The sequence below is a fragment of the Xenorhabdus thailandensis genome, from assembly GCF_037996785.1.
GTDB lineage: Bacteria > Pseudomonadota > Gammaproteobacteria > Enterobacterales > Enterobacteriaceae > Xenorhabdus > Xenorhabdus griffiniae.
Map to the genome: position 1 here is coordinate 1 of NZ_JBBMXF010000012.1, position 230,686 is coordinate 230,686.

The window sequence follows — 230,686 nt, forward strand, 5'->3', positions numbered from 1 at the left end:
AGGATTTTCAACTACAGCTTCAACAACAATTTGGGATTGTTCAATACCCGTATAATTCAGGGTTGGTTGGATGGATGCCAGAATTTTGGCCATCTTCATGGCATCTAAACGTCCCCGTTCAAACTGTTTATTCAGCAACTTGGCCGCTTCATTGATACCTAAATCCAGCGCTTTTTGATTAATATCTTTCATCAAGACAGGAATACCCTTGCGCGCTGATTGATAGGCAATCCCTCCCCCATGATACCAGCACCCAGTACAGTCGCATGTTCAGGGGTTGTAACGGTTTGTAGGTGTTTCTTCGCTAGCCCTTTAACATACTGTTCATTCAGGAAGATGCCGACTAACGCACGAGCGACAGAGGTGTGCGCTAATGATACAAAACTGGCTGATTCCAGTTTTAAGGCTTCATCGCGACCGAGTGTAGCGGCTTTTTCAATGGTTTTTACCGCTGTGATTGGTGCTGGATAATGCGGGCCAGCAACCTTCATTACCATACCTTTTGCTACGGTGAAACTCATGGTACGTTCGATCTCATTGAGAGTCAGAGGCAACAATTTAGGCTGACGGGCGGCTTGCCAATCTAAATCTCCTCGAATGGCTTGTTCCAGAACTGAAACGGCAGAATCAACCAGTTTTTCAGCAGAAACGACGGCATCGATCAAGCCATTTTTCAGCGCTTCTTCAGCACCAATATCTTTTCCTGCGGAGATGATTTCGAGAGCATTATCTGTGCCAATCAAGCGTGGCAGGCGAACAGAACCCCCAAATCCTGGCATAATGCCCAATTTAGTTTCTGGTAATCCAATGCGAAGATCGGGGGATGCGATACGAAAATCTGTTGAAAGTACCAATTCACAGCCACCGCCAAGGGCATAGCCATTGATAGCCGAGATAGTCGGAACCGGAAGATCTTCTATACGGTTAAAGATATTGTTAGCGAGATTCAGTAATTCGTGCAGTTTTTCTGCAGGTGCACTGAATAGCGATAAAAATTCTGTGATATCAGCACCAACAATAAAAGCTTGTTTTTCAGAGCGTAGCAGTAACCCTTTTAGTTTAGTCTCTTGCTCAAGGGTCGCAACGGCTTTATCCAGTGAAGTGACCGTTTTTGTGTCTAATTTATTAATTGCAGCCGGTGCATTGAAAATGAGTTCAGCAATGCCATCTTTTAGCCATTTTACTTGAATAGTTTCACTTAGGTAGAGCATGTCATTCTCCTCAATGAGTGCATACCATCTGGTATGACCAGATGTGGTTGATTGTGATTACTGTGTTAATTTAATGCAAACTGATGATTAATTTTTTGTAGGGCGGATCACAGGTAAGATTTATGGCAGAGAACAATGTATTTTGTTAATGCTTTGAAAAATATAACTATATTAGTTTAGTTGTAGAGAATGCGTTTTTTGCGTGATAGCTCCGACGATAATGAATTGTGGTAATATTTAAGCTCCTGCCAAAAAATCAAAAGGCTAATTAAGATGGAAAAGTTGGCATCTCTGTACCAAGAACATATTAAAACCTTACAAAAACGTGCCCGAGAAATCTTAGAACGAACTCAGTTTGACGCCTTGCTTATTCATTCAGGCGAATCATTACGGGTTTTTCTGGATGACAGCCATTATCCGTTTAAGGTAAATGCACACTTTAAGGCTTGGGTACCTGTGACCAAAGTGCCTAATTGCTGGTTGTGGATTGATGGTGTCAATAAACCTAAGCTCTGGTTTTATTCACCAGTAGACTATTGGCACAGCGTAGAGCCACTACCTAGTGGCTATTGGACTGAAGTCATAGAAATGATTCATTTGGCAAAAGCTGAAGATATCAGTATTAAACTGAATGGATTATCAAAACAGAACACTGCTTATATTGGTGAACAAACGGAGCGTGCTAAATCCTTGGGTATTCTTGAGCACAATATCAACCCAAAAGCTGTCTTGGACTACTTGCATTATCACCGTTCATATAAAACAGATTATGAATTGGCTTGTATGCGTGAGGCCCAGAAAACCGCCGTTAATGGTCATCTGGCAGCCTATGATGCATTTTTGTCTGGTGTGAGCGAATTCGAAATCAATATGTTCTATCTGATGGCAACAGGGCACCGTGATACCGATGTTCCTTATGATAATATTGTTGCCCTGAATGAAAATACGGCTGTTTTGCACTACAACAAATTACAGCAGAGGGTTCCTGCGGAAATACGCAGTTTCTTGATTGATGCGGGAGCGGAATATCATGGTTATGCCGCGGATATCACCAGAACCTACGCAGCAAAATCTCATAACGATTTCGCTTCACTGATAAAGGATTTGAATGAAGAACAACAGGCGCTCATTGGTACAATTAAAACGGGAGTTCGATATACCGACTACCATATTAATATGCATCAACGTATAGCCAGGATACTGAAAAAACATGATATTGTTCATGGGATCAGTGAAGAAGGTATGGTTGGGACAGGATTGACGACGCCATTTTTCCCACATGGACTCGGCCATCCTTTAGGTTTGCAAGTGCATGATGCAGCTGGGTTTATGCAAGATGATGGCGGAACTCATCTGGCAGCACCGGAGAAGCATCCTTATTTGCGCTGCACCCGTATTCTGGAGCCAAGAATGGTTTTGACCATTGAGCCTGGGATCTATTTCATTGAAACATTATTAGCGCAGTGGCGTGAAAGCGAATATCGTCAACATTTTGATTGGAAAAAAATTGAAATGTTGAAACTTTATGGTGGTATTCGTATTGAAGATAACATCGTTATTCACGATGGAAAAATTGAAAATATGACCAGAGAATTACAATTATCGTAATGAAGCCTTATTTAATTCCTGCGGCTTCAGTCAGCTTTACTGAAGAAATAAAAAAGAGTCGTTTCATTACCCTGCTGGAGCATACCAGCGGGGTGGATGAGGCTAAGTTATTTATCCAAAGTATTAAAGAGCAATATCCTGATGCTCGGCATCATTGTTGGGCTTTTGTGGCAGGAGCGCCGGATGATTCCCAACAGTTAGGGTTTTCTGATGATGGCGAACCTACCGGAACCGCTGGCAAGCCGATGATTGCCCAGTTAATCGGAAGTGGTCTGGGGGAAATTACCGCTATATCTGTTCGCTATTTTGGTGGCATAAAACTTGGTACGGGTGGTTTGGTCAAAGCCTACGGCAATGGGGTACAACAAGCTCTGAAGCTGTTGCAAACCGAATACAAAGTACCGCAGAAGTTATACCAGTTACAGTGTGAATATTCGCATATTTCAATGGTAGAACAGTTGCTACACCAATTTTCTGGGCAGGTGATCGCCAGTGATTATGCTGAAAATGTCACGTTGCAAGTCTCGCTGCCAGCTACCCTTGTTGGTGAGATAGGTGATAAATTACGGGACTTGAGCCGTGGGGCTTTGTTTTTAATACCAAAATCATAACTATTCTTCATATCGGATTTCTAAGGAACCAGCCGAATGCATTTTCGCGCCATAACCCGTATTGTTGGACTACTTGTCATTCTTTTTTCTGTCACAATGATTATTCCGGGGCTGGTCGCATTGATCTATCGCGATGGCGCAGGCAGGGCATTTAGCCAGACATTCATCTTTGCTCTCGTCATTGGTTTAATATTGTGGGTACCTAATCGCGAACAAAAATCTGAGCTTAAGCCGAAAGAGGGCTTTTTGATTGTTGTCCTATTCTGGACTGTGTTGGGAAGTGTGGGTGCATTGCCATTCATTTTCTCTGAAAAACCCAATCTTTCAGTCACAGATGCCTTTTTTGAATCATTTTCTGGCTTAACGACCACTGGCGCGACGACGCTTGTTGGTCTCGACTCCCTTCCCAAAGCTATTTTGTTCTACCGACAAATGTTGCAATGGTTGGGGGGGATGGGGATTATCGTTTTGGCTGTGGCGATCTTACCTCTGCTTGGTGTGGGGGGAATGCAGCTTTATCGTGCAGAAATGCCAGGGCCGTTAAAAGACAATAAAATGCGTCCTCGTATTGCAGAAACGGCAAAAACGCTTTGGCTGATTTATGTTTTGTTGACCATTGCCTGTGCCCTGGCATTGTGGGCTGCGGGGATGCCGGTGTTCGATGCGATTTCTCATAGCTTTTCTACCATCGCTATTGGTGGATTTTCTACCCATGATGCCAGCATCGGTTTTTTCAATAGCCCAGCCATCAACACGATTATTGCCATTTTCTTATTGATTTCGGGCTGTAATTTTGGTTTGCATTTCGCGGTTCTTTCTGGACGAAGCTTGAACGTGTATTGGCGTGATCCAGAGTTTCGGATGTTCATTACTATCCAGTTGGCACTATTGGCAATCTGTATGCTGATATTATGGCAACATTCCGTTTATGAATCAGAATGGGAAGCGTTGAATCACGCTTTTTTTCAAGTTGTCTCCATGGCGACAACAGCCGGATTTACAACGGACTCTTTTGCCAATTGGCCTCTTTTTCTGCCTTTTCTGCTGTTATGTTCTGCATTTATAGGGGGATGTGCGGGTTCAACGGGAGGTGGCCTCAAAGTTATCCGTATTTTGTTGCTATTCTTGCAAGGATCGCGTGAATTAAAGCGATTAGTGCACCCGAATGCAGTGTATACCATTAAATTGGGACGGCGAGCATTGCCGGAACGAATTATTGAAGCAGTCTGGGGTTTTTTCTCTGCTTATGCACTGGTTTTCGTTGTCAGTATGTTGTTATTGATCGCAACAGGTGTTGACGAATTTTCTGCTTTTTCCGCTATCGCCGCAACATTGAATAACCTGGGACCCGGTTTGGGGGTGGTTGCTGATAACTTTACAACCATGAATCCGGCGGCTAAATGGATATTGGTTGTCACTATGTTATTTGGACGTTTGGAAGTGTTCACATTATTGGTGTTGTTTACACCGACTTTTTGGCGTGAATAGTGAACGATTGAATTTTTATATGTGATTCTCTGTTTAATAAGGGCGTATCTATGAGTTATTTGTTGCTTTATTCTACCCAAGATGGACAGACTAAAAAAATTATTACCCGTATCGCAGAGAACCTTCGTCGTGCTGGTATTAAGTGTGAATTAAGAGATCTTTCTACCGTGAAACAAGTCAATTTGACGCCTTACCAAAAAGTAATGGTAGGTGCGTCGATACGTTATGGCCGTTTCAATTCTGTATTGCATGATTTTGTCATTCGCCATCAACAACAATTGAACCAAATGCCAGCAGCTTTCTTTGGCGTCAATTTAACGGCGAGAAAGCCAGAAAAAAGAACGCCAGAAACGAACGCTTATGTACGTAAGTTTTTAATAAAAAGTCCGTGGCAACCTGATTTATGCGGAGTTTTTGCGGGAGCGCTACTTTATCCACGTTATCGTTGGTTGGATCGCATCATGATCCAGTTCATTATGCGAATGACCGGAGGAGAAACAGATACGACGAAAGAAGTCGAATACACCGATTGGGAACAGGTAGATCATTTTTCTGAGAAATTTTTGCAAATAACGTGTGATAAAACGTCTTAAAAACAGCCTTTCTGCTGGTTATTGCCTCGTTTTGAGGAAAAAAACCACGAACAGACAGAAATTTAAAAAAAACTATTGTCAGCGCCGTAAAACTCCCTATAATGCGCTTCCGTTGTCACGACAAACACACAAACCGGTCGGGATGACAACGTGAAAAGCCCTGGGAAATAAGGCTTGACACGGTAAGAGGAAAGCGTAAGATACGCAGCCTCGCAACCCGGAAGACGCTTCCGGTTGCCAACGCTCTTTAACAAGTTAATCAGACAATCTGTGTGGGCACTCGCAAGAGACTATCGAATCGCCGCAAGGCAAAAAAGATTCAAGTCTTAAAGAGTGACTAAGCAGTTAATTCATTATGAACTAACAGTGAAATTCTTTGAGCATCAAACTTTTAATTGAAGAGTTTGATCATGGCTCAGATTGAACGCTGGCGGCAGGCCTAACACATGCAAGTCGAGCGGCAGCGGGGGAGAGCTTGCTTTCCTGCCGGCGAGCGGCGGACGGGTGAGTAATGTCTGGGGATCTGCCCGAGGGCGGGGGATAACCACTGGAAACGGTGGCTAATACCGCATAATCTCTAAGGAGCAAAGTGGGGGACCTTCGGGCCTCACGCCTTCGGATGAACCCAGATGGGATTAGCTAGTAGGTGGGGTAATGGCCCACCTAGGCGACGATCCCTAGCTGGTCTGAGAGGATGACCAGCCACACTGGGACTGAGACACGGCCCAGACTCCTACGGGAGGCAGCAGTGGGGAATATTGCACAATGGGCGCAAGCCTGATGCAGCCATGCCGCGTGTATGAAGAAGGCCTTCGGGTTGTAAAGTACTTTCAGTGGGGAGGAAGGCACAAGGTCGAATACACCTTGTGATTGACGTTACCCACAGAAGAAGCACCGGCTAACTCCGTGCCAGCAGCCGCGGTAATACGGAGGGTGCAAGCGTTAATCGGAATTACTGGGCGTAAAGCGCACGCAGGCGGTCAATTAAGTTAGATGTGAAATCCCCGGGCTTAACCTGGGAATGGCATCTAAGACTGGTTGGCTAGAGTCTCGTAGAGGGGGGTAGAATTCCACGTGTAGCGGTGAAATGCGTAGAGATGTGGAGGAATACCGGTGGCGAAGGCGGCCCCCTGGACGAAGACTGACGCTCAGGTGCGAAAGCGTGGGGAGCAAACAGGATTAGATACCCTGGTAGTCCACGCTGTAAACGATGTCGATTTGGAGGTTGTGGCCTTGAGCTGTGGCTTCCGGAGCTAACGCGTTAAATCGACCGCCTGGGGAGTACGGTCGCAAGATTAAAACTCAAATGAATTGACGGGGGCCCGCACAAGCGGTGGAGCATGTGGTTTAATTCGATGCAACGCGAAGAACCTTACCTACTCTTGACATCCACGGAATTCTGCAGAGATGCGGAAGTGCCTTCGGGCACCGTGAGACAGGTGCTGCATGGCTGTCGTCAGCTCGTGTTGTGAAATGTTGGGTTAAGTCCCGCAACGAGCGCAACCCTTATCCTTTGTTGCCAGCACTTCGGGTGGGAACTCAAGGGAGACTGCCGGTGATAAACCGGAGGAAGGTGGGGATGACGTCAAGTCATCATGGCCCTTACGAGTAGGGCTACACACGTGCTACAATGGCAGATACAAAGAGAAGCGACCTCGCGAGAGCAAGCGGACCTCATAAAGTCTGTCGTAGTCCGGATTGGAGTCTGCAACTCGACTCCATGAAGTCGGAATCGCTAGTAATCGCAGATCAGCATGCTGCGGTGAATACGTTCCCGGGCCTTGTACACACCGCCCGTCACACCATGGGAGTGGGTTGCAAAAGAAGCAGGTAGCTTAACCTTTTGGAGGGCGCTTGACCACTTTGTGATTCATGACTGGGGTGAAGTCGTAACAAGGTAACCGTAGGGGAACCTGCGGTTGGATCACCTCCTTACCCAAACGATAGTGATTGTGCAGTGCCCACACAGATTGTCTGATAAAAGAAGAGACGGAAACGAAATAGGCTTGTAGCTCAGGTGGTTAGAGCGCACCCCTGATAAGGGTGAGGTCGGTGGTTCAAGTCCACTCAGGCCTACCAATTTTTCTGTCCGGTGACATGGGGCTATAGCTCAGCTGGGAGAGCGCCTGCCTTGCACGCAGGAGGTCAGCGGTTCGATCCCGCTTAGCTCCACCATGACTCTTCTTGACTTTAATGATTTCAGAACGCATCAAACGCGGTGTGTTGTGAAATCATTGCTCTTTAACAATCTGGAACAAGCTGAAAATTTGAAACCGTCAATGTTATGGAATGATAACATTGGTGAAACTCTCAACACTCCGACCGGAAGACTTCTTCGGGTTGTGAGGTTAAGCGACTAAGCGTACACGGTGGATGCCTAGGCAGTCAGAGGCGATGAAGGACGTGCTAATCTGCGAAAAGCGCCGGTGAGCTGATATGAAGCGCTATCAGCCGGCGATGTCCGAATGGGGAAACCCGGTGCAATCCGTTGCACCATCATTAACTGAATCCATAGGTTAATGAGGCGAACCGGGGGAACTGAAACATCTCAGTACCCCGAGGAAAAGAAATCAACCGAGATTCCCCCAGTAGCGGCGAGCGAACGGGGAGGAGCCCAGAACCAGCATCAGTGTGTGTGTCAGTGGAAGCGCCTGGAAAGGCGCACAGTAAAGGGTGATAGTCCCGTACACGAAGAGACACAGGCTGTGAGTTCGATGAGTAGGGCGGGACACGTGTTATCCTGTCTGAATGTGGGGGGACCATCCTCCAAGGCTAAATACTCCTGACTGACCGATAGTGAACCAGTACCGTGAGGGAAAGGCGAAAAGAACCCCGGCGAGGGGAGTGAAAAAGAACCTGAAACCGTGTACGTACAAGCAGTGGGAGCCTTGATTTATCAGGGTGACTGCGTACCTTTTGTATAATGGGTCAGCGACTTATATTCTGTAGCAAGGTTAACCGCATAGGGGAGCCGCAGGGAAACCGAGTCTTAACTGGGCGTTAAGTTGCAGGGTATAGACCCGAAACCCGGTGATCTAGCCATGGGCAGGTTGAAGGTTGGGTAACACTAACTGGAGGACCGAACCGACTAATGTTGAAAAATTAGCGGATGACTTGTGGCTGGGGGTGAAAGGCCAATCAAACCGGGAGATAGCTGGTTCTCCCCGAAAGCTATTTAGGTAGCGCCTCGTGAACTCATCTTCGGGGGTAGAGCACTGTTTCGGCTAGGGGGTCATCCCGACTTACCAACCCGATGCAAACTGCGAATACCGAAGAATGTTATCACGGGAGACACACGGCGGGTGCTAACGTCCGTCGTGAAGAGGGAAACAACCCAGACCGCCAGCTAAGGTCCCCAAGTCATGGTTAAGTGGGAAACGAAGTGGGAAGGCTCAGACAGCCAGGATGTTGGCTTAGAAGCAGCCATCATTTAAAGAAAGCGTAATAGCTCACTGGTCGAGTCGGCCTGCGCGGAAGATGTAACGGGGCTAAACCATGCACCGAAGCTGCGGCAGCGACACGTTAGTGTCGTTGGGTAGGGGAGCGTTCTGTAAGCCGTTGAAGGTCCACTGTGAGGTGGGCTGGAGGTATCAGAAGTGCGAATGCTGACATAAGTAACGATAAAGCGGGTGAAAAACCCGCTCGCCGGAAGACCAAGGGTTCCTGTCCAACGTTAATCGGGGCAGGGTGAGTCGACCCCTAAGGCGAGGCTGAAAAGCGTAGTCGATGGGAAACAGGTTAATATTCCTGTACGGGCCCGAATTGCGATGGGGGGACGGAGAAGGCTAGGCAAGCCGGGCGACGGTCGTCCCGGTTTAAGTGTGTAGGTGGGCTAACTTGGCAAATCCGGTTGGCCATGACACTGAGGCACGATGACGAGGCACCACGGTGCTGAAGTTGCTGATGCCCCGCTTCCAGGAAAAGCCCCTAAGCTCCAGATTCGGGTCCATCGTACCCCAAACCGACACAGGTGGTCAGGTAGAGAATACTCAGGCGCTTGAGAGAACTCGGGTGAAGGAACTAGGCAAAATGGTGCCGTAACTTCGGGAGAAGGCACGCTGGCGTTAGGTGAAGGAACGTGCGTCCGGAGCCGAGGCCAGTCGCAGATACCAGCTGGCTGCAACTGTTTAATAAAAACACAGCACTGTGCAAACACGAAAGTGGACGTATACGGTGTGACGCCTGCCCGGTGCTGGAAGGTTAATTGATGGGGTTATCGCCTCGGCGAGAAGCTCTTGATGAAGCCCCAGTAAACGGCGGCCGTAACTATAACGGTCCTAAGGTAGCGAAATTCCTTGTCGGGTAAGTTCCGACCTGCACGAATGGCGTAATGATGGCCAGGCTGTCTCCACCCGAGACTCAGTGAAATTGAACTCGCTGTGAAGATGCAGTGTACCCGCGGCAAGACGGAAAGACCCCGTGAACCTTTACTATAGCTTGACACTGAACATGGAGCCTTGATGTGTAGGATAGGTGGGAGGCTTGGAAGTGTGGACGCCAGTCTGCATGGAGCCATCCTTGAAATACCACCCTTGAATGTTTGATGTTCTAACGCCGGCCCGTTATCCGGGTTGCGGACAGTGTCTGGTGGGTAGTTTGACTGGGGCGGTCTCCTCCCAAAGTGTAACGGAGGAGCACGAAGGTTAGCTAATCACGGTCGGACATCGTGAGGTTAGTGCAAAGGCATAAGCTAGCTTGACTGCGAGAGTGACGGCTCGAGCAGGTACGAAAGTAGGTCTTAGTGATCCGGTGGTTCTGCATGGAAGGGCCATCGCTCAACGGATAAAAGGTACTCCGGGGATAACAGGCTGATACCGCCCAAGAGTTCATATCGACGGCGGTGTTTGGCACCTCGATGTCGGCTCATCACATCCTGGGGCTGAAGTAGGTCCCAAGGGTATGGCTGTTCGCCATTTAAAGTGGTACGCGAGCTGGGTTTAGAACGTCGTGAGACAGTTCGGTCCCTATCTGCCGTGGGCGTTGGAAGATTGCAAGGGGCTGCTCCTAGTACGAGAGGACCGGAGTGGACGCACCACTGGTGTTCGGGTTGTCATGCCAATGGCACTGCCCGGTAGCTAAGTGCGGAAGAGATAACCGCTGAAAGCATCTAAGCGGGAAACTTGCCTTAAGATGAGTCTTCCCTTACCCCTGGAGGGTACTGAAGGGACGTTCGAGACGAGGACGTGGATAGGCCGGGTGTGTAAGCGTTGCGAGACGTTGAGCTAACCGGTACTAATGAACCGTGCGGCTTAACCTGACAACACCGAAGGGGTTTTCGGGAGTGGAAAGAGAGACGGGTTTCAGCGTAGAAAAGCAGCTTGTTCGGGATTGAAAACAGGATTTGTCTGGCGGCAATAGCGCGGTGGTCCCACCTGACCCCATGCCGAACTCAGCAGTGAAACGCCGTAGCGCCGATGGTAGTGTGGGGTCTCCCCATGTGAGAGTAGGGCACTGCCAGACATCAATTTATAAGTGTTGCCGGCACAAAAGGCAGCAAGAAAAAAGAAATTCGGTGGTGCGGTAGTTCAGTTGGTTAGAATACCGGCCTGTCACGCCGGGGGTCGCGGGTTCGAGTCCCGTCCGCACCGCCACCGTATTTAGAAAAAGCCCTGAAAGATATCTTTCAGGGCTTTTTCTATTGTCTAATCTATAACTTATTTTATTGCTTATATCCTTATCAATGTATTTTATTCCATTAAGGCAATGAGATTTTAATGTCTAGTGGAATAATAACGGCTCCTATAAATTAATTAACATTATCAAAAATAATGTTAATTAATAATATCCTCACATACCTTTAACTAAGACAGATTTATTTCTTAAATGTAATATTTTTTGATACTTATCAAAAATATTAATATTTATTTTTTTAATATTAAGTAAATCACGCTACTAATTTTAATGAATAATTGTTTTACCAATATGTTGTGTTGTTATTATATCGTTACACAATCATGCTGATTTTTTAAGCGTTGGCGATTGAAATCAATGACTAAGATGCCATATTAGTGGAAGTAAAGGTGTTGAGGTAAGTTGGGGGAAACTTGATCAGGAATAGTTATTTAAGAAAAAGCTGGGCGAGAAAAAATTACGCTCAAAAAAATTTTGCCATGAGATATGTTGCTGGACAGCCTGTGGAACGCGTTTTTCCCACTTCTAAGCAATTACTTGAGAATGCGTCGTTACCACGAGGAGAACCGCTTCTTGAGCATAATCATGAGCTTTCTGTTGCCATCTGGAATATCTACAAACAACAACGGCCATCATGGCAACATGTTTTGGCTTCTTTGATTGAGAAAAGTGATCTTGTCTTACTGCAAGAAGCACAAACGACGCCAGCCTTATTGAGATTTATTACAGACAGTGGCTTGGTCGCGGATCAGGTTCCTGCATTTGCTATTCCTCAACATCCATCAGGAGTGATGACATTAGCATCGTCTTCACCAGTTTATTGTTGCCCGCTACGTGAAAAAGAACCGATACTTAGATTATCTAAATCGTCATTAATTACAATTTATCCATTGCCAGATCAACGTCAGTTAATGGTGATAAACGTGCATGCTATTAACTTTAGCCTTGGTGTTGATGTTTATAGTCGACAACTCAATAACATTGGTATGCATATCAGCTTACATAATGGCCCTGTTATTTTTGCTGGGGATTTTAATGCATGGAGTCGGCAGAGATTAAAAATATTGGAACGTTTTGCTCGCCGTATGCAATTGAAAGAAGTACATTTTAATGACGATCATAGGACAATTGTTTTTGGCAAGCCGTTAGATTTTGTCTTTTATCGCGAACTAAAAGTTTCCTATGCAGCAGTTGTCATGACGGGTGCGTCTGATCATAACCCGTTGATAGTGAAATTTTCTTTGTGATGATAATTGATGGGATTACTGTTCTTGCAGGAGAAGAATATAAAAAGCGTCGATGCTTACCGACGCTTTTTGAGACAGACTTTCATCGCTTACTGATTAGCAGAACGTTTTTTCTTTACGCCGAAGAAATAGGCTAGAGTCAAAATAAATACCCAACCTAGACCAACATATAGCGCGTCTCTTGTTTGCTCAAAATAGCCCAGCAATACGATGATACTGACCATGAAGACGAGTGTGATTGCAGGAGCGACAGGCCACATCGGGATTGGAAATTTCAGTGTCTTGACTTCTTCTGTACTCATTTGGCGACGCATGGCAATCTGCGAGATTAAAATCATCAACCATACCCAGACAGTTGCAAATGTAGCGACAGAAGCGATAAGAATGAAGATCTCGTCAGGGATCAGATAATTTAGCACTACGCCAAGTAATAGAACTGCAGTCATGACAAGAACCGTCATCCATGGCACGCCATTACGAGTTAATTTTTTGAATGATTTAGGGGCTTGTCCTTCCTGTGCCATACCATACATCATTCTGCCAGCACCAAAAATATCACTATTGATAGCGGAAATAGCCGCGGTAATCACGACCACATTCAGAATATTTGCCGCTGAATTGATTCCCAAATTAGAAAAAATCTGTACAAATGGGCTGCCATCCTGACCAATTTGATTCCATGGATAGATGCTCATCAGGATACATAGAGTCAAGACATAGAAGATCAAGATACGAAATGGGACCGCATTAATTGCTTGAGGGATCGTTTTTTCTGGATTTTTCGCTTCACTGGCCGTGATACCAATGACTTCGATGCCACCAAAAGCGAACATAACAATGGCGAATGAAGCTATCACGCCACTGATACCATTTGGCATAAAACCGCCATTTTCCCATAAATTGGACAGGCCAGTTGCGTGCTCAGTTGCTTGTCCGAAGCCGTAAAACATAATGGCAAGGCCACCGATAATCATGGCAATAATGGCAGTGACTTTAATGATTGAAAGCCAGAATTCCATTTCACCAAAGATTTTTACGTGACACAGATTTAAGGCACCAATAAAACAGACAATCCCTAAAACCCAAATCCACTGTTCAACATGCGGGAACCAGAGCTTCATATATGTGCCGAATGCGGTAATATCAGCCAGGCAAACAAATAGCATTTCAAGAATGTAGATCCAGCCAGTTAAAAAACCGGCCAAAGGCCCCAAATAATGGCTGGCATATTGCGAAAAAGAACCAGAAACAGGATGGTGGACGGCCATTTCGCCCAGTGCTCTCATCACGATAAATACGGCAGCACCGCCGAGTAAATAGGCTAGCAATACAGCGGGGCCAGCTTGCTGTATCGCTGCTGCTGAGCCATAAAACAGCCCCGTACCTATTGCAGAGCCTAAAGCCATAAAGCGGATGTGCCGCACGCTTAGACCCTGTTTAAGCTGATTTTCATTATTTTGCATTCGTTATTCCCATCTATCCTTTCAGCCTGAGAGTATTTAGGCATACGATGCTCTGTCTGGCGTGAGATGCCAGCAAAAGCAACCAGGTACAATACCATAAAGATGGATGTTCGCGGGATAGATATCTGTAATAATAACGGGCAGTTTATTAAAACCAGAGTTTTTTTATGATTTACCCAATAAATGAAATCTTCCAAACTTTACAGGGAGAAGGCGTGTTTACCGGTGTACCTTCGGTTTTCGTTCGATTACAAGGATGTCCTGTAGGGTGCAGTTGGTGCGATACCAAACATACATGGGAAAAAGAGGCTGATAAACAGCAGCCGATGGAAAATATCTTACTGAAATCGCAAGAGAGCGATTTGTGGGGCGCTGCCAGTGCAAAACAATTACTGAGCATATTCACTCGTCAAGGTTACAGTGCGAAGCATATTGTCATTACCGGGGGAGAACCGTGCTTATATGACTTGCGTCCTTTGACTGAAACACTGGAAAGTGAAGGCTATCAATGTCAGATAGAGACGAGTGGTACACATGCTATTAAGTGTTCTGACAAAACGTGGGTGACGGTTTCTCCGAAAGTGAAAATGCGCGGAGGCTATCGGGTTTTACCTGATGCGATTAAACGCGCTGATGAAATTAAGCACCCTGTCGGGCGGCAGCGCGATATTGAAGCATTAGATGAATTATTGACTATGCTTGATGGAAATCCTACTCCGCTTATTGCCTTACAGCCGATCAGCCAGAAAGAAGATGCTACTCGCCTGTGCATCGAAACGTGTATTGCCCGTAATTGGCGTTTTTCGATGCAAACCCATAAATACTTAAATATCGCCTAAATCTCATTCAGCACCAGGCTCTGGTGCTGAATCCTTATTCTCCCCGATAGATACAACCTGCGCTACAAGTCTCTTTAACCATAACAGCACTGAGTTGAAGCAACGTCGGTTTTAACTTCTCCCAGATCCATTTGGCCAACACTTCGCTGGTTGGATTTTCAAGCCCAGGAATCTCATTGAGATAATGGTGATCGAGTTGTTCCCAGACAGGTTTAAAGGCAGCTTTGACATCGGCAAAATCCATGAGCCAGCCACTAAGTGGATTAACTTCTCCGGTGACCTCCAGACGTACCATAAATGAATGCCCATGCAAACGCCCACATTTGTGCCCTTCCGGTACGTGTGGAAGGTGATGTGCTGCTTCGAATTGAAAATCTTTAAAGATGGTTGTACTCATTGTGCTTTCCCCTGACTTCAAAAGGTCGGCTATTCTACCTGAACTTTGCGAGCTTAACGTGATTTTTCTGGAAGTAAAAAGCACAACGCTTAACGACTTTATTGATATATTAAATCTGTAAATAAAGTTAGGCATTTTGGTTATGAGATATTGCAATCCTTTCTTTAAATACAGCCCCCATTTTGGGATAACCTTAATCAATTCATGTTCATGACTGGATTGATTTTTGTATCTTTTACAACATGGATACTGGCTATAGCAAAAGGCACTGGGACAATGACCGCAAAACCACCTTCAATCGCATTACTACCTGTTTCTCCAGAACAATTATCACGCTTGCAGTCTGCAATTAGCGATTTTTCTCCCCATCAATTAGCTTGGTTGTCTGGCTACTTTTGGGGAATGGTGAATCATCAGCCACAAATTGGGGCAGAGACACCTGTCGTTTCTGCAAAAGAAACAGTGACTTTGCTTTCCGCATCGCAAACAGGCAATGCCCGTCATCTGGCTGAACAACTAAGAGATTCACTATTAGCTGAAAATATCAATGTAAACTTAATTAATGCGGGTGACTATAAATTTAAGCAAATTTCCCAGGAACGTGTATTGATTATTATTGCTTCAACGCAAGGTGAAGGTGAACCTGCCGAGGAAGCCGTAGCACTTCATAAGTATCTCTATTCTAAAAAAGCACCCTCAATGAAAGAGACGGTATATGCCGTATTTGCCCTTGGGGATACGTCGTATGAAAAATTCTGTCAGGCGGGGAAAGATTTTGACAGTCGTTTGCATGAACTGGGTGCTCAGCGCCTATTGGCTCGTGTTGATGTTGATGTGGAATACCAAGAACAGGCAGCTCAATGGCGTCAACAAATTACGGATATTTTGAAGCAACGTTTGTCAGTACAAGCAAAGACTGACGCTCCGATTATCACGCCACCTACTGTTTCTACGCATGTTAAAGAAGCCCAAACATATACTAAAGAAAACCCTCTAACGGCCTCTCTGTTGACTAACTGGAAAATAACGGGACGTGGTTCTGACAAAGATGTTCGCCATGTTGAAATTGATTTAGGGGACTCAGGGCTGCGTTATCAACCAGGAGATGCCCTGGGAGTCTGGTTTGAAAACGATCCGGCTTTAGTGGATGAATTAATAGCGCTACTTTGGCTGGAAGGTTCAGAGCAGGTCAATGTGCATGGAAAATCACTCCCACTGCGTGAGGCGTTGATTAGCCATGTAGAGTTGACTCAAAATACCAGTGTAATTGTTGGGAAATATGCAGCGTTGGCGAAAGATGAAAAACTGTTATCGCTAGTCGCTAACAAACAAGCCTTGCAGCAATATGCCCAGACAACGCCTATTGTCGATATGGTCAGGGCTGCTGCTTCACAGCCAGAAGCCCAACAATTTATTGATTTATTGCGCCCACTGACACCACGTCTCTATTCCATCTCCTCTTCACAATCTGAGGTGGAAAACGAAGTTCATATTACTGTTGGCGTTGTTCGTTATGACATTGAAGGGCGTGCCCGTACAGGTGGCGCGTCAGGTTATCTGGCGGATCGCTTGCAAGAAGATGACAGCATCCGCGTGTTTATCGAACAAAACGACAATTTCCGTTTACCGGCCGATCCTAATACACCAATCATCATGATTGGGCCAGGAACAGGGGTTGCTCCATTTAGGGCATTTTTGCAGCACCGAGACAACCAGGAAGCGGCAGGTAAAAACTGGCTGTTTTTTGGTAACCCCCATTTTGTGGAAGATTTTCTTTATCAGGTTGAATTCCAGCGTTATGTGAAAGAGGGCTTATTGACTCGCATTGATTTGGCATGGTCAAGGGATCAGCAGCATAAAGTGTATGTACAAGACAAACTGCGTGAACAGGGAGAAGAAGTCTGGCGCTGGATCCAGGATGGCGCCCATCTGTATGTCTGTGGCGATGCGAATCGCATGGCAAAAGATGTAGAACAGGCCCTATTGGACATCATTTCACAACATGGTGGTATGGATGCTGAACAGGCTGATGAATTCTTGAGTGAATTGCGCCTTGAGCGCCGTTATCAGAGAGATGTTTACTAATATGAGCAATGTGAGCAAAGAAAAAACAGATACCCTAATCGTTGAAGGAAAACTTGCAGACAGTGAACGCATGAAGTTGGACAGTAATTATTTGCGAGGAACGATCAGCGAAGATTTAAAAAATGGGCTGACAGGTGGATTTGAGGGGGATAATTTTCTCCTTATCCGCTTTCACGGCATGTATCAGCAAGATGACCGTGATATTCGGGCCGAGCGTATAGAACAAAAACTCGAACCACGCCATGCCATGATGTTGCGTTGTCGCTTACCGGGGGGGATTATTACGCCAAGACAGTGGCTGGGCATTGATCGGTTTGCGACAGAAAATACACTATATGGCAGTATTAGATTGACTAACCGCCAGACATTCCAGTTTCATGGGATCTTAAAAAACAATCTCAAACCAGCCCATCAATTATTAGCACATATGGGCTTGGATTCACTGGCTACTGCTAATGACGTCAATCGTAACGTGTTGTGTACGTCCAATCCGGTGCAGTCTGCTTTACACCAACAGGCCTATGAGTGGGCGAAAAAGATATCGGAACATCTGCTCCCTCGTACCAATGCGTATGCTGAAATCTGGTTAGATAAAGAAAAAGTTGCAACAACCGATGAAGAGCCGATTCTTGGCACCACTTATCTGCCCCGTAAATTCAAAACATCGGTAGTGATCCCGCCACAAAATGATGTGGATCTGCATGCCAACGATATGAACTTTGTTGCCATTGCGGAAAATGATCAATTAATTGGCTTTAACGTATTGGTGGGTGGGGGATTAGCCATGACCCACGGCGACAAAAAAACCTTCCCACGACTGGCGAGTGAATTTGGTTTTATTGCACAGGAACACACCTTGGCCATTGCAGAGGCGATAGTGACCACTCAACGTGATTGGGGTAACCGGACTGACCGTAAAAATGCGAAAACCAAATATACCCTTGAACGTGTAGGTATCGAAACCTTCAAACAAGAGGTTGAAAAACGTGCTGGTGTGAAATTTGAAGCTATTCGGCCATATCAATTCACTGGCCGGGGCGATCAAATTGGTTGGTTAAAAGGCATTGATGATCAATGGCACCTGACCTTATTTATTGAAAATGGCCGTTTGTTGGATTATCCCAACAAGCCATTAAAAACAGGGATTGCAGAAATTGCGAAAATCCATAAAGGCGATTTTCGTCTGACTGCCAACCAAAACCTGATTGTGGCAGGAGTGCCGGAGAGTGAAAAAACGCGGATTGAAGACATTGCCCGTGCTCATGGCTTAATTGACGATAGCGTGACTACTTTGCGTCACCACGCTATGGCCTGTGTTTCATTTCCTACCTGCCCATTAGCGATGGCTGAAGCAGAACGTTTCCTGCCGACTTTTGTCGATTATGTTGATGCGTTAATGGAAAAACATGGTGTGGGTGATGAAGAGATCATACTGCGTGTTACAGGCTGTCCGAATGGGTGTGGCAGGGCGATGCTGGCAGAAATTGGGCTGGTGGGTAAAGCACTTGATCGTTACAACCTGCATCTTGGTGGAAATCGCATCGGTGATCGCATTCCCCGCATGTACAAGGAAAATATTACATCAGCAGAGATCCTTGAGATACTGGATGAATTAATTGGTCGTTGGGCATCGGAACGTCATGCCAATGAATGTTTTGGTGATTTTCTGATCCGCACCGATATCATCAAGCCAGTATTGAATTCAGCCGTCGATTTTTATGATTGGCAGGAGGCAGTGTGAGCCGACTGAACTTATCGGAGCTGGTGGCACTGGCTCCAGAGCAGCAAATCACGTCATTGGCAGACATCAATCAACAACTGGAGATACTGGATGCTCGTGAACGTGTGAGATGGGCATTGGAGCATCTATCTGGCGAATTTGTGCTTTCCTCTAGTTTTGGTATTCAGGCGGCTGTCTGTTTGCATCTTGTGACACGGGAGTATCCTGATATTCCCGTGATTCTTACCGATACGGGATACTTATTTCCTGAAACTTATCAATTTATTGATAAACTGACTGAAAAACTCAACCTGAACTTGAAGATTTTTCGTGCAGAACATTCTCCCGCCTGGCAAGAAGCACGTTATGGCAAATTATGGGAACAGGGAATAGAAGGGATAGAACGTTATAACCAAATCAATAAAGTTGCGCCGATGAATCGTGCATTAGCAGCTCTGCAAGCACAAAGCTGGTTTGCTGGGTTGCGTCGCCAGCAATCAGAAAGCCGAACTAACTTACCTGTGCTGGCAGTTCAACGGGGAGTTTTTAAAATCTTGCCTATAATTGATTGGGATAATAGGCAGGTTCACCAATACTTGACCAAGCATAGCCTTGAATACCATCCATTATGGGAACAGGGCTACCTTTCTGTCGGGGATACGCATACCACCCAAAAATGGGAACCCGGTATGAGTGAAGAACAAACGCGTTTTTTTGGCTTGAAACGTGAGTGTGGTTTGCACGAAAGTTGAATTGATATTACAAATCTACTAGGCAGCGCTTCTCTCAAAAAGAGGCGCTGTTTTTTTATGCTGCATATCTTGCTTAATTGGCTCTATAACTTGCGAAAGAATTATCTTATGCGATTCAGGAACAAATAATTACTTTTTGTCATTTCATAACCTGATCACGGCCTCATATATTCATTCCTTGGTCATCATAATAATTAAGAGCTATATCCTTTGTGACCTGAAATCCATAGGGTTGAACATGAACAGGCTCTAACGCGGGATGGTATCGTGGATTATTTACCTTTATTTATTGAGCTTAAAGCCCGATCTGTATTGCTGATAGGGGGCGGAGAAATCGCCTCTCGCAAAGCAGACTTATTACTTCGTACTGGTGCAGTGTTAACGGTTGTTGCTCCTGAGCTACATGCAGAACTGCAACAACGCTATCAAAAAGGGGAAGTTGAGTGGTTACAGGGAACGTTTAAAACAGAATATCTTGATGGTGTATTTTTAGTGATTGCCGCCACCGATGATCACGACCTAAATCAGCATATTTTTACTGAAGCCAATAAGCGCGCTATTTTGACCAACGTTGTGGATAACCAACCGCTCTGTTCGGCCATTTTCCCCTCAATTATTGATCGCTCCCCGGTTATTGTGGCGATCTCATCGGCTGGAAAATCTCCGGTATTGACAAGATTATTGCGGGAAAAGCTGGAGTCTTTGCTCCCATTTAGCTTGGGTACGATGGCAAATATCGCGGGGCGCTGGCGCGAACGCGTGAAACAACGTTTTACTTCCATACGTCAACGGCGCCACTTTTGGGAAAAAGCGTTTAATGGGCGTTTTGCCACACTCATTGCCAATGGGCAATTACAGCAAGCAGAAGAGCAACTTGAACAGCAGTTGACACAAGGTGACTCTCATTCCCAAGGAGAACTTGCTCTGGTAGGCGCTGGACCAGGTGATCCAGGATTATTGACCTTAAAAGGCTTGCAAGTGATCCAGCAGGCTGACGTCATTCTTTATGACCATTTAGTGAGCGCAGAAATTCTGGAGTTAGTTCGCCGTGATGCAGACAAAATCTGTGTTGGAAAAAGAGCAGGTAATCACTCCGTAGCGCAGGAAGAAACCAACCGACTTATCATCAAATTAGCGAATCAGGGGAAAAAAGTGGTTCGCTTAAAAGGGGGCGATCCCTTTATTTTCGGCCGTGGTGGAGAAGAATTACAGATTGCGGCAGCAGCGGGAATTCCTTTTCAAGTTGTGCCTGGCATTACGGCAGCGGTAGGCGCTTCTGCTTACGCAGGTATTCCATTGACTCACAGAGAACACGCGCAAAGTGTCACCTTTATTACCGGACATTGCCGTGAAAATGGCAATGAATTGGATTGGCCAGCACTCGCGCGGGGCAATCAAACATTAGCCATTTATATGGGGATTATGAAAGCAGCCTTGATCAGCCAAAAGTTGATCTCACACGGTCGGGACAGCCACACCCCCGTTGCCGTGATTGGTTGTGGCACTCGTCCAGAACAACAAGTATTGACCGGAACCTTATCCGAATTGGAACGATTGGCACAAGAAGTTCCCTCACCTGCCTTACTGGTAATAGGAGAGGTGGCTCAACTCCACCATCAAATAGGATGGTTTGAAAGCGAAAACGCGGCTGATCAAGTAAATCCCCCTGCTGTGATTGATTTAGTATAAGGAGTGCCCAATGGACGAAAAAAGACTAACACACTTACAGCAACTTGAAGCTGAAAGTATCCATATTATTCGGGAAGTGGCTGCTGAATTTGCCAACCCCGTCATGCTCTATTCGATTGGTAAAGATTCCTCTGTAATGCTGCATCTTGCACGTAAAGCATTTTATCCGGGAAAACTGCCTTTTCCTTTATTACACGTAGATACAGGCTGGAAATTTCAGGACATGTATGACTTCCGTGATCGTACAGCGGAAAAATATGGTTTTGAGTTACTGGTTTACCGCAATCCACAAGGCGAGATGCTGGGAATCAATCCTTTTATTCATGGCAGTGCCAAACATACCGATATCATGAAAACAGAAGGATTGAAGCAAGCACTGGATAAATACGGCTTTGATGCAGCATTTGGCGGGGCGCGGCGTGATGAAGAAAAATCGCGAGCCAAAGAACGAATTTACTCATTCCGTGACCGTTCCCATCGTTGGGATCCTAAAAACCAGCGCCCTGAACTTTGGCGCAATTATAACGGCCAGATTAACAAAGGGGAAAGTATCCGCGTCTTCCCATTATCCAACTGGACCGAGTTGGATATCTGGCAATACATCTATTTGGAGCAGATCGATATCGTCCCCCTTTATTTTGCTAAATTTCGCCCGGTTGTTCAGCGTGAGGGGACATTAATTATAGTTGACGATGATCGAATTGACCTGAAAGCAGGGGAAGTCATTAGCCAGCGTAAAGTGCGCTTTAGGACACTTGGCTGCTGGCCGCTGACAGGCGCGGTGGAATCAGAAGCAGAAACGTTGCCGGAAATCATCGAAGAAATGTTGATATCGACCACTAGCGAACGGCAAGGGCGGCTGATTGACAGTGATCAGTCAGGTTCTATGGAGCTGAAAAAGCGCCAGGGTTATTTTTAAGGAGTCCAGATATGCCAGCACTTGCATATAATGAAACTATTGCTAGTCAGATCAAGCAACAAGGTGGAGTTGAAGCCTATCTTCGAATGCAGCAGGAAAAAGGATTACTGCGTTTTTTAACTTGTGGTAGCGTGGATGATGGTAAAAGTACCCTAATTGGACGTTTGCTGCATGATACCCGTCAAATCTATGAGGATCAGCTGGCAACTTTACAAAGCGATAGCAAGCGAATTGGGACTCAGGGAGAAAAGCTTGATCTGGCTTTATTAGTTGATGGATTGGCGGCGGAACGGGAACAGGGCATCACCATTGACGTAGCATACCGCTATTTTTCTACGGAAAAGCGTAAATTCATTATTGCGGACACACCCGGGCATGAGCAATATACCCGCAATATGGCGACAGGCGCCTCAACCAGTAATCTTTCTATTTTATTGATCGATGCACGCAAAGGTGTTCAGGAACAAACTCGCCGCCACAGTTTTATCAGTACCTTGCTGGGTATTCGTCACTTGGTGGTGGCAGTCAATAAAATGGATTTGGTTGGATATCAGCAAGAGATATTTGAACAGATCAAGCAAGATTATTTGAATTTCGCAGCACAATTACCTACTGATCTCACCCTCTATTTCGTCCCAATTTCGGCGTTGGAAGGGGATAACATCGTCACCCGCAGTGAAAAAATGGCGTGGCATACGGGAAAAACGCTACTGGATATCCTGGAATCCGTGGACGTAAAAACAAAAGCGACAGAACAGCCCTTGCGTTTCCCCGTACAGTATGTCAACCGCCCTGATCTTGATTTTCGTGGATATAGCGGCACATTGTCATCAGGGATCTTATGGCAAGGCCAGCAAATAAAAGTGATGCCATCTGGTGTGATTTCTACGGTAGAAAGGATCGTCACGTTTAATGGTGATCTCAGATTTGCCGTACCTGGAGAGGCTATTACCCTCGTATTAAAAGATGAAATAGATATTAGCCGTGGTGACTTATTGATTGCTGTTGACGCTCAAATGAGCGCAACCCGCCACGCTTTGGTTGATGTCGTCTGGATGTCAGAACAGCCACTGATTCAAGGGCAAAGCTTGGATATCAAAGTCGCGGGTAAAAAAAGCCGTGGCAAAGTCGAGAATGTTCAATATCAAGTGGATATTAACAACCTGACACAGAAAGTTGCGATTGAATTACCCCTCAATGCCATTGGGCGGGTGGAATTTTCATTTGATGAACCTTTATTGCTCGACTGCTATGCGCAAAATGCAGATACCGGTGGCATTATCCTGATTGATCGTCTGACCAATGTGACCGTAGGAGCGGGATTGGTGCGTGAAATCCAGGCAGATGTTTATGAAGAGCCGAAAGAATACAGTGAGTTTGAGCTGGAGCTTAACCAATTAGTTCGTCGCCACTTCCCGCACTGGGGAGTACGTGATCTATTGGGAGGAAAATAAGTGGATCAGAATAATATCGTCTGGCATTCACATGTTTTGGACAGGTCACAGCGGGAAAGTGCAAATGGGCATCCTGCACGGGTGATTTGGTTCACAGGGCTGTCTGGTTCAGGAAAATCCACCCTTGCAGGAGCATTGGAGCAGGCATTGTTTGCACAGGGAATCAAAACGTACTTACTGGATGGGGATAATGTCCGTCATGGCCTGTGCAGTGATTTGGGCTTTTCTGAAATAGATCGGCAGGAAAATATCCGGCGCGTCGGTGAAGTTGCAAAATTGATGGTTGATGCGGGATTGGTTGTCCTGACAGCATTTATTTCCCCCCATAGAGCAGAACGGCAAAAAATACGCGAACTCATGGAAGAGGGGCGCTTTATTGAAGTGTATGTCGATACGCCATTGGAGATCTGTGAGGCTCGTGATCCCAAGGGACTATATAAAAAAGCACGAGCGGGAGAATTACGTAATTTCACCGGAATTGATGCAGCCTATGAAGCTCCCGAACAGCCAGAAGTCTATTTAGAGGGTTCACAGTCTGTAGAATCTTCGATTGAAAAACTGCTGTTTGCCTTGAAAAATAATAATATCCTGCCAACTTAACGACCAAACCCAACAAACTGTTATGAAACACATTATTATTGTTAGTGAAATAATGTGTTTCTACACTCATTTAATGCAATGCATTTCTACTATGTCGTGCAATCCTGTTTTGCAAGAGGCTTTTTTTGCGAATGGTTTTGTAAATGGTTTTGTGAGAGTCAGTGGCGTCATGCTTTCAGTTGTGGGATGATTAGCAGGTTTTCAGGGGGGGAGATGGGCAAACTAACGCTACTATTATTGGTTCTGCTGGGGTGGTTACAGTATTCACTGTGGTTCGGCAAAAACGGTATTCATGATTATGTGCGGGTTAAGGCTGAAGTTGATAAACAAGAGGTTGATAACTTAAAACTAAAAGCACGTAATGACCAGTTGTTTGCTGAAATTAAGGATCTTAAAGGGGGGCAGGAAGCGATTGAAGAACGCGCTCGTAATGAATTGGGCATGATTAAACCGGGAGAATCTTTTTATCGTATGGTGCCTGATACCTCAAAGCATAATGCGCAATAACCGTTAAATCAAAACAGTAAATAATAATCGAAATGAATAAGTCACAACTTCATTCCCCTGCTGAAATTATCGCCTTGATCCCTGCTGCGGGTATTGGTAGCAGGATGAAATCAGATTGCCCAAAACAGTATCTGAAAGTTGCCGGAAAAACAATTCTTGAACATACCTTAGCAGCATTGTTTGAGCATCCTTGTATACAACGCGTCATTATTGCGCTGAATCCAGCTGATACCCAATTTGCGCAATTGCCTGTCGCTTCTGATCCAAGAATTACGACAGTTATTGGCGGTGAAGAGCGAGCTGATTCGGTTCTGGCTGGGTTGGATTATCTGGCTAGTTTGCCCACAGGCACAGACAGGACAAGCTGGGTTTTAGTGCATGATGCAGCCCGTCCTTGTCTCCATCGAAATGATCTCGATAGCCTGTTGCGGATTATTGATCACAATGCAGTCTCTCCTGACATATGTGGTGGATTATTGGCATCACCGGTGAGAGATACGATGAAACGCATGGTATCGCTACCAGTCTCAGAGTCACCCACAATTGACCACACATTGATTGCGCATACCGTTGACCGTAACGGGCTGTGGCATGCTCTGACGCCACAATTATTCCCTTTGCAGTTATTGCGTGATTGTTTGATCAAGGCCCTTGCAGATCAAGCCTGTATCACCGATGAATCTTCGGCACTTGAGCATTGTGGTTATCGTCCTGTGCTGATTAATGGACGGGCGGATAACATAAAAGTGACTCAACCTGAAGATTTGGCATTGGCTGAATTTTACCTATCCCAAAAAGCTAAGGAATCTATCGTATGAGAATTGGACATGGTTTTGATGTGCATAAATTTGGTGGAGAAGGGCCATTGATCATTGGCGGTGTCCGCATTCCTTATGAACAGGGATTAATTGCTCATTCCGATGGGGATGTCGCCTTACACGCTGCTACAGATGCTCTATTGGGCGCGGCAGCCTTGGGAGATATTGGTAAATTATTTCCCGATACCGATCCTGCCTTCAAGGGGGCGGATAGTCGTGAATTACTGAAAGAAGCCTATCGCCGTATCCGTGCGAAGGGCTATCGGTTAGGCAACCTGGATATCACCATTATCGCACAGGCACCAAAAATGTTACCGCATATTCCCCAGATGCGGGTTAACCTGGCGGAAGATCTTGAATGCCATATGGATGATATTAACGTTAAAGCGACAACAACAGAAAAACTGGGATTTGTTGGTCGTAAAGAGGGTATTGCCTGCGAAGCGGTTGCTTTGTTGGTAAAAGAATAAGCGGGTAAAAGAAATAAATATGACATTGAGTGAATTACATTGGCTTTATGGCCGGCCGGAAGCGACCGGTATTGTGAAAGCCACACCAGAAGATTTTATTGTTCGCGAAGATTTGGGATTTTCTCCTGATGGCGAAGGCGAACACTTAATGGTCCATATCCGTAAAACAGGATGTAACACCCAATTTGTCGCGGATCATCTTGCCCGTTTTGCCAAAATACCGGCACGCTCTGTCAGCTATGCGGGGTTGAAAGATCGCAGTGCAGTGACAGAACAGTGGTTCTGTTTGCATATACCGGGGAAACAAGATCCAGATTTCACGGTATTTCAACTTGAGGGTTGTGAAGTGCTGGCAACTTCCCGCCAGAAACGCAAGCTACGAATTGGCGCATTGAAAGGCAATGACTTCACACTGGTATTAAGGGACATTTCTGACCGGCAATCAGTGGAAAAGCGTTTGCAGCAGATAGCGCAAACTGGTGTGCCGAATTACTTTGGTGAACAACGTTTCGGGCGGGATGGCCAAAATTTAGTCCAGGCTCAACGCTGGGCAGCTAATGAAATCCAAGTCAAAGAACGTAACCGGCGTAGCTTTTATCTTTCTGCTTGTCGCAGCGCGATGTTTAATACTGTTGCCAGCAAACGTATTGCCCAAAATGGACACCAAAAGGTAAAAAATGGCGATGCATTACAATTAACGGGGCGCGGTAGTTGGTTTGTGGCTGATGAATCTGAATTATCGGTATTGCAGCAGCGAGTTGTGGATGGAGAGTTACAGATAACAGCACCTTTACCGGGTGACAAAGCATTAGGAACACAATCTCAGGCCCTGGATTTCGAACAACAATGTTTATTGGATTACGAAGCACTTTGGGCGTTAGTTAAACGTGAGCGTGTGGAAAGCTCTCGTCGGGCAATATTGGTGCAACCGCTTAACCTGCGTTGGGAATGGCAAAATGACCAAACTGTCATTCTGCATTTCTCTTTGCCATCTGGTAGTTTTGCAACCAGTGTTGTTAGGGAATTGATCAATCAGGATCTTGGTTCTTCCCTTGATGTGGCTTGAATGCAAAGCACTCTACAAAACTGTTAACGTCATGCTAAGATCAAACACACGCAGGGTAAATCACCCTATTAAATTATTTTATTTTTATTAAAATCAATGAGATATATCAATGTTACGGATATTGCTGAGCAACGATGATGGTGTCACCGCACCGGGTATTCAAACCTTAGCGGCTACATTGCGGAAACACTACCATGTGCAGGTAGTTGCACCTGACCGTAACCGTAGTGGTGCGTCGAATGCCTTAACGCTGGATCGTCCTTTGCGCATCAACACACTGAACAATGGTGATATTTCTGTTCAGGAAGGTACACCGACGGATTGTGTCTATTTGGGTGTGAATAATCTGGTACGTCCTCGTCCTGACATTGTCGTTTCTGGTATCAACTGTGGTCCTAACCTTGGTGATGATGTGATTTACTCTGGCACGGTCGCGGCTGCAATGGAAGGACGCCACTTAGGTTTACCCGCATTGGCGGTATCACTCAATGGTGACCAACATTATGAAACAGCGGCAGAAGTGGCCGTGCGTTTATTAGCTTTGCTGCAAAAATCCCCATTGAGAACGGGCAATATTTTGAACGTTAATGTCCCTGATATTCCCATTGAACAAATCAAGGGGTTTCGGGTGACCCGATGCGGTTGCCGTCATGCTGCTGAGCAAGTCTATGCCATGGAAGATCCCAAAGGTAATATGCTTTATTGGCTAGGCCCTCCGGGAGAAAAAAGTGATTTTGGGCCAGAAACAGATTTTGCTGCGGTAGAAGAAGGATTTGTCTCCATTACCCCTTTGCAAGTAGACTTAACAGCTTATAAAACCCAAGAGCTGATAAATGATTGGTTGGCAAAAGTCGGGGATATTGGGGAATGTTAAACCGATCAATAAAAAATTTTCTGGCGCAATTGCGTCAGCAAGGAATTCACAATGAACACCTGTTGGAGGTTATAGGCAAAGTACCTCGAGAATGTTTTGTTGATGAAGCTCTCGCCCATAAGGCATATGAAAATACCGCACTGCCTATTGGTCATGGGCAAACGATATCCCAACCTTATATTGTCGCTCGCATGACAGAGTTGCTGAATTTGACCCCTGAATCCAATGTATTGGAAATTGGGACAGGATCAGGTTATCAAACAGCAATACTTGCTCACTTAGCCAGACGTGTTTTTTCCGTGGAGCGGATTAAAGGATTACAGTGGCAGGCTAAGCGCAGATTGAAGCAACTCGACCTACATAATATCTCAACCCGCCACGGTGATGGCTGGGAGGGATGGCCATCAAAAGGACCCTTTGATGCTATCATTGTCACAGCTGCGCCACCAGAAATTCCACAGGCATTACTCCATCAACTTGCCGATGGAGGCGTGATGGTTTTGCCTGTGGGCGAGCGTACTCAGTTACTGAAAGTGGTACATCGTTATGGTAATGATTTTCATGGCGACGTTATCGAACCAGTCCGTTTTGTACCCCTAATTCAAGGCGAGCTAGCATAATCAGCTAATTTATTTGAGGGGGTCAAATTAGCTGTTATTTTTTCTGAAATTAAGCAAAATGTTTCGCTTTAAGTCTTTTTTAACCCTAAATTTTTGATAAATCATCATCATTATTTGCACTTATATTTGCCTTTATGGGGGAATAAAGTATGAATCTAAAAAACTCAGTGAAAAAAATAAAATGGATAATTGCCAGTACTGTTGTGGGAATTGTACTGGTAGGTTGTAGCAATACATCAAATCGCCCAGCCCCAATAGTGAATATCGATACAAATCGTGTATCAGATGATCATGCTATTAAGAACCGTCAACTAGTGAATAATGCTGCCAATAGCAATTCGTCTCAAGGAAGAATTATTTATAACCGTAACTACGAAAATATTCCCAAAGGAAGCTACAACAAGAGCACTTATACGGTTAAACATGGTGATACTTTGTTTTATATAGCTTGGATTACAGGCAATGATTTCCGTGATCTGTCTCTCAGAAATAATATTTCAGAGCCTTATAGCTTAAATGTTGGTCAAGTATTGAGAATAGGTAATCCAACCTCCAAAAATAGCGTATTATTAGCATCAAATATCACGAGATCTAAAATTGGTCAGGTTGATTTTCAAAAAATTAATGCGTATCCTGCAAATATTGATAGATCAAGTTCAGGGAAAATGTTGCCTAAGACTAAGGCAACTGTTTCTGATGGAAACAATACCAATTCGAAAGTGTTTGCAGCAACAGATGCAGGGGCAAATAACGTTATTAATGGTATTGATGCAATTAATAATTGGAGGTGGCCGGCAGAAGGAAAAATTCTTGAAGGCTTCTCTGATTCTCAGGGAGGAAATAAAGGCATTGATATTGCGGGGAGCCGTGGCCAACCCGTATTTGCTACTTCCAGTGGGAAAGTGGTTTATGCCGGAAACGCATTACGTGGCTATGGAAATCTAATAATAATAAAACATAACGATGACTACCTAAGCGCTTATGCGCACAACGACACAATGTTGGTTCGAGAACAACAAGATGTTCAAGCGGGGCAAAAAATTGCCACCATAGGTAGCACCGGAACGAGTTCGGTAAGATTGCATTTTGAAATTCGCTATAAGGGAAAATCCGTAAACCCGCTGCGTTATCTTCCGCAGCGATAAACCGGGGCAGGGATCTAAAATTCCTGCCCGCATTATCATGGGTAGGAGCAGCTGATGAGCCAAAGTACGCTTAAAGTTAATGAGTTGTATGATGAGGCGGATTTAGACGAAAATAGCATGGAAGCTGATGACTTTGATGAAGCGTTGCTGAAAGATGAGGATGATATAACTGGTCTTGATGAAGATTTTGATTTGTTGCAAGGAGTCAACCAACGGGTGCTGGATGCAACACAGCTTTATCTTGGAGAGATTGGTTTCTCACCTCTGCTGACAGCAGAGGAAGAGGTTCTCTTTGCTAGACGAGCATTGCGAGGGGATGTAGCTGCACGCCAACGCATGATTGAAAGTAATTTGCGATTGGTTGTAAAAATATCCCGCCGATATAGCAATCGTGGATTAGCTCTGCTAGATCTGATTGAAGAAGGTAACCTTGGGCTTATTCGTGCGGTGGAAAAATTTGATCCTGAAAGAGGTTTTCGTTTTTCCACTTATGCGACATGGTGGATCCGTCAAACAATTGAACGTGCCATTATGAATCAAACTCGCACAATTCGTTTGCCTATTCATATAGTCAAAGAATTGAACGTCTATTTACGTACTGCAAGAGAACTGGCACATAAATTGGACCATGAACCTAGTATCGAAGAAATTGCGGAAAAACTGGATAAGCCTGTTGAAGACGTAAGTCGTATGATGCGGCTGAACGAACGCATTACTTCTGTCGATACACCAATTGGTGGTGATTCAGATAAGGCATTATTGGATATAATATCTGATGAAAATGATTCGGGGCCAGAAACGACCATTCAAGATGATGATATGAAACAGAGTATCGTTAAATGGTTGTTTGAACTGAATGCAAAACAGCGCGAAGTTTTAGCTCGCCGTTTTGGTTTGCTTGGATACGAAGCGGAAACATTGGAAGATGTTGGGCGAGAAATTGGTTTAACAAGAGAAAGAGTTCGTCAGATTCAAGTTGAGGGGTTGCGCCGTCTTAAAGATATATTGCATACCCAAGGCTTGAATATAGAATCATTATTCCGTACTTAATTCTTTATACCTGAGAACGTATACCTAAGAAACTTCAAATTATAGCGTCGTGGAAAATAGATAAATTCCAGAAGCAAAGATAATTAGACAACTTTGTGATGGCAAGGGTAGAAGTAATTCCCGAAGTGGCAATTGAAAATATAGAGGTATATATGCCAATCCCACTTCAAGTTGCAGCTTGCAAATCAATGTGATTGTTTATATCTCCCCGCGTAGCGGGGAGATATAAGACGCATATTGAAGGGCGATTTGGTATAGATAGTAATCCTAAGGTGGGCTAAATAAGCCCGCCTTTTATTTACTCATTTATATTTCCATTACCATTTTGTGTTTCATTTATCAATGTTAGATAATCGGAACACCACTATGAAATTTAAAATCCTGATCGGGAGTTTGAATAAGCTCCGCTTCAATCTGGCCAAAATAATTCACTCTTTCTGTAATATCTTCTTTAGATATTGACTGGGCGAGCGTCAAATAGTCTTGGTAATGGCGAGCTTCTGAACGTAGCAGAGAAATATAAAACTTACCTAATTCCTCATCCAGATGAGGGGCCAGTTTTGCGAAACGTTCGCATGAGCGTGCTTCAATATAAGCACCAATAATCAGTTTATCGACCAACGTATAAGGCTCATGGTTGGTGACATGCTGAAATAGGGATTTGGCATAGCGGCCAGCGCTGATACTGTCATAGCTTATTCCTCTGGCATCCATGATTTCCAATACTTGATAAAAATGATGTAACTCTTCTTTAATTAATAACACCATTTTGTCAATGAGATCTTGACTATAAAGTGATTTTGCCCGAGCAGTAATTTGCTTGGTGGCCTGATTTTTTCCTTTTAATGAATGAATATCGCCAATTTTTTTGTAGGCAAAGTTCTCATAAGGCTGAAACCAAGCCAGTAGGGTGTCAGCACTTTCAGGATCAACGGCATATTTACGAATTAAGAACATAGCACTTTGTGCTGCTTTCAATTCACAGAGTAGATGATCGCGCAACAAAATTGGCAGATTCTCAGGCTGCCGCGCCTTTTCTACCCATTGGTCGGGAGTTTCACACTGTAAAAATTGATAAATGGGTACTAACAAATGGGTATCAAACTTCATTGTTGTTCCATTCATGGCTATTTTATTCATTGTTAAACCATATCCTTTAGACGATAAATCCACTCCAATGCCTGACGTGGCGTCAAGCTATCTGGATTAAGGTTTTCCAATGCTTCAACTGCTGGAGAAGTTTCTTCTGTCAGCAGGGTTAACTGTGGTGTATCGACATGGCCTGCGGTTGCACTATTGGAGAGTGATTCCAGCTCTTTCAATTTCTGGCGAGCACGTTTAATGACATCGCGTGGAACACCTGCCAGCGATGCAACAGCTAATCCATAACTCTTACTTGCCGCCCCTTCTTGTACACTGTGCATGAAAGCAATGGTGTCGCCATGCTCGACTGCATCAAGATGAATATTGACAACACCTTCCAGTTTTTCAGGCAGTGTTGTCAGTTCAAAATAGTGAGTCGCAAACAGGGTCATTGCTTTGATACGGTTAGCTAAATTTTCAGCACAAGCCCACGCCAGGGATAAACCATCATAGGTTGATGTACCACGGCCGATCTCATCCATCAAAACCAGACTGTGCTCAGTCGCGTTATGCAATATATTGGCAGTTTCGGTCATCTCCACCATAAAGGTAGAACGTCCTGATGCCAGGTCATCGGATGCACCGACACGAGTAAAGATACGATCTACCGGCCCAATAACTGCTTTTTCGGCAGGAACAAAACTGCCAATATAAGCCATCAACGTCATCAAGGCTGTCTGGCGCATATAGGTACTTTTCCCCCCCATATTCGGCCCTGTAATAATCAGCAAACGGCGCTGTGACGAGAGCGTTAATGGGTTAGAAATAAATGGTTCGCTTAATACTTGTTCGACAACCGGATGCCGGCCGCCAGTGATCTGAATACCAACTTTATCGGCTAGTATCGGGCAGGTGTAATTTAGGGTTTCAGCACGTTCGGCAAGGTTTGCCAGGACATCCAGCTCTGACAGCGCTTCGGCACAAGTTTGCAAATCGGCCAGATGAGGCAGTAACAGATCGAATAACTCTTCGTACAAGGCTTTTTCGATGGCAAGTGCTTTGCCTTTGGAAGTCAGCACCTTGTCTTCATATTCCTTTAATTCTGGAATGATATAGCGTTCTGCGTTTTTCAGCGTTTGACGACGAACGTAATGGATAGGGACTAGATGGCTTTGTCCACGGCTAACCTGAATATAATAACCATGCACTGCATTAAAGCCCACTTTCAGGGTATCAATGCCGAGTTTCTCGCGTTCGCGGATCTCCAGTTTATCCAGATAATCACTGGCCCCATCAGCCAATGCTCGCCACTCATCCAATTCAGCATTATAGCCCGTGGCAATGACGCCACCGTCACGCACCAGAACAGGAGGTGTGTCGACAACCGCATTCTCTAGCAGAGTTTGTAATTCATCAAAATGTCCCACACGCTGCTGTAGCGTTTGGATATAAGGAGCCTCTGAGGATGTCAGGATCTGATGGATATCAGGCAATTGTTGGAAAGCATGGCGCATTCTGGCCAGATCACGGGGACGGGCAGAGCGGAGAGCAAGACGGGCAAGCACACGTTCTAAGTCACCGATCTGACGCAAAAATGGTCGTAATTCATAACCGATTTCTTGTAAGGCGGAAATAGCTTGATGGCGATTTTCCAGCACGTCTATATTGCGGGTTGGTGCATGTAGCCAGCGCTTTAACATCCGGCTACCCATCGGTGTTACACATTGATCGAGTACTGATGCCAGCGTATTCTCAGTACCACCGGATAAATTTTGTGTAATCTCCAGATTGCGACGGGTAGCGGCATCCATAATGACCGTTTCTTGTAGGCGCTCCATCGTAATGCTGCGAATATGGGGTAAAGTGGTGCGTTGTGTATCTTTGACATATTGCAGTAAACAGCCTGCTGCACGCAGGGCGAGCGTCGCTTTTTCCACACCGAAGCCAATCAGGTCACGGGTGCCAAATTGCAAATTAAGTTGCTGTCTTGCTGTATCCAGTTCAAATTCCCACATTGGGCGTCGGCGTAGACCGTGGCAACGTTCAATCAATGCCATATGCTCAAATGTTTCAGGATAGAGTAATTCCGCAGGGCGGGTTCGTTGCAATTCTGCGGCAATACTATCTTCGTCGGACATTTCAGAAACGCGGAAACGGCCAGAAGTGATATCCAGCGTCGCGTAACCAAATCCTTGGTTATCCTGCCAGATAGCGGCGAGCAGATTATCTTGACGTTCTTGTAGTAAAGCTTCATCAGTGACAGTGCCAGGAGTCACAATGCGCACAACTTTGCGTTCAACAGGACCTTTACTGGTTGCAGGATCACCAACTTGTTCGCAGATCGCCGCAGATTCACCGAGTTGTACCAGTTTTGCCAGATAGTTTTCGATTGCGTGATAAGGGACACCTGCCATCGGAATAGGCTGACCAGCCGATTGCCCGCGCTTGGTTAGGGAGATATCCAGTAACTTCGCCGCCTTTTTGGCATCGTCATAGAACAACTCGTAAAAATCCCCCATTCTATACAGCAACATAATATCGGGGTGCTGCGCTTTCAGACGCAGATACTGTTGCATCATGGGAGTATGGCTATCTATACCCTTTGCTGGAGATTCTTTCATATTGACTTGATTCAATTTTACTATTCCTGTTGACTCAGTTGGGTCATCGACGCTCAGTCAACCCATCTAAATGACAAAACCTAAATATAATCAGCTAAGGATGGAACGTTAATAGACCTCATCCTGGGCGAAAACGCTATCTTATCACTGATAATCTGTGTGATTCATCTGTAGGTGCGGTTAGAAGACTTGAACGGTAGGTTAGCAGGATTATTTGCAGGAATGTATCAGATTTTTTGACAATTCAGCAGGATTGCGAAGCGGTTCGATTGTTGTTTGGCTTAAGCCATGCTATCAAATAATAAGAAAGCAGATGACATAAAGCACTTGAATGCTATAAGAGATATCAAGAATTGACGGACTTAGAGGAAATTATCGTGGCTATTTACCAACCCCCATACACTATTACCCCAGATATACTTAATCGAGTAGTAGAAATTGGTGAGTTATTAGGGCGTTGGTCAATGCAAGCGGAAACTTCTTCGCCTGTATTACGTAAAGAAAATCGCATTCGTACCATACAGGCATCATTGGCAATTGAACATAATAGTTTATCTACGGAACAGGTGACGGCAATTATTAATGGAAAGCGTGTGTTGGCACCAGCAAGGGATATTCAGGAAGTGCGCAATGCCATATTGACCTATGAAAAATTATCGGACTGGCATAGCTCCCGTGTAACGGATTTATTGGCTGCACATCGGCTACTGATGACTGGATTGGTTGATCGCCCAGGGCAATTACGTGGAGGAGATGTGGGAATTTATCAAGAAAAACAGTTAATCCATATGGCTCCTCCTGCTAGTCAAGTACCACGGTTAGTGGACGAATTGCTGACATGGCTGAAACAGACGGATATTCACCCATTGATCGCCAGTTCAATATTTCATTATGAGTTTGAATTTATTCATCCATTTACTGATGGTAATGGTCGAATGGGGCGCTTGTGGCAAACATTGATTTTGAGCGAATGGCGTCCTGAATTAGCTTGGTTACCGGTAGAAACGTTAATTCATTATCAACAACAGGACTATTATCAGGTGCTTAGGGAGTGTGATCGTACTAGCGACTGTACGCTATTTATTAATTTTATGCTGGAAAAATTAGCCGAAACGCTTAGAGAAAACCTGGATCTGCAAAAACAGAAATCTGTCGCAATGTCGGTAGAAATGTCGGTAGAAATGTCGGTAGAAATGTCGGTAGAAAATCCACAACCACTAAAGGCTACTGCACAAAAAATCTTATCGGTTATTACTGCTCGTCCTGCCATCACAATAAGCCAATTAGCGGATGAATTGGGAGTAAGTCGACGCACAATAGAACGAAATATTAAGATATTACAGGATAATGGGCGTTTGATGCGTATTGGGGCGAAGAAAGGAGGCTATTGGCGTATTGGATAGTTCAGTAAATTTTAGATCAATGTTAGCTTGAATTATTCACTATTGCGGATGCATGATTAAAAAGGAACCTACAAACTTGTATTAAGAGAAAAAATAATATGACGAGAAGCAGCGGAATACTAATAAAAAATAAGGACGAAATAGAGAAGATGGAAATAGCGGGGCGCTTGACTGGTCAAGTACTTGAAGCTGTCCGTCCTATTATTGTGCCTGGTGTTACGACTCTTGAAATTGATTCATTTTGCCATGATTACATTATCAATACCCTTGATGCGATACCGGGTAGTTTGGGGCAATATGGTTTTCCTTATACAGTCAATACCTCAGTTAATCATGTTGTTTGTCATGGTTGGCCTTCGGAAAAGAAGCTGAAAAATAGGGATATTGTTAATGTGGATGTTACTGTCAAAAAAGAGGGATATTACGGCGATAGCAGTATCACATTTTGTGTCGGGGATGTACCCTCTCATGCCAAACGTTTGGTTAATGTGACTCAAGAATGCTTATATAAGGCAATTAAGATAGTCAAACCTGGTATCACTCTGGGAGATATTGGTCATACGATACAACAACATGCCGAGGCAAATAATTACACGGTGGTACGTGAATATTGCGGGCACGGTATTGGCTGTAATATGCATGAGGAACCGCAAGTTCTGCATTATGGCGAGGCGGGAGAAGGTATTATCTTGGAAGAGGGAATGACTTTCACCATTGAACCTATGATCAACCAAGGCAAAAAGGATATAAAACTGCATAAAGATGGTTGGACAGTAACAACTAAAGATCGTCGGTTATCGGCTCAGTTTGAGCATACGATCTTGGTAACTCGTGATGGTTTTAACGTGTTGACTCTGCGGGATGAAGAACGTGAAGTTTTCGAACGTTACTTGTCAATCACTCGATAATTTACAATTTATTATATAATAATTTTCCCAATACTGTGTTGTACAGGATTGGGTTTTATTTTGATTGGCATTTAATTAACTGTTGGGCAAGATCCTTCCACTTTCTCAGAGAGAGTTTTATAGCATAGTGCAGTGTGGCGACGGGTATATACCTTTCATGGGGATATATGCCTGTTGGCTGTATAGGGTTGGTTTATGGAAAAGGAAGTAAAAAATTAAATAATGGTTTGCTGTTCGTCTTACTGTGGAAAAGGATTCTTATGAACAATAATAAATTTTTAAAACATATCCCTTGGATGATATTGGGGATAATTGGCGCATTCTGTCTTGGAGTCGTTGCGCTGCGTCGGGGAGAGCACGTGAGTGCTTTGTGGATCATTGTCGCTTCCGTAGCCGTTTACTTGGTTGCTTATCGGTATTACAGCCTGTATATCGCCACGAAGGTGATGAAATTGGATGCCACGCGTGCAACCCCTGCTGTTGTCAATAATGATGGTTTGAACTATGTTCCCACCAACAAAAATGTCTTGTTTGGACACCATTTTGCCGCCATTGCGGGGGCAGGACCGTTAGTGGGGCCAGTATTGGCGGCACAGGTTGGTTATCTGCCAGGAACATTGTGGTTGTTGGCGGGGGTAGTGCTTGCTGGCGCGGTGCAAGACTTTATAGTGTTGTTTATCTCCTCCCGTCGTAATGGGGCATCACTGGGTGAGATTGTCAAAGAAGAGATGGGGCGTGTGCCAGGCACAATAGCTCTGTTTGGTTGCTTCTTAATCATGATCATCATTCTCGCGGTGCTGGCGTTAATCGTCGTGAAAGCCTTGGCAGAAAGCCCATGGGGTGTATTTACTGTTTGTTCGACAGTGCCCATTGCGCTTTTCATGGGGATCTATATGCGATATATCCGTCCGGGGCGTGTGGGTGAAGTCTCTGTGATCGGTATTCTCCTGCTGGTTGCCGCTATTTGGTTTGGTGGTGTTGTTGCCGCAGATCCTTACTGGGGGCCTGCACTGACTTTCAAAGATACCACCATCACTTATGCACTGATCGGGTATGCATTTATCTCTGCATTATTGCCAGTTTGGCTTATTTTGGCGCCGCGTGACTATCTGGCAACTTTCCTGAAAATTGGGGTTATTGTTGGCCTTGCGATTGGGATTATCATCCTGAACCCTGAACTGAAAATGCCAGCCGTCACACAATATATTGACGGTACTGGGCCAGTTTGGAAAGGAACGCTATTCCCATTCTTGTTCATTACTATTGCTTGTGGTGCGGTGTCTGGTTTCCATGCCCTGATTTCTTCGGGGACGACACCTAAGCTGTTGGCAAATGAAAAAGATGCACGTTTCATTGGTTATGGTGCGATGTTGATGGAATCGTTTGTGGCGATCATGGCATTGGTTGCTGCATCCATCATTGAGCCGGGACTGTATTTTGCCATGAATACCCCTCCGGCAGCGTTGGGCATTACCATGCCTGACCTGCATAACTTGGGTACTGCCGAAGCACCAATGATTATGGCCTCTTTAAAAGAAGTAACGAGCCATGCGGCAGCGACTGTCAGTTCTTGGGGTTTTGTTATTTCACCCGATCAAATTTTGCAAACAGCAAAAGACATTGGTGAGCCATCCGTTCTGAACCGTGCCGGGGGCGCACCAACCTTGGCTGTGGGTATTGCTCATGTATTCCATCAGATCATCCCTGCGGCAGACATGGGCTTCTGGTATCACTTTGGTATTCTGTTTGAAGCTCTGTTTATCCTGACGGCGCTGGATGCCGGTACACGCTCTGGCCGTTTCATGTTGCAGGATCTTTTGGGTAACTTTGTGCCATTCCTGAAAAAAACGGACTCTCTGATTGCGGGCATCATTGGTACAGCGGGTTGTGTTGGCTTATGGGGCTATTTGCTGTATCAAGGTGTGGTTGATCCATTAGGCGGCGTCAAGAGCTTATGGCCGTTATTTGGTATCTCTAACCAGATGTTGGCTGCCGTTGCATTGGTATTGGGTACGGTTGTTCTGATCAAGATGAAACGCACCCGATATATCTGGGTAACGGTGATCCCTGCGGTTTGGTTGTTGATTTGTACCACATGGGCGCTGGGGCTGAAATTATTCAGTGATAACCCACGGCTTGAAGGTTTTTTCTTCCTGGCGAAAGAATATAAGCAGAAGATTGCCGAAGGGGGTGCAGAATTGACGGCTGGGCAAATCAGTAACATGAATCACATAGTTGTGAACAACTACACCAATGCGGGCTTAAGCATCCTGTTCCTGATAGTGGTATACAGCATCATTATCTATGGTATCAAAACTGCGATCAAAGCCAGCAAAAATCCAGAGCGTACCGATAATGAAACGCCTTATGTTCCGGTTCCTGAAGGTGGGGTGAAAGTCTCTTCTACGCACTGATGCGATACTAAAACTGATACTAGCCAAATCATTGTGTATCAGTAACCGCTATACCCCACATAATTGGCTTTGTATTATGTGGGGTATTTTTATAGAACAAGCCTTGGAGAACCATTTATGTTTGGTAATCTTGGTCGGGCAGGCAAGTATTTGGGGCAGGCTGCCCGAATGTTGGTGGGGGTTCCTGACTATGACACATATGTACAACACATGAAGGAAAACCACCCAGATAAGCCTTATATGTCTTATGAAGAATTTTTTCGCGAACGCCAGAATGCTCGTTATGGAGGCGATGGCAAAGGTGGAATGCGCTGCTGTTAGTAAAAAAATCGGGAAACAAAAATGCAACCAATATCAGTCACGATCCTGACCGGTTTCTTGGGATCAGGCAAAACGACGCTGTTGCGTCATATTCTTAATGCTAATCATGGTCATAAAATAGCTGTCATTGAAAATGAATTTGGTGAAGTCCCCATTGATGATGAATTGATTGGTGATCGCGCAACTCAGATTAAGACATTAAGCAACGGATGTATCTGTTGTAGTCGTTCGAATGAGCTGGAAGATGCATTATTGGACTTGCTGGATAGCTTGGATCAAGGGGTGATCAACTTTAACCGCCTGATTATCGAATGTACAGGCATGGCTGATCCCGGCCCAATCACACAAACTTTCTTTTCCCATGAAATCTTGTGCCAGCGTTTTTTGCTTGATGGCATTATCACGCTAGTGGATGCGGTTCATGCGGAACAACAGTTAGATCGTTTTTCCATTGCACAGGCGCAGGTGGGATATGCAGACAGAATTCTTTTAACCAAAACAGATGTTGCTCCAGTTCATGATGTTTTAGTTGAACGTTTGCAGAGAATGAATGCCAGAGCGCCTATTCATAAGGTTATTCAAGGTGAAGCAGATTTAGGCTTATTGTTCGATATTGAAGGATTTATGTTGAATGATAAACTGACGGTGTCGACACCTGTTTTTCGATTTGTACCCAAGCCACAAAACTCGGTTCAATCGATAGTTATTAACTTAGCGTACCCAGTTGAACTGCCAGAAGTTTCTAACTTGATGGAGGAATTATTGCTGAGTTTCGCGGATAATCTTCTGCGTTACAAGGGAATTCTTGCTATCAAAAAAGAACCACGTCGGTTACTGTTTCAAGGGGTTCAGCGTCTGTATAGCGCAGATTGGGATCGGGAATGGCGCGATGACGAATTACGTGAAAGTGTGTTGGTTTTTATTGGCATAGATCTGCCTGAACAGCAAATCCGTGAAAAATTTGCGGAATTGTTTGAAGAATAATTGATTGAGTAATAAATTTTTGTGGAATTTTAATTGTTAATTTTTATTTCTTATTGAGCAGTGACGTTGTTCATATAAATTCGCTGCTCAAGTTTAAATAAAAATTTATATATTGGCTTATTTGACTTAAGTTTTTTTAAAGAATAAACTTAGGTTATTTAACAGGTGTAAAACAATAAAAATAAAATTTATTTACAAGTCAGGCTTGTCATACGTATAAAATAGTCATTTATCTTAGATGTTCATAGTATCGTCTATTTTATCTGTCGGCAATCTCCACAAATTAATTAGTGGAGATTGTTACAATAACAAGTCATGTTAGTGAAAACAGTGGGAATAATAACACCATTATTTAGAGTGGGACTCCCAAATTCTAGAAAAACGTTTCACATTACTGGCAGTGTAAATTACAGTATGTGAAATATTACGGTGTCCGAGATAGTCTTGAATCAAGCGGGTATCGCGACCGAGATCAGCTAATGCATAACCACAAGCGTGCCTTAACATATGTGGGTGTGGAGAAACACTGACAGATGCCTGCTTCCCATAACGTTTTAATAAACCATAAACTTGTTGCCGTGAAACAGGGCCTGATTTTTGGGAGAGAAATACCCATGGAGAATCGGCCTCCCGCCATTTTTGACGAATATCTAGCCATTTATTTAACGCTTCAATTTCCTCTGGAATTAGAGGATGTGTGGTTGAAAGCCCACCTTTTAATCGTCTAATGTGAATGATCGCTGAATGTAAATCGAGATCAGACAGGCGTAGATTACATAGTTCACTTACCCTAAAACCATGAATAAAACACATTAACAGCATGCAATAATCCCGCTCTGCGTGGCGTCCTTGCTTTGTTGCTGCCAAAATTGCGTCTATTTCGTATCGGGTTAAAAACTTACGTTGCTTCATGAAAATGTCATTCCTATGAAATCAGAAAGATAAATTGTGAATAGCAAGGTATTTAAGTTAATCGAATACAACAAAACATTAGTGTTTTTTAAACATGATTAGCCAAATACCAGATTGAATTAATTGGAATACTGCAAATAAAAAATTTGCTGCTTATTTTTAATGAAAATGCTAATTGAAATCGTATAAATACGTGCTATGTGATTCTGATACACAGAATGAGGTAATCATAAATAGAATTCCATACATAAAAACAACTCTATTGAACTTTATAACTAATCATTTGGCTTGGTTTATTTTTTAGTTTTTTATTCTTTTAAAATCCCTTTTTGGTGTATTGGGTTTGTATTTTTACTGCATTTAGTGGAAAAAGTAAATGATTTATCTAAGCTGTTTAGATAACGCCTTATTATTGATTGAAAATTAACTTTTATTTGGTGTTTTTGAAATAATATTTTTATTTTTTGCTTGCTGTTGGTTTTTTATTCTAAATAATTAGAGTTTTTAGATAAAAATGACAAATTATTAGTTATATCAATGGGTTAATGTTTGGGGTAACTTTAAGTTAAAGGAAAGGTTTTAGTTAATTTGATAACTTAGGTTATAGTTTCAATTAGTTATCATCATTGTGATTTGGATTTAGTTTTGCGGTTGTTTTTTTATTCAATTTGTAAAGTTTAATTAAATAGATATTTTTTATGATTAATTAAATATAGAGTTATCATTAAAATAATTATTTAATAAATGAGTGTAGTAGATTCTATAGGGTATTGGTTAGTTCAATGCGCCTTATATCCCTGAGCAGAACTGGCAAGGATTTATGGCGCATCAGGTAAATCTTAATAATAAGATTGATCGTAATTGATTTTCTTACGCATTGGTCTTTTTAAATAAGTGCCCATATCAGGAGAAGGCCAAGAAAGGGGAAACACATAGCAAAATTCCAGTAAATATGATCAAGATAAGCGATATTCCTTTGTAATGGCGCAGGCCAGGGACTTTGTAGACCAAATAAGCCGGAATAAGGCAGCCAACGATGCCAAATATTGGGCTACAAATAGAAGTAAAACTTAATACTGGGGCATTCAGAAGGATCGCGCCCCATGCCAATAAGATGGCAAAAAGCATGATACCTTTTTGTATCCACTTTTCGTTGATCTTTTCAGCAGGCATCAGGCGACTAAGAATATTCATGGCAATACCTTGGCTGGCTTCGCGAAACCCAAGGTAAACACCAAAAAACGCAGTCATCACGGCAAAAACATTAAGCATGATACTAACGGCAATAACCCAACCGCCGGGAAAAAATTGGGCGGCAATGGCTAATGCTGAAATATTCTGTTCATAGGCTTTGAGTGCTTCGTCATGTCCCATTGCCAACGTAAAAGAGATGGCATAGAAAAATACCGTACAAAACAGGATACCAAAGGCAATGTTCATAGCCCTCAGTGCTTTATGACGGGCAACTTCACGGTTTTTTTCCCGATTGCGATAAGAAATCACCATTGGACTAAGTGTTTGGATAAACAGGATGGAGGTGAGCGTAAAAGGTAATGTGATGATGGCTTTTTTGATCAATAGACCCAGGGGAGGTAATACCCCGATATTGTAAAGATGCCACATACCGATCATGGAAAATCCTAATGCCGCGATAACAAATAATTTGGTTATGACCATTAGGCTAGATATTTTGAACAGTAATTTTTCCCCACGGGAAGAGATAGCGACTAATACACAGATTAAGACCAATCCATAAAGTGGGTTTTTCGACATTAATTCATCGGTGACCCCAAATGTTTGCAGGTAAGAAGCACTATCATTGGTTATCGCGGTGGAATAAACAAACATCCAGATCACCAGCATAATGAAGTAGAGTACACCTAACAGGATGCCCCAATTTTTACCAAGATAACCACTGATAATACTAGGATAATCTTTGCATTCTGGTGACTCGGCAAGGGTATTGATGAAGAGTCGCTGAAAGAGATACATGGCGGGATAACCAATAATAGAAGATAGCAGGAAAACCCACAATCCCATCAATCCAACCTGAACAGGCAAGAAAACAATTCCTGCTCCGATTGCCATGCCGATACTCATAATGATCCAGCCCGTGTCGGTATGGTCGAATCTTATTGCTTTCTTCCACTCTTCCTCCGTCATATTGGCGCGTTTGGCTGATGGAGATAACTGTGGCGTGACATCATTGTTTTTTGTTGCTGTTTTCATATCTTTTAGTAAGTGAATTATCGTGTGCTGATAGTCAATGATTTCAAGGAGAACAATTTTTTCATGAAGAAGAAATTGCAAAGGGAAACTGCGCAAAAAAGAAAATTGCCGAAAACAGTTTGTCAGGATTAAATCCTTTTTATCGTTAATATTATGCTGTAATTCAGGGGATTAATCTAGAATTTTTTACTGGTGAAAGGCGCTGATACACAGTTTAATCCTGTTTCTTGATGAAAAAGAAAGTAAAGTCAATATCTAATTGGTAAGCCTTATTTCACTATGGTTTTGAGGTTAATAAAAAAGAATAGAATCGTGTCATTGATAATATAAAATGGAAATAGCCTAAGTTTTTTATTTTTATTTCGTCACAGTCCTGAAATTAAATTATCAGATAAATACTTGGTAAATTCTTAATAAGAAAATCGTTTAAGTTACCATAGTACTTATTATTCAATATCCACCTTTGATTGAAATTAAAATGCCGAAAATAGACTTGCGGCATTTTTTACACTTATTTTTGCTGTTGTTTTTTAACTAGACATCCAATCGCTTGGTTTGCCATCTTTTAGACTTCCAACGCCAGGCGTTCACTAACCCGCGTATCCACTCGTCGCAGAAGAATCCTATCCAGATCCCCAAGATCCCCATGCCCATAGTGATCCCCAAAAAATAACCGATTGGAATAGATATTCCCCACATACAAATCAACGCGGTATAGAGAGGAAAACGGGCATCACCAGAAGCACGCAGGGCATTGACCATCACAATGTTGAAAGTGCGTCCTGGTTCTAAAAAGACTGAGAGCAGGAACAACGGCAGCAGAAGTTCCACAATTTTCTGATCTTCTGTCATGACATAGAGAAGCGGCTCCCTAAAAATCCAGAACATTAAGACGATGCCTACTGTAACAATCACACCAATTTTCAGGCTCTTCAGTCCTCGAAGATAGGCATCTTCAAAACGCTTTGCCCCAACCAGGTGACCAACCATAATCTCATTGCCAATACTGATAGAGATACCAAACAACATAATGAACAGAGATAGCTGGAAGTACAGCGTTTGCGCGGCCAGAGACATTTCACCCATCAGGCCGATAAACGCCTGTGCAGTCATATATTGCAGGATCCACACCAAATTTTCACCCGCGGCAGGTAAGCCGATGTGCAGAATTTTGCTCAACATATTCTTAGACCAGTTCACAAGCAATGTAGGCTCGAACTTGATCTTCAAGCCAAAAAACAGCAATCCGCAGAGCAAAATAACAGCGACAGTACGACCAAATACTGTAGACCACGCTACGCCTTCGAGTCCATATTGAGGCAATCCAAAGAACCCATACAGTACGATCATATTGCCGACAATGGTAAGCAGGTTAGCAATCAGCGTGACATACATGGCCGATTTTGATTTTCCATAAACCCGCATACAAGCCGCCAGAATAATCGAAATCGCTTCAGGTATCAGGCAGATGCCAAGAACATGCAGATAAGCAAATCCATCTTCCATCAGATTTTCTGGCAGGTTCATGATATACAGGATCTTATAACCGAAGAACACGGTGATCAGCGCACAACCGAAGCCCAGTACAAAATTAAAGGCGATGGAAATATGAATCGCTTGACTCGCTTTATCACGTTTTCCTGATCCCAGATATTGTGCAATGACAACACTGCAACCTACGCTGATGAAGTTAAAAATTGTAATAAAGAGATCAAAAACATGATTACCCACTCCCATTGCAGCAAGATAAGAAGAAGAAATATGGCTGACCATGTACGTATTAATTAATAACGTCGCCATATGCAGAAAGATATCAATGAAAATCGGCCAACTTAACGAAAAAAGAGAGCGATCAACAACATCAGACTGTTGCATTAGTAAAACCTATTTATTAGAAATGGAATGAGTGATATTTTGCGGTGTGACATACCTAGAAAGCGTAGATGATTTTACAGAGTTTATTGATGATTTGATAGACGGAATGGGTGATTTATGTCTTTGGTTTGTTGAAGAATTTGATTGGATAATAAATCGCCTACGGTAATCGCCAAAGGAGTCTGGTGTTGTGGTGGCGTTCTCCAGGCTGCAAGCACAGCCTGCAAGAATTCAGAAGTAAACAGGCTTTCATCTGGCTCATCAGGGTCGGTATCCGTCAGAAAAACTTCACGCAGCATCCCGCTATCACCACCGCCTTCTTGCGATATGTTTTAGCATTCCTTTATTGTGATATTTGTCGGCATTGGATGCGCAGATATTGAGTGCACATAGTAGCCCAGCAACTCACAGTATTATCACTTAGTTTCAACATGAAATTACCTGAGCGATAAGCAAAGAAATTATTTTATATAGGAGAGCAAACTGAGGGAGTTCCTCGCAAGAGAACGACATTTAACCTCATGAGATAGATTGATTCCTTTTAAGTCGTTGTAACCTAATTGGTTTAATTCTTCCATTAATTCACTATCATAGTTACTGAGATCCCACTTGTTGCGTTGGGCAAAATAGATAATTGTGCGCTTAATTTGAAAATCTGGGATTTGGCTATAGCCACAGTCATGTTTTAGATAGATATAGACAGCCGTCAGATCTGCGAGATCTTCAGCTTCATTTTCAGACAGAGCTTTTGCTGGTTGAGCAAAACTGAACAGAACAAGAATGTACGCGAATAAGGCAATTTTTTGCATAATTTCTATTATACTGATTTTCTACCATTTTAATTAAATTAACATATTAATATCTTTGTTAGCCAAACTTTATTTACTTAATTTTGATAAAACTACCGTTTTTTCGCCAGTGAGAAAATTGGGTTATACGTTAACGATCGGTTTGTTCTGATAGCAGAGAATGTTATTTTATGCACTCGGTGGGCTTATGCTATTGAGTGCTATATAAATAGTCACATTCATTTTCACGTTTGACTTGTGATTATTTAAAATAAAATCAATTGGTTATATTAATGAAGAAACATATTGTAGAAGTGATGATCTCCGAGCAGGAGGTTAAGCAACGTATTGCTGAGCTGGGGCAACAGATTACAGAGCACTATCGTAATAGTGATTGTGAATTAGTGCTGGTTGGCCTGTTGAGAGGATCGTTTATCTTTATGGCAGATTTATGCCGTGAAGTTCAGGTTCCCCACGAAGTGGATTTTATGACAGCATCCAGCTATGGCAATGAAATGAGTTCTACCCGCGATGTGAAAATCCTTAAGGATTTGGATGAGGACATTCGTGGTAAAGATGTGTTGATCGTTGAAGATATTATCGACTCAGGCAATACATTAAACAAAATCCGTGAGATTCTGGCGTTGCGTGAACCTAATTCACTGGCAATTTGTACTTTGTTGAACAAACCATCTCGCCGTGAAGTCGATGTTCCAGTTGAGTGGATTGGTTATTCCATTGAAGATAAATTTGTTGTCGGTTACGGCATTGACTATGCACAGCATTATCGCCATCTGCCTTATATCGGGCATGTCACCTTGCTGGAAGATTAATATTTTCGATAAGCAGAAATAATCAATACGGTATAAGTAAATGGCAGCTTTTTTGCTGCCATTTATTTTTCTAATTAATAGGTTGTCTTTCGAACGATTATTTTGTTTGGGATAATTTGGAAATAGCCTGACGGTAATTGAGCTCCAATTTTTCACGGCTGTCAGCTGTAATATCCAGATCATGTAACTCACCATCCTTTAAGCCATACACCCAACCATGGAGCATCACTTTCTGCCCGCGTTTCCATGCGGATTGCATAATGGTTGAATGGCCGAGATTGTAAACCTGTTCAATGACATTCAATTCACACAAGCGATTTAGCCTATCATTAGGAGGTAACTCACCAAGCATGGAACTGTGTTTGTACCATAAATCACGGACATGGAGCAGCCAGTTATTGATTAACCCTAACTCAGTGCCGTCCACCGCAGCTTCAATACCACCACAACCGTAGTGACCACAGATAATGATGTGTTCAACCTGTAAAACATCAACGGCATATTGTACAACAGATAAACAGTTTAAATCGGTATGGATAACGAGATTAGCGACGTTGCGATGAACAAAAAGATCGCCTGGTGCTGCGTCAATCAATTTTTCGGCAGGTACTCGGCTATCAGAACAGCCTATCCACAGAAAATGAGGTTTTTGCGCTTTTGATAATTCTTTGAAAAAAAGTGGGTTTTCTTCATTTACGGACTTTGACCACTGCTTGTTCCTCGCAAACAGCTCTTCAATTTTTCTCATCATAACAAATAGCCTGGTAACGTTTTTGAGATAGAATCATATACAACATTAATTGAGAATTTAATATTTAATTGAGGAATGTTTTTTATTTACCCCCTACCATTGCTAAGAAATAGGGAAAAAATAATGGCATAATTTATATCTTGCAGCAGTCAGGAATAGCAAATAATAAAGGTATTTTTTACTTATGGTTTATGCATTGGAATTGACGCAGCTCACGAAAGTCTATGAGAGTGGAGTGAAAGCGCTGCGAGGAATTGATTTGTGTGTAGAAGCCGGTGATTTCTACGCCCTTTTAGGGCCAAATGGCGCGGGGAAATCCACCACTATAGGTATTATTAGTTCCTTGGTGAATAAAAGTGGGGGTAAGGTCAAGGTCTTTGGTTACGATATTGATACGGCTCTCGTTAATGCTAAACGGCAACTCGGCCTTGTTCCACAGGAATTTAATTTCAACCCATTCGAGACGGTGATCCAAATTGTATTAAACCAAGCGGGATATTATGGTGTCCCGCGGAATGTGGCATTGGAGAGAGCAGAAACCTATCTTACTCAGTTGGATCTATGGGAAAAACGTAACGAACGGGCAATTCGTTTGTCTGGCGGCATGAAACGGCGTTTAATGATTGCCCGTGCTCTAATGCACCAGCCAAAATTGTTGATCCTTGATGAACCCACGGCAGGGGTGGATATCGAACTACGCCGATCTATGTGGGACTTTTTGAGAGAATTGAATGCGCAAGGAACGACTATCATTCTGACGACTCATTACCTTGAAGAGGCTGAGATGCTGTGCCGAAACATCGGTATTATCCAACATGGCGAGCTAGTGGAAAACACAAGCATGAAGAACCTGCTTAGCCAACTTGAAAGCGAAACATTCTTGCTCGACTTATCAGTGAAAGGGGAAAAGCCGGTTGTTGAGGGTTACGATTACCGTCTGATTGATGCAGTAACGCTGGAAGTAGATGTAAAACGTGGGCAGGGATTAAATGATGTTTTCTCCCAGCTAAGTAAGCAGGGTATACAAATCAGCAGCATGCGTAACAAAGCTAATCGTCTTGAGGAGCTGTTTGTCGGATTAACCAATAATAAAGGAGAGAGGTAATGATCCAACTGTATTGGGTGGCTCTGAAAACTATTTGGATTAAAGAAGTCACCCGTTTTGGTCGTATTTGGGTGCAGACATTACTACCGCCAGTGATCACTATGTCCCTTTATTTCGTTATTTTCGGCAATCTGGTCGGTTCCCGCATTGGCGAAATGGGGGGCGTTGGTTATATGCAGTTTATTGTACCTGGGTTGATCATGATGTCAGTGATCACCAACTCTTACGCTAACGTTTCTTCATCTTTCTTTGGCGCTAAGTTCCAGCATAGCATTGAAGAAGTACTGGTTGCTCCGGTTCCAACCCATGTCATCATTGCTGGATTTGTGGGGGGAGGGGTAGCCCGTGGGGTATGTGTTGGCATTCTGGTGACATTGGTTTCACTATTGTTCGTACCATTGCAGATACATTCATGGGGAATGGTGGTGATCACTTTGCTGGCAACGTCGATTCTATTTTCGTTGGCGGGGCTATTGAATGCCATTTTTGCGAAAACATTCGATGATATTAGTATTATTCCAACATTTGTTCTGACTCCGTTGACCTATCTGGGGGGCGTATTCTACTCCCTTACCCTGTTGCCTACTTTTTGGCAGATAGTGTCAAAGCTAAACCCCATCGTCTATATGGTCAGTGGCTTCCGTTATGGATTTCTCGGTATTATGGATGTTTCTCTGGCGATGACATTAGGTATGTTAGGGATCTTTATTGCTGGATTCTATGTATTAGCCTGGTATCTCATTGAATCAGGGAGAGGGCTCAGAACTTAAGCTAAAATTTAATACTCCGCCGTTGATGGCGGCGGAGTGGCGATACACACGCATCTACAATTAAAATCAGGCAGCTAAAATAACCTGCTGATTATCAATCAGTCGTGTTTGCCCCAACCATGCCGCCATCAGGATCACGGCTTTTTTACTTTGTGCCGTTAATGGCAGCAGGTTTTCTGCATCACGGATAAATAACTCATCCGGCATAAAGCCTTCTTCCCGCAAATGGGCAGATGCCAGTTCAATGAGTCGCTCAGTATCGTGTTCGCCATTTTTCAGCCTTTCTGCCATACATTGCATAACCTTATTCAGCAAGGGCGCAATTTTTTTCTCTTCAGCGGACAGAAGGTTATTACGTGAGCTTAGCGCCAATCCATTTTTATCACGGACAATCGGCACAGAAACCAATGTAATATCGTAAGCCATATCTGCAATCATCTTGCGGATAATCTGTAATTGCTGGAAATCTTTTTCGCCGAAATAAACCAGATCGGGCTGGATCAGGTTAAACAATTTGCTGACAACGGTTGTGACGCCCCGGAAATGTCCTGGTCGGCTGGCACCTTCAAGGATATAAGAAAGTTCGGGTACTTCGATAAAAGTTTGGTTGCCGTTTAAACCATGTGGGTACATTTCGTTAGCATTAGGGGCGAATACCAACTCGACATTGCGACGGCTCAGTTTTTCGCAATCTTCCTGCAAGGTGCGAGGATAATTGGCCAGATCGTCTTCTCGATCAAATTGCATCGGGTTGACGAAAATGCTGACGATCACAACGTCAGCCTGTGCTTTGGCGGTATCAACTAACGCCATATGACCATCATGCAGGTTTCCCATCGTAGGGACGAAGGCAATACGTTTGCCTGCCTGGCGCCAGCGACGGATTTCTCGGCGTAAAATGGGGATCGTTTCTATAATCAGCATTGCTGTACTCCCTTAATTAGTCGTCATGCTGGAGAATAATCAGTTGAATGAGTGTGCCTGGTCAGGATAGGCGCCGCTTTCTACGTGTTCAATATACAGGCGGATAGCATCCCTTATATTGCCAGTTTCTGCGAGGAAGTTTTTGGCAAATTTTGGGGGGCTTGCGGTGATACCCAAGGCATCATGCATAACCAGAATTTGACCGTCAGTCATATTACCGGCTCCAATGCCAATAACCGGAATGTCCAGTGCTTCAGTGATACGCTGCGCTAGTGCCGTCGGAACACATTCTAACACCAGGAGTTGCATGCCTGCTTTTTCCAAAGCAATCGCATCGTCAAATAACTTTTGAGCCGAGGCGTCATCGCGTCCCTGAACTTTATAGCCTCCAAGTACATTGACTGATTGTGGCGTCAGGCCTAAATGACCGCAAACAGGGACGGCTCGCTCGGTCAGCATTTTGACGGTCTCACATAGCCAATCTCCACCTTCAATTTTGACCATATTGGCACCAGAGCGCATTAGTGCAGCCGCATTGTTAAAACTTTGTTCGGGGGTTGCGTAGCTCATGAAAGGCATATCCGCGATGAGAAAAGCATGGGAGGCGCCAGCGCGAACACTTCGGGTGTGGTAAGAAATATCGTCAACAGTGACAGGTAGGGTAGAATCAAATCCCTGTATGGTCATGCCGAGTGAGTCACCAATGAGCATGACATTAATGCCTTGTTCGGCGAAAAGGTGGGCGAAACTGGCATCGTAGGCGGTGATGGTTGCAAATTTGCGCTTGTCTTTTTTTAACTGATTTAGATCAGCCAGAGTTGTTGGCTTCATCATTCTCTCCTGAATAGTTAGTTATACCCTCTGTTTTTCCGTTGCCTCTCTACAACAAACTATAACCAAAGCGTCAGGCCATTTTCCGGTACTTTTTTTAATTGCTCTGCCAGCGTTTCTCCATCGGGAAACACAAGGTCTGGGGCAATTTCTGCAAGTGGATAAAGCATAAATTCACGCTGTTTTAACCCATAGTGGGGAACCGTCAAGCGTTCGGTGTTGATGATGTGATTACCAAACAGCATGATGTCCAAATCGAGCGTTCTCGGCCCCCAGCGTTCGCCTTTACGAACGCGTCCTTGTTCCAGTTCGATCGCTTGGGTGTGATCAAGCAATGTTTCTGGGGATAACTGGGTTTCCAATACGACGGCAAGGTTGAGGTAATCGGGTTGATCCTGTGGTCCCATTGGTTTGGTTCGATAAAAAGATGAGCGAGCAATAAAAGCGGTATCAGGGATCTTTTTCAGGGCAGCAAGTGCATTATTGACTTGCTGCAAAGGGTTAGCCAGATTACTGCCAATGGCGATATAGGCTCGAGTCATATTAATAACCGTTGTTCCTGTTCTGGCGAATGCGTCCACCACGGCGGGGGCGTGTCCTGCGGCGAATGGGTTCGCTACCCAGATCAGATATCATTTCGCGCTGTTGTGAGGATGTTGACTGTTGGAAATCAGCCCACCACTGTACCAACTCTCTCAATTCATGGCGTGGTTCAATGCTAGCGCGCAATTCCAGTAAATCATATGCAGCACGGAACTTCGGATGTTCCATTAATTTATTTGCTCGTTTTCCTTGACGACGCGGTAAGCGCAGCTGAAGCAACCAGATATCGCGCATGGTGGTGGTATGGCGTTTCGGGATAGCAATGGAGCGGCACTGCTCATCAAGAATATCGTTCATTGCTAACGCAAAAGCTTCGTAATATTGTAATCCGCCTTCCTGTGTCAGTTTTTCCGCATGTTCAATCAAGGGATACCATAACATGGCCGCAAATAAGAACGCGGGATTCACTCTTTTGTCACTTTGTAAGCGAAAATCGGTATTTTTCAATACTTGTACTAACAGCTTTTCCATTGACGAATCACCACGCTGGGTGAAACCCGGTTGAATAAGCGGAAACAATGGCTGGAACAGATGATATTCGCGCAGCAGTTTATAAGTCTTGTAACCCTGCCCTGTCTGTAACAATTTCAGGGATTCTTCGAACAGACGTGCCGCTGGAATATCTTTCAATAGAAATGCCAGGCGTGGGATAGGCTCAGCGGTAGCTGGCTCGATAGTCATATCCAGTTTGCTGGCGAAACGAACCGCCCGCAGCATCCGCACGGGGTCTTCCCGATAGCGTGTTTCTGGATCACCAATCAGGCGAATGATACCTGCGTTCAGATCGGCCATGCCACCTATGTAATCCCGCAGCGCGAAATCTTCAATGCCGTAATAGAGGCTATTGATCGTGAAATCACGACGAACCGCATCTTCTTCTACTGAACCAAAAATATTATCCCGCAGTAACATGCCGCTTTGGGCTTTATGTGACTGGTTCCGGTCATTGTTTTCAATTTGCTCATGCGGACCGCGGAAGGTAGCAACTTCAATCACATCAGGGCCAAACATGATATGGGCAAGACGAAAACGACGTCCGACAAGGCGACAGTTACGGAACAGTTGACGAACTTGTTCCGGTGTAGCGTTGGTTGCTATATCAAAATCTTTGGGTTTTTTGTGCAGCAGTAGATCACGAACCCCGCCTCCGACCAGGTAAGCTTCAAAACCTGATTTATTTAGGCGATACAGAACCTTTAAGGCATTATCACTGATGTCCTTGCGTGAAATAGGATGCTGTTCGCGTGGGATCACCGTGATCGGGGAGTCCGAAGGCATTGTCCTTACAGATTTTTTCTTCATTTTGTCGTTTTCGGCATGTGATGAAGATGAATAATTCCCTCTGCTACGTTTACGCGGAGGACTGCTCTTTGTTTGAGCAGAATGGTCAGATACGGTGACTGGCCTTTCACTGACTGCCGGTGTGTCGCGCTGTGTTTTGTGATCGCGGATTAATAAATTACGACAGAAAGTTGCTACTCGGTTAAAAATGGTACACCTCGGTAGTGACTGATCAATTAAAACAAAAAACAGCCGCCAATCATAACTTACTGGACATTTTTTGAGAATGCTTACAGTACCAATAGAAAGACTTTATTTAACTTAGTCTATTAGTTAGGTTTTTTGGCGGAACCGCGTTTATATTCCAACCGACGATAGCTTGCTGTAGCAGTTGATCTGTCGTGAGATCCTGCCAGCCTGCGATAGTGGGCTGATTTAAAAATGATAACGCATCAATAAGCAATGGTCTTGGGTCGCCCAATGGGAGCGGTTGGGCATGATTTTGCTTAGAAAGTTTATTTCCCTCTTTATTTAGCACGAGAGGTAAATGCATATAATCTGGTGTTGCAAAATTCAAATGCTGATACAGAGACAACTGGCGAACAGTGGGTTCAATTAAATCAGCTCCTCTGACAATTTCAGTGACACCTTGATAGTTATCATCAATAACAACGACAAGATTATAGGCAAATAAACCGTCTTTGCGATAAATAATGAAATCTTCCTCAGCCATTTTTGTAGGCACGGTGATATAGCCTTGCAATTTATCGTAAAAACGATAAATCGGATGGTGCTGTTTTAGACGAATTGCAGCGTTGTGAGCTGGCAGAGGTAAATGTCGGCAGTGGCCATTATAAAAGCCGCCCAGTTGTTGGATGCATTGGCGGGTGCAGGTGCAGTAATAGCTGTCTCCTTGCTGTTTTAATTGATCGAGGATGGCACGGTAAGCGTCATGACGCTGGGATTGATAAAGAACTTCACCATCCCAGTAAAGCCCATAATGCTCAAGAGATTGCAATATCCGTTTATCTGCTCCGGGAATTTCCCGTGGAGGATCAATATCGTCAATACGCATCAGCCATTTTCCATGACAGGCACGGGCTTGCAGATAACTACCTAGTGCAGTTACCAGAGAGCCAAAATGGAGATCACCGGAAGGAGATGGAGCAAAGCGCCCAATATATAACGAGGAATGTCTGGATTGAGTCATAGTCGATTCAAGCATAGGGGCATACGGCGCTAAATGCGCCGTACTTAGCCCTATTGGTTAGCCAGCCATTTGTTTTTCACGAATTTCGGCCAACGTCTTACAGTCAATACATAAATCGGCTGTTGGACGAGCCTCTAAACGGCGGATGCCGATTTCAATCCCACAGGCTTCACAATAGCCAAAGTCTTCTTCTTCGACCTTTTTCAGCGTTTTTTCGATCTTTTTGATCAACTTACGCTCACGATCCCGATTACGTAATTCAAGACTGAACTCTTCTTCTTGCGCCGCACGGTCAACTGGATCAGGGAAGTTTGCTGCCTCATCTTGCATATGAGATACAGTACGGTCTACTTCATCCCTGAGTTGATTGCGCCATGCTTCCAGAATCAGCTTGAAATGCTTTAACTGGGCATCGTTCATGTATTCTTCGCCTGGCCTTTCCTGGTAAGGTTCTACCCCAGCGATGGCGAGAATGCTCAAGGACGAGGTTTTACGTTTTTGCCCTTCTTGCATAATGCTTCTCCTTACACACGCACTATCAAACGACCCCCCGACAAGAGGGGGAAAAAAATAGGCCGCTATAAATAACAGATGACTGCGAGGTTGGCAATTGTTCCTGCCATTAGTTTTGCAATGGTGTGAAGGCAGGCATGTTTACTGCCTAAATATGTTGCAAAACCCCTCTCGTCAGTATGATTTGTTTACAAATTATCCCATTGATACAAAAGGTAATTTGTCACTTATAACCATTCCGTTTTCTGTCATACTGGCCTTATAACAGATTACTTCGACCCCGGATTGACATGCTTGTTCCAAAAGAAAAGCATAATCATGGTCGATATGTTTTGCTGCTGCAACCTGGCTGATCCCAGAATGTAAAACAGCAAATAACAAAACAGCCCGCTGGCCTTGTTGTGCTATCAATGATAGCTCACGTAAATGTTTTTGCCCTCGAATTGTGACCGCATCAGGAAAATAACCATAATTTTCCTGTAACAATGTGACTGATTTGACTTCAATATAGCAGTTAACTTTTTGTTTTGATTGTAACAATAAATCTATCCGACTTTTTTCTTTGCCATAGCTAACCTCACGGCTAATGTGCTCATATCCAGATAATTCCGAGATAATATTTTTTTCAATAGCTTGGCAGACCAGATCATTGGCTCTGAGGGTATTGACACAAATCCAGTGACCATCCTGGGTTTGTGTGAGTTCCCAGCTATTGGGATATTTGCGTTTGGGATTATCGGATGTGGAATACCACACGGTATCCCCTGGCGTGGCACATCCTGTCATGGCTCCCGTATTGGCACAGTGAATGGTGAGTGTTTCTCCTTCTGGCGTGAGGACATCCGCAAGAAAGCGTTTATAACGGCGGATTAGGGTAGCAGGCTTCAGGGGAGGTGAAAATTCCATAAACTTTCCTTCATGACCAATGGGCGGATGAAACCAAAGACGCTAATGCTACAATGGCAGCCATTGAAAGTTAATTCATTATGGTGATCCTTTTGTCATTGCCCATTTGTGACTTATTACCTATTTATGACGTGGTGGGATCCGTTATTGCGGCACTGCAAACGTCGCAGCAAGTGTTATTACATGCGCCAACGGGAGCTGGAAAATCGACCGGATTGCCATTGGCGATTTTACAGCAGGCACCATTGTCGGGGCGCATCATTATGCTGGAACCGCGACGGATTGCTGCACGGAGTGTGGCTGAACGTCTCGCCGAACAACTCAATGAACCTGTTGGTATGACCATCGGCTACCGGATGCGTTCGGAAACCAAAGTCAGTGATGCAACTCGGCTTGAGGTTGTGACCGAAGGGATCCTGACGCGTATGCTGCAACAAGATCCTGAATTGAACGGCGTCTCTCTTGTCATCCTTGATGAATTTCATGAACGTAGTTTACAGGCCGATCTCGCATTGGCATTGTTGCTGGATGTGCAGGAAGGGTTGCGCGATGACCTGCGTATTCTGGTGATGTCGGCAACATTGGATAACCAGCGCCTTTCTGCTTTATTACCTGATGCCCCTGTGATTGTGTCAGAAGGACGCAGTTATCCGGTAACGAGGTCATATCATCCACTCCCTTCTCATCAACCTTTTGAACATTCAGTTGCATCGGCGGTATTGCGGTTATTGCAGCAAGAAACGGGATCGTTGTTGCTGTTTCTGCCCGGCGTCGGTGAAATTCAGCGGGTAATGTTGCAATTGGAAGATAAGATCAATGGCGATACGCTGTTGTGTCCATTGTATGGGGCATTGTCGTTGGCAGAACAACGCAAAGCAATAACACCAGCACCAGTGGGAATGCGCAAAGTCGTGCTTGCCACCAATATTGCAGAAACCAGTCTGACGATTGAAGGTATTCGGTTAGTGGTAGACAGTGGACTGGAGCGCTCCGGTCGATTTGAACCGAAGAGTGGCCTGACACGTTTAATGACCCAACGCATCAGCCAGGCATCGATGGTGCAGCGGGCAGGGCGGGCTGGGCGATTAGAGGCTGGTGTTTGTTGGCATTTATTTAGCCAGGAGCAGGCAGAAAGAGCCAGAGAACACAACGAGCCGGAGATCTTGCATTCAGATTTAAGCGGCCTGCTGCTCTCTTTATTACAGTGGGGATGTCGTGACAGTTCCCAGCTTCATTGGTTGGACAATCCACCACAACCCGCATTGGCGGTTGCAGAATCCCTGTTGCTGCGCTTAGGGGCGTTGGATGACAACCAGCAATTGACTTCCCGTGGTTGGCAGATGGTGGAATTCGGCAGCGAACCGCGTTTGGCGGCGATACTGTGTTCAGCTCAGGAAAGCGATGATAAAGAAGGCAAAAGCCGTGCAGCATTGGTAACGGCAGCGAAATTGGTGGCTATTTTGGAAGAACCACCGCGTCGTGGACAGCCTGACCTGCTCTATTGGCTGACAGCAAATCAGCGTCATTGGCAGCAACGCGCCAATCAGCTCATCAGGAATTTTACAAATCAACTGGCGGATAAAACAAGCCATGCTGGAAGCCTCAGATTGGATCTTGTGCCTGAACTCTTGGTTCAGGGGTTTCCAGATCGGATTGCTAAAAACCGCGATAATCTTGGCCGTTTTCAATTATCCAATGGTTTGGGGGTAGCGCTGGAACGTGAAGAGCCTCTGTCGGGAGAGGCTTGGTTAGTGACTCCTTCGTTACAGCAGGGAAACAGCCATCCTGATGCACAGGTTTTGCTTGCCTGTCCGTTGGTGATTGAACAGACCATAAAGCGATACCCTCATCTGTTTACTGAGCATACAACCGTAGAGTGGGATGATAATAAAGGCTCATTACGGGCGTGGAAGCGTTTGCAATGTGGGCGATTGACGGTCAAAGCCCAGCCATTGGCAAAACCTTCGGCAGCGGAATTACAGGAAGCCTTGTTGAATTGGGTAAGACAGGAAGGGGTATCGGCATTAAATTGGTCACAGGAGGCGTTGCAGTTGCGTATTCGCCTGCAAAGAGCGCAGAATGGCTGCCGGAAGTGAACTGGCCTGGGGTTGATGACGAAGCATTATTGGACTCCCTTGAACAGTGGTTGCTGCCTGCCCTGGATGGTGTTGATAATTTAAAAGGCCTGCGCCAGATTGAGCTATCCTCCTGCCTGATGGAATTGCTTGATTGGCAACAACGGCAAATACTGGATAATGAATTGCCTACTAATTACACTGTGCCAACGGGGAGCAGGATCACTATCCAGTATTTCCATGATAAACCTCCGGTATTGTCAGTGAGGATGCAGGAAATGTACGGAGAGCAGCAAAATCCAGTATTGGCGAAAGGACGAGTTCCGGTTGTCATTGAGTTGTTATCTCCTGCCCATCGTCCATTACAGATCACACAAGATCTTGCTGCGTTTTGGCAGGGAACTTATCGTGAGGTGCAAAAAGAGATGAAAGGGCGTTACCCCAAACATTTGTGGCCAGATGATCCTGCCAACACAGCACCAACCAGGCGCGTGAAAAAGCAGATGTAATAGTTTGCATTTACTTGCTGGTAGTTAATAAACATTTGGAGAATTCGGTATGTCTGATGATGATCGTCAGCCAATCGGACGCAAGGGTAAAAAATCAGGACTTCGTCGTGGGCGAACATCTAACAAACGCAATCGGCGGGATGATTATGATGATTATGAAAATGATAACTTTGACGACAACGATGAGGATGAAGTCATGACTAAAAAAGGGAAGAACGCCCGCAGTGCGAATTCCCGCCCGCCTAAAAAAGGCGGGCACTGGTTTTTGTGGTTGCTGCTAAAAATCTTTATTGTGCTGGCGGTCCTCATTGTTATTTATGGCTTCTATCTGGATAACAAAATTCGCGAGCGTATTGACGGAAAAGTTTGGGATTTACCGGCAGCGGTGTACGGACGGATGGTCAATCTTGAACCCGGCATGAATTACAGCAAGGACGAAATGATCCATCTGCTGGAGGGGATGCAATATCGAAGAGTAACAAAAATCACCCGTGCCGGTGAATTTGTCGTCAGGGGGAATAACATAGAAATGTTACGCCGCCCATTTGATTTCCCTGATGGTAAAGAAGAGCAAATTCAGGCACGGTTGACCTTTGATAATAATCATCTTGCCAGCATTGAAAACATGGAAAACCATCGTCAGTTTGGTTTTTTCCGTCTTGATCCCAAATTGATCACCATGATGCAATCACCCAATGGTGAGCAGCGTCTGTTTGTCCCACGTTCCGGCTTTCCTGATTTGTTGGTTCAGACTTTGCTGGAAACGGAAGATCGTTACTTTTATGAACATGATGGCGTCAGGCCGCTTTCCATTGCCCGTGCATTTTTAGCTAACTTGATCGCGGGACGTACAATTCAGGGTGGCAGTACCCTGACGCAGCAATTGGTGAAAAATTTGTTTCTCTCCAATGAACGTACTTTGATCCGTAAAGCGAATGAAGCGTACATGGCGTTGCTAATGGATGCGCGTTATAGCAAGGATCGCATTCTGGAATTGTACTTGAACGAAGTTTTTTTAGGACAAAGTGGTAATGAGCAAATCCATGGTTTTCCATTGGCAAGCCTGTACTATTTTGGTCGCCCGATTGATGAATTGAGTTTGGATCAACAGGCGCTGCTGGTGGGAATGGTCAAAGGGGCTTCGTGGTATAACCCATGGCGTCATCCTAAAACTGCGCTGGAGCGGCGCAATGTTGTTTTGAAAATCCTCCAGAACCGAAAAATCATCGATCAGGAGCTGTATGATCTACTCAGTGCTCGTCCGTTAGGGGTAAAACCGAAAAGCGGGGTGATTACGCCACAGCCAGCCTTTATGCAATTGGTTCGTCAGGAATTGCAAGAAAAGCTGGGCGATAAAGTCAATGATTTGTCAGGGGTGAAGATCTTCACTACCCTCGATCCGGTTTCGCAGGATGCGGCAGAAAATCCGTTGAAGAAGGTGTTGCTGCCCTGCGAAAAGCCCGCAAGGTTGATGATCTGGAAGGGGCAATGGTTGTTGTTGACCGTTTCAGCGGTGAGGTTAGAGCCATGGTTGGCGGTTCCCAGCCGCAATATGCCGGATTTAACCGGGCGTTAAACGCCCGTCGTTTGATTGGCTCACTTGCTAAACCAGCCACGTATCTGACGGCACTGAGCCAGCCGGATAAATATCGTCTGAATACCTGGCTGGCGGATGAGCCTCTCTCTATTCCTCAAGCAGGTGGAAAGCCCTGGGAACCGAAGAACTTTAGCCGTACTTTCAGTGGGCGTGTCATGCTAATTGACGCGTTAGCGCGTTCGATGAATGTGCCGACCGTGAATTTAGGGCTGGATGTTGGGTTAGACCGCATTTCCAGCACGTTGGTTGCGCTTGGTATTCCTGCGAAAGAGATCCAACAAATCCCTGCGATGTTATTAGGTGCAATTAACCTAACGCCAATGGAAATGGCACAAGAATTCCAGACGATTGCCAGCGGGGGAATCGGGCGAAACTTTCTGCGTTGCGCTCCATCATTGCTGAAGATGGTACGGTGATTTACCAGAGCTACCCACAGGCCGAGCGTGTTGTGCCGCCACAGGCCGCTTATCTGACGCTATATGGTATGCAGCAGGTAGTGGAGAGAGGTACAGGGCGCTCACTGACAGGGAAATATGGCAAATATCACCTGGCAGGCAAAACCGGAACAACCAATGATTTGCGTGACAGTTGGTTTACCGGCATTGATGGCAAAGAAGTCGCGATTGTCTGGACTGGACGTGATAACAATGGCCCAACCAACCTAACCGGAGCGACGGGTGCACTGACGATTTATCGTCGTTATCTGGATAATGAAACGCCACTGGAACTGAATAACCGTCCACCAGAAGGTATCGTGGATATGTCAGTCAATGAAGATGGCAGTTTCAACTGCGAAGGAAGCGGTATCAGAGTATTACCGGTTTGGACTGATGATCCACAGAAGCTGTGTCAGCAATCGGTACAACAGCCTATCGAGGAAAATGAAGAAGAAGCGCCTGGCTGGTTACGTGAGATGTTTGGACAGTAATAAGTAATAAAGCGTAGCTCCCAACTCGAAAATGAGTAGGGAGCTAATTTAATGTATTATCTTTGGAAAACGAAACATCTTGCATCAGGGAATATAACACCTTGAATATCCTTATCTTATCCTTACTCTTTATTACTGCTGCATTATTGCATGGTATCAGCGGGATTGGTTTTCCGATAGCCAGTACGACAGCGTTAAGCCTATTTATGCCATTAAAAGAGGCGGTGGTATTAGCTTTATGGCCGACTTTATTGGTGAATATCTTAAGCGTTATTTCAGGTGGAAAGATTGGTGAGATACTCTATAAATATGGCTTATTGGCATTTTTCTCATTAACTGGCAGTGTTATTGGCGCGAAACTTTTATTCTTAATTAATCCTGCCTACTTGCAATTATTATTGAGTGGTGTCATTGCATTTTATATTGTCAACAGTACTCATCGCAGTCATTTTCATTTACCGGAAAATCCAGTCATTTTGTCGCTGTTTGGTTTAGCCGCTGGGATTATTGGCGGGGCAACCAATGCGATGTCTCCTATCCTGATTATGTGCCTATTAGCAATGAGCAGCGATCGCCATGAAATTGCACGGGCCGCCAATTTGTGCTTTTTACTTGGCAAGATCAGTCAGTTAGTGGTGTTACGCCAGGAAGCGTTCGAATTGTTTTCTTCGGCGTATTTATGGCCGATACTCATATTAACGGCCTTATCTCTGCTTTCTCTCTTTATTGGTACACGCCTAAGATCGCGTATCAGCCAACACCATTTTCGCTGGTTAATGCTGATATTACTTGGTGTGTTGGCGGTAATGTCAGCGATTCAGGCAATACGGGCTTTGGTGTGAAGACGCCACTGATAATAGAGAATAGTGACGTCCGAGGTTTGGAAAAGCAGAATATTTTATTGTAGTTTTGCAAAACAACGTGCTGCTGCATCAACAGTGCGTTGAATATCTTCATCTGAATGAGCGATGGACATAAAGCCAGCTTCAAACGCTGAAGGAGCCAAATAGATACCTTCATCCAGCATCAAGTGGAAGAATTGCTTGAAACGTTCCACATCGCACTTCATGACATCCTGATAACAGGTAACGCTTTTCGCATCGGTAAAGAAAATACCGAACATACCGCCAACGTGGTTAACAACCAGAGGGATGCCGGCTGCTGATGCGGCATGTTTTAAACCCGCCGCCAGTTTGTCGGTCAGTTCCCCTAAACGCTGATGAACACCAACTTGGGCTACTTCTTTCAGGCAAGCAAGACCGGCAGCCATTGCGATTGGATTACCAGAAAGGGTGCCCGCCTGATAAACAGGGCCAGTTGGTGCTAATTTTTCCATGATTTCCAGACGGCCACCAAAAGCCCCTACAGGCATACCGCCACCGATGATTTTTCCAAGGGATGTCAAATCTGGCTTAACATCGTAATATTCTTGTGCGCCACCCAGTGCAACACGAAAACCAGTCATCACTTCGTCAATAATGAGCAGGGCGCCAAATTCATCACACAGCTTACGCAGGCCCGGCAGGAATTCTGGTAGCGGTGGAATGCAGTTCATATTGCCCGCGACGGGTTCGACAATAATACAGGCGATTTCTGTTGGATATTTTTCGAAGGCTTCACGGACAGAATTTAGGTCATTGTAAACACAAGTCAGGGTGTGTTTAGCGAAGTCAGTGGGCACACCTGGAGAGTTGGGCTGACCAATCGTCAGGGCACCTGAGCCGGCTTTTACCAGCAAGCAATCAGCATGGCCGTGGTAGCAACCTTCGAATTTAATGATTTTGTCACGTTGGGTATAACCACGAGCCAGACGAATGGCACTCATAGTGGCTTCTGTTCCGGAGTTCACCATACGCACCATATCCATAGAAGGCACCAGTTCAGTGACTCGTTTTGCCATTTCCACTTCGGCCGCGGTTGGAGCGCCAAAACTCAAACCACGTTCTGCGGCCTCAATGACGGCATTGCGGATAGCAGGGTGGTTATGCCCAAGAACCATCGGCCCCCATGAACCGACATAATCGATATAGGCATTACCATCAACATCATAAAGGTAAGCCCCATTCGCACGTTGAATAAAGACGGGTGTCCCACCAACACCGTTAAAAGCACGTACTGGTGAATTGACTCCACCGGGGATCACCTGTTTTGCCTGAGAGTAAAGCGTTTCGGACTGGCTCATCAATAAAAGCTCCTGAAAGATAACGGAATATGAGAATGTCATTTTAAAGTACCCCAATAGGGAAGCCAAATCATCATATGCCCTTCATCGTTCGGTTTATTGCATTCATGTGGCAAAACTTGAACGAATCAGTCAGGTATTGGATAATCTCGACAACTGATCAGAAAGCATAAAATAACTTTCCGAGAATTTTTACCGGAAAACCGGACTGGAGTAAAAATATGAGCGATGATGCTGCATTGCCTTTGCAGTTTACTGATGCTGCAGCCAACAAAGTCAAAGTGCTGGTTGCTGATGAAGATAACCCGAACCTGCGCCTGCGGGTTTACATTACAGGTGGTGGTTGTAGCGGTTTCCAGTATGGGTTCACTTTCGATGACCAAATTAACGAAGGTGATATGACGATTCAGAAGCAAGGGGTTGAATTGGTTGTTGACCCCATGAGTCTGCAATATCTGATAGGCGCTTGTGTGGATTATACCGAAGGGTTGGAAGGTTCCCGTTTTATTGTTGCCAATCCGAATGCAAAAACCACTTGTGGTTGTGGTTCTTCTTTCAGTGTCTAATGGGAAAATTCCCTATTGCAATAAATGGCCTCCTAAATAAGAGGCCATTTTGCAAGATACTTATATCTTTCCTACGACATAAGTTAATACACCAATAGTGCCATTAAGCCTAAAGAGCGTTTCAAAATGATAGGAGTATTCCTTACCCCGTGCGGGGTAAGGAACTCCAACATCTGATACTCTCAGTATTATGAAAACTATTTATACGCATTAAACTTCAAGTTGCCATTTACAACACGATATGAAACCTGATTTCTCCCCGCCTCGCGGGGGAGAAATCACATGCATCTTGAAGTTAGATTGGTATAAATATAGCTCTGTAGCAATTCAGCAAGTCGTCGATATGGCAATAAATGACCAGCAGCGCGTATTATGGGGATTGTAACGTACCCAGTATAAAGCACGTTTCTCTATCTGATAGTTAAATCCGTATGTCAGTACAATAGCTCATTGTGAAAATAATTAAGGGGTTGATAATATTTTATTATGGGGGTAGTGAATAAGGTTATGGATGACAACCAGGTTATCACTTGAGTTAGCATAAGCATGGTGACAATCGGCATGAAAACGCATGGATTCACCTGCTGAAATTTTATGCCAAGTGTCATTAAGACGCAGATCGAGTTCCCCACTAAGTACGATAACATGCTCTATTACCCCAAATTCATGCGGAGAAGATTCACTTGAAGCACCCGGTACTAATTCTATTTTGAATAAATCAATGAAGAGTTCGTCATCAAAAGGGATGAGTGGTGTGACACGCATACCTGAGTTGTTTTGTTCAAAAATCGGTAAGTCATTAAATCGATGTAATACAGGCTGAGATTGGGGTGCTGCGCCTTCTAAAAAAGTCGAGAAAGCAATATTAAAACCTGTTGCGATTTTCCACAGTGTCGAAATCGTTGGGCTTGATTGGCCGCGTTCGATTTGACCAAGCATCGCCTTACTGACTCCCGTCAATTTAGCCGCCTGGCTGAGGCTTAACCCGCGGGAAGCTCTTAATGATTTAAATTTTTCAGCAATTTTCGATGTGATATCACTCATTGGCGCCTGCTCAAAAAATGGATACATAATTGAACGTTATAACGGACGATGTTATTCTCACCATCGTCTGTTATAACGTCCGGTTAGGTAATATCTATGTCTAAGTTATCATTTTTCAGGGATTTTTCACCAGCAACACTTGTCACAGGGTTTGTTGCGGTGTTAGTGGGTTATGCTAGTTCAGTGGCAATAATTCTCCAAGCGGTGACGGCAATCGGCGTTGAGCCATCACAAATAGGTGCTTGGCTCAGTATGCTCGGCGTGGGAATGGGGATCACGACAATTGGGCTGTCCCTCTATTACCGCACTCCCATTTTAACGGCCTGGTCGACACCGGGAATCGCATTACTGGCGACAAATTTGCCGGACACATCTGTTAACGAAGCCATCGGTATTTTTATCTTCGCTTCGGCATTAATGTTGATATGCGGTATTACCGGACTATTTGCCAAATTAATGACCTACATCCCGCATACCATCGCGGCGGCAATGCTTGCCGGCATATTGCTTCGCTTCGGTTTAGAGGCATTTGCAATGTTACAAGTCAACGTTTGGCTTTGTGGCGCTATGTTACTTGTTTACTTAATTGTCCGCCGCTATTTTCCGTTATACGCAATAATTTCGACGCTGGCAGCTGGATTGATTATTTCTATTCTCAGCGGTGAGTTAACGTTAGCGGGTGAAAACATGATGTTTTCCATGCCTGAATTTGTTATGCCACAATTTAACGTAACTACGCTTATTGGCGTGGGTATTCCATTTTTTATCGTTACGATGGCTTCACAAAATGCACCAGGAATCGCCACGTTACAGGCAGCAGGATATCCTCCCCGTGCATCCAGGTTACTTAGCTGGACATCATTGGTGGCAATTATTCTGGCCCCTTTTGGGGGATTTAGTATTTGTATTGCTGCAATTACGGCTGCCATTTGTATGGGAAGCGATGTCCATCCCGATCCTAAGAAACGCTATGTTGCGGCAGTCAGTGCCGGTTTTTTCTATTTGTTGGCAGGCCTTTTGGGCGGGGCAATTTTCTATCTGTTTAGCGCGTTTCCAGCCCCATTAATAAAAATTCTGGCTGGATTGGCATTGCTTGGCACCTTTACAAATAGCCTAAATCAAGCGATTAAGGACGATTACACAAGAGATGCTGCAATTATCTGCTTCCTTGTCACTGCATCAGGCGCTAATTTACTGGGTATCAGTTCAGCATTTTGGGGATTGATTGGCGGGATCATTGCTCACAGCGTGCTAAAAAAACGCACCAAGATAAAAAAATAGGTTATTCAATTGGGGCGATTTAACTGCTGACAAAGTTGTTCTGCCGCCCAAATAATCCTTGGCCCCGCACGGCTAAACCAGTCATCATTCAGGGCGATAATAGTCACGTTCATTTGTGGTCGCCAAAAATCGGCCACCTGCTGTTTTTGCCCTTCCGTTCCACCGATGACAATCACTTCCGGTTTGCGGGTAAGCACTTGCTCACGGTTAACCTGTGGCCACGGAACAGGGCTATCAGAGAAAATATTTTTACCGCCACATATGGAGACAATTTCGCTTTGAATAGTATGGGTTGAGGAAGTAAAAATCGGCTGCATACCAAACTGCAAGAACACAGGCTTAGGGTTCAGGTTGGCATACTTTTGTTTTAATTGGTTGAACTTATCACGAAGATCTGTGGCTGATTGCTTAGCTATATCAGGATGTGGGCTATAGGCAGCCAGCCGTTCCAGTTCTGATGCAACATCTTCTACTTTTTTCACATCCGAATAGAAAATGGGGATACCTAAAGCAGCGAGTTGTTCCAGAGGACGTTGGGGATTACCGCCACGCCATGCCAGAATCAGATCAGGTTTCAGGGCGATGATCCGTTCAATATTGATGCCTTGCCAATCAGCAACTTGTTCTAATTTTTTAGCGGCTTCGGGGTAATCTGAGTAAGCACTAACTGCGACAAGCTGGTCGCCCAGCCCCGCAGCATATGCCAGCTCTGTTGTTGATGGGGCAAGGCTAATAACCCGGGAAGCGGCCGCATAAAGTGGAGCACTGAAACCAGACCAAAAGCTATACAAAAGGCATAAGAATGCCAGCCAAATGGCTCGATGGGAAATCAGTGATTTCATGATTTATGCTCCACTGTAAATGATGGGTTACTGTTTGCTGAGTTCGGTCAGCATGGCATTGACCATCCGCGTCGATTCACGTGCTGCAACAACTAAAAATTCATCAAAACTGATATGGGATTCTTGATCGGCAACGTCAGAAATAGCACGAACGACAACAAAAGGAATGTGATATTGATGGCAGACATGACCAATGGCCGCCGCCTCCATTTCAACCGCAGCAACTTTCGGGAAGGTGGTTCGAATGCGTGCCAATGGCTCTGACCCATTGATAAAGGCATCACCACTGCAAACCAGGCCACGAACGGCATTCAGGTTGAGGGACTGGATACATTTTTCTGCCAAGGCAATTAACTTATCGTCAGCGATAAATGCCGCCGGGCATTGCGCCATTTGTCCCGGTGCATAGCCGAAAGCGGTAAGATCGGCGTCATGATAGCGAACTTCTTCGGAAACCACGATATCACCCACTTTCAGGTTAGGATCAAGGCCACCGGCGGAACCCGTGTTAATCACGATATCTGGTTGGCAATGCTCAATCAACAGGGTGGTTCCAAGTGCGGAGGAGACTTTACCAATACCCGATTTCAACAAGGCGATATCAACGCCATTCAGTTTGCCGGTATAAATTTCGCATCCACCTCGTGACAATGTTTGCAGACCTTCAATCTGGTCACGCAATAAAGTCACTTCTTGTTCCATCGCCCCTATTACGCCTATTTTCATTGTGTCATACTCGCTTGTTATTAATGGATTGATGCCTAATTAACAGGCAGATTTAACTGGCAAGTGTATCATTGAATGGCTATTTACCGCAGATTCCAATTCTAAATAATTGTTATATTTGGCATGGGGGGATTAATGTCTAAGATTGATTTCAAGCAGAAGTTGAATTACCAACGTAAATTCAGTAAATCTTCCATTCATCCCGATGATGAAGAGCAAGTGATTCGCCAATTTGAAAGTGATCGTGGGCGGATCATCAACTCAGCCGCTATTCGGCGGTTACAACAGAAAACACAGGTATTTCCACTGGAACGTAATGCGGCGGTACGTAGCCGGCTGACACATTCGCTCGAAGTGCAGCAAATAGGGCGCTATATCTCAAAAACGATTATTGCCGAGTTAGCAAAGCAGGGTTTATTGGAAAAGTATGGGCTAAGTGAGCGCTTGCTTGCTTTTGAAAGCCTGGTTGAGATGGCGTGTTTGATGCATGATATTGGCAATCCCCCATTTGGTCATTTTGGCGAGGCTGCCATTAAAGATTGGTTCTCCCGCCGATTAGATCCTGACTATTCTCTCCATTTGCTGCAAACGGCAGATCGGCAGGATGCCTGTCAGGTCGCGGCATTACGTCTGACGGGGGAAGAAAAGAAAGATTTATTCCGTCGGCAATTGCGCAGAGATTTATGCCAGTTTGAAGGTAATGCTCAGGCTATCCGTCTGGCCCATAATCTGTTGCGTTTAAATCTCACTTATGCCCAGATTGGCTGCATATTGAAATATACCTGTCCGGCCTATCGTCTGGAAGAGATACCGACTGAATTCAGTTACCTGATGAAGAAAATAGGTTATTACTGGTCAGAAGAGAGCTTTATCTGTGAATTGCGAAAAGAATTGCAAATGGGGACGTTTTGTCGTTTTCCGCTGACATACATTATGGAAGCCGCAGATGATATCTCATATTGCATTGCAGATTTGGATGATGCGGTGGAAAAGGGCATTTTTAATGTTGAACAATTGGTAGAATGCCTGAAAAAAGAGTGGGAAGAGAACGGCGGACACAGAAAAGGTGATTTGTTCGAATCTACGGTGAAACAAGCCTATCAGAAAACCACCAATAACGAAGCCCGTCGTAATATCCATGAACAATTTTTCATGTACTTACGGGTATTTATTACCGGAAAATTGGTGCCTTATACCGCAAAATTGTTTATTGAACATCTGCCTGAAATCTATGCAGGTACATTTAATCACGCCCTGCTAGAAGGAAATGGGGAAGAACATCGTTTATTGAAGACGTTGAAAAACGTCACCCGTAATCGGGTTTTCAATCATCCTGAAGTGGAAGAACTGGAGTTACAGGGATACCAAATTATTACCGGATTGCTGGATGTATATAGTCCTTTGCTGGCATTATCCCGCCAGGATTTCATGGAACTGAACCAAAATAATTTCCACAAAAAATATTTTATTGAAACGCGCTTGCTGCACAAACTGTCGACCAAACATCGTTTGGCTTATGGTGAAGCCGTCGAGGGAATTGTTGCCACTGATGAGGCTGAAAAAGATGTGATCGAGTTTTATTATCGAGCACGTCTTATTCAGGATTATATCAGTGGCATGACGGATAATTACGCTTACGAAGAATATCGTAAGTTTATGGTCACAAAGTAACGGGTTCGAGTGGCATGGTCGCCTCAAGTATATCAGGAGCGGCTGCCATGACATGATTGATCTCGTCCATGAATTCCAGCAATTCTGGTTCCAGATCAGTCAGGGCAACCCCTTGTTGCAGCTGTTTTTCAACCAATTCGCAAATTGCTTTCAGTTTAGGGACGCCGTTATAGCAGCAACTGCCGTGTAATTGGTGGACATGATGCTGAAAGTGTTTGCGGATCGCTTCACCATCGGCGGTTAAAGCTTGTTTAATCATGCCCTTCATGTCAGGCAATGATTTTACCAGCATTTCTAGCATCTCCCGTGCCAATGATTCTTTGCCGGCGGTTCGCTTCAATGCTACCTCCCAGTCAATGGCTTGTGGTTTTTTCTGCCGGCAGTATTGGTTTAGCAATGTTTTCAGGCAGTTTTCATCCAGTGGCTTGGAAAGACAGTCAATAAACGGTGCATTCTTTGCTTCATGGCAGGCAAAGGCCGTAACAGCCACAATCGGTGTCTCTTTATGTTGGGGTAATTGTTGGATTTGCTCAGATGTCTGGATGCCATCCATATCCGCCATTTGGATATCCATCAAAATCAGATCCAGCGCATGTTGTTTCGCTATTTCCAGCGCCTCGATGCCATTACTGCACAGAAAGGTATTTTCAACCAGTTCATGCAGCAGTGTGCCGATCAATTTCAGGTTAGCGGGATTATCGTCCACTGCCATAACGGTCATGGGTAAACGCGATGATGCCGAACAGATTGGTGGATATTCTGGCAGTGACCCGAATGGATATTCCTCTTTTTCCAGCCAGATATCAAAGTAAAATACCGTCCCTTTAGCGACTTCACTGGTAAAGTCAATGTCTCCTTTCATTTCACTCACCAGTCGCTTAGTGATACTTAATCCCAGTCCGGTTCCCCCGTAATGGCGAGTAATACTGGCATCTGCTTGATTGAAGGCCTGGAATAGAATTGGACGGTATTCGGGTTTAATACCGATACCCGTATCAGTCACGGTAAAATCGATCTGTACAAGATGGTGTTTTTGCTGGCGTAATTTGATATCCAGCGTCACATCGCCTTTATCTGTGAATTTAATGGCATTACCAATCAGGTTAGTCAGTATTTGCTGTAAGCGAATAGGATCGCCAATCATCAAATTAGGTAGCTTCTCATCAATATGGTGATGCAGGGGAAGATTTTTCGCGTTGGCCGCTGGCGTCAGCAGTTCAATAACTTCATTGACGGTATCTCTTAGCAGAAAAGGTACTTGATCCAATACCAGTTTATTGGACTCCAGCCGTGAGAAGTCCAGAATATCATTGATGATTTTCAGCAGGTTATTGGCCGATCTGTCAATGACATACAGATATTCCATCTGTTGTGGCGTAATGGGGGTTTTTAACATCTGGCGGGTAAAGCCAATGACGCCGTTAAGCGGTGTGCGTAATTCATGGGACATATTAGCCAAAAATTCTGTTTTGATCCTGACCGCCTCTTGGGCGCGTTTTTTGGCGATAGTCAGTTCAACATTCTGAATTTCTAACTGTTCCATCGTAATTTGCAGGTCGGAAGTGGCTTGATCGATATGAAGCTGCATCTCATCTTTGTATTTTGAGAGTGATTCTGCGACGGTGTTGATACCATTCTGGAGCGCGGATAACTCTCCAGGCATAGCACCTGTCACGCGGCTGTTCAGTTGTCCCTGACGGATACGATCAACGGCTTTAACCATGCAGTTCAAGGGTTGGGTGACTTTGCGTACCAGCACATGGGCAAACAGGGCTGTTCCGCCAAGGCACAAAATCAGCAGAACGATGGAGGTGGCAATCTCCTTGTATTGTTGGAGCTGAGCCGCGCGTAAGTCCAAATCAATCGCGATATAGCCAACCGGCAGCGCATCGCTGGTGGAAGTGTTCCAGGGATTAGGAGAAGAGGTTTCTGAGATAATTGGCATCTTCAGGATGATACTGTTGCCGTATTCCGTTTTCGACAAGGTTTTGGGCATGGCTTCGTTGGCCGCGAGCCTCAAGCGATTGACGTCATACTTGTCATTCGAAATATCGAATAACTTGTTATCCTTATCAAAGATCGCAATTGCCCTGACAATCTCAGAGTTTCGGCGATGCAAGCTGTTTATCAATGAGTCAACTTGCTGGCAGTTGTCCAGATTAATGCCAACCTCGCTGGCGATGGATAAGGGTTCAATAATGCTGATCCCACTGCGGACTATCAGGCTCTTCAACTCGTAATAGCGGTATGAGATAAATGATATACTCACAAGCGTTCCGACCAGTAAAACAGGAACCAATATCAGGCTCATCATACGGGTGCGTAGGCTATATTTGGTCATAGGCGTCCATTGTGGGAAAATCAGAACTCAATTTTTCAAAGTCAGTCAGAATCATGGTGCAATTTTACTCCCCAAACCGTCGCTCCGTAAACCGAGGTATTATTTCCGTTACCGCAGATAACCTTGATGCACAAGGGCAAGGCATTGCTCGTCATCAGGGAAAAACGATCTTTATCGCAGGATTATTGCCGGGTGAGCAGGCACAAATCCAACTGACAGAAGAAAAACGCCAATTTGCTAAAGCTAAGGTCGTGAAAAGGCTATCAGACAGCCTGCATCGCGTCGCACCTCACTGCCCACATTTTAAAGTGTGTGGCGGGTGCCAACAGCAGCATGTTGCCGCTGAACTGCAAGTTAAAACGAAGGCCAGCGTACTGGAACACCTGATCCAGCGGGAAACAGGTGTTAACATCAGTGCACATCCCGTCATTCGCAGTCCAGAATATGGCTATCGGCGCCGCGCCAGACTTGGTCTGCAATATCACGCCAAACAACGCACATTATTGATGGGGTTTCGCCAGAGCCAGACCAACGATTTGGTGAATATTCAGCACTGTCCTGTTATGCGCCCTGAATTGGAACAATTATTGCAGCCGTTGCATCAGTGTCTGAATAGCCTGCACGCAGTAAAACGATTAGGGCACGTGGAATTGGTATTGGCTGAGAGTGGGCCATTAGTTGTGTTGCGTCACCTTGATCCACTTAAGCAGGCAGATAAGGAAATACTGCGCATTTTTTCGGTGCAGTACAATGTTGCGATTTATCTGTTGGGCGAAGAAAAATCCCTTGAACCATTGATTGAAGAGCAAACAGCACCGTGGTATCAGGTGAATGGATTGAAATTGGTGTTCAGCCCACAAGATTTTATTCAGGTGAACGATGTCGTTAACCAACAAATGGTTGCACAGGCGTTGGCGTGGCTGGATTTGCAACCAACAGACAGAGTATTGGATCTGTTTTGTGGCATGGGGAATTTTACCCTGCCGATTGCCACGCAAGTACAGGCAACCGTGGGTGTGGAAGGGGTTGCTGAGCTGGTGGCGAGCGGGCAATATAACGCTCAGCTCAATAAACTTAATAACGTCGATTTTTTTCATGAAAATCTGGAATCGGATATTCACCAACAGCCCTGGGCTGCCCAAGGGTTCAATAAAGTGCTGTTGGATCCCGCCCGCGCTGGTGCAGCGGGCGTTATGGCACATATTGTAAAATTGGCCCCCGAAAAAGTGGTTTACGTTTCCTGTAATCCCACAACACTTGCACGTGACAGCAAGGTCTTGTTGGCGGCGGGTTATCATCTTGTCAGTGTGCGGATGCTGGATATGTTTCCACACACAGGCCATCTAGAATCTATGGCGCTGTTTAGCAGTGAGCCAATGGATATCGAGTAGGGAGAAATTATGGTTGCGGTAAGAAGTGCGCATCTCACACCGGCAGGTGAATTTGCGGTCGATAAGTGGATCGCGAGTTTAAACATTACTAACCCACAATCCAGTGAAAAGTTGGTTGAAACCTGGCGATATTGTCACGAAAAAGTCCAAGGCCACCCCAATGCGGAACTGTTGCTATGGCGCGGTGTGGAAATGGTGGAGATCCTGTCCACATTGAGCATGGATAATGACAGTATGCGTGCTGCGCTACTTTTTCCCATCCTTAATGCCAGGCTACTCGATAGCGAAACCGTGACAGAAACATTTGGCAAGGCCATCACGAATCTGGTGCATGGTGTAATGGAAATGGATGCCATTCGCCAACTGAAAGCCACTCATACCGATGCGACTTGCTCGGTACAGGTCGATAATGTTCGCCGGATGCTGCTGGCGATGGTGGAAGATTTTCGCTGTGTCATTATCAAACTGGCAGAACGCATTGCCCATTTGCGGGAAGTGAAAGATGCCAGTGAAGATGAGCGGGTGCTGGCGGCTAAAGAGTGTTCCAATATCTATGCACCTCTCGCTAACCGGCTGGGTATCGGGCAGCTAAAATGGGAGCTGGAAGATTTCTGTTTCCGCTACTTGCATCCCGATGAATATAAGAAAATTGCTAGGTTACTGCATGAGCGCCGAATTGATCGTGAACAGTATATCGAGAAATTTGTGACGACTTTGCGTAAATATATGCTGAAAGAGGGCGTTCGCGCTGAAATATACGGGCGTCCGAAGCATATTTACAGCATTTGGCGCAAAATGCAGAAAAAATCCCTCGCTTTTGATGAATTATTTGATGTGCGTGCTGTGCGGATTGTTGTCGAGCGTTTGCAGGATTGTTATGCAGCTCTGGGGATAGTGCATACTCACTATCGTCATTTGCCAGATGAATTCGACGATTACGTTGCCAACCCGAAACCGAATGGTTACCAATCGATTCATACCGTTGTTTTGGGGCCGAATGGCAAAACGCTTGAGATCCAGATCCGTACCCGCCAGATGCATGATGATGCGGAACTTGGCGTTGCAGCGCATTGGAAATACAAAGAAGGCACTGCGCTTGGTGGTGGTAAATCCGGCAGTTATGAAAGCCGTATTGCCTGGCTGCGGAAGTTGATCGCATGGCAGGAAGAAATGGCGGATAGCGGCGAAATGCTGGATGAAGTACGTAGTCAGGTGTTTGACGATCGCGTTTATGTCTTTACGCCAAAAGGGGATGTGATTGATTTGCCAATCGGCTCCACGCCGTTGGATTTTGCTTATCATATTCACAGTGATGTCGGCCATCGTTGCATTGGGGCAAAAATTGGCGGACGCATCGTACCATTCAGCTATCAACTTCAAATGGGCGATCAGATTGAAATCATTACCCAGAAACAGCCTAATCCAAGCCGTGACTGGTTGAATCCTAACCTTGGCTATGTGACGACCAGCCGTGGGCGGGCAAAAATCCACAACTGGTTCCGTAAACAAGATCGTGACAAGAACATCATTGCCGGCCGCCAGATGCTGGACAATGAGTTGACACACTTAGGGATCACTATCAAGGAAGCAGAGAAAGAGCTGATTGCTCGTTATAACGTCCACACGTTGGAAGAAGTGTTGGCAGGCATTGGCGTTGGTGATATCCGCATTCACCAGTTAGTGAATTTCCTGCAAAGCAAATTCAATAAAATTACCGCGGAAGAAGAAGATCGCGAAGCGCTTCGCAACCTGGAGAATAAAACCTATACGCCACGTAATACCAGCAAAGATAATGGCCGCATTGTCGTGGAAGGGGTAGGCAACTTGATGCACCACATTGCCCGTTGTTGCCAGCCTATCCCTGGTGATGAAATTATTGGATTTATTACACGTGGTCGAGGGATCTCCATCCACCGAGCAGACTGTGATCAGTTGGCAGAACTCGAAGCCAGCTCACCGGAAAGGATAGTCGATGCAGTGTGGGGGGAGAGTTATTCCAGCGGCTATTCACTGGTGGTGCGCGTTGTTGCCAATGATCGCAGTGGATTATTGCGTGACATCACGACCATCCTCGCTAATGAGAAAATCAATGTGTTGGGCGTCAGCAGCCGCAGTGATGTTAAGCAGCAGCTTGCCACCATTGATATGAACATTGAGATTTATAACTTGCAAGTGCTTGGACGGGTATTGGCGAAACTCAACCAGTTGTCTGATGTGATTGAAGCCAGACGCTTGCATGGTAATTGATTGAAAATGGATTAAGATGAAACAGAACGCTATTGAACGACTAAAGGGAATCATGGCGCAGTTGCGCCATCCCCAGGATGGCTGTCCTTGGGATAAAGTGCAAACCTCTGCTACGATTGCCCCTTATACTCTGGAAGAAACCTATGAAGTGCTTGATGCGATTGTGCGCAATGATATTAACGCCCTAAAAGAAGAGCTGGGGGATTTGCTGTTTCATATCGTATTTTATGCGCAGATGGCTCAAGAGCAGCAACAGTTTGATTTTAATGATATCTGTGAGGCGGTGTGTGACAAACTGGAGCGTCGCCATCCCCATATCTTCAATCAACAAGCGGGTATCAGCGGCGAAGAGGCAATCAGCAGTTGGGAACAACGCAAGGCCGCAGAACGGGCTGAGAAAGATCAGCATTCGGTACTGGATGATATTCCCGCCAGTTTACCGGCCTTGATGAAGGCGTATAAGATCCAGAAACGCTGCGCTTCGGTCGGTTTTGATTGGGATACCATTGGCCCTGTGCTGGACAAAGTCTATGAAGAAATTGATGAAGTCATGGATGAAGCCAAGCAGGCGGTACTTGATAAAGATCGACTGGAAGAAGAATTGGGGGATTTACTGTTTTCGGTGGTTAATTTATCCCGCCATTTGGGGCATAAGCCAGAGATCGCACTACAAAAAGCCTGCCAGAAATTCGAGAATCGTTTCCGTCAGGTCGAAAAATTGATCCTCGACAAAGGCATGTCACTGGAAACGGCTACATTAGATGAAATGGAAGCGATGTGGCAGCGCGTGAAAAGTCAAAAGGTATAGAGAGTAATCACAAAAAAGATGGAAATAGCGAAAAGGATGTCGCGTAAACGGCTGAATAACCTGCGTCGGGTGAAAAAATTTTACACCAATAACTTAATGAATTTAAAGAGAAAGAAGGGTATTTGTTTCGCAATGTTACTGTTTATGTGGCACCTTACCCCATTGAGATGGTTTGTAGCGAAATTAAGGTTAGGGTATACTGCTTTCCCGTCCTGTTATATTCATCATCCTTTTAAACCTAAACTTTCAGGTTCAGCATGAAAACTAATTATATTTTTGTGACCGGCGGGGTCGTATCCTCTCTGGGTAAAGGCATTGCCGCAGCCTCTTTGGCGGCTATACTCGAAGCCCGTGGACTCAATGTCACCATTATGAAACTGGACCCGTATATCAACGTCGATCCAGGCACAATGAGCCCAACCCAACACGGGGAAGTTTTCGTTACCGAAGATGGCGCTGAAACTGATCTTGATTTAGGTCATTACGAACGTTTCATCCGAACCAAAATGACACGCCGCAATAATTTCACAACCGGCCGTGTCTATTCAGAAGTGCTGCGCAAAGAACGCCGTGGCGATTATTTGGGGGCAACCATTCAGGTTATCCCTCACATCACCAATGAAATCAAAGACCGCATTATCCGTGGGGCAGAAGGCCATGATGTTGTGTTGGTGGAAATCGGTGGCACGGTCGGTGATATCGAATCCCTGCCATTCCTTGAAGCCATTCGTCAGATGGCAGTGGAAGTTGGCCGTGAAAACACGCTGTTCATGCATCTGACTCTGGTGCCATATATGGCCGCAGCGGGCGAAGTGAAAACGAAACCCACCCAGCATTCCGTGAAAGAATTACTGTCCATTGGTATTCAGCCGGACGTGTTGATCTGCCGTTCAGATCGCATTATTCCTGCCAATGAGCGTGCAAAAATTGCGCTTTTCTGTAACGTACCAGAGAAAGCGGTTATCTCTTTAAAAGATGTTGATTCCATTTATAAAATTCCAGCCCTCTTGAAATCTCAGGGCTTAGATGATTATATTTGTAAACGATTCAGCATCGAATGCCCGGAAGCGGATCTGTCTGAATGGGAACAGGTCATTTATGAAGAAGCCAACCCATCGGGTGAAGTGACCATTGGGATGGTGGGTAAATACGTTGAACTGCCAGATGCGTATAAGTCAGTGATTGAAGCACTGAAACATGGCGGGCTGAAAAATCGTCTGACTGTCAACATCAAGCTGATCGATTCACAGGATGTTGAAACGCGTGGTGTTGACGTATTGAAAGGCCTGGATGCGATTTTAGTACCTGGTGGCTTCGGTGGCCGTGGTATCGAAGGTAAGATCATGACCGCACGTTATGCCCGTGAAAACAAGATCCCCTATTTAGGCATTTGTTTGGGTATGCAAGTGGCTCTGATTGAATTCGCTCGCAATGTTGCGGGAATGGTAGAGGCTAACTCCACTGAATTCGATCCTGAATGTAAGTTACCGGTTGTTGCTCTGATCACCGAATGGCGTGATGAGAACGGCAACGTAGAAGTACGTAGCGAAGAGAGCGATCTCGGTGGGACGATGCGCGTTGGGGGCCAATTGTGCCATCTGACTGAAAACAGTCTGGTACATAAACTTTATGGCCAGAGTGACATCGTTGAGCGTCATCGCCATCGTTATGAAGTGAATAATTTACTGTTGAAACGCATTGAAGATGCCGGCTTGCGCATTGCTGGCCGTTCAATCGACAATAAACTGGTGGAAATCATCGAGAACCCAGCGCATCCGTGGTTCGTGGCGTGTCAGTTCCATCCAGAATTCACTTCAACGCCTCGCGATGGTCATCCGCTGTTTGCTGGCTTTGTCGAAGCTGCTGGCAAATATCAGAAAGGCCAGTTGAAATAAGATATGGGGCAATGGATTGAAATTAAGCTAATTGGCTTTTAAGGTCATTTCTGTTTAAGAAAATAGTTTTAGTTTCAATTGGTTGCCCGTAATTTAACTTGTACTGAGGAAAACCTAATGTCCAAAATCGTTAAAGTGCTTGGCCGTGAAATCATCGACTCCCGTGGTAACCCAACGGTAGAAGCAGAAGTACACCTGGAAGGGGGCTTTGTTGGTCTGGCTGCTGCGCCATCAGGTGCATCAACCGGTTCGCGCGAAGCGCTGGAACTGCGTGATGGCGATAAGTCTCGTTTCATGGGGAAAGGTGTACTGAAAGCCGTTTCTGCGGTTAACGGCCCAATTGCACAGGCTCTGGTTGGCCAGGATGCGAAAGATCAGGCTAACATCGACAAGATCATGATCGAGCTGGATGGTACTGAAAACAAATCTAACTTCGGTGCTAACGCGATTTTGGCTGTTTCTCTCGCGAACGCCAAAGCAGCCGCCGCAGCGAAAGGTATGCCTCTATACGAGCACATCGCTGAGTTGAACGGGACTCCGGGTAAATTCTCTATGCCTCTGCCAATGATGAACATCATCAACGGTGGTGAACATGCAGATAACAACGTAGATATTCAAGAATTCATGATCCAGCCAGTTGGCGCAAGCACACTGAAAGAAGCTGTACGCATGGGTTCCGAAGTATTCCACAATCTGGCGAAAGTGTTGAAAGCCAAAGGCATGAACACGGCGGTGGGTGATGAAGGTGGCTATGCACCAAACCTGGAATCTAACGCAGCGGCGCTGGCAGCCATCAAAGAAGCAGTTGAGAAAGCGGGTTACGTGCTGGGTAAAGACATTACTCTGGCGATGGACTGTGCAGCTTCTGAATTCTATAACGAAGAGACTGGCAATTATGAACTGAAAGGCGAAGGCAAGACTTTCACCTCTCAGGAATTTACCCACTATCTGGAAGGATTAACCAAAGAATACCCAATTGTTTCCATCGAAGATGGTCTGAACGAATCTGATTGGGACGGCTTTGCTTACCAGACTAAAGTGTTGGGTAACAAAATCCAGTTGGTTGGTGACGATTTGTTCGTAACTAACACCAAGATCCTGAAAGAAGGTATCGAAAAAGGCATCGCAAACTCTATCTTGATCAAGTTCAACCAGATCGGTTCTTTGACTGAAACTCTGGCTGCAATCAAGATGGCAAAAGATGCCGGTTACACCGCGGTCATCTCTCACCGTTCTGGTGAAACTGAGGATGCAACTATTGCTGATCTAGCTGTTGGTACTGCTGCGGGTCAAATCAAAACGGGTTCGATGAGCCGTTCTGACCGTGTTGCTAAATACAACCAGCTGATCCGTATCGAAGAAGCTCTGGGTAATCGTGCTCCTTTCAACGGTCTGAAAGAAGTGAAAGGCCAGGCATAGCTGTCGGTTTTTTGCTCCAAAAAATAAATATTATTTATGTTTTGGCGAAAGAGCGTAGGCTCTTTCGCCTTTTTATCGAAAGAAAATTTCATTTTTCATGTTGATGACGTATCTTATTGCAGGATAAGAATGTGATATAACAACAGAAAATTAGTTCTTTTTTTGAACAATAATTCAATTGATAAACAAATCCCGCGTAGCAGATCCCAAAATTATGTAACCTGTGTTTTATTCTTTGTTAATACTCCTTATTATTTCACATGTAATGTAATTCTTTAACATTTATAGCAATGAATCATTAATTATTATTTTTATATTTTACATTACGATATTGTGTTTCATTGTCTTACGGAGTCTTCATGGACGCTTCTGAATCTTTAACTCCAGCGGTTGGGCAAATCTCTGCAAGTACAAGAGGCTTAATTATTCTTGCGCTCGATATTATCTTACTTGTGACATTACTTAGATTTTTGCCTTATGGAGAAAAAGCAAATGCAGGCTTGGCATTAATGGCATTTGTTGGCGTGTTATGGTTAACGGAAGCCATTCATGTCACCATTACTGCGCTGTGTATTCCTATTCTGGCGGTCGGCATGGGATTGATGAATACCGGTGATGCACTGAAATCTTTTTCTAACCCAATAATCTTTTTGTTCTTCGGGGGCTTTGCATTGGCAACAGCGCTGCATATCCAAGGGTTGGACAGATTGATCGCCAACCGTCTGCTGATGATTGCCCGTGGGCGTTTGTCTGTGGCGGTATTGCTGATATTTGGTATTACTGCCTTGCTTTCTATGTGGATAAGCAACACGGCAACTGCTGCCATGATGTTGCCACTGATCCTCGGTGTTCTGGCGAATCTGGATGTACGCACTGAGCGCAATACCTTTGTTTTTGTGCTGCTTGGTGTTGCATATAGCGCCAGTATTGGTGGCTTGGGGACGTTGGTGGGTAGCCCACCCAATGCTATCGCTGCCGCACAATTAGGTATGGATTTCTTTACATGGATGAAATACGGCGTGCCAATGGTTATTGTTCTCATGCCAGTGATGGTGGGAGTGATGTACCTCATGTTGCGCCCAAATTTGAATCATAAATTTGATCTGGAATTGGAGCACCTGGAGTGGAATGGTAAGCGTGTTATTACCATGGGTATTTTCCTGCTAACTGTGGTGTGCTGGATTTTTAGTTCATTCATTAGTGATGCACTTGGTGGTGTCAAAGATCTGGATACGATTATTGCAGTGAGCGCCGCTACCCTGATTGGTATCACTGGTGTATCAACATGGTCACAGATTCAAAATAACACTGAATGGGGCGTATTGATGCTGTTCGGTGGCGGCCTGACATTAAGCGCTGTTTTAAAAAATTCCGGTGCCAGTGAGGTTATGGCGAATGGTATGGCGGCGACTTTTGGTGCCAGCCCTTGGTTTGTGATCATCGTTGCGATTGCTGCGTTTATTATCTTCCTGACAGAATTTACCAGTAATACTGCGAGCGCAGCGTTGCTTGTACCTATTTTTGCCACAGTTGCAGAAGCGCTCGGAATGCCGATTGTGGTTTTGACCATGATAATTGGCATTGGGGCATCCTGTGCATTTATGCTACCTGTAGCAACACCCCCTAACGCGATTGTTTATGGCACCGGCTATATCAAACAAGCTGAAATGGTCAGAGTAGGTATAGTGCTGAATTTGGTATGTATTGCCATTATTTCTGCGATTGCCTGGTTTTTCTGGCTGTAATTCCTTCTGGCTCTTAATGCTCAAAATCGCCACCCTTGCAGGTGGCGATTGTGTTACTCTTCTTTAGTGCTGATATAGATATTTTTCACTTCTGTATAAGCATCCAACATCATTTTGTGGGTTTCACGCCCAAGTCCTGATTTCTTATAGCCACCGAAAGGAGCATGGGCGGGCAATTCGTGATAGGTATTAATCCACATACGGCCTGTCTTGATTGCTTTGGCGATCCGCAGAGCACGGTTAATATCCTGTGTCCATACGGCACCTGCCAGACCATATTCGGAATCATTGGCCATTTCGATAACGTCTTCTTCGTTGTCAAATGGAATGACACATAGCACAGGCCCGAAAATTTCTTCCTGTGCCACCCGCATTTTATTGGTGACATTGGTCAGGATCGTCGGCTGGATAAAGAAGCCATCATCATATCCTGCCCCTGTTATGCGCTTTCCTCCTGTCAAAATGGTTGCACCTTCCTGTCTTGCAAGGTCGATGTAACCTAAAATGGTATTCATTTGGTCTTCGCTGACTTGGCTGCCCATTTCAGTTTCTGCCAGCATCGGATCGCCCACTTTGATCGATTCAAACACGGTTTTCAGTGACTTCAGGAATTCATCATGAATATCTTTATGCAGGAACAGGCGCGCACCGGATTCACAGGCTTGCCCTGATTTAACAAAATTGCATTGGCTGCATATTTGATTGCCTTTTTCATGTTGGCATCAGGGAAGACAATGTTGGCCGATTTACCCCCCAATTCCAGTGTTGCTGGAATGAGTCTTTTTGCCGCTGCGGCGGCAACGTTGTAACCGACTTCTGTTGAACCGGTAAAGGCTACTTTGTCAATGCCGTTATGGTCGAGGATTGCCTGGCCTACAACTGAGCCACGTCCCGTAACTATATTGACAACACCCGCTGGCAGAACTTGATTCATGATACGCCCCAATTCAAGCAGAGTTATTGGGGTCAGGCTAGCAGGATTGATAACAATAGTATTACCGGCAGCAAGGGCAGGAGCGAGTTTCCAGGCAGCCATTAATAACGGGAAATTCCATGGAATAATCTGCCCGACTACGCCAATGGGTTCTCTGATGACTAAGCTCAGTGTGTCATTATCGATGACATCAGTAGTATCAGAATGAGCACGGATAACGCCAGCAAAGTAGCGGAAATGATCAACAGAGAAAGGAATATCGAAATGACGGCATAGAGTCTGGGTTTTACCGCCATCCAATGTTTCAAGGACAATAAAACGTTCGGTTTCGGCTTCCAATAAGTCGGCAATTTTCAGTAATAAAGATTGCCTCTCCGCCGCAGATGTTTTCCTCCATGCTGGTAGGGCTTTTTGGGCGGCCTTGACGGCAAGTTCAACATCTTCAGCATTCCCTGCTGCATACTCTGTCAGCAACTCACCTGTTGAAGGGCTGTAGCTTTGCAGAGTATTTTTTGAAATGCTATCAACCCACTCACCATTAATCAGCATCTTGTAAGATTTATAAGGCAACAATTCTTTTTTTATGTCATTTAGCTTTTTCATTTTATCCTCCAGGTACTTTGATTTTTTGGTAATGCGAGAATATATACTCCTGATTTATTATTAGACTAATTCTTAATTTTTATCAAAATTGAATTGAAATGAAATGTAAGAGAACTATATCAATAATTATTAATATTTAACTTAAGGATATAAAAATTATTTTATTGAGTGTTGGTTTTTTATTAACAGTGTTTTTATTCTCTAATTCATAGATAATTGATATATTTTCCTGTTTTAATTAAAATAACGGAGCTTATATAGAATAAGGAGGTATTAATTGAAAGGTAAAAGTTTAGACTGAGCTATTTTTCATTGAAGTAAATGTTGAGTTATGAAACTCTGGCCCTCAAGAGATGACGATTTTTATCTTGAAAATCAGTTCTAGCATGTAACCCATAGTGATTATCAATAATAATTAATTGATCCTCATCGGCAGAGAAAATGTTTTTATTTGCTTTGTATTGAAGGTAATTATTAAAAAAATCTACAGCCCACATTTTTCTGGAGTGAAAATCGGGATGTTTTTCAAAACCTTTCATAATACAATCATATCTAAATCTAATTTTATTATCTTTTTCTAAAATAGGGCTAAGAAATATCGGTGTGGATTTATTGAAAGAGGATCGTGTTTTTCAAATGGAAAATATTCGTTAGATAGTACAGATAAGCATCTAAGTCCATCTGGTATTTTCTTTATTTCTTGTGCTAATTTTTCCATTGAAACAAAGATTGAGTCTCCTCAGCAGCGGGTTGAATTACATACATGGTTAGATATTTTTCAGGGAATTCTGAAAATGCTGAATCGGAGTGTAGAGAAGGGCATTCACCATAGTGTTCAGAAAATGTAAAATTATCTCCTTCTTTTATATTTTGGCGATGTTTTATATCCCAGAAAAAATCTTTAGTACTATGAATTGTCAATTTTCCTAATGAGGATAGAAGGATGAATAACGCGGATTACTTCGTTTTTCTAGTAAAATGCGTTAAACCTAAGCGACTGACTACAGTATAACCATTTTGGCTTACTTGTTCTTCTATGTTAATGGTAATTTGCTTTATTTCTGGCCACATAGTATATAAGGTATTCTTATGCTGAGAATACCAACTTTCTAAGTTTTCTATAGTAGTATTGTTTTTTTCAAGAAAATTTAATAAATCATAAAGGGAATAATGGGATTTCATTATTAGATGAATAGATATTTTTTATTTTATTCATAAATTACTTCCTTGCTAGTAACATATTTATGTTGAAAATTTATATTGTTTTATTTCAATTTTTTTTGGAGTGTGTTTAATGGAAATAGTCTATTTCCACCCTAAAGCTCGAATATAGAAATGTATTGGCTTATATTTTTATTTAGTCAAATAACTTGATAACAAATTTTGCAGACAATATAAATGTAAGATATGGTTATGTCAAATTTTATCTTATGATTGTCATGTTATTAAATGTGATAGTTTATGTCTAATGTAAAAACATTATTTAAAATTCAATATATTATTATTTTGCATGGTTATTTTTTCAATATTTTATTATTGAGTATAGAAACTTTATGCAATAATAATTAATTAGATATTTTATAAATGATTTTGATTTGGGTGAATGTTAAATATTCAAAAATGATTAGGAAAATATATTCCCCTTTTTATCTATAAAAGGGGAATATAAATTTCATTATTTACTGTAGAATGTATATCTTATTTATTTGGTTTTTTCTATTGATTCTGACATATTACCATTTAATATTTGATACATCTTTTCTTTTATCTAAAGCATTTTCCCAGCGAGCTACAACAAATGCTAGCACAAGCATTGCCAACTATATTTGTCAATGCACGGCACTCAGACATAAATCTGTCAATGCCTAAAATAAGAGCCATACCTGCTACGGGTATACTAGGAACAACAGACAGGGTTGCCGCTAGCGTAATGAAACCGGCCCCTGTTACACCTGCCGCACCTTTTGAACTTATCATAGCAACGAATAATAAAGAAATTTGTCATATAGACTGAGTTCAATGTTGGTTGCTTGGGCAATAAATAATGCTGCCATCGTCATGTAAATATTAGTACCATCAAGGTTAAATGAGTAACCTGTTGGAATAACTAAACCAACAACTGATTTCTCACAACCTAGGTTTTCCATTTTCTTCATTAGGCCAGGTAATGCAGCCTCAGAGGATGAAGTTCCCAAAACTAATAGTAGTTCATCTTTAATATATTTTATTAATTGAATGATAGAGAACCCATTATATTTAGCAACTGCTCCCAGTATAATAAGAACAAAAAGCAATGATGTAATGTAAAAAGTGACAATTAACATCATTAAATTCCCGATTGATGAAATACCATATTTACCTATGGTAAAGGCCATTGCTCCAAATGCACCAATTGGTGCTAATTTCATTAAAATTCCTACCATTTTAAAGATAGGTTCTGAGAGATGTTGAAAAAATTCTAAAACAGGTTCCCCTTTTTTTCCTGTAGCGGCTAAAGCTATACCAAAAATAACTGAAATAAACAGAACCTGAAGAATATTGCCATTCACAAGTGGGCTGACAACGGTATCAGGTATGATATTCATAAGAAAGCCAACAATGGATGATTCATGGGCTTTCTCCACATAACCGATCACTCTGCTGCTGTCTAACGAATCAGGAGAGATATTTAAGCCATCGCCAGGGCGGATAATATTGGCGATAATTAACCCAATAACTAATGCAAGCGTTGAAAATGTTAAAAAATATAACATCGATTTTGCTGCAACATTCCCGACCTTTTTTATGTTATTCATTCCAGCTATCCCTGTGACTACTGTCAGAAGGATAACAGGTGCGATGATCATTTTCACAATTTTAATGAATGCATCACCTAATGGTTTTAACGATGTTCCAATATCAGGATAAAAATGACCAAGAGTGATACCCAGTAAAATGGCAAATATGACTTGAACATAGAGTATCTGATATAAAGGCTTCTTCTTTAGAGTTGTAGACATAGGATTCCTGTTTTTTTATCCATAGTGTTAATATTGACAATGGTGATTTATTTATTTTTTATTAAATAATTTAACGTTTCATTTTGTTTGAAAAGTCGTGATGCCTTCTATAATTAAGAACCTATCTCATTATTATGGAAGGTATTATTGGTACAATTAAAGTGAATGTTAAAATTACTCTTAATTTTTGTTGTGGACAAGTATCAAGATCATAAATCCAATTATTCTCTCTTAAATAAAGAAAAAACATTATATAATAAATCAGTATAAAAATGCATTTTTTATAATTTTATAGTTAGACATCCCCACTCGAAGGTGAGTGGGGTTGATCTAGAAGAGGGGTTATTTTGTGGTTATCCAGAAAACACCACTGCCATCTAATGCAGTAAAGGTTTGATGAACATAAGTATTATCTGCATTAGGATCAATATCTTTGAAAAGATCAGGATGTAACCATTTTGCAATGGCTTCTACAGCAATAATATTGAATGGAGTATCATAGTATTGATGATAAATCGCCATCACACGTTTTTCACGATACGATTTTAGAATTTTTAATTTGGGGCGAGAGAGTAATTTTTGAAAACGTTTCTCCGATGTTGCCAGCTCTCCAGTATAACCTAATGGGACAGATTGGCTGTTTGAATGAACTGTATCCCAATCTGCCACTGTCATCAGATAATAGTCGGGATTGGTAGCCAATAGTTGTTCTTCATTAATTTTGCCTCCCATACCAGAAAACCATTTACTCCCCATATTATTGCCACCCGCGGTAGTAACAAACTCTCCGAAGCTATTAGTGGCAAAGGTATTGCAACAATTTTCAGTACCTAACATACCTGCATGGCGCTCAATAAAGACGCGAGGAATTTGTTTAGGAGATAGTGCAGCAATACGTTTATTAATTATAGACAGGCGACTTTCATAAAACTGAATGAATTTATTGGCATTTTCTTCCTGTTTAAAAACCTTCCCTAATAATCTCATGCTGGGAACCGTATTGGATAGAGGATGTTGGCGAAAGTCGATGAAAATGACAGGAACACCTATTTTTTCCAATAAGTTAATTGTATTACTGTTATCCAGTTTGGATTTTAACCCAATATCGAAAATAACCAGATCGGGTTTATACATCATGGCTTTTTCAACATTGAAATCACTGGTGTAGGGATTAGGAAAGACTGGAATTTTGCTTAGTTGAGGGAATTTCTTTTCATAAGCTGTTGCAAGATCAGGTGATTTTTTCTCCAATGCGTTATCCCAGGCGGCAATGCCTTTCAATGGTTCAGAGGGATGCAGGATATTCAGGGCAATGACCATTCGGCTATCTGCCAATATAGCACGTTTAACCGGTGTGTTGACTGTAACTTCACGCCCTACGATATCTTCGACGGTAATTTTTTCTGCTTGTGCATATATGGGCAGTAATATGAATAACGCGGACAGAAAATATTTTATGGGGTAATCAATGTTAAGCATTTTTTCTCCTTGCATTAGAATTTATATAAGAGATGTAAATATATAGGCATGGTTAAGCTATTTATCATCAATTCTTGAAATGGGAACGTTGATGTGTCGTCATTGTTTCAGTGTAAAACAGATGATAATGGTTGTTATTTGATCAAATCAACAGATTTTATATTTTCACTGTTATGAAAGCATTTAATTATAAGTTTTTACTGTAATAACAATTCATTATTTCAAGGTTACCTTTTGACAATGTGGGGAAAATACATTTAAAAATGACAAAGAAGAATGAATAATAGAATTGGAAATTTCTACTAAAATATTTCAGTAATGCAAAAAATGAATTTGATAATACGTTGATTATTAAAAGCCATAGCCATTAATAATCTAGGTTATAAAATGATCAAGTTAGAAATATTTTTAATTTAATAATAAAAATTTTCTTTAATATGATTTATATGTTCTCATTCTTGCTATTATTACTTTATCGGTAATAAGTGGGGGTTGATCATGAAAAAATTGTTAACTATTTGTTTTTTGGGTTTTGCATTGGCTGGATGTGATAATCAACTCAAAATTGATGGAACAAATGAAATCGCTGTAAAAACATCCATTGAGAAAATCAGAGATACTTTACCAGAAGATAAAAGATTACAATTTGATGACTCATTAAATGTTGCCATGATCAATAGTATCGACTTTGATGATCTGTTTAAGGATAACAAGAATGGGAATATCAAACATGCAGATATACAAAAGTTGGAGCAGAAGTTTTTTCAATCCTTGCATGGGAAAACAGTCGATCAAGTTATTGAAGAAGCAGAGAAAATTAAAGCGGCAGGTATGAATAAAAAATGAGGATATATCCTATTAAGTTGACTCCAATAGAGTTAGTTTTTCGCCACATTGGCGGCAAACATAGCAATTTTTTCTTCTGAGGACTTTGTTATGTTGCCTTAGCGTGAGTTCATGTTGCTGACAACGACAATAATAAGTGAATGTCTTACTGCGCACAGAATGTACCGGGAACTGATGTGTTCGGTTTGCAGGTATTTCAAATATCGTTTCCATGATAAAACGCCACTCTTTTCCGTGTGGGGCAACGTGTCCAAATTGATGATAAGCCAACAGATGAGCCAGTTCATGCGGAATAACTTCATCTATGAATACCTGCTGATTTTCGATTAACAAAACAGGATTCAGGCGGATTTCCCAATCTTGCAGTCTGGCACTGCCTGCAATTGTTCCCCGTTGCTGATAGGTTATATAGGGTTCGGGAAACCTTTGCTGTAGAAAATGACTCGCCTGAGTTAATTTCTGTCGCAGGGTACGTATAACCGCTTGTTGTAGGGAAAGAGGAACTCTAACGGGTTTCATTATGGCTGAATATTGTATTTTTGGTCATAAAAAAACCCGCAATATTTGCGGGCCTTATAGTCTAGCAAAGCATTTATTTCAATCCTGCTGCAGAGCGCAGAATTTCAGCTTTATCTGTTGCTTCCCACGGGAATTGTTCACGACCGAAATGACCGTAAGCTGCGGTATCGCGATAAATGGGTTGTAACAGATTCAGCATCTTAATCAGGCCGTAAGGACGCAGATCAAAAAATTCACGTACTAATTGAATCAGTGTGGAAGTTGGAACTTTCTCTGTACCGAACGTCTCTACCATGATAGAGGTTGGCTCTGCAACACCGATGGCATAAGAAACCTGGATTTCACAGCGATCCGCCAGGCCTGCCGCAACGATATTTTTAGCAACGTAACGCGCGGCGTAGGCTGCCGAACGGTCAACTTTGGAGGGATCTTTACCAGAAAATGCACCACCACCGTGACGAGCCATACCACCATAGGTATCAACAATGATCTTACGACCAGTCAGACCACAGTCACCCATTGGTCCGCCGATCACAAAGCGACCTGTTGGGTTGATGAAATATTTGGTCATCGGAGTAAGCCATTCGGTTGGCAATACCGGTTTGATGATCTCATCCATCACGGCTTCATGCAGTGCTGTTTGATCGATATCTTCGCTGTGCTGGGTTGAAAGGACAACAGCATCAATCCCAACAATCTTGCCGTTCTCATACTGGAAAGTGACCTGACTTTTTGCATCAGGGCGCAACCACGGCAGGGTGCCGTTTTTACGAACTTCGGCCTGACGCTCAACCAAGCGGTGTGCATAAGTGATAGGTGCTGGCATGAGAACATCAGTTTCATTGGTCGCATAACCAAACATCAAACCCTGATCTCCGGCACCTTGCTCCAGAGGATCTGTACGATCAACACCTTGGTTGATATCAGGGGATTGTTTACCAATGGCACTGATAACTGCACATGAGTTGGCATCAAACCCCATATCTGAGCTGGTATAGCCGATTTCACGTACTGTACTGCGAGTAATTTCTTCTATATCAACCCAAGCGCTGGTAGTGATTTCTCCACCAACCATGACCATGCCTGTTTTAACATAAGTTTCGCAGGCTACGCGAGCTTTAGGATCCTGTTTTAAAATTGCATCAAGGACGGCATCGGAAATTTGATCGGCAATTTTGTCTGGATGTCCTTCTGAGACAGACTCAGAAGTAAAAAGATGTGTAGTCATTATATTTTATTACCTTAAATATAATTTTGGTTTAAGGATGGATGGGATGTATTACCGTCTAGACGGCTATTCTATGTCACTCTTCCCAAGGTTACCAGTTTTTTTAATTTTAATTACACTTTCAGTGTGTGATATTTTGGTTTCCCCATCTAAAAAGTATGGGGGTGTTTTCAGCCCCTGCTAGATAAATTTCATTTTGCAATTTTGCTGGATTAAAGGTATAAACTGCGCGCGTAGCACAAGTCATTTTTGCACTTAGAGTTACAGGTATTTGCAGGAGATGTACGCATATCCTGCTTCTCAATTGAGAAACGGCTTGCCGTAGGTAAGTCATGTGGGGGTGAATGGGGTTATGGACCATTATCTGCTGAATGTTAACGGCCAACAGCCACATTATGTCATTGATGTATCCACATCTTGTTGTTCCTTCCTTTTAAATATGCAGTCATTTCGATGTTACCCGCAGCTAAGTCGCAGATAAATTGGGTTGACATCATTATATAGTCACGCTGTAACTCATTGTTTAGTACTCTCTAAACGTTCCTATAATCTAAGAGCATGCTGTTCCCTGACATTTTTTAATGCGCAAGATACGCACGATAAAATAGTGTCTTGGGTTATTGACTTTAACAGGCGAAGGCAAACCTCGACTCCATGAAGGAGACTGCCATGAATGATAATATCGCTCGCAAAATGCGACAAACCTACAACATCGCATACTGGGGTGGCGGCTATTACTATGTCAATGATCTGGGTAATGTCAGTGTTTGCCCAAACCCTGATTTACCGGGAGCTCAAATTGAACTCGCCGATTTGGTGAAGAAAGTTCAGGAAGAAAAAGAACAATTGCGTTTGCCGGCATTGTTTTGTTTTCCCCAGATTTTGCAACATCGCTTGCGTTCGATAAATGCAGCGTTTAAACGTGCACGTGAATCTTATGGGTATAAAGGAGATTACTTCCTGGTTTATCCGATTAAGGTTAATCAGCATCGCCGCGTTATTGAGACATTGGCAAATGCTGATGAACCCATAGGATTAGAGGCAGGCTCCAAAGCGGAATTAATGGCAGTGCTGGCTCATGCAGGCATGACAGGTACGGTGATTGTTTGTAATGGTTATAAGGATCGCGAATACGTCCGTCTGGCATTGATCGGTGAAAAACTGGGACACAAGGTGTATCTGGTTATCGAGAAAATGTCTGAAATTGAGATGGTACTGGAAGAAGCCAAGCGCCTGAATGTTATTCCACGTTTGGGCGTTCGAGCCCGTTTGGCATCCCAGGGTTCTGGCAAATGGCAAGCCAGTGGCGGCGAAAAATCTAAGTTTGGATTGGCTGCCGCGCAGGTATTGCAATTGGTTGAAAGGTTACGTGCAGCAGGGCGGTTGGATAGTTTGCAATTGCTGCATTTCCACTTAGGTTCCCAATTGGCGAATATCCGTGATGTGGCAACGGGAGTGCGTGAATCTGCCCGTTTTTATGTCGAGTTGTCCAAACTAGGCGTCAAGATCCAGTGCTTTGATGTTGGTGGGGGTTTAGGTGTCGATTATGAAGGAACACGCTCCCAGTCAGAATGCTCAGTTAACTACGGTTTGAATGAATACGCCAATAACGTTATTTGGGGCATTGGTGATGCGTGTGAAGAACACGGTTTGCCTCATCCTACTGTGATCACGGAGTCTGGCCGTGCGTTGACCGCCCATCATACCGTTTTGGTCTCCAATGTGATTGGAGTAGAGCGCAATGAATTTACTCAGACAACGCCACCGGCAGAAGGTGCGACGCGTCCCCTGACTAGTTTGTGGGAAACCTGGGAGGAGATGCAATCTGACAGTAGCCGTCGTTCCCTGCGTGAATGGTTGCATGACAGCCAGTTTGATCTGCACGACGTTCATACCCAATATGCACATGGTATGTTGGATCTGTCAGAACGTGCATGGGCAGAAGAACTGTATTTAAATATTTGTCGCCATATTCAGCAAGATCTTGATCCAAGCAACCGCGCCCATCGTCCGATTATTGATGAATTACAGGAACGCATGGCAGATAAATTCTACGTGAATTTCTCGTTGTTCCAATCGATGCCAGATGCGTGGGGGATTGATCAACTTTTCCCTGTTTTGCCGATTGAAGGTTTGGATAAGCCGCTGGATCGCCGTGCTGTTTTGTTGGACATTACCTGTGATTCTGACGGTACGATTGATCACTATATTGATGGCGATGGTGTGGCAACAACGATGCCAATGCCAGCTTATGATCCAGAAACTCCGCCATTGATTGGTTTCTTTATGGTCGGAGCTTATCAGGAAATTTTGGGTAACATGCATAACTTGTTTGGTGATACGGCAGCCATTGATGTTTATGTTGCAGAAAATGGCACAGTAACTTATAAGCAAAGCGAGGAAGGTGATTCTGTTGCCAATATGCTTCAATATGTCAAACTGGAACCACAGGTATTATTGACCCGTTTCCGTGATCAAGTGAAATCGACTGATTTGGATGACAATTTACAGGAACAATTCTTACAGGAGTTTGAAAGTGGTCTGTATGGCTACACCTATTTGGAAGATGAGTAATCCTGATTAATTAATCTGTATTAATAGTCATTCTTGGTCATGTGTTTTTATAATAATTTGATTTTGAATGACTATTTTTCTGTTACTTATCCTGATACCACTCCGCGTTTTTTACAATAATAATATATTTTTTACCCAATATTTAACAAAATATTCACTTTATTAATTCCATGTCGGTATAGTTATTATTGTGGATTATAACTTCCGGTTGTCCATATTGATGAATAGCTTTGTTGAAAAAGCCTCCCAGATTACGCAAGTTCAGTTCGCAGTCCCAGATACCAGCGAACATATTGGGCAGTGATATGGCGGGATATATGAGCCGTATCTGTTCTTTCATCCCGATTTTTGATAGCCAAATATTGTTTTGCAACTTATTAGCAAACGGAAACAAGTGGCTTTGGACGCTGGCATTGTTCCTATCAGTTAATTTTTCGAGGTTATTATGAACTGCGCAACAGAAATTGCATTGGATAATAATACGCAACAGGCACTCTTTCGAGAGGAAATAACATCAATTGCCAATGAAGTATATAAGAGCCGTGCTCTCGATAATAACTTTTATAAACTTTGGATGTCACAAAAACTCAACGCAAAACAACTCGAAGTTTTTGCCGATAACTACTATCACTGGATATCACCAACAGTAACGAGGCTCGCAAAGACCTTCGTTGTCACAGACGATCTTGTTTCTCGCCTGGAAATATTACACAACATTCGTGATGAACTGGGAGGCGGAAATTTAGAAGATGTTCATATCTTTGTACTTCGTAGATGGCTTGATGGGTTACTCGAAAAACACACCGGACACCCATTTCAAAACTTGGATTCTTCGTCAACTGAATTGTTACCCACAACTCTTGCACTGACTGAACAAAGTTTGAACTTATGCTCACGAAACGCAGCCTGTGCAAATGGGGCTATTTTAGCTCAGGAATGGCATGCATATACACAATTTGTCAAGTTGTATGAAGGATTTAGGCATTATATGGATGCGTATGAATTAGACGAGTTTCATGACATTTGTGAATATCTGTATATCCACATTGGATGGGCTGAGAAAGAACATAAAATACAAAGCATTATTACTGCTGCTCGTTCTTGCAAAAATGCTGATGACTTTGCAGAGCTAAAATATGGATTCAACGGGTTCATCAGTCTTCTTGGGGATTTTTGGGATGAACTCTATACAGAGATTATAAAGCATTAGCGTTTCAGAATAACCGCCACAATAATGACTAGTAAATTAAATATACCGGCAATTGTTGCTACCAGTTCTGCGTTTGTTCTTATCCAGCTCGACAACTCGATTATGAATGTCAGCATTGTCATGATCGCAAGGCAACTTGATGCTTCCCTTCTAATATCCCAATGGGTTTTAACCAGCTATACGTTGTTTTTTGCAGCATGCCTCATCTTCTTGGGAACATTATCCGATAGGATTGGCAGCACAACTGCATTTGTTATCGGGACTTGCCTGTTTGCTTTAGCCTCCGTTGCCTGTTCGCTTGCACCGTCGATAGAGGCGTTAATTGCCGCCCGGTGTCTTCAAGGTATTGCTGCTGCACTGCTGCTTCCTAGTGCGTTATCACTGTTAAATGCTTCTTGTGAGGGCGATGAATCATTGCAGGTAAAAGCCTTGGGGTGGTGGATGGCTTTTGGTGGCGCAGCGCTCGCAATAGGGCCGCTTGTTGGAGGGGCGCTTGCTCAGTATGCAAGCTGGCGATACGCCTTTGTAGTAAATGTGCCCATTGGTATTGCTGGCGTTGTCTTGCTGTTCAGAGCGCGTTTACCCGTTATGTTGACGCCCAATTTAAAGTCGATACGAATACCCATTATTTCCCCCATTGCCCTAGGATTGGCGATCGCATCTGGTGTGCTAATCACAACACCGGGAGTATCCGTTCCATCAGAATATCGCTGGGTAAGTGGAATCGTTCTCACTGCAAGCATTAGCGCCTTGTTCTGGCACGGCCGACGTAACTGTATGTCTATTTCTGTAATTCACCAAGTTTCACGTCGCTACATCTTTGGCCTTGCACTCGGATTTTGGATTAACACATGCATATATGGGTTACTCGTCGGTATTTCTTTGTATGCACAAGAAAGTCTGGCTTTAACACCGTTGCTTTCAGGTGTCTTGCTTGTGCCTTATGCGATTTTTGTCTCAATTGCTAATGTCATAGGCGGGACAATGGCCGCGAAATATAACACAGAACGGATCCTTTGCGGTGGTTTGATAACAGCGTCGGCTGGTTATATTGTTTTGACTTGCTTCCCAGTTAACAAAGCTGCGATTTTCCTCGTCGGTAGTTCTATTATTGTCAGCATAGGCATGGGGGTTGTGGTCACCGCACTGACATCGTATTTTATGACTTCTTTGGCTGCGACCGATGTTGGCCGCGGAATAGGGACTCTCAATGCATCCCGGCAATTAGGCGGTGCTGTGGGAGTCGGTTCGGTGGCAACGATCTGGTCCGTAGGGGCTTTGTCAGGTCTGCGGTTAATCATGGCCATCTTTGCTATTTTGCTTTTTGCCTCTGGTGTCGGCTTTCTACTGCTATCAACAAAAAAGAACAGTAACATGCCTGCGGAGTGAGTATCGTAGCATATATTTCCTTTAGGGTCATAAATCCAATAATTGTTGTCATTGGTCATACTCTTCTTCAAATTATCTTTTACAGTACGGTAAGTTGTAGCAAGCAGAAAACATGTCTAATACTATATGCCTATATATGCTCATCCTGGATTGGTCTATGAACTTGGATGTTAGGTGCCTTTCTGGTTTGTATGTGAGCGTGTACGCATTCGTTTCTTTAGTTTTGAATTGATTGCTAACATTTTTTTATTTTAATTTTAAATAATCGTGTATTTGGAAGATTAATTTTCTAGTGTAAATAAGCCTCTATGTTACTTGTTACTGCCAGCATTGGAGACGAGTAATAAGCCAGCATGGGACTTTTGAGGATATATCATGAGTATTAGCTCTTTAGGAAACCAAATTGATAACTCTTTGGTTTCAAATGCCTTCGGTTTCCTGCGTTTTCCATTGAATTTTCAGCCCTATTCCAGTGATGCAGAATGGGTAATTACTGGCGTTCCTTTTGATATGGCAACATCGGGACGTGCAGGAAGCCGCCATGGGCCAGCTGCTATCCGTCAGGTATCGACTAATCTGGCGTGGGAAAGCTGTCGTTGGCCGTGGAACTTTAGCTTACGCAAGCGCCTGAATGTGGTGGATTGCGGGGACCTGGTATTTAATTTTGGTGATGCCCAGGATATGAGTAATAAGTTGCAGGCACATGCTGAAAAGGTGCTGGCATCGGGTAAGCGTATGTTGTCATTTGGTGGTGATCATTTTGTTACTTTGCCACTGTTACGTGCCCATGCAAAACACTTTGGTAAAATGGCGCTGATCCATTTTGATGCCCATACAGATACTTATGCCAATGGCAGTCAATTTGATCATGGTACGATGTTTTACCATGCGCCAAATGAAGGGCTGATAGATCCTCACCACTCTGTACAAATAGGTATTCGCACTGAACACGATACGAATAATGGTTTCACTGTATTAGATGCTGGTCAGGTTAATGATCGCGGTGTTGATGATATTGTTGAGCAGATTAAAACGGTGGTTGGTGACTTGCCGATTTACCTGACGTTCGATATTGATTGCCTTGATCCGGCATTTGCACCAGGTACAGGAACGCCGGTGATTGGTGGATTGACGTCAGATCGAGCATTGAAAATAGTGCGCGCTTTGCAACCATTGAATATTGTTGGAATGGATGTGGTGGAAGTGGCACCGGCTTATGACCAATCTGAAATTACGGCATTAGCGGCCGCAACGATTGGATTGGAGTTACTGTATTTGCAGGCATCAAAGAAAGATCTTTAATGCATTCATCTTATATACCAATCTAACTTCAAGATGCGTGTGATTGCTCCCTGCGAAGCGGGGGAGCAATCACGTTTCATAGCGTGTTGTAAATTGCAACTTGAAGTTTAATGCATATAAGTTGTTTTTAAAGGCTCATCTAAAAGTGAGCCTTTAATTTGAGTGTATCTCTAAATAGGTTTTCATAATACTGAGCATATCAGATGTTGGAGTTCCTTACCCCGCGCGGGGTAAGGAATATTCCTATCATTTTGAAACGCTATATAGAAATATAGTTTTTTCTCAGTCTGAACCCATAAAGGTTTCAACAGGAACGTTAAAGAATTTGGCAAAGCCTTTTACTTGCCCAATGTTCATAGAACGTTTTCCATGCAGTATCTCTGATATGACGCTCTGGTTTGCAATGTCACGCAGATCAAGCTGCCTAATGCCTCTTTCTTTCATCAAGTAGCTCAGTGCTTCACGTGGAGTGACATTGGGGACTTGGCGATTTTTAGCTTCGTACTCATAGACACGGTCGGTGATAAAATCAGCGAACTTTGCTGCAGCATGTTCGGTATTTTCAGCATATGAGTATAACTCATCAATCAGTGCCATGCGGGCACTCAGATCGTCATCGTTTTCTACAGGTTCAATACATGCTGAGAACAAAAGTGCCAACGGGCTGATTTGCTCAGATATTGACTGCATCATTTGGGGTAAAATTTCGATGAGTCCATCAATCCTTTTATCAGTAACGAGTGATGTTTTTCTCATGCTTCACCTTTTTGAGCGTTTTGATTTAGTCTGTTTACGCCACCATTTATCATATTCAGTATGGGGGCAAACATCTTTAATATAAAAAGTGCCTGATTTGGGATTAAGCCATGTGATAATGCGGCATTTATTTTTATGTATATCAAATATATAAATATCTAATGGCCCTTTTTTGCTTCCTGCCTCCAGTAATTCGTGGGGTATACGATCAACATTCCATGTCGATGTTTTAAGCCATAGCTCACGGATTTGAGCATAAGATTCAAACCGTAAAGACACTTTATCAAAAACATCCAACCAGAGTTTTAGGCCTACCTTCCATTGAGCATGTTTTTGCATTGCTTCAATGATGACTTTTGCTGTGATAACTCGCATATCACTTCCTTATGATATCGCAATTTGCGATATTTACAATGTTTGAAAAAATTTAGGGGGCTCTTTTTTTCAAACCAAGCATATCACTGGACAATATACGTCAATACTTGCTGCTGTGGCATTAAGGCAAAATTTCCGTGGAATTGCGAACCAGCTCGATACTCATCAGATAATGTTTGCAGTAGTTTGATGCTTATAGCGTCATTTCTGTAATCAATTGACGTAATTTCAGCGGCATGGAAATCAAAGAAGCGTCTTACATGGGGATAAAGTGCCTTAAACAGACTCTCCTTGAGGGAGAACGCAAGAGTGAATGCCTGTGCAAAAGGTAATGGACATTCTGTCAGTAATTTCACTTCATTGTCATTGATGATGCTGGGTGAAATACTTTTGATGGTATCAGGCTTAATCTCCTGCTCGATATCTACACCTATCATTCGATAGTTATTGCAAGAAGCTGCAAAGACGATAGCACAGTTGGCTGAATGAGAAATCGAACCACAAATATTGTCAGGCCAGATTGGGGAGCGATCTTGAGCATTGGTAACCTGAAAATCAGGGTAATCTAAACGAGTTAAAACTTGTTGAATGCAATAACGGGCAGCCAGATATTCCGCACGTCGTTTATTAACGGCATTTTGTAATTGGCTTGGGTAGGTAATGCCATATTCTTCAAATAGTGCATCCCGATAGCAAGACTGATCAAAATAAGTTTTTATGATTTGAAGATCGGGATGTTCTGACAGTGCACCTGCTTGTATGTCTGTAAAAAAAGGATCATTTATGGCAGTAGTGTGAACAGAGGTAAGGATAGAAGTAAAAGTTATTTTTTTCATCATGGTTTTTTTATTATCGGTTGCGATTATTAGATAAATTGCTAATTAAGCTAAGGAAACGATATGGAAAATATTCTTAGTGACAGTGGCTATTAAGTAAACGCGTCTTTATTTATGGGATAGGTTAATGTGTTATAAATTCACAATTCATTGCACTATACGCTCAGTGGCTGACTTGTAAATTTTTGATTTTTCATGTTTACCAACAGCTATTACCCATATCACAATTTCTTTTTAAACTGCTCACGGATGCTTTTATCTAGTTTTTGCCATTCCTTTAATGCACGCTCGTCGAAACCTATACTAAATTTCATCAAGATTTACCCGAATTCGTTTAGCGGGATCCTTTAAACGTTCACGTACCACTTCCAGAATATCTTCATCTTCATCGTGCTCTGAGACCATTACGGATATTTCTGTAAATGGTAGTTTTTCATTTTCCGCCACATAACGTAGAAAGAGCCGCATAGCGTCGGAAGGGGAAAGATTCAATTTATCAAATGCACGGTATGCATTCTTTTTCAATTCTTCATCCACTCTTATCTGAATTGTGCTCATAGTATCACCATGTGTAATTACATTTGTATTGCATTGTACATTATTTCCTCTATGGCGCAATGGTTTTTACTGGATTCATGGTTTGTCCCCGTATGCACGGGAGTATGAAACATTAGGCGGTGTAATCAGCAAGTATACTCGCGCTTTAATGTGCTCCGTGCCTGATGAATCGCACAACCAGGTAGGTAACAGCGACTTTAATAAATACTGGAATAATATACAGTTAAATAAAACTTTAATTATTTGATTTTTATATAAAAATAATAATTATAAGTAAACGCTAAAACATAAAATTAGTTCACTAACGCTGTGACTCTTTTTATACTCCTCGTTGTTACCATTTTTGAAAAGAGGTTGTTGTGGAAATATTAGTAACAGGCGGGATGGGATATATCGGTAGCCATACTTGTGTTCAAATGATTGAAGCTGGAATGACGCCGATCATCATCGATAATCTGTGCAATGCCAATCGTGAAGTTTTGGCTCGCATTGAGGCATTGACGGGGATTCAGCCACTGTTTTATGAAGGGGATATTCGTGATGAATCATTCCTTGATGCTATTTTCTCCCGCCACCAAATTCAGTCAGTTATTCATTTTGCAGGCTTGAAAGCGGTTGGCGAGTCAGTCGCCAAGCCTATCGAATATTATGATAATAATGTCAATGGAACGCTGGTGCTGGTGCGTAGTATGCGTAAAGCGGGGGTAAAAAGCATTATCTTTAGCTCATCTGCGACGGTATATGGTGATCCGGAGGTTGTGCCTATTACTGAACAGTCTGCGGTAGGTAATACCACTAACCCTTATGGCACCAGTAAATATATGGTTGAACGCTGCCTGTCTGATTTCCATCATGCAGAAAATGATTGGTCTGTAGTGTTGTTACGCTACTTCAATCCAGTTGGTGCTCATCCTTCTGGCACGATGGGGGAAGATCCTCAGGGGATCCCCAATAATTTGATGCCCTATATTGCCCAGGTTGCGGTAGGCCGTCGGGAGAAACTGTCCGTGTATGGCAATGACTATCCAACAGCCGATGGCACTGGCGTTCGCGATTATATCCATGTGATGGATTTGGCTGACGGGCATATCGCGGCCCTCAATGCCGTTGGTAAAAAAGCGGGATTGCATATCTACAATTTGGGGACTGGAAAAGGTACCAGCGTACTGGAAATGGTAGAGGCTTTCAGTAATGCTTGCGGTAAACCAGTTCCTTATGAAATTTGTCCACGTCGTCCGGGTGATATTGCCGAATGTTGGTCAAGCCCGGAGAAAGCCGAGCGAGAGCTGGGCTGGAAAGCAAATCGCACTATCGTGGAAATGACTGCGGATGCCTGGCGTTGGCAATCTCAAAATCCCAATGGCTATAAAGCGAAGTAAGCAACAACAAACGTTTGGCTTTCTGTAGGGTTTGTGTGGTGAAAGTAAGGGGTATCCAATATGCCAAAGATACGATTCAATACTGTTGATTTTCCACACAGGCGATACAATCCTTTGACGGATAAATGGATTATTGTTTCACCACACCGAACAGAACGACCGTGGAGCGGAATTGATGAAAAACCTCTCCACGTCGCCTTGCCAAGTTACGATGAACACTGTTTTTTATGCCCGAACAATACCCGCGCTTCAGGTAATATCAATCCAGATTATCAGGACATCTATCTATTCCAGAATGATTATTCTGCCTTGTTACCGGAACGCTTTGATATTCATCCTACCGATAACCCATTATTTAAAATTGAGCCAGTAAGAGGTGTTTGTCGGGTACTCTGTTTTTCTCCTGATCACAGCAAGACATTACCAGAGCTACCATTGGAGCAAATCCGCCGTGTCATTGATGCATGGAATGCGCAGATTGAAGAATTGAGCCAGCGTTATATTTGGATTCAGGTTTTTGAGAATAAAGGCGAAATGATGGGGTGTTCCCAGCCTCATCCTCATGGGCAGATTTGGGCCAGTGATTTCCTGCCTGATGAGCTGGCTCGTAAAGATGAACGGTTGCGGCAATATTATTGCCAGCATGGAACTAACTTATTGATGGATTATATCGATGCTGAGCGCAAAGATGGTGCACGTACGGTCGTGGAAACCGAATATTGGCTTGCGGTTGTACCTTATTGGGCGGTATGGCCATTTGAAACTATGCTGTTGCCGAAAAGTCATATCCGTCGCATGAATGAACTGACAGAGGCACAACGTGATGACCTGGCGGTGGCGATTAAAAAATTGACCAGTCGCTATGATAATCTGTTTCAATGCGCTTTTCCCTATTCAATGGGCTGGCATTTTGCGCCCTTCTTCGAGCATCAACGCGATACCAATCTTAAATCACAAAAACACAATATTGATCACTGGCAATTACATGCACTGTTTTATCCGCCGTTATTACGGTCATCCAGCGTCCGTAAGTTTATGGTGGGTTATGAAATGTTGGCGGAAGCTCAGCGTGATTTGACGCCAGAACAGGCCGCCCAGCGGTTACGGAATGTCAGCGACATTCATTTTAAGGTACGCTGATTTCCGTTAAGAAACGTTTCTGGGGAAAAAGAGATGAAAACGTTAATCCAAAACGTCACTGAATCTTTTAATGCGTACTTTAACTCTTCGCCAACGCACTTTTTTCAGGCACCGGGGCGTGTGAATCTTATCGGGGAGCATACGGATTACAACGGTGGTTTAGTTTTGCCTTGCGCAATTAATTTCCAGACGGTGGTTGCCGCCGCGAAGCGTGGAGATAAGCGTGTCAGGGTGATAGCGGTTGATTATCATAATCAGTGTGATGAATTTGATCTTGGCCAGCCAATTCTCTTTCTGCCAGAAAAAATGTGGGCAAATTACATCCGCGGTGTGATGAATGCTCTGGTGGCGAGTGGTTATGCATTTGGAGGAATGGATCTTGCTATTAGTGGCAATATTCCACAAGGTGCGGGTTTGAGTTCATCTGCGGCATTGGAAGTCGTGGTTGGACAAGCCATTAAATCGCTTTATCAGCTTGATATTAGTTCCAAAAAGATTGCATTGAGTGGGCAGCAAGCAGAAAACCAGTTTGTTGGTTGCAATTCTGGCATCATGGATCAGTTAATCTCTGCTTGTGGGGAAGAAAATCACGCCTTGTTGATCGACTGTTTCACGTTGGCTACGCAATCTGTACGTATGCCTGATAACGTGGTTGTGATGATCATCAATTCCAATAAACCACGGGGGTTGGTGGATAGCGAATACAATATGCGCAGGCAGCAATGTGAAGAAGCCGCTCATTTGTTGGGCGTGAATATGTTGTGTGATATCACGCTTGAGCAGTTCAATGCTAAACAAGCGTTGCTCGATACATTGCTCGTCAAACGAGCCCGCCATGTGATCAGCGAAAATTTGCGGACTAAATTGGCGGCTGATGCTTTGAGTGCTGGTGATTTGTTTCGTCTTGGTCAGCTGATGGCTGCATCGTATATTTCCATGCGTGATGATTTTGAAATTACTGTCCGTGAAATAGATGTGCTGGTGGAAATAGTCAAAGACGTGATTGGCGATCATGGTGGTGTCCGTATGACGGGAGGCGGTTTTGGCGGTTGTGTGGTGGCGTTGGTTCCCCCTGATTTGGTGAAAAATGTGGAAAAGGCGATTGAGCAACAATACGAAACTAAAACAGGTTTAAAAGCGGATATTTATCTTTGTCAGGCCACAAAAGGTGCCAGCCAATTGGAATAAGCGCAAGACGGCGCGTCGAAAACATTTTTTCTAAATGATATGCTCATCCAATACCTAACCTTAACAATGAAAGGAGTATGATCATGAGTTCCGATGTACAGCTAGCAGCACTCCAGCAACAGTGGACAGAAGTTGACGACTACCTTAAACAAACCCTGTTACCCCAATCCTCACACCTTGAACAAACACTTGAACATATGTCCGATCAAGGATTGCCAGCTATTAATGTTTCTGCGCTGCAAGGGCAATTTTTGATGATGATGGTACAAATCAGTGGTGCAAGACGTATTCTCGAAATTGGCACATTGGGAGGATATAGCGCCCAGTACATGGCAAAAGGATTGCCTGATGATGGATTACTGTTCACGTTGGAAAAAGATCCCCATGTAGCCGAGGTGGCTCAGCACAATATCGAAAGCGCACAGCTTGCCGACAAAATCAAAATTATTGTGGGCGAGGCCAGTGAAACCTTACAGACGCTAAGTTCTGAAGCGCCCTTTGATTTGATTTTTATTGATGCCGATAAACAAAGTAGTCCGTTGTATCTGGATTGGGCTGTCAAGTTGGGGCGTCCGGGAAGCATTATCATCATGGACAATGCCATCCGCGAAGGTGCAATTATACATGAGCAGCGGAGTGAAGCTGTCGAAGGTGTGCGTCAGGCACTGGATAGAATGTCCAACTATCCTGAACTGACGGTAACGGCTTTACAGACTGTGGGGGAAAAAGGTTGGGACGGGTTTGCATTATTACGGATCAATACGGATAGAGAAATTTCACGATAGTTTTTTATCACCCCCGTTGGGTTGCTGGTTGATTGGTAGAGATTGGTGTTCGGGCTGACTGACAAGCTTTGCGTTCACTGGATTCGCGCTCTTGAATAATTTTGGCTGTTTCATCTATGGCAGGGAGAGGAAAGCCCATATCGTCATAGGCACCAAAACCAATTAAACGATAACTGCTTAGCGGGGTATTTATTGGAACGCGAAATTCCTTCTTCTCCCCCGATGCCAATGGTTCAAATGGGTATACGGTTAGTGTACCTGGCTCACATTTTGCGTTAAGGGGTAAAATAGCCAGATAACCTCCTGCCACAGGTTGGTCGCCTTTATTTTGCAGTGTACCACCTACAAAAAATTGACCATTGGCTCCCAGCCCCATGTGGAATAACAAGTGAGCCTCCCCTTTTGACCATAACGCAGGGGAAAACAGGCTACTTACCATTAATACTGCACTGTATGTATAACCACGCCATTTCATCTTTATGCTCCTGTTTGTTGATAAGTTCCTAACTATAAATTAATACAAGAATCGATATCACCGTATTTTGTCACTCTTTTGAATACGTCCAAATCTAATCTGGCAATGTAGTTGATTAAATAGTGGCTACATAACGGTCCAGCTGAAATAGCTAAATTGGTTTGAGGTGTAAACTCGTTGATAGAGTCCAGTGAGGCATATCCCAGGATTTTAGGGGGCAGATGTGGTATGACGTCATCGATATAGTTGAACACCGCAAAATTGCTAAAGTTTTGGGTAACGAGTCTGGAGAATTCTTGGTTTCCAGGCCTTGGGCAGGCAAATAAACAGGCTGAGTGATTGGGAGCCAGAGGGCCAATTTCATACATCAGATAGGACGCAATTGCGGCTCCGAGGCTGTGACCGGTTATAGTGAATTGACTATTTCCCCCTATAAATTGAGCAATTGCTTCAGCGAAGTTGAGATTGCTGTAATCACGGTGAAATTCAGGCTCAATGATAATCAGCTTCATTGAGTCATAGACACTAAAAAAACCCTGGCTGACTTCTATCTTGGGAAAACGGGTCCACGGTGATGTAAAATCAATCAGCCCATCATGGACATCTTCCAGCAAAATTGTGGGATCGGTTCCACGTATAGCAATAATATATCTCTCTGGAGAATTATTTTTTTCGGCCACTTTCTTTGCTACATAACCATAACAGACATGATCAGGCCATTCACCTTTTCTGGAGGTGACTGAGAAAGACAGATCATTTGCTAAGATATACGCTATAACTTTCCATCCATCTTCTTCAATTCGAGGATCGGCTGGGGGCGTTGGATTATTGTAGTATTGTTCATTCATCTTCGCAGCATATAACACGAATGCCGCAAAATTGGCCGCCTCTTTGTATGTAAACATAGGTGCCTCTTTTGTTTGTTCATTGTTGTTGAGGAGATTAGTTATGAGATGATTGTCTTATTTCATTCGAGTGTCTGCCATTTTACCGAATTTTCTGAGTTAAGGAATATACGTATTAAACTTCAAGTGACAATTTACAACACGCTATGAAACCTGATTTCTCCTTCGTTTCTTGGGGGAGAAAACACACGCATCTTGAAGTTAGATTGGTATATACAGGTTGATTGATGTCTTGTTGAGATTGTAATGAAGTGATTATTGTGAGGTGCATTTTCATAAAGTTCCTATTATTAGGATTTATTTATTATTAAATGATAAAAAATAATGAATTGTAGAGGTGTTTTAATTTATCAATATCGAATTAATTAATTCACTTTTGTTATATGTAGTTTTCATTTGTTCTTTCAAATTGATTACCATGCAGCGTTATTCTTTCCCAATCTGAAAGTTTTATTTGCAAATTTTACCGATTAGCAAGAGGCAAATATGGCAGCACCACGTTCTGTTCTTGAACTTATAGGGAATACACCGCTATTGGAATTGACTCATCTGGATACAGGCCCATGCCAGCTATTCATTAAGTTAGAGAATCAGAATCCTGGCGGTTCGATTAAAGATCGTGTTGCACTTTCAATGATTGAGCAGGCGGAAAAACAGGGATTGTTGCAGCCAGGGGGCACAATCATTGAAGCCACGGCAGGTAATACGGGGATTGGGTTGGCATTGGTTGCCGCCATGAAGGGCTATAAACTGATTTTAGTTGTACCTGATAAGATGAGCCGCGAAAAAATTTATCACCTGCGGGCGCTGGGAACGGATGTTCGCCTGACACGTTCTGATGTCGGAAAAGGACATCCAGAATATTATCAGGATTACGCCTTGCGTCTGTCGAAAGAAATCAGCGGAGCTTATTATATTGATCAATTCAATAATCCTGCGAACTCAGCCGCGCATCTTGCGACCACAGGGCCAGAGATTTGGCAGCAGATGGAGCAGAATGTTGATGCTGTGGTCGTTGGTGTCGGTTCTGGCGGGACTTTGGGGGGCTTAAGCCAGTATTTTAAGGCAATTTCCCCTCATACGGAATTTATCCTCGCAGATCCCAAAGGTTCCATTCTTGCCGATTATGTTGAGCATGGTCACTATGACGAAGCGGGAAGTTGGTTTGTGGAAGGTATTGGAGAAGATTTTGTCCCGCCTCTTGGGGATTTTTCTCAGGTTCACCATGCTTATCGCATTACTGATGCAGAAGCGTTTGCCTGCGCACGCGATTTACTATTAACAGAGGGGATCCTCGCAGGCTCTTCTTCAGGCACATTGTTAGCGGCGGCGTTACGTTATTGCCGTGCACAGACAACGCAGAAACGCGTCGTGACGTTAGCTTGTGACAGCGGTAACAAATATCTGTCGAAGATGTTTAATGATTACTGGTTATTGGAACAAGGGCTGCGTTCACAACCACAAGAAAATAATTTGAGTGATTATATTACCTATCGTTATCAGGATGGCGCGACGATTTCAGTTTCCCCGCACGATACCTTGCAGATCGCTTATAACCGAATGCGTCTGTATGACATTTCACAGTTACCTGTGATCGAAAACGATCAAATTGTTGGGCTTATTGATGAGTGGGATCTTATGCATGCCATTCAGGCTAATTCACATCATTTCTCGCTGCCTGTTATTGAAGCGATGACCAATCAGATTCATACGCTCAATAAAAAAGCGTCATTGACGCAGTTAATTGCTACCTTTGATGCTGGTCATGTGGCCCTGATTGTTGATGATGACAATCATTTCCTGGGGCTTGTTACTCGTACCGATGTATTGAACGCATGGCGTCAACAACTCAATTGATCTCTTTTCAGGAATAAATTAATGGCTAAGTTTGCTAAGATTAAATTTGATACACAAAGCGTTCATGCAGGTTATATACCTGATCACACGGGGGCAGTTATGCCCGCAATCTATGCCACATCAACTTATGCTCAGCCAGCACCTGGTCAGCATACGGGATATGAATATTCCCGTAGTGGGAACCCGACACGTGATGCCTTAGAGCGTGCGATTGCTGAATTAGAGAATGGTACACGTGGCTATGCTTTCGGTTCTGGTCTGGCAGCCAGTTCGACCATTCTGGAGCTACTTGATAAAGACAGTCACATCATTGCGGTAGACGATCTCTATGGCGGGACTTACCGCTTGTTGGAAAAAGTGCGCAGCCGGACGGCTGGTCTGAGAGTGACTTATATTGAGGCAGGGGATATTGCGGCATTGGAAGCGGCAATTCAGTCCGACACTAAAATGATTTGGGTGGAGACGCCTACTAACCCGCTACTGAAATTGGCTGATTTAGCGGCGATTGCACAGATTGCCAAGCGGCATAATATTATCAGTGTGGCAGATAACACTTTTGCTTCCCCTTATATTCAGCGTCCGCTTGATTTGGGTTTTGATATTGTTGTGCATTCTGCAACTAAGTACTTGAATGGTCATTCTGATGTTGTCGCTGGTCTTGCGGTGGTGGGAAATAACGCAGAGTTAGCCGAGCAAGTTGCCTTCTTGCAAAATTCCATCGGCGGCATTCTTGATCCGTTCAGCAGTTTCCTTGTCCTGCGTGGTATTCGGACACTGGCACTGCGCATGGAGCGCCATATTGACAGCGCAGGGAAGATTGCACATTGGCTTGAACAACAGCCACAAGTTGAGAAAGTCTATTATCCTGGCCTTGCTTCTCATCCTCAGCATGAATTGGCAAAACGTCAGATGCGAGGTTTTGGTGGCATGATCTCCATCGTGCTGAAAGGGGATGAAGATTATGCGCGTCGAGTCATTAAAGCGCTGCACCTGTTTACATTGGCGGAAAGTTTAGGTGGCGTGGAGAGCTTGATTGGTCAGCCATTTTCCATGACCCATGCTTCCATTCCGTTGGAGAAGCGTCTGGCTGCCGGAATTACCCCACAATTGATCCGGATTTCTGTCGGTATTGAAAATGCAGATGATTTGATAACGGATTTGTCTCAGGCATTTGAACATGCGAGTTTGTAATAAGAAAATAAAACAAGAACACTAGTTTAATAAAAAATTAAGATAACTAAAGAATGATGCCAGGCGATATTTTCGTTTGGCATTTTTATTAATATTATTTTTTTGTTTATTTTATCATTTTATAATGAGAATCTATACACGTTACCTTGCAAGTTGCTCATTATAAGACAACATAACTCATTATTTCTCCCCGCGAAGCGGGGAGAAATAATATGCATCTTGAAGTGAGATGGGTATATGCAGTAGATTTTAAGGTGCAATGCAATTAATACAGTAGCAATTTAAGAAATAAAAAGGTATATATACCAATCGTCTTTCAAGATACGTCTTATATCTTCCCGCGTAACGGGAGATATAAACAGTCACGTTGATTTGTAAGCTGCAACTTGAAGTTGGATTGGTATAGTTAAAAATAGTAATAATGGTAAAAGTCACAACAAAGGAAATACATTATGGCAATTCTAGATATCCTCACAATTCCAGATGAAAGATTGAGACAAAAATGTGTTGATGTCACTGATTTTGATAAAGTTCAAACGCTAATTGATGACATGCTGGAGACAATGTACAGCGCAGGCATTGGCTTGGCAGCTGCACAGGTTGGCCGGAGAGAAGCGATTGCGGTCATTGATATTTCTTCAAATCGTGATCAGCCGATGGTTTTGGTTAACCCGAAGATTGTTGAAAAAGAGCGTCGCGTGGTGAATCAGGAGGGTTGTCTGTCGATACCTGGGTATTACGCAGATGTTGAACGGTTTGAAAAAATAAAGGTAGAAGCATTTGATCGGTTTGGTAAGCCAATTACGATAGAAAGTGAAGATTTTTTATCAATTGTCATGCAGCATGAAATTGACCATTTATATGGCATTGTTTTTACCGATTATCTGTCCCCATTGGAAAGGGAAATGGCATTGGAGAAAGTGAAAAATAAGTTAAGTAATAAGGAAAATGAGATATTGGGTAAATAAAGATATTATAAATTATTTTTTAATATTGTAGTTTTATATATAGCAGAATCATATCAATATGACATAATATCTGGATTCACATGACAAAGGATAAAGTGAGATGGGCTACAGTCTGGATTTTCGAAAGAGAGTACTGGCATACAAAGACAAGCATTCGTTGACATTCGAACAAACGAGTACCCATTTTGATATTTCTATGCGCACCTTATTTCGGTGGAGTCACAAAATAGAACCCTGTGTGACACGCAATAAGCCACCCACGAAAATCAGTGACGAAGCGCTTCTCACCGATGTTCAAAATTACCCCGATGACTATCAATGGGAAAGAGCAAAACGCTTGGGTGTCGCGCAGTCTGCGATCCACTACGCCTTGAAACGGCTGAAAATGACAGTCAAAAAAAACGCTAAGACACCCCAACGCTGACGCTCAGGTTCGTCAGGCGTTTGTCGAACGCATCGGCCACTACGAACAGGCGGGGAAACCCATTGTTTATCTGGATGAAAGCGGTTTTTCGCAGTCCATGCCCCGCACACATGGTTATTCGGCGAAAGGGCAACGCTGCTTCGGCACACACGATTGGCAGGCTAAAGGCCGCATTAATATCATTGGCGCGATCCTCAAAAAGACCTTCGTGACCTTAAGCTTATTTTCTGGAAACATTAATGCGGATGTCTTTCATGCCTGGATGACACAAGATTTGCTGCCCAAACTCCCAAGCGGAGCCGTGATTGTCATGGATAATGCCCCCTTCCATAAACGGCATGACACGATAAAAGCGATAGCAGACCACGGTTGCCTGCTGGAATGGTTGCCCCCTTACAGCCCGGATCTGAATCCCATCGAACCGAAATGGACTGAAGTCAAAGCGATAAGAACACGAGAAAGGTGTTCAATTGATGAACTGTTTATGGCGTATGTGAAATATGTCCAATTATTTTGATTCAGCTATATTACTTGGATTCACTTAATAAGTGAATATAAAAAAACTTAAAATTATGCTATATCAAAATGATAGCTGGCCGCTATTCATGCTTTTTGAAAAACATAAGTTTTCTTTTTAAAGTTTGAAAGATAAAAAACATATTTAATGATACTAGAAGTGGGGGAATGAGAGATGAAAAAATTCCTTTAGTGAAAATATTCCCTGAGCCTCAATGAGGTATGAATGTCGATAGAGGGTTACCAGAAGAAATGGCGAGCCAATAACGGTGCTGTAAAGTTTTTTTTCAAATAAAAACCTCTGGGCAACGTCATAATTGGCTGGCCATGTTCTCCTATCGCTTCGGTCAATGCGCGGCTATTGGCGGCTTTGGGGCGCAATTGCAGTACTTCACCATGACGAGCAGTAATGCTTTCGACTTTTCCTAATACAATAAGATCCATCAGTTCTTCCCAATCGCGTCGCAGCAACTCTTCTTCAATCACATTCGGGCTCCAAAGCAACGGAGAGCCTACACGGCGTTCAGAGAGTGGAATATTTCTTTCCCCCTCAACGGGGATCCACAGGACGCGGGATAATTTACGCCTGACGTGGCAGTTTTCCCAGATAATGCCGCTATTACCTGTTAAAGGGGCAACACAGACAAAGGTTGTTTCTAATGGATAACCTTTGCTATCCACAGGGATAGTTTTCAACTCGACACCGATATGTTCAAAATCCTGTTCAGGTTTACTGCCCGCATTTGCGCCTAAATAGTATTCAAGCAACATACCGATCCAACCTTTATCACGTTTTAAATTGGGGGGAATGGAGAGCTTGGCCAACGCAGCCAGTTCACCCATAGATAAGCCAGCCAGAGAATGGGCTCGATTGAAGAGTTGTTGTTCGTTTTCAGGTGGTGTTGGGGGCGTAAAGTACATGTTATAGAATATATTTTTTTCTGGTTAAAAAATGTTCATGTGAATTTTGGGAAATCATTATTAATTTATCGTTAACAAGATCATTTTGATAATAGCATGATCTACAAGATCTTTTCATTGTTGTTTTCTGCATTAAAAATAGACTCATTATGATTGTTCACCTATTCCCAGTGATAATAAACAGGATCTTACACCATGTTATCCACAGTTTTATGGGATAAGTAATAAAAAGTGAGATCACTGGTTTGATTTACAGCGCTAATGAATGATGTTTTCTACAAAAATAGGCGATTTTTGTTTAACTAAAAGGCATATCCTGTGGATAAATTCACCGATGATTAATATTTGCTCAGTGTAAGGAAAGCCAAAAATTTTCATCAGTGATATGTAACGTTAAATGGGGTATAAAATGTATTAAGACAATGAAAAATAATGAGTATTTATTTACTCTTATAGAGAGTGTAAAAATATGTAATAAAAGTATACCCGTTTTACCCCGTTCTTTTTCACATACATATCCACAGAAAAAGTGAATAAAATGGTTCTGGCCAGACAATAAATGTTTATAACTTTAGCTTTTCCTGTGAATTAACCTTCTGGAGGGGTAATCCATACAAATTTAAAATCAAACTAGCCAAAAATATTCATTTTTACTCCTTTTATGTTGCATTTTCTTCAGATTTTTTTGAGTCATGGTATTTTTACCAGCCAGTAAGCTATCTTACTGGCCTTTTTTAATGCCTGTATTTCTCTTTGGTTAGATTTTCCTAAACTTCTTCGGTGATATAGCGTGCGATGATATCGCCCATTGTATCGGTGCTGACCGCTTTGTCATTGCCTGCGAGATCCGCGGTACGATAACCTTGTTCCAAAGTGTGGCTGATTGCCCGCTCAATAGCATCAGCGGTATCAAGGTGTCCAAGGCTGTAACGCAGCAACAGTGCTGTGGATAATATTTGGGCAATTGGATTGGCGATATTCTTACCCGCAATGTCAGGGGCTGAACCGCCAGCAGGTTCATATAAGCCAAAACCTTTTTCATTCAGGCTAGCAGAAGGTAACATTCCCATTGAACCCGTGATCATAGCGCACTCATCGGATAAAATATCGCCAAAAATATTGGAGCATAATAGAACGTCAAATTGAGCGGGATTTTTAATCAACTGCATAGTGGCGTTATCAATATACATATGCTCAATTGTCACGTCAGGATAATCTTTGGCGATTTTGCTAACAACTTCACGCCATAACACGGAACTTTGCAAAACATTCGCTTTATCAATTGAAGTGACTTTATGGCGGCGTTTGCGCGCAGATTCAAATGCAATACGCGCTATCCGTTCTATTTCGAAACGATGATAAACCTCAGTATCAAAAGCACGCTCATATTTTCCTTCACCTTCGCGTCCCTTGGGTTGTCCAAAATAAATTCCACCTGTCAGCTCACGGACACATAAAATATCAAAGCCTTTGGCGGCGATATCATGGCGAAGGGGACAGAATGCTTCTAAGCCTGCATATAAGCGCGCCGGACGTAAGTTGCTAAATAATTTAAAATATTTTCGCAATGGCAATAATGCCCCTCGTTCGGGTTGTTCGGCGGGTGGCAGATGTTCCCATTTTGGGCCACCTACGGAGCCAAATAGGATCGCGTCAGCTTTTTCACAACCAGTCATCGTTTCTTGAGGCAAAGGCGTGCCATGACGATCAATGGCAATGCCCCCCACATCATATTCGCTGGTTGTGATACGGATATTAAAACGATGACGGATGGCATCCAATACTTTGTAGGCTTGCTTCATAACTTCAGGGCCAATGCCATCACCAGGTAAAACAGCAATGTGGCAATGCTTAGTTTCTTGCTTGCCTGGAGTCGCGTCATTTGAAATAGATTGGCTGGAAGTCATGATTATGCAGTTTCCTTTTTGTTGCTCTGGTGATTGTTTTGGACATTGCTGCCTTGGTTACTGTTTTGGGAGATGCGTTGTTTCTCTTTTTCTACTTGTTCTGCCTGCCAGATATTGTTCAGAACATGGACCATCGCTTTGGCAGAGGATTCAATAATGTCAGTTTCCAAACCCATTCCGTGGAAACGGCGGCCAAAACATTCCACGATAATATCAACCTGGCCGAGCGCATCTTTACCATGACCTTTGCCGGATAATTGATAGGAAATTAATTCCAGAGGGTAACCCGTAATGCGGTTAATGGCCTGGTAGATGGCATCAACCGTACCATTGCCCGTCGAGGCTTCAGATTTGATTTCATCTCCGCAGGCCAGGCTAACGGTTGCAGTAGGTATGACATTGGAGCCTGACTGGATACTGAAATAGTCCAGACGGAAATGTTCATGTTCTTGCTGTTGTTGATTGATAAACACCAAGGCTTCCAAATCGTAATCAAACACCTGCCCTTTTTTATCTGCCAGTTTCAAGAATGCTTGATACAGTGCATCTAGATTGTAGTCACTCTCTTGATAGCCCATTTCTGTCATGCGATGTTTCACTGCGGCACGTCCGGAACGTGAAGTCAGGTTCAACTGAGTATCTTTCAGGCCGATGGATTCTGGTGTCATGATTTCGTAAGTTTCACGATTTTTCAACACACCATCCTGATGAATGCCGGATGAATGGGAAAACGCATTACTGCCAACAACAGCTTTATGAGCGGGGATCGGTGTACTGCTAATTTGGCTCACTAACTGACTGGTACGGTAAATTTCTTGATGGTTGATATTGGTATGTACTCCCAACATTTGCTGGCGCGTTTTGATCGTCATAATCACTTCTTCCAGCGAGCAGTTACCTGCACGCTCTCCTAATCCATTAATCGTGCCTTCGATTTGACGGGCACCTTCCTGGATAGCTGTAATGGAGTTAGCGACGGACATGCCTAAATCGTCGTGACAGTGGACTGAAATAATCGCTTTATCAATATTGGGTACGCGGTTAAATAATGTGCGTATAATACCGCCAAATTGGTAAGGGGTTGTGTAACCCACCGTGTCTGGAATGTTGACGGTGGTTGCACCTGCTTTGATGGCTTGCTCGACAATTTTGCACAAATTATCAATATCTGTACGGCCTGCATCTTCGCAAGAAAATTCAACATCATCGGTGTAGTTGCGTGCCCGTTTGATGGAGCGAACCGCCATTTCCACAACATCATCAAAGGTTCTTTTTAATTTATGTTCGACGTGCAGATTTGAGGTAGCGAGTACCATATGCAGGCGGAAGGCTTCAGCGACTTTCAGGGCTTCAGCGGCGACATCGATATCTTTGTCAACACAGCGGGATAAGGCACAGATACGGCTATTCTTGATTTCACGGGCGATGGTTTGAACTGATTCAAAATCTCCTGGAGAAGAAACTGGAAAACCAGCTTCAATAACATCAACTCCCAATCTTTCTAGTGCATAAGCGATTTGCAGTTTCTCTTTCACACTCAGGCTAGCTTGTAATGCCTGTTCTCCATCACGTAACGTCGTATCGAAAATAATAACTTGCTGGCTCATGTTGTGCTCCTGTTAAATAGATTAACCATTTGGTTAGGTAACTTAGTTTGGTAATTGGGTCTTATTTTTGAGCGCTGGCAGGTAAAAAAAACCCGCGCTATGCGCGGGTTTTTTTGTCTGGTAGAGGTTAACTTATCCCTGTTTTTCACCCACCAACACACCACGCGCATTAAAGGCGAAAATGAGTAGGCTTAGTAGAAGAACAGGGTGAATCATATTAGCTAACCTTTTATAAAATTGTTAATTTAGTTTTAATTGTAAACGTGTTTTATAGATACTTTATCTAAAAAATAATGTCAAGCAGTATAAATATGAATTTAGTGTGAATTACACACATTTATGGTTGTTTATTGAACATCTGTTGAGCTTAGTGACTATTTTTTACATTTTTAGCGATGTTTTTATCTATTTTTTGTATCAATATATGGAGTAAGATCCTGTTCTGATGGATAATAAATGGGATGCCTGTTATTTTATACAGTTAATTATGTTTCTAAGGAACAAGGAATAGAGGGATGTTAACCACAGAGTTTTAGGTTAAGAAGTTATAACCATATAGAATATTAATAAATTTTACTTCTATAGATTGGAATTTCATTATTGGCTAATTGTTTGTGATACAAGTCATTAGTGCAAATTGAGTTAGTGCCATTCATATATGACATATTAATATTCATACCTATAAAAATATACGGTTACGTAGACAAAAATGTATTGGTTATACATATTTTATTTTTGTACAAGAATGAATCTCAATGTGTTTTCTAATAAATTGGGATAATTGATCTTATTAATTTCCATATTTAATGAGAACACAGCTATACGCGTTAAACTTCAAGTTGCAGTTTACAACACTCTATGAAACCTGATTTCTCCCCGCGAAGCGGGGAGAAATCACAAGCATCTTGAAGTTAGATTGGTATATAAGTTTACTGGGGTGAAATAATGACAGAATACAACTCAATAAAAACAGAAAAAAAAGAATCATGCGATATTCAATTGCGAGGTGTCGATCTCAATTTGCTGACGGTTTTTGATGCTGTAATGCAAATGCAGAATATTACACGCGCAGCTCAGGTATTGGGAATGTCACAACCAGCTGTCAGTAATGCAGTTGCACGCTTGAAAACGATGTTCGGTGATGAATTATTTGTTCGTTATGGCCGAGGTATTCAGCCAACAGTAAGGGCAAAACAGCTTTTTGGACCGCTTAGACAGGCACTGCAAATTGTTCATAATGAACTGCCTGGAGTGGGATTTGAGCCTAATAAGAGTACAAGAATATTTAACCTTTCTATTTGTAGTCCCCTTGATATTCGTTTAGCTGCTCAAATTGTTGGGCAGATAAAAAAACATGCTCCGAATATCGAAGTTGTCATTAAAACAAAAATTAATGATAATATTGAGAAGCAATTAAAATATCAGGAAATAGAATTTGTTATCAGTTATAATCAATTAGAATGTCCTAGTTTCCATAATTACTCACTGTATAATGATGAATTAGTACTGGCTGTTTCTAAACATCATCCTAGAATTAGTAATCGAATTACTCAACAACAATTGCAGGAAGAAAGACATGCTATCGTTGCGTTAGATAACATAGATTCATTTAGTAAACTTTACTATGAGAATAAAGAATTATTGAATTCTGTTTCTTATCAGGGAACGGATTTAAATAGCGTTCTTAATATTGTCTCCCAGACTTATTTAGTTGCCATCGTACCAAAATGGATGGTTGAACACTATTCCGAACAGTTAAATATCCATTCAGTCTCTTTGCCCAATGGTCCGGTTTTTCGCCCTTGCTATTTGATATGGCATAGTTCAACAGATCGGGATAAAGGCCATCAGTGGATGAAATCACTACTAAGCCATCTTGGTGAACAAAAATAGCTCAATAAAACAGACCATATGAAATAGAGCCTATCCCTATATTGCATACAGGAATAGCGCTCTATCAAAAACGGGCTTCCCCCTTTTACCAGTAATAGGTAGACTGCGCGCAAATAGCTAACATCTGTAAGCTGAAAAGTAGGTAATACACTTACTAAAGACGCTGAATGAAATATTTATACAGGAATATATTGTGATAACAGATCCTCTGCACGCCTATCACTTGGTTAACCAATTACAGCAACAATTCAATGAATATCCAGAAAAAATTACTTTTCGGCAATGGTCACCATCAGAACAGTTGGAAATGAATTGGCGACAGGTTGAATGCACAACGCGATCCATGGCAAAGGCATTATTGTCATTAGGCATAGACGTGCAGGGGAAAGTGGGTATTTTTGCGCAGAATTGTATGGCATGGTCATTGGCTGACTTAGCTATTCTTCAGCTTCGGGCTGTGACAGTGCCATTGTACGCGACCAATACAGGTGATCAGGCAGCATTTATTCTTAATGATGCAGGAGTACAAGTATTATTTGTTGGCGGGCAGGAGCAATATGACATTGCCATAACATTGTTAGAACTGTGTCCTAGGCTTGCTCATCTTATTGTTATGGATGAATCTGTCAACTTGAAAGGATGCCCGCAAGCATTGTATTTATCCACTTTTATTGACAATGATTATTCGCAATATCAGGCAGAACTTCATCGCCGTATTGCGGATCAGGATTTGAATGACCTTTTCACGTTAATCTATACCTCTGGTACAACGGGAGAGCCAAAGGGAGTGATGCTGGATTACCGAAATATGGCGGCACAGCTCTATCTGCATGACCAGAGATTAACATTGACCAACCAGGATGTATCGCTCTGCTTTCTGCCGCTATCCCATATTTTTGAGCGGGCGTGGAGTTATTATGTCATGCACAAAGGTGCTTTGAACGTCTATTTAACAGATACGAATTTTGTGCGTGAAGCCATGTCTGATGTGCGTCCGACGGTAATGTGTTCTGTTCCCCGTTTTTATGAAAAAGTGCATAGCGCGATCTTAGAAAAAGTTTCCCGTGCGCCTTTTTGGCGTAGGATGATTTTTAATTGGGCCTTGAAGCGGGGAGAAGAGCATTGGATGCGTCGGCAGAAGAATAAAAAAGGTTGTCCATTCACGCGCGGTAGTTATCAATTGGCAGACAAATTGGTGTTAAATAAGCTCCGTGGTCTTTTAGGGGGACGAGTACGTTTCTTGCCTGTGGCGGGAGCACGCCTCGACGATGCCATTACCCATTTTTTTCTCTCCATCGGTCTGGATATCAAATATGGGTACGGCATGACAGAAACTTGTGCCACGGTGTCTTGCTGGGAAGAAAAAATTATCTGTTAGGCTCAATTGGTACGCCATTGCCTGATGTTGATGTTCGCATTAGTGCGGAAGGAGAGATCCAAGTGCGTGGCCCTATTGTCATGAAAGGGTACTTCAATCGCCCGGAGGAAACTGTCCATGCCTTTACCGAAGATGGCTGGTTGCGGACAGGTGATGCCGGAAAGCTGGATGATAGTGGTAACCTGTTTATTACCGAGCGCCTGAAAGATTTAATGAAAACGTCAACAGGCAAATATATTGCGCCGCAAATGATTGAAGGGGTGTTAGGGCAGGATCGTTTTATTGAACATATTGCCGTTATTGCTGATGCCCGCCAATTCGTTTCTGCGCTGATCGTTCCCAGTTATGAAGCCCTGGAAGAATACGCGAAATCCATCAATCTCCATTATCATGATCGCCTTGAGTTGCTGCGTAATCATCAGGTTATCGAGCTGTTTGAACGGCGCTTAAAGGAAATGCAAAAGAATATTGTTAAATTTCATCAAGTGAAACGATTTATTCTTCTGCCGGAAACTTTTTCAATGGAAAAAGGTGAATTAACACCGACATTGAAATTACGCCGTAAAGTTATTGCGCAGCGCTATCAGCGCGAAATTGAATCTATGTATCAGGATTAAAAATAGGCAAAAGTTCGGCTCTTCTTCAACGAATATTTTCAATATGTAAATTGTTGTTTGCTAACACGTGTATCTAACGTTATGTTAGTTAACTTAGCGTTATGGAATAAATAAGAAATGGAATAAATAAGGTAACTTTTTCGTTACCTTATGAAATTCCGACGATTAACTTGCAAACAGAGCCTGGAGGCAAACTCGATGGAGATGTTGTCAGGAGCCGAAATGGTTGTCAGATCGCTGATCGATCAGGGCGTTGAACACGTGTTCGGTTATCCGGGCGGGGCAGTTCTGGATATTTATGATGCCCTGCATACGATTGGGGGAATCGAACATATTTTAGTGCGTCATGAACAGGGTGCTGTTCATATGGCGGATGGTTATGCGCGTTGTACCGGAAACGTTGGGGTTGTTTTAGTCACCTCCGGACCAGGGGCAACCAATGCTGTGACGGGCATTGCAACGGCGTACATGGATTCAATTCCTATGGTCGTGTTATCTGGTCAGGTTGCCAGTTCCCTGATAGGTAATGATGCTTTTCAGGAGTGCGATATGGTGGGAATTTCCCGCCCCATCGTGAAACACAGTTTTCTGGTAAAAAAAGCAGAAGATATCCCGGATACCATTAAAAAAGCTTTTTACTTGGCCGCAAGCGGTCGGCCAGGGCCTGTTGTTATCGATTTTCCCAAAGATACCGTTAATCCTGCATTGAAATTCCCGTATGTGTATCCTGAAAAAATTAACATGCGTTCTTATAACCCTACTGTTCAGGGACACAAAGGGCAAATTAAACGTGCATTGAAGACGTTGGCGGCAGCAAAAAAACCGGTGATTTATGTCGGGGGGGGTGCCATAAATTCAGCCTGTACCACTGAACTGCTGAAGTTAGCTGAACATTTTCATATTCCGGTCGTCAGTACGTTGATGGGATTGGGCGCATTTCCTGCAACGCATCGCCAAAGTCTGGGAATGCTGGGAATGCACGGGACTTTTGAAGCGAATAAAGCGATGCACAACTCTGATGTCATTTTTGCCGTAGGTGTGCGTTTTGATGATAGAACAACCAATAATTTGGAAAAATATTGCCCGGAAGCAACCGTATTACACATTGATATCGATCCAACCTCAATTTCTAAAACGGTAACGGCGGATATCCCTATTGTTGGCGATGCTAAACAGGTACTTGGCCAGATGCTGGAATTATTGGATTCCATAGAAGATACCCAAGATCCTGATGCCCTGAAAGATTGGTGGCTTTCCATTGAACAGTGGCGCAGCCGCAAGTGCCTTGATTACGATCACACGACAGTAAAAATCAAGCCACAGGCTGTTATTGAAACCCTTTATCGTCTCACCAAAGGGGAAGCCTATATTGCGTCAGATGTTGGTCAGCATCAGATGTTTGCGGCTTTGCATTATCCATTTGATAAACCGAGACACTGGATCAATTCCGGTGGTTTAGGAACGATGGGATTTGGTTTGCCTGCTGCGCTTGGGGTGAAGTTGGCAAAACCTGAAGCTACAGTCGTGTGTGTGACAGGGGATGGCAGTATTCAGATGAATATTCAAGAATTGTCTACTGCCCTGCAATATGGTTTGCCTGTTCTGGTACTGAATCTGAATAACCGTTTTTTGGGTATGGTGAAACAATGGCAGGATATGATATACGCGGGGCGTCATTCTCAATCCTACATGGAATCCCTGCCTGATTTCGTCAAATTGGCCGAGTCTTATGGACATATTGGTATCCCCATCCAAACTTACGATGAGTTGGAGGCGAAACTTACCCAGGCACTGCATGAAGTGACTGAAAATCAACGCCTGGTTTTCGTGGATGTTACCGTTGATGAGACAGAGCATGTTTATCCAATGCAGATCCGAGGCGGAGCAATGGATGAAATGTGGTTAAGCAAAACAGAGAGGACCTGATCATGCGCCGGATTTTGTCTGTATTACTTGAAAACGAATCGGGAGCATTATCCCGCGTGGTTGGTTTGTTTTCCCAACGAGGTTATAACATCGAAAGTTTGACTGTTGCTCCGACTGATGATCCCACATTGTCACGCATGACGATTCAAACCAAAGGGGATGCCAAGGTATTGGAGCAAATTGAAAAGCAATTGCATAAGTTGGTGGATGTATTGCGAGTCAACGAATTAACAGCAGGGCCTCATGTTGAGCGTGAAATCATGCTGGTTAAATTACAAGCCAGCGGATATGGACGGGAAGAGATTAAGCGCAGCACAGATATTTTTCGCGGGCAGATCGTTGATGTGACTTCAACACTCTATACTGTTCAATTAGTGGGAACGAGTGAAAAACTGGATGCTTTTCTTGATTCAGTCAGAGACGTGGCAGAGATTGTTGAAGTCGCGCGCTCGGGTATAGTTGGTGTCTCGCGCGGAGATAAAATTATGCGATGAAAAATCGTAATCTGCGGGTTAAAATACAGATATTCATTGAGCCCTACTGTAAAGTAGGGCTTTTTCATAATCTTACTAAGGGGTTAATGTGAAACTGGATGAGATCGCCCGCTTAGCAGGTGTTTCACGTACTACGGCCAGTTATGTCATCAATGGTAAAGCCAAGCAGTATCGGGTCAGTGATAAGACAGTAGAAAAAGTGATGGCAGTGGTCAGGGAACATAATTATCATCCCAATGCTGTCGCTGCTGGCCTTCGGGCGGGGCGAACCCGTTCAATCGGTTTAGTCATACCTGACTTGGAAAATACCAGCTACACACGTATTGCCAATTATCTTGAACGTCAGGCACGGCAGCGTGGCTACCAGTTATTGATCGCCTGTTCTGAAGATCAACCTGATAATGAAATACGCTGTGTTGAACATCTTTTGCAACGTCAAGTCGATGCGATCATTGTTTCCACTGCTTTACCGCCTGAGCATCCTTTCTACCAGCGCTGGGCAAACCGCACATTGCCAATTATCGCACTTGACCGTGCTCTGGACAGCGAACACTTTGTCAGTGTGGTTGGCGATGATCTCGAAGATGCGAAGATGTTGGCACAGGAGTTGCGTCAATTTCCGGCTGAGTCTGTCCTTTATTTGGGGGCATTGCCTGAATTATCGGTTAGTTTTTTGCGTGAACAAGGATTCCGCGAAGCATGGGAGCATGATCCACGGGAAGTAAACTATCTTTATGCCAATAGCTATGAACGTGAAGCGGCGGCTGAAGTATTTGCGTCATGGTTGGAAGCAAACCCTGTTCCTCAGGCTTTGTATACCACTTCATTTGCGTTACTTCAGGGCGTCATGGATACACTCCTCAAACGTAGTGGTCGTTTACCAAGTCAATTAGTTATTGCCACATTTGGTGATCATGAGTTGCTTGATTTCCTTGAATGTCCGGTATTGTCGGTAGCACAACGTCATCGTGATGTCGCTGAACGTGCCCTTGAACTGGTATTAGCCAGTTTGAATGAAAAGCAACGTCCAACCCCCGGAATAACCCGAATGCGTCGCCATCTCTGCCGTCGTGGTAAGTTAAGCCGAAAAGCCTAATTGAGTACCCTCATTAAAGATGAGGGTGCTGTTTGTCTGCCGAAAATCATCAAAATATGCTTGTTGAGGTAATTTTGAGACTTTTCTTACTAAAATTCTTCTAAACAGCTTTTTATGACCGTGAAAATCGATAATGTGTTATTTAAATTCACAAGATGGATAATTTTGTAATGAAGCGTTATTATTTTTGTTTGTTATTTGTTGTTTATGTGTTTTTTCTTTAATTGGTTGATTTATTACCATTTTATCTTTTCAGATAAATGCAAGATTTCAAAATGTTATTATTTTTTATACTATTGTAACTTAAATATATAGTTATTACTGATAAGATCATGGCGGTTAACAATTGCTCAACAATGAGATATGAGTTGCATAAATTAATTTAAGTGGTAATTAATTGGCTAAATTCCATTCTAAATCATCCTCGCTACAGATTTATTAAATTATTCAAAATTATCATAGTGTTATCTATTATTAATATAGCCAAAACTAAAAAATCCTTCTTTTTCTCTTCTGGATCTTTCTGTAAATCTAGCTAAAGCGCACTGGCTCTGGCTTGACAAGGTTTTCATACCATCCGTAAACTCTTAATTGTGGTGATTTGTGGGATAATGTGGAGATTTGGGCCATCAAGGGGTAACCTGAGTATGTTTCGTGGAGCAACACTGGTTAATCTCGATAGCAAAGGGCGGCTCACTGTACCAGCCCGATATAGAGAAATGCTGAATGAAGTATCAACAGGCCAAATGGTTTGTACTATTGATCTCCATCAGCCGTGCTTGTTGCTTTATACATTACCCGAATGGGAAATCATCGAAAAAAAATTATCTCGCTTATCCAGCATGAATCCAGCCGAACGTCGTGTTCAACGTTTGTTATTGGGACACGCCAGTGAATGTCAAATGGACAGTGCAGGACGTCTTTTATTAGCCAGCACACTGCGTCAGCACGCAGGGCTAACAAAAGAGGTCATGCTGGTTGGGCAATTTAATAAATTTGAATTGTGGGATGAGCAAGTTTGGTATCAACAGGTACAGGATGATATTGCGGCTGAACAATCTACACAAGAACCTCTATCAGCAAGGCTACAGGATTTATCACTATAAACATGGCAAATAGTCATTTTCAACATACCAGTGTACTGCTGGATGAAGCTGTCAATGGACTGAATATTCAAGAAGATGGAATTTATATTGATGGCACATTTGGGCGAGGGGGACATTCTCGTCTGATTTTATCAAAATTGGGCCCTAATGGACGTTTGATGGCGATCGATCGTGACCCACAAGCTATTGAAGCGTCAAAGGCTATTACTGACAAGCGTTTTTCTATTACTCATGGGCCATTTTCTGAATTGGTAACTTATGTTGAAGACGCTGGTCTGGTTGGAAAAATTAATGGCGTATTACTGGATTTAGGGGTTTCTTCCCCACAGCTGGATGATCCTGAACGTGGTTTTTCATTCATGCGTGATGGGCCATTGGATATGCGTATGGATACCACACGTGGGCAGTCCGCCGCAGAGTGGTTGATGAAGGCTGAAGCAGATGACATCGCATGGGTGTTGAAAACATTTGGCGAAGAACGTTTTGCCAAACGCATCGCGAAGGCCATTGTAGCACGCAACCAGGAACAGCCTCTTACGCGTACCCGTGAGCTGGCAGAGTTAATTGCTCAGGCAAGCCCGGTGAAAGAAAAGCATAAGCATCCGGCAACACGCAGCTTTCAGGCTATCAGGATTTACATTAACAGTGAACTGGAAGAGATAGAACGTGCATTAGATGGCGCACTGCGCGTTCTGGCACCACAAGGGCGATTATCTGTCATCAGTTTCCATTCGTTGGAAGATCGCATAGTGAAACGCTTTATCCGACAACACAGTCAAGGGCCACAGGTTCCAGTCGGTTTGCCTCTCACGGAAGCGCAGTTAAAAACGCTGGGGGGAAGAAGTCTGAAATCCATTGGCAAAATGAAACCCTCAGAGGGTGAAGTCGCCACAAACCCAAGAGCGCGAAGCTCGGTTTTGCGGTTTGCTGAAAAGGCGGGTGAATAATGGCTGGTGAACGTCATGGGTTAGTTGGAGTGATTGGTAATGATTTAATCCGTCATGCCAAACTCCCGCTGATTTTGCTGATGGCTGTTGTCGTTTCAGCTATCAGTGTTGTGACGGTCACCCATCAAACCCGCTTATTGACTGCGGAAAAAGAGCGTCAAGTGATCCAGCTTGATGCTCAGGATATTGAGTGGCGTAACCTGCTCCTTGAAGAGAACGCATTGGGTGATCACAGTCGGGTTGAACGGATTGCGACTGAAAAATTGCAGATGCAACACGTTGATCCAGGTAAAGAGAATATTGTGATCACTCAATGAGTCCAGTTGACAACCAAAAGGTGGGCGATGAAAGCTGCACGCTCTTTAAAGTTGAAAAAGCAAGAAGATAAAGCAAGTTTTGTAAGCTGGCGCTTTGCTTTGCTGTGTGGAGGCATTGGGATAGCTTTAATCGGGCTTTTGATTCGTGTTGCCTATTTGCAGATCATCAACCCTGATCGTTTGGTAAAAGAAGGTGATTCACGTTCCCTGCGCATCCAATCTGTTCCAACCGCCCGTGGCATGATCAATGATCGCAATGGGCGCCCGCTGGCGGTGAGTGTGCCTGTTGATGCGGTTTGGGCAGATCCCAAAGAAGTGTTTGAAAAAGGCGGCATCACAAATGACACCCGTTGGCAGGCTTTGGCTGATGCCCTTTCTATCCCTCTTGAACAATTAACCAGCAAAATTAACGAATATCCCAAGGGGCGTTTTGTTTACCTGGCCCGCCAGGTGAACACTTCTATTGGCGATTATGTCGAAAAATTGAAGTTACCCGGTATCTATTTGCGTCAGGAATCCCGTCGTTATTATCCGGCAGGGCAGGTGACAGCACATATTATTGGGGTGACTAACATTGATGGCAAAGGTATTGAGGGTGTTGAAAAGAGCTTTGACAACTGGCTGACAGGTATGCCGGGAAGCCGAACTGTTCGTAAAGATCGTACAGGGCGTGTTATTGAGGATATTTCATCTACCGATAGCAGAGCAGCCCACGATTTGACACTCAGCATAGATGAACGTCTTCAGACGTTGGTGTATCGCGAATTGACGAAAGCGGTTGCACTGAACAAAGCCGAATCAGGTACAGCCGTATTGGTTGATGTTAATACCGGCGAAGTTTTGGCGATGGCAAACAGCCCATCTTATAACCCCAATAATTTGGCAGGAACGCCGAAAGATGCGATGCGTAACCGTGCCATCACCGATATTTTTGAGCCTGGCTCCACGGTGAAACCGCTGGTGGTGATGAGTGCACTGAATAGTGGCATTGTCAAAGAAAATACGGTGTTAGATACCAGACCATACCGATTAACGTATGGTTCGCGTGGTCATGAAATCAGAGACGTGGCACCACGTCCTGAGTTAACGATCACTGGGATCTTACAGAAGTCGAGTAACGTTGGTGTTTCCAAGCTGGCGTTAGCGATGCCCGCCTCAGAGGTGGTAAATGTTTACTCACGCTTTGGGATGGGAAAACCGACCAATTTGGGGTTGGTCGGAGAAAGTAGTGGCTTATTTCCAACTAATAAACAACGGTGGTCAGATCTTGATAGGGCCACCTTTTCTTTCGGCTACGGGCTAATGGTAACGCCGTTACAGTTAGCGCGTGTCTATGCAACGATAGGCAGCTTGGGCATTTATCGCCCCCTGTCAATTACCAAAGTTGATCCCCCTGTACCGGGTACGCGGGTATTTCCTGAGCACATTATGCGAACAGTAGTGCACATGATGGAGAGCGTTGCATTACCAGGTGGTGGCGGTGTACGGGCAGCAATAAAGGGTTATCGTATTGCGATTAAAACGGGTACGGCAAGAAAAGTCGGGTCGGATGGCAAGTACCTCAATGATAAGCATATTTCTTATACCGCTGGGGTTGCACCTGTGAGTAATCCACGGTTTTCATTGGTTGTGATCATCAATGATCCACAGGCAGGTAAATACTATGGTGGTGCGGTTGCAGCGCCTGTCTTCGGCGCCATCATGAGTGGTGTTTTGCGTACCATGAATGTTGAACCAGATGCATTGCCTGTAGGCGATAAAAACGAATTTGTGATTAATAAATAAAGAGGATAAAAGTGGCAGATCGTAATTTGCGCGATTTATTGGCTCCTTGGGGTGTTGATACACCGGAGCTTCCGCTGCGTGAAATGACATTGGATAGCCGTAAGGCGGCTGCCGGAGATCTGTTTGTTGCGGTTCAAGGGCATCAGACTGACGGTCGAAAATATATTCCTCAAGCCATCGCTCAAGGTGTCGCTGCGGTGATTGCAGAAGCGAAGGAAAAAGCGGACAACGGCACGATGCAGAAAATGCACGGTGTGCCTGTTATCTATCTGGACGATTTAAACAATAAATTATCCAAGCTGGCGGGTGAATTTTACCAACATCCCGGCAATCAACTGAAATTGGTTGGGGTGACTGGCACCAACGGAAAAACAACAACAACCCAATTATTGGCGCAATGGAGCCAAGGGCTTGGCGAAACCAGTGCCGTGATGGGAACAGTAGGAAATGGTTTGTTGGGTATGGTCGTACCCAGCGAAAATACGACTGGCTCTGCGGTTGATATTCAGCTTGAGTTACAGCAGCTTGCTCATCAAAATGCCACTTTTGTGGCGATGGAAGTCTCTTCGCATGGTTTGGTTCAGGGACGTGTGGCCGCATTGCCATTTCAAGCGGCTATTTTTACTAATTTAAGCCGTGATCACCTTGATTATCATGGTGATATGGAAAGTTACGAAGAAGCCAAATGGAGACTGTTTAGTAGCCATAATGTGAAGCAGAAAATCATCAATGCTGATGATGCGGTTGGGCAGAAGTGGTTGTCCCGTCTGCCAGACGCAGTTGCTGTTTCAATGGAAAATAACGTGCCAGAAAATTGGCAAGGGCGTTGGTTATCAGCCAATGAAGTGCATTATCACGATAAAGGTGCATCCATCACATTTACTTCCAGTTGGGGAAATGGAACGCTCAATAGCCCTTTGATGGGCGCATTCAATGTCAGCAACTTACTCCTGGCGTTGACCACTTTGTTGTCTCTGGATTATCCCTTGGCGGAATTGCTATCGACAGCGTCCTGTCTGAGACCTGTTTGTGGGCGTATGGAAGTTTTTTCCGCCGCCGGTCGTCCGACAATTGTGGTTGATTATGCCCACACGCCTGATGCTTTGGAAAAAGCCTTGTCTGCGGCTCGTCTGCACTGTAAGGGGCAACTTTGGTGCGTATTCGGTTGTGGGGGTGATCGCGACAAAGGTAAACGGCCATTAATGGGAGGGGTGGCAGAGCAGGATGCTGATCGTGTGATTGTCACTGATGATAACCCTCGCAGTGAAGAGCCTCAAGCAATTGTGGCTGATATTCTGCAAGGATTCATCGACCCAGGGCAGGCAATCGTGATTCATGGGCGTGTTGAGGCTGTCACCAGTGCCATTATGCAAGCAAGCGAAAAAGATGTTGTTTTGGTGGCAGGTAAAGGCCATGAAGATTACCAACTGGTTGGCAACCGTCGTCTGGACTACTCAGATCGCCTGACCGTTGCGCGTTTATTGGGGGTAATTGCATGATCTCTCTGACGCTACAGCAATTGGCACAGTTGACGAACGGCTTGTTATATCGCGTTACCGAGCAGCAAGCTGAAACTGTGCCAATTCATACTGTGGAAACTGATAGCCGTAAGATTGGGTGTGGCGGGTTGTTTATTGCCTTAAAAGGGGAAAAATTTGACGCCCACGATTTCGCCGCTGACGTCGTGAGGCAGGGTGCTGGTGCTTTATTGGTTAGCCGTCGTCTGGATATTGATTGTCCACAAGTTGTGGTTGAAGACACACGTTTGGCGATGGGAAAACTGGCGGGCTGGGTTCGTCAGCAAAGTAAAGCACGCATTGTGGCTTTAACTGGCTCGTCGGGTAAAACATCCGTAAAAGAGATGACCGCCGCGATCTTGCGTCAATGTGGAAATACCCTTTATACCGCAGGCAACTTTAACAATGACATTGGAGTGCCATTGACCTTGTTCAGACTGACTGATGAACACCAGTTTGCTGTGATTGAACTAGGGGCGAACCATATTGGTGAAATTGCTTACACCACGGAAATGACGCGTCCTGAAAGCGCATTGGTCAATAACCTTTTCTCTGCTCATTTGGCAGGATTTGGTTCTTTGGCTGGAGTGGCAAAGGCTAAAGGTGAAATCTTTGCCGGCCTTGCTCCGACCGGAACCGCCATTATCAATCTGGATAGCAATGATTGGGAAAATTGGCAGCACAGCATTAGCGAGCAGCAAACAGTATGGCGCTTTTCCGCATCATCAACAACAGGGGCGGATTTTTACGCAACAGACATTTTAGAACAACCGTTGGCAACGCATTTTTGTCTCCATAGCCCAATTGGAAGTGTTGAACTGACCTTACCATTGCCGGGCAAACACAATGTTGCTAATGCGTTAGCCGCCAGTGCGCTGGCAATTTCTGTGGGTGCATCGTTGGATAATATTCGCACCGGCTTATCGGGATTGAAAGCGGTTGCAGGACGTTTATTTCCTATCCCTCTGGCGGAGGGAAAAGTGCTATTGGACGACACTTATAACGCGAATCCAGGCTCCATGATTGCTGCGGCGAATGTGTTAGCGCAGATGTCCGGTTATCGGGTTATGGTTGTTGGTGATATGGGGGAATTGGGGACGCAGGTGATTGAATGCCATCGTGAGGTGGGCGAAGCCGTGGCATCCACAAATATAGATAAGGTACTCAGCGTTGGAGTTTTCAGTGCTCATATTAGCGACGCGAGTGGTCGGGGGCAGCATTTTGCAAACAAGGCTGAATTAGTTGCAGCGCTGCTTCCTTTATTGGAACAACACGAAATGATTTCCATATTAATTAAAGGTTCACGCAGTGCCGCGATGGAAGAGGTAGTGAACGTACTGAAGGAGAACTTCCAATGTTAGTTTGGCTAGCCGAATATTTGGTTAAGTATCACACAGGCTTTAACGTCTTCTCTTATTTGACGTTCAGAGCCATCGTCGGCTTGCTGACTGCATTGGTTATCGCGCTATGGATGGGGCCAACTTTGATCGCTTATCTGCAAAAATTGCAAATAGGCCAAGTTGTACGTGACAACGGTCCTGAGTCCCATTTTAGCAAGCGTGGGACACCGACAATGGGAGGATTGTTGATTTTATTCTCCATTACAATCTCTGTGTTGCTGTGGGCTCGTCTGGATAATCCCTATGTCTGGTGTGTCTTGCTTGTTTTAGTCGGTTATGGCGTTGTGGGTTTTGTGGATGATTATCGCAAAGTGGTGCGTAAGGATACTAAGGGGTTAATTGCTCGTTGGAAATATTTCTGGCAATCCGTTATTGCCTTGGGTGTTGCGTTTGCTATGTACAGCATCGGCAAAGATACCTCTGCAACACAATTAGTCGTGCCATTCTTCAAAGAGGTTATGCCGCAACTGGGCTTGCTTTACATTCTGCTGACTTATTTTGTGATTGTAGGAACCAGTAACGCGGTGAACCTGACTGATGGTTTAGATGGCCTCGCCATTATGCCGACAGTACTTGTTGCAGCCGGTTTTGCTTTAGTGGCATGGGCAACAGGTAACGTGAATTTTGCGAACTACCTGCATATCCCTTATTTGAGCCATGCGGGTGAACTGGTGATTGTCTGTACTGCGATTGTCGGTGCAGGGCTGGGTTTCTTGTGGTTTAACACTTATCCGGCGCAAGTGTTTATGGGCGATGTTGGTTCATTGGCTCTGGGTGGGGCATTGGGCACCATTGCCGTATTACTGCGTCAGGAGTTTTTGCTGATCATCATGGGCGGCGTTTTTGTGGTGGAGACTTTGTCTGTCATCTTGCAGGTTGGCTCATTCAAACTGCGTGGACAGCGCATTTTCCGTATGGCACCGATTCACCATCACTATGAATTGAAAGGTTGGCCAGAGCCACGCGTTATCGTGCGCTTTTGGATTATTTCCTTGATGCTGGTGTTGATTGGTCTGGCAACGTTGAAGGTACGTTAATCATGGCTGAGCGTCTTATGACGGAATACAAGGGTAAAAAGGTTGTCATCGTTGGGTTAGGGATGACAGGTCTCTCCTGCGTTGACTTTTTTATGACGCGTGGTGTGCTCCCACGAGTGATGGATACCCGTATCGTGCCACCCGGCAGCGATAAGCTGCCTGATAACGTCGAATGCCACACCGGTAGCCTGAACAAACAATGGTTGTTGGATGCCGATTTAATCGTTGCCAGCCCGGGTATTGCACTGGCAACACCTGAGTTGCAAGCGGCGGCTGATGCGGGTGTTGACATTATCGGCGACATTGAGCTGTTTTGCCGCGAAGCGACTGCACCAATCGTTGCCATTACGGGTTCAAATGGCAAAAGCACCGTAACTACTCTACTTGGCGAAATGGCGAAAGCAGCGGGGTGGCAAGTGGGAGTGGGGGGCAACATTGGTGTCCCGGCACTGGAGTTGCTGAAACAGCCCTGTCAGCTCTATGTACTGGAACTGTCCAGTTTCCAACTTGAAACAACTTATAGCTTGAAAGCAGCGGCAGCGACGGTACTGAATGTAACCGAAGATCACATGGTTCGTTATCCCAAAGGGTTGGCACAGTATCGGGCAGCGAAGTTGCACATTTACAATCAGGCAAAAACTTGTGTAGTTAATGAACAGGATGCGCTGACATTACCAGAAACAGGCAAAGATAGCCGTTGTATCAGCTTTGGTGTGGATAGTGGTGATTATCAGCTTGATAGTGAACACCAACAACTGGTAGTCAATCAACATCCGGTGCTGGCAACGCGCGAAATGCAGTTGGCCGGTCAGCATAACTATACCAATGGCTTGGCAGCATTAGCGCTGGCAGATGCTGTAGGCATTCCTCGTGCCGCCAGCCTTCAGGCTTTACGTACCTGCGCCGGACTAGAACACCGTTTTCAGGTCATTCATATGAGAAATGGTGTTCGTTGGGTGAATGATTCTAAGGCAACCAATGTTGGCAGTACCCAGGCGGCACTGAGTGGATTGAAGCTGGAAGGGACACTCTATCTTTTATTGGGGGGAGATGGAAAAGCGGCAGATTTTACCCCACTGAAACCCTATATATCGGGGGAACATATTCGTCTTTACTGTTTTGGTCGTGATGGCGGGCAATTCGCACAACTGCGCCCGGAAATTGCAACACTGACGGAAACAATGGAACAGGCGATGAGAGAAATTGCACCCAAGCTGGTTTCTGGCGACATGGTATTGCTGTCACCCGCTTGTGCGAGCTTCGATCAGTTCAACAGCTTTGAACATCGTGGTCATGAATTTGCTCGTTTGGCAGAGGAGTTAGGCTGATGACCATTCCAGGCCTTGGTAAATTTAAAACTTGGTTGGCGGGAAATGTGGAGGCAGATACCACAGATACCGTTATGTATGATCGTACCCTGGTCTGGATGATATTAGGGTTGGTTGTGATTGGCTTTGTCATGGTAACGTCGGCATCCATGCCCGTTGGACAGCGCCTTGCTCAAGATCCCTTTATTTTTGCCCGACGCGATGCCATTTATTTGTCACTGTGCTTTTTCTTGTCCCTTATTACGCTGCGCATTCCAATGGACTTCTGGCTGCGTTACAGCAATGTCATGTTATTAGTGACGATCATGATGCTAGTTGTGGTGCTGTTTGTCGGGAGTTCAGTCAATGGGGCATCACGTTGGGTGGCGATTGGCCCATTACGTATTCAACCAGCGGAATTGTCGAAACTCTCACTCTTTTGTTATCTCTCCAGCTACTTGGTTAGAAAAGTGGAGGAAGTAAGAAACAACTTCTGGGGATTTTTCAAACCGATGGGTGTCATGGTTGCATTAGCAATATTGTTGCTGGCGCAGCCTGACTTGGGGACAGTGGTGGTGTTATTTGTCACAACATTGGCACTGCTGTTCTTGGCGGGCGCGAAATTGTGGCAGTTTCTGGCCATTATTGGCTGCGGCATATTTGCCGTGTGCGTACTGATCGTTGCTGAACCTTATCGTATACGCAGGGTGACCTCTTTCCTGAATCCATGGGAAGATCCTTTCGGCAGCGGTTATCAGTTAACCCAATCGTTAATGGCATTTGGTCGTGGCGACTTCTTTGGGCAAGGACTGGGAAATTCAGTTCAAAAACTTGAATATCTGCCGGAAGCCCATACTGACTTTATTTTTTCCATTCTGGCCGAAGAATTGGGTTATTTCGGTGTGGTTTTAGTGCTGGCAATGGTATTCTTCGTCGCTTTCCGCGCAATGATGATTGGCCGTCGGGCATTGCAGCTTAATCAACGGTTTTCTGGTTTTTTGGCTTGTGCCATCGGCATATGGTTTAGCTTTCAGGCGTTCATTAACGTTGGCGCGGCGGCAGGTATGCTGCCAACCAAAGGATTAACATTACCTTTAGTCAGTTACGGTGGCTCTAGTTTGATAGTGATGTCAACGGCCATCGTCTTGTTGTTGCGAATTGATTATGAAGTACGTCTGGCAAAAGCACAGGCGTTTGTAAGGAGCCCTAAATGAGTGGCAAAAACCGGCGTTTGATGGTGATGGCTGGTGGTACGGGAGGACACGTGTTCCCGGGGCTGGCTGTTGCCCACCATTTAAAAGAGCAGGGGTGGGATATTCGCTGGTTAGGAACCGCGGATCGCATGGAAGCTGATTTAGTGCCAAAACATGGTATTGATATCGAATTTATTCAGATTTCAGGCTTGCGGGGCAAGGGGCTCAAAGCATTGCTTACTGCCCCAATTAGAATTTTTAAGGCTATTCGACAGGCAAAAGCCATTATGCGCCGTTATCAGCCAGATGTTGTGCTGGGTATGGGAGGGTATGTCTCTGGGCCTGGTGGAATAGCCGCATGGTTGTGTGGCATTCCGGTTGTACTGCATGAGCAGAATGGTATTGCAGGGCTCACTAATCGTTGGTTAGCCAAAATTGCCAAAACAGTTTTACAAGCATTTCCGGGCGCATTCTCCGATGCGCCGGTTGTTGGTAACCCCGTAAGGGAGGATGTATTGGCACTGCCAGAACCAATGCAGCGTTTGACTGGGCGTGAAGGCGCTGTTCGGGTGCTGGTTGTTGGCGGTAGTCAGGGAGCAAGAGTGCTGAACCAAACTATGCCGGAAGTAGCGGCTCGCTTGGGCGATAAAATCACTTTATGGCATCAGGCGGGCAAGGGCGCCAGGGAAGAGACGCAGAAACACTATGAAAATTCGGTCACATCTGAATTCAAGGTAACTGAATTTATTGATGATATGGCACAGGCTTATGCGTGGGCTGATATTGTCGTATGCCGTTCTGGTGCACTGACGGTCAGTGAGGTTTCCGCTGCAGGTTTACCGGCGATTTTTGTTCCTTTCCAGCATAAAGATCGCCAGCAATATTGGAATGCCTTGCCTTTGGAAAAAGCGGGAGCCGCAAAGATACTCGAACAGCCCGAATTTACAGTTGATGCTGTCGTAGATCTATTAACTCAGTGGCAACGTCCACAATTGCTGGAAATGGCAGAAAAAGCACGTTCAGTAGCCATCATTAATGCCACTGAGCGTGTAGCAGCAGCGTTGAACGATGCTGTAGAGAATCATTCAGGCCGTTCCAGGTAGAACGGTGATGTAAACATAACGAGTGAAGATTAAAACGTGAATACACAACAGTTGGCGAAATTAAGAGCTTCAGTGCCTGAAATGAGAAAAGTCAGGCATATCCACTTTGTTGGCATTGGTGGTGCTGGCATGGGTGGTATCGCCGAGGTGTTGGCTAATGAAGGTTATCAGATAAGTGGTTCTGATCTGGCACCCAATCCTGTCACACAGCAATTGATCGCACTGGGTGCAACTATTTATTTTAATCACCGTCCAGAAAATGTGCGGGACGCTAGTGTCGTGGTGGCATCTACAGCGATTTCAGCGGAAAACCCAGAAATTGTGGCTGCGCGTGAAGCGAGAATCCCAGTGATCCGCCGTGCGGAAATGCTGGCAGAGCTTATGCGTTATCGCCACGGTATCGCGATTGCAGGAACGCATGGAAAAACCACGACGACGGCAATGATTGCGGGTATTTATGCTCAAGCCGGTCTTGATCCTACCTTTGTGAATGGTGGATTGGTCAAAGCGGCAGGCACACATGCTCGATTAGGTAGCAGCCGCTATTTGATTGCAGAAGCAGATGAAAGTGATGCTTCATTCTTGCATTTGCAGCCCATGATGGCGGTTGTCACCAATATTGAAGCTGATCACATGGATACCTACCAGGGTGATTTCGAAAACTTAAAACAAACGTTCGTTAACTTCCTGCATAACCTGCCATTTTATGGGCGTGCGGTTATGTGCATTGATGATCCTGTTGTGAAAGAACTGATCCCCGAATTGGCCGTTATATCACGACCTACGGTTTCAGTGAGGAAGCAGACGTTCGTATTACCCATTATGAGCAGAAAGGGGCTCAGGGATTTTTCACCATCAGTCGATCTGACTTGCCAGATTTGCATGTGGTGTTAAATGCTCCAGGACGCCACAATGCGCTGAATGCCACTGCCGCTGTTGCAGTGGCAACAGAAGAAGGCATTGATGATACCGCTATTCTGGCGTCTCTGGCTGAGTTTCAGGGAACTGGACGCCGTTTTGATTTTCTGGGGGATTTTCCTCTTAAACATATCAATGGCAAAGAAGGTAGCGTGATGCTGGTTGATGATTATGGTCATCACCCAACAGAAGTTGATGCCACGATTAAAGCGGCACGAGCAGGTTGGGGGGATAAGCGTATTGTCATGGTATTCCAGCCACACCGTTATACAAGAACACGTGATTTATATGATGATTTCGCCAATGTTCTAAGTCAGGTTGATGTTCTATTAATGTTGGATGTGTATGCCGCAGGTGAAACGCCGATCCCCGGTGCGGATAGCCGTTCTTTATGCCGTACTATCCGCAGTCGTGGCAAATTGGACCCGATTTTTGTATCAGAACCTGAACAAGTTTCAACCGTCCTGTCACAGGTGATAGAAAACAATGATTTAGTCTTGGTTCAGGGTGCCGGTAATATCGGTAAAATAGCGCGCAATTTGGCTGAAACAAAGTTGCAGCCATCTTTTTATGAGGGAGGACATCATGGTTGATAAAGTTGCTGTTCTGTTGGGCGGAACTTCCGCTGAACGCGAAGTTTCATTGCAATCAGGACACGCGGTTGTGGCAGGGCTGAAAGAAGCGGGCATTAATGCTTATTCAGTTGATACAAAAGACTTTGATGTGACTAAACTCAAAGAGGAAGGGTTCAATAAAGTTTTTATCGCACTGCATGGTCGCGGTGGTGAAGATGGGACATTGCAAGGTTTGTTGGAATTTTTGCAAATTCCTTATACCGGCAGCGGAGTGATGGCCTCTGCCTTGTCAATGGACAAATTGCGCACAAAACAACTCTGGCAGGGGGCAGAACTGCCTGTTTCACCTTATGTCGTTATTAATTCCTTAAAATTTGAACAACTTAATGATTTTCAACTCAAAGAGTATGTTCAAGAATTAGGTCTACCATTAATGATTAAACCGAATCTGGAAGGCTCCAGCGTAGGGATGACCAAGGTGAATGAATATGCCGAATTGCGTGGCGCCCTGGCGCTGGCATTTAAATACGATACGGATGTGTTGGTTGAAAAATGGCTGTTTGGCCCTGAATATACCGTAGGATTTTTGGGGGATGAAGCACTTCCTTCTATCCGTATTCAGGCTTCAAACACATTCTATGATTATGATGCGAAATATATTTCCAACCAAACACAATATTTTTGTCCAAGCGGCTTGAGTGCAGAAAAAGAGCAAGAGCTATTAGATATCGCCTCAAAGGCGTATAAAGCGCTGGGATGTCGTGGTTGGGGGCGAGTCGATATCATGGACGATGGGAAGGGTAATTTCTACCTGTTGGAAGCGAATACTTCCCCTGGCATGACCAGCCATAGCCTTGTGCCAACTGCTGCGCGTCAGGCTGGATTAAGTTTTTCTCAACTCGTAGTGAGAATTTTGGAGTTGGCTGATTAATATGTCGCAGGCAGCCCGGAATAGCCGGGAGTGGGAGGGTGAAACGCAGAGATCTCGTCCTAGTAATGGTTACTATCTGGCAGGGATTGCCTTCTTCTTGATGGTAGTGGGCACTATCATATGGGGAGGCTGGATGACACTGGACTGGATGAAAGATCCTAGCAGATTACCACTCTCGAAGCTGGTATTGACTGGTGAACGTCATTACACCACGAATGATGATGTAAGACAGGCTATTTTGTCCCTGGGATCTCCCGGAACATTTATGACTCAGGATGTCAACGTCATTCAAGAAAAGATTAAACAGCTGCCATGGATTCGGCAAGTCACTGTTCGGAAACAATGGCCTGATGAACTTAAAATACATCTGGTAGAATACGTACCTTATGCGCGTTGGAATGATACCCAACTATTGGATGCCGAAGGCCGGGTATTTAGCTTACCTGTAGAGCGCAGCGCAAATGGTCAGTATCCGATGCTGTATGGGCCAGAAGGTAAAGAAAAAGACGCGTTGAATGAATACCATACAATGGCGACTTTTCTGGAAAAACACCAGATGAAACTGAAAGCAGTGATCATGACAGCGCGTAACTCCTGGCAACTGATATTGGATAACGATATCCGTTTAGAGCTAGGAAATCGAGATAAAATGGAACGAATGAAACGTTTTGTTGAACTTTATCCTGTGTTGTTGAGAAACACTGAAAAACGTGTGGATTATGTTGACTTACGTTATGACAGTGGTGCTGCGGTAGGTTGGGCTCCTTTATTAACTGATATGCCGGTTCCAATGAACGGGCAAGAAAACAAACAGTGACTGGTAATAATACAGAGACAGGCAGAATAACGATGATCAAATCAACGGACAGAAAATTGGTAGTTGGCCTTGAAATCGGTACAGCAAAGGTATCTGCCCTGGTTGGTGAAATTCTGCCCGATGGTATGGTTAATATTATCGGAGTAGGAAATTGCCCATCCCGCGGCATGGACAAAGGCGGTGTCAACGATCTTGAATCGGTCGTCAAGTGCGTACAGCGTGCCATTGATCAGGCTGAACTCATGGCGGATTGCCAGATATCTTCAGTCTATCTGGCGCTTTCCGGTAAGCATATTAGTTGCCAGAACGAAATTGGCATGGTGCCGGTTTCAGAAGAAGAAGTTACACAAGATGATGTGGACAGTGTTGTCCATACAGCTAAGTCAGTTCGTGTTCGTGATGAGCACCGTATTTTGCATGTGATCCCACAGGAATACGCGATTGACTATCAGGAAGGGATCAAAAATCCAGTTGGGCTCTCTGGTGTGCGTATGCAGGCAAAAGTCCACTTGATTACCTGTCATAACGACATGGCGAAAAATATCGTAAAAGCTGTTGAACGTTGTGGTTTGAAAGTTGATCAACTTATTTTTGCAGGACTGGCAGCAAGTTATGCCGTGTTGACAGAAGATGAACGTGAACTGGGGGTCTGTGTCGTTGACATCGGCGGCGGGACGATGGATATCGCTGTATATACTGGCGGTGCATTACGTCATACCAAGGTTATTCCTTACGCAGGCAATGTAGTGACCAGTGATATCGCCTATGCGTTTGGTACTCCTCCCAGTGATGCTGAAACCATCAAAGTTCGTCATGGCTGCGCATTGGGTTCGATAGTTAGCAAGGATGAGAGTGTAGAAGTCCCAAGTGTGGGAGGACGCCCTCCTCGTAGCTTACAGCGTCAAACATTGGCTGAAGTGATCGAACCCCGTTATACCGAACTGCTGAACTTAGTGAACGATGAAATTTTGCGATTGCAGGAGCAATTGCGGCAGCAGGGAGTAAAACACCACCTGGCGGCAGGGATTGTCCTGACAGGAGGAGGCGCCCAGATTGATGGTCTGGCCGAGTGTGCCCAGCGGGTATTCCATACCCAGGTTCGCATTGGCCGTCCCCTGAACATCACTGGATTGACAGATTATGTGCAGGAGCCTTGCTACTCAACAGCGGTTGGACTTCTGCATTATGGCAAAGAATCCCACCTTGGCGGAGATTCCGATGCCGATAAAAGAACGTCAGTCAGTGGCTGGTTTAAGAAAGTCAGCAACTGGCTGAAAAAAGAATTTTGATTTTTTATACAGAGGCCATGACAATGTCGCCGGCCTCGATATAAAGGCACAAAACGGAGAGAAATTATGTTTGAACCACTGGAATTAACCAACGACGCGGTGATTAAAGTCATCGGCGTCGGCGGCGGCGGCGGAAATGCTGTGGAGCACATGGTGCGTGAGCGTATTGAAGGCGTTGACTTCTTTGCGGTTAACACGGACGCTCAGGCACTGCGTAAGACGGCTGTTGGTCAGACTATCCAGATTGGCAACGGCATTACGAAAGGATTAGGCGCTGGTGCGAACCCTGAAGTGGGTCGCACTGCTGCGGAAGAAGACCGCGAATCACTGCGTACTGCACTGGAAGGTGCAGATATGGTGTTTATTGCCGCTGGTATGGGGGGTGGTACGGGAACGGGAGCCGCACCTGTTGTGGCTGAAATTGCCAAAGAGCTTGGCATTTTGACCGTCGCTGTTGTCACTAAACCATTTAATTTTGAAGGCAAAAAACGGATGGCCTTCGCGGAACAAGGGATCACTGAATTGTCCAAGCATGTGGATTCATTGATCACTATTCCAAATGACAAATTATTGAAAGTCCTGGGACGAGGCATTTCCCTGTTGGATGCATTCGGTGCAGCGAATGATGTTCTGAAAGGTGCGGTTCAGGGTATTGCCGAACTGATTACTCGCCCAGGTCTGATGAACGTTGACTTCGCTGACGTTCGTACCGTGATGTCAGAAATGGGTTACGCCATGATGGGATCAGGTATTGCACAAGGTGAAGATCGTGCGGAAGAAGCTGCAGAGATGGCTATCTCCAGCCCATTGCTGGAAGATATTGATCTTTCTGGCGCACGTGGCGTTTTGGTTAACATCACAGCGGGCTTTGACCTGCGTTTGGATGAATTTGAAACCGTTGGTAACACAATCCGTGCATTCGCTTCTGATAATGCAACGGTGGTTATCGGTACGTCACTGGATCCAGATATGAATGATGAGTTGCGTGTAACCGTTGTGGCAACAGGCATTGGTATGGACAAACGTCCAGAAATCACCCTGGTGACCAATAACAAGGCTCCTCAGACAAACCCGATGGAGCGTCGTTACCAGCAGATATCTGGCGGAATCTCTTCACTGTCTGATGAGAACAAAACGGTAGCAAAAGTCGTCAATGACCAAAATGCACATACAAGCAAAGAGCCTGATTATCTGGACATTCCTGCATTTTTGCGTAAGCAGGCTGATTAATTGCTAAAAAATTGGCTTCTCCGCTTTTTGTGTTAAACTATCCTGCCAGTCATACATTATAGTGGTTGGCGGGATAAGTAACATTGCGAGATATAAACGATGATCAAACAAAGGACACTAAAACGTATTGTTCAAGCGACCGGCGTCGGTTTGCACACCGGTAAAAAAGTCACGCTGACAATGCGTCCAGCGCCGGCTAATACCGGGGTCATCTATCGTCGTACTGACTTGAATCCTCCGGTCGATTTTCCGGCAGATGCCAAATCTGTGCGTGATACTATGCTCTGTACTTGTCTGGTGAATGAGCATAATGTGCGTATTTCAACGGTTGAACATTTGAATGCAGCGCTGGCAGGTTTAGGGATCGACAATATTGTTATTGAAGTCGATGCACCTGAGATCCCGATTATGGATGGCAGCGCTAGTCCGTTTGTTTTCCTGTTATTGGATGCGGGTATTGAAGAACTGAATGTAGCAAAGAAATTCGTGCGAATGAAAGAAAGCGTTCGTGTGGAAGACGGTGATAAATGGGCAGAATTAGCACCCTATCATGGTTTCAGTTTGGATTTTACCATCGACTTTAATCATCCGGCGATTGATGCGAGTACACAGCGCTATGGCCTGGAGTTCTCTGCGGATTCATTTGTTCGCCAGATTAGTCGTGCGCGTACTTTCGGATTTATGCGCGATATTGAGTATTTACAATCTAAAGGCTTGTGCCTTGGTGGCAGCTTTGATTGTGCGATTGTCGTTGATGACTACCGCGTACTCAATGAAGATGGTTTGCGTTTTGAAGATGAATTCGTCCGTCATAAAATGTTGGACGCCATCGGCGATCTATTCATGTGTGGGTATAATATCATTGGTGCCTTTACTGCGTTTAAATCAGGCCATGCACTAAACAACAAGTTACTGCAAACTGTTTTAGCACAGGAAAGCGCTTGGGAATTTGTCACATTTGAAGATGAAGCAGAAATGCCATTGGCTTTCCGCGCCCCATCGCTAGTGTTGGCATAATGGCTGACATGTGTATAGATAAAGAATGTTGAGAACATTCCTATGATGCACCAATGGGTTATGTTATCTATTACGCTGCTTTCGCTGATGTTTTTTATTCGGCGCTAACGCATCTTTTTGGCTGTACTGGTACCCTCTCCGGCCAGCGCAGCCAACCGCTCTAGTTTCTTTTTCAATTTTTCAGGGCTATTTTCAGCTAACATCATTAATGTTTTTGCACTTTCGTGACTGAGCTGGCGCTTTGGTAATTCCTGATTATCATTACTGTGTGTTGTTTTGGTTGATAATTTTGAGAATCTTTGTTCGTTATTCTCATGCTTAACCATTAATGATGGGTTAATCCTGATGTCGATTGAGGATAAAGATGGTAGAATTTCGCTTCTCAATGTAGACAGCAAGACAGGAATTTCATAACGCAGCCGGGTCATCCAACTGGCATTTCCTGCTTCCAGTACCAGAATTTGTTTGCGATAATTGGCAACCCTGCACCACGGGTGCAATTGTGCAGGAAGCAAACTGAGAACGGCACGGTTGAGTTTCAATAATGCGATGGCATGTTGTTGGATGATTTGAAGTGGGCTTTTTCCGACAGTTGCCGCATCTTCAAACAGCTTATCCAGTGATTGTGGGCGGCTATCTCGCATAATAAGGGCAGTTCCAGTATTTATTAATGAAGGATTAATGAGTATTTTAAATCTTTGGCGACAATTTGGTAGGCGTTATTTTTGGTCTCATCTTTTACTGGGCATGGTTGCTACAGGAATTGGTGTTCCTACTGTTTTCGCTGGAGTGGCAGAAAGCCTGCATCACGCAAGCCCTTCTTCTGCTCAAGGAAGCCGCTATCAGGCATTTTCCTCTTTTGAACACTTATTTAAATTACATTTACTCCAATTAAAAAGTGTCCAACGCCAACCCGCTAACTATTTAAATTATTGGCAGCAACACGCTGTTCGTAATGTGATCCGTCAACTTTCTTTTGCTTTTTCGGTTGCAGAACCTGTTAATTACGAAAGTGCAAAAGAAAGTACCCGGATTTCTTCTCCCTCCATGCAACGACTTATGCTGGATACATTGTATGCCATGCTGACACAAGCACCAGCGCCATTTGAAGAAATTGTCTCAGATGTTGCGATGGCTCCTGCTACTCATACTCCAGCTCTCTGGGTCGCTAAAGTTCAGGGAATTAGGGCAGGGCCAACGCTCAATCATCTATTTTTGCTTTAATCGTGCTGTCTTATTTAAGTTTAATAAGGCAATTTTTAAGGAATGATTGATTGGCTACAACAATAGCCCTATCTGAGATGTACTAATTATGCTGACTAAATTACTGACAAAAATTTTTGGTAGCCGCAATGACCGTACTTTGCGTCGTTTGCGCAAAGTGGTTGATGAAATCAACCGTATGGAACCGGACTTTGAAAAACTCTCTGATGAAGAATTGAAAGCGAAAACGGAGCAATTTCGCACCCGTTTAAAAGAGGGAGAATCACTGGATAAAATTCTGCCAGCAGCGTTTGCTACTGTGCGTGAAGCCAGTAAACGTGTATTCGGTATGCGTCACTTTGATGTGCAATTATTGGGCGGGATGGTCTTGAATGAACGCTGCATAGCAGAGATGCGCACGGGTGAAGGTAAAACACTGACCGCAACATTGCCAGCTTATCTTAATGCTCTCAGTGGCAAAGGTGTCCACATTGTTACCGTGAATGATTACCTGGCACAGCGCGATGCTGAAAATAACCGCCCACTGTTTGAGTTCCTTGGCTTAAGTGTCGGCATTAACTTACCGGGTATGCCAGCACCGGCAAAACGTGAATCTTATGCTGCGGATATCACTTACGGTACTAACAATGAGTTTGGCTTTGACTATTTGCGCGACAATATGGCATTTAGTCCAGAAGAGCGAGTTCAACGCAAATTACACTATGCGTTGGTGGATGAAGTTGACTCAATTTTGATCGACGAAGCTCGTACTCCACTAATTATTTCAGGGCCTGCGGAAGACAGCTCTGAGCTTTATATCAAAGTAGACAAGCTGATCCCGAAACTGGTTCGTCAGGAAAAAGAGGATTCAGAAACTTTCCAAGGGGAAGGACATTTCTCTGTTGATGAAAAAACACGTCAAGTCAACCTGACAGAGCGTGGTCTGGTATTGATTGAAGAGTTATTGGTGGATGCTAAATTGATGGATGAAGGTGAATCCTTGTATTCCCCGACCAATATCATGCTGATGCACCATGTGACAGCCGCTCTGCGCGCCCACGCCTTGTTTACCCGCGATGTTGATTACATCGTGAAAGAGGGTGAGGTTATCATCGTTGATGAACATACCGGACGTACCATGCAAGGGCGTCGTTGGTCTGATGGTTTGCACCAGGCTGTGGAAGCGAAAGAAGGTGTCGAGATTCAAAATGAAAACCAGACGCTGGCTTCAATTACATTCCAGAACTATTTCCGTATATACGAAAAACTGGCAGGAATGACAGGAACAGCCGATACGGAAGCCTTCGAATTTAGCTCCATTTATAAATTAGATACCATTGTTATTCCAACCAATCGCCCGATGATCCGTCAGGATTTATCGGATCTGGTTTATATGACAGAAGCGGAAAAAATTGAGGCGATCATTGAAGACATCAAAGCGCGGACAAACAATGGTCAGCCTGTTTTGGTGGGGACAATCTCGATTGAGAAATCGGAACTTGTGTCTAACGCATTAACGAAAGCGGGTATTGCACATAATGTCCTGAACGCAAAATTCCACGCATTGGAAGCCGATATCATTGCGCAGGCTGGTCAGGCTGGCACAGTGACTATTGCAACCAACATGGCAGGACGTGGTACAGATATCATGTTAGGGGGTAGTTGGCAAGCGGAAATTGCTAAATTGGAAGAACCAACTGAAGCACAGATTGATAAAATCAAGGCAGAATGGCAAGAGCGTCATGATGCAGTATTGGCAGCAGGTGGCCTGCATATTATTGGTACGGAACGTCATGAATCACGCCGCATAGACAACCAGTTACGTGGTCGTGCGGGCCGTCAGGGGGATGCGGGTTCTTCACGTTTCTACCTCTCAATGGAAGATTCCTTGATGCGCATTTTTGCTTCCGATCGTGTGACCGGTATGATGCGTAAACTTGGTATGCAGCCAGGAGAAGCAATCGAACACCCATGGGTGACTAAAGCGATTGCAAATGCTCAGCGTAAAGTTGAGAGCCGTAACTTTGATATCCGTAAACAATTGCTGGAATATGATGATGTTGCGAACGATCAGCGTCGGGCAATTTATGCTCAACGTAACGACTTGCTCGATGTGAGTGATGTCAGCGAAACCATCACCAGCATCCGTGAGGATGTCTTCAAAGTCACTATTGATGCTCATATTCCACCGCAATCACTGGAAGAAATGTGGGATATTGAAGGATTACAAGAACGTTTAATTAATGATTTCGATTTGAACTTGCCACTCAAAGAGTGGTTGGATAAAGAACCTGAATTGCACGAAGAAACATTGCGTGAACGTATTCTTGAAAAAGCGATCGAAATTTATAAGCAAAAAGAAGAAATTGTCGGTGTAGAAATGATGCGTAATTTTGAAAAAGGCATCATGTTGCAAACTCTGGACACATTGTGGAAAGAGCATTTGGCAGCGATGGATTACCTACGTCAGGGTATTCACTTGCGTGGTTACGCTCAAAAAGATCCAAAACAGGAGTATAAACGCGAATCTTTTGCCATGTTTGCCAATATGCTGGAATCACTGAAATATGAAGTGATCAGTACCTTGAGCAAAGTTCAGGTTAGAATGCCGGAAGAAGTTGAAGCGCTTGAGCAGCAGCGTCGTGAAGAAGCTGAGCGTTTGGCAAAACAACAACATTTGAGCCATGAAGTTGAACAAGGTGCGTTGATGTCGAAGGCTGAAGCTCAAATGGCGACGGGAGAGCGTAAAGTTGGACGCAATGATCCTTGCCCATGTGGTTCTGGCAAAAAATATAAGCATTGCCACGGTCGTTTATAAGTAGAGTGAGTTTATCAGCAAGAAATCCGTGCCAATGGTGAATTGGCACGGGTTAATTTATCGAAAACCCTTAGATCTTATTCTGCAATGAAATTTGCTTAAGCAATAGATTTGAGGGTTTTGTCATAAGACTAGTTCCTGCATATTACCTACATTTTCAATGAACTTATTGTCGTGAGAAATAAGTACCATTGCTCCTGTATAATCATGTAGCGCTTTTTGCAGTAGCTCACGTGATTCAATATCCAGATGATTATCTGGTTCATCCAATAACAGCAGGGCAGGTGCATATGGTCCGCAAAACAGGCAAGCTAGCGCGACTTTAAGTTGTTCTCCTCCACTGAGATAACTGACAGGTTTCAAAGCCTCCTCACCGCGAATACGCAATTGTGCCAACCGAGTACGGTAACGATCTTCTGTCCAGCCTGGTGATTGTAATTGGAAGTTATGTAACGCGGATTGGTTTTTATCCAGGAACGAAAAATGTTGATCCATCAGACTGTGTGAAAGAGTGATACGACAGATACCCTGTTTCGGCTCTAGTAAACCTGCCATTACCTTTAATAAGGTGGATTTTCCGCTGCCATTTTTACCTGTGATAGCGAGGCGATCACCATTATTAATGGTTAAACTGATGGGTGTATCGGAGCCAAAGGGCAGAATGACATCCTGAAGGTAAAGTAACGGAGAAGTTGCTGTTTGTGGAGTCGCAACAGCGATTGACAGTGGATCGATAATTTCGAGTTTTGTTCTGGCCTCTGTGGCTAATGAAGAGCTACGTTGTAATCGTTCTTCATTCTGTTTTGCTATCCGTGATAATGTTGCTTCTGAGCGTCCTAATGCGTGATCAAGAAGGATTTTAGCCTGATTGGCATTTTCCCGCCGTTGCTTACCCTGACTTTGCCTTTTGCTGGTTTTCTCACGATCTTTTTGCTTATCACGTAAGGCTTGTTTTAGGCTTTTTCTGGTTTGATCCACTTCACGTTGAATACCCAGCCGTAGTTGTTCTTTACTTTCCAGCCAGGTTTCCCATCCTCCGATACTGCGGGATAATCCTAATCCGCTGAGTTCGTAAACAATCGATACATGCTGTAATAGTTGGGTATCATGGGTAATCAGCAGAACTCCGCCATCAAAAGCACTTAACCACTGAGCCAGCCAAAGGCGGCCTTGTCGGTCAAGGTGATTGCTTGGTTCATCCAGAATCATAAAACCTGCACCTTGACGTTTCAGTGCCAACAACCTGATCCGTGTTTGTTCTCCACCGCTCAAAGAACTAAGAGGTTGATTTAATACGCTGGGATTGAATTCACCTTCTGCCAGTAGAGACTCAGTTTGAAATTGCCAGTCCCAGTTTCCTTCCATAACATCAAAATCTGTTTCATCACCAACTCCTGCCAAGATCCGTTCATTGGCACTCATGATTTCGGTTAATCCCAGCAGATCCGCGGTATTGCCGGAAAAAGGTGTTAAACCTTGTGATAAATAACCCACCTCACAAAAGTGTTTTACACTACCTTCTGTGGGAAGGATCTGCTGTGCCAGTATTGATGCCAGCCAGGATTTACCAATACCATTGCGCCCAACTAATGCATGTTGTCCTGCATTTAAAAATATATCGATACCAGAAAATAGGGGAGTTGTTTCACCAGAAAATTGATAGGCGATTTGCCGTGCTTCAATCAATGATTGAACATCATTTAGCATAAACCGTGCTTCCTTAATGTTTAAAATAGTCATTTCAAGCTATTTGTAGGTTAATTTCAGACACTGTTTACAGCTTGTTTTCACATGATTTGTTTTTTCCAGGGAAGTAATTGGTAATAAAAAGCGATATCACTTTGCATGAAATACAAATTTGCGGCTTAAACTCATTCTAATGTAACCTGCAAGGGAGAGTTACTTAAGTTGAAGAATAGACGGTAAGAAAAGCGATTATGGAAAAAAAACATCTGCATATTGCAGCAGGTATTATTAAAAATAGCAATGATGAAATTTTTATCACTCAGCGTAGGGCTGATTCACATATGGGCGGTTTTTGGGAGTTTCCCGGAGGAAAACTTGAACAGGGAGAAACACCTGAACAAGCATTGGTTAGAGAATTAAAGGAAGAAGTTGGGATCACAGTAACGCATTGTGAATTAATTGACACCATCAAACACGAGTTTCCTGATAGAAGTATCACCCTTGATTTTTTCCTGGTTGATGAATGGGAAGATGAGCCGTTTGGTAAAGAAGGGCAACCTTCCCGTTGGGTTTTACAATCAGAATTAATTGCTGATGAATTTCCTCCAGCAAACCGCAGTATTGTCAGTTTCTTAACCCGAAACGGCTCCTGCTAAAGGATTTTTAATTAATTAGGGGAGTTAACTCATTCAATATAAGCGGCGCCAAATAAAACGGGCACCGCTATAACATACGTTACGTGATATTACTTATATTGTTCGGGCTGTTCGCTCCAGTTATCATTTTCTGAACTGTCACTTTGGCTTGCTATTCGTTTTTCTTCGCTGGCCCATTCCCCTAAGTCGATTAATTGGCAACGTTTGCTGCAAAATGGGCGATATGGACTAATTTCTCCCCATACTACCATGTTGCCACACGTTGGACATTCGACAGTCAATACTTCAGACATAATACTTTCTCCCACTTGATTTGAAGGTCATACCTTCCATTTTCACCTTGCAGCTTTTTTGTTTTAACTCATTGTTTCAGATATGTATTTATAAATTCAGAGTGATATAAATACAGAATGAGCCATGCTATTGGGAATTTATCCCCTTAATGTCGTGCTGCAACTCGAAATTTATTGGGTCCATGTTAACAGCAGGCCAATTCAAATGACAAATGGGCAGGTACAACACCATGCTCACTATCCATTGGTAAAAAACGGATGGCGAAACGTGTCTTGTAGCCGGAGACTTGTGGGTAAACTAATGTATCTGGTACCACGTCCAATTTTAATCTCAATAAATCGGCTTCATCGGCATTCCCCTGATAAAATCCGTTATGGCTGATTTTGGGGGTGAAAGCGGCGGAGTGGCGTATGAGTTCCAGAATACTTTCCAGGGCTTGTTGTAACGGACGAAGGCTGTCCAGCCAGGCTGTAACGGATTTATCCCTGACAGTTTGTGGTAAATGCAGCCACAGGTGTAATGTTGGCAAGTCAAAACTACAACATCCTCCAGGGATGCTGAGACGTTGACGTACCATGCTGATAATACGATCTTCTTTAATAAATTGGTTAAGCCGTGGCGCTTGGTTCAAGGCAATACTGCGTTCTTTAAGTTGCTCTGTCAAACTATGGATCATAGCTGTATCGGCATTCGGAGCGCCGAGCCATTGTTTTAATTTCGCCTGTTGGCGATCCAGCTCTTTCAATATCTCAGAGCGGACTTCACCGCGTTCCATGATCTCGATTAATTCGGCAATTGTACGGAAAAACGAAAGGCTACTCGCCTGAGAATTCAGATGACGTTGTTTTTCCAACTGTTGCATTGAAGACTCAATCCTCAACCATGAACGCATTTTTTCATTGAGTGGATGTTCAAAAATAATAGTGGATGGTGCATCACTCATTATGGTTTTCCTGTCTGACTGATTTTGCTTGTTTTAAATACTGTTGATGTAGTTCGGCCACACGAGAGGTAATATCCTGTTCACTGTTGTGGTTAACGATGACATCATCTGCTTTTTCCAGTCTGTCCTGACGGCTGGCCTGTGCAGCCAGAATATTTTCTACTTGCTCACGGTTTATTCCATCACGAGCCATGGTTCGGGTAATCTGTACTTCAACTGGGATATCAACAACTAAAACACGATCTGCCAAATGCATTAAATTGTTTTCAATGAGTAAAGGAACGACCCAGATGACATAGGGAGCAGTCACTTGGTTTAATTGCCGTTGTGTTTCTATTTGGATTAGTGGATGTAAAAGTGCATTGAGCCACTGTTTCTCTTCTGGGGCAGCAAAAATTTTCTGGCGCAACATTGCGCGATTAAGGCTGCCATCAGGCAATAATATATCGACCCCAAAGTGCGCTATGATGGCTTGTAGTGCGGGGGTGCCAGGAGCTGCAACTTCTCTGGCGATAATATCTGCATCAACAAGCGGGACACCAAGGGATGAAAATACATTAGAGATAGTCGTTTTACCACTACCAATTCCACCCGTAAGTGCAACAATATAAGTCATTCTATCCCTTTAAATATCTCTGATAGCATAATCAAATTGTAACTCAAGGGAAGCTGATGAGCTATAAACAAACGCCTATAATTCCTGCTTTTGTAGCTTTGAAAAAAGATAATGGAACATGTAAATAGCTTGTTAAGTTAATATTGTACCTAATTGAAAAATAGGCAGGTACATAGCCAGTAATAATAAACCGACAATTAAGGCCATTATTAACATTAACAAAGGTTCTAATGATTGAACCAAACTATCAGCAAGGTTGATTGATTTTTCTTGATACCACTTTGCGAGATTGAAGAGAAATAATTCTAATTCTCCAGATTCTTCGCCTATCATGACAAATTGTTGACATAACGCAGGGAAATAGGCTGTTTGTTTTAATGCGTTACTCATTGGAGTGCCTTGTTGAATATGTCTGTGCAAGTTTTTCACGCCAGCGATAAAAACAGGATGCTGAGTTGCACTGAGGGCACATTCAAGCCCTGCTATTAAAGTTAATCCCGCTTTCTGTGTCATAAAAAGAATATGAAATATTTGATTAGTTTGTTGGTAAATTATGAGTTGTCTGAAAATAGGGAGTCTCAGGAAGAGCATTTTTTCTTTTACTTTAAAAATGGGAAAACGGTGACGTAGCCATAGGTAACTGGTTAATAATATAAATGTTACTAACAATATTAATATGCCATGGTGGATCAATAAATCAGAACCTGATAGAACCCACTGAGTTAACAAAGGCAGGGTAGCATTTAGTGAGGAATAGACTTGTCGAAACTCTGGTCAACAAAAATCAACATCATAATAATAACCAAAAAGCTCACAAGAGCGACTATCAAGGGATAGTGATAAGCTTTTTGAATTTTCTTACTTAACCTATTTTGTTGCTCCAACCGATCAATGATTAATTGGCAGCAGTTTTCAAGCTGGCCGGTTTGTTCTCCGACTGCGATAAGTTGGCAAAACAAGGGAGGAAATAACTTAGGATAGTGTTCGAGTGTTGCAGAGAATGCCTCTCCTTGACGAATTTTCTGAATTATATCTGCCAAGACACATCGCCAGAGATCATATTTGCATTCTTGCAGTAAAATAATCAGTCCCTTGAGTAGAGGGATGCCTGAAGTCAGCAATGTACTTAACTGGTGAATAAAATGCAGGCGATAAGCCATTTCTTTTTTGCTGTAATAAATAATTTTTTTACACTTAATGGAATAGGGCTGAAGATCAAGATGGCTGAGGTATTGAAATACACTTTTTTACTGTGTCCAATACTCTCCCCTGTTATGGCTTTTCCGTGCTTGTTAATTGCCTGCCATTGGTAAATATATTCTATTTTCATACTGTCTCATGGCCTGTAATCTGATAAATTTCTTCAAGCGTGGTTATTCCTGCTTCTGCTAATGTCAGCCCTGCCGAAAAAAGCGTTACATTTTGTTGTGAGGCAAGTAAATGTGAGAGGCTGGTATTAGAACACTCAGACAGGGCTTGCTGGAGTTCAGGTTTGATTTCGAGAAATTCATATATGGCAGTTCTGCCGTAATAGCCAGAAAAACAGTGATCACAACCGACCGCATTCCATTTTTTTATAGATTTTGAACCAGTAATATTAGGGATCACTGTAGGTATACTGTCTTGTTGTCGACATTGGGGACAAAGTTTACGAACCAGTCGCTGTGCAATAATCAATTTCACACATGAGGCGGTGATATAGCCAGAAATTCCCAGATTATGCAGGCGAGATAACGTATCAATAGTAGAATTGGTATGCAGAGTTGATAAAACCAAATGGCCTGTTTGAGCTGCTTTCATTGATATTTCAGCAGTTTCATTGTCACGGATCTCACCAACCATAATGATATCGGGATCTTGTCGTAATAACGCTCTGAGGACTTTGGCAAAATCGAGACCAATCTTGTTATTAACAGGCGTTTGGTTGATGCCATTTAAAGGAATTTCGACAGGATCTTCGACACTACAGATATTCTTTTGAGCTTGGTTTAAATATTGCAGGCAGCTATACAGTGTGACAGTCTTCCCGCTGCCAGTTGGGCCAGTGACTAAAATCATCCCTTGTGGTAAATGCAGTTTCTGTTTTAAAAGTTGTAATTGTGGTTCAGGCAATCCTAATTGTTCCAGAGATAGTTGATGGATGGTATTTAAAATACGCAGGACTATTTTTTCCCCATATAATGTGGGTAATGTTGATATACGAATCGCATAACTGTTTTTATTGTCACTCCAGTCAAATTGCCCATCTTGTGGCTGGCGTTTTTCAGCGATATTGAGTTTTGCCATGATTTTTAAACGAGCAGGAATACTCGCATTCATTTGAGAGGGGGGCGCTTGCATGGTATGCAATGTACCATCAACTCGAATACGTATTTGATAGCCCCGTTGAGATGGCTCAAAGTGAATATCTGAAGCTCTTTTTTGTATTGCAGTTAATATCGTTTGATTAATTAATTGGATAACCGGTGTGTCTATTTCCTCATCATGAAGATTATTGGTTTGTAATGCAGCATGGTAATGAGCATAACTGCTATCAAGGCGATCTATACGGTACGGTTCCTCTTCATCATTTTCTGAGCAGTAATTTTTTGCTGATATTAATGAATTTTCTTCTGTCAACATCGATTCTATTTTTGCTTGTGGCCAAATATCGACATTAACGATTAAACCTGAAATAAATCTTAGCGCCGCAATGAAATCCTCATTAGGTGATTCACTACAAGCAATTGTGATCGTATGGAAGTCTTTCTTTATAATAATGGCTTGATGTCGTTGACACAGTTCTTTTATTTCTTTTTCCATTAAGAGGTTATCCTTATTTATCATTATCTTTATTCCTTTAATATTGGCGGGATTTAATTGTTTTCTCTTCAATTTAGCTCTTGTCAGGAATGAAAATGAGAAACTAAAATTTCAAGGTTTCCTGACATTTTAGTTTTAACGATTCATTTTCAGATTCACAAATCGTGTTCCATTGAGTGAAACCAGTCTTTGTATCTTGAATAGGTTTTAACGAAGCAGTGAGTCCATTCAGGTTTTGTTCGCCCACTATCGTTATCTCCCCCTCTTTTACTGAGATGGTGCTGATATAGCGGCTATTGTGGCCTGATGGAATGGAGGGATGACCGGAGTGGCAATCTTTGTAATTTTTAGCCTCGAAGCGACACAGCTCTACGCCAGATTTATAAGGTACAATAGCTTGTAGCATATCGGTTAATGCGGCTTTTTGGATATAACCTTGATAACTGGGAATGGCAATTGCACCGAGAATAGATACGATAGCCATAACAACCATCACTTCAATCAATGTAAATCCTTGTTGCTTCATTTTTTCTCCTTGTATAGATATCCGGCTTGATTGCCATGTTTAATAGCTGATATTCCCTTTATTTTTTAAGTTTCAATCTATTGGGTGTCGGTGCCAATAATCATGGAGAAAAAGAGAAAAATAAAATATCGTAAATAAATTTTATGAAGTCGGCTCGAAAAAATAATTTTATGTTACATTTTTTTGCACAAATTTTTCGAGGCTATTCGTAATAAAGAGAACAGCAGATATATTGGCCGATTGAAGGTGCTAACATGCTAACCTATTACACTTTAATCCATAGTATTACTTAATGAAGATGATCGATATTGGCCATATTGGAATGGTGATTTTGGCAAAGTGATATGAAATATTAAGAGGGGAGGTAAAAGAATGAAGCTGCATGAAGGGTGGATTGATGGTGCGAGAAAGGCTATTTCCCCACATTGTGATCTGCGCCCAGAAGGGGAAACACCAGCATTATTGGTTATTCATAACATCAGTTTACCTCCTGGCAAATTTGGTGGTCCTTATATTGATCAATTATTTATGGGAACATTAGATCCTAAAGCCGATCCTTTTTTTGAGGAAATTAAGCACTTACGTGTTTCTGCCCACTGCTTAATCCGGCGTGATGGTGAGATTGTACAATATGTTCCTTTCAATAAAAGAGCTTGGCATGCTGGCGTTTCCTGCTACTGTGACCGTGAGAAATGTAATGATTTTTCGATAGGTATTGAACTGGAAGGCACAGATTATGAGGAGTTTACTGAAATTCAGTATACTCAATTAGCGGAAGTTACTGAGCTGCTTATTAGCCAATATCCTGATATTCGTGACAATATTACAGGACACAGCGATATCGCGCCAGGAAGGAAAACTGATCCTGGGCCTTACTTTTATTGGGAACATTACCGTCAATTATTGAAGGAGCGAGTTGGATGACTCTCTTTATTCTATTGTTAATACTGGCATGGGAACGTGTTTTTAAGATGAGGGATCACTGGCAACTGGAACGCTACTTAGCCCCAGCTTTTGCCAGACTCAAGTCACATTCACTATGGGGTAGTTTGGGCATGACCTTTCTGGTCGCTTTATTGACATGGAAGCTGATTGATATTTCTAGCTCTGTTGCTTTTGGTATTCTCGCGATTGTGCTGGGTATCATAATCAGTCTGTTATGTATTGGTGCAGGCAGATTGCGGCATGATTACCGTGGATATCTCCAGGCAGTGCGTCAGGATGATGTTGGACAGCAGAAAAAGTATCTTGCTCGTCTGACGATGATTCAGGGCACATTACCTGATACCACAAAAGAAGAGCGATTACGTGAGATACAGAATTCATTGATTTGGATAAATTTCCGTTATTATCTTGCCCCTATTTTTTGGCTGGCTGTATTGGGTAAATTCGGTCCGGCGGTTTTAATGGGATATGGTTGCCTCAGAGCTTATCAAAGTTGGTTGGCCCAGCACGCGACGGCGGTGCAGAGAGCACAATCTGGTGTTGACGGCATACTGCATTGGCTGGATTGGCTTCCTGCACGTTTAGCTGGTATTGCCTATGCTTTGTTAGGACATGGAGAGAAAGCTTTGCCAGCCTGGGTTGCATCACTCACTGATTTTCGCTCATCACAATATAAGGTCGTTAGTCAATTAGCACAATTCGCATTAAGTAAAGAACCCCATCTTGACCCGATAGAAACGCCTGTTGTTGCTGTAACGTTAGCGAAAAAAGCGACCTTTACTATCGTGATTATTGTCGCACTGTTAACGATTTATGGGACCTTAGTTTGATAAACAAGAAAGATAGAGGGCTGTTTGAGTGACTGTATGCCCTTTATCTTTTTGGTATATACGTTTAAAAAACGTTAAATCTCCCTAATAATTCTCATCTCACAATCCTCTTTGGTTATAATTTTCTAATAAAATTTAAAATTTTTTGTTAAAATTTGCAGATTTTTATGATTTAGCCCAAGGTCTTTATAGACAGCTAGTGAATACTTTGTTACTTTAAGACCCTGTATTCTAAATTGGTATTACCAATTGACTTTGACCTGCTAACTAGGGTTTAATGGCTAAGATTTAGCCAGAAAGGCTTAGTTGAATAAGGCATAGTCCAAAGCAACATTTACTTATTGAATGGCTTACCGCAGATATGGCCTATAGCAAGATTCGCCAACCAAAGTTATCAGATGTGATTGAGCAACGTCTTGAACAGCTCATTCTCGAAGGCTCGCTACGCCCGGGAGAAAAACTGCTGCCTGAGCGTGAGCTAGCAAAGCAGTTTGAAGTATCACGTCCTTCATTGCGCGAAGCCATTCAAAAATTGGAAGCCAAAGGCTTTCTTTTCCGTCGTCAAGGGGGCGGAACTTTCGTACAGAACAATCTGTGGCAAAGTTTCAGCGATCCACTTGCCCAACTTATTGCAGAGAATCAAGAATCCCAGTTCGATCTCCTTGAGGCACGCCATGCGTTAGAGGGGATTGCTGCTTATTATGCAGCGCTTAGAGGAACTGATGAGGATTTCCAACGCATTGAGCAAAGCCATCTTGCCATTCAAGAAGCGCAACAAAGTGGTGATGTGAATGCGGAATCTGATGCTGTCTTGCAATACCAACTTGTTGTCACGGAAGCTGCCCATAATGTGGTATTGCTACATTTATTGCGCTGTATGATCCCAATGTTAGAACAAAATATCAGGCGCAATTTTGAAGTCATTTATACCCGTAAAGAGATGTTGGCAGCGGTTAGTGACCATAGGGCTGAAATTTTTCGTTCTATCATGGCGAGAGAACCGGAAAAAGCCCGTGAGGCATCTCATCGCCATTTAGCTTTTATTGAAGAAGTTTTATTGGATCTGACTCGTGAACGCACTCGTCGTGAGCGTTCATTGAGGCGGCTCCAGCAACATCAGGAATAAGAGCCTGTCCCTTAGGGCATCGTAGACAAATCACATTCCCGAATGGGGTAGGTTCTAACTTAACTGTACAGATCTTGACTGCTGCGTTTGTACAGTTGTCAACTCTTTATCAAGAGTTTTAGCGGCAATATATAGCAGGGCCTATCTTCCGGTCATAACAGGCAGTTTCGTCAAAAGGTATGACCAGAAGATAGGCTCCAATAACCATTAGAAATAGATAACAGATAAGGAATACACCATGTCAGATATTTTGAAAAATGACGTGGATCCGATCGAAACTCGCGATTGGTTACAGGCGATCGAATCGGTCATCCGTGAAGAAGGTGTTGAGCGCGCTCAGTTCCTGATTGATCAGGTTTTGAATGAAGCTCGTAAAGGTGGCGTTAACGTTGCTGCAGGTACTGCAAGCCGTGATTACATCAACACTATTCCTGTTGAGGATGAGCCTGCTTACCCTGGCAACCTGGATTTAGAGCGCCGAATCCGCTCTGCTATTCGCTGGAATGCGGTGATGGCTGTTCTGCGTGCATCCAAAAAAGATCTGGAACTGGGTGGTCACATGGCTTCATTCCAGTCTTCCGCGACTGTTTATGACGTTTGTTTTAACCACTTCTTCCGTGCTCGTAACGAAAATGATGGTGGTGACTTGGTATACTTCCAGGGCCACATTTCTCCAGGCGTTTACGCCCGTGCATTCCTTGAAGGCCGTTTGACTGAAGAGCAGATGAATAACTTCCGTCAAGAAATCGGTGGTAATGGCTTGTCTTCTTACCCACATCCAAAATTGATGCCTGACTTCTGGCAGTTCCCAACTGTTTCAATGGGGCTGGGGCCAATTTCTGCTATTTATCAGGCTAAGTTCCTTAAATACCTGGAAAATCGTGGTCTGAAAGATACCTCTAAACAAACCGTTTACGCTTTCCTGGGCGACGGTGAAATGGATGAGCCAGAATCTAAAGGTGCGATTACTATCGCAACTCGTGAAAAACTGGATAACCTGGTATTTATCATCAACTGTAACTTGCAGCGTCTGGATGGCCCAGTAACCGGTAACGGCAAAATTGTTAACGAACTGGAAGGTATCTTCGACGGCGCTGGCTGGCAGGTACTGAAAGTCCTGTGGGGTGAGCGTTGGGACGAACTGCTGCGTAAAGATACCAGCGGTAAACTGGTTCAACTGATGAACGAAACGTTGGATGGTGACTATCAGACATTTAAGTCTAAAGATGGCGCTTATGTTCGTGAACACTTCTTCGGTCGTTACCCAGAAACTGCTGCATTAGTCAAAGATATGACTGATGATGAAATTTGGGCTTTGAACCGTGGTGGTCACGATCCGAAGAAAGTTTATGCTGCACTGAAAAAAGCACAGGATACCACTGGCAAACCAACTGTAATCTTGGCTCAGACCATTAAAGGTTACGGTATGGGTGATACCGCTGAAGGTAAGAACATTGCTCACCAGGTTAAGAAAATGAACATGGAAGGCGTTCGTCAGTTCCGTGATCGTTTCAATGTGCCTGTCGCTGATGAGCAGATCGAAAACTTGCCATACGTCACTTTCGACAAAGATTCTGAAGAATCTAAATATCTGCATGAGCGTCGTAACGCACTGGGTGGTTATGTACCAAGCCGTCGCGTTAACTTTGACGAGAAATTGGAAATCCCAGCACTGGAAGAATTCAGCTCGCTGCTGGAAGAACAATCCAAAGAAATTTCTACCACTATCGCTTTCGTTCGTGCACTGAACGTCATGCTAAAGAACAAGTCAATCAAAGATCGTCTGGTTCCAATTATTGCTGACGAAGCACGTACTTTCGGTATGGAAGGTCTGTTCCGTCAAATCGGTATCTACAGCCCTAATGGTCAGCAGTATACTCCGCAAGACCGTGAGCAAGTTGCATACTATAAAGAAGACGCAAAAGGTCAGATCCTGCAAGAAGGTATCAACGAACTGGGCGCTGCTTCATCTTGGCTGGCTGCTGCAACTTCTTACAGCACCAACAACCTGCCAATGATCCCATTCTACATCTACTATTCCATGTTCGGATTCCAGCGTATCGGTGATCTGTGCTGGGCGGCAGGTGACCAGCAAGCTCGTGGCTTCCTGGTTGGTGGTACTTCTGGCCGTACAACGCTGAACGGGGAAGGTTTGCAGCATGAAGATGGTCACAGCCATATTCAGTCCCTGACTATTCCTAACTGTATCTCTTACGATCCAGCATTCGCTTTTGAAGTTGCTGTTATCATGCAAGATGGTTTGGAGCGTATGTATGGTGAGAAACAAGAGAACATCTACTACTACATCACCACTCTGAACGAAAACTATCACATGCCAGCCATGCCGGAAGGTGCTGAAGAAGGCATCCGTAAAGGTATCTACAAGCTGGAAAGCCTGGACGGTGCGAAAGGTAAAGTTCAGTTGCTGGGCTCTGGTTCTATCCTGCGTCACGTTCGTGAAGCAGCGAAGATCCTGTCTGCTGAATACGGCATCGGTTCCGATGTATACAGCGTAACCTCCTTCACTGAACTGGCTCGTGATGGTCAGGATTGTGAGCGTTGGAACATGCTGCACCCATCAGAAGAACCTCGTGTTCCTTATATTGCTCAGATCATGAACGATGCTCCGGCTGTTGCTTCTACTGACTATATGAAACTGTTTGCAGAGCAAGTACGTAACTTCGTTCCTGCAAGCGACTATCGTGTATTGGGTACTGACGGTTTTGGTCGTTCTGACAGCCGTGAAAACCTGCGTCATCACTTTGAAGTTGATGCTTCTTATGTGGTTGTTGCAGCTCTGGGTGAACTGGCTAAACGTGGCGAAGTTGATGTGAAAGTTGTTGAAGAAGCTATCAAGAAATACAACATCAACCCAGAAAAAGTTAACCCACGTCTGGCATAAGAGGTAAAGATTAATGTCTATCGAAATTAACGTACCTGATATTGGTGCAGATGAAGTTGAAGTTACCGAGATTCTGGTGAAAGTTGGTGACACAGTAGAAGCAGAACAGTCACTGATCACGGTTGAAGGTGACAAAGCGTCTATGGAAGTCCCTTCTCCACAGGCGGGTGTAGTTAAAGAAATCAAAGTTGCGGTTGGCGATAAAGTTGAAACTGGCAAACTGATTATGGTTTTTGAATCCGCCAATGGTGCAGCAGAAGCTGCACCTGCACAGCCAGTCGCGGCCGCACCAGCAGCAGTAGAAAGCAAAGAAGTGAATGTGCCAGATATCGGTGGTGACGAAGTTGAAGTGACCGAAATCATGGTAAAAGTAGGTGATACGGTTACTGAAGAGCAATCACTGATCACGGTTGAAGGTGACAAGGCGTCAATGGAAGTTCCTGCACCATTCGCAGGTACGGTGAAAGAGATCAAAATCGCTACTGGCGATAAAGTTAAAACCGGTTCTCTGATCATGGTATTTGAAGTGGCAGGTTCTGGCGCAGCGCCCGCACTGGTAGCGGCTCCAGCAGCAGCGCCTGTGGCTTCTGCGGCAAAAGAAGTGAACGTACCTGATATCGGTGGTGACGAAGTTGAAGTAACCGAAATCATGGTAAAAGTGGGCGATACCATTGCTGAAGAGCAGTCACTGATCACAGTTGAAGGTGACAAGGCGTCAATGGAAGTTCCTGCACCATTCGCGGGTACAGTGAAGGAGATCAAAATCGCTACTGGCGATAAAGTTAAAACCGGTTCTCTGATCATGGTATTTGAAGTTGCGGGTGCAGCCCCTGCGCCTGCAGCGGCTCCAGCTCCTGCGGCTGAACCTGCGAAAGCAGCACCAGCGCCAGCAGCAAGCAAACCCGCAGAAGGCAAAAATGAGTTTGCCGAAAATGACGCTTACGTTCACGCGACTCCTGTTATTCGTCGTCTGGCTCGTGAATTTGGCGTAAATCTGGCTAAAGTAAAAGGAACTGGCCGTAAGGGTCGCATCCTGCGCGAAGACGTTCAGGCTTATGTGAAAGAGGCGATTAAACGTGCAGAAGCAGCGCCAGCTGCTGCGGGTGGCGGTCTGCCAGGTATGTTGCCTTGGCCAAAAGTTGATTTCAGCAAATTCGGTGAAATCGAAGAAGTTGAAATGAGCCGCATCCAGAAAATTTCTGGTGCTAACCTCAGCCGTAACTGGGTTATGATCCCTCACGTTAACCTGTTCGATGAAGCGGATATCACTGAAGTTGAAGAGTTCCGTAAGCAACAGAACAAAGAAGCTGAGAAGAAACAGCTGGGCGTGAAAATCACTCCGCTGGTGTTCGTTATGAAAGCTGCTGCGAAGGCGCTGGAAGCAATGCCTCGCTTTAACAGCTCCATTTCTGAAGATGGCCAGAAGCTGATCCTGAAAAAATATGTCAACATCGGTATCGCGGTTGACACACCTAACGGCCTGGTTGTTCCTGTATTCAAGGACGTCAACAAGAAAGGCATCATGGAACTGTCCAGAGAACTGGCTGAAGTTTCCAAGAAAGCACGTGCTGGTAAACTGACCGCTTCCGACATGCAGGGTGGTTGCTTCACCATCTCCAGCCTGGGTGGTATCGGTACTACCGGTTTTGCACCAATTGTGAATGCGCCAGAAGTGGCAATCATGGGGCTGTCTCGTTCTTCCATGAAACCAGTCTGGAATGGTAAAGAATTCGTTCCGCGCCTGATTCTGCCTATGTCTCTGTCTTTCGACCACCGTGTGATCGACGGGGCAGATGGTGCACGTTTCATCACTTATATTAATCAATTGATGAGCGACATCCGCCGTTTGGTGATGTAATGCAAAGGCCAGTAAATATACTGGCCTGATGATTACTACCGTGACAGAGTTTTTCGTCTTGCATCTGGCAGGTTGGGATTTCTGTCACGTTAACGCGCTTTTCAGGTTATTTACAATTCTGTAAACTGCTCGCGGTGTGTACGTCCCGGTGGAATATGGTTTTTTTTCGTCTGACCCGCCGGACAAACAATTAAGAGGTCATGATGAGTACTGAAATTAAAGCCCAGGTAGTGGTGCTTGGAGCAGGCCCAGCAGGGTATTCTGCTGCTTTCCGTTGTGCGGACTTAGGATTGGATACTGTTTTGGTTGAACGTTACTCTACTTTGGGTGGTGTTTGCCTGAATGTTGGTTGTATCCCATCCAAAGCTCTGCTGCATGTTGCCAAAGTGATTGAAGAAGCAAAAGCACTGGCACAGCATGGTATTGTGTTTGGTGAACCGCAAACTGATATCGATAAGATCCGTCTCTGGAAAGAAAAAGTTATTTCTCAGTTGACAGGTGGTCTGGGCGGCATGGCTAAGGGCCGTAAAGTTAACGTTGTTAACGGTGTTGGTAAATTCACCGGCGCTAACACTCTGGTGGTAGAAGGCGAGAACGGCGCAACAACAATTAATTTTGAGAATGCCATTATCGCAGCGGGTTCACGCCCAATTCAGCTACCATTCATTCCACATGATGATCCTCGTGTATGGGATTCTACCGATGCACTGGAGCTGAAAACCGTTCCAGGACGCCTGTTAGTGATGGGCGGTGGTATTATCGGTCTGGAAATGGGTACTGTTTACCATGCGCTGGGTTCTCAGATCGATGTGGTAGAAATGTTCGACCAGGTGATCCCTGCGGCGGATAAAGACGTTGTTAAAGTGTTCACTAAACGTATCAGCAAGAAGTTCAACTTGATGCTGGAAACGAAAGTGACCGCAGTAGAAGCGAAAGAAGATGGCATCTACGTAACAATGGAAGGTAAGAAAGCACCGGCAGAGCCACAACGTTATGATGCGGTTCTGGTTGCCATCGGCCGTGTACCAAACGGTAAACTGCTCGATGCTGGCAAAGCGGGCGTTGAAGTTGATGATCGTGGCTTTATCCGTGTGGATAAACAAATGCGTACTAACGTGCCTCATATCTTTGCTATCGGTGATATCGTTGGTCAGCCAATGCTGGCGCACAAAGGTGTCCACGAAGGCCACGTTGCTGCTGAAGTCATTTCTGGTAAGAAACATTACTTCGATCCAAAAGTTATTCCATCCATCGCTTACACTGAGCCAGAAGTGGCATGGGTTGGCCTGACAGAGAAAGAAGCAAAAGAAAAAGGCATCAGCTACGAAACCGCGACTTTCCCATGGGCAGCATCTGGTCGTGCAATTGCATCTGACTGTTCAGATGGTATGACCAAGCTGATTTTCGATAAAGAAACTAACCGTATTATCGGTGGTGCTATTGTTGGTACTAACGGCGGTGAACTGCTGGGTGAAATTGGTCTGGCTATCGAAATGGGTTGTGATGCAGAAGATATCGCGCTAACTATCCACGCTCACCCAACGCTGTACGAATCAATTGGTATGGCTGCGGAAATTTACGAAGGTAGCATCACTGACTTGCCAAACCCTAAAGCAAAGAAAAAGAAATAATTCTTTAGATTTTGCAGTAGGTGTTAAAAAGAAATTTTAAACGGCTTTCAAACAGGAAAGCCGTTTTTATTTGCAGAGAGAATTTAAGGGATTTGCAGGCCAAAATAACAACAGATAGTATTTAAAACTTTAATCTCCTCTCCAGACTCATTTATCCAGAATTTTATTATGGTTCAATGTTGATTTTATGTGAATGAATTAACATGCTATTCAAATTTTGGTATGCTAAACGCCCGAAGCTGAGCATAATTCTGATGTTATGCGAGCAAAATCCTCTGACCTTGCACCCTTAGTAATTGTTTTTAGATGATCATTTCCAATGATCGTTAACGGGTGCTGACAGCCGGGTATATAAAATGACAATGAGAGCGAGGAGAAAGTCGTGCTAGAAGAATACCGCAAGCACGTAGCCGAGCGTGCAGCTCAAGGCATCGTCCCTAAGCCGTTAGACGCAGCTCAAGCAGCAGCGCTGGTTGAATTACTGAAGAATCCACCTAAAGGTGAAGAAGATTTCCTACTAGATCTACTGACCAATCGTGTCCCTCCTGGTGTAGATGAAGCTGCTTATGTTAAAGCCGGTTTCCTTGCTGCCGTAGCTAAGGGAGAAACGACTTCTCCTTTGGTGACACAGGAAAAAGCCATTGAATTATTGGGAACCATGCAGGGTGGGTATAATATCCACGCTTTAATTGATGCCCTGGATGATGAAAAGCTGGCTCCAATTGCGGCGAAAGCACTTTCTCATACTTTGCTGATGTTCGACAGTTTTTATGATGTGGAAGAGAAAGCCAAAGCAGGTAATGTCCATGCCAAACAAATCATGCAGTCGTGGGCTGATGCAGAATGGTTCCTTGGGCGTCCTGAATTAGCAGAAAAAATCACTGTTACCGTCTTTAAGGTTACCGGTGAAACCAACACCGATGATCTTTCTCCTGCCCCAGATGCGTGGTCACGTCCTGATATCCCTCTACATGCATTGGCAATGCTCAAGAATGCCCGTGAAGGTATTGAGCCTGATCAAGCTGGTGTCGTAGGCCCGATTAAGCAAATCGAAGCCCTGAGCAAGAAAGGTTATCCATTGGCCTACGTTGGCGATGTTGTTGGTACGGGATCTTCCCGTAAATCGGCAACGAACTCCGTATTGTGGTTTATGGGAGAGGATATTCCGTTTGTCCCTAATAAACGTGGTGCAGGTGTGGTTTTGGGTGGAAAAATTGCCCCCATTTTCTTTAACACCATGGAAGATGCGGGTGCGTTGCCCATTGAAGTGGATGTTGCCAAGCTAAATATGGGGGATGTGATTGATATCTATCCTTATAAAGGTGAAATCCGCCATCACGAAACCAATGAGTTATTGGCTACTTTTACCCTGAAAACCGATGTATTGATTGATGAAGTACGTGCCGGTGGCCGTATTCCATTGATTATCGGTCGTGGTTTGACTGGCAAGGCGCGTGAATCATTGGGTTTACCACACAGTGATGTATTCCGTCAGGCAAAAGCGGTTGCGAAAAGTGATCGAGGCTTCTCATTGGCACAGAAAATGGTAGGCCGTGCCTGCGGTAAAAGTGGCATTCGCCCAGGGGAATATTGTGAACCTAAGATGACTTCTGTCGGTTCCCAGGATACGACAGGGCCAATGACGCGGGATGAATTGAAAGATTTGGCCTGCCTGGGTTTCTCTGCGGATCTGGTCATGCAATCATTCTGTCATACTGCCGCCTATCCAAAACCGGTTGATGTGACGACGCACCATACTTTGCCTGATTTCATTATGAACCGTGGTGGCGTATCGTTGCGTCCGGGAGATGGCATTATTCACTCATGGTTGAACCGTATGTTATTGCCAGATACGGTAGGTACAGGCGGAGATTCCCATACCCGTTTCCCCATTGGTATTTCTTTCCCGGCTGGTTCAGGTCTGGTGGCATTTGCTGCGGCTACGGGTGTCATGCCGTTGGATATGCCAGAATCCGTACTGGTTCGTTTTAAAGGGAAAATGCAACCAGGAATAACCTTGCGTGATCTGGTTCATGCCATTCCTTATTATGCAATTCAACAAGGTTTGCTGACTGTTGAGAAGAAAGGCAAGAAAAACATCTTCTCTGGCCGTATTCTTGAAATTGAAGGTTTGCCTGAACTCAAAGTCGAGCAGGCATTTGAGTTGGCTGATGCCTCTGCGGAACGTTCTGCGGCAGGATGTACCATCAAGCTGGATAAGGCGCCAATCATTGAATACTTGCAGTCTAACGTCGTCTTGCTGAAATGGATGATTGCGGAAGGTTATGGTGATCGCCGGACATTGGAACGCCGTATTATTGGCATGGAAAACTGGCTGAAAGATCCGCAATTGTTGGCAGCGGACGCAGATGCTGAATATGCAGCCGTGATTGAGATCGATCTGGCAGACATTAAAGAGCCTATTTTATGTGCACCTAATGATCCTGATGATGCACGCCTGTTATCTGAAGTGGCTAACAGCAAAATTGACGAAGTTTTCATTGGTTCTTGCATGACTAATATTGGTCATTTCCGTGCGGCGGGTAAATTGCTGGATCAGCATAAAGGTCAGTTACCGACTCGCTTATGGGTTGCTCCTCCGACTAAGATGGACGCCGCCCAATTGACGGAAGAAGGTTATTACAGCATTTTCGGCAAGAGCGGGGCGCGTATTGAGATCCCGGGTTGTTCATTGTGCATGGGGAATCAGGCGCGGGTGGCGGATGGGGCAACAGTGGTATCCACTTCTACCCGTAACTTCCCTAACCGCCTGGGTTCCGGTGCAAATGTTTACCTTGCTTCGGCGGAGTTGGCGGCTGTAGCTTCACTGTTGGGGCGTTTGCCAACGCCAGAAGAGTATTTGCAGTTCATAGATAAAGTCGATGAAACCGCAGCCGATACTTATCGCTACCTCAATTTTGATCAATTGAATCAATACACAGAAAAAGCGGAAGATGTGATCTTCCAAACCGCAGTATAAAAAGTATACTGCAATGCATGGGGAGGCAAATGCTTCCCCTTTTTTTGTTTTTCTGCCTACCGTTTTATAACAATTTCGCAGTAGTTTTTATTTCAGTTTGTGGACTGCTTCAGAGGTGGAGGCAGCAGAACTGCTTATACGCATTAAGCTTCAAGTTGCAATTTACAACACGATATGAAACCTGATTTCTCCCAGCTTCGCGGGGAGAGAAATCACACACATCTTGAAGTTAGATTGGTATAAAATCCCAATGAAATTATTTGGCATCTGTAAAAATAGTAGGTGAGGGGGTATATGATGGAATATGAATTTATGCAGGATATTACCGGCCAGGTAACAACGTCCTTTTCAATGGATCATGAAGTCATCGGTCATTGGTTGAATGAAGAAGTGAAAGGCGATTTGCGGGTATTGGATAAAATCATTGTGGCTTTGCAAGAGATTAAAGGGAGTGAACGCCAGTGGCAGTTGGCTGGTCATGAATATACGCTATTGATGAGTGAAGATGAGATCATGATCAGGGCTAATCAACTTCAATTTGATACAGAGGTTATAGAAGAAGGAATGAGTTACTACGATGACGAGAGTCTGGCTTTTTGTGGGACAGACGATTTTATCGGTATGCTAGCTGATTACAGAGAATTCATTTTGCAAAAAAATAAAATGTAAGTATTCGTGTTCAAGCAATAAAGGCTTTCTGCCATAATCTATATTCCATTACATTCTTGTGTTGTGATAGTAGCTTTTTTTGAACAGGAGCCTACACCTGCTAGTGGCGTTCGTTGTGCATAACGGCACTGAATGGCGATAGGTTCCAACAATAACGGTGGGCTTTGTATGGAAAAGATCAATCTGTCACATGAGATTGATAAAGCGGCAAACTGGTTTACCAACAATCAGGATCTACTGATCCAGTATGCGGTAAACATTGTATCTGCCATTTTGATTCTTATCGTTGGTTTATTTGTTGCCAAGTTGGTTAATAAAGCAGTTAAGCGTGTTATGTCACTGCGTGGCATTGATACCACCATTTCTGATTTCCTCTCCGCGATTATTCGTTACGCCATCATAGCATTTACGATTATTGCTGTTCTTGGGAAATTAGGTATTCAGACTGCATCCGTGATTGCAGTTATCGGTGCCGCAGGTTTGGCGGTAGGTCTGGCCTTACAAGGTTCACTGTCTAATTTTGCTGCCGGTGTTTTGTTGGTAGTTTTTCGCCCGCTTCGTACTGGCGAATATGTTAGCATTGGTGCGGTGGAGGGAACTGTCATGCAAGTACAGATTTTCTCGACAACACTGCGCACGGCAGATGGCCGTATCGTTGTGATCCCCAACGGTAAAATTATTGCAGACAATATTATTAATACCACCCGTGAACCTGACCGTCGTACCCAGATTATGGTGGGGGTTGCATATGATGCAGATATTGATGAAGTCAAAAGAGTATTGGGTGATGTGATTCAAGAAGATAAACGCATTCAACATGAAAAAGGTGTCACCATCCGCCTGCATGAAATGGCGCCTTCGTCATTGAACTTTGTTGTACGTGTGTGGACCATCAATGGTGATGCCTGGAATGTCTATTGGGATTTGATGGAAAACTTTAAGCGTGCCTTAGATAAACATAATATCGGCATTCCTTTCCCGCAAATGGATGTTTATCTGCATCAGCAAAATAGTGCCTTACAGAAGAAGGTAGACGAATAATCAAGATATCGTGATGTGGGCATTTCCCACATCACTTTTCCTAATGATGTATTAGAATCATTTATTTTTACTAATGCATTATCTTGTTTAATATGCATTGATATCGTAACTAATTGAATAATTATTAGGAATCTTTGCATGTTCTCAACATTTATTCAGGGGTTTTTTCTTAGTGCTGCAATGATCCTTCCACTTGGGCCACAAAATGTATTTGTTATGCAGCAAGGGAGCAGGAAGCAGTTCCATTTAATGAGCGCAACATTATGCTCCACCAGTGATTCTTTGCTCATCATCGCGGGGATATTTGGTGGCAGTGCTTTGCTGGGACAATCGGTATTTTTATTGCAAACTGTGACATGGGGAGGCGTCGCATTTTTACTCTGGTATGGATGGGGCGCTTTTCGAGCAGCATTATCGGCAGAAGTCGAACACTCCCGTACTGAAAAAATTGTCCAAAGCCGTTGGCGGGTTATAGTAACGTTATTCGCTGTGACATGGCTGAATCCTCATGTTTATTTGGATACCATTGTCGTCTTGGGAAGCATAGGAGGACAATTGTCAGCCGAGCTTCGGCCGTGGTTTACCACCGGAGCGGTAATGGCTTCGATCAGCTGGTTTTTTGCCTTGTCATTCTTGTCTGCGTGGTTTGCACCTGTGCTTAATCGGCCCAGAGCACAACGGATCATCAATATCTTCGTTGGCTGTGTGATGTGGTATATCGCCTGGAACTTAATTCAGCAAGGATATAGATTTTTTATTAATTATAATATTTCTCCATAGATTACTTCTCTATAGATAGTGTGCTAATGTTTCTGAAAGCACCTTACTCATGTAACTTTAGGAGGCCTTGTGAAACGTAAATCACTGGTATTGGCTGCAATGATGGCTTTAGGAAGCCTGTCTTTCATGGCAGCTTCCGCCGCTGACTCACTCTCTATTCCACATATTTCCACCTCTGGTAACGCGATAGTTAAAGCGACGCCAGATATGGCTACTTTGGTAATCCATGTGAGTGAAACGCAAAAAAGTGCAGCAGAAGCAAAGAAAAAAGTCGATGAACGTGTTGCGAAATATTTTGATTTTCTGAAAAACAATGGCATCGAAAAGAAAGATATTGATGCGGCTAACTTGCGTACCCAACCAGAATATCAATATGATCAAAAGAGTGGAAAATCGAGTATTACAGGTTATCGGGCGTCGCGTTCAGTTGAAGTGAAAGTTCACAAGCTGGAGCAACTGAATGTCTTATTGGATGGTGCCCTGAAAGCAGGACTGAATGAAATTAACTCGGTTCAGTTTGGTGTCAGCAATCCGCAACGTTATCGTGATGAAGCCAGACAAAAAGCCATCGAGAATGCTATTCAACAGGCAACTACATTGGCAAAAGGGTTCAACAGTAAGTTAGGCCCTGTATATAGCATTAGTTACCGTGCGCCTGAAGCAGTGCCTATCCCAATGAACCGTCTGAAATATCAGACAGATCTGTTGGCAGCACCCGCTTCTGGCTCTGCCAGTGAAACTTACGAACCACAGAGTATTGAGTTTTTAGATCACGTCGATGCTGTTTTTGAATTACAGCGTTAATGAATTTCATCTTCCTGACGCAACATCTGGCGTCCTCGTTTTAGCAGGGCGTCAGTAACTTTTCTCATCGTTCCACTTTCAGGCGCAAAACGATGCCAATAAAGCATACGGCGTTGGCATAGACCTGGTGTTAGATCGATTAATTCACCGGCTTTTAGCTCCTTGTTGATTTGCAAATGTGGGATCATGCAACAAGTCGAACCTTGTTTTGCCAGTTGAACAAATGCTTCGGAAGAATTCACGATATGACAGGGCACACTTCCCGGTGATAAATCGAAGTTCTGTTGTAAAAATGCTTGATGCATATCATCTAAATGGTCGAATGCAACCGCAGGGGCTTTCAGTAATGCCGAACGCGTGACGCCATTCGGGAAAAAACGGTTTGCAAACTCTGGAGAGGCGACAAACAGGTAATCTAGGGCACCTAATTTATCAACTAAACAACTTGGCAGAGGTTGGGATTGAATACTAATCGCCCCGACAACTTCACCACGCCGCAATCGCTCTTGAGTTCGGGTTTCATCTTCCACCTGAATATTTAGCCGAATGGGTAAATCGGATAAAACAGGATGGAGAGCCGGTAAAAGCCACGTCGCCAGGCTGTCCGCATTAACAGCAAGGGAAAGCAGTAACGGGATCTCATTGCTATTTTCATCACCAAGCCATTGCGCTTCCAGCAGTTCCACCTGATGTAATAGCGCAAGCAGCTTTTGCCCTTGCTCTGTAGGATGGGGAGGAACAGTGCGTACCAATAGTGGCTGACCAAACAGATTTTCTAATTGCTTGATTCTCTGAGATACCGCTGATTGAGTAATACAAAGTTTTTGCGCTGCCCGCTCGAAACCACGCTCTTTGATCACTGCATCTAATGCTTGCAATGACCGGTAATCAGGACGTTTCATTGAAAATAAGGTTCTCCGTGTTTGCACTTTTTGTGTTACAGCTTAATAAAAACCATTATGTGGCCTAATCAGCACTATGCCATATTTTTTTATGAGGTGAGCCAATATTGTTTATACTAGCCGTCAGATTTTTCCTTGTAACTGATTATAGGCTGTGATCAATATGACTCAGGACGAACTGAAAAAAGCAGTAGGTTGGGCAGCATTGGAATATGTTAAACCAGGCACAATTGTTGGTGTTGGTACAGGTTCTACCGCAGCGCATTTTATTGATGCGTTAGGCACCATCAAAGATAAAATTGAAGGTGCCGTATCGAGTTCAGACGCATCGACTGAGAGACTGAAAAGTCTCGGTATCCCTGTGTTTGACTGCAATGACGTCGACACGTTGGATATTTATGTTGATGGTGCTGATGAAATTAATGGTCAAATGCAGATGATCAAGGGTGGCGGCGCAGCGTTAACCAGGGAAAAAATCATCGCGGCAGTTGCGAAGAAATTTATTTGTATTATTGATTCGTCTAAGCAAGTCGATGTATTAGGCAAATTTCCTCTGCCAGTTGAAGTCATCCCAATGGCACGGGCTTATGTGGCTCGTGAGCTGGTGAAATTGGGCGGAACACCGGTTTATCGTGAAAACGTTGTGACAGACAATGGTAACCATATTCTGGATGTTCACAATCTCTCGATTGTCGATCCCACTGCGTTAGAAGATAAGATCAATGGGATAGCAGGCGTGGTAACGGTGGGGCTTTTTGCTAATCGAGGCGCTAATGTGGTACTGGTAGGTACTGCGGATGGCGTTAAGACGCTCACTGAATAATCATTTATTGAGGGCAGAATAACCTGCCCTAAAAATATTTTTATATTTATTCAAAATAGAAAATTTAGTGAGATATATCACTTTTTCGTCTAAAAAAACCTCAAAATCCCGATCATTCCCCGTAACGAATTATTTTACTTTGCATAACAACTTATTTACTGTTGCTTATTCTGTAATATAAGCAATCGATTGTATTGCCGTTACCGTTTTTTTTGTTATTTTGGTGGCGTCGATATGCATTATGAAAGTAAGTACAACTAGGGCGGGCAAATGGTTAAGGTATCTTTAGAAAAGGACAAAATTAAATTTCTGCTGCTGGAAGGTGTTCACCAAAGTGCAGTAGATAGCCTAAAAGCGGCAGGGTACAGCAATATTGAATATCACAAAGGGGCATTAGAACCTGAAGAATTGAAAGCAGCGATCCGTGATGCCCGATTTGTCGGCATTCGTTCCCGCACCCAATTGACCGAAGAGATTTTCGCCGCAGCGGAAAAGCTGGTTGCTGTTGGGTGTTTTTGTATTGGTACTAACCAGGTTGACCTGAAAGCCGCGGCAAAACGTGGTATTCCGGTATTTAATGCGCCTTTTTCCAATACGCGTTCGGTCGCTGAAATGGTATTGGGTGAATTGCTGCTGTTGTTACGTCGTATTCCTGAAGCGAATGCCAAAGCCCATAATGGTATATGGGATAAGCAGGCAAAAGGCTGCTACGAAGCGCGTGGGAAAAAATTAGGCATTATTGGTTACGGGCATATTGGTACACAGCTTGGCATTTTGGCTGAAAATATTGGCCTGAATGTCTATTTCTATGATATTGAAAATAAATTGCCCTTAGGTAATGCACAGCAAGTTCATCATTTGTCTGAATTGTTGAATATGAGTGATGTTGTGAGCCTGCATGTTCCTGAAACCGCCTCAACCAAAAATATGATTGGTGCAGCAGAACTGGAATTGATGAAACCAGGTTCGATTTTGATCAATGCATCACGCGGCACAGTGGTCGATATTGATGCACTCAGCAACGCGTTGGAAACAGGGCATCTTTCTGGTGCGGCGATTGATGTTTTTCCTCATGAACCCGCAACAAATAATGATCCTTTCATCTCCCCATTAAGCCAGTTTGATAACGTATTGTTGACACCACATATTGGGGGATCGACACAAGAAGCCCAGCAAAATATCGGTTATGAAGTTTCTGGGAAACTGGTCAAATATTCTGACAATGGTTCTACCTTATCAGCGGTTAATTTTCCTGAAGTCTCGCTCCCTGTTCATGCCAAGGATACTAACCGATTACTGCATATCCATGAAAACCGCCCCGGTATCTTGACCAGTATTAACCAAGTATTTACTGAGCAAGAAATCAATATTGATGCCCAATATCTGCGGACTGACAGTGGTATTGGTTATGTGGTGATTGATATTACGACGCAGAATTCAGCTCAGGCTGAATTGGTTTTGCAGAAACTGAAAGCCTTACCGGGCACGATCCGTTCTCGCTTGCTTTACTAAGGCTATAATGGCTGGTTAAAAGAAAGGCAAGGCGCATTAAAAATAAGGGGTTATTGAAAGCACAATAGCCCCTGTTACTCACTGAGTAGCGCCTTCATTTATATCCATTGCCATACTTTGTCTGGTGTAATGATCTCTGGCAGAGGAATATCCCAACTCTCGCTAGGTAGATTCTCAACTAACTGAAAATTGTGGGCTAATCCAATCGGATAAAAATTCTGTTGTTGCCATTTCGCGAGGGTTCTGTCGTAGAAACCACCGCCCATCCCTAAGCGTTGCCCTGTGCAATCGAAAGCGACCAGAGGAATAAACATGACATCAAGTTCAGCGATGGGTAAAACCTGTCGGACATCCAACTGAGGCTCTTCGATATTAAAGCGGTTATGAATAAGAGGCGTATCAGCGCAATAACGGAGAAACAGCAGGTGATTCCGGTTGAAAGGATGCAATATTGGCAAATAGACCTGTTTGTTTTGCTGCCAAAGTTGTTGAATCAGCGGACGTGTATCTAATTCCCCGTCAAAGGAGAGATAGAGGGCAATTTTATCAGCTTGCTGGATCTTAGGGTGAATCGTAGCCTGTTTAATGGCTTGCTGGGCAAATTGCGATTGTTGTTCAGGGGATAGATTTTGACGTAGTTGCCGAATTTTTTTTCTAATGGATTGACGCAGAGTAAGAGAAGAATCTGATTGCATGATACCTGCCTGTTAATTAACGCAGAAAAGGATACAAAACAGATAAAAAGCGGGAGGTTCTCCAAGATGCCGTTACAGGTGGTAACCCTTGAACCCTTGGTTCAAGGTGAACGCAGCGTCGTTGCTATTAGGCTTCTTGGCTAGCCAAGCATGCTCACAAGAAACGTAGCACCACATTCTATAGAGATGAAATATCGGCTCAGGGGACTTCCCTGCTCACGAACACCTCAGAGAAATTTTTGCTGCTTAAACCACCTAAATAGGCTTTAAGCAACGCTATGAAGCCTATTGTATGGAACTAAATGAAGAAAGCAACTGCTTATATTAATCTATAGTGACTACTGCCTGATTTATCAACAAGATTCAGCTGATGGGTGGAGTATCAGGTAACTTTACCTTGCTCTAACAGTGCCTTTTCAATGGATTGCTGGAGCATTTTTATTTTTTGTTCCATATTGTAAGCATAATCACGGGTTTTCATCTTCTCCTGTGCCAACTCGTGACAGACATTCAGTGCCACAATAAAAACCAGTTGCTCAGTGTTAGTGACTCTGGTGCGTTCTTTAAGGTTATGCAAACGCTCTTCAAGTTCCTCAGCAGCAGCTTGCAACGCTTCAACCTGCTCTGTTGGACAATTGACACGTAATGACCGCCCAAAAATCTGAATATCTACTGGTTGTGCAGACATGACACCTTCCTGATTTATTATTGTGCCGATACCTTGATGTTGATATACGCATCTTGAAGTTAGATTGGTATATATATCCCTTATCTCTCAAATTGCGGCTTTGTTGCCAGAGCTGTAATTTGAAATCGATGGGGTATAAAGTAAATTATGGTATAAAACAAGGCCGACACCAATCATTACCGTACAATACCAAAAGCCCTTTTTTCCCCTTCCTCTTCAAGTTGCTGCTTTTGGGCAATGTTCACTTATCCCAGTCAATTAGTTATAGATATAAAGTACCTATGTTTTGGGGATTTGTGACCTTGCTATCACGCGGCATCTCGAAATCGGTTGGGGATATATCGGTGTGTGCTGTCTGGTATAGCGACTCCCCTTGATGGTAGCATAGCATGAACTTATATCGCCAACGATGATCAATATACATGTCTATACAAAACTCATTACCTAATTATCAATCATTTGATGAAATTTTGCATCAACAGTCCATTGCCCTGACAGCAGCAGAAATGCATGGCTTAATCAGTGGGTTACTATGTGGTGGAAATCATGGCGGTAATCACGATAGTAGCTGGCAGACACTGGTGCATGATCTTGCGAATGATGGCCTGGCATTTTCTCAGGTTTTGGCTCTGCCGCTTAGGGAATTGTACGAAACGACGTTTGAATTGCTGGATGACAGTAGTTTCTCGTTCAATCTGTTGCTGCCTGATGAAGAGGCGGGGGTTTTTGAATGTGCAGAAGCATTGGCGGGATGGGTTAACCACTTTCTGCTCGGCTTGGGTGTAGCTAATCCCAAATTAACAGAAAAGCCAGAAATTCAGGAAGTTATCACCGATTTACGTAACATTGGCATGTTGGGCTATGATGAAGACGAAGATCAGGAAGAACTCTCTCAAGCCCTCGAAGAAGTTCTGGAATATGTACGTGTTGCGGTTCAACTCTGTTATATCGCGTTTGCGACACCTAAAACCGCGGACAGTGCAAAAAATGAAAAACCAACATTGCACTGATTGGCGGTATTCACCCTATAAATTTCAAGCTTTGAAAGATGAGGGGTATCCCAACTAATAATATGGAATTTTGCAGGAGAGGGTATGACTAAACAGGAATATTTATCCCGTCGACAGGCATTATTGTCAAAAATGGCACCGGCCAGTGCGGCCATTATATTTTCGGCGTTGCCTGCGACACGTAATTCAGATAGTGAATATCCCTACCGTCAGCACAGTGATTTTCTGTATCTGACCGGTTTCAGTGAACCGGAAGCGGTTCTAATACTGATTAAAAGCGATGAAACCCACAATCACAGTGTGTTGTTTAATCGTGTTCGCGATTTGACTGCGGAAATTTGGTTTGGTCGTCGTCTTGGACAAGAAGCTGCATTGGAAAAATTGGGGGTGGATCGCGCCTTACCATTTGATGATCTCGATGAACAACTCTATTTATTATTGAATGGATTGGAAGTGGTCTATCACGCCCAGGGCGAATTTGAGTACGCTGATAACATCGTCTTTAGTGCGTTGGATAAATTGCGTAAAAACAGCCGCCGTAACTTCAAGGCACCAATGATCATGGCAGATTGGCGCCCGTGGCTGCATGAAATGCGTCTGTTTAAGTCAGACGCTGAATTAGAAATCATGCGCAAAGCGGGGGAAATCAGTGCTCAGGCGCATATCAGGGCGATGCAGGCTTGCCGTCCTGGTATGTTTGAATACCAGCTGGAAGCCGAAATTCACCACGAATTCACCCGTCAGGGGGCGCGTTATCCTGCTTATAACACGATAGTTGGCGCGGGAGATAACGCTTGTATTCTGCATTACACTGAAAATGAACGTCGCATGAAAGATGGCGATTTAGTGTTAATCGATGCGGGGTGTGAGTATGAGGGATATGCCGGCGACATTACACGGACATTTCCTGTAAATGGCAAATTTACGCGCCCTCAACGTGAAATCTACGACATTGTTTTGGAAGCCATTAACCTTTCCCTGGAACTGTACAGACCTGGTGTCACTATCAGCGAGGTCACGGGGCAGGTTGTACGTGTTATGGTGAAGGGATTGGTAAGATTAGGCATTATGCATGGTGAAGTCGAACAATTGATCGAAACCAATGCTTACCGTCAATTTTTCATGCATGGTTTGAGTCATTGGTTGGGGCTGGATGTGCACGATGTCGGCGATTACGGTGTTGATCGCGATCGTATTTTGCAACCTGGCATGGTGCTGACTGTAGAGCCGGGGCTTTACATTGCACCCGATGCGGATGTCCCGCCGGAATACCGTGGTATCGGTATTCGTATTGAAGATGACATTGTGATAACGGAAACAGGAAATGAAAACCTGACTGAATCTGTCGTGAAAGATCCCGATGAGATAGAAGCTCTGATGGTACAGTAAGGTTAAAGTAATCAGGAAGTGATAATGAACGTGATTATTGTGGGCGGAGGCATGACGGGAGCGACATTGGCTCTGACTATTGCCTCGCTGAGTCGGGGGCAATTACAAGTCTCCTTGATTGAAGCAGCAGAACCAACCAGGGAGCATCCTGGTTTTGATGCAAGGGCTATAGCCTTGGCTTATGGTACATGTCAGCGCTTGCAACAGGTCGGTATTTGGCCTGCACTGCAACATTGTGTTACCCCAATAACTCACGTTCATGTTAGCGACCGTGGTAATAGCGGTTTCACCAACATTCGCGCCAGCGACTATGATATCTCGGCATTAGGCAATGTGATTGAATTGCATGATGCTGGAATTCATCTTTTTGAGTTATTAAAACAATCTCCAAATATTAAACTTTACTGTCCGGCTAAAGTGAATTCCATTGAGCGTTTAGAAAATTCTGTAGTGGTTTCGCTGAATAATGGCGAAAAGCTGACAGGAGAATTACTGGTCGCTGCGGATGGTAGTCACTCGGCAATAGCCCAGGCGTGTAATATACCGTTCAAACGGCGATCTTATGAGCAGACAGCCATTATTGCTAATGTCCTGACTTCTGAACATCCTCAAGGAAGGGCATTCGAGCGTTTTACCCAATATGGCCCATTGGCGTTGTTACCTATGTCGGAAGGGCGTAGTTCACTGGTATGGTGTCACCCACTGGAAAAACAGTCAGACGTCAATAACTGGAGCCAGCATGAATTTCTCCAACAGCTGCAAAAAGCATTTGGCTGGCGTTTGGGGAAAATGCTGGAAACCGGTCAACGACATAGTTATCCCTTAGCATTATCGACAGCCAGCAGGCAAATTAGCCACCGTCTGGCGCTGGTAGGCAATGCATCCCAAACTTTGCATCCGATCGCTGGACAGGGCTTTAACTTAGGGATGCGTGATGTGATGGCTTTGGCACAAGTCATTTCAATAGCGGCCACTTCTGGACAGGATATTGGCTCCTATCAGGTACTGGCACAGTATCAGCAACAGCGTCAGGCAGATCGTGAAAAGACCATTGGACTCACGGATGGGCTGGTCAGGTTATTCGCTAATGACTACTTACCGTTAAAAATAGGGCGTAATCTTGGCTTGAAGACCATGGAAAGATTATCCCCAATGCGGGATCTCTTTGCCCGCCAGACATTAGGTTGGGTTGCACAGTCACCATTGGCAGATTAAGAGGAAAGAAAAAATGCAATCATTTGATGTGGTGATCGCAGGGGGCGGAATGGTTGGCCTTGCGCTGGCTTGTGGTTTACAAGGTAGTGGCTTGCGCATCGCGATGGTAGAAGAGCACCCACCGACAAAGCCATTTGGTATCAATGATGAATATGCGTTACGTGTTTCAGCCATCAATGCAGCCAGTGAACGATTACTCACCCACCTTGGTGTCTGGCAAGATATTCTTGCAATGCGAGCCAGTCAATATCAAGGAATGGACGTTTGGGATCGGGACAGTTTCGGGCGTATTGAGTTTAATGCGGCGGAAAATGGCTTGACTCATCTGGGGCATATCATCGAAAACCATGTGATCCGGCAAGCGCTCTGGCAACGTGCGGAAAATTTGCCAGATGTCATGATCTTCACCCCATCTTCCCTTAAGAACGTTGCCTGGGGAGAAAACGAAGCCTTTATCACATTATCCGATGGAAGAATGCTGACTTCACGCCTGGTCATTGGTGCAGACGGTGCCCACTCTTGGTTGCGTCAACATGCGGATATTCCGCTGACTTTCTGGGATTATGAACACCATGCCTTGGTCGCGACAATTCGGACTGAGCAGCCTCATGAAGGTGTTGCACGCCAGGTTTTCCACGGTGATGGAATACTGGCTTTCCTGCCACTGCCAGATCCTCACTTATGTTCGATTGTGTGGTCACAGCCGGCTGAATCTGCGCAACAGCGCAAATCTATGGAACCGACACTGTTTAATCGGCAATTAAGCGCGACATTTGATATGCGTCTTGGTCAATGTGAACTGGTCAGTGATCGACAAACTATCCCATTAACGGGGCGTTATGCCCGCAATTTTGCTGCTCATCGATTGGCGCTATTAGGCGACGCGGCACACACTATCCACCCACTGGCTGGTCAGGGTGTTAATCTTGGATTTATGGATGTAGCAGAACTGATAGGTGAATTGAGCCGCTTAAACCAGCAAGGGAAAGACATCGGTCAATATCTCTATTTGGGACGTTATGAACGTCGCCGTAAACACAGTGCTGCGGTCATGCTTGCAGGTATGCAAGGTTTTCGTCAGCTATTTGATGGCAATAACCCCGCTAAAAAATTATTGCGTGGAATTGGGTTAACACTGGCTGATCACTTACCGGGAATGAAGCCGCAATTGCTTCGTCATGCCATGGGTCTTAATGACCTTCCTGATTGGCTGATCGCCCAAACCGCTTCGGTTGAAAAAATCTAATTCAGCCGATGAATTAGAATTAGTTTTTCTCATATCAGGCTAAAGTGTGTTAAGTCGATTTACTTCACACTTTAGCCTTTTTTCAACCTAAAAAGATTGTTTTTTGGCTATTTGTTAAAAATTTTGAGTATTTTTGTGCAATAAATCAGACAAAAATTCTGCATGGCAATCCGTGCCATTTCGGATTGCTGCGGCAATGCAGCTAATTTATTTTATGGTTCATTTCCTATTTCAGTGATAACTTCTGATCCCAAGGTATCGTTTGCGTGATTAACCGTTTCTTTGCTTCATGATCCAACACCTGCCGGTTAATGCGCCGTATGTTTTTTCAGGTCACGAATGTTTTCATGTCAAGAATGTAAAGAGGGAAATAATGTCAAAACACACCCCACTATATGATCAACATCTGGCATGCGGAGCACGCATGGTAGATTTTCATGGCTGGATGATGCCCCTGCACTATGGTTCACAAATTGACGAACATCATACAGTGCGTGCTGATGCTGGTATGTTCGACGTTTCCCATATGACAATTGTGGATCTACACGGTCCAGATTGCCGTGATTTTCTCCGCTATCTTCTGGCCAATGACATTGCCAAACTCACCGAACAGGGCAAGGCGTTATATACCGCAATGCTAAATGCATCTGGCGGCGTCATTGATGATCTCATTGTCTATTTTTTCACTGATAATGCTTATCGCATGGTTGTGAATTCGGCGACCCGCGAGAAAGACCTGGCATGGATTTATCAACATGCTGAGAAATATGACGTTGAAGTTACCGTACGTGATGATTTGGCTCTGATTGCTGTCCAGGGGCCAAACGCGCAAGCCAAAGTGCAATCATTGCTAAGTGATGTGCAGAAGCAAGCGGTAACGGGTATGAAACCTTTCTTTGGCGTCCAGTCGGGAAATCTATTTATTGCAACGACGGGTTATACCGGTGAAGCAGGTTATGAAATTGCACTGCCTAAAGAACAAGCGGCAGATTTTTGGCAACAGTTGTTAGCAGTAGGCGTGAAACCGACTGGGTTGGGAGCGCGTGACACATTGCGTCTTGAAGCGGGCATGAACCTTTATGGTCAAGAAATGGATGAAACTGTTTCACCTCTGGCCGCCAACATGGGATGGACAATTGCCTGGAAACCGGAAGATCGCCACTTCATTGGTCGTGAAGCATTGGAAAGACAACGCGAAACGGGTACTGATCAATTGGTTGGACTGGTCATGCGTGAAAAGGGAGTATTGCGTGGTGGCTTAACGGTCAACTTCACTGATGATTCCGGTGAAATGCGTTCAGGCGTGATTACCAGTGGAACATTCTCCCCAACCTTAGGATTTAGTATAGCCCTTGCACGTGTACCGCAAGGTATTGGTGAACAGGCGGTTGTCCAGATCCGTAATCGAGAAATGCCCGTACAGGTTGTTAAACCGGGTTTTGTGCGGATGGGAAAACCACTTGTAGAGTGATAAAAACAAGGAGAAGGCAACGATGAGTCATGTACCAGCAGAATTGAAATATACAGAATCACATGAGTGGGTTCGCTCGGAAGGCAATGGTGAATATACCGTAGGTATTACCGAACATGCCCAGAAGTTATTGGGCGATATGGTATTTGTTGATTTGCCGGAAATAGGCACAGAAGTAAATAGTGGTGATGATTGTGCTGTTGTAGAGTCAGTCAAAGCGGCTTCTGATATCTATGCACCGGTGAGTGGTAAGATTATCGCGGTTAACCCTGACCTGGAAAATTCTCCCGAATTAGTGAACAGTGAACCCTATAACGAAGGTTGGTTGTTCCGCGTTAAAATAGCTGATGAGAGTGAACTCGCTAATTTGCTTGATGCCGAAAGTTATCGGTCACTCTTGGAAGAAGACGAGTAATTATTTTGAATCGCCCCATATCACATTGTGAATGGGGCGTTTTTTTGTGCTGTTTTTTTATAGCCAATAGATTTCAAGTGATAGACAACAAGACGGTAACTTGAAAGATAAAAGGCATAGCTAGTTTCAGGAAATTATCATCAATGACTCAGACATTAATCCAACTTGAACACCAAGGTGAATTCATTCGTCGCCACATTGGTTCTTCAGCTGAACAGCAAACAGAGATGCTGGCGATAATAGGTGCAAATTCTCTTGATGATCTGACCGATAAAATCGTTCCCCGTGATATCGCATTATCAGAGCCTCCTGCGCTTGGTGAGGGAGTGACTGAACAACAGGCATTGGCTGAATTGAAAGCGATAGCAAATCAGAATCAGCGCTATCAATCGTATATTGGTATGGGTTACTCACCCGCCATTCTTCCTCCCGTGATTTTGCGTAATTTGCTGGAAAATCCGGGCTGGTATACCGCATATACCCCTTATCAACCAGAAGTCTCTCAAGGCCGCTTAGAAGCCTTGTTGAACTTTCAGCAAGTCACCATTGACCTGACAGGCTTAGATCTTGCTTCAGCTTCACTATTGGATGAAGCAACAGCTGCCGCAGAAGCGATGGCAATGGCAAAGCGGATCAGCAAGCTGAAAAGCGCTGAACGTTTCTTTGTGGCAGATGATATTCACCCACAAACGTTGGATGTAGTGCGTACCCGTGCTGAAACATTTGGATTTGAAGTCATTGTTGATAAAGCAGAAAAAGCACTGGAACTGGAAGGGATCTTTGGTGTCCTGCTGCAACAAACGGGAACGACGGGTGAAGTCCATGATTACAGTGACCTGATTGCAAAACTGAAAGAGCGTAAAATCATTGTCAGCGTTGCCGCGGATTTCATGGCATTGGTCATATTGACCGCGCCGGGTAAACAAGGTGCTGATATTGTATTTGGTTCTGCACAGCGTTTTGGTGTACCGATGGGATATGGCGGCCCTCATGCCGCTTTCTTTGCATGCAGAGATGAATTCAAACGCTCTATGCCGGGTCGTATTATCGGTGTTTCCCGTGATGCTGCGGGTAACAGAGCATTGCGTATGGCGATGCAAACCCGCGAACAGCATATTCGCCGTGAAAAAGCGAATTCCAATATTTGTACCTCGCAAGTTTTACTGGCCAATATTGCGGGAATGTACGCTGTTTATCACGGTTCTGAAGGTTTGAAGCGCATTGCCAACCGTATTCACCGATTGACAGATATTCTGGCTGTTGGTTTGCAAAAGGCGGGTATCACACTACGTCATAAGACATGGTTTGATACATTAGCGATTGAGGTATCAGATAAGGCTCAGGTACTGGCAAGAGCGGCTAAAGCACAGATTAACTTACGTACTGATATTCTTGGTGCTGTCGGTGTATCCTTGAGTGAAAAAACCAGCCGTGATGATCTATTAACCCTGTATCAAGTGATAACAGGTTCTGATTCAGTCCTGGATATTGATGCTCTTGATCGTGAAGTTGCGACAGGCAGCCAATCTATTCCAGCCGCCATGTTGCGTAATGACGAAATTTTAGCACATGATAATTTCCGTCGTTACCACAGTGAAACCGACATGATGCGTTATATGCACAGTCTGGAGCGTAAAGATCTGGCGCTGAATCAAGCCATGATCCCGTTGGGTTCATGTACCATGAAGCTGAATGCAGCAGCGGAGATCATGCCGATTACCTGGCCTGAATTTACCGATATGCATCCTTTCTGCCCGCCAGAACAAGCCCAGGGTTATCACCAGATGATCAGCCAGCTTTCCCATTGGCTGGTATTGCTGACCGGATATGACGCATTCTGTATGCAGCCTAATTCTGGCGCACAGGGAGAATATGCGGGCTTGCTGGCAATTCGTCGCTATTACGCCAGCCGTGGAGAACAACATCGCCATATTTGCTTAATCCCAAGCTCTGCGCATGGTACAAACCCGGCATCTGCTCATATGGCGGGTATGACGGTGATTGTTGTGAACTGTGATAAAGAAGGCAACATCGATCTGGCTGATTTGCGTGAAAAAGCAGAAAAACACAGTGACAATCTTGCTTGTATCATGGTGACTTACCCATCAACTCACGGTGTTTATGAAGAAACCATTCGTGAGATTTGCGAAATTATTCACCAAAACGGTGGTCAGGTTTACCTTGATGGCGCGAACATGAACGCACAAGTGGGTATTACTACACCGGGCTTTATTGGCGCAGATGTTTCGCATCTGAACTTGCATAAAACCTTCTGTATCCCACACGGCGGTGGTGGTCCAGGCATGGGGCCAATTGGCGTGAAAAAACATCTTGCGCCATTTGTGCCGGGCCATTCCGTAGTGGAAATGGATGAAGTTACGACATTAGGTGCGGTATCCGCAGCACCGTTTGGTAGTGCCTCTATCCTGCCGATTAGCTGGATGTATATTCGCATGATGGGAGCACAAGGGCTGAAACAAGCCAGCCAGGTTGCGATCTTGAATGCCAACTACATTGCAAGCCGCCTGAAAGGGGCTTATGAGATCCTCTATACCGGACGTAATGGCTATGTTGCTCACGAATGTATTCTGGACATTCGTCCACTGAAAGAAGAATTCGGTATCAGCGAGATGGATATCGCCAAGCGTTTGATTGACTACGGTTTCCATGCACCAACCATGTCATTCCCGGTTGCGGGAACTCTGATGGTTGAACCAACGGAATCAGAGAGTAAAGTTGAAATTGATCGCTTTATTGATGCAATGCTGGCAATTCGGCAAGAGATCAGCAAAGTGGCAAGTGGAGAATGGCCTTTGGAAGACAACCCATTGGTTAATGCGCCGCACGTTCAGGCTGAACTTGTTTCTGATTGGGATCATGCATATAGCCGTGAAGTTGCCGTTTTCCCAACGGCGGAAACGAAAGCCAATAAATATTGGCCGACAGTTAAACGTCTTGATGATGTTTACGGTGATCGTAATTTACATTGCTCTTGTGCGCCAATTGAAGATTATCGTTAGTTATAAATAAATTAACGAGACTCAACGAAAACAGTGTCAGAAATATTTCTGACACTGTTTTTTTATCAATGAAATTTTTATTTAAATAATATTTAATATCTTTATGTTTAATACGTATAAGATAAATCATAAATTATGGATGCCGATTAATATTGGTTATATACACATAATCCAACAGATCTGTATGGAGTAAAGAAGAGTTAACGATGTTTATTTACGTCACGGCATGATGGTTTTTTCTGATGAAATACATCAATATTTGATTTTGACCATGGGTAAGCACTATCAACCTTTTGCCAGTATTCATGGTAAGTTTGCAGATTTCTGTATTACTTGTATGTCCCAAAGTAAAATATTCAACCTGGCTGGGCTACAATCCTCTAATTTATTTATCACTAATGCCCTTTTTTCATAAAATGGGCTAAAACATGATGTAGGTCGAATAAATTTAATTGATTATTTTTATTTTTTCAATATTATTAATCGAGAAAGTATAATTGGCTCTTAAGAAAGTACGTTCAAAACTGATGAAAATAAATCAGTTGGTTATGGAATTATCTTGGACATTCTTACTATGACGATGCTTCAAATTTCACATAAATTTCTATCTCAAACAACTTCCACTAACGTACCGGTGTGGATGGAGTTTTATTATTTTTACAGTTAGCCAGCGTTAACCCATCTCCTTAATCATTAAAATAATTGTCTGTTTTTTATTAATAACATACTTTTATTGTTTAGTGATTTCATAATTTATACCAATCTAACTTCAAGATGAGTGTGATTTCTTCCCGCGAAGCGGGAAGAAATCAGGTTTCATAGAGTGTTGTAAATTGCAACTTGAAGTTTAATGCGTATACATTATTCCTCCAATAATCTTATAAATCTTAGAAAATATGAAAAAGGTTGCATTGGTTATAACCAATTTATGGCATTTCTTTTTCATAATTAAACTATGACCGTAGGAGTTATAGGTGATGTCATTGAATAAGAATATCAGTTTGAATAAACAAGCTGGATTACGTAGCTGGTTTGGATTGTTAGTGTTAATGTTACCCGTTTTATTAGTGACGGTGGACAATACCATCTTGGGATTTGCTTTGCCAAAAATAGCCAGAGCGTTGGAGCCGAGTGCTAATCAGCAATTATGGATAACGCGATGCTCGACTTTTATGGTGAGTTGAAATGACATAGCCGCTCCTTTATAACTTTAAGTCGCCAAACTGAGAGAAATAAAGGAACAAAGGCTATGTCACAGCAAGATTTTATCATTTGGGTGTTTTGTTGGGTAGACGATAATTTAACGGCGTTACAGCAAAGCTCTCGATTCAGAAGCCGGGGATACCCACCTAAGCTGAGCGATGCGGAAGCCATCACGATGGAAGTGGTAGGTGAATTCTTAGGCTTTTCAACGGATAAAGGAATTTGGACGTACTTTCGTGATCACTGGTGCGAGTGGTTTCCGGGACTGGGTTCACGCGCCAATTTTGCTAAACAGGTTGCGAATCTTTGGGCTGTTAAACAAAAGCTGCAAGAAAAGCTGGCGAGGTTATTGGGTGCGTTCGATAGGCCGGTACATATTGTCGACGGATTTCCGTTGCCCATCTGTGGATTCAAAAGAGCGAAAGGCAGTGCCAGCTTTAAAGGACAAGCTGATTATGGGTACTGCGCCGCCAAAAACGAAACTTACTACGGCTTTAAAGGGCATCTCATGATAGATGAAACTGGCGTAGTAACGGGATTCACATTGACGCCCGCCAATGTCAGTGAGCGTGAAGCGGTCTGGGACTTGACTAGCCCAATAAAAGGCTGTTTGCTCGGCGATAAAGGTTATTTAAGTTTTGAATTTCAAGAGGAAATGAAGCAGTCGGGTATTGAAATGATAGCCCCGGTGCGTGCCAATATGGATGACCCAGTCCCCAGAGAAACAAGAAAGCGCATTAATGCCAAACGGCGCTTAATTGAAACCGTCATTGGTCAACTCGCTGGGCAATTTGCTATCGAGAAGTGCTGGGCACGGGATTTGTGGCATTTGAGTAATCGAATAGCCAGAAAACTGCTTTCTCATACACTGGGTATTTTTGCCAATTTTAAACAAGGTAAAAGTCAACGCGACTGGCTTCAACAAGCCCATGTTATAGGGAGCTAAAGTTGAGCATCGCGTTATGGATAATAGATGCTTATTCTTTAGTCCTGGCAGGATTGCTGGTTTCTATGGGAAGTATTGGCGATCGTGTCGGTCACCGGATGTTATTGTTGTTGGGATCGTTGGGGTTCACTATTATTTCAGTTTTAACCGCATTATCCACATCGCCAGAACAGCTGATTGTTGGCCGCGCAGCTCTTGGTTTTTTTGGTGCAATGCTGATGCCATCAACATTGGCCTTGATTAGTTGTCTTTTTGTTGATCGTGAACAGCGTTGTGTTGCCGTTGCTATTTGGGCAACCACTCTTACCGTTGGTTCAGCGCTAGAGCCGATCATTGGCGGTGTCTTATTGCAATATTTCAACTGGAATTCCATTTTCTTGCTGGCTGTTCCCGTATTGATACCCCTATTAATTTTTGGTCCCATTTTATTGCCTGCATCTGACAAACAAACAGGGTTTATTGATGGTTATAGCGTTTTATTATCGATTATCGCGATGATAGGTATTGTGTATGCCATTAAGCATATCGCTAGTAATGGAGTTGGAATTGAAGCTATCGCTGCATCAGCGATCGGTTTGATGAGTGGAAGAAGTTTTATACGTAGACAACACAAGTTACCTGTACCACTGATGGATATTTCGCTGTTCCATAATGGTGTATTTGTCGGTTCAGTTATGGTGAACTTGCTAAGCTTAGGTCTATTAGTTGGTTTTGTCTTTTTTGCTACCCAGTTTCTACAAATAGTGTTAAGTATAGAACCTCTGTTAGCTAGTTTTGCGTTGGTTCCAGGGCAAATAATGGCAGTTGTGGTTGGGATGGTAATCGTGCCTGTTGCTAAGAGAGTTCCGGCATACTGGTTACTACCTCTGCTGCTCGCTTTGGCGGGCTTGGCATTTTTACTGATAGCTTGGGTGGGTAGTAGTCTGACTTCCATTATCATAACTTTTGTATTGTTGTGTTCAGGTATAGGTGCGATTGCTTCTGTTTCCAATGAATTAATACTTTCAGCTGTACCCTCTTCGAAAACTGGCTCCGCTTCGGCAATCAGTGAAACAGCATATGAAGTTGGCGTTGTTTTTGGGACAACTATTATCGGTGGATTATTAACAGCTTTTTATCGGTTGAACCTAAAACTGCCTGATGCCATTTCTCAAGATCAAACCAAATTAGCGCTGGAAACTTTGGCCGGCGCTTATACAGTTGCTGATTCGTTGGCAGATACAGCAAGGCAGCGATTGGTAAATTCAGCAGAGTTCTCTTTTACCCATGCTATTCATATGACAAGTTGGTCTACCGCAATATTGACAGGCATTGTCGTTTTGATTACTTGGTATTTGCTTAGAAAACCTGAAAAAATAAGCCATGTTTAACGTTAACGATTTCATCAAGATCCTTGTGAAATATAGGCATGTTTTTTCTATTCCTATTTTGGTCATGATATCAATTTACTGATTGATGTGATCTGGCAAGTTGAAATTCGATTATTGACTAACTGGTAAAATAGTTATGCTGTTATTATCAGGTACGCCTTATATCCCCCCCCCTTTTACGACACCCTCGACAGGGCGGGGAGCAGTCACACAATTAATATACAGTCCTAAACCTCAATCACTTATACCAAACCCACTTGCACCTCGACAGCGATTGAAATAGGGGGGAGGGGACACGTTGCCTTGAGGAAAAACTGAAAGCTAAGTGTGAGAAATTTGCACGTCTGAAACTTGCGGATTCATTCTCTATAGCGCTCATTAATCCAATGTTTCATGGGATTGTTGTTCAATTCAAGCCCATATGGCTCGTAGCGACATATTGCATTTGATTCTGTCTGTTGCAGACCATTTTTACTGCCATCACATCAGCTAATTGAATGCGCGTAAGAAAGTATTTTAAAGCTGCCAGTTTGTAGCTGACAGCTTGGTTTCGAAGAGAAAAAGCGAAAAATTATTTCAACCAACCTTTTTCTTTTGCTGCTTCCAATTGTAGCAGCAGGTATTTCCATAGTTCAGGATAACTTTCGGAAACAAAATGGAGCAGGTTGTAAGCTTGCTCAAAGCGAATATTATTTTCGACCCAACTCTGTCCTTGGTTATGCAGGTTCATAAATACCGGCATAATTCTATCGAGGGTTTTAGCAAAACGTGCTTCTGGCGTGATGGCATCTTCGTATTCGTGCCACAGTTCCAGAAAATATTTTCCCTGGGTTTCCGGCAGTAAGCCAAAAATACGGTTAGCCGCTTTCACTTCATGTTCGTGAATGGCTTCACGGGCAGCCAGATCGAACGCGATAACATCACCCGTATCGATCTCAACAATGTCATGAATCAAAGCCATCTGCATGACGCGGCTAATATCCACATCTCCGGCATAAGGAGCAAAACCAAGCACAGCAATGGCAAAATGCCAGCTATGTTCAGCGGAGTTTTCATGGCGCGCATTATTCAATAACTTGGTCTTGCGATGGACATATTTTAATTGATCCAGTTCCATAAGAAACGCAATGACATCGGTAAAAGGGCCGAAATCAACAGGAGGTACAGCTAATGACATACAAAAACCTCAATAGTTATTTTTCTTCGTCTAGTGAATAAGGCAATGTTTGAATGGTAAGAGTACTACTTTCATCATCACGAATACGAAATACGCTCCCTGCTTCCATATCATTATTCATGACCACTTGTACCCAGATTGAGCCATCAACCAGTTTGACTGCCGCCAATACTGAACCGGTTCGACGCCATTTCTCGCCCAATTGCCATTCCAAATCATCGCCAACAGCCGGCAGGAAAGCAGCATTACCTGCCAGCCAGTACATGGCTCGCTTGTTTGCTCCACGATATTTGGCTCTGGCTACCATTTCCTGACCGGTATAACAGCCTTTCTTGAAGCAGATACTATTTTCGATTGCTTGAAGGTTGGTGGCCTGTGGAATAAATTGTGCGCTGCTGGCAGCATCAATCACTGGGAACCCTGCTTCAATTTCCAACGCCAGCCATTGCTGGCTGTCATTCAACTGCGGTTGACATGTTGCGATTAACGTTTCGGTTAATTTAGCGGCAGTTGTGTTGTCCGTGACGATAAGGAAACGTTCAGCGGGAAGGGCGAAGTGGAGGAGGGTGGTAGCTTCGTGTTGGATAACAGGAGATTCGGTATCAGGCAGGGTTGGAAAGAGGGGAGTCAGCGCTTCCCGGCTTCCTGTGCCAGCGATACCGAGCAAGATATTTGCTTCATCTTTGGCAAGTGTTACTTTGGAAAACACAGCATACTTTTTCAATTCGGTTAATTGGGTTTCCAACAATGAACGGCGTTCAATATAGGCAAAACCTTCACCACGCTGAAACAGGCGTAAGTTACTCCACATCTTGCCCTTGGCATCACAATGGGCAGTTAATACGTGCTGGTTATCATTCAGGGAAGTCAGATCGGCTGTAATCTGACCTTGCAGATACTTTTTCGCATCAGCACCAATGGCTGTCACTATCCCCCAATCATCAAGGGAAATTAAAGTCAGTGGTAGTGTTGCCGAAGGGGATGGATCTTGTGCAGAAAACGGTGTGTGGTAAGTCATAGCAGCTCCTGCCAGTAAACTAACTAAGAAATAACACTAATGGTAAAAGAGATGCGGTTTAATGCAAAGGGATTATGCTTGTTATTTACAGATAAGGCATGCATGGTCAATTTGTTGCGATAGGCTTCGCATCTTATCGATATATCTTGTGATCTCACCGAGGCAGATGATGAAAAACAGCCCAGAATCGTTGATAATCTGCTTACCGTCTTAATGGCACGAATGAAAATGATAAAGAGGCTTTTTAAACATGGATATTGAGAATAAAGCACGTATTCACTGGGCATGTCGTCGTGGAATGCGTGAACTGGATATTTCTATCATGCCATTTTTTGAATATGAATATGATTCATTGGGTGATGATGACAAACGGATTTTCGTTCGTTTGCTGGAGTGCCCCGATCCTGATCTTTTCAATTGGCTGATGAATCATGGACGGCCCGAAGATGATGAACTGTACCATATGGTGAAATTGATCCAGAGCAGAAACCAAGCCCGTGGTCCTGTGGAACAATAAATTAAGGGCGTCTCGCCAGACTCGCCTGTTTTCCACGGGCGTACATGGTGCAGTCGTAATTGCTGCTTTGCTGGCACCTTGGCCGATTTACAGTGCTTTTTTGGGGCTTTTATTTTTCTGGTTTCCACTGTTTGCCATCGTTATAAGTAGCTTGGCGTGGAGCCAGAAAAATATCCGGCAGTGTCAGGGGCAGTTGGTATTGTTCGAAGGCAACAAAGTGCATTGGCAAAAAGCTGCCTGGCGTATCGCCCAGCCCCCGTGGCTCCATCGCTATGGGATGATGGTTATGCTCCATGCATTTAGTCAGGCAGAAAATAGGTACGTTCGGTTATGGATAGCATCAGATAGTATGTCGCCCGCGGCCTGGCGTCATTTGAATCAATTGATGCGCCAATACCCTGGACGGTGATGATGGCTAAAACAACGCTTCCATTTCAGACAATATCTGCATGCACCATTCACCTAAGCGTTCATCTGTTTGTTCGAATTGGTTCACATCATCCAGAGCCAGCCCGACAAAATGTTTGCCATCTTCGGACAACGGTTTCGGGCTGGTAAATTCATAACCGTCTGTTGGCCAAAACCCTATAAACTGTACACCCGTTGGTAGCAGATGGTGATACAGCATTCCCAATGCATCCAGAAACCACTCGCCATAATCGATCTGATCACCCATGCCATACATAGCAACGATTTTTCCTGCCAGATCTAACGAGGGAAGTCGATCCCAAATAGCCTGCCAATCCTCCTGTAATTCGCCGAAATCCCAAGTCGGGATACCGAGGATCAGGACAGAATATTCTTCCATCAAGCAGGGATCACAATCCTTGACATCATGCAGGTCGATCAGATCTTCACCGAGTATATCGCGTATTTTTTCTGCTACCATTTCTGTATAGCAGGTACTAGAGCCGTAAAAGAGACCAATTTTCATCATTAAGTTATCAGGGAATTTCGAATATCAAGATCGGTATTGTAACAGAATAATTGCTTTTTCAGGCATAATAGCCCGATTGGAAGGCACAGATGGGCAGACAAAAAGAAGGAATAAAGAGAAATAATGCCAAAAAAACATAACCTATTAGATAATCCCCCATCGGCTAATCCCCTGATAGAGCAATTTCTCGATACTATCTGGCTGGAAAAAGATCTGGCCGAAAACACCCTGGCTTCTTATCGGCTTGATTTACAAGCTTTGAACAATTGGTTGATGCATTATGATCACGATTTACTTTCAGTACAGTCGATAGAATTACAGTCGTTTTTAGCTGAGCGAGTGGATGGCGGTTATAAAGCCAGTAGTTCAGCCCGCTTGTTGAGTGCAATGCGGCGGTTGTTTCAGTATCTATATCGTGAAAGAATGCGGGAAGATGATCCAACAGCATTATTATCTGCGCCTAAATTGCCTAAACGTCTGCCCAAGGATTTAAGTGAAAAACAAGTTGGGGATTTGCTAAACGCGCCTTTGGTTGACCAACCACTCGAATTGCGAGATAAAGCCATGCTGGAAGTGCTTTATGCTTGCGGATTGCGAGTTTCAGAACTGGTTGGCCTGACCTTATCTGATGTGAGTTTACGCCAGGGAGTGATCAGAATTGTGGGGAAGGGCAATAAGGAAAGGTTGGTTCCTTTGGGAGAAGAGGCTGTTTATTGGCTGGAAAAATATCTGGAATATGGACGCTCGTGGCTATTGAATGGTTCTGTATCTGATGTATTTTTCCCCAGTAAGCGCGGAACGCAGATGACACGCCAGACGTTCTGGCATCGGATCAAACACTATGCCGTATTGGCAAGCATTGATGCTGAACGCTTGTCACCCCATGTTTTACGCCATGCTTTTGCAACACATTTACTTAATCATGGTGCAGACTTACGTGTTGTGCAGATGTTATTAGGTCATAGTGACCTCTCCACAACCCAGATTTACACCCATGTAGCCACCGAACGTCTCAAAGTGCTGCATCAACAACATCACCCCCGTGGGTAACTGCGGGATTAAGTGAAAATAAAGGAACAAATAATGAAGAAGATCGCGTTTTGCCTTTCATTACTGTTGACTGCTGTTGCCAGCAACGCCTTTGCTGATGAGAGTGCTATCAATAACACATTGTCTAAAATGGGAATTAAGGCAGAAAGTATCACGCCATCACCACTACCCGGTGTGAGTTCAATATTAACTGAGCATGGCATTATTTACCTATCGGATGATGGTAAGTACCTATTACAAGGGCCACTTTATGATGTTAGTGGCAAAGTACCCAAAAATATCAGCAACCAGGTTCTGGTTAAAAAATTGGAAGCTTTGAAAAATCAAATGATTATTTACAAAGCGCCAAAAGAAAAACATGTTGTTACTGTTTTTACTGATATTACCTGTGGCTATTGCCGTAAATTGCATGAGAGTATGCAAGAATACAACGAATTGGGGATTACTGTCCGTTACCTGGCGTTTCCTCGTCATGGTTTGCAACACCAGTCAGCTAAAGATATGCAGTCTATTTGGTGCAGTGCAACACCGAATAAATCACTGAATGCTGCTTTCAAAGGTGAAAATATCTCCCCAATTAAAGAGTGTAAGGCAGATATTGCTAAACAATATCAGTTAGGCTTGCAGTTTGGTGTTCAGGGCACACCGGCTATCGTCCTAAAAGATGGCAGCGTGCTCGGTGGTTATTTGTCACCGAAAGATTTATTGGCTGCGTTGGAACACCATGACGATTAATTGAAATTGTTTATGTTCCCATTCAGTAAATACAAAAATTCGTGAATAAAAAATCAGTGAATAAGAAACTGTGAGTAGAAAAATACAACTCCGCCGCCGACCGGTGGCGGATCCTTGTCATCTTCCCAACGATATCCATCCGTTATTGCGCCGTTTATATGCTATGCGTGGTATACAGCAAGTTGATGAACTGGAGCGTAGTGCAAAGGGACTCCTCAATTACCAATCCTTCAATGGTATTGAGCAGGCTGTTACCCTATTGGTCACTGCATTACATGAACATTGGCGCATCGTGGTAGTTGGCGATTTTGATGCAGATGGAGCAACCAGTACCGCTTTGAGCATCCGCGCTTTGCGGGCAATGGGATATCGCAACCTTGATTATCTTGTGCCAAACCGTTTTGAAGATGGTTATGGATTAAGCGCTCAGGTGGTTGATGAAGTTGTCAAAAGAAGCGCAGATCTGATTATCACCGTGGATAATGGGATCTCATCCCATGATGGTGTAGCCGTGGCACATCAACATGGCATCAAGGTGATCGTCACCGATCACCATTTACCGGGCGAAACATTACCAGCCGCAGATGCCATTATGAATCCTAATTTAGTTGACTGCGCTTTTCCTTCTAAGGCGTTGGCAGGGGTTGGTGTTGCATTTTATCTGATGTCTGCACTCAGGGCTGAATTGCGCAAACTGGCATGGTTTGAGCAACAAGGTATTCCATTACCCAATTTGGCGGAACTGCTGGACTTAGTGGCATTAGGTACAGTGGCTGACGTGGTTCCCCTCGATACCAATAATCGCATTCTGGTATATCAAGGACTCAATCGCATTCGGGCAGGGCGTTGCTGTGCGGGAATACGGGCGCTGCTCGAAGTTTCCAAACGGGATGCGACAAAATTGGCCGCCAGTGATTTGGGATTTGCGTTGGGGCCACGCTTAAATGCCGCCGGACGTCTGGATGATATGTCCGTTGGGGTAGCATTATTACTGACTGATGACATGGCGCAAGCCCGCCAGATTGCTTGCGAGTTGGATGGCTTGAACCAAACCCGTCGGGAAATCGAACAGGGTATGCAGCAAGAAGCCTTGCAGATCTGCGATAAAATCGAGCGAACCCATACCCAGCTACCTTACGGATTAGCCATTTATCATCCCGAATGGCATCAGGGGGTAGTGGGTATTTTGGCATCACGTATTAAAGAGCGTTTTCATCGCCCAGTCATTGCTTTTGCTCCGGCAGGTGATGGCACTTTGAAAGGCTCTGGGCGTTCCGTAAATGGCTTACATATGCGAGATGCACTTGAACGTCTTGATACTCTGCATCCAGGACTGATGTTGAAATTTGGAGGTCATGCGATGGCAGCGGGATTGTCGATTGAACAAGACAAATTTGATCTTTTTCAGCGCTATTTTTCCGAACTGGTCGCTGACTGGATGGATATAGCCCAACTTGAAGGTGTGATTTGGAGCGATGGCGAATTAGCATTGGAAGAGTTATCGTTGGAAGTGGCTGAAATTCTGCGTGATGGTGGTCCGTGGGGGCAGGCATTTGCGGAACCGGTTTTTGATGGCAAATTTAAACTACTGCAACAGCGTATTGTGGGTGAAAAGCACCTAAAAGTCATGCTGGAACCCTTAAATGGTGGACCAATGTTAGATGGCATTGCATTTAATATTGATGTCAGTTGCTGGCCGGATAATAGTATCAAAACAGTAGAATTGGCCTATAAACTGGATATTAACGAATTTCGTGGTAATCGTGATGTTCAGCTTTTGATCCAGCATATTTGGCCCTATTGAATGAACTTAGGTTTCTAGTTGCATTTAAAAAGGGAAGGGTATGAACCCCTTGATAGATCCGTTACAATGCACGGTTCGAAAATATCCATGCGACCATCGTTTATTCATAATACACAACGTATAAGACACGAAATATGTTTGAAATTAATCCGGTAAAAAATCACATTCAGGACCTGTCTGAGCGGACAGCAGTTCTGAGGGGGTATCTTTGACTATGATGCCAAGAAAGAACGTTTAGAAGAAGTCAATGCTGAACTCGAACAGCCTGATGTCTGGAATGAACCGGAACGGGCACAGGCGTTGGGTAAAGAGCGTTCATCACTTGAAAGCATCGTAGAAACCATTGATCAGCTGACTCAGGGATTGGAAGATGTGAACGGCCTGCTGGAACTGGCCGTTGAAGCTGATGACGAAGAAACCTTCAATGAAGCCGTCGCTGAGTTGGAACAGCTGGAAGAGAAGCTGGGTCAACTGGAATTCCGTCGTATGTTTTCTGGCCAATATGACAGTGCAAACTGTTATCTGGATCTTCAGGCGGGATCTGGCGGTACAGAAGCGCAGGATTGGGCCAGCATGTTGATGCGTATGTACCTGCGTTGGGCAGAATCCAAAGGCTTTAAGACAGAAATTATTGAAGAATCTGATGGTGATGTTGCGGGTTTGAAATCTGCCACCATCAAAATTATGGGTGAATATGCTTACGGTTGGTTGCGTACAGAGACGGGCGTTCATCGCTTAGTACGTAAAAGTCCTTTCGATTCAGGTGGTCGCCGCCATACATCATTCAGTTCTGCCTTTATCTATCCAGAAGTGGATGATGATATTGATATCGAAATCAATCCAGCTGATTTACGCATTGATGTATACCGTGCCTCTGGTGCTGGTGGTCAGCACGTTAACAAAACCGAATCTGCAGTACGTATCACCCACGTACCGACAGGTATTGTAACCCAATGTCAGACAGACCGTTCTCAGCATAAAAACAAAGACCAGGCGATGAAGCAGTTGAAAGCGAAACTGTACGAACTGGAAATGCAGAAGAAGAATGCAGATAAACAAGCAATGGAAGATAACAAATCGGACATTGGTTGGGGGAGCCAGATTCGCTCTTACGTTTTGGATGATTCTCGCATTAAGGATTTGCGTACTGGTGTAGAAACCCGCAATACTCAATCTGTGCTAGATGGGGATCTGGACAAATTCATTGAAGCAAGTTTAAAAGCTGGCCTATGAGGAACTAAAATGTCACAACAACAACAAGGTGCTGAACAGGCTCCTGATTTAAATAACGAACTGAAAACGCGCCGTGAAAAACTGGCTGCCCTGCGCAGTAACGGTATTGCTTTCCCAAATGATTTTCGTCGCGAAAACATTTCCGTAGATCTGCATGCTAAATACGATGACAAGACCAAGGAAGAATTGGAAGCGCTTGACATCGAAGTGACTGTTGCTGGTCGCATGATGACACGTCGTATCATGGGTAAAGCCTCTTTTGCCACCCTGCAAGACATGGGGGGGCGCATTCAGATCTATGTTTCCCGTGATGACCTACCGGAAGGCATTTACAACACTCAGTTCAAGAAATGGGATTTAGGTGACATTTTAGGTGCGCGCGGTAAGCTGTTCAAAACCCAAACGGGTGAACTTTCTATCCATTGTACTGAGTTGCGTTTGCTGACTAAGGCATTGCGTCCACTGCCGGATAAATTCCACGGTTTGGCGGATCAGGAAACTCGCTATCGTCAGCGTTATTTGGATTTGATCTCGAACGATGAATCACGCAAGGCATTCCAGATCCGTTCCCGCGTGATGTCGGCATTACGCAGCTTCATGATCCAAAAAGGTTTTATGGAAGTTGAAACGCCAATGATGCAGGCGATCCCTGGTGGTGCAAGTGCGCGTCCATTCATTACGCACCATAACGCGTTGGATATCGACATGTACCTGCGTATTGCGCCAGAACTGTACCTGAAACGTTTGGTTGTCGGTGGTTTTGAGCGTGTTTTCGAAATTAACCGCAACTTCCGTAATGAAGGTGTTTCTCCGCGCCACAACCCAGAGTTCACGATGATGGAACTCTACATGGCTTACGCGGATTATCAGGATCTGATCGTACTGACTGAAGAACTGTTCCGTACCCTGACTCAAGAAGTACTGGGTACAACATCGGTGAAATACGGCGAACAGGAATTCGATTTTGGTCAGCCTTTTGCCAAGATGACTATGAAAGAAGCGATCTGCAAATATCGTCCAGAAACCAACATGGCAGATTTGGATGATATGGACAAAGCGGTTGCTATCGCGAAATCCTTGGGTATTGACGTTGAAAAGGGCTGGGGCTTAGGCCGTATTCAGTGTGAAATCTTTGAAGAAACCGCGGAAAGCCATCTGATTCAGCCGACGTTCATTACAGAATATCCGGCAGAAGTTTCTCCGTTGGCACGCCGTAACGATGATAATCCATTCATTACTGATCGTTTTGAATTCTTCATTGGTGGCCGTGAAATTGGTAATGGCTTCTCGGAGCTGAACGACGCGGAAGATCAAGCAGAACGTTTTGCAGAGCAGGTTCGCCAGAAAGATCAGGGTGATGATGAAGCGATGTTCTATGATGAAGACTACATTACTGCGTTGGAGCACGGCTTGCCGCCAACAGCAGGCTTAGGGATTGGTATCGACCGTATGGTGATGTTGTTTACTGACAGCCACACCATCCGTGATGTTATCCTGTTCCCGGCAATGCGTCCACATACGCATAAATAATCGTTTCTCGATTAAAACCAGCTAAAAGCGCTGTCCGGTTAACCAGACAGCGCTTTTTTACATACATCAAAAAATCTTAAACAACCGATTGAAATATAGACAAATATTAACGATATACTACTTGCTGAGATTCAGTAAGAGGTATATATTTAACGCCATCACTTCGTTGATGCGAGTGTAGTTCAATGGTAGAACGAGAGCTTCCCAAGCTCTATACGAGGGTTCGATTCCCTTCACTCGCTCCAAATACACTTCTCTTATAGTCAATTACAAAATATAATTAAATCAATAGATTAATGTCTTTGTTACTCTCTTAGCTGAATCAACCCGTCATTCCGGTTTTTGGAATGCTCAACCCAGACGGAAGTATCAACCAAAATAGTCATCATGCGGATGGCTTTTCCCGGCGATGGGGAACTATCTGTATTTCGGTCATGCTCCCAATAATTAGATGTTGCGGTAATTTATGGTAGGTGAATATGACTAAAGTTGATGTGATTTGTCGTTATTGTCACAAAACAGAAGATGTGAAAGGACATGGAAAAGGGAGTTGTGGGCACCAGCGTTATCACTGTTATGCCGGCCGTAAAACCTTTCAATTAAATTACACCTATCAGGCTTGCAAACCCGGAGTAAAAGCGCATAACGAATAAAACTGTTTCCAGGCTGGGATATCTCTGGCATTTTCCATCTGTCCCTTTTTAAGCATTCGATGTAAATCTATTCCCGCAATCGTGGCCACTGCCGTTTCAAATGATTTAAATCCGAGCATCGGCTTTGTGATGCGCTTAATGCCTCGGCGATCCTGTTCCACCCGGTTGTTCAGGTATTTTATCCGGCTCATCTCAATCAGCCAAGGGCAGAGTCCGTAGAGAAATAAAAGGTTATTGATGCGCTCCAGTGCCGCGGTATTGGCTCCGGATTTATAGGCTGACAGTATACCTGACTTTCCTATTTTCGACAGAACCAATAATAAATCATCTTCACTATTTAAAACTTATGATACATTTGATTTATCAAGGATAATGATAATAACCCATTATTTATTATTTTATTTATATCTAAATGTGATAACAAAATTAGTGATTTATTTAGCAGGGGCGTGTTTATTATTGATAGAGATATATGCTTAATTATTATATTCCTTCGGTTGGCCAACATTTTTCAATCCAATCACTTAATGCAATTATTCGGTTGAGGACATAACTATTTTGTGATCTTAAAAGATGAACAGGAAGTATGGGTAAAGTCCAATCGGGTAATAGTCTGATTAGCTTTCCATCTTGAATAGCTTTATTGAATAACCACATTGGGCCTGCATGAATACCAGCTCCGTCACATACTGCTTGGTAGATTGCTCCCACATTATTAAGGTAAAAGCTACTGGACAGTTCTACTCGTTCTATGTGCCCATTACAGGATAACTGTAGGCGAGTTGGGTAGGCATTTTGATGTAGTGAATAAATAATAGATCTATGTTTTGTCAGATCTTGTGGGTGAAGTGGAGTTCCATATTTGTTCAGATATACTGGGCTTGCGCACAATACTCCAGAAATATTACCCAATTTTTTAGCGACTAATGTTGAGACTGATAATTCTCCAATTCGGATTGCAAGATCAATTCCTTCCTGTCGGAGATCTAGACAATTATCTGAAAGAACTAAGTCAAATATAATGTCTGGGTTTTTTTGCTGAAATATAGTTAGCCATTGTGTGACATAGTGTTCTCCAAAATTTACTGGGGCAGTAATTTTAATTTTACCCGCTAGTGAATTACCGCTGATATCACTCAAGATACTATCTACTTCATTTAGTAATGGGCGCATTTTCTCATAAGCCAGTATTCCTGTATCTGTCAGGCTTAATTTCCTAGTTGAACGATTAATTAATTGAACTTTTAACTGATGTTCAAGAGTAGCTAAACGCCGACTCGCGACAGAGGGATCTAATCGCAAATCTTTTGCTGCTTTTATCAAACTTCCTTTTTCAACAATCCGAAAAAAAAGATGCCAGAGGGCCAGATCATGATTCATGTTATTTCCACAATTTTTATTTGAGAAAATAGCAATATTATTATGATATTATATAAGTAAAATCAAATTATTAAAATTTTGATGAGGATATGGTATGCAGGTAGAAAATAAGAAACCATCGCGTGGCTATTGGGTATTAGCTGCTGTTTGTATCGCTGGGATGATTTTACCTCTTGAATATACAGGGCCGGCTGTAGCTTTACCTGCTATCCAATCTGAATTAGGAGGTAGTGCAATTGCATTATCTTGGGTTATCAATGCGTTTGCGTTAAGTTTTGGTAGTGCTGTCATGGCAGCGGGAGCGTTAGCTGACCAATATGGACGCAAGAAGATGTTCGTGGGTGGTATAACTGGATTCACACTATTTTCTCTTATTGTTAGTGTTGCGAGCAGTGTTGTTTTTCTTGATTTATTGCGAGGAATACAAGGTTTTTTTGCCGCTTTGACGATGGCTGGAGGGAATGCCGCATTAGCTCAGGAATTTGATGGAAGGGCAAGAACAAAAGCTTTTGGTTTATTAGGAACAGCTTTTGGTGTGGGTTTAGCATTTGGACCTGTGATATCAGGTACTCTAATAGAAGTATTTGGCTGGAGGTCTGTATTTTTACTGGGAGCTTTGTTTGGTGGTATAGCACTAGTCATTGGTGTTATTCAGATGCGTGAATCGCGCGATCCCAACGCCGTAAAACTCGATATTAAAGGCGTATTTAGTTTTACTGCATTTTTAGTATTACTAACATTCGGTATTATGCAAATTCCGCAGAGTGGTATTGGAAGTACTTCTGTTATTGCATTGTTCAGTGCTTCCATCATGATGTTGTTTATTTTTATTAAATGTGAATTATCACATGCCCGTCCAATGCTAGATCTATCGCTTTTTCGGTTTAAAAAATTTGTCGGAGTACAATTTTTACCATTGGCAACCGCGGTTTGTTTTATTGTGTTACTTATTCTATTCCCAATTCGGTTAATTGGTATTGAAGGTTATAGTGCAATTAAAGCAGGAGAAGTCATGATCGCACTATCGGCTCCTATGCTTGTTGTTCCTTTTCTTGCGGCATTGTTAACTCGCTGGTTTTCATCGCCAACACTTTCGTGTATTGGTTTATTATGTGCAGCGGTAGGGTTAGCATGGTTAGCAAATATACCTATTGGAGCACAATCAACAGAATTAATTTTTCCACTGATGTTAATAGGGATTGGAACTGGATTTCCGTGGGGGTTAATGGATGATCTTTCAATTAGAGCAGTTCCTATAGAGCGAGCAGGAATGGCAACAGGCATTTTTACGACGATGCGAGCTTGTGGTGAGGCAATATGTGTTGCAGGCGCACTAGCAATGTTAAATTTTCTTCTACAGATGAATTTACAGCAAGTTTCTCAACAATCTCACAATGTGATTTCTACAGCAGCAAGTAATTTGACAACAGGTAATTTTGATAATGCTAGAGACTCATTTATTTATCTATCTGAGCAGGAACTACTAGCTATTTATAGCGATTCATTTAGTGTATTAGTATATACATTAATGGGAATAACAATACTGTCTGTTATTGTTTGCTTTATAACATTGAGAAATGAAAAGGCAGCTATTAACTCTAATCAATTTTGATATGAAAATTTAGTCAGGAGACTTTATTATGGATATGAATTTGAACTCATTATCTTGTGCGACAAAACTTATTCCTATATCAGAAGTTGTATTGTTACCAGATGAGACAGATACAAGAGATATAAAAACTATAGCTCAGTGGTGTATAGATTATTTATGCAATCCACATCCTGATTTGGGAAGGTCAGGTGTTGTTTGCCCCTTTTCTCCTACATCCATGAAAAAAGAAACATTTTGGATTACTGAAGTAAAAACAAAAGGAATGACTGAGGATAAAATTAAAAATCATATCCTTAATCTTTTAAATTTATTTCTTGATAAGGAACCTCGCACTGGTGATTCAACGCAATTTAAAACAATTGTTAGTATATGGAGTGATATTTTCCCTGAAGAAAAAATTGCTCGTTTGCATCATGAAATGAAACCATTTTTTTTGCGTAATGGATTGATGCTGGGTGAATTTTTTAATCTTTGTGCTAAAGGTGGGTTGAGGAATCCTAATTTTAGACCATTACGTTCTCCTGTACCATTATTGGTTGTCAGAGAGATGTTAGAATTTGATATAGCATTCCTTTCTGAATCAAAAGAACATGTTTCAGAATATATTCGTAAATATGGCGAAAAAGGATTTATAGCTATAGAAAAAATTTTAAATAATAAAAATATAGAGCTTGGCGAAAAACAGGTTTCAGTATTGAAATCATTTTTATAGTTTCAATGAAAAATCCATATTAATATCTATTGCTTATTATAGGAAAGTATATATGTCTAAATCTATACCAGAACCTTGGCGAATTAAAATGGTTGAACCAATTAAAATGATAACTAGAGCTGAACGTCAAAGTGCCTTGATAACAGCCGGATTAAATCCGTTTCTCTTAAGAGCGGAGGATGTGTTTATAGATTTATTGACTGATAGTGGTACAGGAGCTATGAGTGATCGACAATGGGCAGGGATCTTTTTGGGGGATGAGTCTTATGCCGGTAGCAAGAGCTATTATAAGCTATCAAAAACTGTCGAAGAAGTGTTTGGTTATCAATATACAATTCCTGTGCACCAAGGCAGAGGAGCTGAGCAAATATTATTCCCATACCTTGTAGAATTAGCCAAAAAAAGTGGAGCTTCTGAACCAATTTTTATATCTAATCACCATTTTGATACAACTAAAGCTCATGTAGAAATGGCGGGAGCTAAAGTAAAAAATTTTATTTGCCCTTCTGCTTTACAGACTGAAATATATGATGATTGGAAAGGTAATTTTGATCTAAATAATCTTAGTTATGAAATTAAAAATAATAGAAAAAACATTGTGGCTATAGTGATTACTATTACTTGTAATAGTGTGGGTGGACAACCATTATCTATGGATAATATTTGTTCTGCTGCAGAAATGGCGAAAGGTGCTGGTATACCTGTGATCATTGATGCGGCTCGATTTGCGGAAAATGCTTATTTCATAAAACAACGCGATAAAAAATTTTCTGATAAAACAATTTCACAAATAGTTAAAGAGATATTTAGTAAAGCAGATATATTTACAATGTCTGCAAAGAAAGATGGTATGGTAAATATTGGCGGGTTATGTTGCTTTCGTAATGATGAGTCTTTGTTTAGAGAAGTACAGATAAGATGTGTACCAATGGAAGGATTTATAACCTACGGAGGGTTAGCTGGCCGTGATATAGAAGCCATGGCTATTGGTCTTCAAGAAGCATTGAGCGAAGATCATTTACGTAGCCGAATTTCTCAAGTTGAATATTTAGGGAGTAAATTATTAAAAGCGGGTATTCCAATTCAGACACCTGTAGGTGGACACGCTGTATTTGTAGATGCCCGTAAAATATTCCCAGATATAAAGCCAGAAAACTTTCCGGCTCAAGTGCTTTGTAATGCTCTTTATTTAGAAAGTGGTGTGAGAGCTACGGAGATTGGTTCATTGATGATGGGCAGAGACCCAATCAGTGGACAACAAGAACCTTCATTATTTGAATTGATGAGGTTAACTATTCCCCGTCGGACTGTATACTAACAGCCATATTGATTATGTCGCAGATTCTTTAATTGAAGTTGTTAAAAATGCTGATATTTTAAAACCTCTTGATTTTAAATATGAACCTAAAGATTAAGACAATTTACTGCTCACTTCAGGGAAATAGATAGATAATAAAGGGTTTAAAAATGCAGATTATAATGAACTCTATGTAAGAAAAATCTAGCAATACTACGCCATTATTATTTTCTAAATTTTATAGTATTGCTCTGGATATGAAAGAATGCCTCAGGGAAAAACGAGAAGAACATAATAAGATTGGAACTTACTCTCAAGATTTACATAATCTATTCATGGAGCAAGGGTTTTACCGCTTACTGCAACCTAAAAAATATGGAGGATTGTAGTTTTCGCTTTCTGAATATTATAAAATAATGCTTAATATCAGAAGGACATCCTTCTTTGGGTTGGAATTTAACTTTGGGTGTCGGTCATTCTTTCTTGGTTGCTTCTCATTGGCCTGAATATGTACAAGATGAGTTATTTGATACCGGAAAACAATTTATTGCGGCTCATAAGGCATTTCCAGCGGGTACATGTAAGAGAGTTAAGCAAGGATATATTCTTGACGGTATCTTTCCTTATTGCAGTGGTATTACTTATGCAACCCATGTCATTCTCAATTCTATTTGTGATTTGGGTAATGGCGATAAGTGTTCCATGAATTTCATTATTCCTAGATGTGATTTTGAAATACTGAATGATTGGGGGGAACATAAGACATTGGGTATGTGGGCTAGTGGTTCAAATAGTGTACGCCTTACATCGGTATTTGTGCCGGAAAGAATGTCTGCTCCCTTTAGAGGATTTTATGCCGACCAAAGAGTTGAGAATGGTACAGAAGGAACAAGAATACATAGAAATTCTATGTATTTAGGGTACTTAATGGCACCTTACCATGCAAATATACTTGTTCCTATTGTTGGTGCAAGTAAAGCTGCTCTTGAAGAATTTAGAAAATACGAGAAACCAGGTGATATTAACGAAATAGTATTTTCACGTACACTTGGATTGGCAATGCTACTTTCGGATTCGGCTGAAGCTATCTTATTCAATGTATTTGATAAATATGCTTCATTTTGTCAGCGCTGGGAATACGATAGATCACCTATGACTGTAGATGAAAATCTACGTTTATGGGGTTTATTGCAGCAAGCTGGTCGTTTGGCGTGTGAAAGTGTTGATATACTTTTTCGGAATGCAGGGTCATCAGCAACATTAAAAGGTGCACCTCTACTTGAATATTTTAATGATACACAAATGTATCGCAGTCATGTTGGAGCTCAATGGGAGCAATTTTCTTTATATGTTGGTCGTTCAATATTAAATAGAAAGATTTCTTTTCTTGATCTTTAAAACGAGTTAATTAACTAATAGGGTAGAGCAAAAAAGATGATAAGAACTGGAGATAAATATATTGATGATTTACGTGATGGACGTACCATTTTTATCAATGGAGAAAAAATTACTAATCACGTTGATCATCCAGCATTTAAGAATGCCATTAGGACAGTTGCTAATCTGTATGATTATCAGAAATTCAATTTTGAAAAAATGACTTTCCTGACAAAGGAAGGTACTCGGATTGCTCGTCACTGGGAACTTCCTTCTTCACATGAAAAACTTATAGCACGTGGTCAAACAGCTTATGATTATGCTATGCAGAGCGCTGGTTGGATAGGCAGGAGTCCTGATCATGTGGCATCTGCACTTGTTGGGATGATGACTCATATTGAAGTATTTGAATCTTACTCACAAGAACGTTCTAATGCACTAAAAAACTATTTTACCTATGTAAGTGAAAATGATCTTTATTTGACTTATGCTCTAGTAAACCCACAGGGAGATCGTTCAAAGATGCCAAGTGAGTACACAAAGGATATTTATCACTCACTTGGATTAGTTGAAAAAAATCCCAAAGGAATTATTGTGAGAGGTGGAAAAATGCTTGCAACAGCAGCTCCTCTTGCAAATGAAATTTTTATTGGTGTACAAAATCCTCTCAAATCTGGTGTCGATGAACGTTATGCTTTATCGTTTGCGATGCCACTAAGTACAGAAGGAATTAAGATTATATCAAGACGTTCTTACGAGTTAGTCGCAGGGCATCCAAAAGATTATCCATTATCATACCAGTTTGATGAGAATGATACTATTGTCTATTTTGATGATGTACTAATTCCTTGGGAACGGGTCTTTATTTTTGAAGACACTGATATGTGCCGTAAACAATTTCATTCAACTGGTGCAGAGGTTTTGATGGATACACAAAGCCAAGCTCGATATGCAGTGAAATTGCATTTTCTTACTGGATTAGCTCAGAAAATGGCAGAAACCAATGGGATTGATAAATTTCCTTCTGTTAAAGAAAATCTTGCGGAATTAGCTTGTTATGCGATGAATATTGAAGGATTATTTAAAAATTTAATTTATAATCCTAACGTCCATAATGGTTTTTATATCCCAGATCAAGTTCAGCTCTATGCCTGCCAAATTATAGCACAATCTATTTATCCTAAAGTGATAAATATTATCAGAAAACTGGCAGGGGGGGGAGTCATTATGCTGCCATCAAGTGAGTATGACTTACTAAATAATGAAATATTTAGTTTTGTTGAAAAAACACAGTATTCATCAGTCATGTCACCTACTGATAGAATTAGACTTATGAAATTGGTTTGGGATGCTATTGGTTCAGAATTCGCTTCAAGGCACTTGCAATATGAAATGTTTTATTCTGGCGCTAAATTTGCTACGTTAGATCGTCTATACAAACATTATGACTGGAATTTTTCAAGAGCATTAGTTGAAAATATAACTTTTTAGTGTGTGTTGATGTTTATTGTTTGTCATTTTCTCACCTCATACGAGTGGTTATATCACGACAAGCGCCAGTGCCACCATGCTGGCGTAATTTAACCCAAATTTTGTTTAAGGTGTTACTGGAACATCGGGTCATGCTCCCAATAGTTAGCGCTACTGGCACCTTTTGAAATCCAATATTACTGTACCGATGATTATGCCGTCTATGACTGTCTTCCTGAGGGGAGGCACCTCAGAGGGAAGAAATTTACCCAGCGTATCGAGAGAATCAATCTGACTCTACGTATCCGCATCAAGAGACTCAATCGGAAAACAATAGGCTATTCCAAATCCGAAGAGATGCACGATAAAGTGATAGGGACGTTTATTGAACGTGAATACTATCTTGCAGGGGTGATCTAACTATTGGGAGCATGACCTGTATTTCAGGTGATGTGCTGCCGAGCGACGCCACTCTTTTTGTCGCCTGCACTCGAACAAACGTTTTCACCGCTTCCCGAAAAATATCTGCGCAATAAATTACGCCCTGACAATATGCAATGTTGTGTGGCTTGTTTTGCCGGAGGCCAAAAACAAAATCATGTTGGTTATTTCGTCGGGCTGTGCGATTTTCCCGAATAGAATTGTCGAGCTTAAATTGTTTTGTACTGTAATAGTCGTGCTGTAGATGTAAAGCAATTCAACGGATTAAATACGTGGCCTATATTTTTTTATATTCCGCAGGAGTTGACGCAACTAATTTTTTAAAGTTCCTATGAAAGTGGCTTTGGTCATAAAAACCTAATTCAGTTGCTATAGACGCTATATCCATTCCCTGCTTCAAGAGTACTTTTGCTTCATTAATGCGCATTGCGATTTGCATAGCATGTGGAGTAATACCATATGCTTTTCGAAATGAGTGGATAATATGATATTCACTCAATTGAGAGTGAACAGCAATATCTTTTACCGATATATTGCTTCGAAAATTTTCATAAATATATTTATACGCCTTAGATACACTATTTTTTGGTACAACTTTCTTTAAAGGTATGGAGTTGGACTGTGAAAACAGATTGGAAAAAAAGCGATACTCTCTTCTTCCATTTTCATTTTGTCTTTATTAAGAATGATTGTGTTGGCTAATTCTTGAAACTGTACATAAAGTTCCGGATCATCGGTATGATTAATTGAGAACGGAATAAAATTCGTTCCTCTTTCACCTACAACCATCGATTGCACATACCCTAACCATTCGGGACATACATACAGCATTTTGTAACTCCAATTTGTATCTGGTATTGGGTTACATGAATGAACCTCTAGAGGGTTAATGATGACAAGTTTTGTATTCTACGTTCAATATTACTATTGAAGTAATCACTCTGACCACAATCTACAGCTCCAATAGAAAATTCTTCATGAGTGTGTTTCCCGTAACAGGCTTTCGAATTTTTAGAAGAACGCAGTTCAATGGGGACTACGCTCGAACGATAGAATTTTTGCTTGGTCATCTATATTCATACCCTTCTAGGGGGATGTTTTGTGATGGGTTATTAGACAACAAGATGTATCGAACTACAAGAAACAACGCCAATTATACCTTACCGAAAAAATAGTCGAAAATCGGATAAACAGATTGATAAATGTTTATATCATTCTGACTTCAAGATGCGTGTGATTTATTCCCGCAAAGCGGGGATAAACCAGGTTTCATAGCGTGTTGTCAATTGCAACTTGAAGTTTAATGCGTATAACTTGAAATAAAAAAAGTATATACGACCGTAATAGCTAACAATAGACCCATAATGAGATTGAAAAACTTATAATGTTTAGGTATGTCCAAAACTGTCCTAATCGTCATTCCCAAAACAGCCCATGCTGAAATTGATGCATAACAGACAATAAAAAAAATCGCACAAAAAAGTAGCAACGAATTAATCTCTACATCTCGACTATTAAAAACAGATATGCCTGCTAAAGACACAATCCATGCTTTCGGATTAAGCCATTGGCACATCATTCCTTGTATAAGGGATGGAGCATTGGTCTCTAGTTTACTATCATCTCTGATCATTGGGTTTTGTATAGCAATTTTATAGGCCAAATATAACAAGAAACTACCGCCTATATAGGTAAATATTTCGGTTAGATAGGGTACTTCATTGATAACTTGAGCTAATCCAAAGCCTAGTAAAAATAGAATTGATACAAAACCAATTGTAGCACCGGTTATATGTGGGATAGTTCGAATATATCCGCAATTGGCTCCGGTCACTGTCGCTATTATGTTTACAGGCCCTGGCGATATAGAGGTTACAAAGGCAAAAACTGCCATTGAAAATAATTGCGTCATAAACTTCTATCTCCTAAAAATCAGTGACTTCTCCAGAGCTATTAATAAAGCGATGCTCTTTGAAGTAATTTTTAGGGAGTTTCTCATCCAAAAGTTATCAGTGTTGAAGATCATCTCATAATTCGTTTAAGTTAAATTTACAATAACGGTATTCCTGCCTAAATGTTAAATATTGTACGAAATTGTTGTTTATAGAATTGTGCAAAAGAAAAGTGTTTAATCTATTTCAATAAATCCTGAGTCATAACTCCAAAGCGTTAATTTGATATTATTCTGCCTTTGCAGAGGGTGAGCATCACTCATGTGGAGTTCATTGCTATTGATGTTTTAACTTGGCTATGAAGATGTTTTATAATCGTCTTCCGACTATCGGAAAGTCGAAAAAAGTGGCACTCGTTGCCTGTGTATGCGTAGGTTCTTCTCTGTTTAAATACGGTGTTCAAAAAGAACGAGGAGTAGGATTCGTACCATAAAAATATCGTCCAAGGCAGTTTTTTTGTACTATATACAAGGAATATACTTAATGAATGATGAACTTGAACAAATGCCCTATGATGCGTTGATTGAACGTAGCATGAACGCGTTACAATATAAAAGTCAGTTCCACTGTGATAATTGGAAACTGGATGAAGCAAGTTGGTCTGTCGATCAAGATGAGGGTACCATCACTTTTCACGCTCCAGATAATATAGTGGCAATGGCACCAGTGCAGATTGTGGGCACTTACGACCAAAATCAGGGAAGTTGGATGTGGGGCTGGGCAAATAGTTCTATAAAAGAGTCTCTAAAGCAGGATGCATTAACTGTACAGACTTATGGTGAACGCTATGGCAATGAATTATTGACTGAGCGTGTTAGTGAAATCGATGAAAACAAGGCATGGCAGTTAGCGGCGTTAGCTTGTGAACTTAATAACCAGCAGGGTGTTTATCGTGGTGTTGCCGGAAGTATGTTGATTTTTATGACATTTGGTGAAGTTTCCCTCTATCAAGAAAATTAGCGATTGTATTTGAAGCTGTAAAATCATCAAGGACTAGGCAGTTGATACTTTTCAGGTTTGTTAGCTGCCACAATACCTGAGTTGGTGAGGCAGCTTGTTCGATAAACGATGATATGGGGTGTCTTACCACCCCGTCAATCCAGATAGGTAAACTGTGTTATTAGTTGGAATCAAAACACAGGCGTAGTTTGCCGCAATGCAGGCATTGGAATAGATACCCCTGGCAGTCACCGTTATTACGTAGGTAACGGGAAAGTTCGTCAATTGAAAAACCATACTCTGCTATATCGTTTTCTAGAGAAACGAATTCATCGAGCCTGTCTTTTATTTCATCCCAACCTACATAACCGATAAATGCACAAGGTTCATTGCAGTGTGCTAGCCAAAGTTCTTGCTGCCAGCCCCTGTACCCTGGCGTTCTTGTGACAAGTTCATTAATCATTTCTGAGGGGTACGGATTCTTTATGCCCGAAAATTCATCGTCTTCATCATATTCAGGGTTGATGCCTTCTACACTGGCACTATCTTGAAATTCACCATCAAATTTCTTACTGGCAGAGCCATCCGCAATACACCAAGGACATAAGGCATCGATATCATCGGTAGAAAAAAATGGGCGTTCATAATAAATATCGGTCGGTTGATGGCAACAATCACATTTAACTGTTTTATCGGTAGAAAAAGCCTCTGTTCCAATGGGGTCTGGATGATATTTGAAAATGGGTAATGCTTTTTTATTCAGTGCTATATTGGCTCCTTATATATTTAGATCCTGATTCCCCTGATGATGATATCGTTTCATACCGTTATGCATCAAAAAGGGATATTTCTACATTAACGGGCAATTGCCACACTTGCTTTGATATGTTTAAGGTGAACGACAATCGTAAAGGTCACAACCACCAATAATGGCCATGCTCCCCATTTTCCTGCATGAACAACAGACCAAGCGCCTAATTGATTCGGGTATTGCCAGATCCCAAAAAAGGTACCGAAGTTTTCCGCCAACCAAATAAAAAAACCAATCAGTATAAAAGCAAGTAAGAGAGGCATACTGCGTTCTTTATCCAACGGCGTATAAAAAACAGTACCACGTGCATACAAACCGAAAATAAAAGCAGTTAAATACCAGCGATAATCATCAATATAGTGATGACTAAAGAAATTAATATAAATTGCCACTGCCACTAGCGTTGCCATCCAATACGGTGGGTAATGCTCAATCCGTACCTTAAAAAAGCGCCATGACTGTATAATGTAACTCCCCACGGCTGCATCCATACTCAAAATTAAGCGCTGGACGCCTTGTTGATGAAACCAGTGTGCCGCAACAGCGGCATCTTTTGGAGTTTCAATTTTTATGCCGCTAAGGATTTCTGCTTCAGTTCGGTTGGGTTTTAAGGTATGGATCTGTGATAGAAAATGGCGAATTTTGGCTGCTTTAGATCTTGAAACCGTGTCAACAAAAATTGGCACATTACCGGAATGATTAAATAGCCATTTTAGGGCTTCTTCAGTTAAATTACAGTCAATTACTAACACATTAGCATGCTGAATTAAAGATTTAGCTTGAGATAATAACGTAGGGGTTAATTTTTCCAGAATGCTCATATCATTAACAGTAACAACACATTTCCCATTTTCATCTATAACAGAGTTGCACATTGACGTTTTTTCACCCTCTAACTGATAGAAATAGTTAACATTAACACCAGCCGATTTTGTATGATCAAACAGTGCGTTGCCATTGGCATCGTTACCGATAACGGAAATTAAATAACTTTCTTTTTTCAATAGCGCAATATTTTGAGCGATATTTCTCCCTACGCCGCCTGGCGTAGAAATAATTTTCCCTGGGTTGGAATCTTCATAAATTAATTTGGCTGAGGCATAGCTTGTTAAATCTATATTCGCTGCACCAATAGTCACAGTATAAACATCGTTAGATAAAATATACCCTTTGCCTTTAATATAACCTTTTTTACTTAGGTTCATAATATGTCCTGCAACACATGAGCGACTGATTCCGAGAATATCAGCAATTTCTTGTTGCTGAATGAAAGGATCACGCTTTAGAAGTTGCAATATCTGGTTTTCCCTTTTTGACATATCATACCTTTGGTTGTTTTTTTGTTCTGATGTTTTATTTCATGTCTGACAGACAGTAAAGACTATTTTTATATTTCTTTTTCATTATGAGAATATGATCGTAAGATTGGTAAAGCCAGAAAATGACATAAAAATGTGATGTTTATCTCGAATATTATGCTGAAAAATTCAGAAGAATCAGGTAACTAAATACATCAAGTGAGTAAACTATATTTTATCCTATTATAATTTATTTTAAATCAGTATGTTAGATTGATTTATGGAAACTACAAACATATGTTTGGTTTTTATGATTTGTTGATTTTCATGGCGAGGTTAGACTGGGGTACATAATGAGAAAAAATTATCCCTGGTTACACAATTAGCGATGTAACCAGGGGGGATCTAAAACTCAAGTTCCATGAGTCGATATTATTTTTTATCAGCTAACAGATGGTACGAAACGGCAATACCTGCAGCTTGACCAGCAAGTGAAGGTTCATCGCTGGCTAAATACAGCCCTGCAATATAGTGACCATCAACAGCATATTTTCTGTATTTTGTCGCGTAGCGCTCACCGATTCTGAGTTGACGCCCATCACTTAATGTAAATAAAGCTTCATCAACAGCGCCATTGCCCCATACTTCCAACCTGTCGATAACACTGTCATTGAGTTCAATTGAACTGGTTTCTGATGTTACTGTGCCGAGTGTATAGGATGAACCGTTGGCAAATGTGATTTTAATACCACCCACTCTAGGGGCATTGCCAATTCTTTGTACGTACCCAATCAACGATTTGATTTTATTGTATTTTCCATCGATTAAAGATGGCTTGAAGGGTTCCTGCATTTGATCGTCTTCTGTCAAGGCCTGAATTCTCGTCTTATTAGTAGGACGATCAAATACGGTTGAATAACTGATAGTTTTAGGATTGAAACCACTTTCCAGGCTATTATTTTGTAGATGTTCAATTAATTCAATACACTCTAAACCGTGTAATAAACAATATCCTCTTACAGACAATAAATTATTAGTGACACTTACTGCTGTTGATGTGTTTATGGCATCGTTATATTCATTGGTATACATCGTATGGATGTAATTCTTGGCTTTGTCAACCAATTTGTCGATAAGTTGTTTTAACTCATTGACTTCAATATCTGTCAGCCCAATATCATTTTTCTTCTCTATCCCCATTTTCCAATAAGGGATCTGTAACATAACCGTGTTAGTGTACATCGGCAGGATCTGGTAGTTTGTTTTATTATCAAAAGACTTGAATTTTTCATCTATACTCACCAGATATCTGGCCAGGAACATATATGCATCATGGCTTTCTTGGCTGCCAGGTGAGGTTTCCAGCATGTATTGCACATGTTCCATTTTTCCTTTGATCTCTTGTATATCTCCATTAAGTATTCCTTTAATAGTTTGTAGAACGGCATTCTCTATCATTTGCTCTACTTTTTGGAGAATTTGCTCCCAGGTGTTATCTTTCTGTTGAGGCCAAAATAGCCCTAACAGGAAGGACATTGCGGGACCTGCTCCTGGAATAAAACCTACACCACCAATGATGGCATCCTTTATAATTGATGACATATCCCATTCATAATCGGGAGTAGACATTGTATAAGGTGCTATAAGCATAATGTCAGTGAGTACAGGCAATGTTTCATTTTCAGATATATTATTCGGTGTGGTATTCATGATTTTATTTCACCTTAATTACTTAGTTAAATAATTATGAAATTAAAACTTATTAGTTATAAATTTTTTTTCGTATTGTTATTTATTATACCCAGTAACAAAGGCTCGTTTATCTGTATTATTATAAATGACGACTTTGCTGTAATATAAAGAATTGCTCGGTGATTTTAATATGCCGTCTTCTCCAGCTTTCACTGTGATAGCGGAATATTCGAACCATTCAGATGTGAAAGAATGAGACCAATAAAAAACAGCCCTGACTGATGAAGCGGGGCCAGAATTGGCTACGTAGTAATTAGGGCGTGTTTCGGGAATAATGGGGGTGTCAATTCTTATTGCCTCTATAGATGAGTGTGGCTCTATTGTCATATCCCTATAAGGATTGACAGCAAGAGGTTCTGATGCTGGTGTGTTGGTATTATAAGTTAGTGGCTCAGGATTAGAGTCATTATTATTTATGATGGTAATGTTACTGCTGCTTATATTGATTGTGTTCATAAGATGTTATCCTATTTTAAACATTGGTTAAAATATGGTTTTGTGTTGATTTTAATATTTAGTTTATCGTTTTACGGTATGTTTTCTCGGGTTATTCTAAACATATTGTTATGGCAGAATAAAATATAAAAAATGTAAGTTTGATTTAAAAAATATACTGTATTATTGAAATGCTATTATTAGTATTTGAATGTGGTTAATCTTTATTAATGGGAGTGGGTAAGTAATAGTATTTCTATTTTAAATAAGATCAATTCATTTATTGATGAAAGATATAAGCAGTGTTCTTGTTAATATTGTTAATTTATTTTTACCAATCAGTGTTAGTATAATTAAATATATACGCATTAGACTTCAAGTTGCAATTGACAACACGATATGAGACCTAACTTATCCCCGCTTAGTGGGGAGAAATCACACACATATTGAAGTTAGATTGGTATAGCCCAATATAATTGGGCTAACAGTCATATTTATAAGTGCTCTAAGCAACCGAATTCTGATATAAATCCCAACGGTTTCCATAAATGTCTTCAAAAACGACGACCATGCCATATTCTTCCTGACGGGGTTCCTCACAAAAATGGACGCCATTTTCTTTCATTTTGTGATAATCACGCCAAAAGTCGTCAGATTGCAGGAACAAGAATACCCGTCCACCACATTGGTTACCAATAAATGCTTCTTGTTTTTCGTTAGAGGCTCTTGCCAGCAGTAAGTTACAGTCACTTTCCGGGTTTGGCGTGACAACAACCCATCTTTTTCCTGGCTGTGGCGTATCTTCTACTAATGTAAATCCCAATTTATCTTGACAATTTGTTTTCCAAAATGTCTGGCGTTTAAGAGATCGATAAAAGCTTGCGGAGCTTTTTCCAATCCATCAATGCCCTGCCAGGTGCGTATTATCGCTAATACCGCAAAACCGCCGGCCATCACATAACTGACTGACGGTGCCAATGCAATCGCCCAGGGTGCCCGGATGCAGACAAAGGCGGCAACGGCGGAGACCACCGAGGTATTCAGCTCGACGGCAGGACGTAACAGGGCTTCAACAACATAACGGCGGCTCATGGTGATAACTGTTGAGAGAGCGCCGTTTCGGTGATTAACACCGGGTAATGTCGCAGTTGCAAACGGCGAGCCAATTCCGAACCGGAAGCCGGCGATAACAAGACATCCGGCGCTAATGCCCACAGTGACTGTAAACCGGCTATCTCACTGACATTGACAACCAACCCCACGGCGTGCAATTGCTTGAATCGGGCGGCATTCTGGCTTAACCACTGGCGTGAATCAGCATCATCGCCAATCAGAAATAACGCGCCAATGCCCGGCAGGTGCAATGGCCGGCTTGCCACTTTCCCTGGCGTCAGTTCCGGTGTTTTCACCGGTAACATGGCCGCTTCACCGGCCTGCCCTGGTGAGAAATTTTGTAACGGCGCAGAAATACCATCAGGCTGGGCATCAATACCTGCATAAAAGGGCGAGACATCTCGGCCGCCTAAATCGGCAATCACGTTCAGTTCAGCCTGGCAGGTATTCATCCCTAACAGGCCGATAATGGGGAATAGGCCCAGCCGTTTCATGGTAATGATGTAATGTGCCATCCTTGTTCCCCTTGTCGCAACATCACCGGCATCAGCCCCTTGCCAAACCGAAACCAGTACCCCGCATCATGATTCAGCGTGATTTGCCGGGTACGTACCCGTTCAACCGGAATATGATGGTTTTTGGCCCATTGGCGTAATGTATCGTCATTACGTTGGCTATCGACCAAATAGATATCAACCGGTTGCTTCGCCGCCAGGACTTCAGCCAAACGGGTTTCACAGGGTGGGCAATCTTTGACCCTGACAAACAGCGCCAGACGGCCACTTGTCGCGCGTGATGTTGTCATATTGACCGGCAAGATATCCGGAAACAGCCGCTGCCAGGCTGCATCCACTTCCCGCTGGAAGTGCAATTCTTTCTCGGTACGGGCAAATTCTGATTTAACCCACTGTTCAGCATAACGACGGCGCTCGGTATCGCTTTCGGCTTCAATGCCTAATGTGGTCAGCGGATCAAGCCCCGGTGACTGGATACCCCGAGGCCCATTAATCAGGTGCTGATAGCGCTGGTATTCATCGGCACTTAACTGCCACTGTTCAGCCTGACTTTTCAGGGCGTGCTGCTGGCTTTCTGTCGATGGTATCTGCTGTGAAACTAACGGTGTCGGTGTGGCTGCCCAGACCGAATTGCTCAGCAACAACCATCCCCATAGACCGATTCGGTTCAATATCATGAAACGCCTTCCTGCTGTGGTGGTTTAGCCGGAATCGGTAACTGATAACCCTGCCGCAGATGGTGGCACACCATACGCTGCACCTCATCGACTTCCAGTTGCCAGGCCGGACCGGCCATAATTTGCAACGCGGTACGCAAACGGACAGCGCCTAACTGATGGTGCACCGACGGCAACGGCTGGCGATATAAGATGGCATTGGTTTTATCCGGTGCACATAACGAATAACCCGATTGACGCAATGCATAGCGCATGGCATCAGCAACCGTGGGATCCTGGGAAACGGGGAACTGAATATGAATCAATTGGGAAAGTGGGTCACGTTGTGCCTCTGTCGGGTCGGTACTCACCAGTAAATAACGCCCGTAGCGGACAACTTCAGGCATTGGCTGATAAATATCCGGTGAAACCGGTTGAACATTGCGTGTCAATGTGACGGAAGACAAACTATTTTGGGAAGGCTGAGGGAGCGGTTGTTCTGCGGAAGTCGTGCATCCCGTCAGTATGACCGCCATTAAGCCGATTAACACCGTTATTTTCATACCAAATAGGTTCCTGCTCAGTCGTAAAATCATCCTGACTATGCAAGGAACCCTGTGCTGTATTCAATGAACAACTCAACTGTGTTTGCTGAAAATAAAAATGGCGTAACAGGACATAACGGATAATCCCTGAGTCGGTATTATCGTATTACATGCCATGGGTGATAACGGCACATTATTCAGCCACCAATTTACGCGCTTTTCGTTCAAGCAAATTACCCTGGCGATCAAAGTAGCGGCTGGGCCAGATTTCAGACGGAGCCACCTCCAGCGCGGTGGCAATAATATATTCGCCTTTCGGCCATGGGCGGGACAGGGCGTTTGCCAGTGTAGAAGAACTGAGTCCCGATTCGCGGGACAATTTGGCGAGTGTCGTACCACGCTTGCGTAATGCACAAATAATTTCGGCTGGGTGCCAGTCTGGTTGAGTGTGAGTCATAACCTGCTTCCCCTTCTGTTGATTATTGATGGTGACGGTTCAGACAGGGATTCTCAGGTACCGGAAGTTCTCAACCGGCGAGACGTTAGTCTCCCCCGCCTGAACCGCCATTGAAGGGGCGATAGCAGACACACTGGTAGAAACTTCCTACCAGTGGAGAACTTATGAGGCCTGAGATTCCTCACTATCGGATTTTGCCGATAGCTTTTTCACTTTAACCGATTGAGTTATCGAATTCAATAATCGAACAGATAAGTTTAATAAGTAAATTAAGTTATTAGTACTCATCAATTCAGTTTCCCAGCATACTGGATACCTAGCTTTATTCAACAACGCTAAAACCAAAATCGAAGCCATTAAGCTCTAACGATAAGCATAACCAAAGAAACGCTGGATTCAGAGAATAGTCCCCAGCCATCAGCAGGTTATGTTAACATTGAATATAACTGTCTTGATGCATGCTCTGCCATCGATAGTTATCCCCTTATCTGATACTGAAGTAAAGCATTTCAAAGGAGGCGATATGACCACGTCTTTAGACAAGCTCACGATTAAAGGATTTAAATCAATCCATGAGCTGAGTGAATTTGAACTTAAAAACTTAAACGTGATTGTTGGCGCTAACGGCGCAGGTAAAAGTAATTTGATCTCCTTTTTTAAAATGCTGCGGACATTAATAGACGGTACATTAAATCGCTATATACGCGATAATGGTGGCGCTGACGATTTACTCTTTAATGGCAATAAGGTCACGCAGAAAATGGAGTTTGAAACACGCTTCGGGGAAAGAGGATTTCGCTTTAAATTAGTCCCCACACCAGCAGATGGCTGCGCGATTGAAGATGAAGCTTGTTATTACGCAAAAGATACTGCCGGATGGTGGTCACTGGGAGATAGTGATGATGGCAGATCCAGAATGGTCGCTGAAATCGAGAAAAATTCCCCTGATGCACCGTATTCAAAACCGGTCTATGATGCCATCGCTTCCTGGCAGATTTATCATTTTCACGACACCAGTGCGACGGCTGGCATGCGAAAATATGAAATTATTCAGGATAATAAAACATTACGCACAGATGCCTCTAACATTGGGGCGTTCTTATTAAAACTCAAAAACGATGCACCAAGCGAATATAAGTCGATTGTGAATGCCATCAGGTTAGTCACCCCGTTCTTTGATAGCTTCATTCTGGAACCGCGTCAAAGTGGCTTAAAAGAAGAAGTTAACATAAGCTGGATGCAAAAAGGCTCAGATTATCCGATGCAGCCTTATCATTTATCCGATGGTTCAATACGCTTTATTTGTCTGGCAACGGCATTATTACAACCCAACCCGCCATCGACAATTATTATTGATGAACCTGAGCTGGGCCTGCACCCTGCGGCTATTGTGATCCTTGCCGAGCTAATCCAGCAAGCAGCTCAACGTACCCAAGTCATTATTGCCACTCAATCCCCTATTTTAATCGATCAATTCTCTGCCGAAGATATTGTCATCGTAAATCGTAAACAGGGTGCTTCAAGCTTTGAACGTTTAAATGAGAAAGATTTCTCTCAATGGCTCGAAAATTATTCACTCGGTGAATTATGGGCTAAAAACGTCATCGCCGGAGGGCCAACTTATGAGTAATTACGTCGAAGTTATGGCTATCGTTGAAGGTAAAACAGAACAAATATTTATTGAAAAAATGCTTCAACCTTATCTGGCTGAGAAAATGATTTTCATTTCTGCAACCCAGGTTTCCAAACCCGGTCAAAAAGGCGGCGATGTACGTTTTTCGAGAGTCAAGAAAGACATTGAGATACACTTGAAACAGCGTCCGGATACCTATGTCACAACATTTATTGATTATTATGGTACCCATGAATGGCCAGGATTAGAAACGTTAAATAGACAATGGGAACCGAGACAAATCGCTGAACATCTGCATCTGTCAACACAGAATGAAATCCGTCAATGCCTATTAGCGCAGAGAGCTGATGAACGCTTTATTCCGTACATCGTCATGCATGAGTTTGAAGCTTTACTTTTTAGTGACAAAGAAATACTTGCCAATGAATTAAATATTCATGTACAGGAAGTAGAGCAAGTTCTTCGAGAATGCAGGGAACCGGAATCAATTAACAATAGCCCACAAACGGCGCCGTCAAAGAGATTGGAGAAATGGTCGGCAAATGGAACCTTTGCCAAGACGACAACAGGGATAGCTATTGCCGAGAAAATAGGCATTCCTAAAATGAGAGAAAAATGTCCCTTATTCAACGAGTGGCTATGTCAGCTTGAACGATTGATAACAACTTAAATATGCAGATGGCATTTCGAATATATTTAATACGAATAAGACGAATAAGCCCTGCGATAACAGGGCAATAAGTTTAACCACTCAGAACGGGATCTCATCTCCCCAGTCTATTTCCTCCTCTTCCTGTAACGCAGCAGGTTGTTCTACCGGAATCGCCTTTCTTTCCTTATTGGCGGGTTTAGAAGATTGTGGCTTCGGTGCTGGCTTATGCCCAGTCTGCTGAGCCGCCGCCTGTTTTGCCTCGCCACGACCGCCCAGCATCTGCATCGTGCCATTCACACTCACCACCACTTCGGTTGAATAGCGATCCTGCCCCTGTTGGTCCTGCCATTTGCGCGTTTGCAACTGGCCTTCAATGTAAACCTGAGCACCTTTTTGCAGGTATTCCGCCGCAATTTCCGCTAATTTACCGAAGATCACTACCCGGTGCCATTCGGTTTTTTCCCGCAATTCGCCCGTTTGTTTATCGCGCCAGCTTTCCGAGGTCGCCAGTGACAGTGTTGCCACAGCGCCGCCCGTGGGTAGGTAACGGATTTCCGGATCTTGTCCCAAATTTCCGACTAAAATCACCTTGTTAATTCCACGTGAAGACATATATTTCCTCTCTGTTACGATGACTGACGTTGTGTCCAGCGCCCTTGTTTCAGGGCAAACTCCGCCTGTTCTCGGCGGGCAAAATATTCCCTAGACTCACGGGAGCAAGGCACCCCGCCTTCTATCGTGCCGATATAAAAGCCCGCACGGGTTTGCAACACCGTTAACGGTAATTGCTTATGACAATATTGCAGTGCCAGCAAACCAATTGGTGCAACATTCATAGCTGTATCCTGTTATTTGAGAAAGAGACCTGCCCTGAATACGACGATTCAGGGCAGGTCAGAGAGATAACAAATATCAGAAAGAGTTTTCTGCATATTCGATTTGCGCGACCCCATTTTGTGGCGGCATCGAATCGGATTGTTCGGTTTGATACACTTTGTCCTGACCGATTTTAATCCAGTCCACCTTAATCAGACGGGCTTTCAGGCTGACGCGCTGTTCACCGGCATGATCCCCGCGTTTCAGGGTAAAAATATCGGTGGAAGGATTACTTAAGGTAAACCCCAGTAATACTTTTTTGTCCTCATCCACCGATTTCTGGCAACGGGCAATCAAACTGGTCGCCTCCTTGCCGACAACAGTAATATCAAAACGCACATAGACCGGATTATCACTCGGGCCATTTAACGCATTGATCACGCAGCTCAGGAACGTGCCATTGGCCGTGCTGACATGGCGGATATGATTCAAATAGCCGAGTCCCTTAATATTCAGGTTGAAATAGTCATTTTTGGTTAATGAAGTTGCGTTCTCAGACATATGATTTTCTCCATGGAGTTAAAGAATCAGGTGCAACGGAGAAAATCCTGTCCCTGACGGGAATGATTTTCCCCGCCGGGTGTCAGACAGTGACGTTGCTGACGTTCTGATAAAGAATAATGAACCTTCATTGCCGTTGGACTGACAATATCTGCTTCCAAAGGTGGGCAGATGTACCGCATTGAGGCACTCCCTTTCAGGCTACGGGAGTTTTACAGCCACCCGGAGGCGATCGTTACAGGCTCACCGATCATTTAAGAAACAGGTTGATTCTTAAAGCATCCCATCAACACGTCAATCAACAACCAGATCTTCATGTCCGTTGATTTGCCCGCCGGGCTTTGCGCGATTGCGTGACCGCTTTGTCATTCAGCATCCCTTTACAGGCCGGATAGTTCACACAACCCCAAAACGGCGTGGTTTTTCCCTGCCGTTGCCGCATCCGGCCGCCACAGTTCGGGCATTCGGGGGTTTTTGGTAACGTCAGATGTAACGGCTGTGCTTTGCCCCGCTCGACTAAATGCACAAGCCACTGCGCCTGTTTTTGCATAAAAACGGCCAGCGACGCTTTGCCCTGCGCAATATCCTCCAGCGACTGCTCCCATAACGCGGTCATGCCCGGATTGGTCAATACCTCTGGCAATCCGGCAATCAGTTCCTGCGCCAAAGGCGTTGCGTGGATCGCTTTCTTTTTCCGCTCAATCAGCTGGCGTTTAAACAGGGTGTCCCGGGTTTTATGAATAAATTTTTTCATCTGACGTCGTTCATTTCGGGGTATTGGTGCTATGATTCGCATCACTCAGTCCATTGAAAGCTTATTTATATTATGTTATTAATTATTTTTTATTAGTATCACAAAGTGATTGTATTAACTTTATATTTTTATGCTCCGTTCCGAATTATAATTTTTGTTATATCTTGTTAATTTTTTGGTTGTTTTTCATTGCGTTTATTAATGATGTTTTCTTTATCGAAGGATACCACTTCTTGGTATCCAAAAATCATTAGAGGATTAACTTATGTCTATTTTGAATAAAGAAATAAATGACACTAAAACTGAAATTAAAAATTCAGATATCAAACAAAGCCAACCACAAACTTTAGCAGAAGATCTTCTGGATAAAGTTTCAGGTGCAGGTGGAGAAATTTATTTAAAATGGTCAAAAAGTTTTTAATTAATTAATTAAGCGGGGGTAAATAAACCCCCGCTTAATTCGATTGGATTTGGTTTTTTATGTGATAATGACAAGATAAAAAAGCGGAGTTTCAAGCAATGATGAGTCAATTAATAAATAAAAAAATAAAACGCCTTGAAATAATACTAAAAATAAGTGAAAGATGTAATATTAACTGTGATTATTGCTATGTATTCAATAAAGGAAATTCAGCAGCTGATGATAGCCCCGCTAGAATATCTGATGAAAATATTAATCATTTAGTTAATTTCTTTCAGAGAGCAAGTCGAGAATATGATATTGATACTCTGCAAATTGCTTTTCATGGAGGAGAACCTCTTATGATGAAGAAACAACAATTTTCCAGTATGTGTGATCGCTTAATCTCTGGTAATTACTTTGGCCTTAAAATGCAATTTGCATTACAGACTAACGGCATTCTCGTGGATGATGAATGGATAGACATATTTGAAAAATACTCTGTAAATGTGAGTGTTTCTATTGATGGACCAAAACATATTAATGATCGTCATCGCTTAGATAGAAAAGGGCGCAGTACTTACGAAGGGACTGTTCGTGGTCTCCATATGCTACAAAATGCCTATAAAGAAGGTCGGCTTCCGTCATCTCCGAGTATTTTAAGTGTGGCTAATGCCAAAGCAAACGGCGCAGAAATATATAGGCACTTTGTTGATAATCTAGGCGTATATAACTTTGATTTTCTTTTGCCTGATGATTGTTACAAAGATACCCACACTGATCCAGTTGGAGTTGGGCGCTTTCTAAATGAGGCGTTAGATGAATGGGTAAATGATAATAATCCAAAAATTTTTGTACGCCTTTTTGGTGCTCATATGGCTAATCTTCTTGGTGCAGAAAATATTGGATTTTTAGGACATAATTCAAATCTTACAGGAATGTATGCTTTTACTATCGGCTCAGGTGGATTTATCCGTGTAGATGATACCCTTAGATCAACATCTGACAAGATTTTTGATATCATTGGCCATATTTCTGAGATCGGTTTATCAGACATATTTAATAGTCCACAATTTCAGGAATATATATCTATAGGACAATCTTTACCTACTGAATGCAAAAATTGTATTTGGGAAAATATTTGTGCAGGTGGAAGTACAGGGCAAGAGCGTGAATGCTCACTTCTTGCCCAACACCGTAAATCCTGCGACTAATACCTTGTCCAGATAGTTAATATCCATGCTCGCAAGCCGTTGTTTTCGGCGAATACTCGCTTTTTTGGTTGTTTCTGCCCGCAACATATTGACACTGATATGACGCATACATCCCAATATTTCAGCCGATTCTCCCCGATGGATAAGGCAAGCATCTTCTCCCATAGTGACATCAAGAACCCAATGTAATCGTGTTTCGATCCCCCAATGGCTCCTGACAGCGGTCGCAAATTTATCCGTGTTTAGCTCCGCTGAACTGATGTAATAACGATAATCGAGCGACTCTTTTCCTTTATTATTAATTCGATACCCGATTGCTACGCCGATGCTTTTTAAGTTTTTCCATTCAGGAAATGGTTGAGATAACGCTTGTGCAGACAATACATGATATTCACGCGCTTCTATACGACCATGCCCTTGTTCTATCGTGATATTTTCGGCATGACTCACTGCTGAGACTTGCGCAGACAACGCCTTCTTGACGGCGTGATACAGCGTTTCCTGATTGCCTTTCACCGCCAGAAGATAGTCACCTTCTTGCTGCACAATTTGTTCCGCAATCTTCGTTTGACATCCCATCGCATCAATCGTTATCAGGCAGCCTTTGATATCCAGCAAACGGAGTAATTTAGGGATCGCAGTGATTTCATTGGACTTTTTGTCTGTCTTCAATTGCCCCATCACAACGCCATTCTGGGTGGCAAACGCACTTACATCGACTGCCGATCCTTGCCGTGATAAGTTCCCCGCAATGTTTTCCCGTCAATGGCGATAATTTCCCCTTCAGAACGTTCATTAATCCCTTGAACCCACTGGATAAAACAGTGCTGAAACTCAACAGGATTGAGACGAGAAATAAGTCGAGCGATAGAATCATGTCCCGGTATTCCATTCGGGAAAAGTGATTTTTTTTGATACCAGTCCAGATACGTTTCGCCGAAATCTTCAATATCTTCCCATCCTTCCGCGCCGGCGATGATGGATGTAATTGCCAGAAAAAGGATATCAAACAAAGGATAACTGATCTTAGACGACTGGCGAGGGTCTGTTAACGTACTGAAATATTGAGAAAAGGCATTGATGCTCATGAGAATACTTCCTAAAAAAAGAAGGATGAGATGATGTTTTTTCTTATCCGTCAACCCTAAATTTTGTTAACAAAAAATTCACGCTCTCACCCTGGGTGGAAGTATAGTTAATCGTTTCTCAAATGAAGATAGATTCAAGAGGAAGTCAATATATTGTTATTCAATGAGAAACCTTCTTAGCCGTATTTCAGCTCATCTTTTAAAAATGGGAATTGAAGAAGAGCGTATTATTAAAGCTATTGGCAGATAATTAAAAATTTTTATAATATTTTATTTAAATTTGAGGTGTATTTTAGATTGTCGAATAAAAAATCCATTTTCAGAATTGAAGCAATAGAACATAGAGCTAATAATTGGTTAGGAAATCCACAAGTTATTATGCCCGTAGGCACCTTAGTTTGGACAATAATAGCTATTATTATTATTTCCTGTCTTATCGCATTCATGATAATGGGTACCTACACACAAAAAATTCGTTTAACAGGAGAAGTTATTTATGATCCTGCGGTTGCTAGAATAGAAGCAACTGATAGTGGAACTATTGTTCGTAGTTTTTCAGTTGAAGGAAAAGAGGTTCGTGCTGGAGATGTTATTTTTATAGTTAACATGGAAACACAAACTGAATATGGAAATACAAATCACAAAATCACTTCTTCTCTAAAATCACAAAAAAGTGCCATTAAGCGAGAAATGGAAATTAAATTAGAAGCATACAATCAAGAAAGTAAATTCCTTGTTCAGAGTCTTAAGAATAAAGAAGATGAGATTCAAAAAGTAGATGATTTGATTTCAAAATCAACTGAACAAGTTTCATGGCTATTTAATAAATCTGAAATTTTCAATAAATTAGTTAGTAGAGGACTAGCGCTTGAGAAGGATCATGTAGAACGCCGTTCCGAGTATTACACTGCATCTATTCAGTTAGAGACTTATAAAAGAGAGAAAATTAAATTACAGAGTGAATCTATTGATATCAAAGCTAGATTATCAGCAATCCGTACTGAATTAGAAACATCACATGAAATGCTACGTAGGGATATTGAGCGGTTAGAACAGCATTTAGTATCTACGGAAGAACGTAGAGAACTTTATATAACGTCTCCGATTGACGGTAAATTGACTGGAGTTACTGGGTCAGTTGGGAAAAGAATTCGTTCTTCTCAAGAACTAGCAAGTGTTGTACCTATTTCTGGCAGTCCCAAAATAGAAATTTTTTCAACATCTGAGGTCATTGGAGAATTACGAGAGAAACAATCTGTAAAATTGCGATTTGATGCCTATCCATACCAGTGGTTTGGGCAATCTGATGGTATTGTTACTTCAATTTCTACGACAACAGTTGAAAATATTTTAGATGCAAAGGAAGATAATAAAAAAAGATATTTTCAAGTTAATATTAGCCCTAAAAACAATAATCTGATCTTAGCCGGAAAAACATATCCATTACGACCTGGAATGAAAGTAGAAACAGATGTTTTTATAAGAAAAAGAGCTATCTACGAATGGATTTTATTACCTTTAAAAAGAGTTCATATCGCAACCCAAGGTAATTCTGGAGATATTGAATGAGCATCACAATGAAAGGTTACTTTGAATCGATCCGGCACCGACTTCCAGTGGTGATGCAATCAGAAGCAACAGAATGTGGACTTGCTTGTGTTGCTATGATCGCAGGTTATTATGGTTTGAACATGGATATTCAAACAATTCGTAAACATTATCAAATATCTCTGAAAGGTATGAGTTTACGTGAAATCACTATATTATCTGACTGCCTTTCACTAGGCTCCAGTCCCGTTCGAGCAGACCTTGACTCTTTAAGTCAGGTGAAAATGCCTTGTATTTTACATTGGTCATTTAATCATTTTGTTGTGTTAAAGCAATTTTCACGCCGAGGAGCAATTATCCATGATCCAGCAAAAGGCGAGAGAAAAATTTCTGTTAATGAATTATCTAAAAAATTTACAGGTATTGCACTTGAACTCTGGCCAAATAAGGACTTTCAGAAACGCACAGAGAAGAAAACAATCCGCCTTATTGATATGTTTAAAAATGTATCCGGCTTATTTCGATCTTTAGTTCAGATAGTAGCTCTATCATTTTGTATTGAACTTCTTGCTATGGTAGTACCGATGGCGGCTCAATTCACTATAGATATTGCTTTGAGGTCTAGTGACATAGATCTCGTATCTGTGATTGTATGCGGGATTATCGGATTATTAATATTCAGAGCATTACTTAGTATCATACGATCTTGGTCAGTTATGTCAATTAAGTATACACTGGGTATTCAATGGAGTTCTGGGCTTTTTAGCCATATGATTCGACTTCCTACCTCATACTTTGAGAAGCGCCATATCGGTGATATAACCTCGCGTTTTAACTCTTTATCAGCAGTACAAGATACTTTTACTGCTGAGATGGTAGCTGCACTTCTGGATATTGTCGTGATAGTGGGACTCTTTTTTTTGATGTGGGTTTACAATACCTATCTTGCTATGGTGGTAGTTATCATATCTATTTTATATATTTCTCTAAAATTTTTTCTTTTTCGAGCCTATCGTTCAGCTAAGCTAGAAGCAATTACACATGGGGCCCATCAGCAGTCACATTTCCTTGAAACAGTACGAGGGATTACATGTGTTAAGATTTTTAATTTAGCAGAGCGCAGGCGATCAGACTGGCTAAATTTGGTTATTGATGAAGCCAATGCAAAAATATACCTTTTCAAAATTGATTTAATAACACAAACAGCAGCACAATTTTTAATTGGTCTCTCTACAGCATCTATATTGTGGTTAGGTGCTAAACTAATTGATGGGAATATTTTAACCACGGGTATGCTTTTTGCTTTCTTACTTTACTCCGATATGTTCGTCAATAGAACCATACGAGTAGTTGATTCAATAATTAAACTTCGTTTGGTCAATATGCATACTGAACGGCTATCAGAAGTAGCTTTAGCTGAACCTGAACATAATGAAATAGATACAGAAATATCTCACCCTGAAAAAATCACAGGAAACATTAAAATTAATGACCTATGCTATCGTTATGGAGACGGAGAACCTGCTATATTTGAAAATGTTTCTCTGTCTATCGAAGCTGGTGAAAGTATTGCCATAATCGGACCATCAGGTTGTGGTAAGTCAACATTTCTTAAGACAATTGGTGGACTAATGTTTCCAGAACGTGGATCAATTTACTTGGATGGAATAGATATTCGTAAATTGGGGCTTGAAACTTACCGTAGCCATATTGCTTGTGTTTTACAAGAAGATAGATTGTTTGCAGGATCTGTATTAGAAAATATTACGTCATTTGACGTTAAGCCCGATTATGAATGGGTATATGAATGCGGCCGCCTTGCTTCGATTCATACTGAAATAGAGGAAATGGCAATGAAGTATGAAACGTTGGTAGGTGATATGGGAAGTGCTTTATCAGGAGGACAACGACAGCGTATTTCTTTGGCTAGAGCATTATACAAACGCCCCAAGATATTATTTCTCGATGAAGCAACCAGTGCACTAGATATTGATAATGAAACAAAAATTAATGATGCAATACGAGATTTAAAAATAACCCGGATATTCGTAGCTCATAGACCTACAATGATTGCGATGGCAGATAGAGTTTTTGACTTAAGTATGAACAAAGAAAAGGATAGTAACGATGCATTTCTCACTAAATAAATATATCACGGTAGTTGCATTTATAGTCTTATCTTCGTTTGCTACAAGATCTATGGCTTTTAAGGAAGTTATGCATATAAATTTTCAGTTCGATAAAAAATCTTTACCAGTAGCCAACATTAATATTAACGGAGAAAACCAAACATTTATAATTGACACAGGTTCAACTACAGCTCTCCACTTATCTAAAAATGTTAGTTCGAAAATTTCTGGATTAGTTATAGAGCCTGAAAAATTTCGCTCTACTGATCTTGCAGGAAAGGTTTTTTTTAATGAAAAGTTCAAAATTCCACAGATTTCGATAAATGGTATGGTGTTTAATAATATTAAAGGTATATCTTTAACGCCCTGGGGGATGAGCTTAACTCAAAAGGATACAACTTCCACTTCAGATAATAGCCTTTCTACTTCAGATAATTATCTCCCAACCTCAATGGTGATTGGACTTGACTTATTCAAGGGGAAAGTTGTTCTTGTTGATTACAAAAACCAAAGATTATCAGTTTCTGATAATTTACAGGCATTGGGAATCAATACGGATGATAGTTGGAGCAAATTACCACTGATCCTTACTCAAGAAGGAGCTATTGTCAAAGTCACACAAAATGCTAAGAGCTACAACATGATATTAGATACAGCATCAACAATTTCAATTTTTTGGAAGAAAAGGATAAAATCTGTTCCAGTTAATATTCCCTGTCAAGCTGTGCTTGAAAGCATGAAAAATGAAGGATGCACTGCTTCGACATTTCAACTCGAAAATACAGGAGTGAAAAAAATCAAATTGAATTCAGTGCTGCTTGATGGAGATTTTAATCAACTAAATGCTGATGGAATAATAGGGAATAATTTCTTTAAAAAACACATAATACTAATTGATTTCGTTAGCAATCAATTGCTTATTAAAGAAATTTCATAAGAAGTAGGAATGCCAAAATGTAATGAAAATGAAATTATTACTATATTTTATTATATAATCTCATTAGATCTTTTTTATTTCGCCATAACTTCACAGTAAGTCAGGAGCTTTATGCTTCTGACTGACATTATGCACATAATTAATTGTTTTAATTAAAAATTTTGTCATTATTCCAATTTATTGATAGTGGTGAATGTTCAGATAACATCCAATCACTCGATCATGCATTTCAATGGATTTTGAAAAAGATAACGTTTTGCGGGTTAATCTTGCCAGATGTTGGCGAAGATTCAGATTGAGAGCAAAGAAAAAGGTAAACGCCTAATTAACCCCACATACCCGACGGATTAAGATTTTGTCATAGTGTGTTTTCTTTTATTGATAAGGTAATCCACCATGACACTGACTGAAAAACAGCAACACTGGGCGGCCGTCATTGACTCCCAGAAACAGAGCGGGCTGACGGTGGCTGCGTTTTGCCAGCACCATGAGATTAGGGGCTGTTGACGTTTTGAGTTCACCATTTACTCAACCCACATCGGTAACCATATAATGACAAACGCCAGTGCCAACATACTGGCGTAATTTCGCGCCAATTTATCGTATCTTGTCGCAATAGCTCGAAAATGTTTTATTCTGGCAAACGCATTTTCGACCAAATGCCGATAACAGTATAAAACTTCATCAATACTTTTATCGGGTTTTCGGCTATTTTTTCGATAGGGAATGACCGTTTTTGAACCTTGTTTTTCAACGAAATCTCTGAAAGTACCGCTATCGTAACCTTTATCCGCGATCACAAAATCGGATGCGGGTGAATGGGTGACCAAACTTTCTGCATGTACAATGTCGTGCGTTTGACCCCCTGACAGCTCAAAATGGACAGGCAAACCATAACTGTCTACGGCCAAATGAATTTTAGTCGAACGTCCACCTCGACTTTTACCGATGGCTTTATCTTCTGTTGAAGCTGCCCCTGAGCTATGTTGATGAGCGCGGATAATACTCCCATCAATGAATAACCATTCGGTGTCTGTATTTTCAGATAACAATTTGAATAATAATTCAAAAACACCTTTCTTTGACCAGGCGTTAAAGCGCTTAAAAAGCGTATTCCATTTGCCAAATTCATCGGGTAAATCCCGCCACGGACATCCCGTTCTCATTCGATAAAGGATCCCTTCGAAAGTCAGGTAATGCGCGTCTTTGTGGTAAATACATCCATGTTGTTGCATTAATACAGCTAGCGTATTCCATAAAGATTTTGATAACATTGTTCTTGGCATGATGAGCTGGGGTAATGGTTTTTTCGCGAAGACAATGATACCAGATCATCATGCTGTTCAAACTTCCCTCCACGAAACGTCAACACGCCCTAATCTGGCCACATTTTACTATTGGGTAAAAAAACTTCGGCAACAGCGCGCGCCTCAACGCCTGCATCCCGTTGTGGTTGAAGAACATGCGAATGCCGGGCACACCGTCATACTCTGCCTGCCCAACGGACTTCGGGCGGAGTTACCCGCCGGATTATCCTCTGCGCAGATCCGCCACTGGATTGAGGCGCTGCAATGATACCGGTTGGCACAATCTATCTGGTTTCCGGTCAGACCGACCTGCGAAAATCCATCGACGGGCTGGCGAGTGTAGTTGACGCACTGGGGCTGGATCCGCTCAGTGAAGCCGGGTTTATTTTCTGTAACCGTCATCGCGATAAACTCAAGATCCTGTTACGGGACACCAACGGCTTCTGGCTCTACTACCGCAGACTGGAAAAAGGCCGTTTTCAATGGCCAGCGCCCGGGGCGGACGGCACCGTACACATTACACGCCAGCAACTGAACTGGCTGTTGTCGGGGCTGGCACTCTTTCACCCCGTGCGCATCAGTCTCTGCGGGGATTAAAAGTGTGATCGATGACACTGATACTGAAGAGAGACTTGCACGATCAGGTTTGGCTGTCACACTCAGGTTTTCCTTCTGAGAGCCTGAATGATGACTGACCTGCCGGATGATATTGACCAACTGAAAGTGCTCGTTTGCCAACTTCAGGCAATTAATCAGGCGCAGGCTGAATCACTGGCTGAACTACGGAGCCAAATCCAACACCTGCTCGAACAGCTCAGCCTCAGCAACTCGAAACGCTTTGGCAAGCAGAGCGAAAAAGCCGACAAGGGCACTTTCAACGAAGCCGAACAACAGGCGAGCCTGCCTGAACCGGCGCAGGCGCATCACAGAAAAGGGCGTCAACCGTTGCCTGCAGGATTAGAGCGGGAAGTGCAGCGTCATACCCTGAATACACCGCACTGCGACTGTTGTGGTGAACCGCTGCATGCCTGTGGCACCGAAACGTCAGAAACCTTGAAAATCGTCCCGCAGAAAGTGAGCGTCATTCGTCACGAACGCACCCAATACACCTGTCGGCAGTGTGAAAAAACCGAAATCCGCAGCAAAATTATCACAGCCCCGCCCCCACCCAGCTTGTTGCCCCGGACGATCGCCAGCCCGGAGACGCAGGCGGCGATTGTCACCAAATATATCGATGCACTGCCGCTGTACCAGCAGGCTGATATTTTAGCACGTTCCGGTATTGAGATTAGCCGCAGCCGCAGCCGCAGCATACTGGCGAACTGGTGTGTGCAGCTAGGCCGCAAGGTGCATGTGCTGGTCGAACAGATGCGTACCGACTTGCTCAATGGACGCCTGATTTGTGCGGATGAAACGCCTGTTCAGGTGCTCCACGAAGCGGATCGCCCGGCGCAAAGCAAATCCTATATGTGGGTGTATCGCAGTGGCGAGTTTGCCGCTCACCCGGCGGTAATTTTCGACTACCAGCCAAGCAGAAGCGGGCTCTGTGTCGCCGACTTTTTAGGTGATTATGCCGGGTATCTGCTGACTGATGGCTACGCGGCTTACGATACGCTCAAGCAAGTCAGACAGGCGGGCTGCATGGCCCATGCCCGGCGCAAATTTACCGATGCCCAGAAAGTTCAGCCGGGCAGGGACTGGCGTTTATTGCCCGGCTGTACGCCATTGAACGGGAAGGGCGGTTACTCAGTCCCGATGAGCGACGGCGATTACGGCAGGAAAAAGCGGAGCCTGTTCTGAAAGACTTCCACGACTGGCTCACCGGGGCCAGCCGGACGGTGTTACCAAAAAGTACCATTGGTAAGGCGATAAGTTATACGCTGAACCCGTGGCCGAAACTGATTGTGTATCTGGAAGATGGTCATATCAGCATTGATAACAACGTAACGGAGCGGGATATCCGCCCGTTTACGACGGGGCGCAAAAATTGGTTATTTTCTACCTCTGCGGAGGGGGCTTTCGCGAGCGCGAACTTATACAGCCTGGTGATGACCTGCCGAGCCAATGATATTAATCCTTATTTTTACTTCCGGCATATTTTTACCGAACTTCCTAAACGCCCTTCCGATGCTCCTCTGAACGATCTGCTCCCGTGGAACGTGAGTATGGGCGATATCATGTAAAACGGACTGCTTAATTGGGCGCTTACAGAAAAAGCAAGAGATATTCGTTTGAGTCCGTGGGGTACTCGCTACGGATCGTGGGATGGCAGATGTCAACGGAGATAGAGACGACCCTGATCAGCCAGGCCTTAACGAAAGCGTATCACTTACGCCAGCCGTCAAAAGGCTGTGTTTTTCACAGTGATAGAGGCAGCCAATATACAAGCCAGCCATATCGGAATCTGCTCGACAGTTATGATATGAGAGCGAGTCAGGGGGATGTGGGGGCCTGTTGGGATAATGCAGTCGTTGAACGTTTCTTTGGCCGTTTATACCAATCTAACTTGAAGATGCAGGTTTTAAAATCTGAAAATTGTCAGTCAGTCGAGTCGTCAATTCTTTCGCTTTTTCTGGCAACGTGACATGAAAAAAATGACGAAGGGTTTCACGAAACGTTTTCGTATCCGGAAAATAAACATTGTTACGCACTTGCTCATTCATATATTTCCACAATCGCTCTATCGGATTGAGGTTTGGGCTGTAAGGCGGTAGGTAATGCAATTCAATATTAAGGACATACGCAATATCTTTCACCAACTCTGCTCGGTGGTAACCCGCACCATCCAGAATAATATGGATTTTTTGCGAAAGCGGGTAAGTTTCCCGGATCGCCCCGAAGAAATACGCGATATTTTCAGCATTGATGCTCGGATATTCACGGATCACCGTGTCTTCAATGCGTTGTAAATTGAGGGCACCCATGATGTTGAGTCGAGTACGACTGCCGGTAGTTTCGACGACTTTTACCTGATTTTTTCCGGCTTTCATCCAGCCATAGCTGAGCTTTGTGGACTGTGAAGGATGTACCGCATCAATAAATAGGATCGGCTCATTCTGGCCC

General features: G+C 43.3%; 190 protein-coding genes, 4 tRNA genes, 3 rRNA genes, 1 other RNA gene and 18 pseudogenes (1 of these 216 cut by a window edge). 136 read left to right on the forward strand and 80 right to left on the reverse strand.

The window, feature by feature from the left end; genetic code table 11:
* Positions 1-1,211: pseudogene (locus AAC853_RS10285) on the reverse strand (enoyl-CoA hydratase-related protein); the annotation flags it as partial.
* A gap of 273 nt (positions 1,212-1,484) precedes the next feature.
* On the opposite strand from AAC853_RS10285, the gene pepQ reads away from it, so the two are divergent.
* From pepQ to AAC853_RS10340, 11 genes are all read left to right on the forward strand, one after another.
* A complete protein-coding gene (gene pepQ, locus AAC853_RS10290) occupies positions 1,485-2,819 on the forward strand; it encodes a Xaa-Pro dipeptidase (RefSeq protein WP_340614521.1) in 1,335 nt (444 codons plus the stop codon).
* Complete coding sequence (locus AAC853_RS10295; RefSeq protein WP_340614522.1) at positions 2,819-3,430, forward strand: IMPACT family protein; 612 nt, start codon at positions 2,819-2,821, stop codon at positions 3,428-3,430. Before pepQ ends, AAC853_RS10295 begins: the two co-directional genes overlap by 1 nt.
* Positions 3,431-3,466: 36 nt before the next feature.
* Positions 3,467-4,918 (forward strand): Trk system potassium transporter TrkH, encoded by a 1,452-nt coding sequence (gene trkH, locus AAC853_RS10300; RefSeq protein WP_189759032.1) that lies wholly within the window; start codon positions 3,467-3,469, stop codon positions 4,916-4,918.
* Between the two features lie 50 nt (positions 4,919-4,968).
* The gene (hemG, locus tag AAC853_RS10305; RefSeq protein WP_273571134.1) at positions 4,969-5,511 is read left to right on the forward strand and encodes a menaquinone-dependent protoporphyrinogen IX dehydrogenase; all 543 of its coding nucleotides are present in this window, start codon (positions 4,969-4,971) and stop codon (positions 5,509-5,511) included.
* A gap of 392 nt (positions 5,512-5,903) precedes the next feature.
* Positions 5,904-7,446 (forward strand): 16S ribosomal RNA (locus AAC853_RS10310).
* A 67-nt stretch (positions 7,447-7,513) separates the two neighbouring features.
* A tRNA-Ile gene (locus tag AAC853_RS10315) sits at positions 7,514-7,590 on the forward strand.
* Between the two features lie 20 nt (positions 7,591-7,610).
* A tRNA-Ala gene (locus AAC853_RS10320) sits at positions 7,611-7,686 on the forward strand.
* A gap of 171 nt (positions 7,687-7,857) precedes the next feature.
* Positions 7,858-10,768: ribosomal RNA gene (locus AAC853_RS10325) — 23S ribosomal RNA — on the forward strand.
* Between the two features lie 87 nt (positions 10,769-10,855).
* Positions 10,856-10,971, forward strand: a 5S ribosomal RNA gene (gene rrf, locus AAC853_RS10330).
* The 16S, 23S and 5S rRNA genes sit together here with 3 tRNA genes alongside, the layout of an rRNA operon.
* Positions 10,972-11,025: 54 nt before the next feature.
* Positions 11,026-11,102, forward strand: a tRNA-Asp gene (locus tag AAC853_RS10335).
* A 456-nt stretch (positions 11,103-11,558) separates the two neighbouring features.
* Positions 11,559-12,389 (forward strand): endonuclease/exonuclease/phosphatase family protein, encoded by an 831-nt coding sequence (locus AAC853_RS10340; RefSeq protein WP_340614836.1) that lies wholly within the window; start codon positions 11,559-11,561, stop codon positions 12,387-12,389.
* Positions 12,390-12,478: 89 nt separating this feature from the next.
* Here the strand turns inward: AAC853_RS10340 and AAC853_RS10345 are convergent, their stop codons facing one another.
* Complete coding sequence (locus AAC853_RS10345; protein ID WP_338884556.1) at positions 12,479-13,852, reverse strand: amino acid permease; 1,374 nt, start codon at positions 13,850-13,852, stop codon at positions 12,479-12,481.
* Positions 13,853-14,019: 167 nt separating this feature from the next.
* Between AAC853_RS10345 and queE the strand changes: the two genes are divergently transcribed.
* Entirely contained in the window at positions 14,020-14,691 is a 672-nt protein-coding gene (queE, locus tag AAC853_RS10350; protein ID WP_338884558.1) for a 7-carboxy-7-deazaguanine synthase QueE, read from the forward strand.
* Between the two features lie 34 nt (positions 14,692-14,725).
* Here the strand turns inward: queE and queD are convergent, their stop codons facing one another.
* Complete coding sequence (gene queD, locus AAC853_RS10355) at positions 14,726-15,088, reverse strand: 6-carboxytetrahydropterin synthase QueD (RefSeq protein ID WP_340614523.1); 363 nt, start codon at positions 15,086-15,088, stop codon at positions 14,726-14,728.
* Between the two features lie 276 nt (positions 15,089-15,364).
* Here queD and cysJ point away from each other — a divergent pair, with 276 nt between their 5' ends.
* From cysJ to rpoS, 15 genes are all read left to right on the forward strand, one after another.
* Positions 15,365-17,173 carry an NADPH-dependent assimilatory sulfite reductase flavoprotein subunit gene (cysJ, locus tag AAC853_RS10360; RefSeq protein WP_340614524.1) on the forward strand — a complete coding sequence of 603 codons (1,809 nt, stop codon included), beginning with the start codon at positions 15,365-15,367 and terminating at the stop codon, positions 17,171-17,173.
* A gap of 1 nt (position 17,174) precedes the next feature.
* Positions 17,175-18,914, forward strand: a complete 1,740-nt coding sequence (cysI, locus tag AAC853_RS10365) for an assimilatory sulfite reductase (NADPH) hemoprotein subunit (RefSeq protein ID WP_338884563.1) — start codon at positions 17,175-17,177, stop codon at positions 18,912-18,914.
* On the forward strand, positions 18,911-19,645 hold the full coding sequence (locus AAC853_RS10370) for a phosphoadenylyl-sulfate reductase (protein WP_273560160.1): 735 nt from the start codon (positions 18,911-18,913) through the stop codon (positions 19,643-19,645). The genes cysI and AAC853_RS10370 overlap by 4 nt, the downstream gene beginning before the upstream one ends.
* A gap of 267 nt (positions 19,646-19,912) precedes the next feature.
* Positions 19,913-21,334 (forward strand): siroheme synthase CysG, encoded by a 1,422-nt coding sequence (cysG, locus tag AAC853_RS10375; RefSeq protein ID WP_340614525.1) that lies wholly within the window; start codon positions 19,913-19,915, stop codon positions 21,332-21,334.
* Positions 21,335-21,344: 10 nt separating this feature from the next.
* Positions 21,345-22,253, forward strand: coding sequence for a sulfate adenylyltransferase subunit CysD (gene cysD / locus AAC853_RS10380; RefSeq protein WP_340614526.1), 909 nt, complete (start codon positions 21,345-21,347; stop codon positions 22,251-22,253).
* Positions 22,254-22,264: 11 nt separating this feature from the next.
* On the forward strand, positions 22,265-23,707 hold the full coding sequence (gene cysN, locus AAC853_RS10385; protein ID WP_340614527.1) for a sulfate adenylyltransferase subunit CysN: 1,443 nt from the start codon (positions 22,265-22,267) through the stop codon (positions 23,705-23,707).
* A complete protein-coding gene (cysC, locus tag AAC853_RS10390) occupies positions 23,708-24,307 on the forward strand; it encodes an adenylyl-sulfate kinase (protein ID WP_338884569.1) in 600 nt (199 codons plus the stop codon).
* A 213-nt stretch (positions 24,308-24,520) separates the two neighbouring features.
* Entirely contained in the window at positions 24,521-24,814 is a 294-nt protein-coding gene (ftsB, locus tag AAC853_RS10395) for a cell division protein FtsB (protein WP_099141990.1), read from the forward strand.
* Positions 24,815-24,846: 32 nt separating this feature from the next.
* Positions 24,847-25,632, forward strand: a complete 786-nt coding sequence (ispD, locus tag AAC853_RS10400) for a 2-C-methyl-D-erythritol 4-phosphate cytidylyltransferase (RefSeq protein WP_340614528.1) — start codon at positions 24,847-24,849, stop codon at positions 25,630-25,632.
* Positions 25,629-26,102, forward strand: a complete 474-nt coding sequence (gene ispF, locus AAC853_RS10405; RefSeq protein WP_189759508.1) for a 2-C-methyl-D-erythritol 2,4-cyclodiphosphate synthase — start codon at positions 25,629-25,631, stop codon at positions 26,100-26,102. Before ispD ends, ispF begins: the two co-directional genes overlap by 4 nt.
* A gap of 19 nt (positions 26,103-26,121) precedes the next feature.
* Positions 26,122-27,168: a tRNA pseudouridine(13) synthase TruD gene (gene truD / locus AAC853_RS10410; protein WP_340614529.1), complete on the forward strand. Its 1,047-nt coding sequence runs from the start codon at positions 26,122-26,124 to the stop codon at positions 27,166-27,168.
* Positions 27,169-27,277: 109 nt separating this feature from the next.
* Positions 27,278-28,042, forward strand: a complete 765-nt coding sequence (surE, locus tag AAC853_RS10415; RefSeq protein ID WP_340614530.1) for a 5'/3'-nucleotidase SurE — start codon at positions 27,278-27,280, stop codon at positions 28,040-28,042.
* Positions 28,036-28,662 (forward strand): protein-L-isoaspartate(D-aspartate) O-methyltransferase, encoded by a 627-nt coding sequence (locus AAC853_RS10420; protein WP_338884573.1) that lies wholly within the window; start codon positions 28,036-28,038, stop codon positions 28,660-28,662. Before surE ends, AAC853_RS10420 begins: the two co-directional genes overlap by 7 nt.
* Before the next feature lie 149 nt (positions 28,663-28,811).
* On the forward strand, positions 28,812-29,807 hold the full coding sequence (gene nlpD / locus AAC853_RS10425; RefSeq protein ID WP_422824206.1) for a murein hydrolase activator NlpD: 996 nt from the start codon (positions 28,812-28,814) through the stop codon (positions 29,805-29,807).
* A 54-nt stretch (positions 29,808-29,861) separates the two neighbouring features.
* On the forward strand, positions 29,862-30,857 hold the full coding sequence (rpoS, locus tag AAC853_RS10430; protein WP_338884574.1) for an RNA polymerase sigma factor RpoS: 996 nt from the start codon (positions 29,862-29,864) through the stop codon (positions 30,855-30,857).
* 345 nt (positions 30,858-31,202) lie between these two features.
* On the opposite strand, the gene miaE is transcribed toward rpoS, so the two are convergent.
* Entirely contained in the window at positions 31,203-31,997 is a 795-nt protein-coding gene (gene miaE, locus AAC853_RS10435; RefSeq protein WP_340614531.1) for a tRNA isopentenyl-2-thiomethyl-A-37 hydroxylase MiaE, read from the reverse strand.
* 2 nt (positions 31,998-31,999) lie between these two features.
* The gene (mutS, locus tag AAC853_RS10440; RefSeq protein WP_338885525.1) at positions 32,000-34,561 is read right to left on the reverse strand and encodes a DNA mismatch repair protein MutS; all 2,562 of its coding nucleotides are present in this window, start codon (positions 34,559-34,561) and stop codon (positions 32,000-32,002) included.
* 377 nt (positions 34,562-34,938) lie between these two features.
* On the opposite strand from mutS, the gene AAC853_RS10445 reads away from it, so the two are divergent.
* The 5 genes from AAC853_RS10445 to yjiA all read left to right on the forward strand — a co-directional run bounded on the left by AAC853_RS10445 (position 34,939) and on the right by yjiA (position 40,591).
* Positions 34,939-35,964 (forward strand): Fic family protein, encoded by a 1,026-nt coding sequence (locus AAC853_RS10445; protein WP_340614532.1) that lies wholly within the window; start codon positions 34,939-34,941, stop codon positions 35,962-35,964.
* Positions 35,965-36,062: 98 nt separating this feature from the next.
* The gene (map, locus tag AAC853_RS10450; protein ID WP_340614533.1) at positions 36,063-36,872 is read left to right on the forward strand and encodes a type I methionyl aminopeptidase; all 810 of its coding nucleotides are present in this window, start codon (positions 36,063-36,065) and stop codon (positions 36,870-36,872) included.
* 260 nt (positions 36,873-37,132) lie between these two features.
* Positions 37,133-39,286, forward strand: a complete 2,154-nt coding sequence (locus tag AAC853_RS10455; protein ID WP_338884579.1) for a carbon starvation CstA family protein — start codon at positions 37,133-37,135, stop codon at positions 39,284-39,286.
* A 117-nt stretch (positions 39,287-39,403) separates the two neighbouring features.
* Entirely contained in the window at positions 39,404-39,607 is a 204-nt protein-coding gene (locus AAC853_RS10460; RefSeq protein ID WP_099118661.1) for a YbdD/YjiX family protein, read from the forward strand.
* A gap of 21 nt (positions 39,608-39,628) precedes the next feature.
* A complete protein-coding gene (yjiA, locus tag AAC853_RS10465) occupies positions 39,629-40,591 on the forward strand; it encodes a GTPase (RefSeq protein WP_338884581.1) in 963 nt (320 codons plus the stop codon).
* 348 nt (positions 40,592-40,939) lie between these two features.
* Here yjiA and AAC853_RS10470 read toward each other — a convergent pair whose 3' ends face one another.
* The 5 genes from AAC853_RS10470 to AAC853_RS10490 form a co-directional block, all read right to left on the reverse strand.
* The gene (locus AAC853_RS10470; RefSeq protein ID WP_340614535.1) at positions 40,940-41,503 is read right to left on the reverse strand and encodes a tyrosine-type DNA invertase; all 564 of its coding nucleotides are present in this window, start codon (positions 41,501-41,503) and stop codon (positions 40,940-40,942) included.
* Positions 41,504-42,406: 903 nt separating this feature from the next.
* Positions 42,407-43,732, reverse strand: a complete 1,326-nt coding sequence (locus AAC853_RS10475) for an SLC5/6 family protein (RefSeq protein WP_338884584.1) — start codon at positions 43,730-43,732, stop codon at positions 42,407-42,409.
* Between the two features lie 534 nt (positions 43,733-44,266).
* Entirely contained in the window at positions 44,267-45,607 is a 1,341-nt protein-coding gene (locus AAC853_RS10480; RefSeq protein ID WP_340614536.1) for an MATE family efflux transporter, read from the reverse strand.
* Between the two features lie 83 nt (positions 45,608-45,690).
* Positions 45,691-45,906, reverse strand: coding sequence for a hypothetical protein (locus AAC853_RS10485; protein ID WP_340614537.1), 216 nt, complete (start codon positions 45,904-45,906; stop codon positions 45,691-45,693).
* Positions 45,907-46,068: 162 nt separating this feature from the next.
* Positions 46,069-46,416, reverse strand: coding sequence for a YacC family pilotin-like protein (locus tag AAC853_RS10490; RefSeq protein ID WP_338884590.1), 348 nt, complete (start codon positions 46,414-46,416; stop codon positions 46,069-46,071).
* A gap of 272 nt (positions 46,417-46,688) precedes the next feature.
* Between AAC853_RS10490 and hpt the strand changes: the two genes are divergently transcribed.
* Positions 46,689-47,228, forward strand: coding sequence for a hypoxanthine phosphoribosyltransferase (gene hpt, locus AAC853_RS10495; RefSeq protein ID WP_340614538.1), 540 nt, complete (start codon positions 46,689-46,691; stop codon positions 47,226-47,228).
* A 97-nt stretch (positions 47,229-47,325) separates the two neighbouring features.
* Here hpt and can read toward each other — a convergent pair whose 3' ends face one another.
* Entirely contained in the window at positions 47,326-47,979 is a 654-nt protein-coding gene (gene can / locus AAC853_RS10500; protein ID WP_338884609.1) for a carbonate dehydratase, read from the reverse strand.
* Positions 47,980-48,163: 184 nt separating this feature from the next.
* On the opposite strand from can, the gene AAC853_RS10505 reads away from it, so the two are divergent.
* On the forward strand, positions 48,164-49,084 hold the full coding sequence (locus tag AAC853_RS10505; RefSeq protein WP_338884610.1) for an ABC transporter ATP-binding protein: 921 nt from the start codon (positions 48,164-48,166) through the stop codon (positions 49,082-49,084).
* Positions 49,084-49,854, forward strand: a complete 771-nt coding sequence (locus AAC853_RS10510) for an ABC transporter permease (protein WP_340614539.1) — start codon at positions 49,084-49,086, stop codon at positions 49,852-49,854. The genes AAC853_RS10505 and AAC853_RS10510 overlap by 1 nt, the downstream gene beginning before the upstream one ends.
* A gap of 66 nt (positions 49,855-49,920) precedes the next feature.
* On the opposite strand, the gene panC is transcribed toward AAC853_RS10510, so the two are convergent.
* From panC to sfsA, 7 genes are all read right to left on the reverse strand, one after another.
* Positions 49,921-50,778, reverse strand: a complete 858-nt coding sequence (gene panC, locus AAC853_RS10515; RefSeq protein WP_340614540.1) for a pantoate--beta-alanine ligase — start codon at positions 50,776-50,778, stop codon at positions 49,921-49,923.
* A gap of 39 nt (positions 50,779-50,817) precedes the next feature.
* The gene (panB, locus tag AAC853_RS10520; protein ID WP_340614541.1) at positions 50,818-51,609 is read right to left on the reverse strand and encodes a 3-methyl-2-oxobutanoate hydroxymethyltransferase; all 792 of its coding nucleotides are present in this window, start codon (positions 51,607-51,609) and stop codon (positions 50,818-50,820) included.
* Positions 51,610-51,668: 59 nt separating this feature from the next.
* Positions 51,669-52,151 (reverse strand): 2-amino-4-hydroxy-6-hydroxymethyldihydropteridine diphosphokinase, encoded by a 483-nt coding sequence (folK, locus tag AAC853_RS10525; RefSeq protein WP_340614542.1) that lies wholly within the window; start codon positions 52,149-52,151, stop codon positions 51,669-51,671.
* 1 nt (position 52,152) lies between these two features.
* Complete coding sequence (gene pcnB, locus AAC853_RS10530; RefSeq protein ID WP_338884617.1) at positions 52,153-53,514, reverse strand: polynucleotide adenylyltransferase PcnB; 1,362 nt, start codon at positions 53,512-53,514, stop codon at positions 52,153-52,155.
* 295 nt (positions 53,515-53,809) lie between these two features.
* Positions 53,810-54,703 carry a tRNA glutamyl-Q(34) synthetase GluQRS gene (gene gluQRS, locus AAC853_RS10535; protein ID WP_340614543.1) on the reverse strand — a complete coding sequence of 298 codons (894 nt, stop codon included), beginning with the start codon at positions 54,701-54,703 and terminating at the stop codon, positions 53,810-53,812.
* Positions 54,704-54,760: 57 nt separating this feature from the next.
* On the reverse strand, positions 54,761-55,216 hold the full coding sequence (gene dksA, locus AAC853_RS10540; protein WP_338884620.1) for an RNA polymerase-binding protein DksA: 456 nt from the start codon (positions 55,214-55,216) through the stop codon (positions 54,761-54,763).
* A gap of 195 nt (positions 55,217-55,411) precedes the next feature.
* Positions 55,412-56,122 carry a DNA/RNA nuclease SfsA gene (gene sfsA / locus AAC853_RS10545; RefSeq protein ID WP_338884622.1) on the reverse strand — a complete coding sequence of 237 codons (711 nt, stop codon included), beginning with the start codon at positions 56,120-56,122 and terminating at the stop codon, positions 55,412-55,414.
* Positions 56,123-56,202: 80 nt separating this feature from the next.
* On the opposite strand from sfsA, the pseudogene hrpB reads away from it, so the two are divergent.
* The 3 genes and pseudogenes from hrpB to AAC853_RS10560 all read left to right on the forward strand — a co-directional run bounded on the left by hrpB (position 56,203) and on the right by AAC853_RS10560 (position 62,073).
* A pseudogene (gene hrpB, locus AAC853_RS10550) lies at positions 56,203-58,706 on the forward strand (ATP-dependent helicase HrpB).
* A 49-nt stretch (positions 58,707-58,755) separates the two neighbouring features.
* Positions 58,756-61,231, forward strand: a pseudogene (gene mrcB / locus AAC853_RS10555) (bifunctional glycosyl transferase/transpeptidase).
* 101 nt (positions 61,232-61,332) lie between these two features.
* The gene (locus AAC853_RS10560; protein WP_340614544.1) at positions 61,333-62,073 is read left to right on the forward strand and encodes a sulfite exporter TauE/SafE family protein; all 741 of its coding nucleotides are present in this window, start codon (positions 61,333-61,335) and stop codon (positions 62,071-62,073) included.
* Between the two features lie 56 nt (positions 62,074-62,129).
* On the opposite strand, the gene hemL is transcribed toward AAC853_RS10560, so the two are convergent.
* Complete coding sequence (gene hemL, locus AAC853_RS10565) at positions 62,130-63,413, reverse strand: glutamate-1-semialdehyde 2,1-aminomutase (RefSeq protein WP_338884638.1); 1,284 nt, start codon at positions 63,411-63,413, stop codon at positions 62,130-62,132.
* Positions 63,414-63,634: 221 nt separating this feature from the next.
* Here hemL and erpA point away from each other — a divergent pair, with 221 nt between their 5' ends.
* Positions 63,635-63,979 carry an iron-sulfur cluster insertion protein ErpA gene (gene erpA / locus AAC853_RS10570; protein ID WP_047771810.1) on the forward strand — a complete coding sequence of 115 codons (345 nt, stop codon included), beginning with the start codon at positions 63,635-63,637 and terminating at the stop codon, positions 63,977-63,979.
* A gap of 462 nt (positions 63,980-64,441) precedes the next feature.
* On the opposite strand, the gene AAC853_RS10575 is transcribed toward erpA, so the two are convergent.
* Complete coding sequence (locus tag AAC853_RS10575) at positions 64,442-65,023, reverse strand: helix-turn-helix domain-containing protein (protein ID WP_338804628.1); 582 nt, start codon at positions 65,021-65,023, stop codon at positions 64,442-64,444.
* A gap of 96 nt (positions 65,024-65,119) precedes the next feature.
* Between AAC853_RS10575 and AAC853_RS10580 the strand changes: the two genes are divergently transcribed.
* Positions 65,120-66,304 carry a benzoate/H(+) symporter BenE family transporter gene (locus AAC853_RS10580; protein ID WP_338884645.1) on the forward strand — a complete coding sequence of 395 codons (1,185 nt, stop codon included), beginning with the start codon at positions 65,120-65,122 and terminating at the stop codon, positions 66,302-66,304.
* A gap of 5 nt (positions 66,305-66,309) precedes the next feature.
* Here the strand turns inward: AAC853_RS10580 and btuF are convergent, their stop codons facing one another.
* Together btuF and mtnN are read right to left on the reverse strand one after the other, a co-directional pair.
* Complete coding sequence (gene btuF / locus AAC853_RS10585; RefSeq protein ID WP_340614545.1) at positions 66,310-67,146, reverse strand: vitamin B12 ABC transporter substrate-binding protein BtuF; 837 nt, start codon at positions 67,144-67,146, stop codon at positions 66,310-66,312.
* 27 nt (positions 67,147-67,173) lie between these two features.
* On the reverse strand, positions 67,174-67,872 hold the full coding sequence (gene mtnN / locus AAC853_RS10590; protein WP_273571649.1) for a 5'-methylthioadenosine/S-adenosylhomocysteine nucleosidase: 699 nt from the start codon (positions 67,870-67,872) through the stop codon (positions 67,174-67,176).
* Positions 67,873-68,007: 135 nt separating this feature from the next.
* Here mtnN and dgt point away from each other — a divergent pair, with 135 nt between their 5' ends.
* Positions 68,008-69,543, forward strand: coding sequence for a dGTPase (dgt, locus tag AAC853_RS10595; protein WP_340614546.1), 1,536 nt, complete (start codon positions 68,008-68,010; stop codon positions 69,541-69,543).
* On the opposite strand, the gene AAC853_RS10600 is transcribed toward dgt, so the two are convergent.
* Positions 69,533-71,884 carry an ATP-binding protein gene (locus tag AAC853_RS10600; protein ID WP_340614547.1) on the reverse strand — a complete coding sequence of 784 codons (2,352 nt, stop codon included), beginning with the start codon at positions 71,882-71,884 and terminating at the stop codon, positions 69,533-69,535. The two genes, dgt and AAC853_RS10600, sit on opposite strands and share 11 nt — an antisense overlap.
* A gap of 53 nt (positions 71,885-71,937) precedes the next feature.
* Here AAC853_RS10600 and rlmD point away from each other — a divergent pair, with 53 nt between their 5' ends.
* From rlmD to AAC853_RS10630, 6 genes are all read left to right on the forward strand, one after another.
* On the forward strand, positions 71,938-73,275 hold the full coding sequence (gene rlmD, locus AAC853_RS10605; protein WP_340614838.1) for a 23S rRNA (uracil(1939)-C(5))-methyltransferase RlmD: 1,338 nt from the start codon (positions 71,938-71,940) through the stop codon (positions 73,273-73,275).
* A gap of 9 nt (positions 73,276-73,284) precedes the next feature.
* A complete protein-coding gene (gene relA / locus AAC853_RS10610) occupies positions 73,285-75,522 on the forward strand; it encodes a GTP diphosphokinase (RefSeq protein WP_273571768.1) in 2,238 nt (745 codons plus the stop codon).
* A gap of 16 nt (positions 75,523-75,538) precedes the next feature.
* Positions 75,539-76,330, forward strand: coding sequence for a nucleoside triphosphate pyrophosphohydrolase (mazG, locus tag AAC853_RS10615; protein ID WP_340614548.1), 792 nt, complete (start codon positions 75,539-75,541; stop codon positions 76,328-76,330).
* Between the two features lie 257 nt (positions 76,331-76,587).
* Positions 76,588-78,225, forward strand: coding sequence for a glutamine hydrolyzing CTP synthase (pyrG, locus tag AAC853_RS10620; RefSeq protein WP_273571766.1), 1,638 nt, complete (start codon positions 76,588-76,590; stop codon positions 78,223-78,225).
* A 117-nt stretch (positions 78,226-78,342) separates the two neighbouring features.
* Positions 78,343-79,644, forward strand: a complete 1,302-nt coding sequence (gene eno / locus AAC853_RS10625; RefSeq protein ID WP_340614549.1) for a phosphopyruvate hydratase — start codon at positions 78,343-78,345, stop codon at positions 79,642-79,644.
* A 359-nt stretch (positions 79,645-80,003) separates the two neighbouring features.
* Positions 80,004-81,389 (forward strand): SLC13 family permease, encoded by a 1,386-nt coding sequence (locus AAC853_RS10630; RefSeq protein ID WP_340614550.1) that lies wholly within the window; start codon positions 80,004-80,006, stop codon positions 81,387-81,389.
* Between the two features lie 53 nt (positions 81,390-81,442).
* Here AAC853_RS10630 and AAC853_RS10635 read toward each other — a convergent pair.
* The 4 genes and pseudogenes from AAC853_RS10635 to AAC853_RS10650 all read right to left on the reverse strand — a co-directional run bounded on the left by AAC853_RS10635 (position 81,443) and on the right by AAC853_RS10650 (position 87,404).
* Positions 81,443-82,926: pseudogene (locus AAC853_RS10635) on the reverse strand (aldehyde dehydrogenase family protein).
* Positions 82,927-83,255: 329 nt separating this feature from the next.
* Entirely contained in the window at positions 83,256-83,465 is a 210-nt protein-coding gene (locus AAC853_RS10640; RefSeq protein ID WP_340614552.1) for a TauD/TfdA family dioxygenase, read from the reverse strand.
* A gap of 1,194 nt (positions 83,466-84,659) precedes the next feature.
* A pseudogene (locus AAC853_RS10645) lies at positions 84,660-85,925 on the reverse strand (dicarboxylate/amino acid:cation symporter).
* A 342-nt stretch (positions 85,926-86,267) separates the two neighbouring features.
* Positions 86,268-87,404, reverse strand: a complete 1,137-nt coding sequence (locus AAC853_RS10650; protein ID WP_340614553.1) for an ABC transporter substrate-binding protein — start codon at positions 87,402-87,404, stop codon at positions 86,268-86,270.
* Between the two features lie 498 nt (positions 87,405-87,902).
* Here AAC853_RS10650 and AAC853_RS10655 point away from each other — a divergent pair, with 498 nt between their 5' ends.
* A complete protein-coding gene (locus tag AAC853_RS10655; RefSeq protein WP_338884661.1) occupies positions 87,903-88,250 on the forward strand; it encodes a DUF6694 family lipoprotein in 348 nt (115 codons plus the stop codon).
* Positions 88,251-88,262: 12 nt separating this feature from the next.
* Here AAC853_RS10655 and AAC853_RS10660 read toward each other — a convergent pair whose 3' ends face one another.
* Positions 88,263-88,769 (reverse strand): SprT family zinc-dependent metalloprotease, encoded by a 507-nt coding sequence (locus AAC853_RS10660; protein WP_340614554.1) that lies wholly within the window; start codon positions 88,767-88,769, stop codon positions 88,263-88,265.
* A gap of 73 nt (positions 88,770-88,842) precedes the next feature.
* Positions 88,843-89,997 (reverse strand): methionine adenosyltransferase, encoded by a 1,155-nt coding sequence (gene metK / locus AAC853_RS10665; protein WP_338884662.1) that lies wholly within the window; start codon positions 89,995-89,997, stop codon positions 88,843-88,845.
* Between the two features lie 669 nt (positions 89,998-90,666).
* On the opposite strand from metK, the gene speA reads away from it, so the two are divergent.
* The 4 genes from speA (at position 90,667) to speB (ending at position 96,472) form a co-directional block, all read left to right on the forward strand.
* Complete coding sequence (speA, locus tag AAC853_RS10670; protein WP_338884663.1) at positions 90,667-92,571, forward strand: biosynthetic arginine decarboxylase; 1,905 nt, start codon at positions 90,667-90,669, stop codon at positions 92,569-92,571.
* A gap of 445 nt (positions 92,572-93,016) precedes the next feature.
* A complete protein-coding gene (locus AAC853_RS10675; RefSeq protein WP_340614555.1) occupies positions 93,017-93,781 on the forward strand; it encodes an iron-containing redox enzyme family protein in 765 nt (254 codons plus the stop codon).
* A 24-nt stretch (positions 93,782-93,805) separates the two neighbouring features.
* Positions 93,806-95,170, forward strand: a complete 1,365-nt coding sequence (locus tag AAC853_RS10680) for an MFS transporter (RefSeq protein WP_340614556.1) — start codon at positions 93,806-93,808, stop codon at positions 95,168-95,170.
* Positions 95,171-95,545: 375 nt separating this feature from the next.
* The gene (speB, locus tag AAC853_RS10685; protein WP_338884667.1) at positions 95,546-96,472 is read left to right on the forward strand and encodes an agmatinase; all 927 of its coding nucleotides are present in this window, start codon (positions 95,546-95,548) and stop codon (positions 96,470-96,472) included.
* A gap of 282 nt (positions 96,473-96,754) precedes the next feature.
* Here speB and AAC853_RS10690 read toward each other — a convergent pair whose 3' ends face one another.
* The 4 genes from AAC853_RS10690 to AAC853_RS10705 form a co-directional block, all read right to left on the reverse strand.
* Positions 96,755-97,228, reverse strand: coding sequence for a helix-turn-helix domain-containing protein (locus AAC853_RS10690; RefSeq protein ID WP_273570393.1), 474 nt, complete (start codon positions 97,226-97,228; stop codon positions 96,755-96,757).
* 3 nt (positions 97,229-97,231) lie between these two features.
* On the reverse strand, positions 97,232-97,603 hold the full coding sequence (locus AAC853_RS10695; protein ID WP_338884669.1) for a type II toxin-antitoxin system HigB family toxin: 372 nt from the start codon (positions 97,601-97,603) through the stop codon (positions 97,232-97,234).
* A gap of 83 nt (positions 97,604-97,686) precedes the next feature.
* A complete protein-coding gene (locus AAC853_RS10700; protein ID WP_340614557.1) occupies positions 97,687-98,439 on the reverse strand; it encodes a 4'-phosphopantetheinyl transferase family protein in 753 nt (250 codons plus the stop codon).
* A 303-nt stretch (positions 98,440-98,742) separates the two neighbouring features.
* Positions 98,743-98,997: a type II toxin-antitoxin system RelB/DinJ family antitoxin gene (locus tag AAC853_RS10705; protein ID WP_189758550.1), complete on the reverse strand. Its 255-nt coding sequence runs from the start codon at positions 98,995-98,997 to the stop codon at positions 98,743-98,745.
* 359 nt (positions 98,998-99,356) lie between these two features.
* Between AAC853_RS10705 and galE the strand changes: the two genes are divergently transcribed.
* From galE to AAC853_RS10725, 4 genes are all read left to right on the forward strand, one after another.
* Positions 99,357-100,376, forward strand: a complete 1,020-nt coding sequence (gene galE, locus AAC853_RS10710) for a UDP-glucose 4-epimerase GalE (protein WP_338804646.1) — start codon at positions 99,357-99,359, stop codon at positions 100,374-100,376.
* Positions 100,377-100,436: 60 nt separating this feature from the next.
* A complete protein-coding gene (locus AAC853_RS10715) occupies positions 100,437-101,516 on the forward strand; it encodes a UDP-glucose--hexose-1-phosphate uridylyltransferase (protein ID WP_340614558.1) in 1,080 nt (359 codons plus the stop codon).
* A gap of 33 nt (positions 101,517-101,549) precedes the next feature.
* A complete protein-coding gene (galK, locus tag AAC853_RS10720) occupies positions 101,550-102,704 on the forward strand; it encodes a galactokinase (RefSeq protein ID WP_340614559.1) in 1,155 nt (384 codons plus the stop codon).
* 83 nt (positions 102,705-102,787) lie between these two features.
* Positions 102,788-103,489, forward strand: coding sequence for an O-methyltransferase (locus AAC853_RS10725; RefSeq protein WP_340614560.1), 702 nt, complete (start codon positions 102,788-102,790; stop codon positions 103,487-103,489).
* Positions 103,490-103,496: 7 nt separating this feature from the next.
* On the opposite strand, the gene AAC853_RS10730 is transcribed toward AAC853_RS10725, so the two are convergent.
* Together AAC853_RS10730 and AAC853_RS10735 are read right to left on the reverse strand one after the other, a co-directional pair.
* Entirely contained in the window at positions 103,497-103,964 is a 468-nt protein-coding gene (locus tag AAC853_RS10730; protein WP_338884682.1) for a membrane-associated Zn-dependent protease 1, read from the reverse strand.
* Positions 103,965-103,996: 32 nt separating this feature from the next.
* A complete protein-coding gene (locus AAC853_RS10735) occupies positions 103,997-104,869 on the reverse strand; it encodes a lipase family protein (protein ID WP_340614561.1) in 873 nt (290 codons plus the stop codon).
* 486 nt (positions 104,870-105,355) lie between these two features.
* Here AAC853_RS10735 and AAC853_RS10740 point away from each other — a divergent pair, with 486 nt between their 5' ends.
* The 5 genes from AAC853_RS10740 (at position 105,356) to AAC853_RS10760 (ending at position 109,826) form a co-directional block, all read left to right on the forward strand.
* Positions 105,356-106,726 carry a pyridoxal-phosphate dependent enzyme gene (locus AAC853_RS10740; RefSeq protein ID WP_340614562.1) on the forward strand — a complete coding sequence of 457 codons (1,371 nt, stop codon included), beginning with the start codon at positions 105,356-105,358 and terminating at the stop codon, positions 106,724-106,726.
* A gap of 21 nt (positions 106,727-106,747) precedes the next feature.
* Positions 106,748-107,917 (forward strand): trans-sulfuration enzyme family protein, encoded by a 1,170-nt coding sequence (locus AAC853_RS10745; protein ID WP_340614563.1) that lies wholly within the window; start codon positions 106,748-106,750, stop codon positions 107,915-107,917.
* 452 nt (positions 107,918-108,369) lie between these two features.
* A complete protein-coding gene (gene def, locus AAC853_RS10750; RefSeq protein ID WP_340614564.1) occupies positions 108,370-108,885 on the forward strand; it encodes a peptide deformylase in 516 nt (171 codons plus the stop codon).
* A gap of 100 nt (positions 108,886-108,985) precedes the next feature.
* The gene (locus AAC853_RS10755) at positions 108,986-109,309 is read left to right on the forward strand and encodes an IS630 transposase-related protein (protein ID WP_099137345.1); all 324 of its coding nucleotides are present in this window, start codon (positions 108,986-108,988) and stop codon (positions 109,307-109,309) included.
* Between the two features lie 31 nt (positions 109,310-109,340).
* Entirely contained in the window at positions 109,341-109,826 is a 486-nt protein-coding gene (locus AAC853_RS10760; RefSeq protein WP_340614839.1) for an IS630 family transposase, read from the forward strand.
* A gap of 239 nt (positions 109,827-110,065) precedes the next feature.
* Here AAC853_RS10760 and mutH read toward each other — a convergent pair whose 3' ends face one another.
* The 3 genes from mutH to leuA all read right to left on the reverse strand — a co-directional run bounded on the left by mutH (position 110,066) and on the right by leuA (position 114,260).
* Positions 110,066-110,746 carry a DNA mismatch repair endonuclease MutH gene (mutH, locus tag AAC853_RS10765; protein ID WP_340614565.1) on the reverse strand — a complete coding sequence of 227 codons (681 nt, stop codon included), beginning with the start codon at positions 110,744-110,746 and terminating at the stop codon, positions 110,066-110,068.
* Between the two features lie 767 nt (positions 110,747-111,513).
* Entirely contained in the window at positions 111,514-112,653 is a 1,140-nt protein-coding gene (leuB, locus tag AAC853_RS10770) for a 3-isopropylmalate dehydrogenase (RefSeq protein ID WP_340614566.1), read from the reverse strand.
* Positions 112,654-112,655: 2 nt separating this feature from the next.
* Positions 112,656-114,260, reverse strand: a complete 1,605-nt coding sequence (gene leuA, locus AAC853_RS10775) for a 2-isopropylmalate synthase (protein ID WP_340614567.1) — start codon at positions 114,258-114,260, stop codon at positions 112,656-112,658.
* Positions 114,261-115,205: 945 nt separating this feature from the next.
* Here leuA and leuO point away from each other — a divergent pair.
* From leuO to lpxC, 21 genes and pseudogenes are all read left to right on the forward strand, one after another.
* Positions 115,206-116,153, forward strand: coding sequence for a transcriptional regulator LeuO (gene leuO / locus AAC853_RS10780; RefSeq protein ID WP_338884692.1), 948 nt, complete (start codon positions 115,206-115,208; stop codon positions 116,151-116,153).
* Between the two features lie 196 nt (positions 116,154-116,349).
* Positions 116,350-118,148: pseudogene (locus tag AAC853_RS10785) on the forward strand (AMP-dependent synthetase/ligase).
* A gap of 198 nt (positions 118,149-118,346) precedes the next feature.
* Positions 118,347-120,074, forward strand: coding sequence for an acetolactate synthase 3 large subunit (gene ilvI, locus AAC853_RS10790; RefSeq protein WP_338884695.1), 1,728 nt, complete (start codon positions 118,347-118,349; stop codon positions 120,072-120,074).
* Positions 120,075-120,076: 2 nt separating this feature from the next.
* Positions 120,077-120,568 carry an acetolactate synthase small subunit gene (gene ilvN / locus AAC853_RS10795; RefSeq protein ID WP_189758534.1) on the forward strand — a complete coding sequence of 164 codons (492 nt, stop codon included), beginning with the start codon at positions 120,077-120,079 and terminating at the stop codon, positions 120,566-120,568.
* Between the two features lie 88 nt (positions 120,569-120,656).
* Entirely contained in the window at positions 120,657-121,664 is a 1,008-nt protein-coding gene (gene cra, locus AAC853_RS10800; RefSeq protein WP_338884697.1) for a catabolite repressor/activator, read from the forward strand.
* 647 nt (positions 121,665-122,311) lie between these two features.
* The gene (mraZ, locus tag AAC853_RS10805; protein ID WP_189758532.1) at positions 122,312-122,770 is read left to right on the forward strand and encodes a division/cell wall cluster transcriptional repressor MraZ; all 459 of its coding nucleotides are present in this window, start codon (positions 122,312-122,314) and stop codon (positions 122,768-122,770) included.
* A gap of 2 nt (positions 122,771-122,772) precedes the next feature.
* The gene (rsmH, locus tag AAC853_RS10810; RefSeq protein WP_273570411.1) at positions 122,773-123,717 is read left to right on the forward strand and encodes a 16S rRNA (cytosine(1402)-N(4))-methyltransferase RsmH; all 945 of its coding nucleotides are present in this window, start codon (positions 122,773-122,775) and stop codon (positions 123,715-123,717) included.
* Complete coding sequence (gene ftsL / locus AAC853_RS10815; RefSeq protein ID WP_340614840.1) at positions 123,714-124,034, forward strand: cell division protein FtsL; 321 nt, start codon at positions 123,714-123,716, stop codon at positions 124,032-124,034. Before rsmH ends, ftsL begins: the two co-directional genes overlap by 4 nt.
* A 27-nt stretch (positions 124,035-124,061) precedes the next feature.
* Positions 124,062-125,844: pseudogene (locus AAC853_RS10820) on the forward strand (peptidoglycan glycosyltransferase FtsI).
* Positions 125,831-127,318 carry a UDP-N-acetylmuramoyl-L-alanyl-D-glutamate--2,6-diaminopimelate ligase gene (gene murE / locus AAC853_RS10825; protein WP_340614569.1) on the forward strand — a complete coding sequence of 496 codons (1,488 nt, stop codon included), beginning with the start codon at positions 125,831-125,833 and terminating at the stop codon, positions 127,316-127,318. Before AAC853_RS10820 ends, murE begins: the two are co-directional and overlap by 14 nt.
* Complete coding sequence (murF, locus tag AAC853_RS10830) at positions 127,315-128,697, forward strand: UDP-N-acetylmuramoyl-tripeptide--D-alanyl-D-alanine ligase (RefSeq protein WP_340614570.1); 1,383 nt, start codon at positions 127,315-127,317, stop codon at positions 128,695-128,697. The genes murE and murF overlap by 4 nt, the downstream gene beginning before the upstream one ends.
* The gene (gene mraY, locus AAC853_RS10835) at positions 128,691-129,773 is read left to right on the forward strand and encodes a phospho-N-acetylmuramoyl-pentapeptide-transferase (protein ID WP_189758527.1); all 1,083 of its coding nucleotides are present in this window, start codon (positions 128,691-128,693) and stop codon (positions 129,771-129,773) included. The genes murF and mraY overlap by 7 nt, the downstream gene beginning before the upstream one ends.
* A gap of 17 nt (positions 129,774-129,790) precedes the next feature.
* Complete coding sequence (gene murD / locus AAC853_RS10840; RefSeq protein ID WP_340614841.1) at positions 129,791-131,101, forward strand: UDP-N-acetylmuramoyl-L-alanine--D-glutamate ligase; 1,311 nt, start codon at positions 129,791-129,793, stop codon at positions 131,099-131,101.
* Positions 131,101-132,294 carry a cell division protein FtsW gene (gene ftsW, locus AAC853_RS10845; protein ID WP_338884704.1) on the forward strand — a complete coding sequence of 398 codons (1,194 nt, stop codon included), beginning with the start codon at positions 131,101-131,103 and terminating at the stop codon, positions 132,292-132,294. Before murD ends, ftsW begins: the two co-directional genes overlap by 1 nt.
* On the forward strand, positions 132,291-133,376 hold the full coding sequence (murG, locus tag AAC853_RS10850) for an undecaprenyldiphospho-muramoylpentapeptide beta-N-acetylglucosaminyltransferase (RefSeq protein ID WP_273570416.1): 1,086 nt from the start codon (positions 132,291-132,293) through the stop codon (positions 133,374-133,376). The genes ftsW and murG overlap by 4 nt, the downstream gene beginning before the upstream one ends.
* 36 nt (positions 133,377-133,412) lie before the next feature.
* Positions 133,413-134,887: pseudogene (gene murC / locus AAC853_RS10855) on the forward strand (UDP-N-acetylmuramate--L-alanine ligase).
* Entirely contained in the window at positions 134,880-135,800 is a 921-nt protein-coding gene (locus AAC853_RS10860; RefSeq protein WP_340614571.1) for a D-alanine--D-alanine ligase, read from the forward strand. Before murC ends, AAC853_RS10860 begins: the two are co-directional and overlap by 8 nt.
* Before the next feature lies 1 nt (position 135,801).
* Positions 135,802-136,617, forward strand: coding sequence for a cell division protein FtsQ (gene ftsQ, locus AAC853_RS10865; protein ID WP_340614572.1), 816 nt, complete (start codon positions 135,802-135,804; stop codon positions 136,615-136,617).
* A 32-nt stretch (positions 136,618-136,649) separates the two neighbouring features.
* Positions 136,650-137,906, forward strand: coding sequence for a cell division protein FtsA (ftsA, locus tag AAC853_RS10870; RefSeq protein ID WP_193849274.1), 1,257 nt, complete (start codon positions 136,650-136,652; stop codon positions 137,904-137,906).
* Between the two features lie 66 nt (positions 137,907-137,972).
* Positions 137,973-139,136, forward strand: a complete 1,164-nt coding sequence (ftsZ, locus tag AAC853_RS10875) for a cell division protein FtsZ (protein ID WP_099131611.1) — start codon at positions 137,973-137,975, stop codon at positions 139,134-139,136.
* 99 nt (positions 139,137-139,235) lie between these two features.
* Positions 139,236-140,153 carry a UDP-3-O-acyl-N-acetylglucosamine deacetylase gene (gene lpxC / locus AAC853_RS10880; protein ID WP_338884713.1) on the forward strand — a complete coding sequence of 306 codons (918 nt, stop codon included), beginning with the start codon at positions 139,236-139,238 and terminating at the stop codon, positions 140,151-140,153.
* A gap of 104 nt (positions 140,154-140,257) precedes the next feature.
* Here lpxC and AAC853_RS10885 read toward each other — a convergent pair whose 3' ends face one another.
* Positions 140,258-140,797, reverse strand: a complete 540-nt coding sequence (locus AAC853_RS10885; protein ID WP_338884715.1) for a DUF721 domain-containing protein — start codon at positions 140,795-140,797, stop codon at positions 140,258-140,260.
* 37 nt (positions 140,798-140,834) lie between these two features.
* Here AAC853_RS10885 and secM point away from each other — a divergent pair, with 37 nt between their 5' ends.
* On the forward strand, positions 140,835-141,377 hold the full coding sequence (gene secM / locus AAC853_RS10890; protein WP_338884717.1) for a secA translation cis-regulator SecM: 543 nt from the start codon (positions 140,835-140,837) through the stop codon (positions 141,375-141,377).
* Between the two features lie 88 nt (positions 141,378-141,465).
* Positions 141,466-144,174 carry a preprotein translocase subunit SecA gene (gene secA / locus AAC853_RS10895; RefSeq protein WP_340614573.1) on the forward strand — a complete coding sequence of 903 codons (2,709 nt, stop codon included), beginning with the start codon at positions 141,466-141,468 and terminating at the stop codon, positions 144,172-144,174.
* 123 nt (positions 144,175-144,297) lie between these two features.
* Here the strand turns inward: secA and AAC853_RS10900 are convergent, their stop codons facing one another.
* On the reverse strand, positions 144,298-145,881 hold the full coding sequence (locus AAC853_RS10900) for an ABC-F family ATP-binding cassette domain-containing protein (protein WP_340614574.1): 1,584 nt from the start codon (positions 145,879-145,881) through the stop codon (positions 144,298-144,300).
* Positions 145,882-146,111: 230 nt separating this feature from the next.
* Between AAC853_RS10900 and mutT the strand changes: the two genes are divergently transcribed.
* Positions 146,112-146,516, forward strand: coding sequence for an 8-oxo-dGTP diphosphatase MutT (gene mutT, locus AAC853_RS10905; RefSeq protein ID WP_338884721.1), 405 nt, complete (start codon positions 146,112-146,114; stop codon positions 146,514-146,516).
* Positions 146,517-146,605: 89 nt separating this feature from the next.
* On the opposite strand, the gene yacG is transcribed toward mutT, so the two are convergent.
* The 8 genes from yacG to ppdD all read right to left on the reverse strand — a co-directional run bounded on the left by yacG (position 146,606) and on the right by ppdD (position 151,697).
* Positions 146,606-146,809, reverse strand: coding sequence for a DNA gyrase inhibitor YacG (gene yacG, locus AAC853_RS10910; protein ID WP_338884724.1), 204 nt, complete (start codon positions 146,807-146,809; stop codon positions 146,606-146,608).
* A gap of 185 nt (positions 146,810-146,994) precedes the next feature.
* A complete protein-coding gene (gene zapD, locus AAC853_RS10915; RefSeq protein ID WP_340614575.1) occupies positions 146,995-147,753 on the reverse strand; it encodes a cell division protein ZapD in 759 nt (252 codons plus the stop codon).
* Entirely contained in the window at positions 147,746-148,369 is a 624-nt protein-coding gene (gene coaE, locus AAC853_RS10920; RefSeq protein WP_340614576.1) for a dephospho-CoA kinase, read from the reverse strand. Before coaE ends, zapD begins: the two co-directional genes overlap by 8 nt.
* 132 nt (positions 148,370-148,501) lie before the next feature.
* Positions 148,502-149,038, reverse strand: coding sequence for a type II secretion system F family protein (locus AAC853_RS10925; protein ID WP_340614577.1), 537 nt, complete (start codon positions 149,036-149,038; stop codon positions 148,502-148,504).
* A gap of 74 nt (positions 149,039-149,112) precedes the next feature.
* Positions 149,113-149,529 (reverse strand): type II secretion system F family protein, encoded by a 417-nt coding sequence (locus AAC853_RS10930; RefSeq protein ID WP_340614578.1) that lies wholly within the window; start codon positions 149,527-149,529, stop codon positions 149,113-149,115.
* Positions 149,496-149,699 carry a hypothetical protein gene (locus tag AAC853_RS10935; RefSeq protein ID WP_340614579.1) on the reverse strand — a complete coding sequence of 68 codons (204 nt, stop codon included), beginning with the start codon at positions 149,697-149,699 and terminating at the stop codon, positions 149,496-149,498. Before AAC853_RS10935 ends, AAC853_RS10930 begins: the two co-directional genes overlap by 34 nt.
* The gene (gspE, locus tag AAC853_RS10940) at positions 149,696-151,195 is read right to left on the reverse strand and encodes a type II secretion system protein GspE (protein WP_340614580.1); all 1,500 of its coding nucleotides are present in this window, start codon (positions 151,193-151,195) and stop codon (positions 149,696-149,698) included. Before gspE ends, AAC853_RS10935 begins: the two co-directional genes overlap by 4 nt.
* Positions 151,196-151,274: 79 nt before the next feature.
* Positions 151,275-151,697: a prepilin peptidase-dependent pilin gene (ppdD, locus tag AAC853_RS10945; RefSeq protein WP_340614581.1), complete on the reverse strand. Its 423-nt coding sequence runs from the start codon at positions 151,695-151,697 to the stop codon at positions 151,275-151,277.
* Positions 151,698-152,069: 372 nt separating this feature from the next.
* Between ppdD and ampD the strand changes: the two genes are divergently transcribed.
* The 11 genes from ampD (at position 152,070) to AAC853_RS11000 (ending at position 167,263) form a co-directional block, all read left to right on the forward strand.
* A complete protein-coding gene (ampD, locus tag AAC853_RS10950; RefSeq protein ID WP_338884734.1) occupies positions 152,070-152,621 on the forward strand; it encodes a 1,6-anhydro-N-acetylmuramyl-L-alanine amidase AmpD in 552 nt (183 codons plus the stop codon).
* The gene (gene ampE / locus AAC853_RS10955) at positions 152,618-153,472 is read left to right on the forward strand and encodes a beta-lactamase regulator AmpE (RefSeq protein ID WP_338884736.1); all 855 of its coding nucleotides are present in this window, start codon (positions 152,618-152,620) and stop codon (positions 153,470-153,472) included. The genes ampD and ampE overlap by 4 nt, the downstream gene beginning before the upstream one ends.
* 361 nt (positions 153,473-153,833) lie before the next feature.
* Positions 153,834-154,598 (forward strand): pyruvate dehydrogenase complex transcriptional repressor PdhR, encoded by a 765-nt coding sequence (gene pdhR / locus AAC853_RS10960; protein WP_099131626.1) that lies wholly within the window; start codon positions 153,834-153,836, stop codon positions 154,596-154,598.
* 238 nt (positions 154,599-154,836) lie between these two features.
* The gene (aceE, locus tag AAC853_RS10965; protein ID WP_340614582.1) at positions 154,837-157,500 is read left to right on the forward strand and encodes a pyruvate dehydrogenase (acetyl-transferring), homodimeric type; all 2,664 of its coding nucleotides are present in this window, start codon (positions 154,837-154,839) and stop codon (positions 157,498-157,500) included.
* A gap of 13 nt (positions 157,501-157,513) precedes the next feature.
* The gene (gene aceF / locus AAC853_RS10970; protein WP_340614583.1) at positions 157,514-159,358 is read left to right on the forward strand and encodes a pyruvate dehydrogenase complex dihydrolipoyllysine-residue acetyltransferase; all 1,845 of its coding nucleotides are present in this window, start codon (positions 157,514-157,516) and stop codon (positions 159,356-159,358) included.
* A gap of 203 nt (positions 159,359-159,561) precedes the next feature.
* Complete coding sequence (lpdA, locus tag AAC853_RS10975; protein ID WP_338884741.1) at positions 159,562-160,989, forward strand: dihydrolipoyl dehydrogenase; 1,428 nt, start codon at positions 159,562-159,564, stop codon at positions 160,987-160,989.
* A 382-nt stretch (positions 160,990-161,371) separates the two neighbouring features.
* Positions 161,372-163,969: a bifunctional aconitate hydratase 2/2-methylisocitrate dehydratase gene (gene acnB, locus AAC853_RS10980; RefSeq protein ID WP_338804680.1), complete on the forward strand. Its 2,598-nt coding sequence runs from the start codon at positions 161,372-161,374 to the stop codon at positions 163,967-163,969.
* 297 nt (positions 163,970-164,266) lie between these two features.
* Positions 164,267-164,638: a YacL family protein gene (locus AAC853_RS10985; RefSeq protein WP_189761029.1), complete on the forward strand. Its 372-nt coding sequence runs from the start codon at positions 164,267-164,269 to the stop codon at positions 164,636-164,638.
* Between the two features lie 168 nt (positions 164,639-164,806).
* Positions 164,807-165,679, forward strand: a complete 873-nt coding sequence (gene mscS / locus AAC853_RS10990) for a small-conductance mechanosensitive channel MscS (RefSeq protein WP_340614584.1) — start codon at positions 164,807-164,809, stop codon at positions 165,677-165,679.
* 138 nt (positions 165,680-165,817) lie between these two features.
* A complete protein-coding gene (argO, locus tag AAC853_RS10995; RefSeq protein ID WP_340614585.1) occupies positions 165,818-166,459 on the forward strand; it encodes an arginine exporter ArgO in 642 nt (213 codons plus the stop codon).
* A 69-nt stretch (positions 166,460-166,528) separates the two neighbouring features.
* Positions 166,529-167,263 (forward strand): oxidative stress defense protein, encoded by a 735-nt coding sequence (locus AAC853_RS11000; protein WP_340614586.1) that lies wholly within the window; start codon positions 166,529-166,531, stop codon positions 167,261-167,263.
* Here the strand turns inward: AAC853_RS11000 and AAC853_RS11005 are convergent.
* Positions 167,260-168,165, reverse strand: coding sequence for a LysR family transcriptional regulator ArgP (locus tag AAC853_RS11005; RefSeq protein ID WP_340614587.1), 906 nt, complete (start codon positions 168,163-168,165; stop codon positions 167,260-167,262). The genes AAC853_RS11000 and AAC853_RS11005 overlap by 4 nt on opposite strands.
* A 163-nt stretch (positions 168,166-168,328) precedes the next feature.
* Between AAC853_RS11005 and rpiA the strand changes: the two genes are divergently transcribed.
* Both rpiA and serA read left to right on the forward strand, forming a co-directional pair.
* Positions 168,329-168,988, forward strand: coding sequence for a ribose-5-phosphate isomerase RpiA (gene rpiA, locus AAC853_RS11010; protein WP_338884751.1), 660 nt, complete (start codon positions 168,329-168,331; stop codon positions 168,986-168,988).
* Positions 168,989-169,258: 270 nt separating this feature from the next.
* Positions 169,259-170,500 (forward strand): phosphoglycerate dehydrogenase, encoded by a 1,242-nt coding sequence (gene serA / locus AAC853_RS11015; protein ID WP_338804684.1) that lies wholly within the window; start codon positions 169,259-169,261, stop codon positions 170,498-170,500.
* 98 nt (positions 170,501-170,598) lie between these two features.
* Here the strand turns inward: serA and AAC853_RS11020 are convergent, their stop codons facing one another.
* The 3 genes from AAC853_RS11020 to zapA form a co-directional block, all read right to left on the reverse strand.
* The gene (locus AAC853_RS11020) at positions 170,599-171,195 is read right to left on the reverse strand and encodes a 5-formyltetrahydrofolate cyclo-ligase (RefSeq protein ID WP_340614588.1); all 597 of its coding nucleotides are present in this window, start codon (positions 171,193-171,195) and stop codon (positions 170,599-170,601) included.
* A 54-nt stretch (positions 171,196-171,249) separates the two neighbouring features.
* Positions 171,250-171,432, reverse strand: a non-coding RNA gene (gene ssrS, locus AAC853_RS11025) — 6S RNA.
* A 145-nt stretch (positions 171,433-171,577) separates the two neighbouring features.
* Positions 171,578-171,883, reverse strand: coding sequence for a cell division protein ZapA (gene zapA / locus AAC853_RS11030; RefSeq protein WP_189760613.1), 306 nt, complete (start codon positions 171,881-171,883; stop codon positions 171,578-171,580).
* Positions 171,884-172,305: 422 nt separating this feature from the next.
* Here zapA and AAC853_RS11035 point away from each other — a divergent pair, with 422 nt between their 5' ends.
* From AAC853_RS11035 to AAC853_RS11080, 10 genes are all read left to right on the forward strand, one after another.
* Positions 172,306-172,893 (forward strand): YecA/YgfB family protein, encoded by a 588-nt coding sequence (locus AAC853_RS11035; RefSeq protein WP_273570845.1) that lies wholly within the window; start codon positions 172,306-172,308, stop codon positions 172,891-172,893.
* Between the two features lie 84 nt (positions 172,894-172,977).
* Positions 172,978-174,282, forward strand: coding sequence for a Xaa-Pro aminopeptidase (pepP, locus tag AAC853_RS11040; RefSeq protein WP_340614589.1), 1,305 nt, complete (start codon positions 172,978-172,980; stop codon positions 174,280-174,282).
* A 24-nt stretch (positions 174,283-174,306) separates the two neighbouring features.
* Positions 174,307-175,497: a 2-octaprenyl-6-methoxyphenyl hydroxylase gene (ubiH, locus tag AAC853_RS11045; protein ID WP_340614590.1), complete on the forward strand. Its 1,191-nt coding sequence runs from the start codon at positions 174,307-174,309 to the stop codon at positions 175,495-175,497.
* Positions 175,498-175,510: 13 nt separating this feature from the next.
* On the forward strand, positions 175,511-176,743 hold the full coding sequence (gene ubiI / locus AAC853_RS11050) for an FAD-dependent 2-octaprenylphenol hydroxylase (RefSeq protein WP_340614591.1): 1,233 nt from the start codon (positions 175,511-175,513) through the stop codon (positions 176,741-176,743).
* Between the two features lie 373 nt (positions 176,744-177,116).
* On the forward strand, positions 177,117-178,214 hold the full coding sequence (gene gcvT / locus AAC853_RS11055; protein ID WP_340614592.1) for a glycine cleavage system aminomethyltransferase GcvT: 1,098 nt from the start codon (positions 177,117-177,119) through the stop codon (positions 178,212-178,214).
* Between the two features lie 22 nt (positions 178,215-178,236).
* Positions 178,237-178,629 carry a glycine cleavage system protein GcvH gene (gene gcvH, locus AAC853_RS11060; protein ID WP_338884764.1) on the forward strand — a complete coding sequence of 131 codons (393 nt, stop codon included), beginning with the start codon at positions 178,237-178,239 and terminating at the stop codon, positions 178,627-178,629.
* A 143-nt stretch (positions 178,630-178,772) separates the two neighbouring features.
* Positions 178,773-181,649: an aminomethyl-transferring glycine dehydrogenase gene (gene gcvP, locus AAC853_RS11065; protein WP_340614594.1), complete on the forward strand. Its 2,877-nt coding sequence runs from the start codon at positions 178,773-178,775 to the stop codon at positions 181,647-181,649.
* 977 nt (positions 181,650-182,626) lie between these two features.
* Positions 182,627-182,833: a hypothetical protein gene (locus tag AAC853_RS11070; protein WP_340614595.1), complete on the forward strand. Its 207-nt coding sequence runs from the start codon at positions 182,627-182,629 to the stop codon at positions 182,831-182,833.
* A gap of 65 nt (positions 182,834-182,898) precedes the next feature.
* Positions 182,899-183,798, forward strand: a complete 900-nt coding sequence (locus tag AAC853_RS11075) for an IS982 family transposase (protein ID WP_340614596.1) — start codon at positions 182,899-182,901, stop codon at positions 183,796-183,798.
* A 2-nt stretch (positions 183,799-183,800) separates the two neighbouring features.
* Positions 183,801-185,168, forward strand: a complete 1,368-nt coding sequence (locus tag AAC853_RS11080) for an MFS transporter (protein ID WP_340614597.1) — start codon at positions 183,801-183,803, stop codon at positions 185,166-185,168.
* Between the two features lie 571 nt (positions 185,169-185,739).
* Here AAC853_RS11080 and AAC853_RS11085 read toward each other — a convergent pair.
* Together AAC853_RS11085 and ygfZ are read right to left on the reverse strand one after the other, a co-directional pair.
* A complete protein-coding gene (locus tag AAC853_RS11085) occupies positions 185,740-186,345 on the reverse strand; it encodes an HD domain-containing protein (RefSeq protein ID WP_338884772.1) in 606 nt (201 codons plus the stop codon).
* Between the two features lie 16 nt (positions 186,346-186,361).
* On the reverse strand, positions 186,362-187,363 hold the full coding sequence (gene ygfZ / locus AAC853_RS11090; RefSeq protein WP_340614598.1) for a tRNA-modifying protein YgfZ: 1,002 nt from the start codon (positions 187,361-187,363) through the stop codon (positions 186,362-186,364).
* A 250-nt stretch (positions 187,364-187,613) separates the two neighbouring features.
* On the opposite strand from ygfZ, the gene sdhE reads away from it, so the two are divergent.
* Entirely contained in the window at positions 187,614-187,880 is a 267-nt protein-coding gene (sdhE, locus tag AAC853_RS11095) for an FAD assembly factor SdhE (protein WP_338804699.1), read from the forward strand.
* On the forward strand, positions 187,861-188,289 hold the full coding sequence (locus AAC853_RS11100; protein ID WP_340614599.1) for a protein YgfX: 429 nt from the start codon (positions 187,861-187,863) through the stop codon (positions 188,287-188,289). Before sdhE ends, AAC853_RS11100 begins: the two co-directional genes overlap by 20 nt.
* Before the next feature lie 6 nt (positions 188,290-188,295).
* Here the strand turns inward: AAC853_RS11100 and fldB are convergent, their stop codons facing one another.
* Entirely contained in the window at positions 188,296-188,814 is a 519-nt protein-coding gene (gene fldB, locus AAC853_RS11105) for a flavodoxin FldB (RefSeq protein WP_340614842.1), read from the reverse strand.
* 126 nt (positions 188,815-188,940) lie between these two features.
* On the opposite strand from fldB, the gene xerD reads away from it, so the two are divergent.
* The 7 genes and pseudogenes from xerD to AAC853_RS11140 form a co-directional block, all read left to right on the forward strand.
* Complete coding sequence (gene xerD / locus AAC853_RS11110) at positions 188,941-189,867, forward strand: site-specific tyrosine recombinase XerD (protein ID WP_340614600.1); 927 nt, start codon at positions 188,941-188,943, stop codon at positions 189,865-189,867.
* 33 nt (positions 189,868-189,900) lie between these two features.
* Entirely contained in the window at positions 189,901-190,602 is a 702-nt protein-coding gene (gene dsbC, locus AAC853_RS11115; RefSeq protein ID WP_338884777.1) for a bifunctional protein-disulfide isomerase/oxidoreductase DsbC, read from the forward strand.
* Positions 190,603-190,672: 70 nt separating this feature from the next.
* Positions 190,673-192,406: a single-stranded-DNA-specific exonuclease RecJ gene (gene recJ, locus AAC853_RS11120; RefSeq protein WP_340614601.1), complete on the forward strand. Its 1,734-nt coding sequence runs from the start codon at positions 190,673-190,675 to the stop codon at positions 192,404-192,406.
* Between the two features lie 134 nt (positions 192,407-192,540).
* Positions 192,541-193,639 (forward strand): peptide chain release factor 2 gene (gene prfB / locus AAC853_RS11125; protein ID WP_189760350.1). Its coding sequence is split into 2 segments (ribosomal slippage): positions 192,541-192,615 and positions 192,617-193,639, totalling 1,098 coding nucleotides; the frame shifts between segments, so codons are not numbered across the junction.
* Between the two features lie 9 nt (positions 193,640-193,648).
* Complete coding sequence (gene lysS / locus AAC853_RS11130; RefSeq protein ID WP_273570444.1) at positions 193,649-195,169, forward strand: lysine--tRNA ligase; 1,521 nt, start codon at positions 193,649-193,651, stop codon at positions 195,167-195,169.
* A 171-nt stretch (positions 195,170-195,340) separates the two neighbouring features.
* Positions 195,341-195,414, forward strand: a tRNA-Gly gene (locus AAC853_RS11135).
* A 234-nt stretch (positions 195,415-195,648) separates the two neighbouring features.
* A pseudogene (locus AAC853_RS11140) lies at positions 195,649-195,807 on the forward strand (IS1 family transposase); the annotation flags it as partial.
* Here AAC853_RS11140 and AAC853_RS11145 read toward each other — a convergent pair.
* A pseudogene (locus tag AAC853_RS11145) lies at positions 195,783-196,094 on the reverse strand (DDE-type integrase/transposase/recombinase); the annotation flags it as partial. The pseudogenes AAC853_RS11140 and AAC853_RS11145 sit on opposite strands and share 25 nt — an antisense overlap.
* 211 nt (positions 196,095-196,305) lie before the next feature.
* Positions 196,306-197,202, reverse strand: coding sequence for a LysR family transcriptional regulator (locus tag AAC853_RS11150; RefSeq protein ID WP_340614602.1), 897 nt, complete (start codon positions 197,200-197,202; stop codon positions 196,306-196,308).
* Positions 197,203-197,296: 94 nt separating this feature from the next.
* On the opposite strand from AAC853_RS11150, the gene AAC853_RS11155 reads away from it, so the two are divergent.
* The 6 genes and pseudogenes from AAC853_RS11155 to AAC853_RS11180 form a co-directional block, all read left to right on the forward strand.
* Positions 197,297-198,814, forward strand: coding sequence for an MFS transporter (locus AAC853_RS11155; RefSeq protein WP_340614603.1), 1,518 nt, complete (start codon positions 197,297-197,299; stop codon positions 198,812-198,814).
* Between the two features lie 28 nt (positions 198,815-198,842).
* Positions 198,843-199,526: a DUF6875 domain-containing protein gene (locus tag AAC853_RS11160; RefSeq protein ID WP_340614604.1), complete on the forward strand. Its 684-nt coding sequence runs from the start codon at positions 198,843-198,845 to the stop codon at positions 199,524-199,526.
* A gap of 52 nt (positions 199,527-199,578) precedes the next feature.
* Positions 199,579-200,979 (forward strand): annotated as a pseudogene (locus tag AAC853_RS11165) (tryptophanase).
* A gap of 288 nt (positions 200,980-201,267) precedes the next feature.
* Complete coding sequence (locus AAC853_RS11170) at positions 201,268-202,221, forward strand: acyl-CoA dehydrogenase family protein (RefSeq protein WP_340614605.1); 954 nt, start codon at positions 201,268-201,270, stop codon at positions 202,219-202,221.
* 36 nt (positions 202,222-202,257) lie between these two features.
* Positions 202,258-203,691 (forward strand): 4-hydroxyphenylacetate 3-hydroxylase family protein, encoded by a 1,434-nt coding sequence (locus tag AAC853_RS11175; RefSeq protein ID WP_340614606.1) that lies wholly within the window; start codon positions 202,258-202,260, stop codon positions 203,689-203,691.
* A gap of 144 nt (positions 203,692-203,835) precedes the next feature.
* A pseudogene (locus AAC853_RS11180) lies at positions 203,836-204,090 on the forward strand (IS1 family transposase); the annotation flags it as partial.
* Positions 204,091-204,388: 298 nt separating this feature from the next.
* On the opposite strand, the gene AAC853_RS17850 reads toward AAC853_RS11180, so the two are convergent.
* The 3 genes from AAC853_RS17850 to AAC853_RS11190 all read right to left on the reverse strand — a co-directional run bounded on the left by AAC853_RS17850 (position 204,389) and on the right by AAC853_RS11190 (position 206,023).
* Positions 204,389-204,742, reverse strand: a complete 354-nt coding sequence (locus tag AAC853_RS17850) for a helix-turn-helix domain-containing protein (protein ID WP_422824216.1) — start codon at positions 204,740-204,742, stop codon at positions 204,389-204,391.
* Complete coding sequence (locus tag AAC853_RS11185) at positions 204,712-205,005, reverse strand: AraC family ligand binding domain-containing protein (protein ID WP_340614843.1); 294 nt, start codon at positions 205,003-205,005, stop codon at positions 204,712-204,714. The genes AAC853_RS17850 and AAC853_RS11185 overlap by 31 nt, the downstream gene beginning before the upstream one ends.
* 406 nt (positions 205,006-205,411) lie before the next feature.
* Positions 205,412-206,023, reverse strand: coding sequence for a LysE family translocator (locus AAC853_RS11190; protein WP_340614607.1), 612 nt, complete (start codon positions 206,021-206,023; stop codon positions 205,412-205,414).
* A gap of 523 nt (positions 206,024-206,546) precedes the next feature.
* Here AAC853_RS11190 and AAC853_RS11195 point away from each other — a divergent pair.
* Positions 206,547-207,023, forward strand: a complete 477-nt coding sequence (locus AAC853_RS11195) for a DUF6882 domain-containing protein (protein ID WP_340614608.1) — start codon at positions 206,547-206,549, stop codon at positions 207,021-207,023.
* A gap of 160 nt (positions 207,024-207,183) precedes the next feature.
* Here the strand turns inward: AAC853_RS11195 and cbrC are convergent, their stop codons facing one another.
* The 10 genes and pseudogenes from cbrC to AAC853_RS11245 form a co-directional block, all read right to left on the reverse strand.
* On the reverse strand, positions 207,184-207,771 hold the full coding sequence (gene cbrC / locus AAC853_RS11200; RefSeq protein WP_340614844.1) for a PF03691 family colicin E2 tolerance protein CbrC: 588 nt from the start codon (positions 207,769-207,771) through the stop codon (positions 207,184-207,186).
* Between the two features lie 86 nt (positions 207,772-207,857).
* On the reverse strand, positions 207,858-209,132 hold the full coding sequence (locus AAC853_RS11205) for a PfkB family carbohydrate kinase (protein ID WP_340614609.1): 1,275 nt from the start codon (positions 209,130-209,132) through the stop codon (positions 207,858-207,860).
* A gap of 411 nt (positions 209,133-209,543) precedes the next feature.
* Complete coding sequence (locus AAC853_RS11210; RefSeq protein ID WP_340614610.1) at positions 209,544-210,821, reverse strand: insecticidal delta-endotoxin Cry8Ea1 family protein; 1,278 nt, start codon at positions 210,819-210,821, stop codon at positions 209,544-209,546.
* A 78-nt stretch (positions 210,822-210,899) separates the two neighbouring features.
* Entirely contained in the window at positions 210,900-211,319 is a 420-nt protein-coding gene (locus tag AAC853_RS11215) for a JHE-like toxin PirA (RefSeq protein WP_340614611.1), read from the reverse strand.
* Positions 211,320-211,803: 484 nt separating this feature from the next.
* The gene (locus AAC853_RS11220) at positions 211,804-212,121 is read right to left on the reverse strand and encodes a VOC family protein (RefSeq protein ID WP_340614612.1); all 318 of its coding nucleotides are present in this window, start codon (positions 212,119-212,121) and stop codon (positions 211,804-211,806) included.
* Positions 212,122-212,201: 80 nt separating this feature from the next.
* Positions 212,202-212,390 (reverse strand): annotated as a pseudogene (locus AAC853_RS11225) (hypothetical protein); the annotation flags it as partial.
* Complete coding sequence (locus AAC853_RS11230; RefSeq protein ID WP_340614613.1) at positions 212,387-212,926, reverse strand: integrating conjugative element protein; 540 nt, start codon at positions 212,924-212,926, stop codon at positions 212,387-212,389. The gene AAC853_RS11230 and the pseudogene AAC853_RS11225, both read right to left, overlap by 4 nt.
* Positions 212,902-213,603 carry a TIGR03759 family integrating conjugative element protein gene (locus AAC853_RS11235; protein ID WP_340614614.1) on the reverse strand — a complete coding sequence of 234 codons (702 nt, stop codon included), beginning with the start codon at positions 213,601-213,603 and terminating at the stop codon, positions 212,902-212,904. Before AAC853_RS11235 ends, AAC853_RS11230 begins: the two co-directional genes overlap by 25 nt.
* The gene (pilL2, locus tag AAC853_RS11240; protein WP_340614615.1) at positions 213,600-214,145 is read right to left on the reverse strand and encodes a PFGI-1 class ICE element type IV pilus protein PilL2; all 546 of its coding nucleotides are present in this window, start codon (positions 214,143-214,145) and stop codon (positions 213,600-213,602) included. The genes AAC853_RS11235 and pilL2 overlap by 4 nt, the downstream gene beginning before the upstream one ends.
* Positions 214,146-214,320: 175 nt before the next feature.
* On the reverse strand, positions 214,321-214,584 hold the full coding sequence (locus AAC853_RS11245; RefSeq protein ID WP_340614616.1) for a helix-turn-helix domain-containing protein: 264 nt from the start codon (positions 214,582-214,584) through the stop codon (positions 214,321-214,323).
* Positions 214,585-215,107: 523 nt separating this feature from the next.
* Here AAC853_RS11245 and AAC853_RS11250 point away from each other — a divergent pair.
* Both AAC853_RS11250 and AAC853_RS11255 read left to right on the forward strand, forming a co-directional pair.
* Complete coding sequence (locus AAC853_RS11250) at positions 215,108-216,214, forward strand: AAA family ATPase (RefSeq protein ID WP_340614617.1); 1,107 nt, start codon at positions 215,108-215,110, stop codon at positions 216,212-216,214.
* Positions 216,207-216,887, forward strand: coding sequence for a DUF4276 family protein (locus AAC853_RS11255; RefSeq protein WP_340614618.1), 681 nt, complete (start codon positions 216,207-216,209; stop codon positions 216,885-216,887). The genes AAC853_RS11250 and AAC853_RS11255 overlap by 8 nt, the downstream gene beginning before the upstream one ends.
* A gap of 81 nt (positions 216,888-216,968) precedes the next feature.
* On the opposite strand, the gene ssb is transcribed toward AAC853_RS11255, so the two are convergent.
* The 6 genes and pseudogenes from ssb to AAC853_RS11285 all read right to left on the reverse strand — a co-directional run.
* On the reverse strand, positions 216,969-217,481 hold the full coding sequence (gene ssb / locus AAC853_RS11260; RefSeq protein WP_340614619.1) for a single-stranded DNA-binding protein: 513 nt from the start codon (positions 217,479-217,481) through the stop codon (positions 216,969-216,971).
* 14 nt (positions 217,482-217,495) lie between these two features.
* A complete protein-coding gene (locus tag AAC853_RS11265; RefSeq protein WP_338803425.1) occupies positions 217,496-217,705 on the reverse strand; it encodes a hypothetical protein in 210 nt (69 codons plus the stop codon).
* Between the two features lie 76 nt (positions 217,706-217,781).
* Positions 217,782-218,246, reverse strand: a complete 465-nt coding sequence (locus AAC853_RS11270; protein WP_340614620.1) for an STY4534 family ICE replication protein — start codon at positions 218,244-218,246, stop codon at positions 217,782-217,784.
* A 26-nt stretch (positions 218,247-218,272) separates the two neighbouring features.
* Positions 218,273-218,428 (reverse strand): hypothetical protein, encoded by a 156-nt coding sequence (locus tag AAC853_RS11275; RefSeq protein ID WP_340614621.1) that lies wholly within the window; start codon positions 218,426-218,428, stop codon positions 218,273-218,275.
* A 131-nt stretch (positions 218,429-218,559) separates the two neighbouring features.
* A complete protein-coding gene (locus AAC853_RS11280) occupies positions 218,560-218,796 on the reverse strand; it encodes a topoisomerase DNA-binding C4 zinc finger domain-containing protein (RefSeq protein WP_340614845.1) in 237 nt (78 codons plus the stop codon).
* Positions 218,797-218,805: 9 nt separating this feature from the next.
* Positions 218,806-219,042 (reverse strand): annotated as a pseudogene (locus tag AAC853_RS11285) (DNA topoisomerase); the annotation flags it as partial.
* A 223-nt stretch (positions 219,043-219,265) separates the two neighbouring features.
* Between AAC853_RS11285 and xyeA the strand changes: the two are divergent.
* Positions 219,266-219,421, forward strand: a complete 156-nt coding sequence (gene xyeA, locus AAC853_RS11290; RefSeq protein ID WP_340614622.1) for a XyeA family cyclophane-containing RiPP triceptide — start codon at positions 219,266-219,268, stop codon at positions 219,419-219,421.
* Between the two features lie 98 nt (positions 219,422-219,519).
* Positions 219,520-220,614, forward strand: coding sequence for a cyclophane-forming radical SAM/SPASM peptide maturase XyeB (gene xyeB, locus AAC853_RS11295; protein ID WP_340614623.1), 1,095 nt, complete (start codon positions 219,520-219,522; stop codon positions 220,612-220,614).
* On the opposite strand, the pseudogene AAC853_RS11300 reads toward xyeB, so the two are convergent.
* Positions 220,579-221,702 (reverse strand): annotated as a pseudogene (locus tag AAC853_RS11300) (ISAs1 family transposase). The gene xyeB and the pseudogene AAC853_RS11300 overlap by 36 nt on opposite strands.
* A gap of 297 nt (positions 221,703-221,999) precedes the next feature.
* Here AAC853_RS11300 and AAC853_RS11305 point away from each other — a divergent pair.
* Genes AAC853_RS11305 through AAC853_RS11315 form a run of 3 tightly spaced genes read left to right on the forward strand, consistent with a single transcriptional unit; the run spans position 222,000 to position 226,316 of the window.
* On the forward strand, positions 222,000-223,271 hold the full coding sequence (locus tag AAC853_RS11305; RefSeq protein ID WP_340614624.1) for a beta-barrel domain-containing protein: 1,272 nt from the start codon (positions 222,000-222,002) through the stop codon (positions 223,269-223,271).
* On the forward strand, positions 223,268-225,397 hold the full coding sequence (locus AAC853_RS11310) for a peptidase domain-containing ABC transporter (RefSeq protein WP_340614625.1): 2,130 nt from the start codon (positions 223,268-223,270) through the stop codon (positions 225,395-225,397). The genes AAC853_RS11305 and AAC853_RS11310 overlap by 4 nt, the downstream gene beginning before the upstream one ends.
* Positions 225,378-226,316, forward strand: coding sequence for an aspartyl protease family protein (locus AAC853_RS11315; protein ID WP_340614626.1), 939 nt, complete (start codon positions 225,378-225,380; stop codon positions 226,314-226,316). Before AAC853_RS11310 ends, AAC853_RS11315 begins: the two co-directional genes overlap by 20 nt.
* A gap of 177 nt (positions 226,317-226,493) precedes the next feature.
* Here AAC853_RS11315 and AAC853_RS11320 read toward each other — a convergent pair.
* Positions 226,494-226,613 (reverse strand): annotated as a pseudogene (locus tag AAC853_RS11320) (IS1 family transposase); the annotation flags it as partial.
* 99 nt (positions 226,614-226,712) lie between these two features.
* Between AAC853_RS11320 and tnpA (AAC853_RS17855) the strand changes: the two are divergent.
* The gene (tnpA, locus tag AAC853_RS17855; protein WP_422824207.1) at positions 226,713-226,823 is read left to right on the forward strand and encodes an IS66 family insertion sequence element accessory protein TnpA; all 111 of its coding nucleotides are present in this window, start codon (positions 226,713-226,715) and stop codon (positions 226,821-226,823) included.
* A 17-nt stretch (positions 226,824-226,840) separates the two neighbouring features.
* Here the strand turns inward: tnpA (AAC853_RS17855) and AAC853_RS11325 are convergent, their stop codons facing one another.
* Positions 226,841-227,602, reverse strand: coding sequence for an IS5 family transposase (locus AAC853_RS11325; RefSeq protein WP_340614627.1), 762 nt, complete (start codon positions 227,600-227,602; stop codon positions 226,841-226,843).
* A gap of 34 nt (positions 227,603-227,636) precedes the next feature.
* On the opposite strand from AAC853_RS11325, the gene tnpA (AAC853_RS11330) reads away from it, so the two are divergent.
* The 4 genes and pseudogenes from tnpA (AAC853_RS11330) to AAC853_RS11345 all read left to right on the forward strand — a co-directional run.
* Complete coding sequence (gene tnpA, locus AAC853_RS11330) at positions 227,637-227,891, forward strand: IS66 family insertion sequence element accessory protein TnpA (protein WP_340614628.1); 255 nt, start codon at positions 227,637-227,639, stop codon at positions 227,889-227,891.
* The gene (gene tnpB / locus AAC853_RS11335; protein WP_340614629.1) at positions 227,888-228,220 is read left to right on the forward strand and encodes an IS66 family insertion sequence element accessory protein TnpB; all 333 of its coding nucleotides are present in this window, start codon (positions 227,888-227,890) and stop codon (positions 228,218-228,220) included. The genes tnpA (AAC853_RS11330) and tnpB overlap by 4 nt, the downstream gene beginning before the upstream one ends.
* Before the next feature lie 90 nt (positions 228,221-228,310).
* Positions 228,311-229,806, forward strand: a pseudogene (tnpC, locus tag AAC853_RS11340) (IS66 family transposase).
* A 62-nt stretch (positions 229,807-229,868) separates the two neighbouring features.
* Positions 229,869-230,117, forward strand: a pseudogene (locus AAC853_RS11345) (DDE-type integrase/transposase/recombinase); the annotation flags it as partial.
* Positions 230,118-230,124: 7 nt separating this feature from the next.
* On the opposite strand, the gene AAC853_RS11350 reads toward AAC853_RS11345, so the two are convergent.
* Positions 230,125-230,686: the 3' portion of an IS630 family transposase gene (locus AAC853_RS11350; RefSeq protein ID WP_340614630.1), read on the reverse strand. Its footprint extends 476 nt past the window's final position; 562 of the gene's 1,038 nt are visible here — the last part of the coding sequence; its start codon lies off the right edge, out of view — the gene reads right to left on this strand; it ends in the stop codon at positions 230,125-230,127.

What these genes read in the sequence shown, in the direction of transcription:
- cysN (WP_340614527.1), top strand. Translation starts at nt 22,265, where the DNA reads ATGCCAGCACTTGCATATAATGAAACTATTGCTAGTCAGATCAAGCAA.
- queD (WP_340614523.1), bottom strand. Translation starts at nt 15,088, where the DNA reads ATGAGTACAACCATCTTTAAAGATTTTCAATTCGAAGCAGCACATCAC.
- AAC853_RS11215 (WP_340614611.1), bottom strand. Translation starts at nt 211,319, where the DNA reads ATGAACACAATCAATATAAGCAGCAGTAACATTACCATCATAAATAAT.
- AAC853_RS10490 (WP_338884590.1), bottom strand. Translation starts at nt 46,416, where the DNA reads ATGCAAAAAATTGCCTTATTCGCGTACATTCTTGTTCTGTTCAGTTTT.
- xyeB (WP_340614623.1), top strand. Translation starts at nt 219,520, where the DNA reads ATGATGAGTCAATTAATAAATAAAAAAATAAAACGCCTTGAAATAATA.
- tnpA (WP_422824207.1), top strand. Translation starts at nt 226,713, where the DNA reads ATGACACTGACTGAAAAACAGCAACACTGGGCGGCCGTCATTGACTCC.
- AAC853_RS10475 (WP_338884584.1), bottom strand. Translation starts at nt 43,732, where the DNA reads ATGAAAACAGCAACAAAAAACAATGATGTCACGCCACAGTTATCTCCA.
- AAC853_RS10505 (WP_338884610.1), top strand. Translation starts at nt 48,164, where the DNA reads ATGGTTTATGCATTGGAATTGACGCAGCTCACGAAAGTCTATGAGAGT.
- murF (WP_340614570.1), top strand. Translation starts at nt 127,315, where the DNA reads ATGATCTCTCTGACGCTACAGCAATTGGCACAGTTGACGAACGGCTTG.
- ftsQ (WP_340614572.1), top strand. Translation starts at nt 135,802, where the DNA reads ATGTCGCAGGCAGCCCGGAATAGCCGGGAGTGGGAGGGTGAAACGCAG.
- AAC853_RS10460 (WP_099118661.1), top strand. Translation starts at nt 39,404, where the DNA reads ATGTTTGGTAATCTTGGTCGGGCAGGCAAGTATTTGGGGCAGGCTGCC.
- pepP (WP_340614589.1), top strand. Translation starts at nt 172,978, where the DNA reads ATGACTAAACAGGAATATTTATCCCGTCGACAGGCATTATTGTCAAAA.
- rpoS (WP_338884574.1), top strand. Translation starts at nt 29,862, where the DNA reads ATGAGCCAAAGTACGCTTAAAGTTAATGAGTTGTATGATGAGGCGGAT.
- AAC853_RS10695 (WP_338884669.1), bottom strand. Translation starts at nt 97,603, where the DNA reads ATGCGAGTTATCACAGCAAAAGTCATCATTGAAGCAATGCAAAAACAT.
- metK (WP_338884662.1), bottom strand. Translation starts at nt 89,997, where the DNA reads ATGACTACACATCTTTTTACTTCTGAGTCTGTCTCAGAAGGACATCCA.
- truD (WP_340614529.1), top strand. Translation starts at nt 26,122, where the DNA reads ATGACATTGAGTGAATTACATTGGCTTTATGGCCGGCCGGAAGCGACC.
- galK (WP_340614559.1), top strand. Translation starts at nt 101,550, where the DNA reads ATGAAAACGTTAATCCAAAACGTCACTGAATCTTTTAATGCGTACTTT.
- hemG (WP_273571134.1), top strand. Translation starts at nt 4,969, where the DNA reads ATGAGTTATTTGTTGCTTTATTCTACCCAAGATGGACAGACTAAAAAA.
- zapA (WP_189760613.1), bottom strand. Translation starts at nt 171,883, where the DNA reads ATGTCTGCACAACCAGTAGATATTCAGATTTTTGGGCGGTCATTACGT.
- surE (WP_340614530.1), top strand. Translation starts at nt 27,278, where the DNA reads ATGTTACGGATATTGCTGAGCAACGATGATGGTGTCACCGCACCGGGT.
- ftsA (WP_193849274.1), top strand. Translation starts at nt 136,650, where the DNA reads ATGATCAAATCAACGGACAGAAAATTGGTAGTTGGCCTTGAAATCGGT.
- ftsW (WP_338884704.1), top strand. Translation starts at nt 131,101, where the DNA reads ATGACCATTCCAGGCCTTGGTAAATTTAAAACTTGGTTGGCGGGAAAT.
- AAC853_RS11175 (WP_340614606.1), top strand. Translation starts at nt 202,258, where the DNA reads ATGATAAGAACTGGAGATAAATATATTGATGATTTACGTGATGGACGT.
- ispD (WP_340614528.1), top strand. Translation starts at nt 24,847, where the DNA reads ATGAATAAGTCACAACTTCATTCCCCTGCTGAAATTATCGCCTTGATC.
- AAC853_RS11245 (WP_340614616.1), bottom strand. Translation starts at nt 214,584, where the DNA reads ATGACTCACACTCAACCAGACTGGCACCCAGCCGAAATTATTTGTGCA.
- fldB (WP_340614842.1), bottom strand. Translation starts at nt 188,814, where the DNA reads ATGAAAATTGGTCTCTTTTACGGCTCTAGTACCTGCTATACAGAAATG.
- AAC853_RS10930 (WP_340614578.1), bottom strand. Translation starts at nt 149,529, where the DNA reads ATGGCTTATCGCCTGCATTTTATTCACCAGTTAAGTACATTGCTGACT.
- mraY (WP_189758527.1), top strand. Translation starts at nt 128,691, where the DNA reads ATGTTAGTTTGGCTAGCCGAATATTTGGTTAAGTATCACACAGGCTTT.
- pcnB (WP_338884617.1), bottom strand. Translation starts at nt 53,514, where the DNA reads ATGAAGAAAAAATCTGTAAGGACAATGCCTTCGGACTCCCCGATCACG.
- ubiI (WP_340614591.1), top strand. Translation starts at nt 175,511, where the DNA reads ATGCAATCATTTGATGTGGTGATCGCAGGGGGCGGAATGGTTGGCCTT.
- ilvI (WP_338884695.1), top strand. Translation starts at nt 118,347, where the DNA reads ATGGAGATGTTGTCAGGAGCCGAAATGGTTGTCAGATCGCTGATCGAT.
- AAC853_RS10630 (WP_340614550.1), top strand. Translation starts at nt 80,004, where the DNA reads ATGGACGCTTCTGAATCTTTAACTCCAGCGGTTGGGCAAATCTCTGCA.
- AAC853_RS11205 (WP_340614609.1), bottom strand. Translation starts at nt 209,132, where the DNA reads ATGTCAAAAAGGGAAAACCAGATATTGCAACTTCTAAAGCGTGATCCT.
- lpxC (WP_338884713.1), top strand. Translation starts at nt 139,236, where the DNA reads ATGATCAAACAAAGGACACTAAAACGTATTGTTCAAGCGACCGGCGTC.
- leuA (WP_340614567.1), bottom strand. Translation starts at nt 114,260, where the DNA reads ATGAGCCAGCAAGTTATTATTTTCGATACGACGTTACGTGATGGAGAA.
- xerD (WP_340614600.1), top strand. Translation starts at nt 188,941, where the DNA reads ATGCCAAAAAAACATAACCTATTAGATAATCCCCCATCGGCTAATCCC.
- gcvH (WP_338884764.1), top strand. Translation starts at nt 178,237, where the DNA reads ATGAGTCATGTACCAGCAGAATTGAAATATACAGAATCACATGAGTGG.
- lpdA (WP_338884741.1), top strand. Translation starts at nt 159,562, where the DNA reads ATGAGTACTGAAATTAAAGCCCAGGTAGTGGTGCTTGGAGCAGGCCCA.
- ppdD (WP_340614581.1), bottom strand. Translation starts at nt 151,697, where the DNA reads ATGAAGCAACAAGGATTTACATTGATTGAAGTGATGGTTGTTATGGCT.
- AAC853_RS11210 (WP_340614610.1), bottom strand. Translation starts at nt 210,821, where the DNA reads ATGAATACCACACCGAATAATATATCTGAAAATGAAACATTGCCTGTA.
- ilvN (WP_189758534.1), top strand. Translation starts at nt 120,077, where the DNA reads ATGCGCCGGATTTTGTCTGTATTACTTGAAAACGAATCGGGAGCATTA.
- dsbC (WP_338884777.1), top strand. Translation starts at nt 189,901, where the DNA reads ATGAAGAAGATCGCGTTTTGCCTTTCATTACTGTTGACTGCTGTTGCC.
- ftsB (WP_099141990.1), top strand. Translation starts at nt 24,521, where the DNA reads ATGGGCAAACTAACGCTACTATTATTGGTTCTGCTGGGGTGGTTACAG.
- gcvP (WP_340614594.1), top strand. Translation starts at nt 178,773, where the DNA reads ATGACTCAGACATTAATCCAACTTGAACACCAAGGTGAATTCATTCGT.
- AAC853_RS10735 (WP_340614561.1), bottom strand. Translation starts at nt 104,869, where the DNA reads ATGTTTACATACAAAGAGGCGGCCAATTTTGCGGCATTCGTGTTATAT.
- AAC853_RS11155 (WP_340614603.1), top strand. Translation starts at nt 197,297, where the DNA reads ATGCAGGTAGAAAATAAGAAACCATCGCGTGGCTATTGGGTATTAGCT.
- AAC853_RS10730 (WP_338884682.1), bottom strand. Translation starts at nt 103,964, where the DNA reads ATGAAATGGCGTGGTTATACATACAGTGCAGTATTAATGGTAAGTAGC.
- queE (WP_338884558.1), top strand. Translation starts at nt 14,020, where the DNA reads ATGATTTACCCAATAAATGAAATCTTCCAAACTTTACAGGGAGAAGGC.
- pepQ (WP_340614521.1), top strand. Translation starts at nt 1,485, where the DNA reads ATGGAAAAGTTGGCATCTCTGTACCAAGAACATATTAAAACCTTACAA.
- yjiA (WP_338884581.1), top strand. Translation starts at nt 39,629, where the DNA reads ATGCAACCAATATCAGTCACGATCCTGACCGGTTTCTTGGGATCAGGC.
- AAC853_RS10715 (WP_340614558.1), top strand. Translation starts at nt 100,437, where the DNA reads ATGCCAAAGATACGATTCAATACTGTTGATTTTCCACACAGGCGATAC.
- AAC853_RS10470 (WP_340614535.1), bottom strand. Translation starts at nt 41,503, where the DNA reads ATGAAGCAACGTAAGTTTTTAACCCGATACGAAATAGACGCAATTTTG.
- AAC853_RS10480 (WP_340614536.1), bottom strand. Translation starts at nt 45,607, where the DNA reads ATGCAACAGTCTGATGTTGTTGATCGCTCTCTTTTTTCGTTAAGTTGG.
- secM (WP_338884717.1), top strand. Translation starts at nt 140,835, where the DNA reads ATGAGTATTTTAAATCTTTGGCGACAATTTGGTAGGCGTTATTTTTGG.
- eno (WP_340614549.1), top strand. Translation starts at nt 78,343, where the DNA reads ATGTCCAAAATCGTTAAAGTGCTTGGCCGTGAAATCATCGACTCCCGT.
- AAC853_RS11190 (WP_340614607.1), bottom strand. Translation starts at nt 206,023, where the DNA reads ATGACGCAATTATTTTCAATGGCAGTTTTTGCCTTTGTAACCTCTATA.
- AAC853_RS11325 (WP_340614627.1), bottom strand. Translation starts at nt 227,602, where the DNA reads ATGCCAAGAACAATGTTATCAAAATCTTTATGGAATACGCTAGCTGTA.
- trkH (WP_189759032.1), top strand. Translation starts at nt 3,467, where the DNA reads ATGCATTTTCGCGCCATAACCCGTATTGTTGGACTACTTGTCATTCTT.
- gcvT (WP_340614592.1), top strand. Translation starts at nt 177,117, where the DNA reads ATGTCAAAACACACCCCACTATATGATCAACATCTGGCATGCGGAGCA.
- btuF (WP_340614545.1), bottom strand. Translation starts at nt 67,146, where the DNA reads ATGAAATCACTGATTTCCCATCGAGCCATTTGGCTGGCATTCTTATGC.
- miaE (WP_340614531.1), bottom strand. Translation starts at nt 31,997, where the DNA reads ATGAATAAAATAGCCATGAATGGAACAACAATGAAGTTTGATACCCAT.
- AAC853_RS10680 (WP_340614556.1), top strand. Translation starts at nt 93,806, where the DNA reads ATGACTAGTAAATTAAATATACCGGCAATTGTTGCTACCAGTTCTGCG.
- gluQRS (WP_340614543.1), bottom strand. Translation starts at nt 54,703, where the DNA reads ATGACTCAATCCAGACATTCCTCGTTATATATTGGGCGCTTTGCTCCA.
- secA (WP_340614573.1), top strand. Translation starts at nt 141,466, where the DNA reads ATGCTGACTAAATTACTGACAAAAATTTTTGGTAGCCGCAATGACCGT.
- ampD (WP_338884734.1), top strand. Translation starts at nt 152,070, where the DNA reads ATGAAGCTGCATGAAGGGTGGATTGATGGTGCGAGAAAGGCTATTTCC.
- AAC853_RS10745 (WP_340614563.1), top strand. Translation starts at nt 106,748, where the DNA reads ATGGCTAAGTTTGCTAAGATTAAATTTGATACACAAAGCGTTCATGCA.
- tnpB (WP_340614629.1), top strand. Translation starts at nt 227,888, where the DNA reads ATGATACCGGTTGGCACAATCTATCTGGTTTCCGGTCAGACCGACCTG.
- AAC853_RS11070 (WP_340614595.1), top strand. Translation starts at nt 182,627, where the DNA reads ATGTCATTGAATAAGAATATCAGTTTGAATAAACAAGCTGGATTACGT.
- AAC853_RS10885 (WP_338884715.1), bottom strand. Translation starts at nt 140,797, where the DNA reads ATGCGAGATAGCCGCCCACAATCACTGGATAAGCTGTTTGAAGATGCG.
- AAC853_RS11250 (WP_340614617.1), top strand. Translation starts at nt 215,108, where the DNA reads ATGACCACGTCTTTAGACAAGCTCACGATTAAAGGATTTAAATCAATC.
- dksA (WP_338884620.1), bottom strand. Translation starts at nt 55,216, where the DNA reads ATGCAAGAAGGGCAAAAACGTAAAACCTCGTCCTTGAGCATTCTCGCC.
- coaE (WP_340614576.1), bottom strand. Translation starts at nt 148,369, where the DNA reads ATGACTTATATTGTTGCACTTACGGGTGGAATTGGTAGTGGTAAAACG.
- AAC853_RS11235 (WP_340614614.1), bottom strand. Translation starts at nt 213,603, where the DNA reads ATGATATTGAACCGAATCGGTCTATGGGGATGGTTGTTGCTGAGCAAT.
- mutH (WP_340614565.1), bottom strand. Translation starts at nt 110,746, where the DNA reads ATGTACTTTACGCCCCCAACACCACCTGAAAACGAACAACAACTCTTC.
- panC (WP_340614540.1), bottom strand. Translation starts at nt 50,778, where the DNA reads ATGCTGATTATAGAAACGATCCCCATTTTACGCCGAGAAATCCGTCGC.
- hemL (WP_338884638.1), bottom strand. Translation starts at nt 63,413, where the DNA reads ATGAGCCAGTCCGAAACGCTTTACTCTCAGGCAAAACAGGTGATCCCC.
- sfsA (WP_338884622.1), bottom strand. Translation starts at nt 56,122, where the DNA reads ATGGAATTTTCACCTCCCCTGAAGCCTGCTACCCTAATCCGCCGTTAT.
- AAC853_RS10655 (WP_338884661.1), top strand. Translation starts at nt 87,903, where the DNA reads ATGAAAAAATTGTTAACTATTTGTTTTTTGGGTTTTGCATTGGCTGGA.
- sdhE (WP_338804699.1), top strand. Translation starts at nt 187,614, where the DNA reads ATGGATATTGAGAATAAAGCACGTATTCACTGGGCATGTCGTCGTGGA.
- AAC853_RS10345 (WP_338884556.1), bottom strand. Translation starts at nt 13,852, where the DNA reads ATGCAAAATAATGAAAATCAGCTTAAACAGGGTCTAAGCGTGCGGCAC.
- ygfZ (WP_340614598.1), bottom strand. Translation starts at nt 187,363, where the DNA reads ATGACTTACCACACACCGTTTTCTGCACAAGATCCATCCCCTTCGGCA.
- xyeA (WP_340614622.1), top strand. Translation starts at nt 219,266, where the DNA reads ATGTCTATTTTGAATAAAGAAATAAATGACACTAAAACTGAAATTAAA.
- cysD (WP_340614526.1), top strand. Translation starts at nt 21,345, where the DNA reads ATGGACGAAAAAAGACTAACACACTTACAGCAACTTGAAGCTGAAAGT.
- AAC853_RS10700 (WP_340614557.1), bottom strand. Translation starts at nt 98,439, where the DNA reads ATGAAAAAAATAACTTTTACTTCTATCCTTACCTCTGTTCACACTACT.
- murG (WP_273570416.1), top strand. Translation starts at nt 132,291, where the DNA reads ATGAGTGGCAAAAACCGGCGTTTGATGGTGATGGCTGGTGGTACGGGA.
- mraZ (WP_189758532.1), top strand. Translation starts at nt 122,312, where the DNA reads ATGTTTCGTGGAGCAACACTGGTTAATCTCGATAGCAAAGGGCGGCTC.
- AAC853_RS10985 (WP_189761029.1), top strand. Translation starts at nt 164,267, where the DNA reads ATGGAATATGAATTTATGCAGGATATTACCGGCCAGGTAACAACGTCC.
- nlpD (WP_422824206.1), top strand. Translation starts at nt 28,812, where the DNA reads ATGAATCTAAAAAACTCAGTGAAAAAAATAAAATGGATAATTGCCAGT.
- rsmH (WP_273570411.1), top strand. Translation starts at nt 122,773, where the DNA reads ATGGCAAATAGTCATTTTCAACATACCAGTGTACTGCTGGATGAAGCT.
- AAC853_RS11035 (WP_273570845.1), top strand. Translation starts at nt 172,306, where the DNA reads ATGTCTATACAAAACTCATTACCTAATTATCAATCATTTGATGAAATT.
- AAC853_RS11310 (WP_340614625.1), top strand. Translation starts at nt 223,268, where the DNA reads ATGAGCATCACAATGAAAGGTTACTTTGAATCGATCCGGCACCGACTT.
- AAC853_RS11150 (WP_340614602.1), bottom strand. Translation starts at nt 197,202, where the DNA reads ATGAATCATGATCTGGCCCTCTGGCATCTTTTTTTTCGGATTGTTGAA.
- map (WP_340614533.1), top strand. Translation starts at nt 36,063, where the DNA reads ATGACGAGAAGCAGCGGAATACTAATAAAAAATAAGGACGAAATAGAG.
- AAC853_RS10640 (WP_340614552.1), bottom strand. Translation starts at nt 83,465, where the DNA reads ATGAAAGGTTTTGAAAAACATCCCGATTTTCACTCCAGAAAAATGTGG.
- AAC853_RS10510 (WP_340614539.1), top strand. Translation starts at nt 49,084, where the DNA reads ATGATCCAACTGTATTGGGTGGCTCTGAAAACTATTTGGATTAAAGAA.
- AAC853_RS10485 (WP_340614537.1), bottom strand. Translation starts at nt 45,906, where the DNA reads ATGCTGCGTGAAGTTTTTCTGACGGATACCGACCCTGATGAGCCAGAT.
- speB (WP_338884667.1), top strand. Translation starts at nt 95,546, where the DNA reads ATGAGTATTAGCTCTTTAGGAAACCAAATTGATAACTCTTTGGTTTCA.
- AAC853_RS10575 (WP_338804628.1), bottom strand. Translation starts at nt 65,023, where the DNA reads ATGAGTGATATCACATCGAAAATTGCTGAAAAATTTAAATCATTAAGA.
- erpA (WP_047771810.1), top strand. Translation starts at nt 63,635, where the DNA reads ATGAGCGATGATGCTGCATTGCCTTTGCAGTTTACTGATGCTGCAGCC.
- mutS (WP_338885525.1), bottom strand. Translation starts at nt 34,561, where the DNA reads ATGAAAGAATCTCCAGCAAAGGGTATAGATAGCCATACTCCCATGATG.
- AAC853_RS11230 (WP_340614613.1), bottom strand. Translation starts at nt 212,926, where the DNA reads ATGGCACATTACATCATTACCATGAAACGGCTGGGCCTATTCCCCATT.
- AAC853_RS10420 (WP_338884573.1), top strand. Translation starts at nt 28,036, where the DNA reads ATGTTAAACCGATCAATAAAAAATTTTCTGGCGCAATTGCGTCAGCAA.
- AAC853_RS10675 (WP_340614555.1), top strand. Translation starts at nt 93,017, where the DNA reads ATGAACTGCGCAACAGAAATTGCATTGGATAATAATACGCAACAGGCA.
- mtnN (WP_273571649.1), bottom strand. Translation starts at nt 67,872, where the DNA reads ATGAAAATAGGCGTAATAGGGGCGATGGAACAAGAAGTGACTTTATTG.
- AAC853_RS11020 (WP_340614588.1), bottom strand. Translation starts at nt 171,195, where the DNA reads ATGCAATCAGATTCTTCTCTTACTCTGCGTCAATCCATTAGAAAAAAA.
- AAC853_RS11085 (WP_338884772.1), bottom strand. Translation starts at nt 186,345, where the DNA reads ATGTCATTAGCTGTACCTCCTGTTGATTTCGGCCCTTTTACCGATGTC.
- gspE (WP_340614580.1), bottom strand. Translation starts at nt 151,195, where the DNA reads ATGATAAATAAGGATAACCTCTTAATGGAAAAAGAAATAAAAGAACTG.
- zapD (WP_340614575.1), bottom strand. Translation starts at nt 147,753, where the DNA reads ATGAGTGATGCACCATCCACTATTATTTTTGAACATCCACTCAATGAA.
- AAC853_RS11005 (WP_340614587.1), bottom strand. Translation starts at nt 168,165, where the DNA reads ATGAAACGTCCTGATTACCGGTCATTGCAAGCATTAGATGCAGTGATC.
- cysI (WP_338884563.1), top strand. Translation starts at nt 17,175, where the DNA reads ATGAGCAATGTGAGCAAAGAAAAAACAGATACCCTAATCGTTGAAGGA.
- AAC853_RS11315 (WP_340614626.1), top strand. Translation starts at nt 225,378, where the DNA reads ATGCATTTCTCACTAAATAAATATATCACGGTAGTTGCATTTATAGTC.
- AAC853_RS11075 (WP_340614596.1), top strand. Translation starts at nt 182,899, where the DNA reads ATGTCACAGCAAGATTTTATCATTTGGGTGTTTTGTTGGGTAGACGAT.
- AAC853_RS10860 (WP_340614571.1), top strand. Translation starts at nt 134,880, where the DNA reads ATGGTTGATAAAGTTGCTGTTCTGTTGGGCGGAACTTCCGCTGAACGC.
- AAC853_RS10650 (WP_340614553.1), bottom strand. Translation starts at nt 87,404, where the DNA reads ATGCTTAACATTGATTACCCCATAAAATATTTTCTGTCCGCGTTATTC.
- ubiH (WP_340614590.1), top strand. Translation starts at nt 174,307, where the DNA reads ATGAACGTGATTATTGTGGGCGGAGGCATGACGGGAGCGACATTGGCT.
- AAC853_RS10660 (WP_340614554.1), bottom strand. Translation starts at nt 88,769, where the DNA reads ATGAAACCCGTTAGAGTTCCTCTTTCCCTACAACAAGCGGTTATACGT.
- AAC853_RS10455 (WP_338884579.1), top strand. Translation starts at nt 37,133, where the DNA reads ATGAACAATAATAAATTTTTAAAACATATCCCTTGGATGATATTGGGG.
- AAC853_RS11265 (WP_338803425.1), bottom strand. Translation starts at nt 217,705, where the DNA reads ATGAATGTTGCACCAATTGGTTTGCTGGCACTGCAATATTGTCATAAG.
- ssb (WP_340614619.1), bottom strand. Translation starts at nt 217,481, where the DNA reads ATGTCTTCACGTGGAATTAACAAGGTGATTTTAGTCGGAAATTTGGGA.
- can (WP_338884609.1), bottom strand. Translation starts at nt 47,979, where the DNA reads ATGATGAGAAAAATTGAAGAGCTGTTTGCGAGGAACAAGCAGTGGTCA.
- AAC853_RS10690 (WP_273570393.1), bottom strand. Translation starts at nt 97,228, where the DNA reads ATGAGAAAAACATCACTCGTTACTGATAAAAGGATTGATGGACTCATC.
- AAC853_RS10600 (WP_340614547.1), bottom strand. Translation starts at nt 71,884, where the DNA reads ATGACCAAATATAGCCTACGCACCCGTATGATGAGCCTGATATTGGTT.
- mutT (WP_338884721.1), top strand. Translation starts at nt 146,112, where the DNA reads ATGGAAAAAAAACATCTGCATATTGCAGCAGGTATTATTAAAAATAGC.
- AAC853_RS11270 (WP_340614620.1), bottom strand. Translation starts at nt 218,246, where the DNA reads ATGTCTGAGAACGCAACTTCATTAACCAAAAATGACTATTTCAACCTG.
- ispF (WP_189759508.1), top strand. Translation starts at nt 25,629, where the DNA reads ATGAGAATTGGACATGGTTTTGATGTGCATAAATTTGGTGGAGAAGGG.
- AAC853_RS11275 (WP_340614621.1), bottom strand. Translation starts at nt 218,428, where the DNA reads ATGCGGTACATCTGCCCACCTTTGGAAGCAGATATTGTCAGTCCAACG.
- argO (WP_340614585.1), top strand. Translation starts at nt 165,818, where the DNA reads ATGTTCTCAACATTTATTCAGGGGTTTTTTCTTAGTGCTGCAATGATC.
- leuO (WP_338884692.1), top strand. Translation starts at nt 115,206, where the DNA reads ATGACAGAATACAACTCAATAAAAACAGAAAAAAAAGAATCATGCGAT.
- def (WP_340614564.1), top strand. Translation starts at nt 108,370, where the DNA reads ATGGCAATTCTAGATATCCTCACAATTCCAGATGAAAGATTGAGACAA.
- AAC853_RS10900 (WP_340614574.1), bottom strand. Translation starts at nt 145,881, where the DNA reads ATGCTAAATGATGTTCAATCATTGATTGAAGCACGGCAAATCGCCTAT.
- cysJ (WP_340614524.1), top strand. Translation starts at nt 15,365, where the DNA reads ATGACCGCAAAACCACCTTCAATCGCATTACTACCTGTTTCTCCAGAA.
- serA (WP_338804684.1), top strand. Translation starts at nt 169,259, where the DNA reads ATGGTTAAGGTATCTTTAGAAAAGGACAAAATTAAATTTCTGCTGCTG.
- AAC853_RS11195 (WP_340614608.1), top strand. Translation starts at nt 206,547, where the DNA reads ATGAATGATGAACTTGAACAAATGCCCTATGATGCGTTGATTGAACGT.
- murD (WP_340614841.1), top strand. Translation starts at nt 129,791, where the DNA reads ATGACGGAATACAAGGGTAAAAAGGTTGTCATCGTTGGGTTAGGGATG.
- mscS (WP_340614584.1), top strand. Translation starts at nt 164,807, where the DNA reads ATGGAAAAGATCAATCTGTCACATGAGATTGATAAAGCGGCAAACTGG.
- hpt (WP_340614538.1), top strand. Translation starts at nt 46,689, where the DNA reads ATGAAGAAACATATTGTAGAAGTGATGATCTCCGAGCAGGAGGTTAAG.
- relA (WP_273571768.1), top strand. Translation starts at nt 73,285, where the DNA reads ATGGTTGCGGTAAGAAGTGCGCATCTCACACCGGCAGGTGAATTTGCG.
- speA (WP_338884663.1), top strand. Translation starts at nt 90,667, where the DNA reads ATGAATGATAATATCGCTCGCAAAATGCGACAAACCTACAACATCGCA.
- dgt (WP_340614546.1), top strand. Translation starts at nt 68,008, where the DNA reads ATGTCTAAGATTGATTTCAAGCAGAAGTTGAATTACCAACGTAAATTC.
- aceE (WP_340614582.1), top strand. Translation starts at nt 154,837, where the DNA reads ATGTCAGATATTTTGAAAAATGACGTGGATCCGATCGAAACTCGCGAT.
- leuB (WP_340614566.1), bottom strand. Translation starts at nt 112,653, where the DNA reads ATGACTTCCAGCCAATCTATTTCAAATGACGCGACTCCAGGCAAGCAA.
- ftsZ (WP_099131611.1), top strand. Translation starts at nt 137,973, where the DNA reads ATGTTTGAACCACTGGAATTAACCAACGACGCGGTGATTAAAGTCATC.
- AAC853_RS10935 (WP_340614579.1), bottom strand. Translation starts at nt 149,699, where the DNA reads ATGAAAATAGAATATATTTACCAATGGCAGGCAATTAACAAGCACGGA.
- AAC853_RS10705 (WP_189758550.1), bottom strand. Translation starts at nt 98,997, where the DNA reads ATGAGCACAATTCAGATAAGAGTGGATGAAGAATTGAAAAAGAATGCA.
- pyrG (WP_273571766.1), top strand. Translation starts at nt 76,588, where the DNA reads ATGAAAACTAATTATATTTTTGTGACCGGCGGGGTCGTATCCTCTCTG.
- rlmD (WP_340614838.1), top strand. Translation starts at nt 71,938, where the DNA reads ATGGTGCAATTTTACTCCCCAAACCGTCGCTCCGTAAACCGAGGTATT.
- AAC853_RS10755 (WP_099137345.1), top strand. Translation starts at nt 108,986, where the DNA reads ATGGGCTACAGTCTGGATTTTCGAAAGAGAGTACTGGCATACAAAGAC.
- AAC853_RS11255 (WP_340614618.1), top strand. Translation starts at nt 216,207, where the DNA reads ATGAGTAATTACGTCGAAGTTATGGCTATCGTTGAAGGTAAAACAGAA.
- aceF (WP_340614583.1), top strand. Translation starts at nt 157,514, where the DNA reads ATGTCTATCGAAATTAACGTACCTGATATTGGTGCAGATGAAGTTGAA.
- mazG (WP_340614548.1), top strand. Translation starts at nt 75,539, where the DNA reads ATGAAACAGAACGCTATTGAACGACTAAAGGGAATCATGGCGCAGTTG.
- pilL2 (WP_340614615.1), bottom strand. Translation starts at nt 214,145, where the DNA reads ATGAAAATAACGGTGTTAATCGGCTTAATGGCGGTCATACTGACGGGA.
- pdhR (WP_099131626.1), top strand. Translation starts at nt 153,834, where the DNA reads ATGGCCTATAGCAAGATTCGCCAACCAAAGTTATCAGATGTGATTGAG.
- AAC853_RS10295 (WP_340614522.1), top strand. Translation starts at nt 2,819, where the DNA reads ATGAAGCCTTATTTAATTCCTGCGGCTTCAGTCAGCTTTACTGAAGAA.
- AAC853_RS11280 (WP_340614845.1), bottom strand. Translation starts at nt 218,796, where the DNA reads ATGCAAAAACAGGCGCAGTGGCTTGTGCATTTAGTCGAGCGGGGCAAA.
- yacG (WP_338884724.1), bottom strand. Translation starts at nt 146,809, where the DNA reads ATGTCTGAAGTATTGACTGTCGAATGTCCAACGTGTGGCAACATGGTA.
- AAC853_RS10740 (WP_340614562.1), top strand. Translation starts at nt 105,356, where the DNA reads ATGGCAGCACCACGTTCTGTTCTTGAACTTATAGGGAATACACCGCTA.
- tnpA (WP_340614628.1), top strand. Translation starts at nt 227,637, where the DNA reads ATGATACCAGATCATCATGCTGTTCAAACTTCCCTCCACGAAACGTCA.
- lysS (WP_273570444.1), top strand. Translation starts at nt 193,649, where the DNA reads ATGTCACAACAACAACAAGGTGCTGAACAGGCTCCTGATTTAAATAAC.
- ampE (WP_338884736.1), top strand. Translation starts at nt 152,618, where the DNA reads ATGACTCTCTTTATTCTATTGTTAATACTGGCATGGGAACGTGTTTTT.
- folK (WP_340614542.1), bottom strand. Translation starts at nt 52,151, where the DNA reads ATGACTCGAGCCTATATCGCCATTGGCAGTAATCTGGCTAACCCTTTG.
- AAC853_RS10580 (WP_338884645.1), top strand. Translation starts at nt 65,120, where the DNA reads ATGTCTAAGTTATCATTTTTCAGGGATTTTTCACCAGCAACACTTGTC.
- AAC853_RS11160 (WP_340614604.1), top strand. Translation starts at nt 198,843, where the DNA reads ATGGATATGAATTTGAACTCATTATCTTGTGCGACAAAACTTATTCCT.
- rpiA (WP_338884751.1), top strand. Translation starts at nt 168,329, where the DNA reads ATGACTCAGGACGAACTGAAAAAAGCAGTAGGTTGGGCAGCATTGGAA.
- AAC853_RS10725 (WP_340614560.1), top strand. Translation starts at nt 102,788, where the DNA reads ATGAGTTCCGATGTACAGCTAGCAGCACTCCAGCAACAGTGGACAGAA.
- panB (WP_340614541.1), bottom strand. Translation starts at nt 51,609, where the DNA reads ATGAAGCCAACAACTCTGGCTGATCTAAATCAGTTAAAAAAAGACAAG.